Genomic DNA, 167,551 nt, shown 5'->3' on the forward strand with positions numbered 1-167,551 from the left:
ATAATTCATAAATTTGCAAATCGTGATATATCTGGAGCAGAGATACAAAGCAATTTTTATGCAATTACGATCTAATCGACGCATACCTAAAGTATTAATACTGTTTTTTGATTTACAGCTAAAAAGTTATGATTATATGAAAATTAATCAATGCGTAACTTTTTACTTACTGTATCCCCTTGTGAGTTTTCCACGGCTATTATTAAAGAATTTTGATTGATATAGGAGGTGGTAACGATAAATTCCTTCTTATTGATATTGTCATATTTTTTGAGTATTCTACCGGAATAGTTATACAATATCACAGAAGTAATTTTCTCTTGCGGGCTTTTGATAACAATATTTTTATCAGAATCAGTATATATTTGGACAGAACTCACAGAATCATTCTGTGTTGAAAGGTTAGAAACTATGGTGACTGCATAGTCCTCCACCTGTCCGAAAACAGGAGCTGAACAAGCAGAATAAGTCATCCCGGGCAAATCATAATCTCCGATCACCCTCATTCGTAATGCCGTATTTAAAAGGGCTCCTAAAGGTGGGGTTACAATCGCTGTAACTGTAGTAGAGCCCGGAATATTGGTCTGACTGAAAACCATTTCTGTATTTTCTTCAAAAATCCCATTGTTGTTATAATCGATATAGGCTTTAACAATGTGATGATAATTGTAGCCTACCGTTACTGAGAGCTCGGTAGGAGCATTTAAAGGGATACTTGTGAATGCCGTTCCAAGACAATAATTAGTGGAATAATCAGCATAAAACTGCGCATTTGACAAATTGTAAGTTTCAGTATAATTGTTAATATCTCCAAATTTGACCATGGCTATTCCCGAATGATGATCTCCGGCGCTTCCGGACATATATGTGGGTATACAGGTCGGGGTTAAATTGAAATTATTTTGCAAAGGTTGGGTAAGCAGTACAGGAGAATTGAGCAGGTTACTTCTATATTGCAGAAGTTGAGCAATAGCCCTGTTCTTTTGGCCAACAGTAAATCTGTTTCGGTTACAACCTGTATATGCCATAATATTCTGTTCTACGCCGTTAAATATATTTCCGGTGCAGCTGTTAACAGTTCCGGTTGCACACAGGCTCCCTAATAAATCGGACATAGGATCGGTGTCGCAAACCATATCTCCGTCTAGCGTACAATCAGCATTGGGAGGGCAGGCGCTTCCATTTGAGCCTTCTTGGGTATGCCACAGTCCTAATGCATGCCCAAATTCATGGGCCATGGTAGCCTGGCCGGTAGAGCATACGTTCCCTATTAAAAAACTGTCATCAAACATTGGTATCGTTCCTGCAAAACTGGCATATCCGCTTGCAAGGAATGTACCTGTAGCCAGTTTATTTACGATATAAATATTATAATATTTTGTAGGATCCCATCTTGATAATTGCGTTATCGTCGATTCATGAACGCCATTATATCCTGTGGCACTGTTGACTCCATACTGAAGGTATTGGTTGTTCGACGAGAGGTTAGTGCGAGTAACACCATTAGTAGGAGTACAATTCGGAGCGATCTTTGCGAGAACAAGCCTTACGGGAATTACCGTACCGCCATCAGCTTCTCCCAGAATCCCGGGAGCGGTTCCGGCAAAAACTTCATTTGTATAGTTAATCCATTCGATCACCTGCTGATCGGTTCTGTTGCCGGGGCTCCCTAAATTGCTCCCATCACTGATAATATGAACTACTACAGGGATCTCATAAATCTGATTTTTGGAAGTACTTATTTTTCCGCTTTTGGTGAGATCTGAAAGTTTAAGATTAAAAGCTTTGGCTTCAGCTTTAAGGTAAGGATATTGCACGTATATATTTTCCATACGCACACTTGTTGCACAACTGTTGATATATTTTACATCCGATTGTTGAGCAACGCAAAATTGAGTAAACAGGCTAGCGGTGAGGATCAGTTTTTTCATGGTAGTTTATTACGAAAATACATAATTTCAGTCAAAGTGAATTTTGTAACTTTTACAATCGTACATTGATGTATTCAGTTACCAAGAATTTTTTTGCTTTTTTTTCCAAAACAAAATGCAGAAATTTCTTTTAAGCCTGTTTTAATTTTCTCCATCATTTCGGAGAAATTAATGTCATTCTCAACGGTGCTAATCGAAGTGGCTATTCCTTTTATATTGTGTTTAGTGTTTGATACAGCAAATACATAGATTATTTCAGAGTCATATTCGGTTTCGTAGCAAATGTATATCTTATCAATAGCAAATTCAGATGTGTTGAGATTAGTAATTTTTTTTGTGTCAGTCGATCCTGAAAGCATAGATTTCATGATGTCGAAATCCAGAGCATATCCTTCGTTCAGCAATTCTGAAATTACGTCATGCAATAATATAATTTCTTCCATTTTAAAATTTTAGAGTTATTTCCAGCTGCCCTGCATTGAAATTTCGAGATGTTCACCTTTAACCTCCATATCTATGGGAAAAATGATTTTATAATCATCCATATGAACAGAACACCTATCAATGTATCCAGTTATATTGCCCCACAATTCCAAATGATAAGAAGTACCGTACAAGTTCATTTCAGGTGATGGATACATTTTCAGAGTTGCAGGAAGCGGTAAATCACTGGGATAAAGTTCAGTCTCTGCAATACTGATTTTACTTTCCTCTTTGAAAACTTTGATAAAAAGTTTTTGTTCCGGAAGGGATTTTTCTTTTTCAAATTGTTCTAACTTTACTGTATTCAATTGAAAAGTCCGGTCGTCATTCTGGCATGAAAAAAGAAAAAATAAAGCTGATACAAGGAAAAATGAAATGATCTTTTTTGTACTATTTGTTTTCATAAAATTAATTTAAAAATTGATATGTTTATGCTGGTGATAAACGTTTCGATTTCAGGTAAAGCACTGTACGATTGAGATAAGGAAAAAGAAGAATCAGCAACAATGTTATTGAAAGCATCCATACCATCATTTCATAATAATCCATTGCAAATCTTAGTTGACTCTGTAAATTCACTCTCTCTCTTAGCAATTTTTCAGCTCCCTTTACGGCATGATCTTCAAGCATTCCTTTTCCACCAAGCTTCATGGTTTGTCGATGCAGGAAGTCTTTTATTGACGGATCTATGGCGCTTAAACGATCCTGAAAAGCGTTGTAATGCCTACTCTTTTGATATAATTCATAGTAATTGATCAATGCAATACTTGCGCAAAATCCTAAATAACGAATAGCCAATGCTGTGGCGGCTGCAGACGGGCCAATTTGCAGTGGCACCGAAGAGATAATGTAAATGATGGTCGGGACCATAATGAGACCAATTCCTAACCCTTGGATAAACAAGGGAATAAAATAGTTAAATTCGTCAGCCTGTACATCAAATGAAAAATACATTACTGCATGAAACATCAACAAGGTAAAGAAACCGGGCACCCAAATACTTCTGATATTTTTTTTCTGCAAAACCAGACAACAGGCGACAATAATTCCAGTAATAAGTCCTAAAAGATTAAAGATATTGATGTAAGAAAGATAAAACGGATCAAAATGAAGAACAGAAATAAAGTAACTATTTGTAATTCCTGAGGCAAAACGACAGATATACATTATAAAAAGAATGACAAGACCTACAGTAAAGTTTCTATATCTGAAAACACTCAAGTTTATATATGGTCTTTTTTTAAACGTTTGACGGAATACTAACAGTACCAGTAATGCTCCGATTGCAATTGTACTTCCTAAAATACGGTTATCTTCTAACCAGTAATATTCTTGTCCAAAAACTGTAATATATCCGATTAGTATAAGTAAGGTACTGAAAATCGCAAAGCTTTCCCAATCTAATTTATAAAGTGGAAATCTCGAATTGATACGGTAATGTCTCATGGTTATTGCCAGAAAAATAAATCCTGGAAAATATAAAAACACTGCACCTTTATAGATATTGTTAAAATTATAAGAGTCAATAAGATCCGCCGTAATCAAATTATTAAATGGCAATGCACATATTAGAATTCCAAAGAATACTGAGAAGCTAATCTCACGACCTCTTTCACTGCTCAATCTGGTAAATATTAAACTTAGAGATAAATTTACATTACACGCAAACAACATTCCTTGAATAAAACGTACTGGAAAAAGAATATGAATCTCATTCGTATAATAACAGATGAGGCATGCCATAATTTGAAGTGTCATAAACAATAGAAAATATTCTTTTGCCGCAAGAAAGCTAAAAAACCTTCTTTCAAGACTGTAAAATCCAACATATCCGGCATAAAACAATGCAACAGAAAACTGAATATCCGCGGGTTCACAACCGTAATATCCAGCTGCTGCATTTATATTTGCCAAAGGAAGAAAAAATATAGTAATTCCTGGCAGTGTCATCATAAAAAGAATAATTTTTACAAGCCATTCCGGAATCCATTTTTTAAAAAAAGGAATCTTTCTAACCATTAGAACGTTTTTTGCCTGCATATACATTGACGTTCATGCCTACTTTCAACACATCAATATCTTTTCTTTTCCCATCTATCTTGATCCTTACTGGAATACGTTGAACAATCTTCACATAATTTCCTGTAGAGTTATCAGGAGGTAATAACGAAAAACTGGAGCCTGTAGCAGGAGAAAGAGAAATAATAGTTCCCCTAAACTCCCTGTCAGGATAAGAGTCTGCTACAATTTTAACATGGTCACCGATGCGCATATCTTTAATCTGGGTTTCTTTATAATTAGCAACTACCCATTTGTCTGTTTCGTTGTTTACAATAAAAGCTAATGTTTCACCAGCATCAATCATCTGTCCTACTTCAACTGTTCTCCGTCCCATTCGTCCGTCGTAGGGCGACACAATAACGGTATAAGAGACATCCAGTTTATGACGGTTTAAAAGTGCCTCGAGTTTTGTTATTTCCGCATGTACAACGGTTTTCTCAGCTTGAATATCGTTTATTTTTGATTTAGACGCTGCGTAAGTATCCTGGGAAGCTTGATATTCACTGTTGTTTACATCCAATCCTGCTTTTACATCTTCGAGTCGTTGTTTTGTAGCTGACTCTTCATTGTAAAGACTCTGATATCTCTTATAATCAAGTTCTTGCTTCCATACTTTGGCCTTGTTAGCTTCTACTTTAGCTTGTGCTGAAGCAGCCTCCTTTTCCATCGTACGAGTAGTACTTTCTAATACTTTTATTTGAGCACGAGCCCTTTGAAGGGCAGCCTGTGTTTGTTCTTGCTGCAATACATATTCTCTGTTGTCAATAATTAAGAGAGTGTCTCCTTTTTTCACTTCCTGATTTTCCTCGAACTTTACATCAACGATAAATCCACCAGCCCTCGAAATAACGGGATTTACATATTCCTGAACCTGAGCATCATTGGTCTGTTCGTATTTGTAAAAATTTAAAAGGGTAAAGATTCCCCAAATTGCAAGTGCAGCAACAATGAGACCTGAAACCCATCCGGTAATTTTGGTAATTAATTTGTCTGTAGGAGTATATTTCTTTTTCATATTTTTATAAAATCCCTATGATATTTTGTAATAAGTAATAATTGTTTTGTGCAAGGATCTTAGCCGATTCCAGCTCAAATTTTGTTTGTAATAACTGAATGTCTGCGTCCAGTAGATCTGTAATCAGCGATGTTTGGCTGAAGTACGTATTTTTAATAATCCTTGCATTCTCTTTGGCTTGTATAACATTTACTTCTGCCACCTTAATTTGTTCCAATGCTTCCTGATATCTAAGGTAAGCTTCCTTTACCTGCTGTCTTACTTTATCTTCAGTATCTTTATGAGTTTCTTCTTCTTTCTCAAATTCAATTTTTGCAGCTTTTACTTTTTGAGGGTTGTGATAAAGGGATGACAAAGAAAACGACGCTTTTATACCAACAACTCCCAAAGAATACCAGTATGGATTATAGGGGAAAAGGAAAATCTGCGGATTGGCATAATAAAATTCTCCGTATAAACCGATCTTGGGAGTAACATTTGCTTTTACTTGCTTAAGCTTTAGCATGCTAAGCTCTGTGTGCTGTTCTGAAACATGATAGTCAAAAGAATGTTCCAAGGCGCTGTTCAGATATTCATCATAGGTAGCCTTTTCATCCCATTCACTAAATGGAAATTCGGGGATTATAATCTGCTCGTCGGGAACTCCCAAAATAATATTGAGTTTTTGAGTGGCTATGAGAATATCATTTTCTATAGTAATTAGGGCCATTTCACGACGGGAAAGTTCAAGTTCGATTCTCAGCAAATCACTTTTCAAAACAACACCGTTTTTATAAAGTGATTTTATTTCTTTTAGTTGCGCTTTTTGATCACCAATATCATTCTTAATTAAATCTCTGAAAATAAAGATTTTTTGAAGATCAAGGTACAATGCAGCTGTTTTATAATGAATATCAGAAATTGCCTTCTTCTTTTGAATTTCTCTTATCTTCTGTAGTGTTGCATTTTCTTTAATTTTAAGGTTCAGCTTGTTTCCGTTATAAATGTTCAAGTAGAAATCTGCACCAACTTTATAAAGTGTGTGGATTATCTCATGTTGTGATGGCTTAGAAAAAAGGCCGTTTTCATAGATGGGTATATTAGAAGCCTTTTCAGCAGATCCCTTTACTTCAATTTCCGGAAGGCGTTCCATTTTTGCATCCTTTAGTTCAGCATTAGCAATTTCTTCTTCCATATTTTTTATTCTTATATGGCGGCTATTCTCTTCAGCTTTTTGCCATGCATCTTTTAAAGTTAGTCTAAGAGTATCACTTTTGAGACTTGCGTTGGCCAACAGGACAGGACTACCACCAAATATTAGTAGTCCGATTAAATAGATTTTCATCTGAATTTTTCGAATTATTATGCTTGCAAATTTATCAGGTCTTAAGAGATTTATTTTATCTAAAATAGTCAAGTATTACATAATTCCGGCCAAATTATTATATTTGCATAATTCTAAATTATAGAATTCTTATATGGGACTTATTGCAGCTCTTCCAGACATTGATAAATATGATAATAGTGTATTTGTAATGCATGAAGCATCAGAAAAACTCATCCCTTTTCATAAACACACGAAGGGGCAGCTAAGTTACGTGGAGGGAGGAATTGCGTATATAACTATTGACAATCGTACTTATGTTGTCCCTGCAAGACATTTTTTTTGGATTCCTCAAGGTTTAGAACATATCCTTCAGATTGGTCACTCGGCCACAGTGCTACGATCGCTATACTTTTACGCTCACGATGATTTTTCCGATGCTTTTTTCAGTCGGCTAGGTATTTATCCCGCCTCTGAGCTCCTGATACAAATGATTAAATATACCGAAATTTGGGACGAAAGGCACGTAACTTCTATGGACGAAAATTTCGAGTTTTTAATAGCGTTAAAAAAGATTCTCCCGGGAACCCATAAACAACCTTTACCTATCATCCTTCCTGTTACCCAGAACAAGCAAATGTTGAGAATTGTTAATTATCTTGAAAATACTATAGAAGAAAAACATAGCCTTACTAGTATAAGTAAAAAGTTCGGGTTGAGTGAACGTTCACTCTCACGCCTTTTTAAGACCGATATGGATATTTCTTTTCTTCAATATCTGAAAACGCTAAGGATTATTAAAGCTATCGAGCTGCTTCTGAATACAAACAAATCCATTAACGAAATTGCAGATGAGGTGGGGTACAGTTCAATTAGTTCGTTCAGTGATACTTTTCGTGAGTTTACAAGATCCAGACCCACCGATTTGAGAAAGGTCAATGTTAAAACGCCTAAATAATAGTCACTTGGAAGCAAACTCAAACTCATATAAAATTATTATTATCCTTAGGGTTTGGAGTATAGTAAGCTGCCCGGGCTTTTAGCGCTATTTAAAGTTACATAACGGCTTTCGGTAGGATCTTTAAGAACCAGTAAACTTGTATTATACTCTTGAAATTTGGCTGCATTGTTTGTCAATTGACTTTGAAATTCTTTTTGATGTTTATAGAACATTCACTTTCGACTGAAACCTGATTCCCAATGTCATCTTTAAATCATTATTATTTTAATGCTTTAAAATCTGCTCTTCAATGAGCTAAGGTCCGGAAAAGATTAAAAACTCTTTCAGTGGCTCGTGCAATTATTGTTTTTTCACTACATGACAATTGGTTTAATGCGTGACATTCTTAACATAGGTTTTATTTAATTGCTCTTTAGGACTATAATGCAACTGATTGACGACAATGTTTTCAATTCCTATGTTAGTTATAAATTCTAGTATAATGCTGCCGAAGCAGCATTGTGGATTGCAGTATGTTCAGTATATAACTTTAATTATAGCCGATTAATCTCAAGCATCACTTTTTTGCTAAAAGGGTTACAATAAGACAGATTGAAGTCAAAGAGCTCCTCCGCTGTGTAAGATTTTTCAACTGCAATCCTCAGCATGGTCTTAGCTCTGTTTAGACGGACTTTGACATTTGTTTCACTGATGTTGAGAAGTGCAGATGTTTCAGAGACATTCAATCCGTTTATTTCTCTTAAAGAAAATACAATTCGATAATCTTCAGGTATTTGAGCCAGAGAATTCTCAATGATGTACCCCAACTCACGGCTGTGAATTTCTTTTTGTATGTCGGTCATTGAATTGCTGAACATAGGCGTTTCATTTTCATTAATAATCTCATTCGCAAATTCATTTTTATAGCTGAATTTCTGTTTTTTACGATAGCAGTTATTTAACATTATTCTGATTATCCAGGTCTTAAAACCAGCGCGTTTTTCGAATTGGCCCAGATTTTTGTAAGCATCAATATAAGTATCCTGCATTAAATCCTGTGTATCTTCATGGTTGTAATTATATGACCTTCCAATTTTGTATAAATAGGAATTAAAACGTTTTACGATAATTTCATAAAGAGGTTTTTCTCCTTTTAAAATACGGTTGATAATTTCAACTTCTGTTAATTGACCGAACTGATCCATGTTTAGCTTAGAATTTTTGCTATTTTAGCCATTGAAAGAGCTGCAATTGCCATTACTAAGTCACGTACTGCCACATCAATGAAGTTAAGACTTAATAATAATGTAATTGCTATCACTGTTAACCAGCCTGCCACGATATAGCCACCTATTTCTGCTTTTTTGAGAACAATAATGCCAGCCAAAATTTCTATTACACCTACAATCATCATGAAAACCGAAGCAGAAATGGGCAAAACGTTCCCAATTGAAGGGTTGACATACTGTTGCCAATCTGTAAGCAAGTTAGTGAATTTGTCTGCTCCCGCAACTATAGGAACAACTACAAAGGTGTACCTTAACAGATTGAATGCTTGTTTAAGCGCTTTACTTTTGAAAGTATTTTCCATGTTTTTATCTTAATTACTTTATACTTTATTAGAGTAAATGACAGGTAGAAAGGTTACAATCAGTTAAAAAAAATGATCGTTATAAAAATATACAAGTTTATGTCAATCATCCTTTTGTTTTCCTGTGTAAAATTCGTCATAGAAGAGTGTTAGCAGGCGTGAGATCTAAATCGATTAGTTTGAGCCAACTTCTTAAAATATATAAAGATGTTTTTGTCTTTTATTTATTTTCTCTATATTTGCATAACATTCCGCATCATGAATGTGGGTTAAAAATTTATTTAATGAAAAGCAGCATTAAAAACTTTGATGACATTAAACTTTTGGTGGATTCTTTTTATAGTGAAGTTCAACGAGATCTATTGATTGGTGGTATTTTTGTTGGTGCGATAAAAGACTGGACAAAACATTTGGAAAAAATGTACACTTTCTGGCAAACAGTTTTACTTGGTGAACATACGTATAATGGAAGTCCATTCCCTCCGCACGCACAAATGCCACTTAATGGAAGGCATTTTGAGCGTTGGCTAAATATCTGGTCTGCAACAATAGATAAACATTTTGAAGGCAGGATCGCTGAAGAAGCTAAATGGAGAGCCGAAAAAATGGCTAGACTTTTTCTGATAAAAATTCAATCCAACAATCAAAAATGAAGCTCGTCACATTTATGAAGGGCATTACAGTGCAAAAGTTTTAACGTGAAGTTTTGAAAACTGGTATGTATCATCTTAAAATTGTTGTCGCTGAAACTAATGAGAGACAAAACAATAATTAAGACCACTTTAATTTCATTAATAATAATAAATCTATGATTAAGATAGCTTCAATTTTAACAGACATTCAATACGGTGAGAACGATCCCTCAATCAGTGTACTTATCAATACTTTACATGCCAAGGAAATAAGGATTGTTTTTAAAAAAAGTCAGGAAATGATTGCGCATAAAGCAGCGTATCCGATTGTGGTCACTGTTATTGATGGTAGTATTGACTTCGGGGTAGATTCCGAGCGATTTACCTTGGATAAAGGCATGATAATAGCTTTGGAAGCGAATATGCTGCATGATCTAAAAGCAACAAAAGATAGTATAGTACTGTTATCAATGAATAAATCGGTCACAAGCCAACATTAATAGAAGACATACTTGCAAGAGCAAAAACAATAATTTATATGGGATTTTTTTCTAAAACCTGCGAATATGCCATAAGAGCTGTTCTTTATATTGCCAGCCAATCTCAGGAGGGAAAGCGTGTAGGAATTAAAGAAATTGCGGAAAACATTAATTCTCCTGAATATTTTCTTGGTAAAATACTTCAGAGACTTAGTCGTGCAGGTATCATATTATCTGTCAAAGGCCCGAACGGAGGATTCTACCTTGATGCAAACGGGCTGAACCGGCCTATAGCAGATATTGTAATAACTTTAGAAGGTGATGAAATATTTACAGGCTGCGGAATGGGACTTAGTTACTGCTCAGAAAGCAACCCTTGTCCATTGCATAATGAATTTAAAAAAATTCGTAATCAGATAACTTATATGTTACATAAAAGTACTATTGGTGCTTTCAATAAACAATTACTGGACGGTACATTGACTTTAAACAAATAATTTTTTTTATCATAATAAAAGACATTTTTGTCTTTAATAACTAAATTTCTATTTATGACAAGCGAACAAAAACAATTAGTAAAAGATACCGTACCTGTATTGAAAGAGCATGGTGTTTTATTAACTTCACATTTCTACGCTCGTATGTTTCAGTACAACCCGGAATTGAAAAATATATTCAACATGGGAAATCAGCAGAACAGCAAGCAACAAACAGCCCTTGCCATGGCAGTTTTAATGTACGCAGAGCACATTGAAGACCCATCTGTGCTGTTGCCGATGGTGGATGGTATCGGTCAGAAGCATACCAGCCTTGATATTCGTCCGGAACATTATGACATTGTAGGGCGGCATCTAATAGCATCAATTAAAGAAGTACTCGGCATAGCTGCGAGCGTGGAATTATTAGACGCCTGGACAGTAGCCTATAACCAATTGGCCTCTTTGATGAGTGGCCGGGAAAAAGAATTATATAAAAAGCATACCGAACAAAAAGGTGGTTGGAGCGGCTGGAGGCCTTTTGTAGTTAAACAAAAAGTTGTGGAATCAACTGAAATAACATCCTTTTATCTTTATCCTGCTGATGGGGGATCAGTAGAAAGTCATTTACCCGGTCAGTACATTAGTTTACGTTTATTCCTACCAGAGCTTCAGTTATTACAACCGCGCCAATATAGTATTTCGTGTAAGTCCAATAGCGAATATTATCGAATATCTGTCAAAAAAGAAGTGGGTAGCAAGCATCCGGACGGTATGATTAGCAATCGTCTCCATAACCACATTACAGAAGGAAGTATTGTTGAACTTTCTGCGCCGGCAGGTACCTTTATATTGAATGAATCGACCTTAGCACATAAAGTATTCATAAGCGGGGGTGTTGGACAGACGCCGCTTTTGTCGATGATAGAAAATCTAACCAACGAGGCGGATGAAAATAAAGTATCTATTACCTGGATACATGGTTGTAGAAATGAAGCAGTGCATGCATTCAAAGACAAGATTACTGAATTATCGAATTTCTATTCGAATATCAACCAACACGTCTTCTATGAACAATTGAATGAACTACAGAAAAACAAATATAAAGGCTGGGTAGACCTGGAAGTATTAAAAGAAAAAGTACTTGATCATAAAGCAGAATATTATATCTGTGGTCCGACTTTATTCATTAAAAAACATTATAATTTTCTTGTAGAGAATGGGGTTCAGAAATCGGCAATTTATTTCGAAGAATTCGGTCCGGCTTCGTTGCATCTAAACTAGAATACTAAATCGTTTAAGGATCAAAGAGTACCAATATGGTGATAATATTCACGTCATTGGTACTCTTTTATTTAACATAACGTTGTAATACAACATATCCTTGCAACTTTAAAGCTATTAGTATAGTATGAGCTTTATTTAATTACTACCAACTATTAAATTTATGTTGCTGATTCAAAGTATATATTGATCGTACCCTTTATGTTAATTCAGTATGTATGCTTAATCATTTAAAAAGAAACTGAATGAGGCTTGCTTAGTTCAATACCATATGTAATCAATAATAGTAACTAGGAACAATTCATATCTTTAAAGTTTTGAGTATCGTAAAACTGTTAGTATAATCTATTAAAAATAACCATTTAATAAGTCATCTGCTGATGAAGTTTAGTATACTGATCTTTAGCTTCTCTTATTGGATCTGTAATTTGAAAGGTCCCTCAAAATAAGTCTCATAAGAATCTATTAAATTATTTTTATTATCATATATGCCTATGGTAATATTTTGTTTGGAAAGATTCATCTGTGATTCTGGAAAACTTATGTTTATAGTACCTTTTGATATTTTATCACGATCGACAGTTATTTTATCAGAAGCACTATAACCAATTTCAGCATTTCTCGGTTCGATTACTTTTATAGTGACAACTTTTTTACTATTGGTTTTATTGAGGAACGTGTAATTATATGTATTGATAATCTTACCATCTCTTACGAAGAATGTGCTACCTGCCGGCTTGATAAATTTTGCCTCCATCTCTTCACGGCTGGAAAGAAGAAATCCTTGAAACCCTAGCAATAAGACCAGAATTACTGCGAAGCCTTTCATCCTGCCTGTAAATTTATACGGGCTGCCTGTTTCAATCTCTCTTTCTGAAGCGTATCTTATTAAGCCTTTAGGCAAGCCAACTTTCTCCATTACTTCATCACACGCATCAATACACGCCGTACAATTTATGCATTCCAACTGCTGGCCGTCTCTAATATCAATACCGGTTGGACAAACAGCGACGCACTGATAGCAATCAATACAGTCACCTTTTCCGGTACTTTTCCTGTCTTCACCATTTCTCCATTTGGAACGTGTTTCTCCTCTCTTAAAATCGTAAAAAACGTTGATGGTTTCTTTATCAATCAGGACTCCCTGTAATCTTCCGTATGGACATACCAAAGTGCAAACCTGTTCTCTAAACCACGCAAATACAAAATAAAAAGTTGCTGTAAAAAGAATCATGACAATAAAACTAGTAATATTGGCAAATGGCCCGCCTGATATTATTTGGAGCACATCCTCATAACCGACGATATACATAAACATAATGTGGGTGATAAAGAGTGAAATAACGATGTAAACAGACCATTTTAAACTTCTTTTCCAAATTTTTTCAGTATTCCATTCCTGCCGGTCCAGTCTCATCTGTTTATTGCGATCACCTTCGATCCAAAACTCTATTTTCCGAAAAATGGATTCCATAAAAATTGTCTGCGGGCAAATCCATCCACAAAAAATCCTACCGAATGCGATGGTAAAAACAATAATAAAAATCAGAGAAGCAATGGCACCTAAGGTAAGGATAAAGAAGTCCTGAGGATAGAAAGGCTGTCCCATAATAAAATATTCTCCGTCAATGACGTTCAATAAAAAGACAGGATTTCTGTTAATTTTAATAAACGGTATTGCAAAATATATAATCAATAGAATATAGCTTACAAGCTCTCTATAGTTGGTGTATTTGCCTTTTGGCTTTTTTGGGAAAACCCATTTTCTCTTACCGGTTTGATCCATTGTTCCTATGGAATCTCTATAAGATTCTGGTTCTACAACCTGAGCTTGGCCGCCGCGCACGGTTTGTTGATCTATCTCTGACATTCAGTTTTATTATAATTTTAATGATTTTATTTTTGAAAGAAAGCGTTCATTTTTTCCATGGTCGAATTTCGCTGGACTTGGGTAACAGAAATACGCGACTGATAAAATGACCGGAAAATGATCATCTGTAATGTTTCGAAGAATATTGCATCATGAATTTTAAAAAAATGATCTTAAATTTTAGGAAGTTATTTCACCTTGTATTTTAATTATTATCAGCTGTTTTTATATCAGTTGTTTTGATATCTATGCCTAATCTCTGAAGATAAGCAATAAGCGCAATAATTTCTTTTTTCTCTAATTCTCCCTGAGGTCTTTTTGCATAAGCTTCCTTAAGGTCAGACGCTTCTATAAAGATATCTTTTACAATTTTCGCTGCCTGGTTATCAGCCCATTTATCTGCAGTATCAATCTGTACTTTTGTATATGGCACGTCAAAAGTATTTTTCATGAACTTAAGCTTATCGATCATTTGGGAGCGATCCAGATTATTGGCTATTAACCATGGATAGCGGGGCATAATAGATCCTGCAGATGTAGATCTGGGATTGTACATGTGTTTATAGTGCCATGAACTTGGGTTTTTACCACCTTCCCGGTGTAAATCGGGACCTGTTCTTTTTGAACCTCATAAGAACGGCCTGTCATACACGAATTCTCCTGCCTTCGAGTATTGCCCGTTTTTGCCGTTGAATCTTACAATCTCGTCTCTAAAGGGTCTTACAACTTGCGAATGGCAGGCATTGCAACCTTCACGGATGTATAAATCCCTGCCTTCCAATTCTAATGGAGAATACGGTTTTACGGAGGTAATGGTAGGTACATTTTCTTTGAGCATTAAAGTTGGTATTATTTCCACAGCTCCACCAATTGATACCGCAATGAAAGATAATACGGTAAGTAAAACGGGCAGTCTTTCCAGCCAAAGGTGCAGTCCTTCACCTTCTTTTCTTTTATTGCTGATATTTGCCAAAGCCGGAGCTTCGGCCGGCACTTCTCTTTGAAAAGAACCCTTTCTGACCGTAGCAACCAAGTTAATAACCATTAAGACAGCACCTGAAAAATAAAACAAGCCACCTAAAAATCTCATTTTAAAATATGGGATAATTGCAGTTACCGTATCCAGCCAGTTTTTCCACAATAATGTTCCGTCGGGATTAAACTGTTTCCACATTAATCCTTGTGTAAATCCTGAAATGTACATTGGAACCGCATAGAAGATAATTCCAAAAGTGCCTAGCCAAAAATGCCAGTTTGCCATCTTGACCGACCATATTTTTGTTCTCCATAAGATGGGGATCAGATAATAAATCATACCAAAAGCCATAAAGCCATTCCAGCCTAATGCTCCGAGATGAACATGACCTATCACCCAGTCTGTAAAGTGGCCAATTTTATTAATGTTTTTTGTTGCTAAAAGAGGTCCTTCAAACGTTGCCATACCATAACAAGTTACTGCAACAACGAAGAATTTTAAAACTGGATTTTCTCTAACTTTGTCCCAAGATCCTCTCAATGTGAGCAATCCATTCAGCATTCCTCCCCATGATGGTGCTATCAGCATAATTGAAAAACCAGTTCCTACAGCCTGTGCCCATGCAGGTATTGCGGTATATTGAAGATGATGCGGCCCTGCCCATATGTACACAAATATTAATGACCAAAAATGAATAATTGAAAGTTTGTATGAGAAAACCGGACGTTCAGCGGCCTTTGGTAAAAAATAATACATTAAACCCAAAATTGGGGTAGTTAAAATAAATGCTACCGCATTGTGACCATACCACCATTGTACGATGGCATCTTTAACTCCTGAATAAGCAGAATACGACTTCCATCCTGTAAAGGACAAGGGGACTTCAAGGTTATTGAATATATAAAGCATCGCTACGGCTATCCATGTTCCTAAATAAAACCAAATCGCAACATATAGATGTCTCACTCTTCTTCTCGCAATAGTTCCGAACATATTCATTCCAAAAATCACCCATGAAAACGTAAGAAGTATATCGATTGGCCATTCATGTTCAGCATATTCCTTAGATGTATTGATGCCCATAAAGAAAGTTATAAAGGTTATTACAACCATTAATTGCCAAGTCCAGAAATGAATCCAGCTTAATGTTTTGCTAAACATTTCTGTTTTTAAGAGTCTTGGTACGGAGTAATATACTCCGACAAAAACGCTGTTGCAGACAAAAGCGAAAATTACAGTATTGGTATGTAGCATTCTTATTCTGCCGAAACCGAATGCTCCGTTGGTATCTATTAACGCTTGTATCCCTCCGTTTCTTAAAATTTTTATTGACTCGTCATCAGTTCCAAAAATGAATTCCGGCAGCTCTGGATAGAATAACAGCAGAGCCGCAGTGAGACCAAACAGGAATCCGATCAGTCCAAAAACTATTGTTGCATACAAAAAGGCACGTACTATGGTATTGTCATAGTTAAATTTCTGTGTATTCATTATGCCAAAAGTAGCATAGCATTATCAATTATTTATGGTGTTAATCATCGAAAAAATAGCTATATTTATGATCGTTGAATTATTATAATAACTAAGCTATGAAGGAGGTTTATCCAACGTTTAAGATAGGAGGTCTGTCGACATGTAATTCTATTAGTGAAATGTTTACGGTTGATAAGTTTTCAGAATTCTTAAAGCGGAATCCCGGCACAGAGAAGGTACATCGGCATTCTTTCTACCATGTTACCTATTTTGAAAAAGGATGCGGTGAAAATTTAATAGATTTCAATTCGTACGATGTTATTCCTAATAAAATATTTTTTATGCGTCCGGATCAGGTTCACAGCTGGCGATTAGACGAAAATACGGAGGGTTATGTAATCAATTTTTCAACTACTTTTTTTGACCAGCTGAAGATAAATTCATCATTGATTGATCAGTTTCCTTTTTTCAATTTATTCGGAAGCGACCAAATGGTCAAAATTTCCGCACAGAACCAGAAAAGAATTAAGCTTTGTTTTGAGGAAATTATTTCAGAAATGGCTGACATTCAACCTTGGTCACAAGTAATGATTGCGTCATTGGTACTACAAATTTGTGCACTGGCATGTAAAGAAATTACCACTGAAACCGTTTTTACAGACACCAATTATAATTCTTTGATATTAAAGCAGTTTATCGAAATTGTAGAAGTTAATTTTCATCAATATAAATTGCCCAAAGAGTATGCGGCTTTTCTGAATGTTACTCCTAACCAATTGAACTTCATATGCAAACAGCAGATCAATTTATCGGCAGGAGAAATTATCAGAAAAAGGATCATCTTAGAAGCTAAAAGGCTCTTGGTTAATTTTGATTTATCCATTGCAAGTATTGCTGAAACGTTAAATTATTCCGATCCGTCATATTTCGTGAAATTTTTTAAAAAGTATACATCATTTACGCCTGATGCATTTCGAAAACAATATTACATTAAGTATTAAACTTATTCATTATTAACAATTATATATATCAGAATGATTCCTGAAAAGCATTTAAAAAAATATAATTATAGTACAAAACATTACGATGTTGGAGATTTTATCTATGAGGAAAACACAATTTGCAAAAATTATTTCCAGATTATTTCGGGAAAAATCAAATTAAACAATTATTGTGAAGACGGTAAAGAATTTATCCAGAATATATTTGAGGCACCTCAAAGCTTTGGTGATGCCTTACTTTTTATAAATGAAAGATATCCTACCAATGCAGTAGCTTTAACTGAATGTAGTATTATAGAGATTTCCGCTAAAGATTTTTTTGATTTACTAAAGGATAATCCAGAATGTGCAATAGACGTCAGTACAGGTTTATCCCGAAGGTTACACTACAAAATGCTGATGTCTCAGCATGTTTTTTCTAAAGATCCGACTGTAAGGCTTAAAGCTTTAATGGATTATTTCAAAAATATGCACAATGTACACAAGAAGTCGAATAAAGAATATTTGGTTCCCTTAACGCGTCAGCAAATGGCGGATCTAACAGGTTTACGAGTGGAAACTGTTATCCGAACTATTAAGTTGATGGAAAGAAATCATTTGCTGACTATAAAAAATCATCTAATATACTATTAAATGCCGAAATTGAGTATGATTGAGATCGTATCATGAGGATTTTCGCTCATTGTAATTTAGGAGAAACAAAAAAATAATTTTTTCTAAAATTAATACGATGGATGAACTTCTCAATGAGCCTGGTTTACAAATCACTATTGTCCTTTTCTTGATTCCTGTGATTTTTGCACTTATTCTAATTTTAATAAGGGTAAACCGGATGATTTCTGATACAATTAAAAAAAGTGAGCTAAAAAGAATATACGAACATCTTAGCAGGCTGCAGCCGGGGGAAATCTCCGCTTTGGAAGAACGGAGAAAAGAACTTGAATTTCAGCTTTCCGGAAATGAGCTTTCGGAAAATAAAGAGGTAAGAGATCCTCGGGGGCTGATCGATGAGGCAAATGAAGTGCACGACATTCGTTTCCTGCAATCTAAAAGAGAGGAGGGTAGAAACATCATTATTCCAAATGATGAAAAAAAGCTGATCCTTTGGTTTTTGGGTTGTAGCGTATTCTGGCTCTTTGCAGGTACCACGGTCGGCGAGTATCTAGGAATTAAATTTGTTGCGCCTGATGCTGATCATATCAGCTGGTTAAGCTTTGGAAGACTTAGACCGGTCCATACAAATATAGTTTTCTGGGGCTGGGCATCTATGGCGATGGTTGGCTTTTCGTATTACGTTATACCACGGGTGGGGAATACGAAAGTTTTCAACCTTAAGATCGGTTACATAACATTGATATTAATGAATTCAGCTGTTTTATTAGGCAGTATTTGTTTAATGGCGGGGATTAACAACAGTGGAGGCGAATACAGAGAATACATTTGGCCGGTCATGCTGCTTTTCGCAGTGGGAATTATTATTAGTATTTATAATCATATCAATACCATCGCATTCCGTAAGACAGAAGAAATCTATGTTTCAAATTGGTATATTGTTTCGGCAATGATGTTTGTGGTGGTTATCCTGATCGTTGCCTATCTTCCTTTTTGGCAGGACGGTTTGGGAGAAACAATTACTCAGGGTTATTTTATGCATCAGGGTGTGGGAATGTGGTTCATGTTCTTCAATTTAGGATTAATGTATTATTTTCTTCCTCAGGAACTTAATAGTCCGGTATATTCGTATAGTCTGAGCATACTTGCATTTTGGACGCAGATTTTGTTTTATACTCTTATTGGAACGCATCATTTTATTTTCAGTGCTATTCCCTGGTGGATGCAGACCATTGCTATTGTTGCCAGTGTTGGAATGGTGATCCCTGTTGCAGCAGGCAGCATTAATTTCATGATGACCATTCGCGGATCCTGGCATCGTCTGAAACTGAGTTATGTACTGCCTTTTTACGTAGTTTCTATTCTCTTTTATTTTACGGGCTCGATGCAGGGAACGGCAGAAGCTTTCAGGGCAACAAACCTACTGTGGCATTTTACTGACTTTACGGTGGCTCACTCACATTTAACGATGTATGGGATCATTACCTTCATGCTATGGTCTTTTACTTATACCTTGGTTCCGAGACTCACTTCATATGAACCGCCAAGTATTACTGTAGGATTACATTTTTGGTTGGCATTAATTGGAGTTTTGGTATATACTGTTTCTTTGATGATTGGCTCTACCGAAAAAGGAATGATGTGGATGGAGAAAAAACCTTTTATAGAAGGAGTGGTAAAAATGATGCCTTTTTGGTTGTGGAGAGCAATTGGAGGAACTATGATGTGGATCTCGCATATCGTTTTCGCATATAATTTTTATAGAATGATTAAACCGAGAAAAGAGATACGTCTTCCTCATACCCCACAAGAGATTTTAGAAATAGTTCACACAAAACAACAAAGGTCATAATGGATTTTTTTAGCGATCATAAAAAACTTTTTTCATCGGCATTAGCTTTTTTCCTTTTTCTTACATTGGTTATCTGTATTTTGCCGGCATTAAACAATCAGAAAGTATACAAACCATTACCTGGAAGTAAAGCACTGACAGAGGAAGAAAGTCACGGAAAGGAAATTTATATCCGGGAAGGTTGCGTAGGTTGTCATACGCAGCAGGTTAGAAATGTTGATATGGATCAGGTTTTTGGAGGCAGACCTAGTCTTGCCATCGATTACGCCAGAAATAGAAGGTTGAATCTTTTCCAGAACACCGCCACTTTAATGGGAACTGAAAGGACAGGTCCTGATCTTATCAATATTGGGAGCAGGCAACCAAGTAAAGAATGGCAATATTCGCATTTATTTAATCCGAGATCAGTAGTCCCTGAATCAGTGATGCCTTCATACCAATGGATGTTTTTAATAAAAGACGAATTGCAGACAGGTGATGTTGAAGTAAATGTTCCGGATAAGTTTAAAATAGGAATTAAGGGAAAAATCGTCCCTTCAAAAGATGCTCAGGATTTGGTTGCGTATTTATTGAGCTTAAAACAAACTGAGCTTCCTAAAAGTATACCGACCAGAGAATTTTTATATAAAGTAGAAAAAAAAGCAGACGGAAATTCTCAAGGCGATAATCTCCCTGATGGAACAACGTTGTTTACTACAAATTGTGCGAGCTGTCATCAGGCGAACGGAGAGGGATTACCGGGAGCTTTCCCAGCATTAAAAGGAAGCCCCGTCGTTTTAGGTGATGATTTGGAATTATATGTAACTATTATAATGAAAGGTTATGATCCCCGACCTGAATACGCTACAATGCCTGCTGTTGGAACTAATGCAGGATTTTCACCGGCAGAAGTTGCTGCTCTCATTAATCATGAAAGAACAAGCTGGGGGAACACCGGAAAAAAAGTGACGGCTGATGAAGTGAAAGTAATTATGGATAAAATAAAATAATATGAAAAAGATAAAATTAGGATTTTTTGTTTTTTTATTTTGGGCCGGGTATGTTCAGGCATGTGACGCCTGTAAACTTCAACAGCCTAAAATAACGCAGGATCTAACACATGGTACTGGACCCGAATCAAATTGGGACTGGGTAATTGTATCAAGTATTGGCATAATTACACTTGGGACTTTATTTTTTTCTTTTAAGTTTCTGGTCATCCCGGGAGAAAAGAACAGAAAACATATCAAAAATACAATATTGGATTTCTAAAGCTTCAAAAAAATGTCAAAACATAACGCCACTGTTTTTTTATACATCGATGAAGAAGTGAACCCCATTGCAGAACTTCAGACCCCGATAGTTTTTAATCTTGATACAACAAAATTGGCCGATGGGAAACACCTCCTTAGAATTGTTAGTAAATTTGATCAGAAAGAGGGGCTAAAAATAATACCTTTTATCGTTCGTAATGGCCCTATTATTCATTTAGAAGGACTTTCTGATGATGAAGTAGTTAATGGCACGATACCTTTAATGGTCAACGCGTATGATACAGGAAGAAATCAAAGCTTCATTATCAAAGGAAGCGAAAATCCTCGTACGATACCGGTTTGGGTGTGGGTAATTGCTCTGATATTCGTAGCCTGGGCAGCTTTTTATATTGTCACGAATTTCAATCTTTAGAATACTATTGTTAGCTTAATGGTATGTACGTTCTTAAGAGTTATTCTTAACGACTTTTGTATAAAATTTTTTTTGTATGAAAATTAAAATGAAGCGAATTTATGAAAAGCCATCCTCAGATGGTTATCGGGTGTTGGTAGACCGACTTTGGCCTCGTGGAATGTCAAAGGAAAATGCTCATATCAATGAATGGAATAAAGATCTTGCCCCTTCTGATAAGCTACGCAAATGGTTTAATCATGATCCTGAACTTTGGGTCAGTTTTTCTCAGAAATACATCACAGAATTACAAAAAAGTGATAGTGTAAAAGAATTTTTAGAACGTAATAGAAAGCATGAAGTTATTACGTTGTTATATGCCGCAAAAGATGAGAAACATTGCCACGCAAAGATTTTGAAAGAATATCTGGAAAAATTGAAAACAGAAAATAAAATGTAATTTATTTTCAAAGTTTCCCATAATACCTTAAAATACTAAAAAAAATAATTTCTTAATGCAACGGAAGAAAGTACGAAGACATCATTATTTCAGACTCATTTTAGTTTCAATTTTAATAAGTATCTGTGCTTCTTTTCTCGGGTATTCATTAAAATTCTTTACGGAACATTTTCAAAAATTAATATTTCATTATGCAGAAAAAGAAAATGCTTTATTTTTTGTTTTATTTCCAACAATTGGGATCACAGCAATTTATTTTTTAAGAAAATATCTTTTTTTGAACAGGAAGAATAAAGGGATTACAGAAATTTATAAAACAGTTGACCAACGTAAAGACCATTTGCCACTATTCAAAATTCCATCACATTATTTTAATGGCTTTTTGACCGTCATCTTCGGTGGCTCAACAGGAATTGAGGTTTCTACAGTTGTTGCGACCGCAACGCTTGGAAATGCAGCGTATGAAAAACAATTTTCTGCTAATATATATAAGCTGGAGCTTATTTGTGCAGGTGTTGTGGCGGGCGTGGCTGTTTTATTTGGAAGTCCGATTGCAGGCTGGCTCTTCGCGATGGAAGTGATTGCCAGAAAATTTACTAAGACCCTGTTTATAAGCTGTACCGCATCAGCATTTATTTCTGTGGTGTTTTTATTTTACATAAAAAGCAAACCATTACTTCCTTTTGAGATCACAGAATGGAGATGGTCGGCAGTCCCCTTTTTTTTATTGTTGAGCATTTTGGGTAGTGGTTTATCTGTCTATTTTACTATTTCAGTTATTAAAATAAAGGATTTCTTTTCTGGAATATCAAATGACTTTCTAAGAGTAAATTTCGGAAGCTTAATCGTTGGAGGTTTGATATTCTGTTTTCCTTTTCTATATGGGGACAGTTATCATTCACTGTCAGAAATTTTGTATCATCCTCAAAGTTATTCTTTCATATTGATCTTCGTTTTAATTTTTTTAAAACCGTTAGCGGCAGCATTAACACTGGGAGCGGGTGGAGACGGTGGTGTTTTTGCGCCAAGTATTGTCGCGGGTGCTTTCCTAGGGTTTGCTTTTGCTCTTTGCTGTAATACCCTCTTCGGAACTTCTTTGATTTATTTGAATTTTGTTTTAGTGGGCGCAGCTGCCACATTGTCTGCTTCTATCTACGCTCCATTTACTGCTCTTTTTTTAGTCTGCAATTTGGTGCCAAATGGATATGTATTATTCTTCCCAATATTAGTAGGATGTTGGATATCAAAAGGCTTAGCAAAGAAAATTTTCCCTTATAATGTATACACTTATAAAATCAAAAGTTAAGAATACGCTGGGGCGACATATACTTGAAGTAATATAAAATAATAGGTTACGCAATTTTAAATAATAAACAATGCCAAGAAAAGTTGTACAGGGCCCTATCAGGGATAAAGAAAGAACCAAACAAAAATTAATGAACGCAGTTGGTAAAATTTTAAAAACCGAAGGTTATTTAGGATTAAAGGTTAGTAAAATATCAGCTGTTGCCGGTTTTGATAAAAAGTTAATTTATACCTATTTTGGTAGTACGGATAAACTTATTGATGAGTATATCAGATCGCAGGATTATTGGCGTAAAATTGATGAGAAACAAATTGAGGCTAATTTTTCAGCTAGTGGAAAAACACCTGCAGAAATAGCTTTGTTAAGCCAGTTTGAAGGTTTAAAAACTAATAAAGAATTGCAAAAGATCATCATTTGGCAAATTTCGGAAAAACGAAGTGTTCTCAAAAATTTATTTGAGCAGCGTGAAAAAGTTTTTCAAGGTTTGAAAAGTAGCGCTAAGGAATTGGATTTTAGTCAGCAATCTGAAGAGTTTAAAACGACATTAGCAATACTGTTGGCAGGAATTCATTACCTTAATCTCTGTACTGTACATAACAGTACTACTTTTTGTGGAATTAATTTAAAGTCTAAGGAGGGACGGATGAAAATTGAGAAAGCTATTCTTGATATTGCCGATTTTGCGCATCAAAGATAATCATGTTTGAGAGGTTGTAAGTTTCCTTGAACCTTACGGATAGTAACAGAGCGTCAATTGCATCCATGGAAGTTTAATAGTAAAAGATTTTCTTAGCGGGAATTGATATTATATTCATAGAAATTAAAACAATAACTTATGGCTAAATTTATCGTACGTGTAGAATTGATTGATGCGGAAACAGAAACCTATACTGCGTTTCATAAACAAATGTATAAGAAAGGTTTTACAAGATCAATAAGTTTAGAATACACAGAAGCTATATATGTTGCCGGATGCTGAATACTACTATAATGGAGTTATAGATGACATTAATGTCATCAAAATAAATGTTGAATTTGCAGCACTGACAACGAATAAAAAACACAAAATTGTTATAACAAAAGCGGAAGAAATCGAAGCCATTGGTCTAAACCGAGTTATGAAGCTTAATTAGTTTTCTGGATTCAGTTTTACATGAATGGACCTATTTTTGTCAATTATTGTTACTTGTTTATCTATTCTTCAAACTGACAGATAATTGTCTGGGTTTTCCATCTGTAATGATGGTAGGAGAAAGAATATCCTTTGAATACAAATACTATATGCTAGTCTACAAAATTTATCCAAATAGTCTTAATGTAATCATATCATTCTAATTCTTGGCAGCACAATCTCGTGTTCTTGCGGGTACGGTTGTCTAAATGTAACACTTACATCCTCCCGCAGTCCGCTCTCTATTTCCCTCTCTTTATCCTTATCCATCGAATAACGGGGATCAGGAACTAAGGGCATTTTTGCCATTTTTGTGATGGTCATGGTCGGGAAATGATAATCTACCTCGACCGTACCTAATAGAAGGTAAATACCTCCTTCTTTAAAAGGAAACTTTCTGAGGCTATCGGGAAAATGGGCGGTATCAAAATACTGTCCTTCAGCATCGATCCAGGTTCCGAAGTACATATCATCTTTTTTGCCGGGATGATCTTTCTTTTTGATGGGAACGTGCTTTCTTGAGATCAGATAGGCGAGCATTTTAACCTGTTTTTTGTGGTATTTTAATAGGTCCTTAACCAATACGTGACCTCTGTACTTAGTTTTTAGTAAGTCAAAAATTGAATAAGAAACTGGAAAACCCAATATTTCGATTTCATCAAAAGCATCTTCAAAAGGATTTCTTTCAATAACAGGCAATTCATAATCTTTCTGAGGTTCATCAAACAACGATATAATTTTAGTTTTGTAGTAATTCTTTGATAAAAGAAATCTCGCTTCTATTAATAATTCATGTTTTTGTTTTCCGGTGAACCTGAATGCTCCGACAAAGATCAAAGTCTGTAAAGTTTGTATACCGATATTGACTCTTTTGACAAAATCTTCTAAGGATTTGTAATCTCCATTTTCTTTACGTTCTTCAGGAATAGATAGTTTAACCGAGGCTTCAAGTTTTTCAATATGCATAAAACCCAAATATACGTCAGTACCGTAAACGGTCGTCTGAAATTCGCTGAGGTTGATGCAGGGATTATGAATGGTCGCTCCTGCCATTTTTGCCTCGTGAACATATACTTCCGTTCTGTAAAATCCACCACCGTTATTGATGGCTGAGACCATAAATTCGATAGGGTAGTAGGCTTTGAGATAGAGACTCTGATAACTTTCCACCGCATACGAAGCTGAGTGAGCTTTACAAAAAGAATAGCCTGCAAAGGATTCGATTTGACGATAGACTTCCTGAGATAACTGTTCGGGGTGTCCTTTCTTCTTACAGGATTCAAAAAAATCATCTTTTAATTTCTGTAAGGCTGATAATGAACGTCCCTTGCCGCTCATGGCTCTTCTTAAGACATCACCGTTTTCGGCAGAAACACCACCGAAATGCATGGCAATTTTTATCACATCCTCCTGATACACCATGATTCCATAGGTCTCACCGAGTTCTTTCTCAAAGACTTCGTGGAAGTATTCAAACTGGTTTGGATGATTGTGCCGGAATATATACTCCCGCATCATTCCGCTTTGCGCCACACCGGGGCGAATAATGGATGAGGCGGCTACCAAAACCTTATAATTCTCACACTTCAATCTTCTCAATAAGCCCCGCATTGCAGGAGATTCAATATAGAAACAGCCAATCGTATTTCCGATACTCAGATACTCGTTGCACTTGGTCTCATTTTTTGAGATCCTTGTATCCTCAATGTCGACAGTGATTCCTCTTTTTTCTTCGATCAGTCTGACCGTATCTTTTATGGTTCCCAATCCTCTTTGTGAAAGGATGTCAAATTTTTCAAGACCGATCTCCTCTGCGGTATGCATATCAAACTGTACAATAGGAAATTCCTTTGGGGGGAATTCTAAAGCAGAATAATTGGTGATCGGTTCTTCAGAAATCAGGATTCCACAGGAATGCATACTTCTTTGATTAGGGAAACCTATCAATAAATTTTCATACTTATAGATCTCCTGGACAATGGAGTTCTGATCATGCTGATCTCTCGGTCTTTTAGAAAGCTGATCCAGTTCATCCTTAGGCAGTCCGAATACTTTTCCAAGCTCCCTGAACCTTGACCTGCTTTTAAATTCGACGTTGGTTCCGCAAAAGGCCACATGATCCTTTCCATATTTATTAAATATATATTCCAATATGGTATCCCGGTTCTTCCAACTCCAGTCGATGTCAAAGTCAGGAGGCGTTTTCCGATTGAGATTCAAAAATCTTTCAAAATAAAGATCAAGTTCCAAAGGACATATATCCGTGATTCCGATACAATAACTGACAATAGAGTTGGCACCACTTCCCCGGCCTACATGCATAAAATCCATTCTATTGCTATACTGGACAATGTCCCAGGTAATTAAAAAATAACCACAGAAATTGAGTTCATTGATAACACCCAGCTCTTTGTCTACTCTTGCCTTTGCTTCCTGGTTATCAATTGGATATTTTTTACTTAGACCTTCATAGGCTAATTTTTTCAGTAACTTAAAATCATTTTCTTTATTTTCGGTATAATGCTTTTTATTTTTCGGTGTTTTAAAGTCAAATTCAAAACTGCACTCATCTACAATGCACTTTGTATTTTCAATGATCTCTGGATATGGGAAATACTTCTCCAACAGTTGTCTTTTACCTATAAATGTTTCATTGTTCTTACAATGGTCATTTTCGTCCAATTTAGTAAATAAGATGTTGCCTGCTATTGCCCTCAGGACCTTATGCAGTTCAAATTCTTCATCTGTCTTAAAGGTTACCGGATGAAGGATGACCATTTTATGCGATAATGCTTTCAATTCAGGATTAAACAATAAGTTTATCTCATCCTGTCTGATTCCGATAAATTCATGTGGCAAAAGTTTTTCGGGCATATTGTGTAGAGGATAGATCACAAAGGTATTTTCCAATACAGGATTAGTTCTGGGGATCTCAATTCCTTCACAGTTATAACGGGTCAAAAGCCTGTTGACCTCTGCAATGCCCTTTGGGTTTTTAGCCAGGCATATATAGTACTGCTCATTATCAACCTGGACATCGATCCCAACAATCGGTTTGATCCCTTTTTCCTGACAAAGCTTATAAAACTGGTAGATACCCGTAACCGTATTGATGTCGGTCAATGCCAAGACCTTTAATTGATGGTCAACAGCCTGTTGAACCAGATCTTCAACAGAGATGGTCCCGTAACGCAGGCTGTGATAAGTATGGCAGTTGAGAAACATAATAAAATATTAAAGTAATAGACCCGATGCTCTGACAACACTGGATGAACCGAATCTGTCTTTCAGATGATCCATGGTCTGATATAAAGAAATCAGTTCTTCTGTATCTTCAAAAAGATCCATCTGGTGCAGACCATGAACCAAACCGGTAAACCTGACCCCGATCAAACGGATCCTCATTCTCCTTGTGTAGACTTTGTTGAATAGTTCCAAAACATACCGTAGCAATGTATGGTCTGCCGATGTGTAAGGAAGCCTGCACTGTTTGGTCTCCGTATCAAAATTAGCGTACCTGATTTTAACGGAAACCGTTGAGGTCAGCCATTTTTCGTGCCTGAGCTGATAACATAGCTTTTCAACCATCCCAGACAAAACACTTCTGATGTTCTGAATATCGATGGTATCCTGGGAAAATGTATTCTCCGTAGAGATGGATTTTCTTTCGGAATAGGGAACAACCGGTGTTTCATCAATACCGTTTGCTTTCTTCCAAAGCATAGTGCCGTTTTTTCCGACCAGCTCCTGCAATACATCGACCGGCATTTCAGAAAGGGTCTTTATGGTCTTCACCCCTAATCTTGAGAAAAGCTGAAAGGTCTCAGGCCCGACCATCGGGATTTTCTTTATCGACAATGGATTTAAAAATGGTTGGACATCCATTGCCTTGACCTCCAGTTTCCCAATAGGTTTGGATTCACCGGTTCCAATTTTGGATACTGTCTTATTGGTGGAAAGGGCAAAACTGATTGGCAGACCTGTATTTTTCATCACGGCATCTGCAATGTCATTCGTGCATTGGTAACATCCAAAGAACTTGTCCATTCCTGACAGATCCAGATAGAATTCGTCGATGCTGTCTTTTTCTAGTACCGGTACTTTTTCCTGAATCACTTCGGTCACCAAATGAGACATATTGGAATAATACTCCATATCTCCTTTGATAACCTTGGCCTCCGGGCATAATCGCAATGCCATCTTGATAGGCATTGCCGAACGGACACCGAATTCTCTGGTCTCATAGGAACACGATGCTACCACACCACGGTCACCACCTCCAATGATTACGGGCTGTTTCTCCAACACAGAGTTTTTTAGCCGTTCACAGGAGACAAAAAAAGTATCCAGGTCCATATGTGCAATTGCTCTTTCCATGGTACAAACTTAGTCATGTTTTTAAACAAAATGTGTATATTTGTTGTCATAAATTATGACAATGTCAATATTTGCAGATAACATCGTGTTTTTGAGAGGTCAAAAAAATCTGACCCAGCATAAACTGGCAGATGAACTCATCCTTACCAGATCAAGATATGTTTCCTACGAATATGGGAATGCAGAACCACCTATTGAAGTATTGGTCAGGATATCCAAATACTACAACATCAGTATTGACCTTCTGGTCACCGTTGATATAAGAAAGTATCCTTTGGATAAAATGGTCAATCTGTCCGGGAATAAAATATTACTTCCCGTAGTAGTAGATTCAGAAGGTAACAATTTCATTGAAATCGTACCACAAAAAGCTTCAATGGGCTATTTGAAAGGATTTAGTGATCCTGAATTTATTGAAAGTCTTCAAAAAATGCAGTTGCCTTTTTTAAAAAATGGAAAATACAGAGCTTTTTTAGCGGATGGTGATTCGATGCCGCCCTTTGCAGACCAATCCATTATTATAGGAGAGTATGTAGAAAAACTGGAAGACCTGAAATCAAATAAGGAATACATTTTTGTGACCAATGAAGGAATTACTTACAAGACCTTTATGAAAAAGAACAAAAATTTTATTATTGTATCCGCTGATAATTCATTTTATGAACCCTATACCATTTCATTGGAAGAGATTAAAGAAGTATGGCGTTATGTACGAGGAATTTTACCGCAAGACTATAAACCGTACGCCCTACCTGATGAAGCCAATTTGAAAAATTTAGTTGAGGAAGCGAAACGAAGTATCAGTAATTTAGAAAATGGAATTTTGAAATTTAATCCATAAAAAAACTTCTCCGAAGAGAAGTTAAAAACACAAATGATGAAAAAAAATATCCCATAAATGGAACAGTGTAAAGATAATTATTTTATAAGAAATTACAATGAGTCAGCTAAGTTTATTTGATGCCGAAGAGTTTTATCAGTTTCCAAAAGACCTTTTAGAATACAGGGAAAATTTTCTGAGCAGGGAAGAGGCAGATCAATTAAAAGAAAATCTGCTTCAAACCGCCCCATGGGAACAGCGCACACAGAAAATGTATGATAAGACTGTCATAACACCACGTTTAACCGCCTGGTATGTTGATTTAAAATATAATAAATCAGCTGACAGTAATACTTCCAATAGGAATCCATGGACTCCGCAGTTGCTAAACTTAAAAGAAAGAATAGAAAAAGAATTTGGTTATTGGTTCAATGGTGTCCTATTAAATCTCTACCGTGACCAAAATGATTCAGTAGCATGGCATCGAGACAAGGAAAGCAGATATGGAAAGAGACCTGTTATTGCATCTATCAGTCTTGGACAGTCCAGAAACTTTGATTTCAGAAAAAAAGATCATCATCAAAGCAAATACAGCCTGCCGCTTCCGAACGGTTCATTGCTCATTATGAAAGGCGACCTGCAGGAGAATTGGGAGCATCGGATCGCCAAATCCACAAAGCCAATGATGCCCAGGATCAACCTCACATTCAGGCTCATCAATGCGTTGTAATTTTTAATAAATCGGATCGAGTCCGCAGAACATTACTACAAATATCAGGTTTGCAGAGATGTACTAAACAAGATCAGCAAACATCAAATTAAAACTGACCATATGTCTATTTCATATTACGATTTTAACAATTTACCTAAGGAATCTCAGATCGAGCTTGTGATGGCTGAGGGAAAAATAATTGATGAAACGATCAAAAACAATCTGAGGTTTGTGGTATATGAGCTATCCTCATTTTCCGTGGAGATCGTTTACAATATCGATAGCAATAAAATTGCTGGCTTAAGCGCCTTTCCCGGCAATGGAGTACATGGAAAGTAAGGTAAGTCTGTATGAGGACTCTCTTCTAAATCGAATGCAACAAATTGTTGTCTTGAAATCCACACGGACCCTTTATCAGAAATCACGGACACGTTAGTATTTCCACTGATCCTTGGCGAAACGTTGAACTTGCCTGTGAAATCTGTGTCAGGCGATGAATTAGCAAAACACTTTGAGTGGATGAGTAATTTCATTACGATGGAAAGTATGGCTTCAAATTTCAAAACACAAGAGCAATTAGGTTGGCAACCGACACACATCAGCTTATTGGATGATATGCAACAAAATTATTTTTAAATTTGTTATATGGGACAACGGCAGACACAATAAAACAATTAGCGAATTTTATCAATTAAGAGGTTTGCCCAAGCCCGAACACCCACTCATCAGCATCGTAGATTGTGCTTCTGTAAAGCGCCTTGCAATAATCATATTCCAATAATAAACCCGACATTTATCTACTGAAGAACATTTTTGAAATTATGTTGACCTTATTTTCCAATTATAATTAATAGTAACTAAAAACAAAATAGAGTATTCCTAAAACGATACAAATTTTTAGGAACACTCTAATTTTATAAATGTACTTTTCTATCTAAAATCTTGCTAGTCATTTTATTAGCAAGTGGCAATAGGAGCAATACGCAAGCGTAAACAATAGGCAATGAAATAAGCCACGATTTAAAAAGTTCACCGATCCAATTTTCAAATGAAACCCATTTAGTAAAAGTTGATAAGACTGACATAATAAAAGTTGTCGGTAGAACCACAAAAAAGGTGCTAATTATTTTGTAACGCCTATCTTTCTTAGAATTTACCATTTTCATTTTTTCGTTTTTCAGGTTCAGGTATTGTTTCAACGACGTCCCAATGTTCTACAATTTTATCATCTTCAACTCTATACAAATCGTAGAACGCAACATGTTCTCCTTTAAAAAAGCCTTCACTTAATACCAAAACGAAATTTCCCTCTCCTAATACTTTATGTATTTTACTATAAATTTGAGGTTTCCCCTCCTTCTTCCATTGTTCCAACATATTAAGAAATTCTTGTACCCCATCACCCATATGTGGATTATGTTGAATCAATTCGTCTCCCCTGAAATAATTTGACACCAAATCGATTTGCCCATAAATAAGAACGTTTTGAACAAAGTCTTTAACAAGTGCTTTGTTAACCTCCGTTTTATGATGATCTTTTGCTTTGGTCTTTCCGTCAGTCATTGTTCTTTCGCTTTTATTCAGTTTTTTTGGATTTGTTTGAAGATTATCCCAATGTTCAACACTTATTCCATTTTCAAACCGGTGTATATCAAAAGCGACGGTTGGTTCAAAAAGGAAATAGTCTACGTGAACAAATCCATAATCTCCATCTTGAAACTTACGGACTACATTTGTGTAAACTTTATCCATCGGCATTTGATCATGCAAGCCCAAAATTGCTTGTAAGCCCGTTGCTACATTTGGATTGTGTTGTTTATAGGAGGTAGGACTGATCAACCCTATTTCTGCCAAAGTTTCAGTTTCAATGCTATTTTGTATAGCTTCAGCTTTGTCTCTATTTGATAATTCCATTTTTTTTTAATTTTATTGATTAATTATGAGCAAATGTACTGACCTTATACATGTGAAAAAATAAGTGAAAAAATATTGCTATAGGGATAATATTATCCCTATGATACTAAAAACGAAATATGTCGTAAATTTATTCCCTAAAATAGAACAGCTATGTACGAGAAAAAAATACCGAAAGATTTTAGTTGTGGCATGAGTATTACTTTTGAGATTATTGGAGGTAAATGGAAGCCCTGCTTAATTGATTCTATCAACCAAGGAATACGAAGACCGAGTGAACTCGCAAAGAAACATCCGCTTGCGAGCAAAAGAGTTTTGAACTTACAACTTAAAGAGTTAGAGGCATATGGTGTTGTTAGAAAAGTTATTTATCCGGTACTTCCTCCTAAGGTTGAATATTTTTTAACCAAAGTAGGTGAATCGCTTTTACCCCTTGTTGATATGATGGAAAACTGGGGGAAGGATTTTATGAGTGATTTTTACAAGAGGCAAGAGAATATAAACTCTGAAACTATTCTCATGGAAATATAATTTGCGGACTTGGTTAAAAATGACAGTAGAGAAAGTTGAGTTTATTCAGCATCGAAAGGTCAGAGTCGTGTGTTTATAAACTATTTCTCAAATGGATTTTCAAAATAAAATCTTTTATTCCTATCGTAAAAATAATTCACCTAAACTCTACGATGAGCTTATTATAGAACATCCATATATTATTCAGCGTATTAAGCCTAAAAATAGACGAATACTTAAATGAGTTAACATATTTATAAGAATTTAGAACTATTAAAATGTTATTAAATTAAATATAATGAACAAAGCAAAAAAAAATACCGAAAAGTGGAGTATGCTTAGTCATCTTTTTAAACAAATAGAGATTCCTGCTAAAACTACTCTTCTTGAAGAAGGTGAAATTTCCAAAAAAATGTTTTTCGTGGAAAAAGGTTGTTTACGAACTTGGATTAATAATAACGGAAAAGATATAACAACTCAATTTTTCTTTGAAGGTAGTGGTGTGTCGTCTATTGAAAGTTTTATGACTAACAAACCTAGTCTATATAGTATAGAAACTATTGAACCCTGTGTGCTACAAACTATTACGCAGAAAGAATTTCAAGAAGCATTAATGAGTTTGCCGGATATTAAAGATCATATACTTGAACATTTATTTCAACGGCTTCTACAAAGTCAAAATCTTTTTTTTTCCTATTTAAAAAATTCACCTCAAAAAAGGTACGAAGAGCTTATTACACAACATCCATACATTATTCAGCGTATTCCGCAACATTATATCGCATCCTATTTAGGTATAACTTCTGTTTCATTAAGCAGGATAAGAAACAGACGATAATGGCGATGTGCATGAATTTAACAGCGTCCCAATTTTAATGGGATACCAGTGCACTAAGGTAACCGGGTCTTAACTTGTTTGTTACCCCCAAAAAAGTGGATATGATAGGAGACCATTCAAATAAGCTAACGTGCAACTTTAAACGGTTAGCGGCAATTTTGAAAAACCATTTACATATGCCGCTGATATAAACCCCTGAATTCAAGCGGAGTCTGGCGTGTAACCTTTTTGAATAGCTTGCTCAATGATTGTGGTTGTTCAAATCCTAAGTTATAGGCGATCTCGCTTACGGTAAGTGTCGTAGTAGAGAGTTTGAGTTTGGCCACCTCTATAATTTTGAACTGTATATGTTGACTGGCATTACTACCTGTTGTGTTCTTTAAAACGCTACTCAGATAATCGGGGGGTTTGTTCAATTTTTCGCTGAAATACTGTACTGTTGGAAGCACCCGTTCCCTATCGTTTGTTTCATTGAAATATAGTTCCAGTAATTCTTCAAATCTTGTGAGTAATTCGTGATTACTACGTTCTCGCGTAATAAATTGCCTTTTGTAGTAGCGATCTGCATAATTCAGCAATAGTTCGATCTGGGAGATGATAATCCTTTTACTGAAATCATCCATATTCCTGCTGTATTCTTCGCGGATGCTATCCAAAAGCCCCCCCATACTATCCTCCTCTCTCTCAGACAGGAAAAGCGCCTCATTAATGGCATACCCGAAATATTCATATCCCTTTATCGTTTTGGCCAGCGTGGTATTCCATAAAAAATCGGGATGGATAAGCAGTATCCATCCCGATGGCTCCTGCCTGGGTAATTCATCGTTGAATTTAATATTTAGGATCTGTCCTGGTGAAAAAAATGACATCAGGCCCTCATCGAAGTCATAGGGCAACTGTCCATAATTAAACTTTCCCAGTACATTCTTCTTTAATGCAATGGAATAGAATGATTGTGACCAACACTTAACCGTTACCCCATTATACATTTCGGCGTAATCTACCAAGCTGATCAACGGATGTAAAGGCTTAGGTAAATTATACAGACGGTGAAATTCGCTAATGGTTTTGACTTGAATGATTTCCTCCATAGGTCAAATTTACCAAATAATTACAAGTTACTACCACCTGACACCTCAATTCGTTGAGCATTGATCCAATAGGCTTCTTCAGTACAAAGAAAAGCAACTACAGCGCCGATATCTTTAGGAAGACCAACTCGCCCCAGGGTTGTTTCAGCAGCCAGTGCGGCATTCATGTCTTTGTTGTCCCTCACGGCACCTCCTAAAATATCGGTCTCGATAGCGCCCGGAGCTACTGAATTTGCACGGATTTTTCGTGTTCCCAATTCTTTAGCCTGATATCTGGTAAGTACTTCAAGTCCGCCTTTCATGGAGGCATATGCCGCAAACCCCGGTGTGGAAAAACGCGTCAGCCCGGTTGAAATATTCACGATTCCTCCTCCGTCGTTCATAATACGTAAAGCATGCTGTGTGATAAAGAAGGGTGCCATCAGATGTATGTGTATCATCTCCTTAAATTGATCGATGGTAGTATCGTCAAAAGTTGAAAAAGCAATAGCTCCTGCGTTGTTTATAAGGTAGTCTAATTGTGAGTTGTTGAAATTGTTTTTTAACAGTGGTAATAATTTCTCCGAAAAAAAAGGGGCATAAGCTTCATAGGCAGCAACGTCCAATTGTAAAGCCGCTGCTTTATTCCCATAGGATTTTATTTGTTCAACAACCTCATTGGCTGCTCTTTCATTGGATAGGTAGGTGATAATTACATCTAAGCCCCTTTTTGCTAGGTTAATCGCTATATCCCGACCTATTCCACGGCTTCCGCCGGTTACTAAGGCAATTTTCTGTTTGTTCATTATGATTTTTATTTTAATTACCCTACAAAGGTCTTTAAAACAATGGCAGCCGAAGTATCCCAATCCGCTGCGCTTGTGGTTAAATCCCCAATTCAATCAAGAAATACCATTAAATAAAAGATTTCGAGCTGAAAGCATTTTCACTATTAATAAGATGATTTTTAAACAGAGTATATTATCAATAGATTCACAGCCCTCATTCCCAAAGTTGGCTCCAGGATATCACTAGAAGCCTTCATTATTCGTTTATCCATCGTCGGTGAATCTGATTATGTTTATTTTACAATTGTAATCGTTTTGTTTATTCAGTTCATTGTAATTTTGTAAAGAGGAATATGTTAAAAGCATTCTCAAAAATGGAGAAATAGTAAAGCGTAAAGTTTTTGCAGAATTCAGATTGAAAATACTAAAGTGACCCAATGTGATGAATTGACCTTACTAATAGGAGTTAACAAAGACGAAAACAAGTTAGAATCAGTAATATAATATCAATAGATAATGAAAATAGTAAATAGCACCGAAATAGATATATCTGAAATATTTAGACTTTATAAATTAGCCACCGCATTTCAGAAAGAAAGGTTTCCCGAAAACCAATGGCCGGAATTTGATAAAACATTGATAGAAGAAGAAATTGCTGAAAATAGACAATTCAAATTACTGATTGATAATGAGATTGCCTGCGTTTGGGCAATTACATACAGCGACCCGGAAATTTGGAAAGATGACGATGGGGTATCTGCTCTTTATATTCATAGAATAGCAACAAACCCGAGTTTCCGGGGCCACAATTTTGTAAAAATAATTGTAGATTGGGCAAAGGATTTTGCGAAAAATAAAAAATATATCCGCATGGATACTTGTGGTGAAAATGTAAAGCTGATTCAACACTACAAAAATTGTGGATTTAGTTTTTTGGGAATCAAAAAGTTGAAAAATTCTGTGAATCTTCCTTCACATTACCACAATGCAGATGTGTGCTACTTTGAAATTAAGTTATCTAAAATAGATTTTTAAGCTAATAGAACCATAAACAGTAAATGACTGAACAGAGACAAAATCAATACATTCGGTTCTTTTGTTTATTGGTAAAAAGGAAATGGATTTGTTACAAAATGATAAAGCCTTTCAAAACCTGTTCAATAAGTATCTCATTAGCCGTGTAGCCTCATACCAACATTTATTGATTCCACGAATTCAGGACAAACCAGAAGTCCGATACAAAAAATTCTTCAGGAAAATCATGAGATATTATTGCGTGTACAGCAACATTATATCGCTTCCTATTTAGGCATTACATCTGTTTCATTAAGCAGAATACGAAACAGGCGATAAGTTCATTTACTCACAGATTTTTTGATTATTTTTTGTGTTCGTGAATCGCTTTGCGATTTCTTTACAATTGTTATCGTCCAACTATTTGCTACTTCTCAACTTTGCAGTATAAAATTAAGCAAAGTAAAAATGAAAGTAGTAATAGTATTTAATCATCCCTATGAAGGAAGCTTTGGAAACGCAATTTTAAATGCTGTAACCAAAGGGCTTAAAGATGCAAATCACGAGATAGACCTGATGCATCTTGATAATGATGGATTTAATCCGGTAATGTCAAAGGCAGATTTGAAAGCCTTTCTGGATCACAAACCTGTGGATCCACAAGTAATAGACTATAACGAACGTTTGGAAAAGGCAGACCACCTGATTTTTATTTTTCCTATTTGGTGGGATTTGATGCCTGCAATGACCAAAGGATTTGTTGACAGAGTTCTTACTCCAGGAGTTGTGTACGACCACCATCCAAGGGGTTTTGGTTTAGTACCACTTTTAAAAAACTTAAAAGGTGTGACAGTAATCACAACCATGAATAAGCCCAAAATAATGTATTCCCTGCTTATTGGCAACTTAATCAAGAAAGCAATGATAAAAAGCGTTTTCAAAACTATGGGCTACAAAAATCTTAAATGGATTAGCTATAATATGGTAAAGTCAGTCAGTCAGGAAAAAAGAGTAAAATGGTTAACTGATATTGAAAACAGGTTTTCAAAATTTAACTAAACAAAACTTGGTATTATGAAATTGAACAGAAATTATATTACCCCCTTTATTTCCTTAGTTTTTCTTGTAGTCGGAATATCTGGCTTATTGATGCTTTTCCATTTATTTGATGGTTATACAGAAGTTATACACGAAATTTTAGGGTTATTTTTCATTATATGTGCCATTTTCCACGTCATACTCAATTGGAAAGCATTAAGAATACATTTCAAAAAAGGTGTCTTTATTCCAGCTCTATTAGGTGTATTAGTCCTATCTGTTATACTAATTGTCTCAGAAAGGATGTCCCCTCCCGTGGACTTAATCATTTTCAATAAAATGGTAAAAGCACCTATCAATGATGCTTTTAGGGCGTTAGATATCAACTATGAAAAAGCATCTGAAAAACTGAAAGAAAATGGATTATCAATTGAAGAAGCTACCACAATAGAAGACATTTGGATTAACAACGATTCTAACCCAGAAAAAGTAATTGATTTGATTATGGAGTGAATTGATTTGTTATCGTTCTACTTTCCACATACCCACACAACAAAAAGAGATAATATTTATTAAACGACTAAGACCCGGTACCATAACTGAACATTTTAATAATGAAATATTTAGTAATAGAAAATAGACAACAGGAAATAGATGAATGTCTTTACGATATTGCAGACTTCTTCTGGAACAATGGAAACGAAGTATATATCAGCAACAATTATAATAATGAAAATGACTATCGGGATTTTGTAAAACATTGTGATTGGGTAGTTTTATTGATATATGGGGATTGTTCACTAGTATCATTTTTTGAAAATGAACAGCACAAGCTTCAAAGAGAGTTTAACTTAGAGAAAAGTAACAGCAAGAAATTAATGCTTGTTTTCTCAATAAATGGCGTTTATTCAAATGCTATTCCATTCCCTCATAAAATTTTCCATTTTGATAGGTTAGACCAAAATGAATTAAAACACTTCTTTAGTTGGTGCAAGAGGTTAAATCTGTTTGATAAACAAAGATAGGTACTGATCTCTAAAAAATAATTGATTTAATAGTAAAATAACTATGAGCGATAAAACCATATTATATGTTAACGAGATTGTACAGGAAACTGCGGATTCTATAACAATACACTTCTCCCAGCCCGAGCAACAATTTGATTATCTGTCAGGTCAATTCCTAACTCTGATGGGCGAAATTGACGGAAAGGAAGAACGACGAGCTTATTCGCTTTGCTCTTCACCTTATATCGATAAAGACTTATCTGTAACAGTAAAAAGGGTAAAAGGGGGAAAAATGTCTAACCACCTTAATGATAATCTCAAAGCTGGAGATACGATGATTGTATTGCCACCTATGGGAAATTTTAATTTAAAACCAGAAAACATTCCAAACCATATCGTGCTAATTGCCTGTGGAAGCGGGATTACACCTTTATTTTCTATGGTTAAGTCAGTACTTATAGCGAACTCAACCTCTAGGGTATCCTTAGTCTACGTGAACGCTAACCAGGCTGCTACGATATTTTATGACCAATTAGAACAATGGTCTTCCGAATATTCATCACGTTTCCGTATCGTTCATTATTGGGGAGATGAAATGAAGAGCAACCAATCAAAAGCAGGATTTTTTGCAAGACTATTTAAAAAGAAAAATGCCCACAGAATTAATACTACACACCTAAAAACTATTTTTAACGAGTTGCAAATTACGAAAGAGACAAGTTCTTTGTTTTACCTATGTGGTCCACAAGGACTGATGGACATGGCAACCAAAACGATAATAGAAACAGGATTTTCTAAAGAGATGATTCTTAAAGAAAGTTTCTATACCGTCACAAAAGGAAAGCCTGCATCAGAAGAACATCAGATAAAAATACTTTTTAAAGGAAAAGAACACGAAGTAAACGTATCCTCAGGTAAGTCTATTTTATTTGCCGGGCTTGAATCGGGAATTGATTTGCCCTATTCCTGTCAAAGTGGAAATTGTATAAGCTGTGCAGGGAAGTGCATATCTGGAAATGTAGAAATGCTAACAACCGAAGGGCTTACAGAGAAACAAATAAAAGACGGATGTGTCCTTACTTGTGTAGGATATCCAAAATCTGATGATGTGGTAATCGAATTTAATTGAATAAGTGCTCGCTTTAAAGATACCAACTATTAAATTCATCCCTCAAATAATGAAGTTCATCAGAAATATTAGTGATTTGTCATACACCTCAAATGAAAACTTTATTTTTGAAATATGATCCAATTTAAAAAAATAGGTATAAGAAATCTGCTCATTTTTTTCTCCTCCACACTGATTTATGCTTTGTGCCAGATGCTTTTCAGCATTATTCTGATGAAGGAAGATTTGTGGAACAATTTTCATATCCAGTTGTTTTCGCATTATTTGGTAATTGTTACCATGTGTATAGCAGATTTTCTTTTATTAAGATTCCTTAATAAGCATTTGCCTTATTCCAAAAATATTCTATATCGAATCATGGCTGATATTACAGGGTTGGTCGTAATATGTCTGATTATATTATGTCTGTTCAATTACGTGATTTATGACGTCCTGTTGATTTCCGAAGAAGGATTACCTTCTTTCCTTGTCAAATTTGCATTTGCAATGACAAATAACATCCCAATTCTGCTGTCATTTGAACTAATTTATTATTTCCAGTCCGAACAAAAAGCCATAGCCGATTCTGAAATAGCGAAACGTAGAGTATTGCTATTCCAGCATGAAACATTGAGGGCACAGATAAATCCACATTTCTTATTCAATTCATTAAATGTGTTATCTTCTCTAATATATATAAATCAGGAAAATGCCAACAAGTTTACGAAAGCCCTCTCAAAAACCTATCGGTATGTACTCTCACTCACCCAACAGCCAGTGGTATCGGTGACCGAAGAATTGGATGCTTTGGATTCGTATATATTCCTGATGAGAATGCGATTTGAAAATGCTTTTACTTTTACGGTAAATAAAATATCTTCCTCTGAACAGCATAAGATTATTCCCCTTACCCTACAATTATTGATAGAAAATGCTTTCAAGCATAATAAGGCAACAGAAGAATCATTATTGAATATTAAAATTAATGTGGATAGCGAGTATATTACAGTCGAAAACAACATCCAACCGTCCCACGATGTTGATAAGGGCGGAATCGGGCTGAAATATATTACGCAACAGTATAAATTATACGGTAAAGATGTTGTTGTGGATCATACCACACAATTGTTTATAGTAAAAATCCCCTTTATAAAGTCATGAAGTACCTGATAGTTGAAGATGAACGCTTCGCTTACGAAGAAGTGAAACGTATGATAACGAAATTACGTCCTGATTATTTGTTGGAGAAGCAAACTAAAACAGTGATAGATACCATCGAGTTTTTGAAAACTTCTGCCGTAGATTTAATTCTTATGGACATACGTCTTGCAGACGGTAACTGCTTCGAGATATTCAATCACATAGAGGTCACCACCCCGGTAATCTTTACAACTGCATATGATGAGCATGCGATTAAAGCGTTTAAATTAAACAGTATTGATTATCTGTTAAAACCATTTAATGAAAATGAGCTGGAAGTGGCGTTAATTAAATTTGAGAACATCTTTCATAGTGTTTCCTATAAAGCCAACCCTAAGCACTATGAACAGCTATTATCTGTCAGAACCAAAAACAGATTTCTGATATCCAAAGGGGAAAACTATCATTATATAGAGACTAAGGATATCGCTCATTTCTATAGCGAAGGCGGAGTTGTCTTCCTCCATACATCCAACGATAAACGATATATCATTAATTATACCTTAGACCAGTTAGAGCACCTCCTTGATAGCCGTTTATTTTTTCGTGTCTCACGTAATTGTATTGGGAATGTAAAGGCTATTAAGAATGTTGCTAAATACTTCAACAGCCGTCTAAAACTTTACTTTTTGCCAATATGCCCACATGAGGTTTTGGTAAGCCGTGTACGCGTACCAGACTTTCTAAAGTGGATGGATGGTATCTAAAGTGGATGGATGGTATCGTGGAATAACCTAAGACCGAAAATTTCATCCCTTTAATAACGCATTTCATGTATTAGATTCTAAAGCCTATAGTTTCCTGATTTCGTAATCGCTCAGGGCATCGTTCTTTTGTTCAGAATTTAAAAATAACATTCAAAATTTTAAAACTTCAGAACAATGAAAAAGAACATGTTAACATTTGTTTTCGCAGTAGGCACACTAATTTTTTCTACTCAATTATCCGCACAGGAGAACCCGTTATCTGTTGGTTTCAAAGCCGGCACAGGTCTATCAAATTATCGCTTGGGAGGTGATATGAAAAGCTTAAAAAGTAAAATGAGCTTTGGCGGTTCCGCGGGTGTTTTTATAAAATATGACCTAAGTCCAAATTTCGCAGTGCAATCTGGTATTGATGTGTACTACAACACCTCGAAACTTGAATCTTTAACTGATAAATCATCTGATAAACTCAAATCTTTTGGAGTAGAGATACCTCTTTACGGAATTGTTCAGGGAGAGCTTGGAAGTGGAAAGGCTTTTATAGGTGCGGGTCCCTATGCCGGCTATGGTATCAGTACGAAATTGGATGGTGTGAACTTATATAAAAAGAACAATGGAACAGGAACCACGATGAACCGTTTTGACTATGGTGTAGGGGGAATCGTTGGCTACGACTTTGATAAGAACTGGCAGATAAATGCTAGTTACAAATTTGGACTAGCCGATCTGCACAAAGGCAAAGGAGGCTCTATGAAAAACCAAGGTGCATCCATCGGTATAGCCTATAAATTCTAATATTCATCACTACGATTAATTAATGCTTTGCGTACCGAATTTTAACCCCTGTCAGTAACAAGATGCATGAAATTCGGTACGCAATAACCTCTTTCACCCGATAGGTAAATTTTAAATTACATTCCACCCATTATATTCTGCAATTCATCCCTTTGATTCTGAAGTCCACAATTTATCGCTTTCTGCCCTGCTTCATTCATCGTTGCTTTGCTTAACATAAATTGAAATTATCTCAAACATAAATTTAAAAATCTAATGAAATTAAAGTCATTATTATTAACAACGTTGGTAACGTTGCTATATCTACAAGGAAAAGCACAGGAAGTAACTTTCAAAACAGAGTATCTCGGAAAATCCGGATACTACTATCTGCCTCCTGGTGAAAATCCGAGAGAAAAAATCGGCGGAAAGGGTTCTGCAATGGTTTATCAGGCTGGAGTCAACATACCATTATCGATGAAACTAAATGAGAACAACCGCCCGACGGCATGGGGCATTGGTCTTGGAGGGTCATATGTTTCGTTGAAAAACCAAAATTTCTCGGACCAAATGGTGTCCGAAATCATGAATTTTCAAGTAGGAATTTACCATTTGCGACCATTGAATGACAGGTGGTCGATGAGAGCTAGTCTTGGTATGGGTGTATTTACCCCTTCTACTGATTTTTCAAAAATCAGTTTCAAAAATGTGCTTGCAAGTGGAAGTGCTATTTTTATCCGTCATTTGAATCCTAATCTTTCTATAGGTGGCGGGGTTGCAATAAATAGTTCATTAGGCTACCCAATGGTGTTTCCGGCCGTGTATGTAAAATGGAAAACCGAAGGCAAATTTGACCTGAATGTAGAGCTTGTCGACGGACTGGAAGTGTCAGCAGGTTATGATATCAATGATAAATTTAAACTTTCGTATGCGCTTGAAATGAATGGTCAGGTTGCATTGTTGAAAAAAGACGGCAAGGATGTAATTTTTTCTCATCAGTATATTGTTACTGGATTTCGTCCGGAGTATAAAATTAGCGAAAAGCTATCTGTGACTGGTATGGCAGGGCTCAATCTCTACCGCCCCGCATCTTATAGCGATAGAACCCTAAAAGGTGTTTTTGCGTCTGATAACGATTACTATTTTTCTGTTTCACCCTATGTGTCAGCCGGATTAAAGATGAAATTTTAAAGATGGACAATCTGAAGGAAACCCTGCGACTTTTCGTATCCAGATCTGTCTATGTAGCTATTTACCTTATAAGTTTGCTGCCAATGACATTCTTGTATTCGATAGCCTCTTTTACTTTTTTTGTTGTTTATTATTTAGTTGGATACAGAAAAGAAGTTGTCGTTCAAAATGTTTCACGTTCGTTCCCCGAAAAACAATACGGAGAGATTCATGCAATCGTAAAAAAATTCTATGAATGCTTTGTGGCTTATTTTGCCGAAATGATAAAAGGTGTTTCTATTCCGGCAAAAACACTTGATAAGAAAATAGTATTTGAGAACCTCGAGTTAGTGGATCTGTATATAAAATCAGGGCGCAATGTTATCGCTTCAGTTGGGCACTGTGGTAATTGGGAAGCATTAAATTTTTTACCTCATAAGGTTCAGTACGACGTTCATGCTGTATACAAGCCATTGAGTTCCAAGCTAGCGAATAGTCTAATGGTCAAACTCCGCTCTCGTTTCGGTATGAAGTTAATTCGTGACAAAGCGGTAACACGACATATACTATCCAAGAACTCGTCTCCAGCTGTGTATCTTTTTATTGCAGACCAACGTCCAAAGATAAAAGATGAAGAATACAGGTTCTCTTTATTGAATCAGGAAACATATTTTTTTTCAGGAATGGAAAAACTTGCCCGTACAAGTGAAGCGGCGGTCATATACCTACATATTACGCAACTTACAAAGGGAAATTACAAGGTAAGCTGCATACCCATAAATGCAAAAGCAGAATCTACAAAAGTGGGTGAAATTACTCAAAAGTATGTTGAGTTGCTCACAGAAAATATCAAAGAAGAACCATATGGCTGGCTATGGACACATAAGCGGTGGAAAAGATAAAATACACAAAATAACTAAACATTTTTGACGATGAAATATTTATTAGTTGACTATGAAAAACAAGATGAGCAGACGCTGCTCGACAATATTGCCGAATTCTTGTGGGACAATGGAAACGAGGTATATAGTCGTAATAATTTTGATAATGAGAATGATTATAAAAATATTATGAAGTCTTGTGATTGCCTCGTTTTTTTAAGTCATAGTAATTACTCAGCAGAATCGTTTTTTGAGTATGAGCAAGAAGTCTTTCACAAAGATTTTGACACAGAAATCAACCTCAATAAAAAAATTAAGTATGTTTTTACAATAAGCGGTGTCTATTGTGATGCCATTCCATCACCTCATAAAATATTTCATTTTGAGAAGTTAGACCAAAATGAATTAAAACGCTTCTTTAGTTGGTGCAAGAGGTTAAATCTGTTTGATAAACAAAGATAGGTAGCAAGATCAAAATCTGATAATGTGGTAATCGAATTAGACTGAATAGGACAATATTGGCATAAACTATCGGAATGGATAAATTTTATACTGAAACGCTACATAAGCTGGAAACGACAATCAACGAATTAGAGATTGAAGCCGATTATTCTATACAGCGGATAGAAGCCGTTATGGGTAGGAAAGCAAGGAAAAAAAACATAGGGATGAAAGCGGACAGAGAAAATACCCGTCCTTCCGGTAGGTTCTATTTCAAGTGGTTTTGTCAGCTGACCGATGATCAAGCATCTGGGTTGGATTATACTTTTTCCTCTGCCGGTGTACTGCTTATAAAGATCACCATAATGAAAGATCATCTCCATACATCCATCGGGAACGACGAGTTGTTTTCCAGTTGTTCATCTACTGAACTTTCCAGTGTCCAATAGCATTTTACAAATACCTCCAATTCCTGATGAGGCTCAAATGTCTGGTAATTCATCGGGTTTTAATTTCAATAAAAATAAAAAAAATCATCTAAACAAGATTTAAAAATATTGAATAAAAGCCCCATAAACATTATATTTGCCGTCCAATTAATTTTAAATTATCACATTATGAAAGAACTAATCGAAAAGATCAACGCAGAATTTGAAGCATTTTCTGATGAAGCAAATCAGCAATCTGAGAAAGGGAACAAGGCTGCCGGGACAAGAGCAAGAAAATCTGCGCTTGAACTCAGCAAATTATTTAAAGACTTCAGAAAAGTTTCTGTTGAGGAATCAAAGAAATAAGAATGTTACAATACTGATCCCTGCAAGTTTTGTGGGGATCTTTTATTGAACCCTATTTTTAGGAATTTCAAGATTTTAACAAATTTATTGTTGTAACTGAATCATGCCATTACCTGAAACAGATAGATGTACAAATTCTAATGAGCTACTACAATTTATTAAGGTGCTGTTCCGCACAATCATGTAGAATTTTATCAATTTCGACATCAATCTCATTTGAAATATCACCCGTCCTACCGAATCCAATCCTGCCTGTCCCGCTTTGTCCAAAATGTGATTATATAGGAATCATTCAGATCAATATTTTGTTCAGAAAGAAAATTTTTATGCTTCTCATTGAGTTCCGCAATTTTAATTTCAACACATTCTGTAAATTTCTCAGCAGCACTTCCAAAAAACTGTTCTGTCAATCCCATCTTATTTTTTATTTTATGGTAAATATCGATATATTACCAAAAATATTCATTTCAAAAACTTAAAATCTTTTCGGTACTACGAAAAGGTAGTGATTTTATGTGATTCACAATTTTCAACTTTACCCCAATAAAAGTTGATCAACTGTTCAAATCATTATTAACATCAAAAAATCACTGTTATGAATATCGAAAGAACAGAATTTACCGCGTGGATGGAAAAAATCATGGAACGATTTGACATCCTCAAAGAACAAGTGTCATCAAGCCAATCCCGATTTATTGAGATCGATGGAGAGGTGCTGCTTGACAATCAAGACGTATTGCAACTCCTAAAGATCAGTTCAAGATCATTGCAACGGTACCGCACCGACAAAAAACTGCCATACTACACTATCAGTGGCAAATTGTATTACAAGCTGTCCGATGTCCATCAGCTCATCAGAGAATGTTTAAGTGCATAATGAAGTAGGACAGAAGCTGCCAAAGAAGTAGACAAAGTTCCAAATCAAAACAATCACCAGCCATCCCTCTACCTTCGTCGTACAAAATATCTGCTATGGAAAAGAAGGTACAGAATGAAACCAATGAAACCAAGAAGATCAAGCCGGTATCTGACACCCTGCTTGTCCTGAACATTCAAACCAATGCGGTCGAGATGATCAAAGGAATCGACCAAGATGGAAATCTGCAAAAGTTCCCTCCTGACGAGAAAAAGGACAATGACCAGTTGATCCGGGTTGACAAGCACGGTGATCTCTTCTCCAACTTCTTTTCCAATTTTTACCGCCAGCTTAAAAACCCTTCTCATTTCAATTTCTTCAAGGTCTCGGAATATAATGCGGTCAATACCGCGAAAGACCTTCAGCAGTATGTCGATCAGGCATCCCCTGAAGAAAAGGAAAAGCTGAAAGATTATGCAATACAATTAAAAAATACAAACCCATTAAAAAATCAGAATACAATGGAAAACAACACAGAAACTCAGGAGTACCGTTTCCAGCCTGAACAGATCGACTGGAAAACTATGGAGAAATTCGGGCTTAACCAGGAGAAGCTTGAAAAAATGAATGCTATGGATCCTCTTCTCAGAGGCTTCAAAACCAATAATTTAATTCCCATTACCATCAATTTGGGAACAGCGGTCAGCAAGATGGATGTCCGCCTATCACTCCAAACCGCAGACAACGGCGAAGTTGCCGTTAACCTGCACGGCATCCGCAAAGAGCCCAACTACAACCTCAAGTTTCTCGGTCACGAGTTCACCGATGAAGACAAAAAGAACCTCAAAGAAAGTGGGAATATGGGCAGGGTTGTCGATCTTGTCAATCCCAAGACCGATGAGATCATTCCTTCCGTGATCAGCCGTGACCGACTGACCAATGAACTGGTCGCTTACAGGGCTGAGTATATGAAGATCCCGGATGAGATCAAGGGCATCAGATTGGATGACCACCAAAAACAAACATTGCTGGAAGGCAAGCCGCTTTATCTGGAAGGCATGACCTCCAAAAAAGGAGAATTGTTTGAAGCAACCGTTCAGTTCAATGCAGACAAGCGCTATGTCGAATTCATCTTCAACAACAACCAGAACCAGCAACAAAGCCAACAGCAGAAGCCATCCAATCAACAAGGTCAAGCTCAGAACAAAGGCGGGGAAGCCCCGAAAGTATTCCGAGGTAAGGAGCTTGATGATGCACAATATGAAAAGTTCAAAGCAGGGCAGACGGTGTATGTGGATGGTCTTGTTGACGGCAAAGGAAAAGCCTATCAAGGCTACATCACCTTCGACAAGGGAACTTCTAAAACAGATTTTTCTTTTACCAACCCCAATAAATTGAAAGAGAAAGCCCAACCATCCGAAGACCATAAAACCCAAAAGGCAGTCAATTCAGATGGTAAAACCAATGAAGCCACCAAGAATCTCAAAGAACCGTTGGAGTCTAAACAGCAGCAACCTGCCAACAAGCAACAGGAAGACCAGCAGAAAAAACCAACCAGATCCAAAGGACGCAAGATGTAATCAAATACTGACAATTAAAAAATAAATTCCAACCATAATAAATCCAATCCTATGAAAGCCATTATCGCAGAAAAGCCCAGTGTCGCAAGAAAGATCGCGCAATTGTTAAATGCCAACGAAAGAAAAGACGGTTACCTGGAGGGCAACGGTTACTGCATAACCTGGGCATTAGGACATCTGGTGTCTTTGGGAATGCCGGAAGATTATGGTATAAGAGGCTTTGACAAAGCCTCTTTGCCTATCTTTCCAGATCCGTTCTTATTGATCCCAAGACCTATCAAGAAGCAAAACCAAAAAGGCTATCAGCCTGATCCTTCCGCACTCAAACAATTAAAGATCATACAAAATGTCATCAAACGATGCGACAGTATCATCGTTGCTACCGATGCAGGAAGGGAAGGTGAGTTGATCTTCCGATACATCTACCACTACCTCCAATGTAAGAAACCTTTTGAAAGGCTATGGATAAGTTCTCTTACAGAAAAAGCCATACAGGAAGGTTTCAAAAATCTTCAGCCAGGTTCCGCATTCGAAGGATTGTATCAGGCAGCCAAAGCCAGAAGCGAAGCCGACTGGCTGGTTGGCATCAATGCCACTCAGGCATTGAGCATTGCTGCTAACCAGGATGTTTATTCCTTAGGCAGGGTACAGACCCCGACACTTGCTTTGATCTGCAAACGATATGAAGACCATGAAAATTTCACGCAGAAAAAATACTGGCAGATTCAGTTGAAGCATCGCAAAGAATATCTGGATTTCACCAGCCAATCTGCCGAACAGTGGGAGGACAAAAAACAGGCAGAACAAATCCTAAGATCCATAGAAAGAGAGGGCAGGGCCACTGTTGAGAATGTCTCAAGCCAAACTGTAAAAGAACAATCACCCTTACTTTTTGACCTGACCGAACTTCAGAAGGAGGCCAACAGAAAGCTGGGGTTGTCAGCTGATGAGGTCTTGCAAACGGCACAGTCACTTTATGAAAAGAGATTCATTACCTATCCAAGAACCGGCAGCAAATACATTCCTGAAGACCTTTGGGCTGAGATCCCGGAACTGGTCAGAATCCTCAATACGGTCGATCAATTCAAACCGGCTATTTCAACTCTCAAATTTGGCAACTTTAACAAGCGGATGGTCAATGACCTCAAGGTGACCGATCACCACGGGCTCCTCATGACTACAAAAATACCATCGGCACTCACCGCAACGGAGAAAGCCATTTACGATATGATTGCCTACCGTTTACTGGAATCACTTTCAGAACATTGTTCCAAACAGGTCAGTCATATCACGATCAAAGTCCATCATTATGAATTCAGCATTAAAGGATCAAAAATACTCACCAAAGGCTGGCGGGCCATCAAAGGCATCCTCTCAGATCACAACAGCAATAACAGCAAAAATAACGACAGCACTTCCAATAACCATAACGTCGAAGAAACACTCATTGAACTGCCGGAAATGAAGATCGGGGATGAGTTGAAGATCTCCCAAGCAGATCTACAGGAAAAGATAACCCAACCGCCCAAACTGTACAGTGAGGCAGATTTGTTGTCAGTAATGGAAAATGCAGGAAGATCGATCGAAGACAAAGAAGCTCAGAAAGCGATTTCGAACATTGGAATAGGTACACCCGCCACCAGAGCCTCCATTATTGAAACCCTGCTCAGCAGAAACTACATCATCCGAAAAAGCAAGACTCTAGTACCAACCGAAAAAGGAATCAAAGTTTACCATCTGGTCAAAGATAAAAAGATAGCCAATGTACAGATGACCGCAGAGTGGGAGATGGCATTGGATAAGATCGAAAACAGCAAACTCGATGCAAAACAATTCATCACCGATATCAAAGACTACACAACAGAGATCACCAAAGAACTATTATCACTCTCAATTCATCAAGAAAACATTCCCGAACTCAAATGCCCAAAATGCCAGCAGCAAAATCTCATCATCAAAGACAAGATCATCAAATGTCCAGATGAGCAATGCAAGTGGATGCAGTTCAGAACTGTTTGCGGAATACAGCTCAGTATAGAACAGATCACTTCACTCATCAACAATGGAAAAAGCCCGCTAATCAGAAACATGAAGGCCAAAAACGGCAAAAAGTTCAGTGCCTATATTGTTTTAAACGATGATTATAAAACAATATTTGACTTTTCGGAAAAGTAAAAGCGATGTTAAATGTATTATGAAAACAATGATGTCCTACTTCTTTTCCAAGACAACACTCAAACTGGGAATCATCACTTCAGTATTCTTATTCTTCGGATCAAGTTTCAGCGTCCTGTTCATAATTTCTTAGGGCAGGCTCATACAGTTAAGTGTAATTTCTACCAAACTATCCTCTACTGTCAGAAAATAACTTATGCTTCAAAATCCAACACAGCTAAAGGATATTGTATATTATTCTTTGAATTTTTTTTGTAAATAAAACAATTTCAAAAAAAAATATCCAAAGTACGGTTTCCCATAATTTTAGGACAATTATTTTTAATATATTTGAATCATGTTGTGATATATTTTCAGCATTAAAAACTAACAACCAAAAAAATGAATTATCTTGAGATTAGCTCCTTTATTGAGGCTAAGAAAAAACGTAAGGCTCATATACAAAATGAACTTCGATATGTAAATACTCTAACCTCTCACTTAAAAGCAGAAAAACCTGTTAAGTGGTATAACAATTTTTACTACATAGTTAAAAGATCTATTTTTATCACTTTATCAATACTGTTACTCATTGTATTGATAAGTAGTTTTACACATCAAAATTCTTATAAAGATTATTTCTCTAACCATTTTGAAGGTATTATTTTCGAAAGTCTCAATGATACTTTTGGTAGCCATCGTTCAGTAACAGTTTTATCAACCATTGCAGTAGATTCTCAAATGATGCAAGCAGTTATTTCAAAACCTGTCAGAGAAGATATTCAAAAAAATATAAGTTCTAAGATTTACAACTACTCACTTCTGACCGGAAGGATTATTTTCTGTTGACTGTGATTTTATTTTGGTATATCGCTAGATTGACGAGAAAACTTCATTTAAAAAACAAACTGATTTCTGATTATTATGATTCTAATGTTACGATTGTTAACATTTACAAAGAAGTAATTCAGGAGCAGAATTTTGAAATTGAGTTTTTGACTAAGGCATAGAAGAATTAAATCTAATCTTAATATATGGATAATAGAGTACGCCGCTTTTTAATTGAATTAGCAAGAAATAAATTAAACCCGACAATTACTTATCAAAAACTATCGGATGCCTGTAAATTAAATTTAAATATGCAGGACAATCCACATGATAGAATTATTATCGGTAACATTCTCGGTGAGATTTCCGAATATGAACATGAAAATAAAAGACCGCTTTTAAGTGCACTCGTCATTAGACTTTCAGATGGTGAAGAAGGTGAAGGCTTTTATAGATTAGCCGAAAGGTTAGTTTATGGAAATGTTAAAAAGTTGAAGAGTGACTTTTTTGAATATAAACAAATCAATTTAAGTGTTGATTATTGGAATAATGAAACTAATTATTTAAAATTTAAAGATATTTAAAATGGAAGAAAATAATTTTAAGTGTGATGCAGAAGATGAAAAAAAATATAAAAGTGAATGCTATAAAGAAATGAAATGGCGTTATGAAACCATCATAAAAGCAAGAAATTTTCATTATGAGAATTTTAATAAATGGATGACTTACTTTTATGTAATGATAGGTGCCTTATTTGTCGGAGTATCATATTTAGTTAGTAAAGGTGCAGATTCGACATATGGAAATTCATTAGATTTTATTTTGTTTATTGGATTTGTTGTCAGCTTATTTTGGCATTGGGCAAATAAAGGCTATTACTATTGGAATATCAACTTTATCACTTTAGTAAATCATTACGAAAAAAATATTCTAAAATTTAAGGAAGAAGAGAGAATCTATTTTGTGTTTGCAAATAAGTCAAAAAGTGATTATATAAATCCTGTCGGAGGCGCTAACATATCAACTTCTAAGTTATCAATCTTGCTTTCTTTTATTATAACTTGTTTTTGGGGAATAGCTTTTCTTAATATAAAATTATATTCTTATGTCAACAATGATAAAGTCTTATACTTAATAAGTACCGTCTGTACTCTTTTTGCAGTATTCGGTTTAAGTGAAATTGTATCTAAAAAATTATTGAGCAGTTATCATAAACATTTTCCCGATTTGCAGATAAAAACAGAATCTGATAATAATTATAGACCCTCCAAGGAAATAATTACATGATATTGGATACCAATGATAGTGATGTGAATATTCGTATTTCTTCTTAAGGTTGTCATATTTAAGCGCAATGTTTAATATTTATATTTGAAAAACTTTCGTCGTCAATCTTTTCATTTCAAAATATAAATTTAAGATGATTTGTTTACAATCGGCTAAAAGCTAAAATTTTCCTCTCAAAATATTGGATTTAAGCAAATTATTGTTATATTAACTAAGGCATAATTTCATATTTTTGCAAAACATGGATAAACATAGTAAAGAAGTAAGAAGCTTTAATATGAGTCAGGTAAAATCTAAAGATACAAAGCCTGAAATCTTGGTAAGAAAGTTTTTGTTTTCAAAAGGTTTAAGATATAGATTATATGACAAGAAACTATCCGGTAAGCCGGATATTGTCTTGCCGAAATATAAAACAGTAATATTCATACAGGGATGTTTTTGGCATGGACATGAGAATTGTAAATATGCATCAATACCAAAAACAAGAACGGAGTTTTGGTTAAACAAAATTGAAGGAAACATAAAAAGAGATAAGTCTAGCATTCAAAAATTGATCGATGAAGATTGGAATGTTTTGCAAGTTTTCACGTGTGAGTTAAAAAAAGATAAGAGAGAACAAACATTGAATAATGTTTTGAAAAATATAGAAAGTCAATTTAACAGTTGATTTATAGTATGGCAAATAAAGAGAATAATAAAATAGAAAAAAATCACGGTTTAAAAGTTGTAGATTTTTTCTGTTCCGGAGGCGGCATGAGCTCCGGAATGCAAAACGCAGGTATAAAAGTTATTGCCGGAATTGATTATGATATCAATTGCAAAGAAACTTATGAGGCGAACATAGAAGGTGCCAAATTTATACATGCTGATGCATTTGATTACACAGAACAAGAACTTGAACAAGAATTAAATCTTCAGAGAAATGATGATGATTTAATTTTGATAGGTTGCAGTCCTTGTCAGTTTTGGAGTATTATTAATACTGACCGACAAAAGTCCAGTAAATCAAAAAGTCTTTTGAATGAGTTCAGGAGATTTGTAGAGTATTTTAATCCTGGATATGTCATTGTTGAAAATGTACCGGGCGTATTAAGAAGAAAGGAGGAAAGCGGGTTAGATAATTTTATTGAATGGTTAAACCAGCAAGGATACCGAGTGCATTGTAATATTCATAATGTGAAAGAATATGGTGTACCACAAAACAGAAAAAGATTAACACTCATTGCCAATCGAATTTCTGATATAGAATTAGAGCCTGTAAAACATAAAGGGGAAAAGTTAACTGTTTATGATGTCATCGGCGAACATAACGGTTTTCCGAAAGTTGATGCAGGACATAAAGATTCAAGTGATTTTATGCATACCGTGGCAGGGCTTAAACAAATAAATATTGACCGACTAAATCTAACTGAAAAAGATGGTGGCGATAGGATGGCATATGTAAAGGATGAAGGTTTAGCACCAAAATGTCATAAGGATGACCTTTTAAATTTTAAAGATACTTACGGAAGAATGTGGTGGCACAGGCAATCTCCAACGATAACTACTAAATTTTTTAGTATCTCAAACGGAAGGTTTGCACATCCAGAAGAGAACCGAGCTATTTCATTACGAGAAGGTGCTGTTTTGCAAACTTTTTCGAAGGACTACATATTTAAAACAACAAGCATTGCTAATACTGCAAGGATGATAGGTAATGCTGTTCCTCCGAAATATGCTACCTCTATTGCGAAATCAATTATAAAAAATCATCTAAATGCAATTTAGAACAAAAGCAAGAGCTGTTGATTTATTAGGAAAAGGACAAATTGCTGATTTACCAACAGCGATAACTGAGTTATGGAAAAACGGTTATGATGCTTATGCAGACAACTTGACAGCTGAATTATTTAAAGAAGGATTTAATTTTTTAGAAAATTCATATTTCATAATTTCAGATGATGGTAAAGGTATGTCTAGTTCTGATATTTTAGATAAATGGTTAGTTTTAGGTACAGATTCAAAATCAAGAGCAGAATTAGATGAGGAATCTGAAGCTACCTTGTGGAAACGCCCAAGAATAAAAGCTGGAGAAAAAGGTATTGGTCGATTGTCTGTTGCATATTTGGGTAATCCAATGCTGATGCTTACAAAGAAAATTGGATTTCCAATCGAAGCTTTATACTTTGATTGGCGTTTATTAGAGAATTATAATTTATTTTTAGATGATATTAATATTCCGTTAAAATCTGTAAATAATTTAAATGCTTTAGAATCTGTCTTTAATGATTTGAAGAAGGATTTCCAATCGAATTTTAATAAAGAAGTTGATTTATATAATAAGCCAATCTGGGAGGGAAAACAAATTGAACTAAAATCTGAAATTATTGCTAATACGAAGGAAGCAATATTAGAAGCTCCAATTTTGGAATATATTTTTTCTTTCTTTAATTCAGAAGATTCTCATGGAACGTTATTTTTAACATTTAACCCCATAAACCAAATACTGGAACTTGCAGAAAATGATAATGATGGATTGGAGGATAGGAAATTTGTGATTTCAAGTTTGACAGGATTTACTAATCCATTCAAAGACACAAATATTGAAATTTTCACAACTTTCAATATAAACAAGGAAAATGAAACTTTTGACCTTTTAAATTCAAGAGGTAATTTTTTCAACAAATCAGATTTTGATTTGGCTGATGTTTATATTAATGGAGAATTTGATGGAAACGGTTCTTTTAATGGTATAATTAGAATTTATAATGAATCCATAAACTACACATATACAAATCCCAGAAAAAAAGACAAGAGGTCGTTATACGGTTGTATTCCTATTGAACTAGGCTATTCACAAGGAGAAGAAAAATCTTCAAACTTGACTGAGAATCAATTTAATGCATTACGAAATAAAGTTACTGAATATGGTGGATTATACATTTTTAGAGATGATTTTAGGGTATTGCCATATGGTAGAGAAAATGCAGATTTTTTAGGTTTTGAAGAAAGACGTTCTAAGAGAGCTGGTACATATTATTTTTCTTACCGAAGAATGTACGGCTATTTAGATTTAACGAGAGATCGTAATGAATATCTTAAGGATAAATCAAGTAGAGAAGGATTAATAAATAATGCTCAATATCGTGCATTTACAAATGATGCAATTAATTTTTTCAAAACTCTTGCACAAGACTATTTTGCAACAGAAGCAAAACAATCTTTATTTATAGATAAAAAGAAGGAATTAAATGATCAACACGAAGCCCTAAAAGCTGATAAAGCCAGAGAAAAAGCAGACAAAATTGCATTTTCAAAATCTTTAAATGATTATCCCAAAAAATTAGATGAACATCAATCAAAATACGAGCATTTATTAAATCAATTAGATGAAAAATTAAGTCTAATTAATGTCGGCTATTCAGAAGTTGAGAAAATTTTAGATGAACTTCAAAAGATGGATTTGGAATTAAAGGGATTAATTCCAAAAGTACCAAAACGCTACAAACCTACTGAAACGCAAAAAGAACGCCTTTATAAATTTGAAAATCGCTTAAACAACTATATTGAGCTTGTTACTCCCAAAAGAGAAGAACTAAATAAAAAAGCTCAAGATAAATTGGAGATTAGGGATTTAAAGATTGATTTCACCAAGAAGTACAATGGATACATTTCTTCATTGGAAAAGGCATTAAATGAAAACCGACAACAGCTTGATAATAAGTTTAGTTCTTTATCGAAAGATTATAGAGAAAGATCTAGACGGCTAATCAATTCACTTTCTGAAAATAAAGAAAGAATAGTTGGTGAGATAGTTTCCAAAGAACAAGTAAATCATTTTACTAATGAGATTGAAAAGCAGTATAATAGTTTGTTTGAAGAAACTGAAAGAACATTATTTCCTTTAGTAGAACATATAAAAAGATTATCTTTTGATATCGATGAGGAGCAGGTACAAGGGGCTTATAAAGCTCAATATGATCAAATGAAGTATCAATGGGAACAAACCAGAGATACGGCTCAGTTGGGTATTGCTGTAGAAATAATTGACCACGAATTTAATCAGTTATATGCAAAAATTAATAATCAAATAAGTGTCCTAGGTAAAAATGATACGGTCAATTCGATTAGAGAATTTAATTTTTTGGAAAAAAACTTTAAACAATTAGAAGATAAATATGCATTACTTTCACCTCTTTACAGAATTTCAGGGGCATTAATTAAAGATGTTTCCTGTAATACTGTTTATAGATATTTGTTAGAATTTTTTGAGAATCAAATTGCTGATTACAATATTAAATTTGAAGTATCAGAAGCTTTCAAGAGCCATTCGATAGCAATTAAAGAACCAGTGATTTATACTGTCTTTATTAACATTATCAACAATGCTATTTATTGGATGCGAAACAAAGAACAACGAATTATTAAGCTTGATTATTTACCGGAAAGTAATGAGATTATTATAGCAAATTCGGGGGAAAAAATTCCAGATTACAGATTGGATAAGATTTTTGAATTATTTTATTCTCAACGTCCAAATGGTAGAGGTATAGGTCTATATTTATCAAAACAAAGCCTACTAGAATCTGACCTTGAAATTTTCGCATCTAATGACAAAAAATATAATTATTTAAACGGAGCTTGCTTCATAATAAAACTAATAACCGAGGAAGATGTATAGTCAAAAAGCATTTGATATTTTAAATTTATCTATTAATAATGCTATTTTCATTGATGAAAAAGCAAAAGATTTTTACTCTGGAACTGAGGTGGATCCTAATATATCGGAGGAAAAATTATCATTTGATCTTTTTAACACATTTAAAAAGAATGGGAAAAATTTGTCAGTTCACAAATTCGAGAAATCAAATTTGGATGATCCAAATACAATAGAGTATTTATTCAAAGGTAAGGATTTAATCCTATTAGATTGGGAGCTTGCAGAACTTGCAGGTCAAGAGTTTTCTTTAAAATTATTAAGTAAAGCGATAAGTGCTCCTTATATAAATTTTTGTTGTATATACTCAAGTTCGACAAATTTCAACCAAATTCCTTTATTTTTAGATACTTTTTTCTCAGGACTATCAAAGGAAGATTTTGAAAAGATCAGTAATGAGTATTCTTTTTTGGAGAAGGATGAGTTAAGAGAACTGTTAAATAAAGATGAGGAAACGATAACATCGGCAAATTTCGAATCTGGTCTAGATTTAAAAAATTTCCCTATCGAATTTTTGAAAGGTAGAGAAAAGAGTTATTTAGTTCGCCTAATACATATCTCATTAAATATTGATCAATATATTCTTCCTGATGATTCAGCAATGAAATATGAAGTTATGAACACTGGTGATAATTCTTTTATGATAAATAATACTTTTGTATTAACATTAAAAAAAGATTTCACAGAAGATTCTGATATTACAAAATTATTAACTCGGATTTCAGAAGTTATAATTAAAAACAAAGGAAGCTTTTTCCAATTGCTTGGTTTAGAGATGCAATCTGTTTTTAACTCAAATGAACGTTTTATTGATGAAACGATTTTGAAATCTTCAACTGAAGCACTTTTTCAGTTTCGAAATCACCTAAGTGATGATAAGATTTTTGGATCAATTATTAAAAAATTACTTATTGAACAAGCCACATTAAAATTACGAACCGCAAAACTAGAATTATTAAAACCTGAGTTTTTAGATTTTAAGAGTAAAGATTTAAAAAGTACAAAGCCAACAAACGATGACTTATTTCAATTAAATGTATTTTATAATTCTGTAACAGTTAACGGCTTAAATTCTGACAGCGTACCAAACTTAAATTTTGGGGATATTTTCAAAGGAGCTGGAAAGGATTATTATTTGTGCATCACAGCACTGTGTGATTGCTACTATCCAGATAAAATTCAATCTAATTTCTATTTTGCAAAAGGCTTAGAATTTGAGGATTTAGAAATGGCTTTGAGGCTGGGTGATACCGCCTTTTTAAGTTTTTTACCAAATGGTAAAGTAGTGTTATGGGGCGATAAAGAAATTGTTAAAAATCCTGAGAAGGCTAAGAAAAGAGAAGATGAGTCTGAAGAGGAATTCAAATTAAGAAAGGAAAATGAACATTTAAAATTTGAAGCTCAAGCATATAAAAAATTTTTATATAAACCATTTTTCATAAAGCCAAAAGTTTTCAATGTCGAAAATAATAAATTAGTTGATAAGAAAATCAGAATATGGGATATTACCAACAAACTTAAAACTGGGAAGGTTGATCAAAATTTAAATTATTTTGATGTTGAATATATTACGACATTAAGAGAAGACTATGCTCAAAGAATTTCTAATCACGCCTTTGGGCATCCCTCAAGGGTTGGTGTTGATTTTGTTAAAATAAAATGATTTCAATTAATCTTATAAATCTTTCAAAATAAACAAATTGTTATAAAAACAAACTCCTGACAGCTGTCAGGAGTTTGTTTTTATAACATTATCGCTGAATTTTGCTAAATTTATATTTAGCATCGTCTATTAATTTTTTGTAGAATAATTCTTTTTCAGCAGTTAGTTTATCTTCAAGATTGTAGGACTCATTAATTAGCAATAAAACGTAATCCAATGATTGCAAAATAAATAGGGGATTGTATTCGATTTTTAATAATTGACAAACCTTGAATAAAATTTTCCAACTTGTGGAATGCTCGTATCTCTCTAATCTTCCAATAGTTGTTTTGTTAGAACCTATTAAAAGTCCAAGATGCTCTTGAGATATTTTTTGTCTGAGCCTTTCGACTCTTACTATACAACCGATTTGTAAAGCCAAAAAGTCAATTTCTTCATTACTATATTCTTGCATATAGTAAAATTTGAAATATTAGATAATATTATTCGATACAAATTTGTATCGAATGTCGAATTTTTTTATTATATTTGTAAAATAAGTTACCGAAGTGTAACTTTGCGATACTTCAAAGAAATATTAGAAGCTATTGCTTAGAGTCTCGGTTCGAAAACTGGTAATTTTTAAATCCCTGAGATAATAAGTAAGTGGCTCACGACCTAGGCGTGAGTCTCTCTTATCTTGGGATGGGTATACCAGTGCCTCGAATCAGATAATGTAGAGTACTCACGCTGTTTTTCAATGCTATTCGCCTTACCTCTACATTAAAATCTAAGCCCGTTTCCTAAAATATAGTATCAGAATAACAGGATACAATAGGAGGGTACAACCTATTGCGGCTTTAAATAGCTCACACGGGACACAGATTTCATTCATATTAAATTCTTTCCGGTGCCTTTCGGTCACTGCTTACAGAACCTCACCAGTCCTCCTTTTTCATACCAAAGGGCATCAGGAAAGTTTTATCCATCGATGAATCCATCACATTAATTACAAAAATAAAAAACAAAAAAGCCCCTTCCCATACAGTTTGACGACATAGGGAAAGAGCAGATCAGTAATTAATTTAACGATTAAAAACCTTTTACAAATCTATGAAAAATTCCTATTACAAGATAGGAGGTATTTTCTTTGGCCTTATGCTGACTGCTGTCAGCACCAACACAAAAGCCCAAATCCGCACCATTTCCGGTACCGTTACTGCATCCAACAAACCACTTTCAGGAGTAACCATCTCCCAAGAGGGAAGCGATCAGATAACGACCACCAGCGAAAACGGAACCTACCAATTACAGGTTTCAGCAGAAAATCCCATCCTATTGTTCAGACATCCTGATTACGCTCAAGAACGAATCACAGCCACCAATCAGACCGTCGTCAATATCAGCTTAGAACAAAAAGTAAAGGGAATCGAAGAAGTTATTCTCAACGCCGGCTACTACAAAGTAAGAGAGAAAGAAAGTACCGGAAGTATAGCCAAGGTCACGGCAAAAGACATAGAAAACCAGCCTGTGAATAATGTATTATCAGCCATGCAGGGCAGGATGCCGGGTGTGACGATTACACAGAATTCAGGTGTTCCCGGAAGTGGTTTCGATGTGCAGATCAGGGGTAGAAACAGTTTAAGAAGCTATGCTTCTACAGGCTATGACGGCAATAAACCGTTATACATAGTCGATGGTGTTCCTTTACCTCAAATCAATGATTTTAATACCGGAATGTCCGGAAATATTATGCCTTTCAGTGAAACCAATCCCCTAAATTCCATTAACCCTGAAGACATCGAGTCCTTCGAAGTTTTGAAGGATGCTGATGCAACCGCCATTTATGGTAGCAAGGGTGCCAATGGCGTCATATTGATCACTACTAAAAAAGGAAAGAAGGAGCGAACAGAGGTAAGTCTGAGAACAAGTTATGGTCTTGGCGATATGACCAACCTTCCTAAAATGATGACTCTTGAGGAATATACGGCAATGCGTAAACTGGCTTTCGCCAATGATGGTATTGCGATTCCTGCCAATGCCTACGATGTCAATGGGGTGTGGAGTTCTACAAAAAATACAGACTGGCAGAAATACTTCGTCGGCAATCAGGCTGAATTTTCAGATGTACAGCTCAGTGTATCTGGCGGAAGCGGCAATACACAATTCTCGGTTTCCGGTGGTCACAATGAAGAAACAACAGTATTTCCGGGAAGTTACCACTACACCAGAAATAACTTAGGCATTAACCTCAACCACTCGAGTAAAGACCGAAGATTCCAGATAGGGTTTAATGGTACAGCAGCTTTACAAAACAATGTCCTGCCTCCGACAGACTTTAATATTCTGTATGCTTCGTTGGCTCCCAATGCACCTGACCTCTATACGGCTGATCATAAGATCAATTGGGAGAACAGTACGTTTTCGAATCCGATGGGACCTGCAACGCAGACCTATTCTGTTAAAACCAACAGCTTGAATGCCAACATTACATCCAGCTACAATATGGGAGGCGGGTTTTCTGTCAACCTCAACACGGGCTACAGCAGTTATAATGCTTATGACCAAAAATTATTTCCAAAGACGACTTACAATCCTGCAAGCAATATAGGAAGCAGTAATTCATCAATAAGAAAAGGACAGAAGCAGAATCAGAGTTGGATACTGGAGCCCCAGCTGAATTATGAAAAAAGGTGGGGTAAACATAAGCTGTCAGCTTTGTTGGGTGCTTCGTTACAGGAACAGAAGTCTGACAATGTAGTGATCCTCGCCAAAAATTTTCCTTCTGATGAAATGTTGACCAATATTGCAGCGGCAACTACCATCACGGTTCCTAGCGCCAGTGAAACACTTTACCGCTATCAGGCTGTATATGCAAGGCTTAATTACGGATTTAACAAACGGTATTTTCTGAATTTAACGGGAAGGCGAGATGGTTCCAGCAGGTTTGGTTCCGACAGGCGATATGCCAACTTTGGTGCTTTAGGTGCGGCCTGGCTTTTTTCTGAAGAAAATATGCTGAAAGACTCGTCCTGGCTGAGTTTTGGAAAATTGAGAACAAGTTATGGGGTGGCTGGTAATGATCAAATTGGCGACTATCAGTATTACGATACCTACCAATCTAGCGGCGGGTCATATGGTGGCAGTTCAGGCTTGGTACCGCAAAGGCTTTATAATAAAAATTTTGGCTGGGAGCTTACAAGGAAATTTGAGGCAGCTCTGGAAATGGGATTGTTTAAGGAACGATTGAATTTTACATTAGGCTATTATCATAACATAAGCTCTAATCAGTTGGTTGGAATCCCAATGCCGGCCACGGTCGGATTTACAAGTATCCAGGCGAATCTTGATGCCACGGTGAGAAACAGAGGTCTAGAGATCTCTTTCCAGTCGGTCAATGTACAATCAGTAAACTGGAAGTGGACGACTAATCTCAATTTCACGTTGCCTGAAAATCAACTGCTTGAGTTTCCTAATCTGGCTACTTCAACCTATTCCAACAAATTTGAGGTTGGAAAGTCTACATCATTGGTCAAATTATACCAATATACGGGCATCGATCCTGTAACGGGACTCTATACTTTTTATGATGCCAATAAGGACGGGATTATCAATACTGCGGACCGTGTGGTGAGTAAGGAGCTGAAAGAGTACTGGTATGGTGGCCTTCAAAATAGTGTACAATATAGAAACTGGACTTTTGACGTGCTTCTGCAATTTGTCAGTCAAAGTCAGTATAATGCGTACTCGATGTACAATAACTTAGGGGTAATGGCCAACCGACCTGCAATGTACAATGATTATTGGACCCCGGATAATCCTGATGCCCAGTTTCAGAAGCCCAGTGCCGGCTTTAATCCTGCAGCTGCAACAACAAGCTCACTCTTTATCAACAGTGATGCAACGGTATCGGATTCTTTTACAGTGAGGGTCAAGAATGCGACATTGACGTACACAATTCCGTCATTGAATCAAAGCAAACTCAAGGCGAAGATCTTTGCAAGTGGGCAAAACCTCTTTGTATTCTCCAACTATAAGGGCAGTAATCCTGAATTTATGTTAGCAGGATACAGCAGTCCATTACGCGTCATCAGTTGTGGATTTTCATTAACCTATTAGTACCTTAATTATCATGAAAAATACAATTATCAGAAATATTATTCTACTGTCAATTTTAATCATATCCCTTCTGCTTTGTAAAAGCTGTGATGAGTTTACGGATGTTGGATTGCCAAAAAATCAAATAACAAGAGATGTGGTCTTTAAAGATGACCAGTTGGCAAAGGCTGCCATGGCAGGAATCTACAGGTCGCTGGAAGAGTCAGGATTTCTGTCTGGTTCTTCATCAGGAGCGCAGGTGATCTGGGGATCCTATATTGATGAGCTACAGTCTTATGGCGCTGCCACAACGGATGCTTCAATTTTCTATCAATTGAGCCATACTGCCAGTACAGATAAAATCAGTACGGTATGGAATACAAGTTACACTCAGATCTACAATATCAATGCAGTGATTGAAGGGGTGGAAAATTCAGATCAGCTGAGCACTGCGGTGAAGGCTCAGCTCAAAGGAGAAGCACTGTTTTTACGTTCCATCCTTCATCTTTATCTTGCATTGACTTACGGTGCTGTACCTTATGTTACAACAACAGCTTATGAGGTTAATCAAAGTATAGGTAAAATCAGTGTTGATGAAGTTTATTTAAAATGTAGGAATGATCTTGAAGCATCACTTGCCCTGCTGCCGGAAACACTACCTAAAGGCAGTAGAATTTATCCCACAAAGATGGCATCTTATGCTTTGCTTGCAAGAATTGGCTACTATCAATCCGACTGGGGTAGTGCTAAGCATTATTGCGATCTTGTTATCAACAATCCGCAGTATCAGATGGAAGTCCTAGATAAGTTGTTCTTAAAAGACAGCACCAGCAGTATTTGGCAACTATTGCCTTATGGTGCAGGATACAATACTTATCAGGGCAACGTATTTATTATCAAAACAGCACCACCTTCAAATGTTGCGCTTCGGCAGGATTTTATCTCCGAGTTTGAAACCGGCGATAAAAGGTTCAGTTCCTGGGTTGCGCAGATCAAGGATTCACAAAACAAAACTTACTATTACCCCTTTAAATACCAACAGTACTCCAGCAGTGCCACAACGATGGAATATTCTGTGATCTTACGAGTGGAGGAGTTGTATTTAATAAGAGCTGAGGCTATGTTGAAGATGGCTCAGTACAATGCGGCGGTTGCTGACATTAATGCGGTCCGTACCCGAGCTGGTTTAAACGGTATTGCAAATACTTCGGATTCCGCCTTTTTGCTGAATGCCATTATCAAAGAGAGAAGGTTTGAACTATTCACAGAGTTTGGACACCGTTTCTTTGATCTTCGTCATTACAATCTGTTGGATGATGTGATGCAAGTAAAGAAATCCGGGTGGAAGCCGAACTTTAAATTGTTGCCGTTACCGGAAAAGGAACTTTTGTTAAATCCTAATTTAAACCCTCAGAATAATGGTTATTAGGTTTTGGACATTTGTTTTTCTGCTTACACAGGCCTATTGTTTTTCTCAGAACATAGACAGCCTGGATTCGGTCTATAGTCAATTTTACAAAACTGATCTGTTAACCGTAAGTCCATCCGGCAAATATGCTGTAGTGAATCACAATAATACTTATGGTAAAAATGAAGATGAGATTGTTGATTTGAAGACTGGAAAGGGAACTGTCGTTGAAAAACATATAAAGTACAGTTTTGTTGGAGATGAAGACCTCATTATGCAGACCTCGGAAAGGACAAGATTTCAAAATTTAAAAAGTGGGAAGTATAATGATGTCAAAGGTGGGTTCTCAGTTACAGTTTTAAAGCGTTCAGGTTCGGTTTTACTGTATGATACAAGGTTACAGAAGCTAATTTTAACATCCAAAACGGGAGAGGTCCTATGGAAAGAAAATACGGTGCAAACGTACAAAGTGGATGAGCATTCTGAGCAATTAATCTACGCTTCGGGAAAGCAGGTGGGAATTGTCGATTTGAAAACGAAGCGAGCGAAAACGTATAACTTGGAAAGTGAGATTGATTGGATTAGCTTTACTAGCGCAAAGGTATATCTTTTTCATAGGCAGGCTTTGCAGCTGGAGATATATACTTTGGATAACTCAGCTGACCGATTCTATAAACAAATCATTCGTTGTCCTGAAGGTTTTGAGTTGGCTGAATCATTAGATACTTATTTTGAGATTAGGGAAGACGAACATTTGTTGCTGCCGCTGTACCTCAAAAGTAAATTGATAAAAAGTGAGAATTCTGACCTTAAAATTACGTACTCCAATAGAAACAGTAAAGATCAAATTTTATATCATCATCTTGGTATCTACAATATCGCCAGACATAATTGGGAGTATACACCTAATCAATTTGAAGTTTCACCAGTCTATAAATTTCTAAATGACAAGGCCGATTTTATTGTGTATGACCAGAGCTCAGATAAAGTAGAAAATCAGGAAAATGTTGTAAGAGATTTAAAATTGATTTTGGACTATGGTAAAAGTTCTTATTTATTAGCTAAAAAAAGAAGTAATGACGGAAATTATTTATGGGACAGCAACACGAGACAATTCGTTTATTTCAATGAAGGGAGATGGAGGAGTTATAACGTGGATTCAGAAACTGATATTTTATTGCCAATAGATGATGAAGAACGGAAAGACAATTCAAGAGCTGTTTTATCAGATAGTCCTGATCGTAAACCAATCCTAATCAAAGACAGATCAGCGGTTATGCTTTCTAATGAGTTTGATTATCTCATATTTGATTTAAAGTCACATCATTTAGAAAGGATAACGAATGGCGAAGAAAAAAAGCTAAAGTACGAGTTGCAACGAACGCAGGATCATTATTCTGAATCTCCCTGGAATCTAAAACTGGCAACGATAGACTTAGAAAAAGAAATGATTTTTAAAAGATTTAATATGATGGATTACACTACTGGATTCAGCATGTATCATTATAAGAAGAAAAAATCAACATATTATGATCAAGGACATTATAAGGAAGCAGTACCTTATAAAAATGGCATTTTATTCACTTCTGAATTTGCTTTTGAGCCTTTAAAATTATCTATTGCTGACAAGAGTGCCATTAAAATAGTGTATCAATCTCAAAATGAAGAAAGATCGTTACTTAAAAATTTGAAATATCATATTTTTCAATACGAGACAATTTTTGGTAGAGCGAATGCTGCCCTGTTACTTCCTATTGGCTACGACAACAAGAAAAAATATCCCCTCATCGTTAATGTATATGAACAGCAATCGTTGAATGTTCTAACTTATGCTCAACCTTTTTTGTCAGCCAGAGATGGTTTTAATTATATGCATTATCTGCTGAATGGCTATATTGTACTTTTGCCAGACTTACAATACGATATTTCAAACATTAAGAATAGTATTATATCATCTTTAGAAATGAGCATCGATTCTGCCCAAGAATTAGCTTCTGTCGATAAAAAAAATATTGGAGTCTTGGGATTATCATTTGGTGGCTACGAAACGGGATTAGCTTTGGGAAATTCAAGTTATTTTAAAACGGGCGTTGCGGGCGTAATGGTTTCCGACCTTGTAACTAGGACACTAAGTCAGTCTGAAGTTATGTCAGAACCTAACTATCTTCGGGTGGAGAGCAGACAATACCGGATGAAAAACCAGTTATTTGACAGTTGGAAAAACTATCAGGAATACTCACCAATTTATTATCTTAAAAATGTTAAAGTGCCAGTATTGATTTGGACAGGATTGAAAGATAGAAATGTTTCGCCTGAGCAATCAAAAATGTTTTTTTTAGGGATGAAAAGGTTACAGAAGAAATCGGTACTATTAGAATATTTTAATGAGACCCATACTATTAACTCAAAAGAAAATCAACGTGATCTGAACGTCAGAATTTGGCAATGGTTTGACTATTATTTAAAAAATCAACCACTAGCAGATTGGCTACGTCCAATAACTGAATAAAAAAGCTCCCGTTTGGGAGCTCTTTTTTTAGTTTATTTTATACAATTCAAGATTAGCCGTTTCGGGATGGTCCACTTGCGGGCCGCTCGTTCCGAAAACCTGCGCACCGGTGACTGTTCCGTCAACCGTACATATTGGAGCATCTTCTTCTTGACACATGACACTTCTGTCCCACTGATTAGTTAGACTATTAAAAATATAGCCTTGTCTAACAGCTAAATTCTCACTGCTACTTTTTTCTTTTTGAGTAGCGAATGCAGTTCCGGTTCCTATCAGAATTAGAACTGCTGGTAAAATGTAATTTTTCATTTTAATAAAATTTGATGTTATGCCTACTCTAAATCAACAGGTTTTCGGCAACCCCTGTTCTGTTGGCCAACAGATCTTATTTAAATGTATATCGAGAAATTTGATTTCCTGACAGTACATATAAATGATGTTTTGTGCTTAAAATACTTGTGATTTTGTTTCTTCTGTCATTTTTTATGTAAAAACTATAGCGGTATCTTTTAGTTGGTAGATCATACACGTCAATCACGTCACTTTTTCGAAACTTAATAAATGATTCGTCTTTTCCTCGTACTTTAGATACATTAAAGAATTTGTTATTGGATGCTGTTTGTGCTGTGTTTATTTCAAGCGGTGCTTTCAGCAATTTTGTCTGACCATTATTTAATGTTGTAGTTTTAATGGTATCATTAGAGGATATATCCAGTAATGTATGGTGCCTCTGAATATTTTTAAGATCAAAATCAGTAGTTATTGTTTGATTTCGATAGAGCAGCGTATAGATGATTTGGTGATTTATATGGTCAATAATCATATTGCCGTCAACATCAAAAATACCATCAGCGTTGGTCTTTAGAACTTCAGGAGCTAGAACATAATTTTTTGAAGAGCTTTTTAAGACGCCTAATTCACTTTTTCTTGTTTTAATAAGCATCGTTTTAAATACATATTTCTTTGGTTCCAACAAATAAAACTTTGAAAAATACAGTCGGTTAATACCTGTATCGTAAACTTTTAACGAAGGAAGCTTCCCTTCAAAAATTACCGGTACTTTGCCATCGGACACACTGAAATACGGATACAATACATTGATAGAGACATTTCTGAATTGGTAGTTATAGTTATCGAGTCTTATGGTATCCACTTTTACATCATTAAAAGATGGCATAACAGTCGAAAGTAGCAGTGGTGTTTTTCTATAACCTAAAAATAATGTATCACCATGATTGCCTGCAAAATAATAGTTGTCCGTAGGTAACTGTAATGTTTTATATTCAGATCTTAATGGACTTATCATCTTCCTTTTAAAATCTCCCTGATTATCATTGATATGTGGACAAAATATTAGTATAAGCAATAATGTTGGCAGTGTAGCGATCAACGCGCCAACTACCAGCAACTTCTTTTTGTTTTTAGACTCTATTGTATTAATTGCAATTATTATCAATACGATACAAGCCAAATTAAATATAAGATGCTCATTCCAGGTCATCTTTTCCAGTATGCCGCCACATGAGCAAGGAATTGAATCACTAAAATGTAAGATGAGATATATGTAGAACGTGAACGTGAACATCATACCTAGCGAGGCATATAATCCTATCATACGCGAGTGCTTAAAAAATAATACGATAACAATTATAATCTCAGATATTATTGTAGCATAAGAAAAAAAGCCTGCATATTCGCCGAGTATAGGAGATTGCCCTATCTGTACCTGGAAGTTCTCAAAATCAGTCAATTTACTTACACTGGCATATACAAACAATAAGATCAAGAAATAACTTATTATTGTTGCAATGGTATTAGAAATATTTTTCATGGCTTTTTTTATTAGTTTAACAGACTTGAATTAATCTCCATTTGATCTTCCTCCCACAATAGTCAGGCATTTTCTCACCCTTGAATAAGGTGACTGTCGTTTTAAAATTCCCCATACTTTCCCAGATGCCGCTTTCCGGACATGGTAAGCCTGTGACAACTGATATGGAGGTAAGGGGAATCATAGGTCATATAATTTGATTATTTACTTTGAACAAGCCGCCAGTTGTCACCATCTCTTACTGGCGGGTCAGGATCTACAATTTCTTCTGATGTTTTGGCAGAATCTCCTTTCATCATCATTGTTTTTTCTATCTGATCGAATTGATCATCACGTACATTGATTTCCTCATCTCGATGGGTACAGTTTTGCATAAAAACTGAAGCTATCGCTATACTAAAAATTGGGATAAACTTTTTCATTTTTAATTTTTTTAAGTGATTATCCCGGCCGGATTGAATTAGAATTCTGAGTCCAAAGTTAGAGGGCAGGAAGGTCGAAAAAAACTGCTCTGCGGGCCGATTTTAAAATAGATACGTCTCAATTTTAAAATTGATACAAGTGAAAAAACTGCTTATGACCTTATAGATCAATAGTTTGCGTTATTCATTGCCAATAGCCTAGCGATGTCCTGAAAACAGTGATATTTAGGCATAAAATGATTATTTTTGGAATGGTGAGGTTCTAATAATCAGTATATGAAAAAGTTAAATTACTTTCTCGTTCTCTTTTCTGCATTTTCACATCTTTTATTTTCCCAGCAAAAACAAGAAAAGACTTTCAGTGAGATCAGAAAAAATTACGAAAAAATGACCATTGATGACATGTATGCAATGCCGTATGTTAGATTGTATATCCAGAAGGCGAAAAGGGAAAATAACTTTGGGAAATTAATTCAAGGCTACAGGGACGGTCGGCAGTTTGATTATTATAACAAGAACAAATATGCAGACAGTGCCCTGGCGATAAGTAAAAAGCACGGGACCACTGACGATATAAGCAAAGATCATCTAAGTAAGGGAATCATCTACTATTTCTATGAAAAGAAATATAAACTGGCGCTGGATCAATATCTCAAAGCTTATGAATATTCAAAGGGGTCAGAAGATCCTTATCATCACCATAAGGTCATCTATCACTTGGGGATCGTCAAAGAACATCTGGGATATTATGATGAAGCCCTTGAGCACTTTAAGGACTGCGTTTCTTTTTACAGCGCAAGGCCCCAGCAGAAACTCCATGACAACGAGCAATTCAATTATAAAAAAGCATATCTGAATAGTCTCCATCAAATGACCGTGGTCAACAGATATCTTAAAAACTACAGCAAAAGTGACAGCCTAAGCCGATTAGGGTACAGCCTGACCGTAAATAACAATGATTTTACACTTGAAAACAGTTATTTCCTTAAGTGTATTGGAATTTCGAAGTTTCATAAGAAGGAGTATGATGGGGCAGAGAAAGATCTTAATAGATCGCTGCCGATTATTTTAAAACGAAAGGACTTTGCCTGGGCATCAGTGATTTATTATTACTTAGGAAAGATATCAGAAGTTCAGGATGATCCGGAACAAGCCATCTATAATTATAGTGAAATAGATTCGATCTTTGAAAGGCATCAATTTATCCTTCCGGAAGTTTACGGCAGCTATAATTACCTTATTGATTATTACAAAAATAAGAAGGATGTAAACAAACAACTTTATTACACCGGTCAACTGCTGAAAGCCGACAGCATGATCTCCAAAGACTATTCTTATCTGTCTTCAAAACTTCATAAAGATTACGACCGCAAAACATTGATCGAGCAGAAGGAAGATCTGGAAAAAGCCAGCACGCGAAAAATAAAGTACGCCCGGATCCTCATATTTTCAGGAGCAATTGTCTTGTGTTTTTTTCTAATACGCTACATCAAAGATCGGAAAATTAAAAAACAGTACCGTCTGCTACAGAAAAGAATAGCGGAGGGAACCTATGATGTCAATGATATCATACACGATGATGCTATCGAATCCAACATAAGGAAGACCTCGCTGACACACGAAATGACCGTCGAGATTCGGGAAAAGCTTGAGAAATTTGAGAAGGAAAAGCAATTTCTAAAGAAAGGACTGAACGAAAAGGATGTTGCAGTAAAGCTTTCAACCAATTCCCATTATCTGTCAGTCTACATCAACGAACACAAAGGGATGAACTTCAACAAATATATAGCGGAGCTCAGGATCAATCATATTACCCATTTGCTAAATACCAATAATATGTATCTGCGTTTTACCATTGAGGCGTTAGCGAAGGAATGTGGCATTGCTTCCCGTCAAAATTTTTCCAACCTGTTCTATGATATCAATGGAATACGTCCGACAGACTACATCAAGAATAGGAAAAAAGAACTGGGGATCAGCTGATTGTCGCATGAATACACGAAATTTTGTAAATTTCTAAAAAAAGGACATGGTAACAAAAGCTATTTTTAGAAAAATCACAAAATTACATTACGATTTAGAACTGAAGATCAATGAGGTGTATGACGACGATGAAGATATGGTAAAGGTTGCAGAGAAATCCCTGCTTCTCATAGATGAATGTATCAGAAAATTAAAAGAAATAATCTCGATACATTATTTTGAGAATATCGCTGAAGAGGTTTACTTTTTTAGGAAATTAAAACCTCAGTTCATCTCAAAGTTTATCTACTATTCCACAATATTGGACATTGAATCACATAAGCCCAGCGCTGGAAACAAGACCTTGAAAAAATACTATGAGGCAGAGCAGGAGAAATTAAAATCCTTTTACATAGAGCATACAGAATTCTACAGTTACTACCGACGCGAGGCAACCTATCTTGATCATAAAATATTTATCAGAAATTCTTACGACCTTAAAATGAAATTATCATATGGCTTCTACAATTTCGATACGAGCTTTACCACTTCTCACGATCATCTGATCGCAAGATTCCTCGCCAGCCAGCAATTGGACAACTATTTAAAAAAGCAGCTTGAAAACTTAAGTGATCAAGGCAGTACTAAAACTTTGTCACCATTGGTATGGTCTGCGTCCAAGGTAGGCTTGATCGAGCTCGTGTACGGCCTATATCAGATGCGCTGTTTCAATGGGGGGAATGTTGAACTCAGTGAGGTCATCAAATTCGTGGAGAGATCTCTGGACACGGACCTGGGCAATTTCCACAAAACGATATTCGAGATCAGGAACCGCAAACAGGGTCCAACGAAATTTTTGCATCTGGTCAGTGATCATCTCGATCAGCACTTCCTGAACACTGAAGGTGAGTGATTTTTTGAAAACCTTAACTGGTCTAACCCCATTTAAGGTTTTCCTTGATCTTTATTGATCAGATGTTTTAGATCGGGATCATTTGAAATCCTTTCCATCTCATCACTGATAATCATTAGGATATCCGCCTTAATATTCTTATAGTTGGCTGTGATTTCTTCCTGCATGCGATCATGTCCCTCCTTATCAACAAATGAGCAGATCTGAGGTATTCTTTGATAATTCTTTTCCTCTGAAGAAAGTTTAACGGTGTCAATGACGATCTCCGAATGGAAAATTTTCTGTTCTATTCTTTCATCGAAATTGTCGGAAACCGCCCCAACAAAAACGCCCTGTGTCAATGTTGAGATCTTAGAGGCCGGGATCAGGCTGTCCAATTGTGTGGAAATGGATGTTGAAGTGTCATTCCTGTTGATGGAGATGCTTTGCCTTTTTTGTAAGACCTTGCCAAATCTCTCTGACAGGGCTTTTGCCGTTTCCCCAACCACCTGTCCGCTGAAAATATTCCCAACGGTGTTCTGGATCACTTTGCTTTCCTTATCGCCATAGTCCCTGGTCAACTGTGAAAAATCCTGAAACCCAAGACATACAGAGACCTTATTGCTTCTGGCCGTTGCGATCAGATTATCCAGTCCTCTAAAATAGATGGTGGGCAGCTCATCAATGATCACCGAACTCTTGAGCTGCCCCTTTTTATTGATCAGTTTGACAATTCTTGAATTATAAAGTCCCAGAGCTGCTGAATAGATGTTCTGTCGGTCAGGATTATTGCCTACACACAAAATTTTCGGTTCTTTGGGATTATTAATATCCAATGAGAAATCATCCCCGGTCATCACCCAATAGAGTTGGGGGGAGATCATTCGTGACAAAGGGATCTTTGCCGAGGCTATTTGTCCCTGCAGCTGATCCTGTGCTCCTCCCTGCCAGGCATCCATAAAAGGGGAGAGGTAGTTTTCCAGTTCGGAATAGGAGGTAAGGATCGTAAATACATCCTCATACTTCTTATTAAGCAGTTCGATCGCGTGTGGAAAAGTGCAGTATTTACCACCCTCATAAATTTTCAAAAACCAAATGATCGCAGCCAAAAGGATGATCGGGCTTTCCACGAAGAAGTCGCCCTGCTTTTGGATCCAACTCCGGTTAAGATTCAGCATTATGGTGTAGGCTGCTTCATAAGCATCAGAGATATCCGTCATGAAAACAGGATTTAAAGGATTACACCGGTGGCTTCTCCTTGGATCATCAAAGTTAATAATGTAAAATTTAGGTTTTGTTTGATAGCCTTCAGAATGATGTAACAGATGGTTGTAAGCAATGGTTGAAAGGTCGTCGAACTTAAAATCGTAGATGTACATTGAGAATCCTTTTTCAATATGCTGTTTTATAAAATTGTTGACCACAGCGAATGATTTCCCTGATCCCGGTGTACCCAGGACAATAGTGGCGCGAAAAGGATTGACGACATTGATCCATCCTTGATGCCATCTGCCCTGATAATAAAACTTGGTTGCCAGATTGACGGAATACTCGTTGTAAATCAGTTTGGTCTCCTGTTGGAAACTTTCATTTTCGCTGTTGAAGACATCATCCATTAAATTGTGTTTCAAAAGGCGGCTCATCCAAACACCAGCCATCATCAAGAAAATATAACCCGAACCAGTTGACAGCATATATAAAGGAGTCACAAATTCCGATGACAGTTTTACAAGAGGGGTGCTAAAGAAGAATAATAAAATGCCCAAACCTAAAGCAACAAATATCTTCTGCCATGTGATCTTTTCACTTTTTACACCTTTGGTGCCAAGACAGCTCAGACTTAACAATAGAACTGCAAAAAGTTTCGAATACAATGGTCTGCTGAATAAACCTGCTGTCCGGTCAAAGTTTTGAAGAATCTTATTGACCAGCTCTGAAGACCATCCTTGATCATTGAAAAAGCTGTAGCAATACCAATACAAATGCATCAAAACCAAAATAACACTGACCGTTCTCATAAATGCCATTATTTTGGCAAGTCCCCTCAAATCGTCTTCTCCCTGCATATTGTTTTTTTTTAATGTGCGGTATGAATATAAAGGTCATGTCGTCCGGTTATGGAAAATGGCATTTATCTGCTCTTGATGTCGGTGTTTGGCCATAAAAAATAAAACTTAAGATAATTACGGAAAACCGCATAATGGCTTACATAGAATATCTTAATTTTAATCAACTTTAAATAAATATATTATGAATGAATTTGACGAAAATGATTTAGTCAATAAAGACTATGAAAACACTACAACACAGGGGGACAATCCTGATTATACAGCAATTCGTGACAGAGAGCGCGTGAATAAAAAAGAACGTTATGAGGTTGTTTATTTCTGCAATGCTTTTGTAAAAGGATATCAAGTACCAAAAACGAAAGAGAGTTTTCAGAAAGTCGAAAAAATACTAAGACTTCCTCAGGCCAGCAATATAGTGATGAGAGAAGAGCTGAAAAATTTTGTTGCTCAAAATTGGAATAAGATTTAGCTAAATAACAGAACTAAAGTAGGTACTATCGATTAATTTCATTGCAATATAATCGTAGTACCGATTTTATCTTTATTGCCCTCTTCTACGTTTTTTCCTCTTCCTTATCATATCTGTAAAATGCTCTTCCTCATAATTGTTGTTAGGCGATCCAGGTATCAATATACCCAGTGTTTCAATAAAAATGTCACTATATTGTTCAGAATCGTTGAGAAAGTCCAAGTGACGATCAAATTCTTCAGCAGGTTGATTTTCATTGGTTGGCTGCGATTTTTTTGTTTGCATTTGATCAGGTATTTCAATTTCCGGTCTAATGTTATTATTCCAATAATCATTAAAATTATTAGCAGAAAACTCCTTCCCCAATCTTGACCCGTTCAATACCGTTCTTGATCGGTGATCAATAAAAGTGATTCCATAGATCCTGCCGTTTTCATTTTTTCGGAAAACAGTATCAATTCCCTCTTTTTTCAATTTCTTTTTAAATGTTTGCTCATCTTTTGAAGAATGATGAGCTTCAGTGATTGATCTTTTCAAATTTTGTTTGACGAGTTGATCATTGCTTTTGTTTTTACAAGCAGTGAAGTGTTTTTGGAGAGCATCTATTCCTGCATTTTTCCCGAACAAAGAAGATTTAAAGGGATTTCCAGCCTTTTTTCCTTGGTCATCTAAAGGAAAATAAAGCAATCCTCTTTTTAATTGACCTTGTAATTCTCCCTCCACTTTCTCGACAGTGATATTAAATAGTGAAAGCAGCGCATTATATTCCCCTAACGATTGAAATTGGTAGTAGGAGGGTATATGTCGTATTACCGATGCAATCTGACTTTTGATATCTCCAGATTTATAATCGATTGGTCGAAAGATCTTTTGATTTTGCTGAGACTGTTTCTCAACTGCGGATATAAGACCGAATTTCTTCTCCAGTTCCCGGCAGACTTTCATCGAACGGATCTTTTCAAATTGATCAGAGATCTTTTTTCCTTCTTCATCTACACAGACTGAAACAATATGGATATGGCTGCGGTCAATATCGGTATGCTTGAACACAATGAAAGGCTGGTCGCCATAACCCATTTCATTCATATACTGCTCAGCTATATCTCTATATTGCTCGTCAGAGACCTCGTCTTTAGGATCAGGATTAAGGGAAATATGAAGCGTATGTTTTTCGGTATTTCGGTTCGCCACCAGGTAAGGCTCAAATGATCTCGCTAATTGAGCAACAGAATACTTCCCGTCAGCTGTTTCAATCATTTTATTGGTCATTAGAATTTCTCCCTTATCCTGTTCCATTTTTGAATTATTATAGGACAGTGTGCCAAAAAGATTACTGCTTCTTCCAATTTTTGCGATCATATTACTCCGGATTTTTAAAATGTTTTTGATCAAATTCTTCTGTCAACTGCATGACTTTTTTAAAGATATCGACCATTTCCAAGGTCTGTTTTTCCAATTTATAGAGGATAGCCGCTGCTTTTTTCTCTGAAAAATTAGTGTATAACAGTTTAACCATCTGATTATAATTGACCCCAACAGCCCGAAACTGGCTGTGAAATGAGGTCAATCGCATATAGAAATCCACCGTTCCCTTATCCACTTTAATGGTCTTGATCGTCTTTTCGAAAATGCAGGATGTTATAAAATGGGCTTTCACTTTCATTCCCGACTGATCAAAAAGTTCAAGAAAGCGGGAATGTTCCTGCTCATTAAATGAGATCGTATATCGAATCTTGGCAGGATCCGCCTTTGGACGGCGTCCTGTCTTTTTCTGTGGTTTACCATTATGATCATTCATCATCTGTCCAATTAAATTTACAAAACATCGACTTCGGAGATCGTTTTCTGCCCCCTGCAAGGGCAAGTTGTTTTGAGCATCCGAAAACGTTTCGAGATGCTCAAAACACAACTTGCCCCTTTCGGGTGAAAGGATAAAGCTATAATAGAATAGATTCAATCCAGTAGTACAGGCTCTTCCTATGTGAAAAGATTTAGAGCATTAACCCATTCAATCACCCTTTGACAAAGTAAACCACAATGCTTCACAGATTCTCTGATGTTCATAAGGCCAAACAAATCCATTGCGAGTCAAAGACAACCACTTAGAAGTTGAGTGCAGCCGGATGTTATTTATTTGTACCAGAATGTCGGCAGGGCTGAGGTATGGCAAAATCGTTTGAGTTCTTGAAGGCAGGCATTCCAACTTTCCAGACGTCAGTCAGAATATCCGGAATGCAATAGCACTAGATAAAGATCAGTCAGGCATTCCAACCTGATGGAAGTACAGGATCCTTTCAGGAAAGACCCACTGACTGATTGAATTCTGGTCCTACAGTTGGAAGTCAGATATGCTTTCAATTGCCTAAGATTGCAGGAAAGCTGGATGTGATTCGAGCCTGCCAGCCAGCTGTCACTTTAGAAGTATCGTTAACCAATGTTCAACAAAAAAGTCAAAAAAAATGGAAACAAAAAAACAACCATTCATTATCGCCTTTTCCACTCAAAAGGGAGGAGTGGGAAAAAGTACCTTCACAGCACTGTTGGCAAGTATCCTTCATTACCGTTTAGGATATCAAGTCGCTGTGTTCGACTGTGACTTCCCACAGTACAGTTTGATACAGATGAGAGAGAGGGACCTTAAAACAGTGATGCAGAATGAGATACTAAAAAAAATGGCTCATAAGCAATTTACAACCATCAATAAAAAAGCCTATCCTGTGTTCCAGAGCAAGACCGATACGGTTTTGGAAGAGCTTGAAGCGTATGTTGATAATTCCGAAGTTGTACCGGATGTCGTTTTTCTTGATCTGCCCGGAACGGTCAATACGGCTGGTATTTTGAGTACACTCGCCAATGTCCACTATATTTTTTCACCCATAACTGCGGATAGGATTGTCCTTGAAAGTACCCTGAGTTTTACGGATGTTCTGACCAATATTCTGATGAAGAAAAAGCATACCGAGATCAAAAGCATACAGTTGTTTTGGAATCAGGTCGATGGTAGGGAGAAAACACCGCTGTATGAAAATTACAATAAGGTGATCAAAGATCTGGGACTTCAATTGATGGAAACATCGATCACAGACAGTAAGAGATTTCGTAAAGAAGGGGAGACTGTCGCCAAAACCGTTTTCCGTTCAACACTATTACCGGCAGACCCCAAGTTGATGATGTTATGTAGGCTCGACCAGTTTATGGAGGAATTTTTAAGAATTGTAAAATTGTGAAAAGATGGACAGTGATAAAAAGAACAATGAAGACAACAATATCGATGAACAATATTTGATGTCTATCATGGCTGGCAGCACAAAGAAGGAAACGCAGAATCATGAACTTGATTCTGAAAAGGACAAGACGCCTGCGAAGCAAAAAACAAAGAACAAAAAAAGTACTGAAATCACCTATGCTGAGCAGTTTCTTACGCATCATACAATGACCAAACGTGGTGATAAAAGTATCTATATTAGACCTGAATATCATGAAAGACTTTCACGGATCATCCAGATCATTGCCGAAGATCAGATCCCTTTATATGCTTATCTCGATAACATTTTGGCGTACCATTTTGAAACGTTTGAAAAAGAGATCACCGATGATTTCAACAGCAAATACCGTCCAATCTTTTAATCTATCATCTTATGGAACAATTAATCATCATAGGGCTATTATTAGTTATCATCCTACTACTTTGGGATAGGAAATTTACAAATCAGCATCCAAAGGAAAAAAGTGCCGAAGCTCACCTAACTGTGCCCTCTATTATGGGAAAAACAAAGACAGAAGAAAGAAAGTTACAGCCATCTGATGCTGATCATAGCCAGAACAAATCTATCGTACTAAAAGCAAATAATTTTGATTCAGAAACCAAGGAGGAGGTATTTGAAAATACGGCTTCAAAGAAAGAACTTGACGAGATACTGGTCAAAAATAATGATTGGGAAGACGAGGAAGAAGACTGGCAGTACCAGGATGATTCTAAAATAGAAAGCGGGTTTGCCACAGGGGTTACCTTTCAGGAATTGAGTACTGCGGGACAGCTGCTTCAGCAAGATGTGCTGGAGCCTGACTTAGAGCAACAAGCAGTTCACATCATTCAGAAAATTCAGGGAACCGAGCTTTTTGATCTTTTAGAAAATTCATTAGGTGATGCATCAAAGCGAGTTGCTAATTTGCTGAGCCAGAGTATTTCGAATGAAGATGATGAAATTTCTTTCAAGCGTAAAGATGATGCAGATGGTTTTGATATCGGGAACTTCTTATAGTTCCCGATTATTCTTTCTTTCTTTATCTATTTTCTTCAATAAATGAGACTTGACTAAGATTTTGTGTATCGTCCAAATAAATTATATCCGAGATCTCTAAATTACCTACCCAATCTTTCCTGAAATCACCACCAAATATTAGTTTTTCTCCTAGTGACGACCAGATAATATCTAAATTATTTTTATTTAGAGCATCAATTAATTCTTTTTTTCTAACTATTAAGCTTGATATAGTGCCGCTGGAGCTGTTTGGGTCAAAACAAATAATTTCATTGTTATTATTTACAAAATATCCTTCTTGTTTTCCATATTCAAGGTCTAAAATATCGAACAATAGTTCTGTAGGTTTAAAAAATGAAATACGTTCGGATTTAGAAAAATCATATTCTTCGGACCAGCTATAATCAATTGCTGTTTTATATATTTTTCCTACATAAGTATGGGGTGGACCGGAACGATATAGATCAGTCCAAGAATCTGTAAAAAACTTATTTGCTTCAGACCAATAAAATTCCCTACTGAACAACTGATATCTCGTATCAACTTCGGTCAGTCCACTGCCTCGTATCGACCTGTTACTAAGGTAATCGATAATTTGTTGCTTTTCATCTTTCTGAACTATATGGCTACTAAGAAAATAATTAAATTTTTTCCGTGGTGTACTATACTCGTCATCATCTTCAGCTAAAGGGTCAATCCATTCCGGGGAAGATTCAAGTACCAGCCATTCAGTTCCGTCACTATCCGTAATGCTTATAATGTCTTGTAAATTAGGTATATCTTGCCTATCAAAAATCCACTCTGCGTTTGGAACTTCAGCAATTCTATAATTTACCGGGAACCACCAGAATTTCTTCCCTTTATTCTGAGGATTATCTTTCATCACAATAGTTGGATCTATATCTCGAATGTAGGGATACCATGGACCTTCATAGGAAAGTGCTTCAGCATCCTCTGAATAAGAATTTTCGAAAAATTCATAGTTGTCAGCAATAACAGCTAAAATTTCGTAAAAAGCAATCCATTGATATTTCTTGCCGATACGTTCATTTTTATGATCATGCCGACCGCTATTTTCAATATTAACATCAATCGGACCATGCTTATTTACATCGTAACCATATTTCTCAAATATCCATTTAACGGCTAAATTACTCCATTCATTTTCATCGACCCTCCAGTTTCTCATTGCACTTTGGAATACATATCTGCCAAAATCACCATAACTTCTGCTTCTTCCATATTCAGTTACCATCGAGTTTAAGATACGGTTTTGACTTCTGTAATGGTCTTTATAATCTTTATTTCCGTATTCAAATTCATAAAGATCAACTTCTTCATTCTCTGGAAAACTATCAGGCAAGAGACTTTTATAAGGTGGTTTAGTTACTTCGATGTCAAAAGCAAATTTATGCCCGCGAAAGGATGCATACTCAATTGTTTCTCTGGCATAATCTCGTAAAAGAATGTCTGGCGTAACGTTTTCTTCACTAAAGATGTTATCATAAATACATTCTGCTAAATCTTTTAGCGAATTCTTATCTTCTGTTCTGACGGCGCATCCTAAAGCTATCGCATAGATTCGTTGTGAAATGTAGGGATCGTTTACATCTTTGAATTTATTTAAAAGCTCTATTAAAACAGGAATTCTATTTTCAAGAAGACATACTAGAGCTTTTGTGGAAGCGTCGCGAAGAACCCTGTCCGAGCTCGCCAAAAACCAAATGACGGTTTGGCTAAGCAACTTTATGGATTCACTTGAAACGTGATTTTTCACATCATCATTCCAGGACCAATTAATGATACGCTTTATATGTGATGGCTTGTAATCACTGCCAGGGTATTTACCGTGAATGTATGGAAGCCACATGGCATCCCGTTTAGCCATCGAAAGTTTCCAAAGACTATTATAAAGATAATCAGCATTAAAATAATTTTTTGGGTTCGCTGAATTTTGCAGAATGATGCCTAGAAAATAGTTACCATAATGGTTATTACTTGAAGCAACTGTTATTAAATATTCCTTTGTTTGCTCTGTTATAGTGTTTGGCTGACGCCAAATAATACTGTCCATAGTTCCGTAAATAACAGAATGAAAATTTTTAGTATGTGGTGCAAGTTCAAAAAGCTCTTTGCCAGTAATTTCAGGAAGTTGGATGCATAATGCTTCGACAATTCCACGGTTATCATCAGTACTATCTTCAGTCTTAACTAATTCGAAAAGTTTCCTTGGCTCAAACCTTTTGCCTAATTTTTCGCTAAATTTTTTAAGACTTTTGACAAATTTAGAATCATCTAAAAATGCTTTCTTTGGTTTTTCTTTATTAAGAAATTTCTCAATAAAATTTTTAGCTATAAGATGATCACTAAACCTTTCATAGGAGATGTAAACACCATCGAAAGATGTTCCATTATTATAGTATAAATTTTTTGTCAAAACACCCTCAGAGATGATATCTTGAAAAAACTGAGATTTATTTTTGATCGCAGCGGTAATCTTATGGTTAGTAACAATGTGAAATGCGGTATCAAAGGTTAGATATGAATTATTAGCTTCCATAATCTCTTCTGCTATTTTTTGCACAATATTTTGTACAACCTTCAGTTCTAATGGAATGTCATATTTTTCGGATAGTTTTTCATTAATAGTTCCTAAGAAAAAATTAATAACTTCCGATATTCCTTCGTAACCAGGAGGGATTTCCTGTAAACCTTTCTTTTGAAGTCCTTCGCAGAATAATCTTAAAAACAACGGATTTGAAAATTCGGGGTGAAGTAGAGGAATACTTGGTTCCTTTATATTATAATTCTTAAAATATAACTTTGTTGCATCATATTCGTGATTAGCAAATCCATAATGATCCACTTTTAATGCAGATTTACTGCTATAAATAATAGAAGCAATAAGAAGTTTTTCGTAAGAAGATCTCACACTGAAAACTAAGCCTATACGTGGATATTTAGATACCGTGTTGATGAAACTATGAATATGATCTTTCCAGACATTCTTTCCTTCACCCTCATTAATAGCATCTATAAAAATCACAAGTCTAGAGTCTGTGGTTTCGGCTTTTGTGTTAAGTGCGCCTAATAGAATTTCTTTGGTACAATCTATTTGAAGTAGTTTTTTAACTTGTGTCCAAGGATCTTGGGTAGTAGAAAAATGCTGACCTAACAAAAGCAGAGAATATTGCTTACGCTTCTTTCTTCTATCGGCGATATCAGCTAATAAGTGAGATTTTCCTATTCCAGCTTCTCCTGACAGAATCATAACAGGTTTGTTAGCTAATATGAGGGTGGGATGTTCTAGAAAATCAATAGTATCATAGATTGCATCGCTAACTTTATTACAATAACTTACTTGTCTACCATATTTACTTGCCGGGCTTACATATTGTCCTTTTTCTTCTCTTTCGCGTTTGCTCTCATGATCAAGTTGATGAAAAACATATCGAAGATTATTACAGTGATCCATACATTCAGTTAGCTCCTGAATCATCTTGTCTGTATTGATTGGGGTTGAAGCTGTATAATCAATCGAATTAAAACGCTCTTTTATTGAAATAGATAAAGCTTCTATTTTTTCTAGAAGCTCTGTCGAATCTTCGTCTTTTTCGATGGATATGACATTCCGTAACGTTTTAGCCAAATTTCTGTAAACGTCAATAATTTGTTTTTTTAAGTAATTGTCTCTGGCAATACCATCAAAAATCTTAGATATCGGCAGATCTACATGATGTTCGGGAGTATAACGTTTGTCAAGGCTTAATTTACTTTCTTCTAACTTATCGTTAAACCACTTATCTGTAAATTCTTCTTTATTGAACCAAAAGTAAAATTTTCCTTGATTTTCCGGTTGACCTAAAAGATTTAATAGTTCAAAGCTTCCCCAATATTCAAATTCTACTGTACGACCTTGATCACTAGCTATTTTCTTCCACTGAGCTACTTTAGTGTTCCATTTGTCCATGAAAAAATTTTTATCCGGAATACGAGGATCCGCTCTGTCCAGTGGTACACATATAAAATATTTAACAAGTCTGGGATGTTTGTCCAGTGCGGTGGTAAATGATTTTGTTAATTGTGCCCATTGAGCATCATCCATTGATGTAAAATACTTAGCCTGCCAGCCATATTCATCACCATTATTAAGAACCCAGTAGGATTCAACGCCACCGTCAGGTGCAGCTACTCTAATAAATTTTTTTTGATTAGCAATTTTTTCATTTCGTGCTAATTGACAGACCAGTTCCTCAAAGCCATTTTTCACATCTCCACTAAGTGGTCTCAGGTTTAACCATTCTGTATTCATTGATATTGTTTTGTGACATAAAAATAAGTATTAAATATTACCCCTACTAGATTTTTTATTGATTGCGAAGTCTATCAAGGTAAAACTATTCCAAACGAGGTCATCTCTGTTTTTAGCAATTATTAGTCTACATCTTTGATTCAAGATCCTACGAAAGGATGATGTTTAATTAAAAAATATAATAAAATGGAAAAACAGAGAAAAAAACTACTGCTATTAGGTCTGACCTTTTTAGCATTTACGAGTGCCTTTGCCCAAGGCAATGGTACCGCAGGAATCAATGAGGCAACCCAAATGGTCACCTCATATTTTGAACCCGCCACCCAGCTGATCTATGCGATCGGAGCAGTCGTTGGGCTGATAGGTGGGGTCAAGGTCTACAATAAGTTCAGCAGTGGTGACCCCGACACCAGTAAGACCGCTGCAAGCTGGTTCGGAGCGTGTATTTTCCTGATCGTGGCAGCAACGATCCTTCGTTCATTCTTCCTTTAAAATGATGACTATGAATACCTATCATATCAACAAAGGCATCGGAAGGACGGTCGAGTTCAAAGGATTAAAAGCACAGTACCTGTTCATTTTTGCAGGGGGATTATTGGGAATACTCGTATTCGTTATGATTATGTATATGGCTGGCGTCAATACCTATCTCTGCCTTACGATTGGCGGAGCAAGTAGTGCCATACTAATCTGGCAGACCTTCTCGCTGAATGGAAAATACGGCGAGCACGGCTTGATGAAATTAGGCGCTAAAAAAAAGCATCCCAAATACATCATCAGTCGAAAATGCATCTATCGCTACCTGAAAATTAACCGTCAAAAAGTTTCTGCATGAGAAATACCTCCAAAGCCGCAACCCTGGAGAGTAAATTTCCACTGCTTGCGATAGAAAAAGAATGTATTATTTCAAAAGATGCGGATGTCACGGTTTGTTTCAAGGTCAGACTTCCAGAACTATTTACAGTGGCATCGGCAGAATATGAAGCGATGCATTCAGCTTGGTTTAAGGCCATCAAGACTCTGCCTGATTTTACGGTCGTCCACAAACAGGACTGGTTTATCAAAGAAAACTACAATCCTGATCTGTCCAGAGAAGACCAGAGCTTTTTGTCAAAATCCTTTGAAAGACATTTCAATGAGAGACCTTTTTTAAACCATTACTGTTACCTGTTCATCACGAAAACCAGTAAAGAACGAATGCGGATGCAGAGCAACTTTTCGTCCCTGTGCAAAGGAAAACTGATCCCAAAGGAGATCAAAGACAAAGAAGTGATCAGCCGCTTTATGGAAGCTGTCGACCAGTTTGAAAGAATTATGAATGACAGCGGTTATATTCATCTGGAACGGATGACTGAAGATGAAATCTCCGGAACCGAAAGCCAGTCAGGAATATTGGAGCAGTACCTGACCCTGTCAAGAGAAGCCAATCCATCGCTACAAGATATCAAACTAGGATCGGAAGAAATGCGCATCGGCAACAATCGGATCAGTATGCATACCTTATCGGATACGGATGATCTGCCAGGTACGGTCTCATCACACAGCCGATACGAAAAACTGAGTACCGACAGAAGTGACTGCCTGCTTTCATTTGCTTCTCCCGTTGGACTTCTGTTGAGCTGCAATCACATTTACAATCAATATCTATTCATTGATAACAGCGATGAAAACTTGACCAAGTTTGAAAAGTCCGCCAGAAACATGCATTCACTGGCAAGATACAGCAGGGCGAATCAGATCAACAAGGAATGGATCGAGAAATACCTCAACGAAGCGCACTCTTACGGTCTTCAATCCATCCGTGCCCATTTCAATATAATGTCGTGGTCGGACAATCCTTCTGAACTCAAACAACTTAAAAATGATACAGGCAGTGCTTTAGCCTTGATGGAATGCAAACCACGCCACAATACGACGGACACAGCAACCCTGTATTGGGCAGGGATTCCTGGAAATGCCGGTGACTTTCCAAGCGAGGAGAGCTTTTACACATTCATTGAACCGGCCTTGTGTTTCTTCACGGAGGAAACCAATTATCAGGATTCACCTTCACCCTTCGGGATCAAGATGGCTGACCGTCTGACCGGAAAACCCATACATCTGGATATTTCCGATCTCCCGATGAAGCAGGGGATCATTACCAATCGGAACAAATTTATTTTGGGACCTTCAGGAAGCGGTAAATCTTTTTTCACTAACCACATGGTGAGACAGTACTATGAGCAGGGTGCGCACGTACTGCTAGTCGATACCGGAAATTCTTACCAAGGATTGTGTGAGCTCATCAAGGGCAAGACAAAAGGGGAGGACGGCGTGTATTTTACCTATACAGAAGACAATCCGATCGCCTTCAATCCATTCTATACCGATGACGGTGTCTTTGATATTGAAAAAAGAGAAAGCATCAAGACCCTGATCCTCACACTATGGAAAAGGGATGATGAACCACCAAGCCGTTCAGAGGAAGTGGCCTTGTCCAATGCCGTGAGCGGCTATATTGAACAGATCAAACACAGTGGTAAATTTCCTTCATTCAACGGATTCTATGAGTACGTGAAAGATGACTATCAGAAAGTTCTGGAACAAAAGAAGGTCAGGGAAAAAGATTTTGATATTGCCAACTTTCTCAATGTGCTGGAGCCTTATTACAAAGGAGGGGAATACGACTACCTCTTGAATTCAGAAAAGCAGCTTGACCTTTTGTCCAAAAGATTCATCGTGTTTGAGATCGATGCCATCAAAGACCACAAGATCCTGTTCCCTATCGTGACCATCATCATAATGGAGGTCTTCATCAACAAGATGCGAAGGCTCAAGGGCATCAGAAAACTGATCCTCATTGAGGAAGCATGGAAAGCCATTGCCAAAGAAGGGATGGCAGAGTACATCAAATACCTGTTCAAGACGGTCAGGAAGTTTTTCGGGGAAGCCATAGTGGTGACCCAGGAAGTGGATGACATCATCCAGTCGCCGATCGTCAAAGAAAGCATTATCAATAATTCAGACTGCAAGATCCTATTGGATCAGCGCAAGTATATGAACAAGTTCGATGATATCCAGGCAATGTTGGGATTGACTGACAAAGAGAAATCTCAGGTGCTTTCGATCAATATGAACAACGATCCGAAAAGACTCTACAAGGAAGTCTGGATCGGATTGGGCGGAACGCACTCTGCCGTCTATGCCACTGAAGTTTCCACCGAAGAATATCTGGCATACACTACTGAAGAGACAGAGAAGATGGAGGTGATGAATCTCGCCTCTGAACTTGACGGCAATGTAGAGCATGCCATTAAGAGGATCTCTCTTAGGAGAATCAAATCTAGCAAAGACAATTAATTCAATCATTTAAAATTTTACAACAATGAAAAATTTCATCATCAAAACAGCAATGGTAGCCATTCTTGCTACCGCAACTTTTGCGAAGGCGCAATTCGTAGTGACCGATCCTGCTAACCTGGCGTCGGGCATTTTAAACTCTGCCAATGAAATTGTGCAGACCTCATCAACGGTTTCCAATGTCGTTAAAAATTTCAACGAAGTAAAGAAGGTCTATGAACAGGGAAAGGAATATTATGACAAACTGAAAGCCATCAACAATCTGGTCAAAGATGCCAGGAAAGTGCAGCAGACAGTGCTGATGGTCGGCGACGTATCAGAAATTTACGTTACCAATTTCAGTAAGATGCTCAACGATCCCAACTTCAACGCGCAGGAACTGACGGCGATCGCCAACGGCTATTCGGCGTTGCTTACGGAAAGTACAGAACTGCTGAAAGAACTGAAGGAGATCATCACGGCCAATGGACTTTCTTTAAATGACAAAGAAAGAATGGATGTGATCGACCGTGTATATAAGGAGGTCAAAGAGTATCATAATCTTGTCAGATACTACACGAACAAGAATATTTCTGTAAGCTACTTAAGAGCAAAAAAACAGAACAATATCCAAAGAGTGTTGAATCTATATGGTACTGCAAACCAAAAATACTGGTAAGATGGGACCGAGTAATTTACACGAAGTACTTCGTTCGGTCTATGATGAAATGATGCCGTTATGTGCAGACATGGCGGCTGTTGCAAAGGGCGTAGCAGGATTGGGTGCATTGTTCTATGTGGCCATCAAGGTATGGCAATCACTGAGCCGTGCCGAACCGATCGACCTTTTTCCGATGCTGAGACCCTTTGCTATCGGTATCTGTATTATGTTTTTCTCGACATTGGTACTGGGCAGTATCAATGGCGTGCTGAGCCCGATCGTTCAGGGAAGTCATTCGATGCTGGAGGATCAGGTTCTGGATCTGAACGACCTCCAGCATAAAAAAGATCTTCTGGAGCGGGAAGCCATGCTCAGAAATCCCGAAATGGCCTATCTGATATCGGATGAGGAATTCGATAAAAAGTTGGAAGAGCTGGGATGGTCCCCATCAGACCTGGTGACGATGTCCGGGATGTACATTGAAAGAGAAATGTTCGATATCAAGAAACAGATCAGGGATGGATTCCGCGAGTTTCTGGAGATCCTGTTTCAGTCAGCAGCTTTGGTCATTGATACGATCAGGACCTTTTTTCTCATCGTACTGTCCATATTGGGACCTATCGCCTTTGCCATTTCAGTATGGGATGGTTTTCAGAGTACACTGACCCAATGGCTCACCAGATACATCAGTGTCTATCTGTGGTTACCAGTTGCGGATATTTTCAGTTCGATCTTAGCCAAGATACAATCGCTCATTTTGGAACGGGATATTGAGATGCTGGCAGATCCGAACTTCATTCCTGATACTTCTAACACGGTTTACATCATCTATATGATCATCGGGATCATCGGATATTTTACGGTTCCAACCGTTACCGGATGGGTCATTCAAGCAGGAGGCGCCGGTAACTTTATGCGCAATGTCAACCAGACCGCCACAAAATCAGGAAATATTGCGGGAGCAGCAGCAGGCAGTGCAACAGGTAATATCTCAGGCAGATTATTAAAATAAAAATACGATCCAATGGAATTTAAAACTTTAAGAAATATAGAGAGCAGTTTCAAGCAGATCCGCTTATTTACATTCGTTTTTGCGGTGCTCTGTTTTGCCGTGGTAGGCGTGGTCGTTTTTAAGTCCTATCAGTTTGCAGAAGAACAGCGACAGAAGATCTACGTACTGGATAACGGCAAATCGCTGATGGTGGCTCTGTCACAGGATATGTCGATCAACAGGCCTGTAGAGGCCAGGGAGCATGTAAGGCGTTTTCACGAGTTGTTCTTTACAGTGGCGCCGGATAAAAATGCCATTGAAAGCAATGTTAAAAGAGCTTTCAATCTGGCAGACAAGTCTGCATTCGATTACTACAAAGACCTGCAGGAGAAAGGATATTACAACCGGATCATCTCAGGGAATATCCAGCAGAGGATAGAGGTTGACAGTGTTGTGGCAGATTTCAATAACTATCCTTACACCGTAAAGACCTTTGCAAGGCAGTACATTATCCGATCCAGCAATCTGACGATACGAAGTCTGATCACCAATTGTTCGCTAGTGAACTCCGTGCGGTCAGACAGCAATCCCCAGGGATTTACGATTGAAAAATTCAATGTGCTTGAAAATAAAGATGTTGAAACTGTTGAACGTTAAAAGTCAGAACAATGAAAAAAATAAAAGATAAAATAGAGCAGCATATTTTGCTTGCAGACAGAAAATGGAAAGCGCTCCCGGGGAAACGCCAGAGGTTTTTTACCAAGCTGTTTTTTGTCGGTTATGCCGTAGTTACCTTACTGGTTCTTATCAGCATTTTTATTTCAACCGGAAATAAAACCAATACGATGTCGATCAGTCATATTACGACCATTTCAGATCATACTGCTGTGGAAAGATCAGCAAAGGATAACAAAGTGGGCTCAACCATTAAAAAACAGACCGATGAAAGATCCAAATAAGATCAAGATCACTGAGAGCGAATCACCGCAATTAGAACACGAATCACAAGGACTTCAAAATTTGCAATGGGAGAGAATAAAGAAACCGCTGATCTATTTTTTAATGGCGGCGGTATGTGCAGGCTGTTTCTACCTCATCTTCAAGCCCAAGGACAATAAAATTGTTGATGAATCCGGATTTAATGCGGGAATACCACAGGCAAAGGACGATCAGCTGCAATCTGACAAACAGAAGGCTTATGAGCAGCAGCTGCTGGAGCAAAAGAATGAAGAGAAAAGAAATGCGATGACCACCTTGTCTGATTACTGGACTGACCAAAACAACCTAAACCAAAATTCTGATCAGACGTCATTGACTGCTAATCCGAATAGTTTGTCACAATCTAATCCGAGTGCAGTTAACAGCTATCGCAATGCGCAGCAGACACTAGGTTCCTTCTACAGCAGGGATGATCAGGAAGTGAATAATCTTAGGAAAGAAATATCCAGATTAAAGAATGAAGCTCTGCAGAACAATGCTGTTCCTGCAAGTCTTGGGGTCAATGACCAATTGGAGCTGATGGAAAAATCCTACCAAATGGCTGCGAAATACCTTCCCCAAAGTAATAAGCAGGAAGATCCTGTATCAAGAGAAGAGGATGTGAAGCAGCCTTCTGGAAATAAAGTACAGCTCACAGCAGTAAAATCAGCTCACTTAAATATTGTCTCTTCATTATACAGAGAGCCATCAGACAGTGCCTTTCTGGCTGGTCTGAATGATCATAGATTGTTTGGTACTCAGGATAAAACCAATGATTCAAAACAATCAAAAAATGCGATCAAAGGTCTTGTTCAAGAGTCAATGACGATGACCAATGAAAGTACATTATCGATAAGACTCTTGGAAAGTATGCTTCTGGCTCATACCAAAATTCCTGCAGGAACATTGCTTAAAGCGACAGGCAAATTTCAGGGTGGGAGACTGCAATTGAAAATTTCGTCGATAGAATATCGGGGCAGCATTTATCCTGTAGAGATCAATGTTCATGACAATGATGGTCAGCTCGGCTTATATGTTCCTTATTCACCGGAGCAAAATGCTGTGACCGACATTGTGGGCAGTATGGGGCAAACTTCTGGTACCAATATTATGATGACGCAGTCGGCAGGTCAGCAGATCGCGGCGGATTTAAGCAGAGGAGTGGTGCAGGGGTTGTCGGGTTATTTCCAGAAACGGGTCAGACAACAAAAAGTAAAGGTAAAAGCGGGCCATCTGGTTTTGCTTGTGCCAAAAAAATAATCCATTAAAAAACAATAAAATGAATAAAATAAAAAACCATTATCTATTGATGATCGTGTTTGTGCTCTTTTCAGGCAGATCACTGGCTCAGGATTCTATCTTTACAAATCTTCCATTAGAAGAGGCTAGATTACAGCCCTACAAAATGCAGGTCACCTACAATAAAACCTCGCACCTGCTTTTTCCTTCTCCAATCCGATATGTTGACTTGGGGAGTGATCTTCTAATTGCGAACAAAGCAGAACCTGTGGGGAATGTTCTTCGGATCAAATCGGCAGTCCGGGACTTCGAAGAAGAAACCAATTTTTCGGTGATCACCGAAGACGGAAAGTTCTACAGCTTCGATGTGTTTTACAGTTCATATCCTGATGCACTCAGCTATGACATTTTAAAGATGCAGAGAAGCAATGAGCGCCAGTATATTGCGGATGTCCTGTTTGAGGATCTCAAGGGAAGTTCGTCCTCCCTGACAGAGCTCATCTTGGAAAATCTATATGCAAAAAGCAGAAGAACCATCAAACACATCACTTCCAGAAGCTATGGGATCCAGTTTTCAGTCCGGGCACTGCACGTCAATGACAGCAAGTTCTTTTTCACCATGGAGGTTAAAAACAGCAGTAACGTGTCATACGAAATTGACCTGGTAAATTTCAAAATTATCGATAAAAAGAATTTAAAAAGAACGGTCGTTCAGGATAGACTCTTAGAGCCGGTTCGGATCCATTTTCCGGTGATGACGGCAATTCATCATTCTGACATTTTAGGAATTTACTTGTTAGATCAATTTACCCTTTTAAAGGATCAGGTCTTGGAAATTGAAATTCTGGAAAAGAATGGCGGAAGGCATCAGAAGGTTCAGCTTGAAAATACCGATCTGATCCATGCCAGGCTGATCAGCAGTTTAAACGTAAAAACAAAATAAGATGAATAGAATATTTTTAACAACCGCATTACTACTTACAATAAATATTCAATCATTTGCTCAGCAAATGATCCCTAAGCAAAAAGGATTCGAAATCTCATATTCAGTATTTCCACAATCTCCTGAAAAGCAAAATTACGTTTTAGGTGCAGGTGTTATTTCTTACACCAAAAACGGTAATTACCTCTTCGGATTGGCCGAATACAGCAGAAAGTATTACGAGTATGCCCATTACGATATCCCGATTGATACTTTCCTTTTCAATGGGGGTTACAGTCTCTATGTGTGGGGAGATCTGATGCGGAATGTCAACATCAATCTGGGTTTAGGAGGGCTTGTAGGTTATGAGCAGATCAATAGGGGAACTGAAATGATGTATGATGGCTCTATTATTAATGCAACCGAGAATTTCATCTATGGTGCAAATGGAAAACTGTCTATCGAAAGTTATCTGACAGACCACTGTGTTTTTTTGGTCAATGGGCAGCTGCGCTATTTGCAGAACAGTCAGCTCGGTGAGTTTCACGCTTTGTTTGGTTTCGGAATGCGATTTAATTTTTAAAAAAGCTTGTAAAATGAAAAATGTAATCAACAAAAAGATCTTGCAACTATATAAGTATTCAATGGCAATTTTCTTAATTAGTTTTGTTTTTAATTCCTGTCAGGACAACGATCTGGAAATTCAACAGGACTTTCCTTTTGAAGCCCAAATAATGCCTGTTCCTGGTAAAATAGCTGAGAATGAAACGGTAGAAATTCGCATTTCACTATTGACTTCTTCGAACTTTAGTGGAACAATGTACAGTGTTAGGTATTTTCAATATGAAGGAGCTGGTCAACTTCAATATTACAGCGACCCACCATATCTACCGAATGACGAGTATCCATTGAAGCAAAAACAATTCAGACTTTACTATACATCTAAAGCTTCCAAATCCCATCAGTTCAGTATTTGGATCAAAGATAGTTTTGGAAATGAAAGAAGAGTAGATTTTGAATTTGACAATGCATCTTAAAATTTTTCATTGACTTCCAGCGGCTTGGTCTTACACCAGGCCGTTTTTTGATGAGGAGACTAACTTAATATTAAAATTCTAGTGTCGATTAATTGCTCTTTTTCAAGAGATCAATTACTAATTATGGGTTGCTATCAATTAATTTCTCCAGTTCTTCACGGTGATCCTCACCCCATTGAGCAGTAGATTTAATTGTTGGAATTAATGATTTACCCAATTCGGTCAGTTCATATTCAACTTTTAGAGGACGTTCGTTATAGTTTATTTTAGTTAAGATTCCGTGATCCATCAACTGTTTTAATTGTGTATCTAATACTCGTCTGGATGCTTTCGGCATCTTACGCTGCAGTTGACCAGGACGCTTTATACCAGAATAGACACACCATATCAGACTGATCTTCCATTTTCCATTCATGATCTCCATAAAAAGGTGCAGTCCGCAATCCAGTGAAACCGGTATTTTTTTCTTGTACATTATCTATTAATATGATTCAAATGTAGGTAATAAAAAAATATTTCTGATATAGGTAAATTCAGCCGTACTTGTGTGTTATATCTGCTGCATTTAATTTTGTACAGTAATAATTAACAATATGAAATATAATTTATTTGGAACAAAAACGGGATTGTATGCAAGCGAAATAATCTTGGGCGCTGCCAGTTTTGGAACAAGAAGCGGGTATGGAACCGAGCCAGAAAATGCTAAAGAAATATTAACTGCATATGCAGATGCTGGAGGTAATTTTATAGACACATCCGATGCTTATCAATTGGGTCAATCAGAAGAGATCATAGGAGAATTTATAAAGGATCAACGCAGCAACTTTATTATTTGTACAAAATATACGCGAAGCAGTGAGGCCAATGCTTCTATCAGTAACTTTGGCAATCATCGCAAGGCAATGAGACAGGGGATAGAATCCAGTCTCAAAAGATTGAAAACCGATTATATTGATATCTATATGCCACATTACGATGATGGCATCACATCGATTGATGAAATCACAAGAGGTCTGGAAGATCTTGTAAGCAGTGGGAAAGTTTTATATACAGGACTGACAAATTTTCCAGCCTGGAAAGCTTCTGCGATTGCATCTTCTATAAAATTATCCGCCATACAAATTGAATATAATTTGCTACAACGCACTGCAGATAGAGAGTTTTTTGCGATGGCAAAACATTTTGGTCTCGGCACAATGATGTACTCTCCCTTAGCAGGAGGACAGCTTACAGGTAAATACAGAAAAGGAGAGACAGGCAGAATAAATCGCAATTCGAATGAAGATTATCAGGAAAATGAAACTGTAGAAAAAATTATTAACGAACTTTTTGTAATTGCAGCAGAACTGGAAGTTACACCAGGACAAGTGGCTTTAGCATGGGTATTATCAAAGGGTGGTTTCCCTTTGATCGGAGCTCGTAGTATTGATCATTTTAATGATGCTTTAAAGTCAACCACTATAAAATTGTCTGATGATCATATACAAAAATTGAATAGGCTAAGTGCAATTTCCTTAGGCTATCCTCACGACCTTCTTAAGAATGTTAGAGGATTTTAATCTTCACGTAAAATCATTGTCTTGGAGTGTTGACGCAGCTTTTATGATCATGTATTATATCACTTAGCAAATGTTTCGTCAAATTTTTTAGTACCAGGAAAATGTGTTAACAGTTACTAAATAGATTGATCATTTAATAAAACATTAAATCTACACAGGCTCACAACTTTTATGAAGCAGGGAGGTTTTGTGAGGCATAACATAAGAGTTGTATCCCTACTTTTTGCGAAAAGACGTTTCCGACCACCCGAAGGAATTGTCTTTTCGCCCAATTTTGAAAATACACGACAATAAAAATATTGCCGTGTATTTTGCTATTAATATGAATTCATTTATAAATGACCTTCGTCGGCAAATGATAAATGATCGGTTGATGTCAGAATGAAATGATCCAGTAATTTAAGGTTTAAAAATTCGGATGCACTTTTAATGCTCTGCGTAATTTTCAGATCATCGGCAGAAGGTTTCAAATTTCCGGATGGATGATTGTGTGCGAGTATCACAGCTGATGCGTTACAAAGCAGTGCCGCCTGCAAGATGATACGAACATCGACCACCGTAGAAGAAATTCCCGATTCAGAAATTTTCCTGATTCCTAAAACTTTGTGAGCCTGATTGAGATACAATGCAAAAAAAGATTCTCTGTAATCCATTTCTTCATGGTCGAAATGCTGACGGAATACATCAACGGCATCCCTTGAACTACCGACTACTTTTTCAGAATTTCCTTTTCTTGAATAGCTTAATTTTATCTCGTTGACAATATTATATTTCATAGGTATTGCTCTCGTACGGCAGAGACTTAAATTTCCCGTACATAACTTTTAAAATTTTTAATTAATTCATGATCAAGGTTTCTGCACCAGATCGGGCAAAACTTTCACATAGATCAAAAGCTTTTTGAGACTTTAACTGTGCAGTTCCTCCCAAGACGATGGACTGAAGTTTGGCTTCGTTATCCTTGTAACTTCTGACATTCTGAAAGTAACCTGTAACAGCATTGTAAGCACCAAACAAAGTTCCTTTTGTTGTCTCCATTTGTTGGCTTTCGCTGATCATCGCATAGGCAAAGGCATCATCAACGGTGTTTTTAAAAACTGTTGAAACGTCATCGAAATTTCCTTTCTGCAAATGGTTTAAAGTTTCTTTATTGGGGCAGAGTGCCAATTGGATCAGCTTTTTCATTTCATCATCACCGACCTTTATTTTTGCCCAATGATTAAACGTGCTTTCCAATTCAGTACTCAGTTTATTCGCTAATCCCATGACTTTGTGAGCATCTTCCAAACGCTGTTTTGCGCCTGCCGTGTGTCTGATCCGTACCACATTGCTCATATTTTTCAGAGAAGCATTTAGGGTATTTTGGCAAACAATGCGTACAGGGGTAAATGCGGCGGTGATGCTTCCGCTCCCATCGTGGGAGGTGGTTAGGAAAATATATTTTTCCGTAATATCGTCACCATTTCCAACACGGATATAGTCGGGTAATTTGGCGGTGATAAAAATTCGCTCTCCATTTCCTAAAGCTCCTGCAGTCTCGTACAAGATATCTTTTCCACCACCTACAATTGAATCAAAAAATGAAAAGGCTTCACGGTTTTGTACGATATGGTAATCTTTTCCCACGACACCTAAAACGGTGTTGTTATCCGTTCGGACATTGGCAAAATAGTTCGGGACTTCCAATTCTGAATCGATCATTTCTATTCCGTTGGTACTTTCGATAATTCCTGCACCTTTTGTAAAAAGGGGTAACTTTTCGACCTCGTAGTCAAGTCCTGCAAATTTGATGGCTTCTTCACTTGTCGGGTATTCCTCTACGACCTGCCCCAAGTTGTGCCATGCTTTTTCCTTTACGCTGAAAAATGAATATTTTCCTGTTCTGTTGTTGAAATTTAAATTATGTGCCATGACATTGATGTTTTGATTGTTAGAAAATTATATTTGATTGTTTTAAAATGGGAGATCGTCATCCTTGTCACTGTCGTTGGATCTAGAATTAGAAATTTCCTTCTTATCTTTTTTATTCGATTCAGTAAACTTGTTTTCAGTTCGTTTACTACTGCTGTGAACCTTGATCTGTGAGGTGTGGAAATTCAATCCTGCATGAGGTTCTCCGTCTTTTCCTAACCATGCAGAGGTGTAGGCTCTCCCGCTTAATTCTACCAAAGTGCCTTTAGTTAAAAAGTCCGCTACTTTTGGAGAGATCCAATAGGCGCATTCGAAATACGTGGTCTGTTCGATCCGTTCGCCTTGCTTGTTGCGATAGTTGTCGTTTGTAGCAATTGAAAAATTAACTACCTTTTTTTCATTTGGCAAGTTGCGCACTTCCGCATCCCTTGTCAGTCTTCCGATAATGTTCATAACCGTAGGTTTTTAAAGATTGTACATTTTGATTTGTTCTCAATCTCTTCTCCGTCCTTTCTCTGAAAGCCCTTTGGGCTTCGCTGAATATTTTTCAAAAGAAAAACCGGAAAAAAGAAAGCAGATAATCTTAGCGGGCAAAGGGGAAAGCTAAAAGGAAACGGAATAATTGGAGGGTACCTTCAGGGAGGAAACCGTTTATGCCGTAGTCTTTTGGCTGGGTGAAGAAATGGATGACCGATATACCTTAGCTGCCTTTTTACCGGTTTATTATGAGAAATATGACTTCTCTTTAAATTATTGTAGTACTACTTTACGTGATCAATAATATTTTTCAATTTGTATTTATAGGGTAAAAAAACTATATTTACATTATTCATTTAAATCTTGAGTTCCTATGCAGATCAGTGCTTTTAACGAATATTACGATAAGCTGACCACCGTTGAGAAGAAAAACAGTCCCAAAGAGTTATTTTACAAAGGGGACTTTTCGTTATTGGAAAATGGAAGAAGGGTAGCGGTCGTTGGTTCCAGGAAGGTTTCTGAACTAGGTATAAGAAGAGCAAGGAAAATCGCAAAGCTGTTGGTGCAAAATGATATCACTGTCGTTAGCGGTTTAGCTGAAGGTGTCGATTCGATCGCACACAGAACTGCCATTGAATTTGATGGTCGCACCATCGGAGTTATCGGAACACCTCTTGATAAATATTTCCCTGCTGAAAATAAAGACCTTCAGGATTTCATTGCTGAAAATCATCTGCTGATCTCGCAGTTTCCGGAAAACTATCCCGTAACACCAAAAAGTTTCCCGATAAGAAACCGAACAATGGCATTGATAAGTGATGCGACGATCATCATTGAGGCAAGTGAGAAAAGTGGCACAAAACATCAAGGTTGGGAAGCGCTTCGTCTAGGCAGACAACTGCTCATCATGGAAAATGTCCTTAATGAAAAAATTTCTTGGGCAGAAGAAATGCTAAGCTATGGTGCACAGGTACTGACCAATGATAACTTTGAATTTTTAATTGAAAGTATTCCCTATTTAACAACAAAGAAAGAGTATGTCTTTTGAGTTCCTTACATTCTTGGCCTATTCTCCAAGAGGTAAGGCCGAGATTGAAATTTCTTCAAGGACGGTTGCCGGTTCCTGTAAAAACGGAGATGTAAGCTTCAGTACGAGATTAAGCCAGAGAATAAAAGAAGCCGATCTATCGGAATATTTTGCAAACTCAGCTTTAGTCCCGGTACCAAGAAGTACACCTTTGGTTGAAGGAGCTGTTTTTCCTGCAAGGATCATTTGTGAAACATTTGTCAGTAATGGATTGGGCGAAAGTGTAGCCGATTGTCTTAAACGCAAGTATGCAATCCCCAAATCAAGTGGCCAATTTCACGCAGAAACCAGAAATACGGTGCAGGCACATCAAGACAGTTTAGTAATAACTCCGGTATTGATTACAGAACCAACCATTATTGTGGTTGACGATATTCTGACATTAGGTAGAACATCCATGGCCTCGGCATTAGAACTTCAGAAAGTTTATCCTAATAAAGAGATCAAAATATTCTGTGCTATTCGAACCAGAGGTTGGAAAGATTTAAAAAATATAATTGATATTAGTGGAGGATGTATGAATCCTGCTGGTAACGGTGGTGTTCAGTTACCAGACTAACAACGAAATCATAAATTAATTCTTATCTCGATTCTCAACAATTGCTCAATCTATGAACTGATTTACCAATTTAATTGTGAACGTAAGCAGTGTCGCTTATTTTAATTAAACCTCTGACAGCTTCAAAATCTTCTAAGTGTATAACAACAAGAATTATTTAAAATCGTAATATATAAGAAGTTTGACTGGATGACGGCCGTCTTCGAATTCAATTTTTTTCTAAAATGCGTTGCGATGTATTTTTAGAGGTAAAGATTTTCGTTTCTGATCCAATGTTGAATAATTCTATCAATTTTATAATTATTTCTTTCAGTATTATCTTGAATGAATAATGATGTCATATCCATCGTTCAATAAATATTGGAAATATAAAAAAGTATTCTAGACTTATGTGAAAATGCTAGGAAGAGTAACTGTTTGAAATATGATAACAATAACTCGTAAATTTAAACAATAATATTGTTTACATAAACTAAGTGTAAATTCCAGTGATATTGACCACCCAATTTCAATTCAAAGTGACCAGGTAATTTCGGTTTAAATTGACCACCCTTAATTTTGATAAAAACTCTTGCTTTTCATGTGTCAATTAATATTCAAATATAATAATTAATTACTCCCTGTTAACTCCTCTCTTCTTTCTCATAGATTCCCCCTGGAGTTCTAGTCGGTGAGACTGATGGATAAGTCTGTCCAGAATAGCATCAGCGATGGTCTTTTCACCAATAATATCATACCATCCCTGCACCGGGATCTGCGATGTTACAATGATGGATCCGTTATTGTGACGGTCTTCTATGATCTCCAACAGGGTTATCCTGTTGGCACTGTCCAAAGCCTGAAGACCAAAATCATCAAGGATGATCACATCCTGTCTTTGTATTTTTGCTAGTTCCCGCAGGTATGATCCGTCTGCTTTTGCCATTTTTAATTTGGCAAACAGCTTGGAAGTATTAAAATAGTTGACCTTGAAGCCTTCGATACAGGCTTGATAACCCAACGCAGTTCCCAGATAACTTTTACCCACGCCTGTACTTCCTGTGATCAGGATATTCTCATTTTTCTCTACGAACTCACATCCTGCAAGACGCATTACCAGATTACGGTCGAGATTGCGGGTGTCATCGAAGTTGACACTTTCAATACTGGATTTGTAGTGGAACTTAGCATTTTTAATGCTTCGCTCTATGCGCCTGTTGTGCCTCTCATCCCATTCGGCATCGATGAGCATCGATATAAACTGGTCGAGGGTATAATGGTCTGTCCTTCCGCTTTCAATAGCGGTCTTAAAGGCATTGTGCATGCCGTAAAGCTTCATTTGCTTCATTTTGCTCACTGTCGGTTCGTTCATAACTGTTGATATTTAATGATAATATTGTTTTCCTCTGATGTTGCCGTGATCAGGCAGTTCCTGCTCCTTTTCTTCTTTTTCCGGATCGATCATCTGATCCAGATTGTTCTCCAATATCTTCTGTACGGTCTTAAAGCTGTAGATCTTAAAATCCAATGCCCGTTTACAGGCATTTATCAATCGCTCTCTTCCTACTTTCTTTTCGAAGTTCAGGATTCCCAGGCAGCTTTTGTAAGCTTGCTCGGGATGATTCCGACTGTCGATAATTTGGAGGATATATTCTCCCACTGCAGTATCAATACTGTTTGCCCAATCGATAAAGCGGGCAGCACTCCATCCGGCCACGAACTGGTGGGTGCTGGCTAAATGTTCTGTAATGGTCGTGTAGACATAAGGCTTGTAATTGCGTCTGTGCATCGCGATCCTGTTGTATTTATAGTAGATCTCCACAGTGGAAGATGTGTATAGGATCTTGATCTTTTTCTTGATATACTGGTACGGAACACTGTAGTAGTTCTTATCCCGGCTCAACTGTACGTGCCCGTTCTGCATCACTGTTGCAAAGGATTGGTACCTGATCTCAAAACGACGCTCAGGCAGTGGGCGCAGCTGCTGCTTCTCGTCCTCTAAGAACAGCTCGTAGCGGGAGTAAGGGCGTCCTGTGAGCTTGCGTTTGTTATGAGAGTCCAACAGATCCCAGATCTCACTATTTAGTTCATCCAGGCCGCAGGATCCCTGTTGAAGGTTGGCGTAGATCCTTCTGTACAGGATCTTGACCGCTCCCTCTACCAAGGATTTATCCCTCGGTTTGTAAGCCCTGGCAGGCAAGATGGTCGTTTCATAATGTTCGGCCAGATCGGCCAGGGTCTCGTTGATGGTGGGTTCAAAACGGCTGCTTTTGATCACTGCGGATTTTAAATTATCAGGAACGATCGCTGCCGGTGTGCCTTCAAAAAAGCGGATGGCATTTTCTACAGAACGTACAAAATCTTCCTTCTGCTGGCTCATAGAGGCTTCAGCATACGTGTACTGGCTTGCTCCCAGAATAGCTACAAAAAACTGAACTTCTTTAAGCTCCCCGCTTTCCTTATCAATAATGGAGAGTGTTTTCCCTGCATAATCGACATACATCTTATCACCGGATTTGTGATTCATATGCATCACCGGGTTCACACGCTTGCCCCAGATCTTGTAATGATGCCGGAACTGTGAACTCTGAAAACCATCAGGATACAGTACAAGATACTGCTCCCACATATGATTTACCGTGACACCTACCTTTTTGAGCTCACGTTCCATCTTGGGAAAAAAATCGTACAGGGATTGTAGTTTGGGGCTGATGGACTGGACGGTGGTATTGGAAAACAAAAGTTCCAGCTCGGCGTCTGTCTTGGCATTGATCGCATCAAGGTTTAAGCCCAGGATCTCATATAATGAGATGTATTTTTTACGGTATTTCTGGAAAGGGATAAATAGCTGCTTATAAATAACTTGCTCTTTCCAGTACTGTAGAATTTTATGACTTTTCTAATCTTACTCATGTCTGTTATTTTATTTGCCATAATCCGCTTTTTTTAACGAATGTATGACGCTAACATCATGAAAAAATCAAGTCGTTTTTATCTCAAATATAACCCAGATAACAGGTGGTCATTTTGGACCGGAAAGTGGTGGTCACTTTGCTCCGAAATCAGTGGTCAATTTACTCCGAAATTAGGTGGTCAATTTGACCGTCTTTTCCAATTTAAAGCCAAACAGCGCTTGATAATAATAAGTTATCAGGCGTTTACTTTTTTAATTCATACATCTCTTCATTCAAAATTTTAAAAAATCGTCAAAAATATCAACACTTCAGTAGTTGATATAATGTGAATGTATCTTCAGTTCTAATTTGATTTTAAAAAAAAATCTTTAATTCTTTCAATATGATGTAAATCATGTTATTTGTAATTATTTGATTATCAAATTAATGATTTGTATTATTTAAAACTTATTGCTTTAGAATAATTTTAAATAAGATGTTTTTATCTTATTTAAGGATGTATTACTGTATCTTTGTTAAAGAAAAAATAAGTCGTCATCGATTATTAATAAGGTTTTACTTAAAATTCTTAGCTATGTTCAGCATTTTTACTAACATCAACAAAAAAGCATTTATCAATGCAATAATAGCAACGTTTGTAGTAATTGCAATTACCATATTAGGTTCGGTCAATTTGCAAAATTTCGATGCTGCGCTAATTATTTATTTCTTCGGAACTATCAGTATGACGTTTGGTGTGGTTTATCACCATTCTGTTTGGAAGCAGCGTCCTGCGACACAGAAATATTGGAAACGTACCTGGGAATTCATTTTTAGCAAAGATTATCCGGTGTATATGAAAGAGGTCATTCGGCTTTCTGTTCGTAATATTTTATTCCAAAAATTTATTGTACCGAGAGGAAGGATGCGCTGGCTTGGACATTTTCTTTTAGCTACCGGATGTTTAATTTCTTTTGGAGTTACTTTCGGGCTTACATTTGGTTGGCTGCACTTTACGCTTAAACCTGGAACTATTGATATCTACGAAACACATATGATGGGAGTAACGGTGATGACTTTTCCATTAGATACCTTTATTGCAGTTTTTTTTTTCCACATTTTGGTCTGGACTGCGATTATGGTTATCGTAGGTTGTTTGATAATGATGCATAGAAGATTTATTGATGAAGGTTTAATAGCAACACAATGGTTTGAAAGAGATTGGCTTCCGTTGATTTTACTCGTTGCAGTTTCAGTTACAGGATTAGGAATTTGGTTTGATTATACTTATCTCGAAGGTAAAATGAGCCAGTTTATGGCAATTATTCACGCAATTACTGTTGCGATGTTTCTGATGTGGATTCCTTTCGGAAAATTCTTTCACATTTTTCAAAGACCTGCACAAGTGGGTGCAAACATCTATAAAATAGAAGGAAGACGTCGCGGAATGCAGATTTGTCCGCATACAGGAGATGAATATACTACTTCAATGCACATAGAAGATTTAAAAGAAATCACCCAAGAAATAGGTTTCAATCTAGAAAATGAAGAAGGAAAAAGTTATCTAGATTACAGCCCCGAAGGAAAAAGAGCAATGCTTGCAAAAGCGCATCTTAAAGCAAGACAAGAATCAGGAACTTATTTTGGTTAAAATAAAATAGAAATGGCAAAATTACCCGTAACAGCCGACGAAATCATTAATGTATTCGGACCCCACAAGCATTACCCAAACAAGGGAACAGTGAGATCAAATCCTCAAAATCCCGATGCTTTGGTGAAAACACACTGCTGTTTTTGTGGTTTACAATGTGGAATTCAATTAAAAGTGAAAGACAAAAAAGTTGTAGGTTTCGAACCATGGAATGATTTCCCTTTTAATGAAGGAAGACTGTGCCCAAAAGGTGTGCAACGATATATGCAGGATAACCATCCGGATCGTTTACTTTCACCATACAAAAGGGTAGAAGGTAAAGGTTTTGTTCCGATTGAGTGGGACGAAGCATATGATGTTGTCATCAAAGAAATCAGAAGAATTCAGGAAAAATATGGTAAAAATTCTTTCGCAATGTTGTCCGGTGTTTCTCTTACGAATGAGAAAAGTTATATGGTCGGGAAATTTGCCAGAGTTGCCCTGAAAACCGCAAATCTCGATTATAACGGTCGTCTTTGTATGGTAAGTGCAGGTGCGGGAAATAAAAAAGCATTCGGGATGGATCGATCATCCAACAGTTGGGCAGACTTGGCGCATGCCGAAGTCATCATCATTACCGGAGCTAATGTGAGCGAATGTTTTCCTGTTTTAACACATAAAATTTGGGAAGCAAGAGACAATGGAGCCAAACTCATTGTCATTGATCCGCGTCAGATCCCAATTGCGAGAACTGCCGATATTCATTTGCCGTTAAGACCGGGAACAGATTCTGCTTTAACGAATACAATGTTGAAAGTTTTAATTGATAACAATTGGCTGGATAACGATTTCATTAATAATTATACTTCAGGATTTGAAGAAACTGCGGAAGCTGTACAAGAGTGTACTTTGGAATGGGGCGAAGAAGTAACCGGAATTCCGAAAGAATTGATTTTTAAAGCGGCAGAAATGTGGGGGAAAGCAAAAACCAGTTTCCTGATGCATGCTCGTGGAATAGAACATCATTCTAAGGGTGTTCAGAATGTTTCAAGCTGTATTAATTTGGTGTTAGCAACCGGAAGAATAGGAAAGCCTTATTGTGGTTACGGAACAATTACCGGACAAGGAAACGGACAAGGTGGACGAGAACACGGACACAAATGCGACCAACTTCCCGGAAACAGAGATATCGAAAATCCTGAACACCGAAAATTTGTGGCCAATGTCTGGGGAATCAAAGAAGAAGATATGCCAGGAAAGGGTTTAAGTGCTTACGAAATTATCGAAGCAATCAACCGAGGCGAAATCAAAGGTTTGTTGTCGATTTGTTTCAATCCCTTAGTTTCATTACCAAATAATAGCAACGTTCGTGCAGCCTTAGAAAAACTGGAATTTTATGCCGGAATTGATTTCTTTTTGTCCGAAACTTTACGTCACGCCAACATTATTCTCGCAGGTTCTTTACAGGAAGAGGAAGAAGGAACTACAACTTCTGCGGAAGGTCGTGTTATCAGAATCAGAGCAGTTGTAGACCCACCCGGAAAAGCAAAACGGGATAGCGAGATCTTAATGGAATTAGCCAGAAGATTAGGTGAAGGCGATAAATTCAATTATAAAAACAGTGAAGAAACTTTTAATGAATTAAGAGTTGCATCCAGAGGAAGCGCCGCAGATTATTACGGCATTACCTACGAAAGAGTAGAAAAAAATCTCGGGATTTTCTGGCCTTGTCCAACCGAAAATCACCCCGGAACACCAAGGCTTTGGGAAGATAAGGTTTTCAATACCAATGATAAAAAGGCACATTTCAACCCGACTCCTTACAAAAAACCAACCGAAGAGCCGGACGAAGAATATCCGATTGTGTTGACAACAGGAAGAGTGGTAAGTCAGTATTTAAGCGGTTCTCAAACAAGAAGAATCGGGAAGTTGGTTGACCTTTATCCTGAACCTTTATTGGAAATTCATCCAAAATTGGCAGCAAAATACGGTATCGAAGAAAATGATTTAATTAAAGTTTCTACAAGACGCGGAAGTGCATTATTTCCTGCAAACGTCGTGGAGACCATTAGACAAGATACTGTTTTCATTCCTTATCATTGGGGTGGTGTAAACTCAGCAAATCAATTAACCATTGATGCTTTAGATCCGGTTTCAAAAATTCCTGAATTTAAAGTTTGCGCTTGTAAAGTTGAAAAAACCGGAAGAAAAAAAGGCGAACATTCAGAAGAGTTTGCCAACCAAAGTAGAGATATTCAATATTAAATTTTAAAAAATTATGGCGGAACAATTTGAAAAATTTAATGACATGGAGTTTTTTGTGGATATGCAACGATGTATCGGCTGTCACTCATGTGAGATGGCGTGTGCAGAATGTGAAACTAACGGAGAAACCTCGATGATTCATATTCATTATGTAGACAGAGCAGAAACAATTCAAACCACGGTTCAGGTCTGTATGCACTGCGAAGATCCTATTTGCGCCAATGTTTGTCCGGCAGACGCAATTACAAAAGACGAGTACGGAATCGTGCACACTGCAGATACTTCAAAATGCATCGGTTGTGCGAATTGCGTGATTGGATGCCCGTTCGGAGTTCCGCAAATTCCTGATGAAAGTGCGATGTTGATGATGAAATGCAATATGTGTTACGACAGAACAAGTGTGGGACTGAAACCAATGTGTGCAACCGTTTGTCCGAGTGGCGCGTTAACTTTCGATACAAGAGATAATGTTGCGAAAAAAAGGCCAAACAGTACTCCGGTCAACCGTTTTATTTTTGGAAAAGAAATAGTGAATACCAAAGTGAATATTATGATGCCAAAAGGCAGCGAAGAATTAAAAGTTTTTTAAACCTACAACAATGTCAGAAGATAATAAAAAAATCCCCGCCTGGAAAGCTGATTTTCCTATAAAAAAACGAGAAGCAGCCTATGTGTCTCGCAAAGAATTTATTAAACTAATCACCTTTTTTTCAGGTACTTTAGCATTGGCGAACGTGGCGGTTCCGGTGTTTAATCATTTTAGAAAAGAAGAAACTATTGGTGAATATTTTGTAGGATTAACCACTGATTTGGAAGTCGGAGGAATGCGAACTTTCTACATCAATGAGAATCATAGGGTTCCCTATATGCTCATTCGTCTCGCAGAAGATAAATGGAAAGTTTTTGAGCAGAAATGTACTCATTTATCGTGTTCTGTTTTGTACAATCATCAAGAAAAAATAATAGAATGTCCTTGTCACCACGGTTTTTTCAATCCAGACGATGGTTCTGTGATTCAAGGTCCGCCGCCAAGACCGCTTCCACAATTAACGGTTGTGATAAAAGAAGATAAAATTTACGTGACAGATTTCGCTAAAGAAACTAAAGAAACTCACGGTCACGGTTAGAACGATAATTATTTGGGCAACTATTCCGTCTTCCGCTCCCAATCTTTTTGCCAAGGCTTTTCCCAACGCAAAAAAAGGATTTCCGCTCAAGCCGGGTTGCAACAATTCACTGTTGAAAATTACAGAGAAATCAAGTAAAAATCGATGTAAACGGACTTTTACCCGTTTTTGAAGACTATAATAAACACTGGTTTTAGACAAAAAATAAGTTTGGCCTAAAGCCCATCGTAATTGAAATAAAATTATTAAAACTGAAAAGAAATGTCTGTACGAAAGAAACCTATAAAAAAAGTAACCTTCCGCGTCAACGAAATGTTGGTTGCCATCATTAGTATTTACATTTTGCTGGTCAGTTTACAGATGTGGCTTTTGTTTGGAACTATCAATAAAGCGTTAGACAAAGAGCATATTGATTTTGCTTGGTATTCGGCAATTGGCTCAGTGGTTATTTTTATGTGTACAATTTTCTTTCTGAGATATGTACCCGATATTCCGACAGGGCAAATCAAAAATTCAAAAACAGAAAACGATGACAAATCCTACTGATTTACTCGATTCTTTCGGGAGAAAACATGATTATCTCCGGCTTTCGATTACTGACAGCTGTAATTTTCGTTGCCTGTATTGTATGCCCGATGAGCCGTTCAAAAGTACGCCTTCAATTGAGTTGATGAATAGTCAGGAAATTTATGAGCTTGCTAGAGTTTTCGTTCAAAAATTCAATATCAATAAAATCAGAATTACGGGTGGCGAACCTTTGGTAAGAAGTGATCTTGAAACAATTATTCGCCAGATGTCTACCTTAAATGCAAGGATTGGAATCACCACAAATGGCGTTTTGCTTCACAAATATTTTGATTTATTTGAAGAATGTGGCGTGAAAAATCTTAACATCAGTATCGATTCTCTCGACCGCGAAAAATTCAAATACATCACGAAAAGAGATTTGTTTCAAACGGTTTGGGACAATATCAAAGAAAGTATTAAAAGAGGATTTAATGTAAAATTGAATGTTGTCATGATGCGAGGTTTCAATGAAGACGAAATTCCAGAATTCATCGCACTTTCGCATCATTATCCGATAGAGTTGAGGTTTATAGAATTTATGCCTTTTACCGGAAATTCCTGGGAGAAAAATAAAGTGATTCCGATTTCGGAAATGCTGAGTTTAGTTTCCAAACACTTCACTTATGAAAAAGTAAAAGACCATAAAAATGATACTTCCAGAAAATATAGGATCAACTCAGAAAGCAAAGGGGTTTTCGGATTGATTTCTACAATGAGCAACTCATTTTGCGCAGGTTGTAACCGAATTCGTATCACATCTGACGGGAAAATGAAAAACTGTCTTTTCGGAGCTGATGAATTTGATTTGCTGAAATCTTTAAGAAATAATGAAGATCTAAAACAACTCATCCAATTCGGAATCCTCAAAAAACACAAGGAAAAGGGTGGACAGTTTTCTAAAATGGAAAATATACAGAACAATGAAATTGTCAATAGAAGTATGATAAAAATAGGAGGTTGATTTTTATTTGGCCACCGATAGGATAAAAAAAACATAACGGTAGGTTTTACTATAAACTAACAAAAAATTTTATTATATGAAACAATTAATGCTATGCGCTCTGGCTATAGCGGGGCTGGCTTATGGCCAAACACCAGCAATTGAGTCGCAAAAATTTTATGGCGGAACGAAAGATGATGACGTAATCAGTATTAGGCAGACTTCGGATGGAGGGTATATATTTATAGGAGATTCTGATTCTAATAACGGTGATTTAACATCCAATAATGGGAAAAAAGATTTTTGGGTTGTAAAGAGCAATCCCTTAGGAGCTATACAGTGGCAAAGATCACTCGGAGGAAGTCAGGACGAAGAAGCACATTCAATCAGACAAACGGCTGATGGAGGATACATTATTGCCGGTGAAACAAATTCAAATGACGGAGATGTCACAGGAAATCACGGAGGGACAGATGCCTGGATTGTAAAGTTGAATCAAAATGGAGATTTGGTCTGGCAAAAAACGTATGGAGGATCCAATAGCGATTCCGCCAATTTTATTGAACCTACTGGAGATGGAGGGTACATTGTTGCAGGGGACTCGAATTCTAACAATGGAGATTTAACTCAAAATAAAGGAAGTTATGATGCATGGGTTTTTAAAATTTCTTCAGACGGAACTTTAGAATGGCAGAAAAATTACGGAGGAACGGCATATGAAGGAGCAGAATATATTCAAAATACTTCAGATGGAGGATATATCGTAGCAGCTACAACTACCTCAAACAATGGTGATTTGACTTCTAATCATGGTGATTTTGATTATTGGTTTATCAAGCTTAATTCAGCTGGAAATATAGAATGGCAAAAAACTTATGGGGGTACAGGTATGGATCAGCCCTATGCAATACATCAGACATTAGATGGTGGTTATATCGCATCAGGAAGATCAAATACACCGAATAATGGTGATGTTACGGGTAATCACGGACAATTTGATTATTGGATTGTTAAAGTAAGTAATACAGGAGATTTGATCTGGCAAAAATCTTTGGGTGGAACAAATTCCGATTATGGGCGTTTTTCACAACCTACTTTAGATGGAGGATACATCGTTGCAGGTTATTCTAACTCAAATAACGGAAATGTAAGCGGAAATAATGGTGGATTTGATTGTTGGATTGCAAAGCTGAATGAAACAGGAACCATTGAATGGCAAAAATCACTGGGAGGAATGGGTTATGACTGGGGGAGAAGTTTAACGGAAACAGAAGATGGAGGTTTTGTAATTGCTTTAGGTTCAAAGTCGACGAATATTTCCGCAGGAACACACCACGGAAATAACGATGTCCTACTCATCAAATTAGAAAGAAATGGTTCATTGTCAACGTCAGAAACAAGATTGAAAAAAGATTCAACTGTGGCTCCAAATCCTTCAAACGGTTACTTTACGATTAATCATCTTTTTAATAACAGCAGCTTAGAAGTTTACTCATTAACAGGAAAACTTATACAAAAAGTTAAAAATATATCTGGAAAATCTTATTCAATTGATATTTCTAATCAACCGACCGGAGCATACATTATTAGAATTGATAATTTAATTACACTAAAACTGATTAAAAAATAAAGTTCTTACCGGATAATTAATCTATAAGCCAATACAAACTTCAAAAAGCATAATGCTTTTCAGAAATAAAATCTTTAAACAATTACCAATGAAAAAATTAACAAAGCTAATCGCTGTTGCGATGATTGCAATCACAACACTGCAATGCAAAAAATCTGAAACTGTTGTAACCGAAAATCAACCACGAACCTCACAAAATAGTTCTGAAAAAGAAAATCACAAACACGACGAAAAAGATGACTTAAAATACATTTCAAAAGAAGTAAAAGTGACTGGAGATGTTGTAAATCAATTGACATTAACAGTCGATTCTTTAAAAAAAATGAATGTGAAAGAACTGAATGACATGAAAATCGTTTGTCAATCTGGGATTACGAAAGACGACATTAAAACAACAAAAGGAGTTCTTCTGACAGATATTTTAGAGAAAGCAAAAATCGCACAACAGGAGCATAAAGACCGAAATTTTTACATTGTTGCAAGAGCATCGGATGATTACAAAGCGACATTTTCCTGGGCAGAGTTATTCAATAGTCCGACAGGTGAAAAGGTGTACGTATTATTTGAACAAAACGGTCAGCCTCTTAAAGAAAAAGGAGAAATGATTGTGGTAAGTCTTAACGATACCAAAACCGGCCCACGACACGTAAAGTGGCTGAAAAACATTGAAGTAAACCGAGTGAAATAGGAGAGATTAATAAGAAACAATTTTATACCTTCAATTTTTAAACTTTCAAAAACATCTGCAAAATGAAATATTTCATCCCTGTTTCCGATGCTAAAACAATAATCGAAACACAAATTTATCGTACAGAGAAAATAACAGTTTCACTATTAGAAGCTCAAGGTTTTTATACCTCAGAACCTATTTTGGCAACTTTAGATGTTCCTTCTTTTGATAACTCTGCGATGGATGGTTACGGATTTCGATTTGAAGATTTAGCAGATTTTTCAGAATTAAAAGTTAAACATATCATTCCTGCCGGAGTATCAAAAAATAGTTTTGAGCTTGCTCGGGGAGAGGCTGTACGTATTTTCACAGGTGCAAAAATTCCTGAAGGTGTTGATACCGTAATTATGCAGGAAAAAACGATAAGGATTGAAGACCAAATTCAATTTAATTGTAATGAAATTTTAAAAGGAGAAAACATCCGTTTGAAAGGTTCTCAAACTCAAGTAGGAACAAAAATAATAGATGAAAATACATTTGTCAATCACGCGGTTATAGGTTTTTTAGCAGGATTTGGAATTGACAGAATTGATGTTTACAGAAAATTAAAAATAGGACTACTCTATACAGGAGATGAATTGGTGGAAATAGGGAAACCTCTTCTGGATGGGGAAATCTACAATTCTAATACGTACACGCTTCAATCAGCTTTGGCTGAAATTAATCATCAGTTGTCATTCATCAATCATGTCGAAGATACGGAAGAAGCTACTTTTTCTGCCATAAAAAATGGTTTTGAAATGGTGGATGTTTTACTAATTACAGGGGGAATTTCTGTAGGAGATTATGATTATGTGAAACCTGCTTTAGAAAAATCAGGCGTTTCAGAATTATTCTATAAAATCAAGCAAAAGCCAGGAAAACCTCTGTATTTCGGTAAGTTAAACAAGAAAATTGTTTTTGCATTGCCCGGTAACCCGGCTTCTGTTTTTTCCTGCTATCATCAATATGTAAAACCCTTTTTACTAGGTTGTTTCGGGCGGAAAGATTTTAATGAAGAACAAGATTTTGCCATTTCAGAATCTTTTGCAAAGAAAAAAAGCAAAGACCAGACGCAGTTTTTGAAAGCCTTCTATTCTAAAGGTCGTGTGCAAATTCTCAACGCACAAGAATCTTATAAAATGGATTCTGTTGCACAGACCAATTGTCTGGTAGAGTTTCCTGAAAATGCAACTGAAATTAATATAGGAGAGAAAGTTACAATATGGAAAGTCTGAAAATCAAAGGCAGAATATGGATTGAAACCGAATCCGGATTAAAGATTGGAATTGGAAGAGCCCGGCTTTTACAGCAAATCAATGATTTGGGTTCTATCACAGAAGCGGCAAAAGTTTTAAAAATTCCTTACCGAAAAGCGTGGGGAATTGTAAAAGATATTAATTCCAATTCTTCCAAAGAAATCGTCATTAAGGAAGTGGGCGGAAAAACAGGTGGGAAAAGTTCACTTACAGATTATGGGAAACTGATAGTGGAAAAGTTCAAAACAGCAGAAGAATGTTTTATCAAATTTTCTCAGGATGAAATCTAAAATCAAAATGAAAGCAGTCATTTTAGCAGGAGGCAAAAGCTCCAGAATGGGACAAGACAAGGCCTCGATGGTGTTGGGTGAAAAATATGTAATACAGCATGTTATTGATAATTTATCTTCTGTTTTTGAAGAGGTTTTTATATCAGGAAATCATACAGATTATCCAAATTCGAAGGGTATTATTACAGATATTACAATACAAAAAGGTCCGATGGGGGGTATTCACTCCGCCTTAGAATTCTGCCGGGAAGATATTTTTGTCTGCAGTTGCGATATGCCCTTCGTTTCTTCAGGTTTAATTCAAGATTTTCTTCAAAAAAAGGTTGAAAATAAAATTAATGTGGTGCGTCATGGCGAAAAAATATATCCGGTTTTGGGTATTTATCCTCTGGCGGTACTCGGTACTCTAGAAGAAACAATTAAAAATGAAAATCTCAGAATGACCAGCTTCCTTCAGCAACAAAACGCTCATTATATTGATTATGATGATGGTTTTGAAACTCAACTTTTAAATATAAATACGCCGGAAAACTTCCGTGCTGCAGAAATTATAATCAATAAAAATTTATAAAAATGAAAAAGAACTATGTAGTGGCAGGAGCAATTCTGCTTTCAGTAAATATGTTAGCACAAGAACAACCAAAGGTAGATTCCTTAAAGAATTATTATGAAATTCAGGAAGTGAATATCTTTGGAAAAGATAAAAATGAAGGTCCTATTCACAAGGTGGATGTACAATTAATTCAGGATTTTAATAAAACGAACGTCGTAGATGCGGTCAATCTTTTGCCCGGAGTTAGCATCACACAAATGGGTGCAAGAAATGAAGGAAGTATTTTAGTAAGAGGGTTCAATTCACTCAGAACACCTGTTTTTTTTGATGGTATTCCTATTTATACACCTTATGACGGTAATTTTGACTTAAGCAGATTTACAACTTTTGATATTCATAGTATTTCTGTAGAAAAAAGTTTGGTTTCAGTACAGTATGGACCCAATACGATGGGTGGAGCAGTGAATATCGTATCCAGAAAACCTGTAAAAGCTTTAGATATCGATGGGCAGTCAGGCGTTGGTTTTGCAGACGGAACGGGAGTGAATTCTTATTTTACGGCACTCAACATCGGAACAAGACAAGATAAATATTATATCATGGGTTCTGCTTCTTTATTGAAAGTTGATAATTATCTGATTTCAAGAAAATTTGACGGAACACCGTTGCAGCCTTCATTAGAAAGAGTGAATTCCGAATCTATGGATGTCAGGCTCAGTGCAAAATTCGGTTATACGCCAAACAAAACGGACGAATATTCATTCAGCATCATTTCCCAAAATGCAGATAAAGACATCGCTCCCAATGCATTGAAAGCAGGAAACAGCAACTGGAGAAATTACCCGACGTACGATAAGAGAAGCATGTATTTGAAAACAAGAACTTTGGTTGCCAATAAAACCTTTTTAAATTTTACCGGATATTATGATACCTATTACAATAAAATGAAGCAATATGATGACGATCAGTATACTTTGCTCAACAAAAATTCTTCATTTTCAAGCGTCTATGACGATTATTCATTAGGTGGAATTATAAATTTAACGACCGAAGCGATTAAAAATAATGTTATTACACTTTCTGTTAATAATAAGTTTGATTCTCATAAAGAACATAACGAGGAAATTTTAGCCAATACCTCTACCGGACAAAAATTTAAAGAAGGTGAACCTGAGCAAAATTATAGGGATAATACTTTTTATGTTGGTGTGGAGGATGTCGTGACAATTAATTCATTGATAAAAGCCGTAGTGGGAGCTTCTTACAATTCAAGAAATAATATCAAGGCTCAGGAATACGGAACTCACTTTGAAACAGGAGAAAAAAATGTACTGTATGATTTTCCAAAAGGTTCAGATCACGCTTTCGATTACAAAGGAGGAATTATTGTGGAACCTGTAAAGAATCATTTAATCACACTTTCAGCTTCCAAAAGATCAAGATTTGCCTCTCAGAAAGAAAGATATTCAAGCCGATTCGGAAGTCAGGTTCCCAATCCGGATTTGAAATCAGAATACACCTGGGCTTATGATATCACCTATTCTGCAAAGTTGGGAAACAAATTCAACTATGAAGTTTCAGGTTTCATCAATAATGTGAAAAATGCCATTTTTGCCAGAACAGTCGGCGCTTTAGACAACGGAAACCCCGTCAGTCAAAATGTGAATATCGGCAAAGCCGTTTTCCAGGGTTATGAACTGGCGTTCGGATATATGCCGATTAAAAATATGACTTTAGGAGCTAACTACAGCTATATCGATATGAAAGATAAAACGGAAGGTAGTAACGAAAAATTTACCGACGTTCCGAATCATAAATTAATGGCTTATACTAAATTGGAAGTACCAAAATTACGCTCTACACTTAATGTAAATATGGAATTTTATGGAAAAAGATACACAACAAGTACAGGAGATCAGGCACCCGAATTTACGTTGGTTAATGCTAAATTATCGGTAAACATTGTGAAAGGAGTCAACTTTGATTTTGGTGTCAGAAATTTATTGGACAGAGATTATTATTTGTCTTATGGCTATCCTAAAGAAGGAAGATCTTTTATAACTGCATTGCGATATCATTTTTAAAATTTAAATTAATGAAACTTAAAATATTTGGAAAACTCACGGATATCTTTACAACGGATGAATATAATTTTTCTTTAGAAAACATAAAATCCATTGCTGAACTGAAATTGATGCTTGAAAAAGAATTCCCCAAACTAAAAGAAACGACTTATTTGGTCGCTGTTAACGGAACTAAAGCAGAAAATACTCAAGCAATCTCTAATGTATCTGAAATAGCTTTATTGCCTCCATATTCAGGTGGTTAAAATTTAAACATAATGAATTTAAATCGATACAACAGGCAGATTATATTACCGGATTTCGGAGTTTCTGCACAGGAAAAAATCGCCCATTCATCTGTATTGGTGGTCGGCGCAGGTGGATTGGGATGCCCGGTTCTCCAGATATTGGTGTCTACGGGCGTTGGGGTAGTAGGTATAGTAGATTTTGATACAATAGAATTAGAAAACCTTCATCGCCAGTCTTTGTACAGAGAGCAAGATGTAGGATTACCCAAAGTTATTACCGCGGTAGAACATCTAAGTAAAATTAATTCTGAAATTGAGATTATTGCATTTCAGGAAATGATAACGGGTAAAAATGTTTTGTCGATGATCCATAATTTTGATGTAGTGGTAGATTGCACAGACAATTTTGCAACAAGATATTTGTTGAATGACGCTTGCTATCTGATGAAAAAACCTTTGGTCTATGCCTCTATTTTTCAGAATGAAGGTCAGGTTTCGGTTTTTAATGTGGAAAAGGAAAATCAAATCACCAATTATCGGGATCTTTTCCCGGTTCCACCCAATCAAAATGAAGTTCCGAACTGTAATGAAGCCGGAGTTTTGCCTGCGCATTCGGCGGTTATCGGTACTTTTCAGGCAAATGAAGTTATCAAATTATTGATTGACTCTCCCGAAACTCTGATTCACCAATTATTGGTTTTCAACACGAAGAATTATGAGTCAATGAAAATCAATTTTAAGGAAAGTACGGAAAAATCAGGACCGAAAACGATTCAAGAATTTCTGAACTTTAATTATAATGAATTTTGTAACAGTTTTGATAATAGCATAAAATCACATCAGGAATTGATATCGTTTTTAAATCAAAACAACAGTATTTTGATAGATGTAAGGGAAAGCGATGAACAACCTAAAATTGCATTAGCAAAGACTTTAGAAATTCCGTTAAGTTCACTGGAACAAAATCTGAACAAACTAAATTGTTACACATCCATCTGTTTTGTCTGTGCTTCAGGAGCTCGAAGCCAAAAAGCATTAAAACTGTTAAAAAGTCACTTTCCTGATAAAGAAATAAAGCATCTTAAATCAGGGATAAAATCAATTCAACAATGAAAAAATTAAAAAATATTTTTATCGAAGGCCCTATAAATCCTGCTTTTGTTGCGGAAAGCATCACTAAGCATACAGTAAAAACTGCTATTGGAGGACATAGTATTTTTCTCGGTCAGATCCGTGAAGATTTAATTGACGATAAAAAAGTAGAAGCAATTGATTTCACCACATATCATGAAATGGCCTTAGAAAAAGCTGGAGAAATTCGCGAAGATATCATTACAAAATATGAATTGACTTGCGCACATATTTACCATTCTCTGGGCAAAATCAAAGTTGGCGAAATATGTCTTTTCGTCTTCACTTCAGCCCCACATCGCAAGGAAGCCATTCGTGCCTGCGATGAAATGGTTGATAGGATCAAGAAAGAAGTTCCTTTATGGGGGAAAGAAATATGGGAAGATAATACTCACACTTGGAAAGAAAATAAATAATTAAAAATAAAATGGTTAATATTACTCACAAAAATAGTACTCTCAGAAAAGCTTTAGCCGAAGCTGTACTGAGCGTTAGTTCACAAGATACAATTGATGCAATAGTTAACAACAAAGTTCCTAAAGGCAATGTTTTTGAAATGTCAAAAACAGCAGGATTATTTGCAGCAAAAAAAACAAGTGACATGATTCCTGATTGTCATCCGCTTCCGATAGAATATACTTCCATACAGTTTGAAATTAGAGATCTTGATATTTATATTACTTCAGAGATTCACACGATTTATAAAACGGGTGTGGAAGTAGAGGCAATGCACTCGGCATCCGTTGTAGCGCTTACAATGTACGATATGCTGAAGCCAATCGATAAAAACATTGAAATCAGAAATATCAGACTCATTGAGAAAAAGGGCGGAAAATCTGATATCAAAGATTCGGGAGAAGGTATCGATGCTTCTGTAATTGTTTGTTCCGACAGTATTTTTGCAGGAAAAAAAGAAGATAAAGCAGGGAAAGCAATTATTTCATCTTTAGAAAAGAATAATGTAAAGACAAATGATTATGTAATTATTCCTGATGAAGTTTTAGAAATTCAAAATAAAATAAAGTCTGATATTGAAAATGGGATTGACCTAATAATGATTACAGGCGGAACCGGACTTTCAAAAAGAGACGTTACACCAGAAGCAGTTCGTCCGCTTTTAGACAGAGAAATTCCCGGAATTGCCGAAGCAATCAGAAGCTACGGGCAATTGCGAACTCCTTATTCTATGCTTTCCAGAAGTCTTGCCGGAATGATTGGCGATACGTTGATTATTGCACTTCCCGGCTCTACAAAAGGTGCGGAAGAATCTATGGATGCCATCTTCCCTGGAATTTTACATATCTATAAAATTTTGAACGGAGGAAAACATTAAAGTAAACTGATATTTATCAGAATAATAAAATACTAAAAAGTCTTTTATTTGGAATTCAAACCTTAAATTTATCATTATCTAAATAGTAAAAAAGGAAAGTCAAAGGTTTTTCTTTAAAATTAAAAGATAAAAAGATATTAATATTTTATTTAAAATTTAAAAATGGTCAAAGAACAATTTAAAGCAGGTCATCCCGTTCATACCTATTTGGTTGAAGAGGAGTTAATCATCACTCTGTTGGAAGAGTTAATTAATACAAATCCGAACGAAGAGTTTCAGAAATTTTATAACCTTTTCAATCATTTAGCAACTGTAGAAAGAAGGTTTGAGCGAAAAGAAAATCAGTTGTTTCCCTTTTTAGAACAAAAGGGCTGGACAGGGCCTTCAAGAAATATGTGGTCTTTTCATGATACGATTCGGGATATTTTCAGAATAATCAGAAAAAATATTGACGATAAAGATTTAGATTCTGCTAAACAAAATATAGAATATGCGGGTCAGAATCTGAAAAACCTGATGGAAGTTGAAAAAAGAGTACTGTTCCCCAATGCGATGGATATTCTCTCAGATGAGGAATGGATAAAAATGCGTGAAGGTGAAAACGAAATAGGCTGGATGCTGAATGAATCACCTGCAAAATATCCTGATGAAGTACAATATGTTCATCCCTCCGAAGATACCACTTTGAGAACAGAGGTTGTTTTTGATGAAAATGCATCACATTTTGATGAAGGATATATGACGGTAGAGCAGGTAAATCTGTTGTTCAGAACTTTGCCATTAGATCTAACGTATGTAGATGAAAACGATCGTGTAATTTTCTATAACCGTGGAGAAGAGCGTGTTTTTCCCAGAAGTGCTGGTATTATAGGAAGGGAAGTTCGTTTTTGCCATCCTCCGAAAAGTGTTGATACGGTACTGAAAATTTTAGAAGCTTTCAGAAAAGGTGAACAAAATGAAGCTTCGTTTTGGTTTAATTACCGAGATAAACTAATTTATGTTAGATATTTTGCAGTCCGTGATTCGGAAAAAAATTATCGTGGCGTAATTGAGATGTCGCAGGATATTTCTGAGACAAAAAAAATTGAAGGGGAGCGAAGACTTTTGGAATGGGAATGATAATTATCATTTAAAATAAAATACTAAATTGTCTTTTATTTCAAAATAGATTTTTATCTTTGTATTATAAAAATAGCAAATGTTTTCTAAAACCTGTGAATACGCCATTCGAGCTTTGATATTTATCGCACAGAAGTCTAAGGACGGAAGTAGGGTGGGGATTAAAGATATTTCATCAGGGATAGATTCTCCGGAATATTTTATTGCTAAAATATTACAGGATCTCAGCAGAAAGGGCTTTGTACAATCAGCAAAAGGACCCAACGGAGGTTTTTACATGGAAGGAAAAGATCTTGAACAGTCTGTAGCTGATATCGTGAGAGAAATAGATGGAGATAAACTCTTTTCGGGTTGTGGTCTCGGTCTTAAAGAATGTTCGGAAGATCATCCTTGTCCTATTCATAATGATTTTAAGCATATTCGCCAGAAAATAAAAGATATGCTGGAAAATTCTAAAATCGAAATGTTTGTTAAAAATCTAGATTTGAAATTGACTTTTCTAAAAAAATAAACCACTTAAATAATTAAAAAGATAATAATTTTGAATATAAAAACTATCAAATAATAAAATACTTTAAGGTATTTATATGTTATTTAAATTTAATTATTTTAAAACATGAGAATCTTTGTAAATCTATACAAAATGAGAAAATCACTCTTAGTAACAGCTGTTTTGTCTGCATTCATTAGTTTGAATTCCTGCAAACAAGACGAATCTGCTTCATCTGAAAACAAGCAAGATGCAGAACAGATCAAAACTGACGGAACTACCGAAGAACACAAGTTTGCAGTAGCACCTAATGTTCCCTTACCCATTGGTAACCGTGCTGCAAAAAAAGTTATCGTCAGACTTGAAACCATTGAAAAAGTGGGCGAACTTGCAGATGGAACGCAATATAATTTTTGGACGTTCAACGGAACAGTTCCCGGAAGTTTCATCAGAGCAAGAGTGGGAGATGACATTGAACTTCATCTTAAAAATAACGAAAATTCAACCTTTCCTCACAATATAGATTTACATGCGGTAAACGGCCCCGGAGGTGGAGCAGAAGCAACTTTTGTTGCGCCAGGAAAAGAAGCCGTGTTTACTTTTAAAGCAACCAATCCGGGGTTATACGTTTACCATTGTGCAACTGCACCTGTAGGAATGCATATTGCCAACGGAATGTATGGTTTGATTTTAATTGAACCGGAAGGTGGACTGCCAAAAGTGGACAAAGAATTCTACATTATGCAGGGTGATTTCTACACCAAAGGTAAATTTGGAGACAAAGGTCTTCAGGAATTTGATATGGATAAAGCTATTGCCGAACATCCTGATTATATTGTATTCAATGGTAATACAGGTGCCCTGTTAGGTGCAAATGAGCTTCAGGCCAAGGTAAGTGAAACCGTAAGATTCTATGTTGGAAATGGTGGACCAAATATGACATCATCATTCCATGTTATTGGTGAAATTTTCGATAAAGTATACATAGAAGGTGGAAGTAAAATTAATGAGAATGTACAAACAACGGTAATTCCTCCGGGCGGAGCTTCAATCGTAGAGTTTAAAGCGACAGTTCCCGGCGAGTATGTGATTGTGGATCATGCGATTTTCAGAGCCTTTAATAAAGGTGCTTTAGGTAAAATTAAAATCACCGGAGCTGAAAATCCTGCGGTTTACAAAAAAAACTAAAATTACTTAAGGTTACATTGAGGATCTAAAATATAGAAATAATGAGAATTGTGGTGAGTATGTTTTTTGCAATTGCCGTAACCCTGTTTTCTTGTTCCAGACATTCTAATATGCATGAAAAATCTCCGGATGTTCATAGCCATTTAAAATATGTCTCCAACTCAAAAAAAATGGTAAGAATTGACGGAGGTGTCTATGAAGCTTTTATAGGTAAAGATTCAGGAAGAACTGTAAAAGTAGAAACCTTTTATCTGGACGACAGCCCGGTTACCAATGCAGACTATCTCAGATTTCTTAAAGCAAATCCTCAATGGACCAAAAGTAAAGTAAAACGTCTTTATGCAGACAGCTCATATCTTCAACATTGGAAAAGTGATTACGAAATACCCGAAAATCTAAGTCCGGATGCACCAGTTACAAATGTTTCCTGGTACGCAGCTAAAGAGTATGCAAGAAGTGTTGGTAAAAGATTACCTACAATTGACGAATGGGAATTTACAGCATTGGCAGATCGTAATTCAAAAAATGCTTCTAAGAAACCTGAGTTTACGGACTATATTTTAAAATCATATCAGAAAAAGGATAAAAATAAGCAAGTTATCAAACAAGATTTACCTAATTATTATGGTGTTTATGATATGTATGGAATGGTTTGGGAATGGACATTTGATTTTAATTCTGTAATGATGAGCGGAGAATCCCGCAAGGATAATACGACAAACGAATCTCTTTTCTGTGCAGGTGCTGCCATCACTTCTAGTGATCTTAGAAATTATGCCGGATTCGTGAGATATGCACTCAGAGGGAGCCTTAAAGCTGATTATTGTCTTAATAACTTAGGATTCAGATGTGCAAAAAATTTAAATAAATAAAAAATGAAACGGTTACTATATCTTTTGTTTGCATTTTCAATTTTGTCGTGCAGCAAAAAAGAAGAGATTATAAGTCCCGACTCGATTTACAACGTGGGGTCAGTATGGGAAAAACAGGATGGAAGTAAAATTTCCTTTATAGATCTTAAAGGGAAAGTAATTGTAACGACAATGATTTTTACCTCATGTAAAACTGCTTGTCCGAGGCTGACTGCGGAAATGAAAAAAATAGCAAAAGAAGTTGGAAAAGTAGATCCTGATAATATCGAATATTTATTGATTTCTATTGACCCTAAAACAGATACTCCTGAAGTTATGAAGGCTTATCTAAAAACCCATCAGCTTGATGAAAAAGAATGGATGTTTATCCGCAGCAACGAAAACGATACAAGGGAAATTGCCAATATTATGGCCGTGAAGTATAAAGAGATTTCTCCTATTGAATTTTCGCACTCCAATATTATTAGTGTGTATTCAAAAAAAGGTACACTGGCTTACCAGAAAGAAGGCCTTGATAACAATATTCAACGCACTGCAAAAGAAATTAAAAAGCAACTAGAGTTATAAATTATAAAAAAATTGAAAAATGAAAAAGGTAGTATTAGGTGCAGTTTTATCAGCACTCACAATGATCTCATGCTCAGATAAAAAGCCAACAGAAACAGCGGTAGAATCTAATGTAATGCTTGAAGAGCCTAAGACAATAGATTCTGCAGCAATGGCATCTAAATCTGAAACATTAACACCCGAAGCCGAAGGAAAAGAGTTGTTAGAAGGAATGGATTGTCTGTCATGTCATAAAGTAGACGCTAAATTGGTTGGTCCATCATATCAGGATGTTGCAGCAAAATATACAGAAGCTGATATTGATATGCTTGCGCAGAAAATCATTGATGGCGGAAAAGGAAACTGGGGAGATATCCCAATGACACCTCACTCAGGAATGAGTAAAGAAAATGCTCAGAAGATGGTAAAATATATTCTTTCTTTAAAAAAATAGATAAATATTTATATAATATTTGGAAGTTAAAACAGCTGAACCTGTTTTGATCTCACTTTTCTCTCTGGCATTACGAATCCATGTTTTTTACTTGCTGAATTTTTAATTATCGTAATGCCATGAAAGAGAGTGGCTTTTGAAATAATTGAGTTACAGTTTTTATTTTAAAAATCTGTAATTGAAACAAAGCAATAGTGCAAAACAAAAAAATTTTAAAATAATAAAAGATAAAAAAGTATTAAATTATGAATACACAGACAGACTTTATAGGAGACATTGTAGCAGAAGATTTTAGAACTGCTGCGATATTCAAAAAATATGGCATCGATTTTTGTTGTAAAGGAGGTAGAACGATAGAAGAAGCGTGTGGTCCGAGAAATTTAGATAGTGATCAAATTTATTCAGACATAGAAAATCTTCCGAAGACTGATGGTAATTCTATTGATTTCAACAGTTGGCCATTAGATCTTTTAGCAGATTACGTAGAAAAAACGCATCACCGCTATGTGGAAGAAAAAACACCTGTTTTGCAACAATTTTTGGATAAGTTATGTAAAGTTCATGGTGCCCTGCATCCTGAGTTATTCGAGATCAGGGATCTGTTTTTTGCATCTGCACAGGATTTGGCTTCACACATGAAAAAAGAAGAGTTAATGCTTTTCCCATTTATTAAAAATATGGTTAGAGCGCAAATAGAAGGAATGGCAATTCCGCAACCTCCATTTGGATCGGTAGAAAACCCTGTAAATATGATGAAGCACGAGCATACTGTTGAAGGAGAGCGATTAAGAAAAATTGCAGAACTTACAGATGAATATACACCTCCTGCAGATGCTTGTAATACCTATAAAGTAACATTTGCAATGCTTCAGGATTTTGAAAATGATCTTCATAAACATATTCATTTAGAAAATAATATTCTCTTTCCAAAAGCGATTCAATTAGAAAAAGAATTTTCAGTAGAACACTAAATTGAGAAGATTATGACAACTAAAAAGTTATGGACCTGGCTTGCTGCCGTTATTATCGGATCATTTGCCGTTTTGATTTACTACGGTGTAGATATTTACAGGAAAATCCCTCCGGTTCCCGATAAAGTTGTTACAGCTGATGGAACAGTTATGGCAACAGGGCAAGATATAAAAGATGGTCAAAATGTTTGGCAGTCGATCGGTGGACAGACTGTTGGGAGTATTTGGGGGCACGGAGCCTATATTGCACCCGATTGGAGCGCAGATTACCTTCATCGCGAATCTCTGCTTTTATTAGATGAATTGGCAAAAAAAGACGGGAAAACTTATAAAGATCTTCCCGATGATGAGCAGGCAAGATATAAGGTACTTCTGAAAAGAGAAATCCGAAAAAACACTTTAGATGAGGCAACTCAGACGATTGTAATTTCTCCTGAAAGAGCTAAAGTACAGGCAGAATTAGCAGAATATTATGCTAAGATATTTATGAATGATGCGGAGATGAATCAGCTTCGTGACCATTATGCCATTCCTAAAAATACAGTGAAAACTGAGGAGAGGATGGCAAAAATGAATGCTTTTTTCTCTTGGGCAGCCTGGGTTTGTATCACAGATCGTCCCGGAGACACAGGAATTACATACACCAACAATTGGCCTCATGATGAACTGATAGGAAATATTCCTCCACCATCGCTGCATTTGTGGTCTGGATTCAGTGTATTAATGTTATTAGGTTGCGTTGGGTTGTTGGTTTTCTATCACGCTAAAAATAAAGAAGAAGAGATCAGTGAAATGCTTCCATTGGAAGATCCTTTGAGAAGTATGAAACCTACAGCCTCGATGCGTGCAACTTTAAAATACATTTGGGTTGTTGCTTTATTGATTTTAGTGCAAATGTTTGCAGGTGTCATCACAGCGCATTACGGAGTTGAAGGAAGTGGGTTCTATGGTTTTCCGCTCGATGAGTTTTTACCGCAGTCAATTTCGAGAAGCTGGCATGTGCAATTAGCTATTTTCTGGATTGCAACTTCTTGGTTAGCGACAGGATTATACATCGCTCCTGCAGTTTCAGGATACGAGCCAAAATATCAGGTTTTGGGTGTCAATATTTTGTTTGGAGCCCTATTGATCGTAGTTTTTGGCTCATTAGCCGGACAATGGTTAGGCGTGATGCAAAAGTTGGGCTATGTAGATAATTTCCTTTGGGGACATTCTGGTTATGAGTATGTAGAATTGGGAAGAATTTGGCAGATCTTATTGTTAGTGGGATTAATTCTTTGGTTAATTTTAATGGTAAGAGCTCTTTTACCAGCATTGAAAAAGAAAGATGGCGACAGACATTTATTATTACTCTTTACACTTTCCGCAGTGGCAATCGCATTATTTTATGGTGCAGGATTGATGTATGGAAGACAAACCCACATGGCAATTGCAGAATATTGGAGATGGTGGGTGGTTCATCTTTGGGTAGAAGGATTCTTTGAAGTATTTGCAACCGTTGTAGCTGCGTTTTTATTTACGAGATTAGGATTACTAAGATTAAAAGCAGCAACTCACGCAGTATTATTTTCTACAATTATTTTCCTTGCCGGAGGTATTTTGGGGACGTTCCACCATTTATATTTCAGTGCAACACCAACAGCAGTTCTGGCTTTGGGAGCAACATTTAGTGCACTCGAAATTGTTCCGTTGGTTTTAATAGGATTTGAAGCGTATCAAAATTACCAAATTAGTAAATCTACCAAATGGATCAAAGCGTATAAGTGGCCAATTTACTGTTTCATTGCAATGTGTTTCTGGAATTTCTTAGGAGCAGGTATTTTCGGATTTGCCATTAATCCACCGATAGCATTGTACTATATTCAAGGGCTTAATACCACTGCAGTTCACGGCCATGCTGCACTATTTGGAGTGTATGGAATCCTGGGAATTGGTTTGATGATGTTTATGTTGAGAGGATTGTATCCGGACAGAGAATGGAATGATAAACTGATCGGTTGGGCTTTTTGGTTAACTAATATCGGATTATTGGTGATGGTAACCATCAGTTTGCTGCCGATAGGAATTATGCAATCTGTAGCCTCAATTAAAGAAGGGTATTGGTATGCACGTTCCGCCGAATTTATGCAAACCGATATGATGCATACATTGAGATGGCTACGTGTTCCGGGTGATATTTTATTGGCAATAGGAGAAATGCTGTTAGTAATTTTCATTATCGGACTGAAAACCGGCTGGTCTTTAAAAGATAAAAGATAATCAATTATTTAATCCTGAGAACTGCCACTTTTGTAGTGGTGGTTCTTTTAAATTTTAAAATATGAAAAGAAACGAAAACTTAGTCCCGCTTTCCCGAGATCATCATTTCGGATTGCTTTGTAGCTGGAAAATTCGTCAAGGGATCAAAAAGAATGTTTCTTATGACAGAATAAAAAAATACATCAATTACTATTGGCAGGAAAATCTGAGTCGTCATTTTGAAATCGAAGATCTCGTACTTCCCGAAACTGAAAACAATATTCTTCAGATTCAGATGGAAAAAGAACACATCGAGATCCGTAAGTTGATCAATACTATTAATCAAACTAACGATATCCGTATTTTAGGAGATTTTGCGAATGCTTTAAGCAATCATATTCGTTTCGAAGAGCGGATGTATTTTCCTCATTTAGAAGAACATTTATCTGATGTGAAACTGAATAATATTGGAGCTCAACTTGAGCAAATACATCAAAAAGAAAATGATTTTTATCAAGATGAATTCTGGAAATAAATTATTGAATTTAAATTAAAAACATGAGCATTCATATTCAATCACGATTGGGCGACTATCTTTATTTGGCGATGGGTGACTGTAACGGCCATAAAGTTGTAATAGCAGTTGGTTACACTTATGGTTACGCAGATAAAAAAGCTAAACAATTTGAAGAAGCAAGTCAGGGAACGGTAAAATATATTGATATTTCAGTCGTGAAATCTGGTGATAAAGAAAAATGCAAAACTTTGAAAAAATTGGTTTGATCTTACAAATCCCCACAAAATATTTTTGAATTTTCAATGGATAGCCTTATCTTTGAAAAGGATAAGAAAGTCTTATTTTAAATCTTTCTTTTCGTTTATTTTATGAAAAATTGGATTTATTTAAGACTTTCTTTTTGCTTATTTTTAGCAACAATTTTAATGTTAAATTGTAAAAAAACTGAATCTGATTTTACAAAAAAGGCGACACAAAACTTTACAATTTCAGTTGCAGCAGCAGCTAATCTTCGGGATGTTTTGGAAGAATTGAAACAGATTTATATGAAAGAAAATCCTGATAAAAAAGTCGAAATTACTTTTGGTTCGTCGGGTTTGCTGGTTCAGCAGATTTTAAATGGAGCACCTTTCGATTTGTTTCTGTCAGCCGATTCTTCTTTTCCAGATAAGTTAAAAAGTAAAAATAAAACTTCTGGAAATTCTGAAATTTACACCTTTGGAAAAGTGGCTTTATGGAGTTCAAAAGCCAATGTTTCCAAAGGTTTGAAACTGATTTTAAATCCTGAAATAAAAAAAATCGCCATCGCCAATCCAGATCTTGCACCTTATGGAAAAAATACGGTCGAAGCTTTGAAAAAAATGGGAATTTATTCTCAAATTGAAAACAAAATTGTTTGGGCAGAAAATATCAATCAGTCCGCACAATTTGCTTCAACAGGAAACGCAGATATCGCATTCATCGCACTTTCCAATGCAAAGAACAAAGGAATGATGACACGAGGAAATTTCTACGAATTATCAGCAAGCGAATGTTTACCAATCGCCCAAAGCGGAATTGTTTTGAAAAGTAAAAATCAAACCGAAGCAAAAGATTTTTTTGATTTTATTAAAAGTAAAAAAGCCAGCCAAACTTGGGAAAAGTACGGTTATCAAACAAAAATTTCAAAGTAAATGCTTGATCAGGATTTTATTTACACTTTATTACTCACCGGAAAATTAGCGTTGATAACAACAACGATTCTGATATTCATCGGTGTTCCGATTGCATATTGGCTTACTTATTCAAAGTTTAAATTGAAATTTATCGCCGAAACTTTAATCTGTATGCCAATGGTTTTGCCACCAACAGTGATGGGATATTACTTGTTGGTCGCCTTCAGCCCCGAAAATGCATTCGGAAATGTTTTGCAGGAATTTTTTGATGTTCGCCTCGCATTTTCCTTTAACGGAATTGTGGTTGCGAGCATTATCGCGAATCTTCCGTTTATGATTCAGCCTTTGCAGAACGGCTTTTCTGCATTGAATGATGATTTGCGCCAAATTTCTTACACTATGGGAAAATCTAAAATTACAACTCTATTTAAAGTTCTTATTCCTAATGTCAAAACGTCTGTTATTACAGGAATTGCGCTCACTTTTGCCCATTGCATCGGTGAATTTGGTATTGTCATTATGGTCGGCGGAAATATTCCTAAAGAAACAAGAATCGCTTCTGTCGCGATTTACGACCAGGTTCAGGCGCTGAATTTTGAAGTTGCAAACCGTTATGCATTCATACTTTTCATCGTTTCGTTTTTGATTTTATTGTTGATTTATGGTATCAATCGAAAAATTAATTTTACCACTTTCCGATGATTGAATTGAATATAAAACATCAGATTTTCACTTCTTCCGGAAGCAAATTTCTGGAGGTAAGTGAAGTGATTGAAAAGGGAAGTTTTATTCACATTTCGGGCGATTCCGGAATTGGAAAAACCACTTTTTTCAAGATTTTAGCAGGAATTATTACTCCGAATTTTGGCATTATTAAAGTCAATAATTCCATTTTGTTAGATACCGAAAACCGAATTTTTCTGTCTCCTCAAAAGCGAAATATTTCGATAATGTTCCAGAATTACGCGTTGTTTCCGAATATGACGGTAAAGCAAAATATCGCTTTTGCACAAAAAGACAAAAACCTAGAAATAATCGATTATTATTTAGAAAAATTTAATCTGAAAATTCTGGAAAATGTTTTTCCTTCAAAGCTTTCTGGCGGACAACAGCAAAGAGTTGCCTTAGCGAGAGCGTTGGCTCAAAATGCCGAAATTATTTTGCTTGACGAACCACTATCAGCTGTTGATGCATCTTTACGACACTCGATGATGGAAGAAATTTTGAAAATTAATCAAGATAAAGATTCGACGATTTTTATGATCAGTCATAACCAAGGCGAATTTCAAAATGTTAGTTTCAAAAATTTGATAATCAGTTAATATAAAGTTTTTATCCTCTAAACTTTATTCATCATTAAATTTTAATAATTCTTTATTTTCTTCATAAAACTGCTTTGAAATTTAAAATAAGACAAAAATGTCTTATTTATGATTCTTATCATATTGCTATTTTTATTAAGTATAAATAAAATTAATTTCTTTGTAAAAATAATTTATACATTATGAAATTAAAATCAATTTTTGCTCTTTTATTAGTGCTTCTAATTTTCACTTCATGTAGCAGTAGCGACGATAGAGAAGAAGATATTGCAACAGCAGGAGAAATCAAAACGCATCAATTTTTAGATGCAAGATCGTACACCAACTGGATTTATTTTTCATTTTCAAAAAATGAAATTGTTACCGTTTCAGATCCTCAAAATGATAATAATTGGGACATCGCTTTCCACAGAGGTGATGTAAAACTGAATGGTGGAAAATCTGGAAAAGGGAGTGGCGAAGCAATCAACACAAACAAAACTGAATGGAACTCCATCATTTCTGCACCAACTTCCGGATACGTGAAAGACGAAATTGGAAAAATCACAACTGCGTTTACAGGAACTGGAATCACGGAGGAAGATCAACCGTTTTCTCAAACTTTAACAACTTGGTTAACAGTCGATACAAGCAGTCCGCCACCAAAATATACGGTTCATAATTTTGTGTATGTTGTGAAATCGGCTTCTGGAAAATTTGTGAAACTACAGATTTACGATAATAAAAGTGCAACAAACACTGCTGGTCACGTAAGTTTCAAATACCAATACAATGCTGAAGGCGGTTCTGCTTTTTAAAATCAACAAATTAATCTCGGGTTATTGAATGAAATGAATTGTTGGATATGTTTCAGCAATTCATTTAAAAAAGAATGGAGATGCTAAAAAAACTGATAATTCTTCCACTGATATTTCTTTCAAATATTCTCTGGTCTCAGACTGAAAATCTTTCCGAAAAACAAGAACAATACAAAGATATTGAGCAAGTTGTAGTAACGGCGACAAGAACCGAAAGAAAACTGAAAGACGTTCCTGTAACCGCACAAGTCATCACTTCTGAAGCGATTGAGAAATCGAAAATGGCAAATTTTCGTGATTTTATGGAGCAAGAATTGGCGGGTGTAGAATTTACTAATAATGGTGGTCACGCAAACATCAATATGATGGGATTTGGCGGGAAATATGTTCTTTTTCTGATTGACGGCGAAAGAATGGCAGGGGAAACTTTTGATAATATCGATTACAACAGAATTGATATGAACAACATCGAGCGTGTGGAAATCGTGAAAGGAGCGTCGTCTTCTTTGTACGGCTCCAATGCGATTGGTGGTGTCATCAATATCATTACTAAAAAGCTTAAAAAACCTTTGCAGATCAGTGCTTCGGCTTTATACGGAAGCAATAAAGATCAGAATTACAATTTAACTTTCGGAACAAAACAAAAATGGGGAAGTGCAGGTTTTTCAGCGTTTTATAAAAGCAGAGATCCTTATTTATTGACTGATACAGAAGCGTTGAAACAAGAATACACCCACGGAAATATTGTGGAACAAAAACTGAGCAGTACCTACATTGCTGGATATACAGATTACGGTTTCAGTCCGAATGTTTCCATAAAAATTACGCCAAAAATCCAGACAGAAATCAATACAGGTTTTTACTTTCAGGAGAGAAATACGGGTGGTTTGGATGGCTTTAAAGTTCGGGATCAGTTTCATAATTTCAGAACTGGGATGAAGACAAGTTTTCAGCTTCGCGAGAACAGCAATTTGGTTGTATCAGAAAGTTATGATGAGTATCAGAAATTCGATTTTTATAAATTATTAAATCAAAAAGATAAAAACTACGAGAACAAAATCTGGCGAGTTGGTTCCATTTACGATGTTCAACTTTTCGGAAAACATTCTTTGGTTGCCGGTGCAGAAGCTTTTTCTGAAGATTTGTTCACATTTATGTTTGTGAGTGATGGTTCTGGTGCGAAAAGAGATGCTCAGAATTATTCACTTTTCACACAGCAGGAATGGAAATTGGCAGATGCTTTTACCTTGGTTACAGGTGCGAGATACGATTATCATTCACAATTCAAAGGACATCCGACTTTTCGTTTGTCGGGAATGTACAAAGTCAATAAAAATATGACTCTTCGAGGTGGATATTCCGGAGGTTTCCGAGCACCGACGCTGAAAGAATTGTACACCGATTGGTTTCATCCTTATGGTGGCGGTTTTCAGATCATTGGAAACAACAATATGAAAGCGGAGAAAAGCAACAATTTCAATATTTCTTCGGACTTAAATTTCAAAAAACTGAACATCACATTGATGGCTCAATATTCCAAAATTCAGGACAAAATCAATGCAAATTGGGTTTCCAGCGATACCGTTCAGTACATAAATGTTGGGAAAACCGATGTTTTCAGCAGTGAAGTTTCTTTGTCTTATCGTTTGAGAAAATCATTGTTGTTGAAAGGTGCCTATACTTATGTTTATGAAAATCCACAAAAAAGATCGATAACAAGACCGCATACAGCGACTGTGAGAGCGGATTATACTTTGGATTTTCTCAAAAAATATGCGCCAACAATTAGTTTCAGTGGAAAATATTTCAGCAGTATGAATACGTTCGGAACTGCGGATATCACAGATGTTGATAACACAACGGGAATCGATACGCACACAGAAGAATACAAAATTTACTACGAGCCATATTCGATCTGGCGATTGCAGTTGTCTGCGCCTTTGCTTTTCAATTTTACAGCAAGCGCAGGAATCAATAATTTATTTGATTATAAAACCAAATTTTCAAGTTTTTACTCCAGCATTTCGCCTGGCAGAACATATTATATAGGATTAAAATGGGATCTCAATTAATTAAAAACAAAAAAAAGGCAATCTACTTTGGTCTTGCCATCGTTTTACTTTTCGCAGGTTGGTTTATTTGGAAATCAACTGCATCTGCAACACGCATTGCTTTGGTCAATTTTCAGCCGTATCAAGCGTCGAATATCGCATTGTCGAATCAGGATAAAATGATAAAATTTAAGGAAGTTTCTTTGGATAATATCGATAAACTCAAGAATTATGATTTTGTTCTCGGTTTCGGAATGGGACTTAAAATCGATGACAAACAACGTGCAAAACTAACTGAGATTTCCAAAGAAGTACCGATGCATTTCACTTCGGTTACGAATCCTGAAAATAATATCAACAGTTTAGATTCGCTTCAACTGAAGAAAGTTTCGTCTTATCTCGAAAGCGGAAATAAAGAAAATTATCAAAATCTGGTTCGCTACATCCGAAAGGATATTGATGGTAAAAAACTATTCGTCACCAATCCTAAAGATGCGATTGCGAGTAAAGAAAATGTCTATTTCCATATTGATGAGAAAGTAGCTTTTAACGATATTAAATCTTATGAAGATTACCTCAAAAAAAATAATTTCTATAAAGAAGGTGCACCAAAAGTAGCTTTGATTTCTGGTATTCACGATCCTTTTAGCGGAAACAAGCAGTATTTGGACAGCATTATTGTCTCATTTCAAAAGTCCGGTTTGAATGTTTATCCTGTTGCTTCTTTCACCGATAGAATCAGATTTTTATCAGAAATAAATCCAAATGCAGTCGTCTATTTTCCACACGGTCGTCTCACAATGGGAAATCCCGACGAAGCTGTCAATTGGCTGAAACAAAGAAATATTCCGTTTTTCACACCACTTTCTATTTTGCAGTTGGAAGAAAAATGGTTGGAAGATCCAATGGGAATGGTCGGTGGATTTATGGGGCAATGTATCGTAATGCCGGAATTGGACGGCGCGATTTATCCTTATGTTCTCATCGCTCAGGAAAAAACCAAAGACGGAATGTTTTTGTTTAAAACGATTCCTGACAGATTGGCGAAATTCACCCAAATCGTAAATAATTTTATTGATTTGAAAAACATAAAAAATCAGGATAAAAAAGTTGCGGTCTATTATTTTAAAGGTGAAGGAAAAAACACGCTGAACGCACAAGGAATGGAAGGTACAGAGTCTCTCTACAACGTTCTGAAGCGATTTAAAGCTGAAGGTTACAACCTGAACGGGCTTCCCGAAACCGAGAAAGAATTTGAAAATATTATTCAAAAACAAGGGAGTATTTTCAGTCCAAAAGCGAAAGGTCATTTCGAGGAATTTGTGAAAAATGGAAAACCGACTTTGATAGAATCTTCGAAATATGATTCTTGGCTGAAATCTTCATTAAGCAAAAAATCCTATGATGATGTCATCAAAAAATATGGTTCTGCACCGGGAGATTTTATGAATGTCAATCAAAACGAAAAATCTTATCTCGCAATTTCTGCGGTTCGTTTTGGTAACATAGCATTGCTTCCACAACCATCTGCAGCGATTGGTGATGATGAATTTAAAATTACTCACGGCGTAAAAGAACCTCCAACTCACGCTTATTTGGGCGCTTATCTTTGGGCTCAGAAAGAGTTTAAAGCAGATGCAATGCTTCATTTCGGGACGCACGGAAGTTTAGAATTTACGCCAGATAAACAAGTTGCTCTTTCCGGAAACGATTGGGGCGATATTTTGGTCGGAACGATTCCTCATTTTTACTATTACACGATTGGAAATATCGGCGAAAGTATGATGGCTAAACGAAGAACTTATGCAACAACGATTTCTTATTTAACGCCAGCTTTTGTAGAAAGCGATATGCGAAATTACTTCCGAAGTTTGCAAGACAAGATTAGATTTTATCATAAAACGGATGCTAAAAATAAACCTGAAATTTCTATCGAGGTTAAGAAAATGGCTGTTAAAATGGGACTTGAAAGAAGTTTGAGATTAGACAGTATTCTCACAAAACCTTATTCTGAAATGGAAATCGAAAAGCTGGATAATTTTGCTGAAGAAGTTTCTACGGAAAAAATCAATGGTGAATTTTATGTTGCTGGACAAGCTTATAAATCAGAAAAAATAAATTCTACCGTTTTGGCGATGAGCGCAGATCCAATTGCTTACAGTTTAGCTTCATTGGATAAAATGAATGGAAAAGTAACGGATATTCAACTGAAAAATAAAGCTTTTTTTAATCAAAAATATTTGAATCCTGCGAAAGTTTTAGTGAATCAAATTTTAAATGGAAAACAAGTTTCTCCAGAATTTGTAAGCTCTGTTGCTGGTGTTAAAATGGATGAATTAGAAAAATCCAAATTGCTTTTGAATCCTCCAAAAATGCGACCTGCGTTTTTAGATAAAAAATCAGGAAAAGGAAAACCGAATTTAAGTAAAATGAAAGGTCAAAAACCAGACTTTGCAAAATCCGGAAATCAGAAATATTCAGGAAAACCAAATGCTGAAAAACCATCAGGAAAGCCATCTTTTGCAGATTCCAAAAAACCTGAAATTCCAAAAGCGATGAAGGATAAAGCGAGGGCAATTTTGGAAATCGACAGAACTTTGACCAATGTTTTGCGATACAAAGAAAATCTTCTAAAAAGCCCTGAATTTGAATTGCAGACTTTGCTAAGCGCTTTATCCGGCGGTTACATTGCGCCTTCTTCTGGCGGAGACGCAGTTGCAAATCCGAATGCTGTTCCAACTGGGCATAATTTATATTCCGTAAATGCAGAATCTACGCCGTCAGAAATTGCATGGGACAGAGGCGTGACTTTAGCTCAAAAAACACTGGACGAATACAAGAAAAAACATAAAGAATTTCCTAAAAAAATCTGTTATACATTTTGGAGCAGTGAGTTTGTAGAAACGGAAGGTGTTTCCATTGCGCAGGTTTTATACATGTTGGGAACCGAGCCTGTGAGAGATACTTACGGTAGAGTTTCGGATGTGAGATTGATTCCATCAAAACAATTGGGAAGACCAAGAATTGATGTGATTATTCAGACTTCTGGTCAGTTTAGAGATTTGGCGGCTTCACGATTATTCTTAATTTCTAAAGCCATCGAATTAGCAGCGAATGCAAAAGATGAAGGTTTTGAAAATCAAGTTAATAAAGGAACTTTAGATATTGAAAAACAATTGGTAGCCAACGGAGTTCCACCAAAAGATGCGCGGGAAATGTCGAAGCAAAGGATTTTCGGAGGTTTGCAGGGAAGATACGATACAGGAATCAAAGAACTGATTACAGCAGGAGATAAATGGACTTCCCAAAAGGAAATCGCCGACCAATATATTTACAATATGGGCGCAACTTACGGACAGGAAAAAGATTGGGGAAAATACAGCGAAGGAATGTTGAGAGCGGCGCTTAAAAATACGGATGTCATTATTCAGCCTCGTCAAAATAATACTTGGGGCGCAATAAGTTTGGACCACGTTTACGAATTTATGGGCGGAATGAACACGGCAATCAAAGAAGTGACGGGCAAAGATCCTGACGCATATTTGGCAGATTACCGAAACCGAAATAATATGAGAATGCAGGAACTGAAAGAAGCAATTGGTGTGGAAGCCAGAGCAACGATTTTCAACCCGACTTATATTAATGAGGTGATGAAAGGAAAAGCTTCCAGCGCATCGCAAATTACAGAAATCGTGACCAATACTTACGGCTGGAACGCAACCAGACCAGAAGTTATTGACAATGAAATGTGGAACGAAATCTATGATACTTATATGAATGACGTTCATAATCTTGGCGTGAAAGAATTTTTTACGAAAGAAAATCCTGCCACTTTGCAAGAAATGACAGCCGTAATGCTGGAAACTTCCCGAAAAGGAATGTGGAAAGCCAATGCAGAACAATTGAAAGGTCTTGCTTCGCTTCATACGAAACTGGTAAAAGAATTTGGCGCAGAACCTGGAGGTTTTGCTGGAGACAATACAAAATTACAGGATTATATTTCTAAAAACAGCTCTCCTGAAGATGCGAAAATTTATAAAGAACAGATTCGGGAAATGAAAGAAGGCGTGAACGATGGGAAAATTTCTAAAGACGGAAAAGTTCTTAAAAAAGAAGAAAGACAAACTGCAGATCAACAGGAAAAAACTGAACTGAACGGCGTTTTCATCGGAGCTGTGGTTGTGATTTTATTCGGAATTTTGATTTTTGTTTTAAGAAAAAGAAGAAAAAACGAACAATAATCTATGAACATCATCATCGACATATTGATTCTCTTCATCATCATCAACACACTGCTGAAATTGAGTTTTTGGAAATTCTGGCAGATTTTGGTAATGGCGATTTTAGCCGGCGGATTTCTATTTTTTGTCTATCCTTTTGCGATAGAACAGTCGCAGGTGAAAATGAAAGAATATCTTCAAAATACAGAGATTCTCAGCAATATTGCGATTTTGGTAACGCTGGAATCTGCAATTTGCCTCAGTTTTTGTTTTACGGCTTTGCTGGAATATATGAATGGAAAACAAAGCAAATGGAATTCGGTTTTGAAATTTTATCCCGGTTTGTTGATTTTTCCTGTTTTGTTGTACCTCCTGACACAAAGTTTTTTCACTTTTACAGGTTTTGATTTTGAAGTTTTATCGATGCTTTTTGCTGTGATTGTCATTGTTTTGATAATCGGTTTAAGTTTCGGAATTCGCTATTTGGTTCCTGAAAAAGATTTGAGATTGGAGATTCATTTTTTGATGAGTTTGTTTGTTGCAATTCTTGGATTAATCGTCACAACAAGTGGAAAAATGGTTTATGTTGCAGTAGATGAACCTCTGAATTTCCAAAGGTTAGGATTTACTTTTGGGTTGTTTGGATTTTTATTTTTTGCAGGATTTTTCATTAATAAAATCTGGTGGAAATTTTTTCGGAAACCATAGTCTGGAACAGAGAATTGCTCGCAGCCCGACTTGAATGGAGCTCTTTTTGTGAGGAGGAATGACGAGCAAAAAAGCGGGAGTGGAAGGCGTAAAAGCTGCCATAAAAAGTAAATATAAAATTGCTTTCGACGTAGTCAAATAGCTGCCCAAATCATAAAAATAATTTAAAAAAATAATAGAATAAAACGAAAATGGAAACAATTTCTAAAGTACTTTTTTGGGTCGCCAACAGTTTGCTGATTCCCGATATCATCATTTTGCTGATTTTATTTGTACGATCTTTATTGCTTACGGGCAGTTTTTACAACCAGTTTATCACGAAACAGAAAAACGACAAATTGCTGGATTTGTCTATCAAAACATTAAGTTCTGAAACCTCAGAAAATCTGAGAAACAATTTGCCGAAAAAAGATAATTCTTTGTATATTAAATATTTAAGAGATTTGCTCACGCATCGTCCGGATGTTACTTATTCTGATTTTTTGATTTCAAATTTTGAAGGTGAAGCGGAAAAAGACATTGCGGTTTCCAAACTTTTGGCAAAATTAGGACCTGTTTTGGGTTTGATTGGAACTTTGATAGCGATGAGTCCCGCTTTGGTTGGTTTGTCTTCGGGCGATATTTCTGGTATGGCGTACAATATGCAAGTGGTTTTTGCGACCACGGTTGTCGGTTTGGTAGTGAGTGCAGTCGGTTTGGTGACTTTGCAATTCAAGCAAAGATGGTATGCCAAAGAAACCAATAATTTGGATTATGTTGCCCAAGTTTTAACCCAAGATTTGTAGAAATGAGAAGAAAAAGACGCATGTCTAAATTTCGGGTAGAAGAGGATGTTGATCCGTTGAGTGTGATTGTAAATCTTTTTGATGTTGCGATGGTTTTCTCTGTGGCTCTGATGGTTGCAATGGTGATGAATATGAATATGTCGGAAGTTTTCACAAAAGAAGATTTCACCGTTGTGAAAAATCCGGGTAAAGATAATATGGAAATCATCACCAAAGAAGGCGGAAAAATTAATAAATATACACCATCTGAAGACAAAAAATCGTCTGACAAAAAAGGCAAGAAAATCGGAATCGCGTATGAGCTGGAAAATGGTGAAATTATTTATGTTCCGGAGTAATTTTTAACTTTGAGAAATAGTACTGAATAAGAAATGAAAAACTTTAATTTTTGGTTAAAAATCTGCGTTTTCAATTTCTTCGTTGTATCGGCCGTCGGTGTGATGATGCGCTACAATATGGCTTTTTCTTTGTCTGGGTTTAATCATAAATTTATGCAGGAATCGCATTCACATTTTGCATTTTATGGTTGGGTTTCGGCGGGAATTTTTCTTTTTGTGACGAAATATTTAAGTGAAAATTTCAAGAAAATCAATCTTGCGAAATATCAATATTTAATGATTTGCAATCAAATTGGTTCCTACGGAATGTTGTTTACATTTCTTTATGGAGGCTATTTTTGGTTGTCGATTGTCTTTGCGTCGATTGCTTTGTTTACTGGGTTTGCATATTTTATTTTTTTGTTAATTGATACAAAATCGAATGAAAATCCTGAAATTATCTGGTTGAAATCAGGCGCTTTTTTTGCCACATTTTCAGCAATCGGGATTTTCGGATTGGCGTATTTTTCTAGCAAGAAAGAAGAGTTTGATGTTCTGTTTCGAGCTTCCACTTACTTTTATTTGCATTATCAATACAACGGATTTTTCCTGTTTTCCTGCATCGGATTATTGTTGATTTCATTAAAAAAAATCGGAATTGAAATCAAGGAAAAACTCAACAAAACCATTTTCTATCTTTTGTTTTTCGGATGTTTTTTCGGTTACGGATTGTCCGTTTTATGGATTGAAATGAACTCAGTTTTATATGGATTTTTTGTCTTGATTTCCGTAATTCAATTCTTCGGCGCAATTCCATTTTTGAATTGGATAAGAAAAACGAATATTTTTAAGCGTCAAAATTTTATACAGAAACTTCTTCTTTGTGTTTTTGGTTTTGCTTTTATTCTAAAATTTATTCTTCAAAGTTTATCGGTAATTCCAAGTTTAGGAATTTTTGCTTTTAGCAATATTAACATTGTTATAGCTTATCTGCATTTGGTTTTATTGATGGGAGTTAGTCTATTTTTGGTTTGGAGAATTTTGCAGAATAGAATGATAAAACTAAATCTCGTATTAAAATTCAGTGTGTTATTAATGGTTTTCGGAATTATTTGCAACGAATTTATCTTAGCTTTATCCGGAATTTTTTCAATATTCTACATTCCTTTTTTAAGCTCAAAATATTGGCTGCTCTTTGCTTCGGTTGTTATAATGATTTCAATCCTAACTTTTATACGATCTTTAAAAATTGAAAATAAATAATTTAATATAAAAAAATTACAGTAATTCAGGAGGTTGACTCATAATTTGAAATACACTTCCCAAATCTTTCAAATCTTTAATTTTATATTGGAACATAATAAGGACCTTTTCTCTTACTGCAACTGCAAGATGATGAATAGGACAAGGGTTTTCACCGCTGCAGTGTTTTAAACCCAAAAGACAAGAAGTGAGAACTTCTTTACCTTCAAAATTCTCGTAGATATCTTGAATGGTAAGATTTTCAAATTGCTCATCTGTTAGATAGAATCCTCCTCCTTTTCCTTTTCCTGAAGAGATCAACTGTTTTTTAGTGAGCTGTTGTAAGATTTTAGAGGTGAAATATGTTGGGGTACCTATTTGCTCAGAAATATCAATGATACCTATCTTTTTTCTTTCTGTAGCAAGAACAATGCAGGCTTTAATAGCGTATTGACAGGTATAAGAAAATATTAGCATTTATAATAATTATTTAAAAATGTTTTTTGAATAATTCTACCCAAAAAAATAGTGATAAAATTACAAAATCTTTAAGTAATCAGCTTACTATTGAAATTGAATTTTGTTATCAGACATATTGATGAAATAAAGCATTATGAAATATGTTGTTGTTTCTGATTCAATATTTGAATGTATGGAAAAAACTTAACTAATATAAAAAATAAGATAAAAAGGTCTTATACTATTAATTTAAAACTTCATTATATGCTTAATTCAGAACTTTTACATTATGTACAGGGAACTAAGAAGAATATTCTGTTGAACGTTCTTTTTCGATGGTTTGCTTTGTTGATGAACATTCTAATTTCTTTTTCAGTTGCACGGCTTTTAAATGATTTGTTTATTGGTCAACCTCCTAATTATTTTTTATATTTTATCTCGGTACTGAGTTTTTGGTTGGTCAAATTTTTATTTGAAAGAAGGGCTGAACTTTACGGACATCAATTATCAGAAAGCGTTAAAATAGACCTACGCCAAAAATTTTTCAAAAAGATTATTTCGATTGGACCTTCTTATAATCAGAAAATTTCTACCTCCAAAATTATGCAGCTTGCCGGGGAGGGTATTGAGCAACTGCAAACGTATTATTCAGGTTTTATGCCTCAGTTGTTTTACAGTATTGCGGCCACTTTAACAATGGTTGTGATCAGCTTTTTTATTAATATTAAAACATCACTTATTCTGTTATTACTATCACCAATTATCCCATTAGTGATAGTGATTGGATTGAGGATAGCAAAAAAAATATTAGGTAAATATTGGAAAAGCTACTTTAGTCTTGGACACATTTTTTTAGATAATATACAAGGCCTCACCATGCTAAAAAGTTATGATTTAGATGCAGAAAAACATTTGCAAATGAATCTTAAAGCCGAAGACTTTCGTAAAAAGACAATGAGTCTGCTGAGATCGCAGCTTAATTCAATTAATATGATGGATATTATTGCATTTGGAGGTCTTGCCGCCGGAATTGTTACAGCTTTGTATCAACTAAAAAATCATCAAATGTCAATGTTTGTTTTACAAGGTGATACACGTCTTCTGGCAGTATTTTTTATTATTCTTCTCTGTTATGATTTCTTTGTACCATTAAGAATTTTGGGCTCATTATTTCATGTTGCAATGAATGGAATCTGGGCTAGCACTTTTATAAAGGATGTTCTTGATGCTCCTGAGAATACTCAGGCAAATCAAACAATAGAGAATTTGGATTATGACATACAACTGAAAGAAGTTAGTTTTTCATATGATAAGAATAAAATCATAAGTCATTTGAATATGGAATTTCCTCACAAAAAAATTACTTCAATTGTGGGGCAATCTGGATGTGGAAAATCAACAATTGCAAATTTACTCATTGCAACAGTTACTGGCTATCAGGGTAAAATAATTATTGGAGGAATTGAGAATAAGTTTCTTACCACGGAAAACCGCATGATGACGATCAATATGCTGACTCATAATCCTTATTTTTTTAAAGGAACTGTCAAAGAAAATTTACATATAGCAAATCCAAATGCAACCAATGAAGAGATAGATTCTTTGTTGAGAGACGTACATCTTTATGATTTTCTCTATGAGCAACAAGGGCTGGAAACATATCTTTCTGAAAATGCCGGCAATTTTTCAGGAGGACAAAAGCAGCGGCTTGCCATTGCAAGAACCCTTCTTCAAGATCCTGAAATTTTAATATTTGATGAAGCAACTTCTAACATCGATGAAGAAAGCGAAGAAATTATCATGAAATTGATTCGTAAAATCTCATGCGAGAAAACCATTATCATTATTTCTCACCGCCTTTCCAATGTAAAACTTTCTGATAATATTTATTATATGTCAGACGGAGAAGTGAAAGAACAGGGCACTCACGAAGAACTTATTAATGCACAGAAAGACTATGCAATTTTATATCAACATCAAAAACATTTAGAAAAGTATGCAAAATAGTAATAAAAGAAAAGATAATATGCTGAATCTTTTTTTAGAACTTCTAAAGTTAGTGAAACCACTTACAGGCTATATGTGTTTGGCGGTAAGCGCTGGTGTTATTGGTTTTTTAATGGCTATTTTCATTCCAATTTTCGGAACATATGCCATGGCAGATATTTTGGGGTTTAAAGTTCCTTTATCATTCAATGTTCTCATCATTTTATGTTTTACGTTTGCCGCTTTGACAGGATTTCTGCGTTACGGAGAGCAACTATGCAATCATTTTATTGCATTTACCGTACTTGCCCTATTGCGTGATAAAATTTTTTCTGCCTTGCGTCGGCTCGCACCTGCAAAATTAGAAAACAGAGATAAAGGATCACTTATTTCGATGGTTACAGCAGATGTTGAGATTATGGAGGTTTTCTATGCACATACGGTATCACCTATGATAATTGGCGGAATAGTATCTATTGTAATGGTATTGTTCATTGGATCATTTCACTGGATATTTGGTATAATTGCATTATTGACCTATCTATTCGTAGGTGTATTTTTACCTTTATATATTTCAAAAGCGGGAAGGAAAAGCGGCATAAGGCAACGTGAAAGTTTTTCTAAACTCAACGATTATATGTATGAAACTTTAAAAGGAATTAGTGAGATTTTTCAGTTTGGTGTTGAAAAACAAAGAGTTGATACCATTTCTAAAATTGGAACCGACTTAAAGAATAATCAGCGGAAACTGAAAAAATATGGCTTTCAAACAAGTTTATTGAATGGTTTTGCAATGGTTTTTTTTCCTGCTTTTATTCTTATTTTCGGGGGGAAGCTATATCAAACAGGTCAGATAGATTTCCCATCGATGATTATTCCCGTGATTGCGCTTTTATCATCATTTGGTCCTGTTTTAGCGCTTTCGAATGTCGCTAATACTTTACTACTGGTTTCTGCTTCCGGAAAAAGAATCATCGATTTAATTAATGAACAGCCTGAAGTAAATGAAATAACAAACGGTTCTAATATTATTTTTAATAAACTTGAATGTGATAATATCAGTTTTTCTTATCAAAAAGAAAATATTTTGAACGGTTTATCTTTAAATTTAGAACAAAATAAAATTCTCTCCATCAATGGTAAAAGTGGTTCCGGAAAATCTACCTTACTGAAACTTATGATGCGTTTTTGGGAAACAGATAGTGGAACAATAAAAATATCAGACGAAAATATAAACCATATTAATACATCATCTTTAAGGGTTAATCAATCATACCTTATTCAAAATCCTATTTTGCTAGACGATACCATTGCTGAGAATATTCGTATTGGTAACTATAATGCAGATTTGGAGGATATTAAAAATGCCGCAAAAAAAGCGAGTATAGATGAGTTTATAAATAAGCTCGAAAATGGTTACGATACTAGAGTGGGAGAGTTGGGAGACCGTCTGTCTGCAGGAGAAAAACAAAGAATAAGTTTAGCAAGATTATTCTTGCATGATGCACCGCTTTTACTTTTAGATGAACCTACAAGCAATATAGATAGTCTTAATGAAGGCATTATTTTAAAATCACTTAAAGAGGCTTCAGTAGATAAAACTATAATTTTAGTAACGCATAGAACTTCAACAAAGGGAATTGCTGAAGAGTATTTAAATATGTCAGAGATTCGCAAATCATAAGTCAACAAAAAAAAGAGGCTGCCTCACTTTTGAGACAGCCTTTTTTTTATATAAATTGTCTTTCTAAATATTATTTCAATCTAAAATTGGGCATAATTTTCAAACCCACCCACGTCCATGTCTGTACATTTTTAAGGTCTGAGACATTCTTAAGGAATTTCATGCTTTCCCCTGAAAACATGAAAGAATGACCCACATTTGCTGTAATCATTTTTCCGACTTTATGGGTGAAAACAAAGTCTAGCTCTGTTCCTAAATAGGTGGATATTTTTTGACCAAAATCAGAATAACCCATTTTTCCATTAGAGGTAAAAGCATGTAAATTAGCTTGTAACAATGAATTTTGACTGAATTTTAAATTTGATTTTAAATAATAATCATTCAGTCCAAAACTGTTAAAATGGCTTGTTCCAAAATAAAAGTAATCCATAAATCCGTTATAAAAATGATTGGTGCCGTATAACGGACTGAAGGATTTATTTTTGCTGGATTCGGTATCGTAATTCTTCCCTGAAAGCCATTCTGTTCCCAAAACAAAGTTGAATTTTGGATGAAGAGTAAAGTCAATATTCCCAGAAAACTGATAAGCATTTTTACTCTGCGCAAGTGTATTTTTTCCGGTTTGATAATATGCTGAACCAAAGAAGCCGATATTTTCCAAGTATTTTTTTGTATTAATTCCTATTGTAAGCATATCGTAATGGGTTCCGGATGGATTCTGTAATATATTATTCATAGCGATCGCAGAGAATTCAAAATTTTTCTTTCCGATATATTGATAATGAATGATCTGCAAAGACTTTGTTATTTCTCCCGCTTCCGAAATAGTATAAATTTCTTTATCGGGAAAATCATTTAGATCATTGTCGTCATTATTATAAGTTACTACAGTTTCTAATTTTGAATTTAGGCTTAATTTATAAATACCCTTTAATGCATCAAAACTTCGTCCCTGCATCATCCAGTCGAGTGTTCCAATAAGTCTTTCATTATCGTAAGAAAGAATTTGGCGACCTAACTTTAATGAGAATTTCTCTGAAACCTGATATTTTGCCCATGCTTCATTTAGAATGAAATTTTGATTTTTGCTTGCGTTTGACGAAGTCTCACCCCAAGTGCGGGTATCTTGCGCAGAGATATAAAGTTCCAAATTTTTATAATAATAATCTATGCCAAAACGTGCCCTGGAAGCAATCGTTGTTTCAGGTGATTTTCCTTTTGGCATTATTGTTCTTGCTCCGTTATCCAGTTCGGCTCTCGTTCGGAAATCTATATTCATTTTTAGGCTATCAACCTGAGCATTGACATTTCCTAAAATAAAAAAAATAGAAACAAAGGTTATTGATTTTTGTACCATATCAAATTATTTTTCAACAGAAATTTTATAAGTTTTATGACATGCAACACAATTGTTCAACAGTTGATTGAGTTTCTCTTGAGTTTGCTGACGGTCATAATTTTTTTTTGCTATTTTCGATATCGCATCAAAAAGCTCATGGGTCTGAAATCCCATTTGTTTAAATTCATACGGTAGAGATCTAACCAATCCTTGAGGAACAACATCTACTTTGCAGGTTCCTGATTGCTGACCGACTTTTGTAATTATTTCGGGATTGTTTTTGGCAATTCCTTCGTTGATTTTCTGAACACTTTCCAAAAAGCCACGCATTTCTGTCATCACAAACTCACGGTTTTCTCCAGTCATCTTTATTTCGGATCTTCCGTCTTTTGCTAAAATTACTTTCTCACCCTCGTAAAAGAATTTATAGATCAAACCTATATTTAGGAATATTGAAAGCAAGAGTAGAATAATCGTTATTTTTTTCATTACTTTTTTATTAAACAAATTAGTAGCAGAACTTAGCAAGGTCTTTCACAGCCTTTTCTCGTGTAGAAATACCAATTCACACCAGTAGCCATTACGCATCCGAAAACTAAAAACCAGAAAAATAATCGCGCATCTCCGGAAATTGCTCGGGATTGAGTAATCAAAACATTAAACACGAATGGTCCAAACGCCGCAATTGCTGATGTGAAACCAATTACACCTGCCGCTTTTCTTGGTGATTTGGCAAAGATGGTAGGAAATTGTTTGAAGGTGGCCGCATTTCCAACACCGGTAAAGAAGAAAATGGCTAAAACAATCAGTAAAAATCCTTGAAATTGATCCGGTGAAGTAGGAGTTAAATAGCCACCAAGAATTAATCTTGTAAGTAAGATTATTAAAGAAATTCCTGTAATATGAGTGAGAAGAGCACCTCCAATTTTATCGGCAACTTTTCCGAAAATTATTCTTGATGCTGAGCCAATAAGCGGACCGTAAAAAGCATATTGCAAAGGGTCCACATTTTTATCTAAGGGAAGATATAGATTTTTTATCATTAACGGAAAAGCTGCTGAAAAGCCTGCAAAAATACCAAACGTCATAATATAGGTCATCGTACAGTACAAAGTATGTCTGTCTTTGAAAATATCTAATTGTTCTTTAAATGAAGCTTTTACAGGAATACTTTTTAGAGAAAACCATGCCCAGATACCGATTATCAATAATGGAATAACATAAATGAATGCAATATTCTCCAGATAAATGGTTTTTCCGGTCTCGGCGATTATTTGTCCACCACCTAAAAATGAAAAGATTGTTAAACTCATAATCAATGGAGAAAGAAGCTGCACCAAACTTACTCCGAAGTTTCCTACGCCAGCTTGGATTCCGAGTGCAGTTCCCGCTGATTTTTTAGGAAAAAAAAGGGATGTTGAAGGCATAAATGAAGAGAAATCTCCACCTCCAATTCCGAGTAGAAATCCGATAATCATAAAATAGGTGAAAGAAGTTTGAGGATTCATCACTGCAAAACCAAGCATTAGTAAGGGAATGATTTTAATTAATGAACTGATGGAAATGATTTTCCTCGTTCCATAAATCGGAATTAAAAAAGTATTTACAATTCTCAGGAGTCCGCCTGCAAGACCGGGCATTGCTGCCATCCAGAAAAGTTGGTCATCGGTAAATTTGAATCCGATATGGGGAAGTTTGATGACGACAACGCTGTAAAGAAACCATGTAGCAAAAGAAAAAGTAAGTGCAGCCGTCGTTATTGTCAGTGTTTTCCAGGCAATTTTTTTTCCTTTCTTGTTCCAAAATTCTTCGTTTGATGGGTCGTAGTCGGTTAACCAATGTGAATTGTTCATATTTTTAATTGTTTATTCTTTTAAAGTTTAGTCTTTGTTGTTGTTCTCATGCTCAATTTTATCTTTGAGATGAGGAGCTTCGTTGTGCATCATTTTTTTAATAATAGTATTCATCCAAAACAGAGAAATAGCGGAAACAATGAAGACGAAAATCCATGAACTCGTCCATAATCCTGAGAAATCGAGCAGATATCCAAATAATATAGGACCTATGAAACCGCCAAGCCCACCTATTAAACCTACCATTCCGCCAACTACTCCCACTTCATTCGGGAAATATTCAGGGATGTGTTTATAAACTGCGGCTTTTCCAATTCCCCACATAATCCCTATGAGAATGACAAGAATTGAGAAAACCCAAATATGTGCTTCAAATTTGATTAAGGTAACACCTTGAGCTAAAAGTTGCTTTTTCTGAACCTGCTCGTTTTGTTTTACTAATACTTCCTGCCACGAAAAAGATTCAGGTAACACCGAGGTCTGTTGTGGAATTTCGGGTTTTGAATTAATTTTAAATTTACCTGTATTAAGGATAATTTTTTCTTTTTCTATTGCTGTAACTATTCCGGCTTTCTTAGCAGTGATGCCTTTTCCCGGCGTTAATATTTCCATTTTTGGAAGCATGAGTAATCCGCTTAATACTAAAGATGAATATAAAACCCAGTACATTACTTTTCTCGCCCCGAATTTATCAGACAAATAGCCACCAAACGCTCTGATAACACCACTTGGCAAACTAAAAGCTGAGGCTAAAAGTCCACCCAAAACCAATGATGTTTTGTAAACGCTCACATAATATGGCATTAACCATTGAGAAAAGGCGACAAACAGACCAAAGACAAGGAAATAATACAGTCCAAATCTCCAAACTCTAACCTTAGAAAGTGGAGCAAGAAGTTCTCGGATAGATTTATTTTGAATAGCTGCTTTTTTATTCTGTACAAAAAATAAAAAAATCAAACCAATGATAACCAAAGTGATTCCGTAGATGATTGGGAGTAATCTCCATCCATTTTCTGGGTTGTTTTCTGAAAAATAATTAAGTAGAGTTGGTGCGAAAAACGTGGTAAGTGCAGCTCCTGCATTACCCATTCCAAAAATTCCTAAAGCACGACCCTGCCATTCTTTAGGATACCAAGCTGATGTAAATGCGATTCCCACTGCAAAGCCAGTTCCCACCATTCCGAAAAGTGCGCTTAGCAGAAAATACATCCAATAGGAATCTACAAAGTAAAGTAGGAAAAGTGGAATGCTGCACAAAAGAAGTAAGATGGAGAAAACAGGTTTTCCGCCATATTTATCTGTAAGAATTCCTAATGGCAATCTCATAATTGAGCCCGTGAGAATTGGTATACCTAAAAGCCAGCCTGTTTCTACTACAGACCAATTAAAAATATTATTATCTACTAAATAGGTAACTAAAACACCATTCAAAGTCCAGCAAGAAAAACAGATGGTAAATGCCAATGTATTTAGAAATAACATTTTGTGGGCGGAAGATAAATTTGTATCCATTTTGTACCAGTTTAAAAGAAAAATTGATTCTGATACAAAGATATTATAAATAAGACATTTTTATCTTATTATACTTTTTTTTTCTATTTTTGTGTCATAAATCATATTGCTCTTGCGATTCAGATAGAGCACTAAATTTTAAATACTCATCGTACCATCCTTTGTAGATTTATATAATAGAATCATATTCAAATCATTATGAAAAGTGTAACAGAAATTGAAATTATTCTCAATGTCAATGACCAAGTAAAAAATGTAAACTCTTCTAGAGCTTTATTAAAAAAGAAGCATAATGAGTTTGACAATGTTTTAAAATTCGGGGCAAAATTAATCAGCTCAATCACAAATAGAAATTGGCAATATCATGTATGTCATTTTTCTTATTTAGAAGGACGTATGACTGCTTTTGGTTCAAAAATTCAATAAAAAGTACAGCATGCATAAATATTACGTGAGTGTATTTTTTATTTTGGTAGTAATCTACGTATTGTATAGTAAAGAAATCTACACAGAAAAAACCAACTTTGGGTATATTAAATTGTCCTCTAATGCTTTAAAAGGAGAAAATCTGTGGCTGCAGAATAATTGCAACGCCTGTCATCAACTATACGGATTAGGCGGGTACATGGGGCCGGATTTAACAAACGTTTCTTCGCATCCCCAAAAAAGTGCAGAATACTTAAAAGTGATGATGATAAGTGGTGTGAAATCTATGCCCAAATTCAATTTTTCATCAGATGAGCAGGAGTATATTCTTCAATTCTTAAAAGAAGTTGACAGAACAGGCTATTACCCAAACAGAAATGCACAGATAAAATATACAGGTTGGGTTCAATATCAAAAAAAAGAAAATAATGAAAAATAGCACATATCCATTATATTATATACTCGTTGGATTGTTGAGTCTTGCACTTTGCCTGTTGGTTGGGCTTTTATCGGGTGTTCAATATGTTATCCCAGATTTTATTAAAGAAAATCTTCCATTCACCGTTCTAAGGCCTCTGCATACACTTTTTGCATTGTCATGGATTTTTATGGCTGCAATGGGCGGTATTTTTTGGTATATACAAAATGATAAAGTGAATCCTGTAATAATGAAATGGCAGTTTTGGATTTTCTTTATCACGGGAATATTGATTGTCATAAGCTATCTTTTTAAGAAGTTTGAAGGAAAAGAATATCTGGAGTTTCCGCATTGGTTCTACATTCCCATACTGTTGGGCTGGCTTTTATTTGGACTCTATTATTTCCGTGTGATGTGGCGAAATTTTTCTCAGTGGCCGGTCTATTATTGGATGTGGGGAACCGGAATTTTACTAATGATTTTTCATTTTACCGAGGCTCATCTTTGGATTTTACCCTATTTCAGAGAAAATTATATACAGAATTTAACAATGCAGTGGAAGTCGGGAGGCGCTTATGTAGGAGCCTGGAATATGTTGGTATACGGGTCATCCATGTATATAATGGAAAAAAGCAGCGAAAACGACTTTTACAGCCGTTCAAAAACCGCTTTTTTCTTTTTCTTTCTTGGGTTAATTAATGTAATGTTTAACTGGGCACATCATGTGTATGCTGTTCCTAATCCTGGCTGGATAAGATATGCAGCTTATCTTGTAAGTATGACAGAATGGATAATACTTTTACGAATCATATATCTTTGGAAGAAAAACCTGTCGAACGAGAAGAAAATTTTTTATTCATCCTCCTATTCTTTCATGATGCTTTCTGAGCTGTGGATTTTTATTAATCTTTTTCTTGCGATTCTTTTGTCGATACCGGCTTTAAATCTTTTCACCCATGGAACGCATATTACAGTTGCCCATTCTATGGGAACAATAATAGGAATAAATACAACAATTTTGCTTTCATCAATATGCTTCATACTAGATAAGATCAAAGCAATATCAAACAATACCAAAAGATACATAGTAATAGGAACGAAGATTTTCAATTTGTCTTTTATCTGCTTTTTTATAACCTTATTGGTTATGGGAGTTGAACGCTTAAAATGGATTTATTTTTCAGAAAATATCCTGTTTAGTCAATTTTATGATGGCAATAAGCATTTACATATTTTATTTGGAATATTTGGATTGGGTTTATTGCTTGGTATGTACATAATAATTTATCAATTGATAAAGCTTATTATACATATTATTCTAAAAAAAGTAGCCCTAGATTATAATCTTTTAAATTGATTTTAATAGCAGAGTAAAATTAAAATCTTAAAATAAATTTCGATTAATAAAATAGTAAAATACCTTAATATATTATTTAAATTTTAATTATGAAAAATAAATTCACCCGATTAACAGATGAACAGTTAGAAGTAAAATGTAACTTTATAGAAAACTACTTATTATCTTCAAATGCTGCGAGCGGAGCCTTATTCGATTCAAATGCCAATGTTTCCAATAAAAATATTGCAACTATGGAAGCGGAACTGAATAAGGATATTAATATTCAAGTTAACAGAAAACTTATTTCAAATAAAATTAAAGACCTTTTTGGTGATAATCTGGCAGTTGAATACATCAGACAATTGAATGATCATGAGATTTATGTACACGATGAAACCAGCTTAAAACCATATTGCGTGAGTGTTTCTATGTATCCATTACTTCTGGATGGATTAACAAAACTGGGAGGAGAATCTAAAGCCCCTAAGCATTTAGCTAGTTTTTGCGGTTCTTTTGTTAATTTCTTATTTTCAGTATCATCACAATTTGCCGGTGCTGTTGCTACCGTAGAATTTTTGTTGTACTTCGATTATTTTGCTAGAAAAGATTTTGGCGATGATTATATTATAGAGCATCAACAAGTTATTGAAAGTGAATTACAGCACGTTGTATATGCAATTAATCAACCAGCGGCAGCTAGGGGATATCAGTCGGTTTTTTGGAATATTTCTTTATATGATAGCTCATATTTTGAATCTATGTTTGGAACATTTGTTTTCCCCGATGGAAGCAAACCAAATTATTCTTCATTAGATAATTTGCAGCAATTTTTTATGCAATGGTTCAACAAAGAACGTTCAAAAGCCATTTTAACTTTCCCAGTGATTACCGTTGCAATGCTTACAAAGAATAAGAAAGTAGATGATGATTCTTTTGCCAATTTCTGCTCCAAAGAATTAAGCGAGGGCAATTCATTTTTTATCTATCAATCGGATAATGCAGATTCATTAGCGAGTTGCTGTAGATTGAGAAACGAAATTTCTGACCATACATTCAGTTATTCTTTGGGTGCGGGTGGTGTTTCTACAGGAAGTATCAATGTAATTACAATTAATATGAATCGGTTGGTTCAGAAAGGAATTTCTCTTGAAAATGTGATTGATAAAGTACATAAATATCAGGTGGCTTTCCGAAGTATTGTACAGGATTATAAAGATGCAGGAATGCTTCCTGTTTATGATGCAGGATTTATATCATTAGATAAACAATTTTTAACCATTGGTATTAATGGAATGGTTGAGGCCGCGGAGTTTCTGAGAATTGAAATCTCTAATAATGACAATTATAAAAAATTCGTCAATGAAAATCTTAAATTGATATACCATAAAAATAAAAAAGCAAAAGAAATTTATGGTTTTATGTTTAACACAGAATTTGTTCCGGCAGAAAATCTTGGTGTAAAAAATGCAAAATGGGATAAAAATGATTGGTTATATGTACCAAGAGACTGCTACAACTCTTATTTTTATATAGTTGAAGACAAAAGTCAAAATCTGATAGATAAGTTTTTCCTTCATGGCAAAGACTATATTCAATATCTTGATGGCGGCTCTGCATATCATTGTAATTTAGAAGAATATCCGAGCCAGGAAGGATTCAGAAAATTATTAGATGTTGCGGCTCATACAGGCTGTAATTATTTCTGTTTTAATATTAAAGTTACAGTTTGTAACGTATGTGGTTTTGTTAATAAGCAAACCGTACATTATTGTACAGATTGTAACTCATCTGATATCGATCATGCTACTCGAGTGATTGGCTATTTAAAGAAAATTACAAACTTTTCAAAAGACCGTCAAAAAGAAGAGAAAATAAGATATTACGGTAATGTTGAAGTATGATTCTTACGATATCGTATTACAGGAAATTCCTAATGAAATTTCACTTTGTTTTACCATCACAGGTTGCCAGTTAGCTTGTGATGGCTGTCATTCGGAGCATCTTTGGAATCCACAAAACGGAACAGATCTTACTCCAGACCTCTTTCATAGTCTGCTTGTAAAGTATCAGAAAGTAATAACGTGCATCCTTTTTATGGGAGGAGAGTGGCATGACCAAAAGTTACTTGAATTAATCTCAATAGCCAAGCAGCAAGAATTAAAGGTTGCATTATATACAGGACTTAATGAAAAACAAATCCGAAGAAAATATTTTGAATTATTGCAAAATTTAGATTTTATAAAAACCGGAAAATGGATACCCAGCCTGGGAGGATTAAATAAATTTAATACCAATCAAGAATTGAAAAATTTAAAATCCGGAGAAATTTTAAATAAGTATTTTATCAGGTAATAAATCTTTGTAACAGCTAAAAGGTAAGTTTTGACAACAATCTTTGCAAGTAAATAGGTATTGGTTTACATTTGTATCACAGCCTTTATTTTAATTATGAAAAAAAAATTAGGAGAGTGTGATCACAGTTGTTTTATGTGTAAAAATATATTAAAAGAATGGTGGGAAGCAATCGATATAAAAGGAAATAGTATCAACGTAAAAAAAGGACAGAAATTTATCAATGAAGGTAGTGAAATGCCTGGTGTGTTTTTTATACAAAAAGGATTTGTAAAAGTACATAAACATTGGGGCGATAGGGAAATGATTGTAAGGTTTACCAAGGAAGGAGAAATTGTGGGACACCGTGCAATTTCCTCTGAAAATTTATTATCTCCTATTTCGGCAACAGCAATGCAGGATTCTGTATTGTGTTTCATAGAGCTTAATTTTTTTAAGACTTTACTTAAAACCAATTCAACTTTTGCATATGAGCTTATGATGTTTTATGCAAATGAGTTGCTATGGTCTGAACAAAAAATGGGCAGCCTAGTGCATCTTTCAGTAAAGGAGCGCTTCTTAGTTAATCTTATTTACCTTATCAATTATTTTGGATTGGATGAAGAAAATATTTTGAAGATTGAACTAACAAAGACTGATTTAGCCGCCTATATAGGTAGTACTTACGAAACAGTTTATAGAACAATTTCAGAATTGGAGAATGATAAAATCATATCATTCCGTAATAAAATAGTTAAGATTATTAATCTTGAAAAATTAAAATTACATATCGCGAATACCTAAATGAAAATAATAATTAAAGTGTATTAAATAGTATGTTTTTTCAAATCATTTTAAGATTCCATAGCTGTGAAAGTTTATCCAAATCTTCCAGAAAAGTGTTCGAAAATTGAACCTCTGGGGTCGCAAGGCGGAAAAGACTTTTACTATAATTTTCCTTTTATTGAATATTCTTTTTCGAGTCTTTTATCGATCAGAAAAAGAATAAAAGGGAGAACAGATGCTGTAAGGTAGATGATTATTCTAATCAAGCTCCATCGATATTTCGAAGATGCTAATATAAGATATACAAAGAATACCAGAAATAAAATTCCATGAATCCATCCAAAATATTTGACAGCACTTGGAATATTGAAAAAATATTTTAAAGGCATTGCAATTAGGAGCAGAATTAAATAAGAAATACCTTCTATCACAGCTGTTTTTCTATACAGATTGATCATATTAATTATTTAGGTTTTCGTCGATTAAGAATGTTCTTACAATATTAATTGATTTCAATCGAATAACCAAAAGACCAAATTTATTACCTAGGCGGAATTTTAAGTCGTTAATAAAAATCATTAAACAATACTTGAATATAACGTAAATATTTCAAAAAGATATTAGCACAAATATCGTCCTATATAAATATTTAATAAAAAAACTGGAAAAAACTCAAATTTTTGTTTGCTGGTTTTCCATATTTTATTAATTTTGAGATAGTTATTATTGGTTTGAGACGTTTTGTCCCTTATTTGTCCCCCAGCCTAATTTTGATACCGTGAATAGGGAAATCTTAAGTTTTGTTTAGGATCTAAAATTTTTTTTTAATAATGTCATAATCTTTAATATCATAAGTTCTTTAAGTTCATTCAAATCTTATACAAAAGTGTTCATAAACTGAACCTCTGGAGTCTAGATTGTTATCAAAAACTTAATAACATATTAATTCTAAGTTTATTACTTGTTAGTTATAATAGATTTTAATTCATATAGTGGTTTTTAATCTAATTAATACTATTTAGACTGTCCGAATACATATTTCAGCCAATATATTTAACAAGATTTACAATAAAATCCTGTAAAGTTTTACAGTCAGTTCCCATAAAAAGTTTGTGAAATTGAAATGGTGCGTAGTAGCCAATAACAGCAAGCTTTTCTGACGAGAGGTCAGAATGAAGGTTTTGATTTGTGTAATCGATAACTTTTTTGTTCCTTCTGCTGTGTTCAGTATTGCATTAATAGAATTTTTGATAAAAACAAGATAACTTTATTCGCCGACTTTTTGATCATTTCTTAATCACCAAAGCTTTGACACCGTTTAGCTTTCGTAACATCAACCTACCATAAGCAAATTTCAAAGTTCTTGTTTGTATATGAGGCTATCCGATTTTCTAAAGCAAATATATTCCGTTGTCACTGCGGTAAAAAAATATTTTTGGGTATCCGGGATCGGAGATCCTAAAACCTCCGCAAAAAGATTTCAAGCTTTATCAATGTTCTTTCTAATTGTTTTTACGGAATTGATTGCAGTTTTCCTTGTGCCTGCCTGAATGGTAATCTGCATAGAAAAGTCAGAAACCTCACAAGATGCAAATGCATTTCGTTGAAATTTTAATCCATATTAATTTCTTCGTAATATCATCTTATCAGGTGTACGATCTTATAAAGAATGCTTTCATTATACAATCAATGATTCATATAGAAACATTTTTATTTTAACATTATTTAACCTATTTTTGCTGCTAAATTTATTAATTCTAAATAAAGAAGACCCTACGGTTTCTTAAGTCTTTCAAATGAAGAAATATGTTGCAAGTGCTTTGGTGGTATGTTCAATTTCATATGTAGATGCACAAAAAATAGCGGTAAAAAAGGATTCCGTCAAAACAGAAAATATAGAAGAAGTTGTTCTTACTTCATCATACGGAACTCAAAAGCTCAAAGAGGAAGTTGTGGGTTCAATCGTAACACTTACATCAAATGATATAGTTACCGCTCAGCCCTATGAAAGCTTAGACAAAATGATTGCCGGGCTTGCATCAGGAGTGCAGATAGGAAACAATAGCGAATTGGCAAAGCCTGTAAATATTAATATAAGAGGACTTGGATCATTGGTACCCCTTAACGGTTTTTTAGGAACATCCACACAACCACTTATTATTGTCGACGGGATTATAATAAGAGAAGACCAGCCATTTGACGAAGCTTTTTTTGATGGAGGAAGCAGTGCTGAAATGAACATAAATCCTTTGGCAAGATTCAATCCCGATAATATTGAGACTATAAATATTCTGAAAGACGCGGCGGCAGTTTCACTTTACGGTGCAGAAGCTGCTAACGGGGTAATATTAATTACTACAAAAAAAGGAAAAAGAGGAAAACCCTCTTATTCGATTTCCAGCCAGTACGGAGTTTCACAAAGCATTAATAAAGTGAAATATTTAAATGGACAGCAATATGCTCAACTTTTTAACGATTACAATAAAAATAACTCAGCAAGTGGAACAGGAAATTATCCATGGAATGGTACTGATGTCAATTGGTTTGATGTAATGAACAGCAATGGTGATTTTTTCAGAACCAACTTTTCGGTAAGTGGAGGGATGAAACATTTTAACTACCGAGTTGGTATAGATTACTCTAAAAATAATGAAGCTAAAATCATTAATTCACTTGAGAAAAAAGGCATTGATGCTACATTGGGTCTTGATTACGGAAAACTGAAAGTCAATTTATATGCAGCATTCAACAACTTATACAAGTTTCAGCCCAATACGTATTTCAATTTCATTTTAGCACCTGATAGACCTGTTTATGATGCAAGTGGTAATTTTTCTCTTTCAGGAAATGCTGGTATTCCTAATCCTTTGGCAGCAGCTTACCAAAACATAAGTGATGTCGATAACAATTCTTTACTTTCAAGCCTGAATGTAAATTATGAATTATTTAAAAATTTTAAGATCAACACGTTATTTGGTGTTGATATATCAGATAAAACAAACAGAGACTGGAAATCGGGATTAAACCAAAGTGGAATAGCAAATAAGGTCAATGGTAGAAGCCGTGTATCGCTCTCAGATGCTTCAAAATGGAATTTGAGTACCAACTTATCTTATGAACGAAACTTTGCCGAAAAGCACCATATTGACGTAATTGCAGGAGCTGAAATAAGGCAGGATCAGGATTTTAAAGAAGTGCATAACGGGACAAATTTTGTAGTATTTGATACCTATCAAGATCCTTCATTGGCTTTAAATACTTTGACATACAGAAGCTTGACACAGAAGAATAGTGGCAGAAGCTTTTTTGGACAGCTCAATTACGATTACAAGAAAAAATATTTTTTCTCAGGAAGCTTGAGAAGAGATGAAAGCTCCACATTCGGTCCTGATACCAACGCCTCTTTTAACGGAGGATTGGGTACATCATGGGTAATTACCAACGAAAACTTTATGAGTAGGCAATCTGTTATCAGTTTTCTAAGAATACGTACATCTTATGGAATGACAGGGAATTCTCGAATTGGCAGCTATCGTTCTTCAGGGTTGTACAATATTTATCAAAATGGATTCGATTACGATTTTCCGTATTCATATCCTGATTCTTCTTCTCCGCCCAACCGACTTCTTTCGTGGGAGAAAAATGAGAAATGGAACATTGGTCTGGATTTCAGTTTGTTTAACAAAGTTGATTTCACTGTAGAAGCTTTTAGAAATAATCTTTCAGACATGGTTGTATCTCGTGACATTCCACTGGAAAGTGGATATTCATCGGCAGAGATCAACGGTGGTGCAATGTATAATCAGGGAATAGAGTTTTCGATGAGGGCGAAGTGGATTAATAAATCTAATTTCAGATGGAATAGCAATTTTAATATTTCTTCTGTTCAAAATAAAGTGACAGACCTTATTGGTCTTGGAGATGATTACTCGGTGGCGGCACTCGCAAGAGCGCAAAAAATAGGGTCATCTACTTCAGCGATTTGGGGCTATCAATGGTTAGGTGTAAACCCCTCCAATGGACAAGATATGTATTTGGTCAACGGAGAGGCGAAGGATGCCAATCAATTTACTCCGAAGGCATCAGATTATTCAATTATTGGTAATTCTCAGCCTGATTTGATTGGAGGTTTTAGCAACTCTTTCAATTACAAAAAATTTAGTTTATCATTTTTAATCAATTTTGAAATCGGTGGTGATGTGCTGACTCAGGGTGAACTGATTGATAAATACAGTATACTTTTTAATCGGAATATGAGTGTAAATGCTTTGGACTATTGGCAGAACCCTGGTGATATTGTAAGCAACAGAAAGCCGACAAATAAAGCTGTAATTGCCAACAGTACGAAATATATTTATGATAATACCCATGTCAAACTTCAGAATATCAATTTCAGTTATCAGCTACCATTAGATCATATCAAAAACAGTTTTATTAAAAACGCAAGCATCTTTTTAGACTGTACAAATGTTTTGTATTGGTATAAGCAAAAGTCTCCTGCAGACAAAAACGGCATCAGGGAATTCAGGTATCTTTATCCAGAGATGAGAACTTTCAGTTTTGGTTTTAAAGCTAATTTTTAAATTATCCGAGTATTATGAAAAAAACAATATTTCTCATCATATCAATAGTAACATTATCTTCTTGTAGTGATTTTCTGAGAACAGAACCTGTTGAGAAAATTTCTATAAATGAGCAACTTTCAACTAAGCAAGGGGTATTGGAATCTCTCAATGGAGCATATTATCAATTAAGGAATACTTACTTTTCGGAAGCAAATTTTGTTTACGGAGATCTGCTGTCAGGAAATTTAAAATTCAGCCCGCAGAACTCAGGTGTTGTTGCTCAGGATATTTCTGTAAACCTCATTTACAACTTTGAGGATCAAAGCTTCGCAAGCAATCTTTCTTATTTTTATTCTGATATGTATCAGATAATCAATAATACGAATTTGATATTGCAGTATACCAATCAGCTTACCGATGCAACGCCTGCAGAAATGAGCGAGATCAAAGCAGAAGCTTTTGCTATACGTGCATTTGCCCATTTTCAGCTCTATAAATATTATGCTCAGAATTATACCTTCACCACAGATGCGTCACATCTTGGAATTGTGTATAACACCCAACCGCTGAAAGCTGGTGTTGATTATCCTCAGCGAAAAACTACTGCTGAAGTATTTGTTCTTCTTGAAAATGATATACAGCAGTCGTTGAGTTTATTTCAACCGATTCATGCAATACCCGCAGGACAAAAAAAGAATTTTATGAATTCTGATGCAGTAAAATTGCTTGGAGCTGAAATTGCTTTATGGAAAAATGATTGGCAGAAAGCATACAGCTATGCTGATGATTTAATTAATACGACAACACTAACTCTTACCCCGGCTTCTGCTGTTTCCACAGATTGGGCTGTTTCAGAGTCTGTATTCGAAATTGCTAATAGTTCAACCGGTGAGTTTCCTGCTGGATTAGTTTACAATTATGTTAGTTCAGCGACTAAATCAAGTTACAATGCTTCTACGGATGTTTACAATTTGTTTACATCCAGTGACAATAGGAAAAATTTGATGGAGACACAGAATTTAAAAACAGGGACTACAGCCACATCAACGAATTTACCTTATTATTTCACAAAAAAATATAAGCTTCAAACAGGCAGCCTCATCTACCGTTTGTCTCTTGCCTATTTTATAAGAGCAGAAGCTGCTTTACGGTCAGGAAATTCACAGCAGGCATTGTCGGATATTAATCTCATTAGAAACCGAGCAGGAATTTCAGCATTATCTTCAGTGAATATCGATATTTTGCTTGAAGAGAAAAGGAAAGAATTTGTATTTGAAAATCAGTATTTTTTCGATCTGATCAGAAACCATAAAAATATTATTAGAAATGATGGTTGCATTTCAACCAATTGCAATCCTTCCTATCCTAACAATAAGTTTGTGGTACCTATACCTCAGGCTACAATCAATATCAATTCAAATATGCAGCAGAATCCTGGTTACTAAATCGTAAAAAAAGCCTGTTGTCTTATAACAGGCTTTTGTTCATCTCTTTAAAATTACTTTTTTATAATTTTAACTGTCGATTTAATCTTTCCATTACTGATGATCACAAAATAAGCACCCTTCGCTAACATTGAAACATCAACAATATTATTTGTCTTAAAAGTTCCTTTTTTAACCAAGTTACCAGCTAGACTGTAAATCTGAATTTGTGCCTCGTCTTTCGTTAATAACTTAAAGTGATTATCTACCAAGGTATTTGAAATTAGAAGATCATCATTTTTCAAGAATTCATTTGCTGACAGACTGCCTGAATTGATTACTTCATTCCACGAATTTCCCAGTCTTAATTCATCAATCTCAATATTTCCAATATTATTGGCTTGTCGTAAAGCTACACTAGCTACCTGAGTTAGTTTTGAAGAGGTTCCGAAAGCACTTGTGTGCGTAGGAGTGCCTTCAGCTGCAATTGCAGGATTGATCCATAAGCTGGTTTGACCATTTGTTCCCGTCATGTCGTATTTTAATACAACCAGATAGGTAGTCCCTGATTGATAATCAGTTGGAGCCGAACCGCCATAAATATCATTAACCGTCGTAGTTCCACCCGTATTATTCAGTATTCCGATATTAAAAGTATTTGGTGAAGATCCTTTTCTCAGAGATAATCTGGACACGATTCCTGTACTTCCTAAGTCATTCCCAAATAATGCAGAAAAATGCATAAAATATCCTGGTGCAGTTGCGGTTGTATTAGCAGCCAATGTTCCAACATCTGTTACTTTCATCAGAAATGATATATAAGCTGTAGTTAAGACCGGTTGCGCAAATGCCAAATTAACATCTTCAGTTTGAGTAGATGTAAGATAAGCCCTATTTCCAACAGGAGAAGGTATGCCTGTATAATTCAAACTGTTACCAATATCTGATGCTGTTTGTAAAGTTGATTGTTGGCCTAATGTTCCACTATGCGATGTCCATCCGTTCGAAGATAATGCACCGACATAATTAAAACTATGATATTGTGCGGACAAAATTAAAGATCCCACCAGTCCTAATAAGGTAAATGTCTTTCTCATAAGTATTATTTAAAATTAGTCTAAACAAAATTAATCATTATAGATTCAAAAAGAAGCATTAGAATCATTAATTTTGCTGAAAAATATCATTTAAATGAAGAATATTTGGAGTTGGATTTTGATTATTGTTATTTCTGTTTTCGTATTCAATAATTGTCTGCAAAAGAATGTATATAATGAAATGTCTAAAGATCAATCGTTTATAGATAAACTAAGAAGTATATATTCTTCGGGTAACTCATCTACATGGCCTAAACCCACTCTTGACAGTAAGGCTGTTCCTCATTTTTCTGAAATAGGTCATCTCCCAAAAATTGAGTATCCTTTAGACAATCCTTATTCTTCAGAAAAAGCATTGCTTGGCAAAACTTTGTTTTATGACCCAAGATTATCAGGATCAAACCAGATAGCTTGTGCTTCGTGCCATGACCCGGAGTTAGCGTGGACGGATAATAAGACTTTTTCTTTTGGGCATGACCGACAGCTGGGTTCACGAAATGCGATGACTATCATGAATATTGCCTATGCAACATCTCTCTTTTGGGATGGCAGAGCAGAAAGTATTGAAAAGCAATCACACATGCCTATTGAAGATTTGAAGGAAATGAATGAGCACATTGATATTGCTACAGATAAGATTGCAAAAATAAAAGGCTATGAAATACTTTTTGAAAAGGCATTTGGCAGTGGAAAAGTGACCAAGGAAAAAATTGCGAAAGCAATTGCTACTTTTGAAAGAACTTTAGTTAGTCCTCAAAGTAAATTTGATAAATTTATTGATGGCCAGTCGAGTCTTTTTAGCGACAACGAAGTGATGGGACTGCATTTATTCAGAACAAAAGCTCAGTGTATCAATTGCCACAACTCGGGCTACTTTTCAAACAATCAATTTGAAAATGACGGCACAGCTCTTTTAGGTTCTAAACAACAGGATTTGGGTAGATACTTAGTAACCAGAAATCCTGATGATGCAGGTAAGTTCAGAGTTCCGACATTGAGAGAGGTCACCCGAACAGGCCCATGGATGCATAATGGAGCATTTACACCATTGAGAGATATTCTTACTTTCTACAATAACGGCAGCCCCGAAGCTCCTAAGAAAAAATCCACTGTGTATCAAGGAATTACTTTACATTCAAAAAAATCTGAAATGCTAAGGCCACTCAACCTAACTGTGAAAGAAATAGAACAGCTAGAGGCTTTTCTTGGAACCTTAAGTACGAGAATGCAGAGGCTGACACCACCAAAGCTGCCTGAATAAGACTGAAAAATTTGTTAGTAGATCAAAGTACAAGTTAAAAGGTGATAGCTTACGCATCTTGAAGTTTTTATTTTCTTTAAGATAGTTTTAATCTGATAATTTACTGCTGGAATTACTCATCACTGTTCGATTAAGCTATCGATATTTAAGTAATATTAAATTTCTTCAAATCTAAACTTATGCTGAGCTCGAAAAAACTAAATTTTTAGTTGGATTAAAATGTTTTACAAGCTTGAAAGCTATGCAGATTGTTCAAATTTCGTAAATTAGTGTTAGTCAAAATAAATTGACCATTCATATTATCTCATGCAGAAATATTAATTGTTTCACATCAACTCAAATCAAAAAATATGGCTCTTAAAAAATTAAGAATTGAAAATCCACAAGAATTAAAAAGTCTCTTCATAGATAAAGCAAGTGATTATGAGGAAATAGATTTTAATATGATTTCCCAGATTGAGGAGTTGGGATTTGCCAGTAAAAAAGATTACTATATTCCAGATGAGTTGGTTTCATTAAAAAATCTAAAAAAGCTGAGTGCAAACAATCATTGTCATCTTCCTGCAAATATTGATCAGTTCCAGTCCTTAGAAGAACTTTATGTAAGCGAAGAAGCGATTTACAATGTTCCAGATTCCATCAAGAAAATCAAGTCTCTCAAAGACCTGAGAATTGTTTTTGATCCTAAAAATAATGAACCACAGATCTCCCCTGAATGGATTTTTGATGTAAAAAACGTTGAAAAGTTAACAATGTCCTATTGTAGATTTTCGGAGATTAAGATTAATAATGAAAATGCCAATCAGCTTGAAGAAATAGATTTTAGCTGTTCTTTGTCTGATCTTAAAATGTTTCCTGACCTTTCATCTTTGAAAAATGTGAAGAAGCTCAATCTGAGTGCCGAAACTGTTATGGGTCAAAAAATACCACCGTATGAACTCTTCGGGCAAATGCTTGACAGTATTAAAAATTTGGAACAGATCGAAGAGTTGGATATATCTTTTTGGAAACCAAAGAAAAAGTCGGACTGGCTTGTAATAAAAGATCGTAAAGTATCAATACCAGATGTTTTTAATCGTTTTCCAAATCTATTTAGATTATCGATTGCAAATATGAAGATCGATTTTGTTCCCGACTCTATACTAGGACTAACGAAATTGAGGGAACTGCAGATTCAGGGCAATAATTTTGACAAGGATGAAATAGCAAGAATCAAAACTAACCTGCCTAAGTGTGGTGTCCAAAATTATTAAAGGTCATTAATAAATAATTTCATTTATTAATGAATATTAGGAGTCATTGTAATAGTTTTAATACGATTTAATAATGAAGTCATCTCGACTTTCTTTTTTTTAATTTCCTAACAGCAATACCGATAAAAGCTAAATAATTAAATCCTATCCAGCTTGTTACTGTGGTGTCAAATCGGTTAAGTATTGATCTGAAGCTATCAAGCCAAGCATTAGTTCTTTCTATGGCATACCGCTCTTTGTACAATTGATGATCAAAGTAATGGTTATTTTCTGCATCTGAGTTTCTTTTATTGTGAGCAATATTAGCTATTATTCCCAATTCTAAAGCTTTCGACCGTAAGTTTTCAGCATCAAATCCTGCATCGAAATTCAGGAAAAGTCCGTCGAGTAAAATACCGGATTGTTGTAAGAAATCTGTTATTTCTGCAAAATGCTTTTCAATATTAAATAGATCATTGTGATTTCCACACACAGGTATCGACATAGCTAAAGGTAATCCGTTTCTATCCGTCAGATATATAGCATTAGTTGTTTCGCGCTTCTTCCTGCCCTGATAACCAACTGCTTCACCTCCCTTTAACGCTGGTGTGTGACTGCCGTCTACATCTCCACTGGATAAATCAATTTTTGATTTATTCTTTTGTAAAATGCCACTCCAACAAGCTTTCCATATTCCGGCTTTACACCATTGACGATAATAGCCAAAAACCGTTTTATAATGAAGAGCCTCTTTACTAAATAATTCTAGTACCGGTAAAAGATACCATTGAAGGCCTGTTTTAAGTTTATATAAAATGCAGTTAATAATCTCGCAAATAGGAACTTTGGATTTAAAACCTCGTTTTCCAATGGGAATATAAGGCACGATTTCTAATTCTATTGTATCTTTGCTTAGTACTCTGTACAAGGGATAGGATTTTTTTTAGTTTAGCGACACTAATTTCCGAATCCCTTTTTTTATTTCAAATAACAAATAAATGTTTCTTTAAGTCAAGATGACTTCAATATATAGAAAGTTTAAAATCATTGCATGATTGATTAATTTAGAAATTTAAATTAAAGTATCTTCTTTTATAAAAACATTTTCTATAACCCATAACTGACAGAAAAATATGGCAAAGCTTCCGTTTACAAAGGCTTATCATAAAAGATCAACAAAAACTTATTTATTAGAAGTAGCTACTTAATCAGCAATTTATATTTTATTTGAGCATTCTGGTCTTCCGGTTCTTTTTCAATGTATAACTTTAGATATTCAATCGCCTGTTTTTTTTGACCTGAGAACCTATATGCCTCACTGATGTAATAATAACCATTGGTTGAGTTTGGGAAAAGGTGAATATTTAACTTAAATAAATCTATTGCCTGATTCGTCTTTTTTTCAAACAAGAACTTACAACCATATCGTTCAATCAGATTTTCTCTTAATGAATATTTCTCTGAATTTTGTTCTATTTCCTTAATGCCGGCTTCATAACCTTTGTTGGATATGGCCTTAATTATATTTTTGGTATAAAAGAAATTGTCAATTGAGGGTGCTGAACCTACTAATTGTTTTTTGATAAGATTACTCGCTTCCCAATAATTTTCGACTTCTCCGTTGGTTAGAATGACGACAGTATAGCCCAAATCCGGATAGATCATCAGTTCGCAAGCAATACCATCGTGTCCACCGGTATGTCCAAAGATGCGTTGCCCGTTGATTTTGTTTTCTTCAAATCCGTAGCCGTACATTCCTTCTGTGTACTTCACTTTGCCTGATGTACAAAGGGTAATACTCTCTTTATTCAATAAAATATTGTTTTGTAAAGCATTGGCGAAATTCAACAAATCATCAGCCGTTGAATAGCCTCCACCAGCAGGCGTTCCTTTGGCTAAATTTGAGTAAATATTATTTTTCCATTGTCCAGGTTCTTCCAATGACATGGTGTAGCCGGTCGCCAAATTTGGAATCGCATGATCCAATTCATAAGCATCCGTATTAATCATTTTTGCAGGTTGATAGACATGTTCTTTTACGTAATCAAAATAATTCTGACCCGACAATTTTTCAATAATCAATCCTAAAACCATATATCCGGAATTGCTGTAGTAGAAGTCACTACCTGGCGCAAAGGCTAGTTTCTTATCTACAAACAACGGAAGATAATCAGCAACTGTTTTGAAATTTACTTTTGCAAGCTTGTCATAATCCTCCCAAAAACTGCGCATTCCAGAAGTGTGCGTCAATAAATGATGGATGGTCACCGAGTCGGCAACTGTTTTATTTGGATAATCTGTGAGATATTGACCTACTTTATCCTGAATCGAAATTTTCCCGGATTCTACCAATTGCATAATAGCGATTGCTGTGAACATCTTGTTGATGGAAGCTAAATTGAACTTCGTGTCCGGTTTATTTTTAACGCGGTCCGGCAAATTGGAAAAACCAAAGGCTTCTCTATAGATTGGTTTGCCATCTTTTGCAATAAGAACGACCCCGCTTAGGTTATTTTCTTTTTCAAGAATTTTTAAGTGAGACTTTATCGGGTCAATGATGTTTTTCAAATTTTGTGATCGGAGCACAATAGGTTGTAAAAGAGCTATGAAGAAAACAGCTGTGATAAAATAGATTTGACGAATGGTCATAGGGTTTTTCTTTATTATTAAGTGACAAAACTACTTTAAGCCGAAAAGGAAAAATTGTACAATTGTAAACCTGCCTATAAAAACAGCCAATGAATTTGTTTTTTTTCCAGCGCCGTCGTTTTTTCAAAGAAAACCTTGGGAGAAAACCCTGTCACAGATTTGAATTCCCTGATCATATGCGACTGGTCAAAATAATCAACACCATAGGCGATATTCGTTAAGTTATTTCTTGCGGTATTTGATGTGTATTTGTTGACGGCATTTCTAAATCTAAGTATCTTTTTGAATTGAGACGGTGTTTTGCAGATATGTCTGATAAAGTGTTTGTTCAAGGTGGTACGCGAAACAGCATTTTTTTCGCACAGTTCGGTAATGGTTAAAGCGTCATTTTCATCACCCATCATTTCAGACAAAACAGTCTCAAGGAAATTGTGCTGAAATCCTATTAATTTGGATAACCAATAGTTTTCAACAGCCTCTACTTTTTCGGTTTCATTTTGCAAAGAAAGAATGTCGATCATCGCTTTTCTATAATCTTCAAAAGGTGAAAATTCAGAAAAGTTGGAGCTGTTGTAATGGTTTAAGTCGTGCTCCAAAAATGCATTGATGGCCAATGGTTTGAAATAGATGGTGATTTCGTTTGCTTTCCCTTCGTATTGCACGTACACCGGTTTATTGAAATCAGATACTAAATTGGTTTCCACCTCATTGTCATCGCATTGCCCGATGAGCAATTGATTGCCTTGAGTGGTCGCTCTTGATCTTTCACTGCTTGATACAATGGTGAAAATAGAGGGGAAGGTGATGTATTTAGCGGGTTCTTCTTCAGCGGTATGGGTAAGTATATAAATACACTCAATATATTTTTTAAGTAAAGGATTGGAAGGGAAATAAACTTTTATTTTCATAGGTTGTAATTCTGCTTTAGAGACCAACTAATTGTTTGTACACATATTTCGCTAGATAAGAATTTATTTGTAGTTACGGAGCCTTTTGTCTTGTACAATTAGATCACTAAAATTACCACAAATTTCACAGTGTGATAAGTAATAAGATTTCAAGTCTAAGCGTCTTTCAGAATGGAGAGAAGACAAGGTCAATAACTGCTAGATTTTCACTGATTTTCTTACTGGCATGATAATTTCAATTTTTCATATCATTATAAAAATTAGATAGGATGGATGGAAAGTTTATGAAAGTATTAGGATGGATAGCAACAGTGACTGCAATGGCGATGTATTTTTCATATATTCCACAGATTGCTCATAATTTAAACGGAGATAAGGGTGATTGGCTGCAACCTTTGGTTGCTGCGATCAATTGCACGCTTTGGGTGACCTATGGCTACATTAAAAAACCTAATAGTGACTGGCCGATAGTCGTGGCGAATTCACCGGGTATATTCTTTGGTCTTTTTGCATTCATTACTGCATTATAAAATAGACAAGAATTATAAAATATTTGATGGAATAATAGGACAAGGTGATTTTAAAATGGCTCAATTTATGCAATTAAGCATAGTACCAAAATAGATAGAATATGTATAAGAAAATTCTTGCAGGCTTAGGAGGCGCAATCGCCCTTAACCTTGTCCATGAGATCATCAGAAAAAACTTTGATAATGTTCCTGAAGTGAATAAAGTAGGAGAGGAAGCGTTGAATAAAACATTGGAAACAATTGATTTAAAGATCACTGATCAGGATCAGCTCTATGGTGTAACATTGGCCGGAGATGTTTTAAGCAACGGTATCTATTATGCTACGACAGCAACGAGCGGTTTTAATATTGCTTCTGGATTGGCTGCTGGTTTAGGAACTGTTATGCTTCCACAAAAGATGGGTCTTGATGATTCCCCAGTTGCGGAAACCAATCAGAAGAAAATCATGACAGTCGGGTATTATCTCTTTGGTGCCATCGTGACCAAGCTGATCTACGACAAGATAAAATAATCTCCTGCTAAGACTAAAAAATGTGATTTGGATCACACAGGAATAGTGAGCCAAGTCCTGTTTTTTAAAGACAGATAATGTCAACTTTGTAGTATTCAATTAAAGAAATATTAAAAATGAGCAAAAAAGTTTTATTCGTACTTACGAGTCACGACGAATTAGGTAACACCGGTTTGAAGACCGGATTCTGGACAGAAGAATTAGCAGCTCCCTATTATGCTTTGTCTGATAAGGGTGTTGAGATCACCCTGGCATCTCCAAAAGGAGGTCTTCCACCAATTGATCCAAAAAGTGAAGATACTTCATCTCAAACGGAGGTAACACGAAGAATGGATAATGATGAGGTATTACAGGATAAATTAAAAAGTACACACAAATTATCTGAAGTCAAAAGCGAAGATTATGATGCTGTATTTTATCCCGGAGGTCACGGTCCGTTATGGGATCTTGCTGAAGATAAGATTTCACAACAGTTAATTGTTGATTTTTATTCTAATGACAAACCTATAGCGTTCGTTTGCCACGCACCCGGTGTTCTGAAGGATGTAAAAATAGATGGCGAATATCTGGTCAATGGTAAAAATGTTACAGGATTTACAAATACTGAAGAGGAAGCTGTCCAATTGACGGATGTTGTTCCTTTCTTAGTTGAAGATATGTTAAAAAAGAATGGTGGCATGTACAGTAAAATAGAAGATTGGAGTCCTTATGCAATTGTGGACGGAAGATTGATCACAGGACAAAATCCTGCTTCTTCTGAAAAAGTTGCCGAAGAACTACTGAAGCTTATCTAAGTAGATAATCAATTAAAGATTTTTTTAAATACAAAAGCGGCTTTTTGCCGCTTTTGTATTTAAAAAACTTTCACAATTTCAGAAATTCTCTTTCTTGAAATTAAAACTATCTCCCATTATTTCCAGAAGGGTTTTATGATTCTGCTTTTTTTATGACTTAGAAACAAGAGAATAATAGTCGCAATAAAGCAAAACAGGGTTGCCTGAATACTACCCTCTGGACCAAAATTTCCTCCTGTAATGATTGCAAGAAACTCAGGTGATGAGCAAATCTTTTTAATGATTTTTGCTATCTGCAAACAATATTCTACTATTAACTTTAAGCTTGAAGAATCTTTAGAAGCATCACTTTTATTTTCTGCCTTAACATCATGTTTAAGTGTGAGTCCGACAGAAAAACTAAGCGAATTAGAACGAATAGATCTCAAAGATTTACTAAGTATAAAATAAAATTTATTGTTTATCTGTAAATGATCAACACGATTAAAAATGATCGAAGTTGTTTGCCAACTTCGATTGGCAAATACAACTTTAAGTAATTTTGCTAATAAATGATAAAAGCGGAATCAAATGTTCGATTGTAGTCCCTCTCATTCCGCCAGTTGGGGAACCAAAATAAGCTAAAACGCTGTAAACATCACTGTTTACAGCGTTTTTTTGTTTTTGCGCTAATATCAAAGAAAAATCAAAATAGGTCACGATTCATATGCCATCAAATTTCAATTCATTGATAATACTTTTTAAGAGATACTATGGATCAATCTCAAAACTTGGGGACTAGGCAAAAAGTTTAGACAACCTGAAGAGGAAAAATGCTTTATCCCGCACGCCTCTTAATTGTACTCTGAAGTTTTTTATTTTAGCATTGAAAGACTCGGCGGAAGCATTCGTGCTTCTTCTTTCAAAATAATTGAGAATCTCATTGTAATGATTCATTATGGTTTTTCTGAGCACTGAGAAAGCTTTAAATCCTGATTCTTCCACCTCTTTAAACCAATGTGCCAATTTCAACAGTGCAACGGATTTTTGAATGTTTTGATTGTAAATTTTCCTCAGGCCATCAGATAAATTGTACGCTTTTTCTAAATCAGGATATTG

Annotated in this window: 161 protein-coding genes and 1 pseudogene; 117 read left to right on the plus strand and 45 right to left on the minus strand. The window is 35.8% G+C overall.

All coding sequences use genetic code 11. The features are described from left to right. Window positions 1-143: 143 nt before the first annotated feature. The 6 genes from BT156_RS07120 to BT156_RS07145 form a co-directional block, all read right to left on the minus strand. Window positions 144-1,931 carry a M43 family zinc metalloprotease gene (locus BT156_RS07120; RefSeq protein ID WP_072408606.1) on the minus strand — a complete coding sequence of 596 codons (1,788 nt, stop codon included), beginning with the start codon at window positions 1,929-1,931 and terminating at the stop codon, window positions 144-146. A 74-nt stretch (window positions 1,932-2,005) separates the two neighbouring features. Next, window positions 2,006-2,374 carry a hypothetical protein gene (locus BT156_RS07125; RefSeq protein ID WP_072408607.1) on the minus strand — a complete coding sequence of 123 codons (369 nt, stop codon included), beginning with the start codon at window positions 2,372-2,374 and terminating at the stop codon, window positions 2,006-2,008. A gap of 15 nt (window positions 2,375-2,389) precedes the next feature. Then, on the minus strand, window positions 2,390-2,818 hold the full coding sequence (locus BT156_RS07130; RefSeq protein ID WP_072408608.1) for a hypothetical protein: 429 nt from the start codon (window positions 2,816-2,818) through the stop codon (window positions 2,390-2,392). Between the two features lie 25 nt (window positions 2,819-2,843). Then, the gene (locus BT156_RS07135) at window positions 2,844-4,433 is read right to left on the minus strand and encodes an MFS transporter (protein WP_072408901.1); all 1,590 of its coding nucleotides are present in this window, start codon (window positions 4,431-4,433) and stop codon (window positions 2,844-2,846) included. Beyond that, entirely contained in the window at window positions 4,426-5,490 is a 1,065-nt protein-coding gene (locus BT156_RS07140; RefSeq protein WP_072408609.1) for an HlyD family secretion protein, read from the minus strand. The genes BT156_RS07135 and BT156_RS07140 overlap by 8 nt, the downstream gene beginning before the upstream one ends. Window positions 5,491-5,494: 4 nt before the next feature. Further along, window positions 5,495-6,814 carry a TolC family protein gene (locus tag BT156_RS07145; protein ID WP_072408610.1) on the minus strand — a complete coding sequence of 440 codons (1,320 nt, stop codon included), beginning with the start codon at window positions 6,812-6,814 and terminating at the stop codon, window positions 5,495-5,497. Between the two features lie 190 nt (window positions 6,815-7,004). Between BT156_RS07145 and BT156_RS07150 the strand changes: the two genes are divergently transcribed. After that, window positions 7,005-7,751 (plus strand): AraC family transcriptional regulator, encoded by a 747-nt coding sequence (locus BT156_RS07150; protein ID WP_228418938.1) that lies wholly within the window; start codon window positions 7,005-7,007, stop codon window positions 7,749-7,751. A gap of 536 nt (window positions 7,752-8,287) precedes the next feature. Here the strand turns inward: BT156_RS07150 and BT156_RS07155 are convergent. Together BT156_RS07155 and BT156_RS07160 are read right to left on the minus strand one after the other, a co-directional pair. Beyond that, a complete protein-coding gene (locus tag BT156_RS07155; RefSeq protein ID WP_072408620.1) occupies window positions 8,288-8,938 on the minus strand; it encodes a sigma-70 family RNA polymerase sigma factor in 651 nt (216 codons plus the stop codon). Window positions 8,939-8,940: 2 nt separating this feature from the next. Continuing rightward, the gene (locus BT156_RS07160; protein ID WP_072408622.1) at window positions 8,941-9,324 is read right to left on the minus strand and encodes a hypothetical protein; all 384 of its coding nucleotides are present in this window, start codon (window positions 9,322-9,324) and stop codon (window positions 8,941-8,943) included. A 284-nt stretch (window positions 9,325-9,608) separates the two neighbouring features. Between BT156_RS07160 and BT156_RS07165 the strand changes: the two genes are divergently transcribed. The 4 genes from BT156_RS07165 to hmpA all read left to right on the plus strand — a co-directional run bounded on the left by BT156_RS07165 (window position 9,609) and on the right by hmpA (window position 12,195). Then, window positions 9,609-9,977: a group III truncated hemoglobin gene (locus BT156_RS07165; RefSeq protein WP_072408623.1), complete on the plus strand. Its 369-nt coding sequence runs from the start codon at window positions 9,609-9,611 to the stop codon at window positions 9,975-9,977. A 155-nt stretch (window positions 9,978-10,132) separates the two neighbouring features. Next, window positions 10,133-10,456, plus strand: coding sequence for a cupin domain-containing protein (locus BT156_RS07170; protein ID WP_317047193.1), 324 nt, complete (start codon window positions 10,133-10,135; stop codon window positions 10,454-10,456). Window positions 10,457-10,494: 38 nt separating this feature from the next. Beyond that, window positions 10,495-10,932, plus strand: a complete 438-nt coding sequence (locus BT156_RS07175) for an RrF2 family transcriptional regulator (protein ID WP_072408625.1) — start codon at window positions 10,495-10,497, stop codon at window positions 10,930-10,932. Between the two features lie 54 nt (window positions 10,933-10,986). Further along, window positions 10,987-12,195 (plus strand): NO-inducible flavohemoprotein, encoded by a 1,209-nt coding sequence (hmpA, locus tag BT156_RS07180; protein ID WP_072408627.1) that lies wholly within the window; start codon window positions 10,987-10,989, stop codon window positions 12,193-12,195. 412 nt (window positions 12,196-12,607) lie between these two features. Here the strand turns inward: hmpA and ccoG are convergent, their stop codons facing one another. Both ccoG and ccoN read right to left on the minus strand, forming a co-directional pair. Next, window positions 12,608-14,065, minus strand: coding sequence for a cytochrome c oxidase accessory protein CcoG (gene ccoG / locus BT156_RS07185; RefSeq protein ID WP_072408636.1), 1,458 nt, complete (start codon window positions 14,063-14,065; stop codon window positions 12,608-12,610). 205 nt (window positions 14,066-14,270) lie between these two features. After that, window positions 14,271-16,532: pseudogene (ccoN, locus tag BT156_RS07190) on the minus strand (cytochrome-c oxidase, cbb3-type subunit I). A 98-nt stretch (window positions 16,533-16,630) separates the two neighbouring features. On the opposite strand from ccoN, the gene BT156_RS07195 reads away from it, so the two are divergent. From BT156_RS07195 to BT156_RS22040, 10 genes are all read left to right on the plus strand, one after another. Further along, window positions 16,631-17,515, plus strand: coding sequence for an AraC family transcriptional regulator (locus BT156_RS07195; protein ID WP_072408643.1), 885 nt, complete (start codon window positions 16,631-16,633; stop codon window positions 17,513-17,515). Between the two features lie 33 nt (window positions 17,516-17,548). Continuing rightward, on the plus strand, window positions 17,549-18,148 hold the full coding sequence (locus tag BT156_RS07200) for a Crp/Fnr family transcriptional regulator (RefSeq protein ID WP_072408644.1): 600 nt from the start codon (window positions 17,549-17,551) through the stop codon (window positions 18,146-18,148). A gap of 97 nt (window positions 18,149-18,245) precedes the next feature. Continuing rightward, window positions 18,246-19,979 (plus strand): cbb3-type cytochrome c oxidase subunit I, encoded by a 1,734-nt coding sequence (locus tag BT156_RS07205; protein WP_072408646.1) that lies wholly within the window; start codon window positions 18,246-18,248, stop codon window positions 19,977-19,979. Beyond that, the gene (locus BT156_RS07210) at window positions 19,979-20,968 is read left to right on the plus strand and encodes a cbb3-type cytochrome c oxidase subunit II (protein WP_072408647.1); all 990 of its coding nucleotides are present in this window, start codon (window positions 19,979-19,981) and stop codon (window positions 20,966-20,968) included. Before BT156_RS07205 ends, BT156_RS07210 begins: the two co-directional genes overlap by 1 nt. A gap of 1 nt (window position 20,969) precedes the next feature. Next, window positions 20,970-21,230: a hypothetical protein gene (locus BT156_RS07215; protein WP_072408649.1), complete on the plus strand. Its 261-nt coding sequence runs from the start codon at window positions 20,970-20,972 to the stop codon at window positions 21,228-21,230. A gap of 12 nt (window positions 21,231-21,242) precedes the next feature. Further along, window positions 21,243-21,644, plus strand: coding sequence for a cytochrome C (locus tag BT156_RS07220; RefSeq protein WP_072408650.1), 402 nt, complete (start codon window positions 21,243-21,245; stop codon window positions 21,642-21,644). Window positions 21,645-21,720: 76 nt separating this feature from the next. Continuing rightward, a complete protein-coding gene (locus tag BT156_RS07225; RefSeq protein WP_072408651.1) occupies window positions 21,721-22,083 on the plus strand; it encodes a DUF488 domain-containing protein in 363 nt (120 codons plus the stop codon). 55 nt (window positions 22,084-22,138) lie between these two features. Further along, on the plus strand, window positions 22,139-23,389 hold the full coding sequence (locus tag BT156_RS07230) for a chloride channel protein (RefSeq protein ID WP_072408652.1): 1,251 nt from the start codon (window positions 22,139-22,141) through the stop codon (window positions 23,387-23,389). Window positions 23,390-23,459: 70 nt separating this feature from the next. Beyond that, window positions 23,460-24,086 (plus strand): TetR/AcrR family transcriptional regulator, encoded by a 627-nt coding sequence (locus BT156_RS07235; RefSeq protein WP_072408653.1) that lies wholly within the window; start codon window positions 23,460-23,462, stop codon window positions 24,084-24,086. A 138-nt stretch (window positions 24,087-24,224) separates the two neighbouring features. Next, window positions 24,225-24,368: a hypothetical protein gene (locus BT156_RS22040; RefSeq protein ID WP_164463424.1), complete on the plus strand. Its 144-nt coding sequence runs from the start codon at window positions 24,225-24,227 to the stop codon at window positions 24,366-24,368. 342 nt (window positions 24,369-24,710) lie between these two features. Here BT156_RS22040 and BT156_RS07240 read toward each other — a convergent pair whose 3' ends face one another. Beyond that, window positions 24,711-27,785, minus strand: coding sequence for a DNA polymerase III subunit alpha (locus BT156_RS07240; protein ID WP_072408654.1), 3,075 nt, complete (start codon window positions 27,783-27,785; stop codon window positions 24,711-24,713). A 9-nt stretch (window positions 27,786-27,794) separates the two neighbouring features. Further along, a complete protein-coding gene (gene dinB / locus BT156_RS07245) occupies window positions 27,795-28,937 on the minus strand; it encodes a DNA polymerase IV (protein WP_072408662.1) in 1,143 nt (380 codons plus the stop codon). 61 nt (window positions 28,938-28,998) lie between these two features. On the opposite strand from dinB, the gene BT156_RS07250 reads away from it, so the two are divergent. From BT156_RS07250 to BT156_RS07260, 3 genes are all read left to right on the plus strand, one after another. After that, entirely contained in the window at window positions 28,999-29,778 is a 780-nt protein-coding gene (locus BT156_RS07250; protein ID WP_072408664.1) for an XRE family transcriptional regulator, read from the plus strand. A gap of 97 nt (window positions 29,779-29,875) precedes the next feature. Beyond that, window positions 29,876-30,487, plus strand: a complete 612-nt coding sequence (locus tag BT156_RS07255; protein ID WP_072408666.1) for an alpha-ketoglutarate-dependent dioxygenase AlkB family protein — start codon at window positions 29,876-29,878, stop codon at window positions 30,485-30,487. Between the two features lie 102 nt (window positions 30,488-30,589). Next, window positions 30,590-30,808, plus strand: a complete 219-nt coding sequence (locus tag BT156_RS07260) for a hypothetical protein (RefSeq protein ID WP_072408668.1) — start codon at window positions 30,590-30,592, stop codon at window positions 30,806-30,808. 575 nt (window positions 30,809-31,383) lie between these two features. Here BT156_RS07260 and BT156_RS22595 read toward each other — a convergent pair. Then, window positions 31,384-31,635: a DUF2798 domain-containing protein gene (locus BT156_RS22595; protein WP_072408670.1), complete on the minus strand. Its 252-nt coding sequence runs from the start codon at window positions 31,633-31,635 to the stop codon at window positions 31,384-31,386. After that, window positions 31,616-32,383: a nuclear transport factor 2 family protein gene (locus BT156_RS07275; RefSeq protein ID WP_072408672.1), complete on the minus strand. Its 768-nt coding sequence runs from the start codon at window positions 32,381-32,383 to the stop codon at window positions 31,616-31,618. The genes BT156_RS22595 and BT156_RS07275 overlap by 20 nt, the downstream gene beginning before the upstream one ends. Window positions 32,384-32,536: 153 nt before the next feature. Between BT156_RS07275 and BT156_RS07280 the strand changes: the two genes are divergently transcribed. Together BT156_RS07280 and BT156_RS07285 are read left to right on the plus strand one after the other, a co-directional pair. Next, a complete protein-coding gene (locus BT156_RS07280; protein ID WP_072408674.1) occupies window positions 32,537-32,914 on the plus strand; it encodes a winged helix-turn-helix transcriptional regulator in 378 nt (125 codons plus the stop codon). Window positions 32,915-33,191: 277 nt separating this feature from the next. Next, entirely contained in the window at window positions 33,192-33,731 is a 540-nt protein-coding gene (locus tag BT156_RS07285; protein ID WP_072408676.1) for a Crp/Fnr family transcriptional regulator, read from the plus strand. A gap of 170 nt (window positions 33,732-33,901) precedes the next feature. On the opposite strand, the gene BT156_RS07290 is transcribed toward BT156_RS07285, so the two are convergent. After that, complete coding sequence (locus tag BT156_RS07290; protein ID WP_072408678.1) at window positions 33,902-34,822, minus strand: helix-turn-helix domain-containing protein; 921 nt, start codon at window positions 34,820-34,822, stop codon at window positions 33,902-33,904. Window positions 34,823-34,842: 20 nt separating this feature from the next. After that, the gene (locus tag BT156_RS07295) at window positions 34,843-35,607 is read right to left on the minus strand and encodes an SDR family NAD(P)-dependent oxidoreductase (protein ID WP_072408680.1); all 765 of its coding nucleotides are present in this window, start codon (window positions 35,605-35,607) and stop codon (window positions 34,843-34,845) included. Between the two features lie 498 nt (window positions 35,608-36,105). Between BT156_RS07295 and BT156_RS07305 the strand changes: the two genes are divergently transcribed. From BT156_RS07305 to BT156_RS07325, 5 genes are all read left to right on the plus strand, one after another. Then, the gene (locus BT156_RS07305; RefSeq protein ID WP_072408684.1) at window positions 36,106-36,624 is read left to right on the plus strand and encodes a GNAT family N-acetyltransferase; all 519 of its coding nucleotides are present in this window, start codon (window positions 36,106-36,108) and stop codon (window positions 36,622-36,624) included. 447 nt (window positions 36,625-37,071) lie between these two features. Next, entirely contained in the window at window positions 37,072-37,662 is a 591-nt protein-coding gene (locus tag BT156_RS07310; protein ID WP_072408686.1) for an NAD(P)H-dependent oxidoreductase, read from the plus strand. Window positions 37,663-37,677: 15 nt separating this feature from the next. Further along, window positions 37,678-38,154, plus strand: coding sequence for a DUF4405 domain-containing protein (locus tag BT156_RS07315; protein ID WP_072408687.1), 477 nt, complete (start codon window positions 37,678-37,680; stop codon window positions 38,152-38,154). A 101-nt stretch (window positions 38,155-38,255) separates the two neighbouring features. Next, window positions 38,256-38,666: a hypothetical protein gene (locus BT156_RS07320; protein WP_072408689.1), complete on the plus strand. Its 411-nt coding sequence runs from the start codon at window positions 38,256-38,258 to the stop codon at window positions 38,664-38,666. Window positions 38,667-38,709: 43 nt separating this feature from the next. Continuing rightward, window positions 38,710-39,777, plus strand: a complete 1,068-nt coding sequence (locus BT156_RS07325; protein ID WP_072408691.1) for a ferredoxin--NADP reductase — start codon at window positions 38,710-38,712, stop codon at window positions 39,775-39,777. A gap of 42 nt (window positions 39,778-39,819) precedes the next feature. Here the strand turns inward: BT156_RS07325 and BT156_RS22350 are convergent, their stop codons facing one another. Continuing rightward, a complete protein-coding gene (locus BT156_RS22350; RefSeq protein WP_228430036.1) occupies window positions 39,820-40,038 on the minus strand; it encodes a hypothetical protein in 219 nt (72 codons plus the stop codon). 96 nt (window positions 40,039-40,134) lie between these two features. Between BT156_RS22350 and BT156_RS07330 the strand changes: the two genes are divergently transcribed. The 6 genes from BT156_RS07330 (at window position 40,135) to BT156_RS07355 (ending at window position 44,947) form a co-directional block, all read left to right on the plus strand. Then, window positions 40,135-40,917 (plus strand): sensor histidine kinase, encoded by a 783-nt coding sequence (locus BT156_RS07330; protein WP_228430039.1) that lies wholly within the window; start codon window positions 40,135-40,137, stop codon window positions 40,915-40,917. After that, the gene (locus BT156_RS07335; protein WP_072408695.1) at window positions 40,914-41,663 is read left to right on the plus strand and encodes a LytR/AlgR family response regulator transcription factor; all 750 of its coding nucleotides are present in this window, start codon (window positions 40,914-40,916) and stop codon (window positions 41,661-41,663) included. Before BT156_RS07330 ends, BT156_RS07335 begins: the two co-directional genes overlap by 4 nt. 174 nt (window positions 41,664-41,837) lie before the next feature. After that, window positions 41,838-42,455 (plus strand): porin family protein, encoded by a 618-nt coding sequence (locus tag BT156_RS07340; protein WP_072408696.1) that lies wholly within the window; start codon window positions 41,838-41,840, stop codon window positions 42,453-42,455. A 294-nt stretch (window positions 42,456-42,749) separates the two neighbouring features. Next, window positions 42,750-43,625, plus strand: a complete 876-nt coding sequence (locus BT156_RS07345; RefSeq protein WP_228430042.1) for a DUF6268 family outer membrane beta-barrel protein — start codon at window positions 42,750-42,752, stop codon at window positions 43,623-43,625. A gap of 2 nt (window positions 43,626-43,627) precedes the next feature. Continuing rightward, on the plus strand, window positions 43,628-44,506 hold the full coding sequence (locus BT156_RS07350) for a lysophospholipid acyltransferase family protein (RefSeq protein ID WP_072408700.1): 879 nt from the start codon (window positions 43,628-43,630) through the stop codon (window positions 44,504-44,506). Between the two features lie 30 nt (window positions 44,507-44,536). Further along, the gene (locus BT156_RS07355; protein WP_072408702.1) at window positions 44,537-44,947 is read left to right on the plus strand and encodes a hypothetical protein; all 411 of its coding nucleotides are present in this window, start codon (window positions 44,537-44,539) and stop codon (window positions 44,945-44,947) included. A 128-nt stretch (window positions 44,948-45,075) separates the two neighbouring features. On the opposite strand, the gene BT156_RS22600 is transcribed toward BT156_RS07355, so the two are convergent. Continuing rightward, the gene (locus BT156_RS22600) at window positions 45,076-45,309 is read right to left on the minus strand and encodes a DUF6597 domain-containing transcriptional factor (RefSeq protein ID WP_354066851.1); all 234 of its coding nucleotides are present in this window, start codon (window positions 45,307-45,309) and stop codon (window positions 45,076-45,078) included. Continuing rightward, window positions 45,300-45,428 (minus strand): hypothetical protein, encoded by a 129-nt coding sequence (locus tag BT156_RS22475; protein WP_262484300.1) that lies wholly within the window; start codon window positions 45,426-45,428, stop codon window positions 45,300-45,302. The genes BT156_RS22600 and BT156_RS22475 overlap by 10 nt, the downstream gene beginning before the upstream one ends. A gap of 115 nt (window positions 45,429-45,543) precedes the next feature. Here BT156_RS22475 and BT156_RS07365 point away from each other — a divergent pair, with 115 nt between their 5' ends. Continuing rightward, window positions 45,544-45,720 (plus strand): histone H1, encoded by a 177-nt coding sequence (locus BT156_RS07365; RefSeq protein ID WP_072408704.1) that lies wholly within the window; start codon window positions 45,544-45,546, stop codon window positions 45,718-45,720. Between the two features lie 233 nt (window positions 45,721-45,953). On the opposite strand, the gene BT156_RS07370 is transcribed toward BT156_RS07365, so the two are convergent. Continuing rightward, window positions 45,954-46,136 carry a hypothetical protein gene (locus tag BT156_RS07370; RefSeq protein WP_072408706.1) on the minus strand — a complete coding sequence of 61 codons (183 nt, stop codon included), beginning with the start codon at window positions 46,134-46,136 and terminating at the stop codon, window positions 45,954-45,956. A gap of 179 nt (window positions 46,137-46,315) precedes the next feature. On the opposite strand from BT156_RS07370, the gene BT156_RS07375 reads away from it, so the two are divergent. The 10 genes from BT156_RS07375 to BT156_RS07420 all read left to right on the plus strand — a co-directional run bounded on the left by BT156_RS07375 (window position 46,316) and on the right by BT156_RS07420 (window position 58,784). Then, on the plus strand, window positions 46,316-46,597 hold the full coding sequence (locus BT156_RS07375; protein WP_072408708.1) for a helix-turn-helix domain-containing protein: 282 nt from the start codon (window positions 46,316-46,318) through the stop codon (window positions 46,595-46,597). 95 nt (window positions 46,598-46,692) lie between these two features. Continuing rightward, complete coding sequence (locus BT156_RS07380) at window positions 46,693-48,156, plus strand: DUF3945 domain-containing protein (protein WP_072408710.1); 1,464 nt, start codon at window positions 46,693-46,695, stop codon at window positions 48,154-48,156. Window positions 48,157-48,207: 51 nt separating this feature from the next. After that, complete coding sequence (locus BT156_RS07385; RefSeq protein WP_072408712.1) at window positions 48,208-50,331, plus strand: type IA DNA topoisomerase; 2,124 nt, start codon at window positions 48,208-48,210, stop codon at window positions 50,329-50,331. Window positions 50,332-50,712: 381 nt separating this feature from the next. After that, complete coding sequence (locus BT156_RS07390; protein WP_072408714.1) at window positions 50,713-51,159, plus strand: hypothetical protein; 447 nt, start codon at window positions 50,713-50,715, stop codon at window positions 51,157-51,159. 185 nt (window positions 51,160-51,344) lie between these two features. Continuing rightward, on the plus strand, window positions 51,345-51,722 hold the full coding sequence (locus tag BT156_RS07395; RefSeq protein WP_072408716.1) for a hypothetical protein: 378 nt from the start codon (window positions 51,345-51,347) through the stop codon (window positions 51,720-51,722). Between the two features lies 1 nt (window position 51,723). Then, window positions 51,724-52,425 (plus strand): RipA family octameric membrane protein, encoded by a 702-nt coding sequence (locus BT156_RS07400; RefSeq protein ID WP_072408718.1) that lies wholly within the window; start codon window positions 51,724-51,726, stop codon window positions 52,423-52,425. 241 nt (window positions 52,426-52,666) lie between these two features. Further along, complete coding sequence (locus tag BT156_RS07405) at window positions 52,667-53,092, plus strand: very short patch repair endonuclease (protein WP_072408719.1); 426 nt, start codon at window positions 52,667-52,669, stop codon at window positions 53,090-53,092. An 8-nt stretch (window positions 53,093-53,100) separates the two neighbouring features. Then, complete coding sequence (locus BT156_RS07410; protein ID WP_170857277.1) at window positions 53,101-54,192, plus strand: DNA cytosine methyltransferase; 1,092 nt, start codon at window positions 53,101-53,103, stop codon at window positions 54,190-54,192. Beyond that, the gene (locus BT156_RS07415) at window positions 54,182-57,085 is read left to right on the plus strand and encodes an ATP-binding protein (RefSeq protein ID WP_072408721.1); all 2,904 of its coding nucleotides are present in this window, start codon (window positions 54,182-54,184) and stop codon (window positions 57,083-57,085) included. The genes BT156_RS07410 and BT156_RS07415 overlap by 11 nt, the downstream gene beginning before the upstream one ends. After that, on the plus strand, window positions 57,078-58,784 hold the full coding sequence (locus BT156_RS07420; RefSeq protein ID WP_072408723.1) for a response regulator receiver domain: 1,707 nt from the start codon (window positions 57,078-57,080) through the stop codon (window positions 58,782-58,784). The genes BT156_RS07415 and BT156_RS07420 overlap by 8 nt, the downstream gene beginning before the upstream one ends. Before the next feature lie 88 nt (window positions 58,785-58,872). Here BT156_RS07420 and BT156_RS07425 read toward each other — a convergent pair whose 3' ends face one another. After that, entirely contained in the window at window positions 58,873-59,238 is a 366-nt protein-coding gene (locus tag BT156_RS07425) for a helix-turn-helix transcriptional regulator (RefSeq protein WP_072408725.1), read from the minus strand. Window positions 59,239-59,876: 638 nt separating this feature from the next. On the opposite strand from BT156_RS07425, the gene BT156_RS07430 reads away from it, so the two are divergent. From BT156_RS07430 to BT156_RS07440, 3 genes are all read left to right on the plus strand, one after another. Next, window positions 59,877-62,882 (plus strand): SusC/RagA family TonB-linked outer membrane protein, encoded by a 3,006-nt coding sequence (locus BT156_RS07430; protein WP_072408727.1) that lies wholly within the window; start codon window positions 59,877-59,879, stop codon window positions 62,880-62,882. 13 nt (window positions 62,883-62,895) lie between these two features. Continuing rightward, on the plus strand, window positions 62,896-64,290 hold the full coding sequence (locus BT156_RS07435) for a RagB/SusD family nutrient uptake outer membrane protein (RefSeq protein ID WP_072408729.1): 1,395 nt from the start codon (window positions 62,896-62,898) through the stop codon (window positions 64,288-64,290). 133 nt (window positions 64,291-64,423) lie between these two features. Then, a complete protein-coding gene (locus BT156_RS07440; protein WP_170857279.1) occupies window positions 64,424-66,778 on the plus strand; it encodes an alpha/beta hydrolase family protein in 2,355 nt (784 codons plus the stop codon). A 27-nt stretch (window positions 66,779-66,805) separates the two neighbouring features. Here BT156_RS07440 and BT156_RS07445 read toward each other — a convergent pair whose 3' ends face one another. The 3 genes from BT156_RS07445 to BT156_RS07455 form a co-directional block, all read right to left on the minus strand. Continuing rightward, a complete protein-coding gene (locus BT156_RS07445) occupies window positions 66,806-67,087 on the minus strand; it encodes a DUF6520 family protein (RefSeq protein ID WP_072408733.1) in 282 nt (93 codons plus the stop codon). A 76-nt stretch (window positions 67,088-67,163) separates the two neighbouring features. Then, window positions 67,164-68,609: a MauE/DoxX family redox-associated membrane protein gene (locus BT156_RS07450; protein WP_072408735.1), complete on the minus strand. Its 1,446-nt coding sequence runs from the start codon at window positions 68,607-68,609 to the stop codon at window positions 67,164-67,166. A gap of 200 nt (window positions 68,610-68,809) precedes the next feature. Continuing rightward, window positions 68,810-69,031: a hypothetical protein gene (locus BT156_RS07455; RefSeq protein WP_072408737.1), complete on the minus strand. Its 222-nt coding sequence runs from the start codon at window positions 69,029-69,031 to the stop codon at window positions 68,810-68,812. Window positions 69,032-69,307: 276 nt separating this feature from the next. Here BT156_RS07455 and BT156_RS07460 point away from each other — a divergent pair, with 276 nt between their 5' ends. Together BT156_RS07460 and BT156_RS07465 are read left to right on the plus strand one after the other, a co-directional pair. Further along, window positions 69,308-71,014: a helix-turn-helix domain-containing protein gene (locus BT156_RS07460; RefSeq protein WP_072408739.1), complete on the plus strand. Its 1,707-nt coding sequence runs from the start codon at window positions 69,308-69,310 to the stop codon at window positions 71,012-71,014. Window positions 71,015-71,060: 46 nt separating this feature from the next. Then, window positions 71,061-71,906 (plus strand): RteC domain-containing protein, encoded by an 846-nt coding sequence (locus BT156_RS07465; RefSeq protein ID WP_072408741.1) that lies wholly within the window; start codon window positions 71,061-71,063, stop codon window positions 71,904-71,906. 32 nt (window positions 71,907-71,938) lie between these two features. On the opposite strand, the gene mobC is transcribed toward BT156_RS07465, so the two are convergent. After that, a complete protein-coding gene (gene mobC, locus BT156_RS07470) occupies window positions 71,939-73,951 on the minus strand; it encodes a conjugal transfer protein MobC (RefSeq protein WP_072408743.1) in 2,013 nt (670 codons plus the stop codon). A gap of 184 nt (window positions 73,952-74,135) precedes the next feature. Here mobC and BT156_RS07475 point away from each other — a divergent pair, with 184 nt between their 5' ends. Continuing rightward, window positions 74,136-74,423 carry a hypothetical protein gene (locus BT156_RS07475; RefSeq protein ID WP_072408745.1) on the plus strand — a complete coding sequence of 96 codons (288 nt, stop codon included), beginning with the start codon at window positions 74,136-74,138 and terminating at the stop codon, window positions 74,421-74,423. 72 nt (window positions 74,424-74,495) lie between these two features. Here BT156_RS07475 and mobB read toward each other — a convergent pair whose 3' ends face one another. Together mobB and mobA (BT156_RS07485) are read right to left on the minus strand one after the other, a co-directional pair. Continuing rightward, window positions 74,496-75,782 carry a conjugal transfer protein MobB gene (gene mobB / locus BT156_RS07480; protein ID WP_072408747.1) on the minus strand — a complete coding sequence of 429 codons (1,287 nt, stop codon included), beginning with the start codon at window positions 75,780-75,782 and terminating at the stop codon, window positions 74,496-74,498. 1 nt (window position 75,783) lies between these two features. After that, the gene (gene mobA / locus BT156_RS07485) at window positions 75,784-76,221 is read right to left on the minus strand and encodes a conjugal transfer protein MobA (RefSeq protein ID WP_072408906.1); all 438 of its coding nucleotides are present in this window, start codon (window positions 76,219-76,221) and stop codon (window positions 75,784-75,786) included. 661 nt (window positions 76,222-76,882) lie between these two features. Between mobA (BT156_RS07485) and BT156_RS07490 the strand changes: the two genes are divergently transcribed. From BT156_RS07490 to BT156_RS07500, 3 genes are all read left to right on the plus strand, one after another. Continuing rightward, the gene (locus tag BT156_RS07490; protein ID WP_072408749.1) at window positions 76,883-77,650 is read left to right on the plus strand and encodes a ParA family protein; all 768 of its coding nucleotides are present in this window, start codon (window positions 76,883-76,885) and stop codon (window positions 77,648-77,650) included. Window positions 77,651-77,654: 4 nt separating this feature from the next. Next, on the plus strand, window positions 77,655-78,050 hold the full coding sequence (locus BT156_RS07495) for a DUF3408 domain-containing protein (RefSeq protein WP_072408751.1): 396 nt from the start codon (window positions 77,655-77,657) through the stop codon (window positions 78,048-78,050). Window positions 78,051-78,184: 134 nt separating this feature from the next. Then, window positions 78,185-78,685 carry a hypothetical protein gene (locus BT156_RS07500; RefSeq protein ID WP_228430044.1) on the plus strand — a complete coding sequence of 167 codons (501 nt, stop codon included), beginning with the start codon at window positions 78,185-78,187 and terminating at the stop codon, window positions 78,683-78,685. 22 nt (window positions 78,686-78,707) lie between these two features. On the opposite strand, the gene BT156_RS07505 is transcribed toward BT156_RS07500, so the two are convergent. Further along, entirely contained in the window at window positions 78,708-82,997 is a 4,290-nt protein-coding gene (locus tag BT156_RS07505; RefSeq protein WP_072408755.1) for an NACHT domain-containing protein, read from the minus strand. A gap of 186 nt (window positions 82,998-83,183) precedes the next feature. Here BT156_RS07505 and BT156_RS07510 point away from each other — a divergent pair, with 186 nt between their 5' ends. The 11 genes from BT156_RS07510 to BT156_RS07560 are packed head-to-tail and all read left to right on the plus strand — an operon-like array spanning window position 83,184 to window position 92,143. Further along, window positions 83,184-83,489, plus strand: a complete 306-nt coding sequence (locus BT156_RS07510; RefSeq protein WP_072408757.1) for a DUF4134 domain-containing protein — start codon at window positions 83,184-83,186, stop codon at window positions 83,487-83,489. Between the two features lie 10 nt (window positions 83,490-83,499). After that, window positions 83,500-83,832 carry a DUF4133 domain-containing protein gene (locus BT156_RS07515; protein WP_072408908.1) on the plus strand — a complete coding sequence of 111 codons (333 nt, stop codon included), beginning with the start codon at window positions 83,500-83,502 and terminating at the stop codon, window positions 83,830-83,832. Continuing rightward, entirely contained in the window at window positions 83,829-86,336 is a 2,508-nt protein-coding gene (locus BT156_RS07520) for a TraG family conjugative transposon ATPase (RefSeq protein ID WP_072408758.1), read from the plus strand. Before BT156_RS07515 ends, BT156_RS07520 begins: the two co-directional genes overlap by 4 nt. A 25-nt stretch (window positions 86,337-86,361) precedes the next feature. Next, on the plus strand, window positions 86,362-86,994 hold the full coding sequence (locus BT156_RS07525; RefSeq protein ID WP_072408760.1) for a DUF4141 domain-containing protein: 633 nt from the start codon (window positions 86,362-86,364) through the stop codon (window positions 86,992-86,994). A gap of 1 nt (window position 86,995) precedes the next feature. Beyond that, window positions 86,996-87,988 carry a conjugative transposon protein TraJ gene (gene traJ, locus BT156_RS07530; protein WP_072408762.1) on the plus strand — a complete coding sequence of 331 codons (993 nt, stop codon included), beginning with the start codon at window positions 86,996-86,998 and terminating at the stop codon, window positions 87,986-87,988. A 12-nt stretch (window positions 87,989-88,000) separates the two neighbouring features. After that, a complete protein-coding gene (traK, locus tag BT156_RS07535; protein ID WP_072408764.1) occupies window positions 88,001-88,624 on the plus strand; it encodes a conjugative transposon protein TraK in 624 nt (207 codons plus the stop codon). 11 nt (window positions 88,625-88,635) lie between these two features. Further along, complete coding sequence (locus BT156_RS07540) at window positions 88,636-88,926, plus strand: hypothetical protein (protein ID WP_083582312.1); 291 nt, start codon at window positions 88,636-88,638, stop codon at window positions 88,924-88,926. Next, a complete protein-coding gene (traM, locus tag BT156_RS07545) occupies window positions 88,910-90,205 on the plus strand; it encodes a conjugative transposon protein TraM (protein WP_072408766.1) in 1,296 nt (431 codons plus the stop codon). The genes BT156_RS07540 and traM overlap by 17 nt, the downstream gene beginning before the upstream one ends. Before the next feature lie 19 nt (window positions 90,206-90,224). After that, window positions 90,225-91,127, plus strand: coding sequence for a conjugative transposon protein TraN (traN, locus tag BT156_RS07550; protein WP_083582318.1), 903 nt, complete (start codon window positions 90,225-90,227; stop codon window positions 91,125-91,127). A gap of 1 nt (window position 91,128) precedes the next feature. Beyond that, window positions 91,129-91,689, plus strand: coding sequence for a conjugal transfer protein TraO (locus BT156_RS07555; protein WP_072408767.1), 561 nt, complete (start codon window positions 91,129-91,131; stop codon window positions 91,687-91,689). A 13-nt stretch (window positions 91,690-91,702) separates the two neighbouring features. After that, on the plus strand, window positions 91,703-92,143 hold the full coding sequence (locus tag BT156_RS07560) for a TraQ conjugal transfer family protein (protein WP_072408912.1): 441 nt from the start codon (window positions 91,703-91,705) through the stop codon (window positions 92,141-92,143). A gap of 121 nt (window positions 92,144-92,264) precedes the next feature. On the opposite strand, the gene BT156_RS07565 is transcribed toward BT156_RS07560, so the two are convergent. Next, entirely contained in the window at window positions 92,265-92,618 is a 354-nt protein-coding gene (locus BT156_RS07565; RefSeq protein ID WP_072408769.1) for a winged helix-turn-helix transcriptional regulator, read from the minus strand. A 172-nt stretch (window positions 92,619-92,790) separates the two neighbouring features. On the opposite strand from BT156_RS07565, the gene BT156_RS07570 reads away from it, so the two are divergent. After that, entirely contained in the window at window positions 92,791-93,702 is a 912-nt protein-coding gene (locus BT156_RS07570) for an aldo/keto reductase (RefSeq protein ID WP_262484301.1), read from the plus strand. Between the two features lie 332 nt (window positions 93,703-94,034). Here BT156_RS07570 and BT156_RS07575 read toward each other — a convergent pair whose 3' ends face one another. The 3 genes from BT156_RS07575 to BT156_RS07585 all read right to left on the minus strand — a co-directional run bounded on the left by BT156_RS07575 (window position 94,035) and on the right by BT156_RS07585 (window position 96,066). Next, entirely contained in the window at window positions 94,035-94,478 is a 444-nt protein-coding gene (locus BT156_RS07575; protein WP_072408773.1) for a JAB domain-containing protein, read from the minus strand. Window positions 94,479-94,539: 61 nt separating this feature from the next. Next, window positions 94,540-95,613, minus strand: coding sequence for a DUF932 domain-containing protein (locus BT156_RS07580; RefSeq protein WP_072408775.1), 1,074 nt, complete (start codon window positions 95,611-95,613; stop codon window positions 94,540-94,542). Window positions 95,614-95,655: 42 nt separating this feature from the next. Then, complete coding sequence (locus BT156_RS07585; RefSeq protein WP_072408777.1) at window positions 95,656-96,066, minus strand: single-stranded DNA-binding protein; 411 nt, start codon at window positions 96,064-96,066, stop codon at window positions 95,656-95,658. A gap of 397 nt (window positions 96,067-96,463) precedes the next feature. Here BT156_RS07585 and BT156_RS07590 point away from each other — a divergent pair, with 397 nt between their 5' ends. Together BT156_RS07590 and BT156_RS07595 are read left to right on the plus strand one after the other, a co-directional pair. Further along, on the plus strand, window positions 96,464-97,138 hold the full coding sequence (locus tag BT156_RS07590; RefSeq protein WP_072408779.1) for a DNA-processing protein DprA: 675 nt from the start codon (window positions 96,464-96,466) through the stop codon (window positions 97,136-97,138). Further along, entirely contained in the window at window positions 97,128-97,736 is a 609-nt protein-coding gene (locus tag BT156_RS07595) for a type I phosphoribosyltransferase (RefSeq protein ID WP_083582313.1), read from the plus strand. The genes BT156_RS07590 and BT156_RS07595 overlap by 11 nt, the downstream gene beginning before the upstream one ends. 613 nt (window positions 97,737-98,349) lie before the next feature. On the opposite strand, the gene istB is transcribed toward BT156_RS07595, so the two are convergent. Together istB and istA are read right to left on the minus strand one after the other, a co-directional pair. Continuing rightward, window positions 98,350-99,087 carry an IS21-like element helper ATPase IstB gene (gene istB, locus BT156_RS07600; RefSeq protein ID WP_047378082.1) on the minus strand — a complete coding sequence of 246 codons (738 nt, stop codon included), beginning with the start codon at window positions 99,085-99,087 and terminating at the stop codon, window positions 98,350-98,352. 12 nt (window positions 99,088-99,099) lie between these two features. Further along, window positions 99,100-100,455: an IS21 family transposase gene (istA, locus tag BT156_RS07605; RefSeq protein WP_228430047.1), complete on the minus strand. Its 1,356-nt coding sequence runs from the start codon at window positions 100,453-100,455 to the stop codon at window positions 99,100-99,102. Between the two features lie 749 nt (window positions 100,456-101,204). Here istA and BT156_RS07615 point away from each other — a divergent pair. The 36 genes from BT156_RS07615 (at window position 101,205) to BT156_RS07785 (ending at window position 137,366) form a co-directional block, all read left to right on the plus strand. Then, a complete protein-coding gene (locus tag BT156_RS07615; RefSeq protein WP_072408784.1) occupies window positions 101,205-102,260 on the plus strand; it encodes an MFS transporter in 1,056 nt (351 codons plus the stop codon). A 12-nt stretch (window positions 102,261-102,272) separates the two neighbouring features. Continuing rightward, window positions 102,273-104,504 (plus strand): molybdopterin oxidoreductase family protein, encoded by a 2,232-nt coding sequence (locus BT156_RS07620; protein ID WP_072408786.1) that lies wholly within the window; start codon window positions 102,273-102,275, stop codon window positions 104,502-104,504. Window positions 104,505-104,517: 13 nt separating this feature from the next. Next, window positions 104,518-105,093, plus strand: a complete 576-nt coding sequence (locus BT156_RS07625) for a 4Fe-4S dicluster domain-containing protein (protein ID WP_072408788.1) — start codon at window positions 104,518-104,520, stop codon at window positions 105,091-105,093. A 10-nt stretch (window positions 105,094-105,103) separates the two neighbouring features. Then, window positions 105,104-105,631, plus strand: a complete 528-nt coding sequence (locus BT156_RS07630; protein ID WP_072408790.1) for a QcrA and Rieske domain-containing protein — start codon at window positions 105,104-105,106, stop codon at window positions 105,629-105,631. A gap of 261 nt (window positions 105,632-105,892) precedes the next feature. Then, the gene (locus BT156_RS07635) at window positions 105,893-106,177 is read left to right on the plus strand and encodes a DUF6755 family protein (protein ID WP_072408792.1); all 285 of its coding nucleotides are present in this window, start codon (window positions 105,893-105,895) and stop codon (window positions 106,175-106,177) included. Further along, a complete protein-coding gene (gene moaA, locus BT156_RS07640) occupies window positions 106,161-107,159 on the plus strand; it encodes a GTP 3',8-cyclase MoaA (protein ID WP_072408794.1) in 999 nt (332 codons plus the stop codon). The genes BT156_RS07635 and moaA overlap by 17 nt, the downstream gene beginning before the upstream one ends. 76 nt (window positions 107,160-107,235) lie before the next feature. Continuing rightward, window positions 107,236-108,768, plus strand: a complete 1,533-nt coding sequence (locus BT156_RS07645; protein WP_072408796.1) for a T9SS type A sorting domain-containing protein — start codon at window positions 107,236-107,238, stop codon at window positions 108,766-108,768. 88 nt (window positions 108,769-108,856) lie between these two features. Further along, a complete protein-coding gene (locus BT156_RS07650) occupies window positions 108,857-109,456 on the plus strand; it encodes a molybdopterin-dependent oxidoreductase (RefSeq protein WP_072408916.1) in 600 nt (199 codons plus the stop codon). A 62-nt stretch (window positions 109,457-109,518) separates the two neighbouring features. Continuing rightward, the gene (locus BT156_RS07655; RefSeq protein WP_072408798.1) at window positions 109,519-110,715 is read left to right on the plus strand and encodes a molybdopterin molybdotransferase MoeA; all 1,197 of its coding nucleotides are present in this window, start codon (window positions 109,519-109,521) and stop codon (window positions 110,713-110,715) included. Then, complete coding sequence (locus tag BT156_RS07660) at window positions 110,703-111,026, plus strand: winged helix-turn-helix domain-containing protein (RefSeq protein ID WP_072408800.1); 324 nt, start codon at window positions 110,703-110,705, stop codon at window positions 111,024-111,026. Before BT156_RS07655 ends, BT156_RS07660 begins: the two co-directional genes overlap by 13 nt. Beyond that, window positions 111,016-111,597, plus strand: coding sequence for a molybdenum cofactor guanylyltransferase (gene mobA / locus BT156_RS07665; protein ID WP_083582314.1), 582 nt, complete (start codon window positions 111,016-111,018; stop codon window positions 111,595-111,597). Before BT156_RS07660 ends, mobA (BT156_RS07665) begins: the two co-directional genes overlap by 11 nt. A 2-nt stretch (window positions 111,598-111,599) precedes the next feature. Then, window positions 111,600-113,663, plus strand: coding sequence for a TonB-dependent receptor plug domain-containing protein (locus BT156_RS07670; protein WP_072408801.1), 2,064 nt, complete (start codon window positions 111,600-111,602; stop codon window positions 113,661-113,663). 11 nt (window positions 113,664-113,674) lie between these two features. Further along, on the plus strand, window positions 113,675-113,908 hold the full coding sequence (locus tag BT156_RS07675) for a MoaD/ThiS family protein (RefSeq protein WP_072408803.1): 234 nt from the start codon (window positions 113,675-113,677) through the stop codon (window positions 113,906-113,908). A gap of 12 nt (window positions 113,909-113,920) precedes the next feature. Further along, a complete protein-coding gene (locus BT156_RS07680; protein ID WP_072408805.1) occupies window positions 113,921-115,003 on the plus strand; it encodes a ThiF family adenylyltransferase in 1,083 nt (360 codons plus the stop codon). Then, window positions 115,000-115,437, plus strand: a complete 438-nt coding sequence (locus BT156_RS07685; protein WP_072408807.1) for a molybdenum cofactor biosynthesis protein MoaE — start codon at window positions 115,000-115,002, stop codon at window positions 115,435-115,437. Before BT156_RS07680 ends, BT156_RS07685 begins: the two co-directional genes overlap by 4 nt. 11 nt (window positions 115,438-115,448) lie before the next feature. After that, on the plus strand, window positions 115,449-116,354 hold the full coding sequence (gene moaCB, locus BT156_RS07690; protein WP_072408809.1) for a bifunctional molybdenum cofactor biosynthesis protein MoaC/MoaB: 906 nt from the start codon (window positions 115,449-115,451) through the stop codon (window positions 116,352-116,354). 162 nt (window positions 116,355-116,516) lie between these two features. Continuing rightward, window positions 116,517-117,473 carry a DUF438 domain-containing protein gene (locus tag BT156_RS07695; protein WP_072408811.1) on the plus strand — a complete coding sequence of 319 codons (957 nt, stop codon included), beginning with the start codon at window positions 116,517-116,519 and terminating at the stop codon, window positions 117,471-117,473. A 79-nt stretch (window positions 117,474-117,552) separates the two neighbouring features. Next, entirely contained in the window at window positions 117,553-117,984 is a 432-nt protein-coding gene (locus BT156_RS07700) for an RrF2 family transcriptional regulator (protein WP_072408812.1), read from the plus strand. Between the two features lie 132 nt (window positions 117,985-118,116). Further along, on the plus strand, window positions 118,117-119,151 hold the full coding sequence (nirK, locus tag BT156_RS07705; RefSeq protein WP_072408814.1) for a copper-containing nitrite reductase: 1,035 nt from the start codon (window positions 118,117-118,119) through the stop codon (window positions 119,149-119,151). 41 nt (window positions 119,152-119,192) lie between these two features. Then, on the plus strand, window positions 119,193-120,023 hold the full coding sequence (locus BT156_RS07710) for a formylglycine-generating enzyme family protein (RefSeq protein WP_072408816.1): 831 nt from the start codon (window positions 119,193-119,195) through the stop codon (window positions 120,021-120,023). A 3-nt stretch (window positions 120,024-120,026) separates the two neighbouring features. Beyond that, window positions 120,027-120,590 carry an SCO family protein gene (locus BT156_RS07715; protein WP_072408818.1) on the plus strand — a complete coding sequence of 188 codons (564 nt, stop codon included), beginning with the start codon at window positions 120,027-120,029 and terminating at the stop codon, window positions 120,588-120,590. Window positions 120,591-120,609: 19 nt separating this feature from the next. Beyond that, on the plus strand, window positions 120,610-121,023 hold the full coding sequence (locus tag BT156_RS07720; RefSeq protein WP_072408819.1) for a c-type cytochrome: 414 nt from the start codon (window positions 120,610-120,612) through the stop codon (window positions 121,021-121,023). 245 nt (window positions 121,024-121,268) lie between these two features. Beyond that, window positions 121,269-121,994: an iron-sulfur cluster repair di-iron protein gene (ric, locus tag BT156_RS07725; protein WP_072408821.1), complete on the plus strand. Its 726-nt coding sequence runs from the start codon at window positions 121,269-121,271 to the stop codon at window positions 121,992-121,994. A 12-nt stretch (window positions 121,995-122,006) separates the two neighbouring features. Further along, on the plus strand, window positions 122,007-124,253 hold the full coding sequence (locus BT156_RS07730) for a nitric-oxide reductase large subunit (RefSeq protein WP_072408822.1): 2,247 nt from the start codon (window positions 122,007-122,009) through the stop codon (window positions 124,251-124,253). Between the two features lie 61 nt (window positions 124,254-124,314). Continuing rightward, on the plus strand, window positions 124,315-124,767 hold the full coding sequence (locus BT156_RS07735) for a hemerythrin domain-containing protein (protein WP_072408824.1): 453 nt from the start codon (window positions 124,315-124,317) through the stop codon (window positions 124,765-124,767). A gap of 23 nt (window positions 124,768-124,790) precedes the next feature. Next, a complete protein-coding gene (locus tag BT156_RS21865) occupies window positions 124,791-125,015 on the plus strand; it encodes a hypothetical protein (RefSeq protein ID WP_139255435.1) in 225 nt (74 codons plus the stop codon). Window positions 125,016-125,174: 159 nt separating this feature from the next. Further along, the gene (gene modA / locus BT156_RS07740; RefSeq protein ID WP_072408920.1) at window positions 125,175-125,921 is read left to right on the plus strand and encodes a molybdate ABC transporter substrate-binding protein; all 747 of its coding nucleotides are present in this window, start codon (window positions 125,175-125,177) and stop codon (window positions 125,919-125,921) included. After that, window positions 125,922-126,605: a molybdate ABC transporter permease subunit gene (gene modB / locus BT156_RS07745; RefSeq protein WP_072408826.1), complete on the plus strand. Its 684-nt coding sequence runs from the start codon at window positions 125,922-125,924 to the stop codon at window positions 126,603-126,605. Then, window positions 126,602-127,225 (plus strand): ATP-binding cassette domain-containing protein, encoded by a 624-nt coding sequence (locus BT156_RS07750; protein ID WP_072408828.1) that lies wholly within the window; start codon window positions 126,602-126,604, stop codon window positions 127,223-127,225. The genes modB and BT156_RS07750 overlap by 4 nt, the downstream gene beginning before the upstream one ends. 182 nt (window positions 127,226-127,407) lie before the next feature. Continuing rightward, window positions 127,408-128,022 (plus strand): HmuY family protein, encoded by a 615-nt coding sequence (locus tag BT156_RS07755; protein WP_072408830.1) that lies wholly within the window; start codon window positions 127,408-127,410, stop codon window positions 128,020-128,022. A gap of 80 nt (window positions 128,023-128,102) precedes the next feature. Further along, on the plus strand, window positions 128,103-130,094 hold the full coding sequence (locus BT156_RS07760; RefSeq protein ID WP_072408922.1) for a TonB-dependent receptor plug domain-containing protein: 1,992 nt from the start codon (window positions 128,103-128,105) through the stop codon (window positions 130,092-130,094). Beyond that, window positions 130,079-134,314 (plus strand): cobaltochelatase subunit CobN, encoded by a 4,236-nt coding sequence (locus BT156_RS07765; protein WP_072408832.1) that lies wholly within the window; start codon window positions 130,079-130,081, stop codon window positions 134,312-134,314. The genes BT156_RS07760 and BT156_RS07765 overlap by 16 nt, the downstream gene beginning before the upstream one ends. A gap of 3 nt (window positions 134,315-134,317) precedes the next feature. Continuing rightward, window positions 134,318-135,001, plus strand: a complete 684-nt coding sequence (locus BT156_RS07770; RefSeq protein ID WP_072408834.1) for a hypothetical protein — start codon at window positions 134,318-134,320, stop codon at window positions 134,999-135,001. 191 nt (window positions 135,002-135,192) lie between these two features. Further along, window positions 135,193-135,786: a MotA/TolQ/ExbB proton channel family protein gene (locus BT156_RS07775; RefSeq protein WP_072408836.1), complete on the plus strand. Its 594-nt coding sequence runs from the start codon at window positions 135,193-135,195 to the stop codon at window positions 135,784-135,786. 2 nt (window positions 135,787-135,788) lie between these two features. Next, entirely contained in the window at window positions 135,789-136,124 is a 336-nt protein-coding gene (locus BT156_RS07780) for a DUF2149 domain-containing protein (RefSeq protein ID WP_072408838.1), read from the plus strand. Window positions 136,125-136,157: 33 nt separating this feature from the next. Then, window positions 136,158-137,366: a hypothetical protein gene (locus BT156_RS07785; protein ID WP_072408840.1), complete on the plus strand. Its 1,209-nt coding sequence runs from the start codon at window positions 136,158-136,160 to the stop codon at window positions 137,364-137,366. Window positions 137,367-137,381: 15 nt separating this feature from the next. Here the strand turns inward: BT156_RS07785 and BT156_RS07790 are convergent, their stop codons facing one another. Further along, window positions 137,382-137,822 (minus strand): RrF2 family transcriptional regulator, encoded by a 441-nt coding sequence (locus BT156_RS07790; RefSeq protein WP_079466029.1) that lies wholly within the window; start codon window positions 137,820-137,822, stop codon window positions 137,382-137,384. Between the two features lie 246 nt (window positions 137,823-138,068). Here BT156_RS07790 and BT156_RS07795 point away from each other — a divergent pair, with 246 nt between their 5' ends. Beyond that, the gene (locus tag BT156_RS07795; RefSeq protein ID WP_072408926.1) at window positions 138,069-139,811 is read left to right on the plus strand and encodes an ABC transporter ATP-binding protein/permease; all 1,743 of its coding nucleotides are present in this window, start codon (window positions 138,069-138,071) and stop codon (window positions 139,809-139,811) included. Continuing rightward, window positions 139,801-141,474, plus strand: a complete 1,674-nt coding sequence (locus BT156_RS07800; RefSeq protein WP_072408841.1) for an amino acid ABC transporter ATP-binding/permease protein — start codon at window positions 139,801-139,803, stop codon at window positions 141,472-141,474. The genes BT156_RS07795 and BT156_RS07800 overlap by 11 nt, the downstream gene beginning before the upstream one ends. Before the next feature lie 70 nt (window positions 141,475-141,544). On the opposite strand, the gene BT156_RS07805 is transcribed toward BT156_RS07800, so the two are convergent. From BT156_RS07805 to BT156_RS07820, 4 genes are read right to left on the minus strand one after another with little or no spacing between them, the layout of a single operon-like run. Then, the gene (locus BT156_RS07805; protein ID WP_072408843.1) at window positions 141,545-142,831 is read right to left on the minus strand and encodes an alginate export family protein; all 1,287 of its coding nucleotides are present in this window, start codon (window positions 142,829-142,831) and stop codon (window positions 141,545-141,547) included. A gap of 6 nt (window positions 142,832-142,837) precedes the next feature. After that, window positions 142,838-143,302 carry a hypothetical protein gene (locus tag BT156_RS07810; protein ID WP_072408845.1) on the minus strand — a complete coding sequence of 155 codons (465 nt, stop codon included), beginning with the start codon at window positions 143,300-143,302 and terminating at the stop codon, window positions 142,838-142,840. A gap of 32 nt (window positions 143,303-143,334) precedes the next feature. Next, the gene (locus tag BT156_RS07815) at window positions 143,335-144,666 is read right to left on the minus strand and encodes an MFS transporter (RefSeq protein WP_072408847.1); all 1,332 of its coding nucleotides are present in this window, start codon (window positions 144,664-144,666) and stop codon (window positions 143,335-143,337) included. Window positions 144,667-144,693: 27 nt separating this feature from the next. Continuing rightward, entirely contained in the window at window positions 144,694-146,181 is a 1,488-nt protein-coding gene (locus BT156_RS07820) for an MFS transporter (protein WP_083582317.1), read from the minus strand. A gap of 198 nt (window positions 146,182-146,379) precedes the next feature. On the opposite strand from BT156_RS07820, the gene BT156_RS07825 reads away from it, so the two are divergent. The 6 genes from BT156_RS07825 to BT156_RS07850 all read left to right on the plus strand — a co-directional run bounded on the left by BT156_RS07825 (window position 146,380) and on the right by BT156_RS07850 (window position 151,499). Then, window positions 146,380-146,607, plus strand: coding sequence for a hypothetical protein (locus BT156_RS07825; protein WP_072408849.1), 228 nt, complete (start codon window positions 146,380-146,382; stop codon window positions 146,605-146,607). A 10-nt stretch (window positions 146,608-146,617) separates the two neighbouring features. Continuing rightward, entirely contained in the window at window positions 146,618-147,046 is a 429-nt protein-coding gene (locus BT156_RS07830) for a c-type cytochrome (RefSeq protein WP_139255436.1), read from the plus strand. Further along, on the plus strand, window positions 147,036-148,382 hold the full coding sequence (locus tag BT156_RS07835) for a cbb3-type cytochrome c oxidase subunit I (RefSeq protein ID WP_072408853.1): 1,347 nt from the start codon (window positions 147,036-147,038) through the stop codon (window positions 148,380-148,382). The genes BT156_RS07830 and BT156_RS07835 overlap by 11 nt, the downstream gene beginning before the upstream one ends. Before the next feature lie 89 nt (window positions 148,383-148,471). Then, window positions 148,472-150,265, plus strand: a complete 1,794-nt coding sequence (gene nrdD, locus BT156_RS07840) for an anaerobic ribonucleoside-triphosphate reductase (RefSeq protein ID WP_072408855.1) — start codon at window positions 148,472-148,474, stop codon at window positions 150,263-150,265. Next, entirely contained in the window at window positions 150,252-150,716 is a 465-nt protein-coding gene (gene nrdG, locus BT156_RS07845; protein WP_072408857.1) for an anaerobic ribonucleoside-triphosphate reductase activating protein, read from the plus strand. The genes nrdD and nrdG overlap by 14 nt, the downstream gene beginning before the upstream one ends. A 96-nt stretch (window positions 150,717-150,812) precedes the next feature. Further along, on the plus strand, window positions 150,813-151,499 hold the full coding sequence (locus tag BT156_RS07850; RefSeq protein WP_072408859.1) for a Crp/Fnr family transcriptional regulator: 687 nt from the start codon (window positions 150,813-150,815) through the stop codon (window positions 151,497-151,499). Window positions 151,500-151,642: 143 nt separating this feature from the next. On the opposite strand, the gene BT156_RS07855 is transcribed toward BT156_RS07850, so the two are convergent. Beyond that, window positions 151,643-151,939, minus strand: a complete 297-nt coding sequence (locus tag BT156_RS07855; RefSeq protein ID WP_072408860.1) for a DUF3817 domain-containing protein — start codon at window positions 151,937-151,939, stop codon at window positions 151,643-151,645. 1,338 nt (window positions 151,940-153,277) lie between these two features. Here BT156_RS07855 and BT156_RS07860 point away from each other — a divergent pair. Further along, window positions 153,278-156,064, plus strand: a complete 2,787-nt coding sequence (locus BT156_RS07860; protein WP_072408862.1) for a SusC/RagA family TonB-linked outer membrane protein — start codon at window positions 153,278-153,280, stop codon at window positions 156,062-156,064. A gap of 14 nt (window positions 156,065-156,078) precedes the next feature. After that, window positions 156,079-157,491 carry a RagB/SusD family nutrient uptake outer membrane protein gene (locus BT156_RS07865; protein WP_072408864.1) on the plus strand — a complete coding sequence of 471 codons (1,413 nt, stop codon included), beginning with the start codon at window positions 156,079-156,081 and terminating at the stop codon, window positions 157,489-157,491. A gap of 53 nt (window positions 157,492-157,544) precedes the next feature. Here the strand turns inward: BT156_RS07865 and BT156_RS07870 are convergent, their stop codons facing one another. Further along, window positions 157,545-158,567 carry a T9SS type A sorting domain-containing protein gene (locus BT156_RS07870; RefSeq protein ID WP_072408866.1) on the minus strand — a complete coding sequence of 341 codons (1,023 nt, stop codon included), beginning with the start codon at window positions 158,565-158,567 and terminating at the stop codon, window positions 157,545-157,547. A gap of 94 nt (window positions 158,568-158,661) precedes the next feature. Here BT156_RS07870 and BT156_RS07875 point away from each other — a divergent pair, with 94 nt between their 5' ends. Beyond that, window positions 158,662-159,828, plus strand: coding sequence for a cytochrome-c peroxidase (locus tag BT156_RS07875; protein WP_072408868.1), 1,167 nt, complete (start codon window positions 158,662-158,664; stop codon window positions 159,826-159,828). 350 nt (window positions 159,829-160,178) lie between these two features. Next, window positions 160,179-161,081, plus strand: coding sequence for a leucine-rich repeat domain-containing protein (locus tag BT156_RS07880; protein ID WP_072408870.1), 903 nt, complete (start codon window positions 160,179-160,181; stop codon window positions 161,079-161,081). A 79-nt stretch (window positions 161,082-161,160) separates the two neighbouring features. Here BT156_RS07880 and BT156_RS07885 read toward each other — a convergent pair whose 3' ends face one another. From BT156_RS07885 to BT156_RS07895, 3 genes are all read right to left on the minus strand, one after another. After that, window positions 161,161-161,988 carry an IS5 family transposase gene (locus BT156_RS07885; protein ID WP_072408871.1) on the minus strand — a complete coding sequence of 276 codons (828 nt, stop codon included), beginning with the start codon at window positions 161,986-161,988 and terminating at the stop codon, window positions 161,161-161,163. A 272-nt stretch (window positions 161,989-162,260) separates the two neighbouring features. Continuing rightward, a complete protein-coding gene (locus BT156_RS07890) occupies window positions 162,261-163,628 on the minus strand; it encodes a serine hydrolase domain-containing protein (protein WP_170857281.1) in 1,368 nt (455 codons plus the stop codon). 155 nt (window positions 163,629-163,783) lie between these two features. Beyond that, the gene (locus tag BT156_RS07895) at window positions 163,784-164,617 is read right to left on the minus strand and encodes a helix-turn-helix domain-containing protein (protein ID WP_072408875.1); all 834 of its coding nucleotides are present in this window, start codon (window positions 164,615-164,617) and stop codon (window positions 163,784-163,786) included. 269 nt (window positions 164,618-164,886) lie between these two features. On the opposite strand from BT156_RS07895, the gene BT156_RS07900 reads away from it, so the two are divergent. From BT156_RS07900 to BT156_RS21870, 4 genes are all read left to right on the plus strand, one after another. Then, the gene (locus BT156_RS07900) at window positions 164,887-165,147 is read left to right on the plus strand and encodes a SemiSWEET family transporter (RefSeq protein ID WP_072408877.1); all 261 of its coding nucleotides are present in this window, start codon (window positions 164,887-164,889) and stop codon (window positions 165,145-165,147) included. Between the two features lie 101 nt (window positions 165,148-165,248). After that, entirely contained in the window at window positions 165,249-165,659 is a 411-nt protein-coding gene (locus tag BT156_RS07905; RefSeq protein ID WP_072408879.1) for a hypothetical protein, read from the plus strand. Window positions 165,660-165,775: 116 nt separating this feature from the next. Next, window positions 165,776-166,453 (plus strand): type 1 glutamine amidotransferase domain-containing protein, encoded by a 678-nt coding sequence (locus tag BT156_RS07910; protein WP_072408881.1) that lies wholly within the window; start codon window positions 165,776-165,778, stop codon window positions 166,451-166,453. 240 nt (window positions 166,454-166,693) lie between these two features. Continuing rightward, a complete protein-coding gene (locus BT156_RS21870) occupies window positions 166,694-166,903 on the plus strand; it encodes a hypothetical protein (RefSeq protein WP_139255437.1) in 210 nt (69 codons plus the stop codon). 327 nt (window positions 166,904-167,230) lie between these two features. Here BT156_RS21870 and BT156_RS07920 read toward each other — a convergent pair. Further along, window positions 167,231-167,551, minus strand: a 321-nt coding sequence (locus BT156_RS07920; RefSeq protein ID WP_072408885.1) for a transposase, incomplete at its 5' end; no start/stop codon positions are given.

This window comes from Chryseobacterium limigenitum (assembly GCF_900114875.1).
Lineage (GTDB): Bacteria > Bacteroidota > Bacteroidia > Flavobacteriales > Weeksellaceae > Chryseobacterium > Chryseobacterium limigenitum.

Excerpts from the sequence above, each read along its gene's own strand:
- hmpA (WP_072408627.1), top strand. The coding sequence starts at position 10,987 with ATGACAAGCGAACAAAAACAATTAGTAAAAGATACCGTACCTGTATTG.
- BT156_RS07250 (WP_072408664.1), top strand. The coding sequence starts at position 28,999 with ATGTCAATATTTGCAGATAACATCGTGTTTTTGAGAGGTCAAAAAAAT.
- BT156_RS07195 (WP_072408643.1), top strand. The coding sequence starts at position 16,631 with ATGAAGGAGGTTTATCCAACGTTTAAGATAGGAGGTCTGTCGACATGT.
- BT156_RS07555 (WP_072408767.1), top strand. The coding sequence starts at position 91,129 with ATGAATAGAATATTTTTAACAACCGCATTACTACTTACAATAAATATT.
- BT156_RS07815 (WP_072408847.1), bottom strand. The coding sequence starts at position 144,666 with ATGAACAATTCACATTGGTTAACCGACTACGACCCATCAAACGAAGAA.
- BT156_RS07695 (WP_072408811.1), top strand. The coding sequence starts at position 116,517 with ATGGTCAAAGAACAATTTAAAGCAGGTCATCCCGTTCATACCTATTTG.
- BT156_RS07800 (WP_072408841.1), top strand. The coding sequence starts at position 139,801 with ATGCAAAATAGTAATAAAAGAAAAGATAATATGCTGAATCTTTTTTTA.
- BT156_RS07235 (WP_072408653.1), top strand. The coding sequence starts at position 23,460 with ATGCCAAGAAAAGTTGTACAGGGCCCTATCAGGGATAAAGAAAGAACC.
- BT156_RS07680 (WP_072408805.1), top strand. The coding sequence starts at position 113,921 with ATGAATTTAAATCGATACAACAGGCAGATTATATTACCGGATTTCGGA.
- BT156_RS07390 (WP_072408714.1), top strand. The coding sequence starts at position 50,713 with ATGAATTATCTTGAGATTAGCTCCTTTATTGAGGCTAAGAAAAAACGT.
- BT156_RS07560 (WP_072408912.1), top strand. The coding sequence starts at position 91,703 with ATGAAAAATGTAATCAACAAAAAGATCTTGCAACTATATAAGTATTCA.
- traJ (WP_072408762.1), top strand. The coding sequence starts at position 86,996 with ATGGGACCGAGTAATTTACACGAAGTACTTCGTTCGGTCTATGATGAA.
- BT156_RS07905 (WP_072408879.1), top strand. The coding sequence starts at position 165,249 with ATGTATAAGAAAATTCTTGCAGGCTTAGGAGGCGCAATCGCCCTTAAC.
- BT156_RS07155 (WP_072408620.1), bottom strand. The coding sequence starts at position 8,938 with ATGGATCAGTTCGGTCAATTAACAGAAGTTGAAATTATCAACCGTATT.
- BT156_RS07865 (WP_072408864.1), top strand. The coding sequence starts at position 156,079 with ATGAAAAAAACAATATTTCTCATCATATCAATAGTAACATTATCTTCT.
- BT156_RS07825 (WP_072408849.1), top strand. The coding sequence starts at position 146,380 with ATGAAAAGTGTAACAGAAATTGAAATTATTCTCAATGTCAATGACCAA.
- BT156_RS07750 (WP_072408828.1), top strand. The coding sequence starts at position 126,602 with ATGATTGAATTGAATATAAAACATCAGATTTTCACTTCTTCCGGAAGC.
- BT156_RS07370 (WP_072408706.1), bottom strand. The coding sequence starts at position 46,136 with ATGGGATTGACAGAACAGTTTTTTGGAAGTGCTGCTGAGAAATTTACA.
- BT156_RS07830 (WP_139255436.1), top strand. The coding sequence starts at position 146,618 with ATGCATAAATATTACGTGAGTGTATTTTTTATTTTGGTAGTAATCTAC.
- BT156_RS07790 (WP_079466029.1), bottom strand. The coding sequence starts at position 137,822 with ATGCTAATATTTTCTTATACCTGTCAATACGCTATTAAAGCCTGCATT.
- BT156_RS07445 (WP_072408733.1), bottom strand. The coding sequence starts at position 67,087 with ATGAAAAATTACATTTTACCAGCAGTTCTAATTCTGATAGGAACCGGA.
- BT156_RS07585 (WP_072408777.1), bottom strand. The coding sequence starts at position 96,066 with ATGAACATTATCGGAAGACTGACAAGGGATGCGGAAGTGCGCAACTTG.
- BT156_RS07455 (WP_072408737.1), bottom strand. The coding sequence starts at position 69,031 with ATGAAAAAGTTTATCCCAATTTTTAGTATAGCGATAGCTTCAGTTTTT.
- BT156_RS07710 (WP_072408816.1), top strand. The coding sequence starts at position 119,193 with ATGAGAATTGTGGTGAGTATGTTTTTTGCAATTGCCGTAACCCTGTTT.
- BT156_RS07805 (WP_072408843.1), bottom strand. The coding sequence starts at position 142,831 with ATGGTACAAAAATCAATAACCTTTGTTTCTATTTTTTTTATTTTAGGA.
- BT156_RS07225 (WP_072408651.1), top strand. The coding sequence starts at position 21,721 with ATGAAAATTAAAATGAAGCGAATTTATGAAAAGCCATCCTCAGATGGT.
- BT156_RS07700 (WP_072408812.1), top strand. The coding sequence starts at position 117,553 with ATGTTTTCTAAAACCTGTGAATACGCCATTCGAGCTTTGATATTTATC.
- BT156_RS22350 (WP_228430036.1), bottom strand. The coding sequence starts at position 40,038 with ATGCGAAAACAACTGGATATGAAAATTGTTCCACAAATCTTCCTTCAT.
- BT156_RS07525 (WP_072408760.1), top strand. The coding sequence starts at position 86,362 with ATGAAAAATTTCATCATCAAAACAGCAATGGTAGCCATTCTTGCTACC.
- BT156_RS07900 (WP_072408877.1), top strand. The coding sequence starts at position 164,887 with ATGGATGGAAAGTTTATGAAAGTATTAGGATGGATAGCAACAGTGACT.
- BT156_RS07160 (WP_072408622.1), bottom strand. The coding sequence starts at position 9,324 with ATGGAAAATACTTTCAAAAGTAAAGCGCTTAAACAAGCATTCAATCTG.
- istB (WP_047378082.1), bottom strand. The coding sequence starts at position 99,087 with ATGAACGAACCGACAGTGAGCAAAATGAAGCAAATGAAGCTTTACGGC.
- BT156_RS07215 (WP_072408649.1), top strand. The coding sequence starts at position 20,970 with ATGAAAAAGATAAAATTAGGATTTTTTGTTTTTTTATTTTGGGCCGGG.
- BT156_RS07310 (WP_072408686.1), top strand. The coding sequence starts at position 37,072 with ATGAAAGTAGTAATAGTATTTAATCATCCCTATGAAGGAAGCTTTGGA.
- BT156_RS07835 (WP_072408853.1), top strand. The coding sequence starts at position 147,036 with ATGAAAAATAGCACATATCCATTATATTATATACTCGTTGGATTGTTG.
- BT156_RS07460 (WP_072408739.1), top strand. The coding sequence starts at position 69,308 with ATGAAAAAGTTAAATTACTTTCTCGTTCTCTTTTCTGCATTTTCACAT.
- mobB (WP_072408747.1), bottom strand. The coding sequence starts at position 75,782 with ATGATCGCAAAAATTGGAAGAAGCAGTAATCTTTTTGGCACACTGTCC.
- BT156_RS07735 (WP_072408824.1), top strand. The coding sequence starts at position 124,315 with ATGAAAAGAAACGAAAACTTAGTCCCGCTTTCCCGAGATCATCATTTC.
- BT156_RS07670 (WP_072408801.1), top strand. The coding sequence starts at position 111,600 with ATGAAAAAGAACTATGTAGTGGCAGGAGCAATTCTGCTTTCAGTAAAT.
- BT156_RS07730 (WP_072408822.1), top strand. The coding sequence starts at position 122,007 with ATGACAACTAAAAAGTTATGGACCTGGCTTGCTGCCGTTATTATCGGA.
- BT156_RS07355 (WP_072408702.1), top strand. The coding sequence starts at position 44,537 with ATGAAATATTTATTAGTTGACTATGAAAAACAAGATGAGCAGACGCTG.
- BT156_RS07340 (WP_072408696.1), top strand. The coding sequence starts at position 41,838 with ATGAAAAAGAACATGTTAACATTTGTTTTCGCAGTAGGCACACTAATT.
- BT156_RS07495 (WP_072408751.1), top strand. The coding sequence starts at position 77,655 with ATGGACAGTGATAAAAAGAACAATGAAGACAACAATATCGATGAACAA.
- BT156_RS07290 (WP_072408678.1), bottom strand. The coding sequence starts at position 34,822 with ATGGAGGAAATCATTCAAGTCAAAACCATTAGCGAATTTCACCGTCTG.
- BT156_RS07595 (WP_083582313.1), top strand. The coding sequence starts at position 97,128 with ATGTCTTTTGAGTTCCTTACATTCTTGGCCTATTCTCCAAGAGGTAAG.
- BT156_RS07810 (WP_072408845.1), bottom strand. The coding sequence starts at position 143,302 with ATGAAAAAAATAACGATTATTCTACTCTTGCTTTCAATATTCCTAAAT.
- BT156_RS07200 (WP_072408644.1), top strand. The coding sequence starts at position 17,549 with ATGATTCCTGAAAAGCATTTAAAAAAATATAATTATAGTACAAAACAT.
- BT156_RS07895 (WP_072408875.1), bottom strand. The coding sequence starts at position 164,617 with ATGAAAATAAAAGTTTATTTCCCTTCCAATCCTTTACTTAAAAAATAT.
- nrdD (WP_072408855.1), top strand. The coding sequence starts at position 148,472 with ATGAAAAATAAATTCACCCGATTAACAGATGAACAGTTAGAAGTAAAA.
- BT156_RS07255 (WP_072408666.1), top strand. The coding sequence starts at position 29,876 with ATGAGTCAGCTAAGTTTATTTGATGCCGAAGAGTTTTATCAGTTTCCA.
- BT156_RS22040 (WP_164463424.1), top strand. The coding sequence starts at position 24,225 with ATGGCTAAATTTATCGTACGTGTAGAATTGATTGATGCGGAAACAGAA.
- BT156_RS07650 (WP_072408916.1), top strand. The coding sequence starts at position 108,857 with ATGAAAAAATTAACAAAGCTAATCGCTGTTGCGATGATTGCAATCACA.
- BT156_RS07315 (WP_072408687.1), top strand. The coding sequence starts at position 37,678 with ATGAAATTGAACAGAAATTATATTACCCCCTTTATTTCCTTAGTTTTT.
- BT156_RS07635 (WP_072408792.1), top strand. The coding sequence starts at position 105,893 with ATGTCTGTACGAAAGAAACCTATAAAAAAAGTAACCTTCCGCGTCAAC.
- BT156_RS07565 (WP_072408769.1), bottom strand. The coding sequence starts at position 92,618 with ATGTACAAGAAAAAAATACCGGTTTCACTGGATTGCGGACTGCACCTT.
- BT156_RS07335 (WP_072408695.1), top strand. The coding sequence starts at position 40,914 with ATGAAGTACCTGATAGTTGAAGATGAACGCTTCGCTTACGAAGAAGTG.
- ric (WP_072408821.1), top strand. The coding sequence starts at position 121,269 with ATGAATACACAGACAGACTTTATAGGAGACATTGTAGCAGAAGATTTT.
- BT156_RS07580 (WP_072408775.1), bottom strand. The coding sequence starts at position 95,613 with ATGGCACATAATTTAAATTTCAACAACAGAACAGGAAAATATTCATTT.
- BT156_RS07305 (WP_072408684.1), top strand. The coding sequence starts at position 36,106 with ATGAAAATAGTAAATAGCACCGAAATAGATATATCTGAAATATTTAGA.
- BT156_RS07205 (WP_072408646.1), top strand. The coding sequence starts at position 18,246 with ATGGATGAACTTCTCAATGAGCCTGGTTTACAAATCACTATTGTCCTT.
- BT156_RS07420 (WP_072408723.1), top strand. The coding sequence starts at position 57,078 with ATGTATAGTCAAAAAGCATTTGATATTTTAAATTTATCTATTAATAAT.
- BT156_RS07405 (WP_072408719.1), top strand. The coding sequence starts at position 52,667 with ATGGATAAACATAGTAAAGAAGTAAGAAGCTTTAATATGAGTCAGGTA.
- BT156_RS07760 (WP_072408922.1), top strand. The coding sequence starts at position 128,103 with ATGCTAAAAAAACTGATAATTCTTCCACTGATATTTCTTTCAAATATT.
- BT156_RS07850 (WP_072408859.1), top strand. The coding sequence starts at position 150,813 with ATGAAAAAAAAATTAGGAGAGTGTGATCACAGTTGTTTTATGTGTAAA.
- BT156_RS07140 (WP_072408609.1), bottom strand. The coding sequence starts at position 5,490 with ATGAAAAAGAAATATACTCCTACAGACAAATTAATTACCAAAATTACC.
- BT156_RS07375 (WP_072408708.1), top strand. The coding sequence starts at position 46,316 with ATGAATATCGAAAGAACAGAATTTACCGCGTGGATGGAAAAAATCATG.
- dinB (WP_072408662.1), bottom strand. The coding sequence starts at position 28,937 with ATGGAAAGAGCAATTGCACATATGGACCTGGATACTTTTTTTGTCTCC.
- traK (WP_072408764.1), top strand. The coding sequence starts at position 88,001 with ATGGAATTTAAAACTTTAAGAAATATAGAGAGCAGTTTCAAGCAGATC.
- BT156_RS07615 (WP_072408784.1), top strand. The coding sequence starts at position 101,205 with ATGTTCAGCATTTTTACTAACATCAACAAAAAAGCATTTATCAATGCA.
- BT156_RS07240 (WP_072408654.1), bottom strand. The coding sequence starts at position 27,785 with ATGTTTCTCAACTGCCATACTTATCACAGCCTGCGTTACGGGACCATC.
- mobA (WP_083582314.1), top strand. The coding sequence starts at position 111,016 with ATGAAATCTAAAATCAAAATGAAAGCAGTCATTTTAGCAGGAGGCAAA.
- BT156_RS07280 (WP_072408674.1), top strand. The coding sequence starts at position 32,537 with ATGTACGAGAAAAAAATACCGAAAGATTTTAGTTGTGGCATGAGTATT.
- BT156_RS07655 (WP_072408798.1), top strand. The coding sequence starts at position 109,519 with ATGAAATATTTCATCCCTGTTTCCGATGCTAAAACAATAATCGAAACA.
- BT156_RS07685 (WP_072408807.1), top strand. The coding sequence starts at position 115,000 with ATGAAAAAATTAAAAAATATTTTTATCGAAGGCCCTATAAATCCTGCT.
- BT156_RS07785 (WP_072408840.1), top strand. The coding sequence starts at position 136,158 with ATGAAAAACTTTAATTTTTGGTTAAAAATCTGCGTTTTCAATTTCTTC.
- BT156_RS07780 (WP_072408838.1), top strand. The coding sequence starts at position 135,789 with ATGAGAAGAAAAAGACGCATGTCTAAATTTCGGGTAGAAGAGGATGTT.
- BT156_RS07755 (WP_072408830.1), top strand. The coding sequence starts at position 127,408 with ATGAAATTAAAATCAATTTTTGCTCTTTTATTAGTGCTTCTAATTTTC.
- BT156_RS07260 (WP_072408668.1), top strand. The coding sequence starts at position 30,590 with ATGTCTATTTCATATTACGATTTTAACAATTTACCTAAGGAATCTCAG.
- BT156_RS07500 (WP_228430044.1), top strand. The coding sequence starts at position 78,185 with ATGGGAAAAACAAAGACAGAAGAAAGAAAGTTACAGCCATCTGATGCT.
- BT156_RS07430 (WP_072408727.1), top strand. The coding sequence starts at position 59,877 with ATGAAAAATTCCTATTACAAGATAGGAGGTATTTTCTTTGGCCTTATG.
- BT156_RS07880 (WP_072408870.1), top strand. The coding sequence starts at position 160,179 with ATGGCTCTTAAAAAATTAAGAATTGAAAATCCACAAGAATTAAAAAGT.
- BT156_RS07170 (WP_317047193.1), top strand. The coding sequence starts at position 10,133 with ATGATTAAGATAGCTTCAATTTTAACAGACATTCAATACGGTGAGAAC.
- moaCB (WP_072408809.1), top strand. The coding sequence starts at position 115,449 with ATGGTTAATATTACTCACAAAAATAGTACTCTCAGAAAAGCTTTAGCC.
- BT156_RS21870 (WP_139255437.1), top strand. The coding sequence starts at position 166,694 with ATGATTGCAAGAAACTCAGGTGATGAGCAAATCTTTTTAATGATTTTT.
- modA (WP_072408920.1), top strand. The coding sequence starts at position 125,175 with ATGTTAAATTGTAAAAAAACTGAATCTGATTTTACAAAAAAGGCGACA.
- ccoG (WP_072408636.1), bottom strand. The coding sequence starts at position 14,065 with ATGTCAGAGATAGATCAACAAACCGTGCGCGGCGGCCAAGCTCAGGTT.
- BT156_RS07415 (WP_072408721.1), top strand. The coding sequence starts at position 54,182 with ATGCAATTTAGAACAAAAGCAAGAGCTGTTGATTTATTAGGAAAAGGA.
- BT156_RS22475 (WP_262484300.1), bottom strand. The coding sequence starts at position 45,428 with ATGAATTACCAGACATTTGAGCCTCATCAGGAATTGGAGGTATTTGTA.
- BT156_RS07210 (WP_072408647.1), top strand. The coding sequence starts at position 19,979 with ATGGATTTTTTTAGCGATCATAAAAAACTTTTTTCATCGGCATTAGCT.
- BT156_RS07475 (WP_072408745.1), top strand. The coding sequence starts at position 74,136 with ATGAATGAATTTGACGAAAATGATTTAGTCAATAAAGACTATGAAAAC.
- BT156_RS07505 (WP_072408755.1), bottom strand. The coding sequence starts at position 82,997 with ATGAATACAGAATGGTTAAACCTGAGACCACTTAGTGGAGATGTGAAA.
- BT156_RS07175 (WP_072408625.1), top strand. The coding sequence starts at position 10,495 with ATGGGATTTTTTTCTAAAACCTGCGAATATGCCATAAGAGCTGTTCTT.
- BT156_RS07515 (WP_072408908.1), top strand. The coding sequence starts at position 83,500 with ATGAATACCTATCATATCAACAAAGGCATCGGAAGGACGGTCGAGTTC.
- mobA (WP_072408906.1), bottom strand. The coding sequence starts at position 76,221 with ATGAATGATCATAATGGTAAACCACAGAAAAAGACAGGACGCCGTCCA.
- BT156_RS07715 (WP_072408818.1), top strand. The coding sequence starts at position 120,027 with ATGAAACGGTTACTATATCTTTTGTTTGCATTTTCAATTTTGTCGTGC.
- BT156_RS07295 (WP_072408680.1), bottom strand. The coding sequence starts at position 35,607 with ATGAACAAACAGAAAATTGCCTTAGTAACCGGCGGAAGCCGTGGAATA.
- BT156_RS07150 (WP_228418938.1), top strand. The coding sequence starts at position 7,005 with ATGCATGAAGCATCAGAAAAACTCATCCCTTTTCATAAACACACGAAG.
- BT156_RS07720 (WP_072408819.1), top strand. The coding sequence starts at position 120,610 with ATGAAAAAGGTAGTATTAGGTGCAGTTTTATCAGCACTCACAATGATC.
- BT156_RS07625 (WP_072408788.1), top strand. The coding sequence starts at position 104,518 with ATGGCGGAACAATTTGAAAAATTTAATGACATGGAGTTTTTTGTGGAT.
- BT156_RS22595 (WP_072408670.1), bottom strand. The coding sequence starts at position 31,635 with ATGAAAATGGTAAATTCTAAGAAAGATAGGCGTTACAAAATAATTAGC.
- BT156_RS07775 (WP_072408836.1), top strand. The coding sequence starts at position 135,193 with ATGGAAACAATTTCTAAAGTACTTTTTTGGGTCGCCAACAGTTTGCTG.
- BT156_RS07365 (WP_072408704.1), top strand. The coding sequence starts at position 45,544 with ATGAAAGAACTAATCGAAAAGATCAACGCAGAATTTGAAGCATTTTCT.
- BT156_RS07395 (WP_072408716.1), top strand. The coding sequence starts at position 51,345 with ATGGATAATAGAGTACGCCGCTTTTTAATTGAATTAGCAAGAAATAAA.
- BT156_RS07675 (WP_072408803.1), top strand. The coding sequence starts at position 113,675 with ATGAAACTTAAAATATTTGGAAAACTCACGGATATCTTTACAACGGAT.
- BT156_RS07820 (WP_083582317.1), bottom strand. The coding sequence starts at position 146,181 with ATGGATACAAATTTATCTTCCGCCCACAAAATGTTATTTCTAAATACA.
- BT156_RS07575 (WP_072408773.1), bottom strand. The coding sequence starts at position 94,478 with ATGAAATATAATATTGTCAACGAGATAAAATTAAGCTATTCAAGAAAA.
- BT156_RS07435 (WP_072408729.1), top strand. The coding sequence starts at position 62,896 with ATGAAAAATACAATTATCAGAAATATTATTCTACTGTCAATTTTAATC.
- BT156_RS07425 (WP_072408725.1), bottom strand. The coding sequence starts at position 59,238 with ATGCAAGAATATAGTAATGAAGAAATTGACTTTTTGGCTTTACAAATC.
- BT156_RS07465 (WP_072408741.1), top strand. The coding sequence starts at position 71,061 with ATGGTAACAAAAGCTATTTTTAGAAAAATCACAAAATTACATTACGAT.
- BT156_RS07220 (WP_072408650.1), top strand. The coding sequence starts at position 21,243 with ATGTCAAAACATAACGCCACTGTTTTTTTATACATCGATGAAGAAGTG.
- BT156_RS07630 (WP_072408790.1), top strand. The coding sequence starts at position 105,104 with ATGTCAGAAGATAATAAAAAAATCCCCGCCTGGAAAGCTGATTTTCCT.
- BT156_RS07450 (WP_072408735.1), bottom strand. The coding sequence starts at position 68,609 with ATGAAAAATATTTCTAATACCATTGCAACAATAATAAGTTATTTCTTG.
- traM (WP_072408766.1), top strand. The coding sequence starts at position 88,910 with ATGAAAGATCCAAATAAGATCAAGATCACTGAGAGCGAATCACCGCAA.
- BT156_RS07400 (WP_072408718.1), top strand. The coding sequence starts at position 51,724 with ATGGAAGAAAATAATTTTAAGTGTGATGCAGAAGATGAAAAAAAATAT.
- BT156_RS22600 (WP_354066851.1), bottom strand. The coding sequence starts at position 45,309 with ATGGAGATGATCTTTCATTATGGTGATCTTTATAAGCAGTACACCGGC.
- BT156_RS07910 (WP_072408881.1), top strand. The coding sequence starts at position 165,776 with ATGAGCAAAAAAGTTTTATTCGTACTTACGAGTCACGACGAATTAGGT.
- nrdG (WP_072408857.1), top strand. The coding sequence starts at position 150,252 with ATGTTGAAGTATGATTCTTACGATATCGTATTACAGGAAATTCCTAAT.
- BT156_RS07540 (WP_083582312.1), top strand. The coding sequence starts at position 88,636 with ATGAAAAAAATAAAAGATAAAATAGAGCAGCATATTTTGCTTGCAGAC.
- BT156_RS07165 (WP_072408623.1), top strand. The coding sequence starts at position 9,609 with ATGAAAAGCAGCATTAAAAACTTTGATGACATTAAACTTTTGGTGGAT.
- BT156_RS07620 (WP_072408786.1), top strand. The coding sequence starts at position 102,273 with ATGGCAAAATTACCCGTAACAGCCGACGAAATCATTAATGTATTCGGA.
- modB (WP_072408826.1), top strand. The coding sequence starts at position 125,922 with ATGCTTGATCAGGATTTTATTTACACTTTATTACTCACCGGAAAATTA.
- BT156_RS07855 (WP_072408860.1), bottom strand. The coding sequence starts at position 151,939 with ATGATCAATCTGTATAGAAAAACAGCTGTGATAGAAGGTATTTCTTAT.
- traN (WP_083582318.1), top strand. The coding sequence starts at position 90,225 with ATGAATAAAATAAAAAACCATTATCTATTGATGATCGTGTTTGTGCTC.
- BT156_RS07510 (WP_072408757.1), top strand. The coding sequence starts at position 83,184 with ATGGAAAAACAGAGAAAAAAACTACTGCTATTAGGTCTGACCTTTTTA.
- BT156_RS07520 (WP_072408758.1), top strand. The coding sequence starts at position 83,829 with ATGAGAAATACCTCCAAAGCCGCAACCCTGGAGAGTAAATTTCCACTG.
- BT156_RS07135 (WP_072408901.1), bottom strand. The coding sequence starts at position 4,433 with ATGGTTAGAAAGATTCCTTTTTTTAAAAAATGGATTCCGGAATGGCTT.
- BT156_RS07490 (WP_072408749.1), top strand. The coding sequence starts at position 76,883 with ATGGAAACAAAAAAACAACCATTCATTATCGCCTTTTCCACTCAAAAG.
- BT156_RS07350 (WP_072408700.1), top strand. The coding sequence starts at position 43,628 with ATGGACAATCTGAAGGAAACCCTGCGACTTTTCGTATCCAGATCTGTC.
- BT156_RS07230 (WP_072408652.1), top strand. The coding sequence starts at position 22,139 with ATGCAACGGAAGAAAGTACGAAGACATCATTATTTCAGACTCATTTTA.
- BT156_RS07875 (WP_072408868.1), top strand. The coding sequence starts at position 158,662 with ATGAAGAATATTTGGAGTTGGATTTTGATTATTGTTATTTCTGTTTTC.
- BT156_RS07660 (WP_072408800.1), top strand. The coding sequence starts at position 110,703 with ATGGAAAGTCTGAAAATCAAAGGCAGAATATGGATTGAAACCGAATCC.
- BT156_RS21865 (WP_139255435.1), top strand. The coding sequence starts at position 124,791 with ATGAGCATTCATATTCAATCACGATTGGGCGACTATCTTTATTTGGCG.
- moaA (WP_072408794.1), top strand. The coding sequence starts at position 106,161 with ATGACAAATCCTACTGATTTACTCGATTCTTTCGGGAGAAAACATGAT.
- BT156_RS07325 (WP_072408691.1), top strand. The coding sequence starts at position 38,710 with ATGAGCGATAAAACCATATTATATGTTAACGAGATTGTACAGGAAACT.
- BT156_RS07770 (WP_072408834.1), top strand. The coding sequence starts at position 134,318 with ATGAACATCATCATCGACATATTGATTCTCTTCATCATCATCAACACA.
- BT156_RS07765 (WP_072408832.1), top strand. The coding sequence starts at position 130,079 with ATGGGATCTCAATTAATTAAAAACAAAAAAAAGGCAATCTACTTTGGT.
- BT156_RS07380 (WP_072408710.1), top strand. The coding sequence starts at position 46,693 with ATGGAAAAGAAGGTACAGAATGAAACCAATGAAACCAAGAAGATCAAG.
- BT156_RS07285 (WP_072408676.1), top strand. The coding sequence starts at position 33,192 with ATGAACAAAGCAAAAAAAAATACCGAAAAGTGGAGTATGCTTAGTCAT.
- BT156_RS07385 (WP_072408712.1), top strand. The coding sequence starts at position 48,208 with ATGAAAGCCATTATCGCAGAAAAGCCCAGTGTCGCAAGAAAGATCGCG.
- BT156_RS07860 (WP_072408862.1), top strand. The coding sequence starts at position 153,278 with ATGAAGAAATATGTTGCAAGTGCTTTGGTGGTATGTTCAATTTCATAT.
- BT156_RS07120 (WP_072408606.1), bottom strand. The coding sequence starts at position 1,931 with ATGAAAAAACTGATCCTCACCGCTAGCCTGTTTACTCAATTTTGCGTT.
- BT156_RS07870 (WP_072408866.1), bottom strand. The coding sequence starts at position 158,567 with ATGAGAAAGACATTTACCTTATTAGGACTGGTGGGATCTTTAATTTTG.
- BT156_RS07125 (WP_072408607.1), bottom strand. The coding sequence starts at position 2,374 with ATGGAAGAAATTATATTATTGCATGACGTAATTTCAGAATTGCTGAAC.
- mobC (WP_072408743.1), bottom strand. The coding sequence starts at position 73,951 with ATGCAGGGAGAAGACGATTTGAGGGGACTTGCCAAAATAATGGCATTT.
- BT156_RS07145 (WP_072408610.1), bottom strand. The coding sequence starts at position 6,814 with ATGAAAATCTATTTAATCGGACTACTAATATTTGGTGGTAGTCCTGTC.
- BT156_RS07410 (WP_170857277.1), top strand. The coding sequence starts at position 53,101 with ATGGCAAATAAAGAGAATAATAAAATAGAAAAAAATCACGGTTTAAAA.
- BT156_RS07320 (WP_072408689.1), top strand. The coding sequence starts at position 38,256 with ATGAAATATTTAGTAATAGAAAATAGACAACAGGAAATAGATGAATGT.
- BT156_RS07130 (WP_072408608.1), bottom strand. The coding sequence starts at position 2,818 with ATGAAAACAAATAGTACAAAAAAGATCATTTCATTTTTCCTTGTATCA.
- BT156_RS07275 (WP_072408672.1), bottom strand. The coding sequence starts at position 32,383 with ATGGAATTATCAAATAGAGACAAAGCTGAAGCTATACAAAATAGCATT.
- BT156_RS07330 (WP_228430039.1), top strand. The coding sequence starts at position 40,135 with ATGGCTGATATTACAGGGTTGGTCGTAATATGTCTGATTATATTATGT.
- BT156_RS07795 (WP_072408926.1), top strand. The coding sequence starts at position 138,069 with ATGCTTAATTCAGAACTTTTACATTATGTACAGGGAACTAAGAAGAAT.
- BT156_RS07645 (WP_072408796.1), top strand. The coding sequence starts at position 107,236 with ATGAAACAATTAATGCTATGCGCTCTGGCTATAGCGGGGCTGGCTTAT.
- BT156_RS07590 (WP_072408779.1), top strand. The coding sequence starts at position 96,464 with ATGCAGATCAGTGCTTTTAACGAATATTACGATAAGCTGACCACCGTT.
- nirK (WP_072408814.1), top strand. The coding sequence starts at position 118,117 with ATGAGAAAATCACTCTTAGTAACAGCTGTTTTGTCTGCATTCATTAGT.